This is a genomic window from Arthrobacter sp. P1_D12 (assembly GCF_056406175.1).
Window position 1 is genome coordinate 1 of sequence record NZ_JBFUAR010000001.1, and the last position, 230686, is coordinate 230686.

The window sequence follows — 230686 nt, forward strand, 5'->3', positions numbered from 1 at the left end:
CGGCGGCGGAGCGTGCGAGGGAGGCTGAAGAAGCGGCGGCGGAGCGTGCGAGGGAGGCTGAAGAAGCGGCGGCGGAGCGTGCGAGGGAGGCTGAAGAAGCGGCGGCATACTGGAACAGGGAGATCGAGGCGGCACTGCAGCGCAGGCGCCAGGTAATCGCTGCTCTCGAATGGCACGCTGCTAATGCCCGGAAATCCATAAGCGACAGCTTTGAGCGGACCAAGGCGGTGCAGGACGCCGTTTACGCCAGCGACTGGTTTCGGGGAACACACGTGCGACAACTCATCCTTACCGACTATGCCTCGTTCTATAGCCTTGAAGCTCCCTTGCACGACGGGGACCAAAAAAGAGAAGCCGGTCCAAGCCACTTGGAATGGCTGAAATGGCTGAAATGGTTGAACGGGGGGCCTGGCGAGGTCTTTCTCGGATATGAAGGCCGGAAGGCTCACGTGCACTTGCCCGTGGTGCGGTCGGCCGTTTCAGAGCTTCTGAAGCTTCAGCACTCAATAGGGGACCTTGACCTACTACGGAAAATGTCGCCCGGGGAATGGGTGGAACAACTACATGTCTGGGCACTGCGAGAGGCTCAGATTCAAGCCCTCCTGAAAGCAGCTGTGGTTGGGGAGGAGAACACCACGACCAGAGCGCAGTTGAACGGCCTGGTAACGGCGGACGTGAGCGAATCACCCGCCGTCACGGACGACATATTGCGCCGATGGGAGCGTGGATCAGTCAGGAACGACGCCCTGAACGATGCTAACGCTTGCAGACAGGTCCTCAAGCTCGATCCCATGATTCTGGCCCGACAGGAGGGTGGCGTCAAAGTACGGTCAAACATCCAAAACGAGTACGTGCGACGGAACCCTCAGATCAGGCACGGCGGCATCTCCGAGGAACGGCGGTTCCCGCTGGGGTGTACACCGGAGATCGTGCGGCAGTTGCAGAGGGGACTTCGCTCGATGGAGGAGTGGGGGCCAATACTAGAACTGCCTTTGTCCTCCCTGTTAGATGAGTTTTCATCGTGGACTCGGCGGCCCATGTTGTAGTAGTTCCAGGCATCCTCGAAGTGGAGGTTAGGGACTGCTTCGGCGAAGTTGTCAGCACGCCAGTCGGAGGTGAACTCGTCCGCCTTGGCCTGGGGTGATCTCCCATTCGAGGTCCCGGATCTGCTGCGGGCCCGGGATGCGTCCCGGTCTTCAGGGCCGTGAGGCGCGCTTCGACCTCAGCCTGCTCACCGAGGTCTTCGAGGGATGCGAACTGTGCGTCCAGGGAGGATGCGGCGAGTTCCTGCTGGCCGCGGACGGTCGCTTCTTCGCGGCGGATGCGCTCCTCGAACCGGCCGATCGCGCTGGTCAGCTGTCTAGCGAAGCTGGCAGTAGTACGAGGCGTCTCCGAGGTAGAGATTTAGATGCCGGTCAAACCAGCCGTGAGCGTAGCTGACGCCTTTCTCAATTGGGACGCTTGAGTTGGCTTTGTACTTGACGACGTTGATCTTTCCTCCACCAACGTGGAATACAGAGATTGGACTCTCCTGCGAGCCAGACCTTGCGTCGCAAACGTACTCACCCTTCGGAAAGCCACCGGTGTTGAACCAAAGTATGAGACCGCCTACGAGGACAATCCATGTCAGGGGCTTGGAGAAGAGCTTCTTGGCTCCCGATTCGTTGGAGCTGGATGAGTCTGATCTGTTTGCGGTAGTCACAGTGTCCAATTGTGCATGAAACGGACGGACTCGCCGCTGGTTTGGCAGAGGTGGGCGTGGTGCAGGAGCCGGTCCACGGTGGCGGTGGCGATGGTTTTGCGCATGAGCTCATCGAACCCGCTGGGGTGGATGTTCGAGCTGATCGCCAGGGGGCGTTTTTCGTAGGAGGCTTCCACGACGCGGTAGAAGCCCTCGGCGGCGTCGGCGGATACCGGCAGGAGGCCAATGTCATCGATGCAGATCAAATCCACGTCGGTGGCCCGGCTGATGGCTTTGTTGACGCTGTCGACGATGCGATGCCGGAGGCAGACCGAGCACGTGCCATGAGACAGCGCTTCCAGACCGAGTAAGGGAAATAGAAAGCAGATCAAGGTCATTAGCGATCTTTTCCACAGCCTGGGTAGATGGCCCGGCCGGACGGGGATCCAAGACGGAGTCCTCCGCGCCTTCCCGCACCGGCGGCTCCCATCGGTGGCTAGTGTCCACAGAACACGTCCACTTCCCGATGAAACTGGGCCATGCGGACAGACATGCCAAAGGGCTGACAGGACTCTCTGGGTCCCGCGTAGGCCTCACTCTCCTAGGGAACGAGCAACAACACCTCTTAGGTAACTGAAAGTACATTTCCTGAATATGGGCGAACCGGCCCAGGAGCTCCATGACCCTCGAACTCAAATCTCCGTAGAGCTCGTAGTTGGAACTCGGGTGCACCAGCCGGTTCGTTTGGCATCGGCGACATGCTTGAACCAAGAGTCACCGTTTTCGAAGCCCAGGGCCTTGGCCTGGTTGGACCGGGCGACACAACGCAGTCGTCGTTGTTGGACCGGGCGACACAACGCAGTCGTCGTTGTTGGACAGGACGACGACGATGGGTGGGCCTTGCAGTGGCAGGTCAAAGGCACGCTCGCATGAGACGCAGAAGCTGTTCACGTCCACGAGGGCGATTGGGTCGACGCGGCCGTCGGACAAGTCGTTCACCGGGCTACCGTGAGAACCGCGAGCGGGAACGTAAGCTGGCAATGTAGCTACGTGCCACCACTGGGAGAACCGTTGAAGAAGACCGCAGCCGTCCTGGCCGCAACCGCCTTATTGCTCACCGGCTGCACGCCGCAGCTGTCAACGAGCGAGACCTGCGTGGAGCTCCGGGCCGCCATGGCGCTCGCGAAAGACGGCGTGTGGACAGTGCCCCCAAATGTCCAGGCCGAATACCTTGCTGCCATGGACAAGGTTGCCGCCCGCTCATCGGACACGCTCAAAGACGTGATCCGGGACGTGACCGAGGCCAACCGTGAGAGAGCGAAACCGACCCGGGAGCAGGACGCCGCCAAGATCGCGGCCATCCAGGCGCGGATCGACCCCAAATCGGACATGTTGATCGAGACCTGCCATTTACCCACTTCCTAGACGTGATGCAGGTAGCGGGTGACGAGGCCCCAGATGGTCAGTTCGGATAGCACAGGGACCACGACGTCCGGATAGTCGGGGTTCTCGGCGGACGAGCTCGACCAGGCTTGCCGGCGGCGGACGTTCGTCCGCCGGGTGCTTACGGCGCGGACGATGGGACACGTACGAAAAAGCGTGTACCGCGTGGACGCATCCGCCAGCCTTCTGCAGGACTACAGCGTCGGTGCTTCGCCAGCCGCAGCGCCGACGATCCGACTTCAGACTAGGTCTCCGTCTACACGGCCCCGCCGACTCCGCGGAGGGTGACAAGGATGCAGCGACGTGGCTTCCTCCGAACAAGGCATTCCGGTGCGAATACGTCGCCCGCCAGACCGCGGTGAAGGCCAAGTACAAGCTCTGGATGACGCCCGCCGAGCACGACGCAATCGCCGGCATCCTGGCCACCTGCAAGTAGCCTCGGCCGCCCGTGGCTCAATCTGACAGCGCCCCGTACCGGTTTCGGTGCGGGGCGCTTTGTCGTTCCCGGTAGTGATAAGGCTAGAACTCAGAGCGAGAAAAACGAGGCCAGGCCCTAGCCAAGACGTCTACGTATGCTTTAGCTTGAGAAGACTTCCAGCGCTCTTCTTGTTGCTGGCTCAACCAACGTTTGGGGAACCGTATGACAGAAACCAGGCACGCCGGGTGCGCACTCACAGCTATCCCTTGGATCAGGACTGCAGCGGGGCCCATGACGGTCCGTGACGCCCTGCTTACAGCCCACGACTCGGACGGACTGGACTCCCGACTCAACGGCATCCAGACAGGCGCCCAACTGCGATACCTGACAGCGGTGACCGCCCTGGTCCTCCGCCACCAGGGCCGCCCGGGGAAAGCCTTCAGCGCTGAAGCCGTCGACCAGGCTCTGGCGCTCATCACGCCGCACAGCAATGTGCTGGACCCGGACCGGCCGTTCCTCCAAATCCCGGCCGGCAACACCCCGCCCAAGGCCGGGAAGGAGTTCCCCGTCAAGAAGCTGCTGCCGTGGATGCCTGCTGACCGAGCCGAGGAATTCTGGTCAGACGGGGCACACCCGGAGCAGCTGGATGGGGCCGACGCGGTACTCGCCCTCGCAGTGCACCACCACTACTCCTTTGGCGGCAACAACAAAATCGAAGGGCGCTCATGCGCCAACGGTTCACCAGGCATCAGGTATCCCGGCGTCGGCTACACGGCCACTGAAGTGCTCTGGCAGGGCGGGAACCTCTTCGAGACCCTGCTGCTGAACACACCCAAGTCCTGGGTAGACGGCACCGGGCTCCCCGCCTGGGCCGACCCATCCTGCAAAGTGTCAGGAAACGGCGCCGGGAAACCGGAGCACCCGCTGTGGAGGGCGACCTGGGGATCGAACACTGCCATGTGTGCCTGGGACGGAACTACCCTCACCGCCGTGACCACAGGTGGATCCACCCACCGCCCACCGACGATGGGTGAAGGCAAAGTCGCGGCGAAGGCATGGTGGGACACCCGGAACACGGAGGACACCTTCTACCTCTACGTTGACATTGAAAGGAAGACTGCCAAAGGGGTCGTCCAGTCCGTTGAACGCAAGGCCCAGCGCCTCGACTTTGGCCACAGCCCCACCGATCTGGCGGTCGAATGGAACTCCAAGAACCTCTCCTCCGTCGTCCAAAGCCGTTCCAAACAGATGGTCAGAACACCGGACGATGAGCAGATCATGTTCCTCCGGCATCTGGTCGAGGGCAGCGCGTCCTCACCCGTCGTCCGGCGCACCGAGGTCCTAGTGTCGTCACCGAAGAAGTGGATCATCGACGAAGACCGTGCCGATGCCGTCTCTTTTGCCTCGCAACTGGTCAAGGCTGTCTGCTCCGAGGTCTGCAGGCCGTTCACGGACCCGCTGCGCGGGAGCAACCCCTTGAACCATTCACTGCGAACACTCAAGGACCGTCGGCCTGACGTTGAGACGGCCTTCTGGCAGAAAGTGGCCAAGCCCTTCGAACAATTCATCGTCAGCGGCACTGGAGACTCCATTGACCCGGCGGTCTGGCCGGCGGTGCGGACAGCCGCACTCGCCGCCTTCGACGAAGTCACCTCGTCGGCGCCCGCCTCAAAGCTTGCCCCGTTCGTCATGACCGCCCGGAACAGGGTGGCGTGGAACATCACACAGGCACTCGGCCTGGCCCCGCAAAAGGCCGGCACCAAGTGAAGAAGGAAGGACAGATGACAACAGCGCCCGACACAACCGATCCGGGGGCCAAGGGCACCGCTGCCCCCGGAGATCCTCTTGCTGCGCTGGTGGGCAAAACCTTGGCGCTCCGCGGCCAGGACGCCAAGTACAGGTCCAGCGTGGCACGCGGGCTCGACCAGGCGACCGAGCACTACGCCTACCCCTGGGTGCTCGGCTATGTCGACGAGCCGCGGCACAAAACCGCATACCTGCGGGCTGCCGGCCTGGCCGCTGCCTACCCGGACGTACGGCACGCGGAACGGACTCCGCTGGGAGCCTCACTCAAGAGGCTGAGCCTGAGCAAGTCCGCAGAGAAATCTCTGGACCCCGCCAAGCCGGACCTGATCGCCTCACGGCTCGCCACCTTCCACGAACAGGACCTTGAGGCCGCAGTATCCACCATTCGGCGTTTCCTTGACCTGGCCCGCGGCACCGATGTCGGCTTCGACTTCCACGCCATCGCCAGGATGCTTGCCCGCTGGGGCAACGGCTTCACCGACGCCTCCCAGTCCGTCCGCAGCCGCACGGTCGGCGACTACTACGGCGCCTGGACCAACGACAACACCACACCCGCAGGCACCGCCAACACGAACCAGGAGCTCTAACTTGAAGAACCTCACCCTGCACATCGTCAACACCATCCCGTGGAGCAACCTCAACCGTGACGACTCCGGCACCCCGAAGCGCGCCGTCATTGGCGGCGTCCTCCGAGGCATGCTCTCCAGCCAGTCCATCAAGCGTGCAGCCCGCACCGACTACGAACTCCGCTCCCTTGATAAGTCCGTCCGCTCCACAAACCTGGCGGTCCTCGTCTCCGACCGCGCCCGGGAGATCAATCCGGAACTCGACCCGAAGATCGCTCTCCGCGACGCCAAGAAGCTGATCTCGGGCCTGGTCAAGAGCTCCGCCGCTGACAGCGCACCGGCCGACGGCGCCGACGCGGCCAAGGAGTCCGGCATCAGCTCCTGGCTCAGCACGGAGGAAATCGAGACCGCTGCCGCGGCCGTCGCCACCGGCGCCGTGACGATCCGCAAGGAACCGACGCCGGCCCAACAGAAGAAGAACGAAGAGGGCGCCGAGGTACCGATCGACTTCGTGGAGCCCGGACTGACCGGCTCTCTGTCTATCGCCGCGTTCGGCCGCATGTTCGCCTCCGCCCCGCAGGCCAACACCGCCGCGGCCCTCGCCGTCAGCCCGGCCATGTCCGTTCACAAGGCCGTCATCGAAACGGACTACTTCTCCACCGTCGATGACAGCCCCAGCGCGGCCCAAGGCAAGGGCGCATCGTTCCTCGGAGTGGCGTCCTACACCTCCGGGGTGTTCTACCGGACGGTCACCATCGACCGCGAGCAGCTCAAGTCCAACTGGACCGGCGTGGACTCGGCCACCGCACGCGAGCAGCTGGAGCTGATGGTGCACGCCCTGATCTACAAGCTGCCGTCCGGCAAGAAGAACGCAACCGCCCCGTACGTCGCTCCGCTGGCCGTTCTGGCCGAAGAACAGGCCTACCGCCTCGCCTACGACTTCGAGACCCCGGTCCTCCCCGGTGAGGACGGCGGCTACGCCACCGCCGCCATCAGGCGACTTGCCGAACAGCGCGAAGCGGCCCTCGCCTTCGACGGAGGCAACTTCGGCACCGCCCGCATCGCCGGGACGGTAGACGGGCTGGAAGCGTTCAAAGCCGAGCAGACCGACGTCGACGGCCTCGTCGGCAGCATCGTCGACTGGATCCTTGAATGAGCAGCCTGTACCTGCGGTTCGCCGGCCCCTACCAGTCCTGGGCCGGCGCCCGCGCCACAGGCAATCACGTCAACACCGCTGACATCCCCACCCGCAGCGGCATCACCGGGCTGATCGCAGCCGCACTCGGAGCCCGCCGGGGAGAATGGCCGGCCTGGCTGGACGAGCTCGAGATCGAAGTGCGGGTCGACAACCCGGGCCGGATCGAGAAGGACTTCCAGACGATCAATCCGCGCCCCGACGCCCAGCCGTTCATCGAACGCATCTGGGCCGCATCCGGGCAAAAGGGCAACGCCCCTGTGTCCTTCACCCCCGACGCCCAGAAAGGTACGTCGATCGTCCGGCGTACCTACCTGGCCGGCGCTGAGTTCATCGTCCGGGTCAGCCACCCGGACCGTGTCCCTGAGCTCGCTGCAGCGTTCGCCGAACCGGGATTCAGCCCCTTTCTGGGCCGGAAGGCGTTCGCCCCCGCCTTCCCGCTGCTCCTGGGCGTCGGCGATGACGGACTGCTGACCGAAGCGCCGTGCGGATCCGTGGAGCCGGGACTCCACACCCTGGACGGCCGCGACAACAGCTACCCGGACAGCACCGCCGTTGTGGCGCACGAGCCACCGGCCGCCCGCCTCGAATGGTGGGCGACCCGCACTTCCATCCCGGAGCGCGCCGCCAGCTAACAGCACCCCTTCCCCGGCCCGCCGGGGGAATCGAATCGACCACCATCAGCCCCAACAGAGGACCACCCATGACCACCTTCCTCAGCATGGCCCCACTTCACACCGTTTTCAGCGGCCGCAACGGCCGGCCCGGTCCGCGGGCACTGAACGACCCACATGAGCTGCACCGGTCAGTCATGCAAATGTTCGGCCACGTCGGCGGGGAGAGCCCGCGCGCCGCCGCTGGCATCATCTTCCGCGTCGAGCCGGCTGCACCTGGCCGCGCGGCCACGCTCCTTGTTCGTTCTGCACAGAAGCCCCTCGGCACGGTCGACGGAATGGCTGTCCGCGAAGAGGGCGAAACCCCAGCGGCCGGAACTCCGGTGGCTTTCCGGCTGGCGGCAAACGCCGTGCGCCGGAAGAAAGACGGGGGAGTGTCGCCGGTCCCGCGCGATGACGCGCCCGTCGAGGGCTTCGATTCGATGACCGACTGGGTAACCAACAAGCTCGCCGGGGCGCTTCACGACGTGGAGCTGATCAACCACGACCGCAACGTCCTCGGAGTCCGCAGCGGCAGGGCCGTCCAGACAGACCTGGTTGACGGCTTCGCCGTCGTCTCCGACCCCGCCAGGCTCGCAGAGCTGATGGCCGCCGGCGTCGGCCGGGCCAAGAACTACGGCTGCGGTCTCCTCACCGTCAAGGCCATCGGCTGACCGTGCCGCTCTGGAGCAAAAGGCATGGCCTGGACGGTCCGTACCCGCTGAGCAGCCACCTCCTCGACACCGCGGCGTCCGCCATGGTCCTGTGGGACCACTGGCTTCGGGACGGGCTCCAGGAGCACATCGAAGCCGACCTCGGTCCGGACGCCCGCGCCTGGGTGGCCGCCGCCGCGGGCCTGCATGACCTCGGCAAGGCCAGCCCCGTCTTCGCCGGCCAGCTGCTTGCCCCTACGGAGCCCTGGCATGCCGAAACGCGAACTGCCCTGGAGGGCGCAGGCTTCAGCCTGGACGTCCCGCACGAGCGGCGCGGCTTCCTGCGGCGGCACGAGTCCGTTTCCGCCATGGCTCTCTCCGGGGGCATGAGGGGAAGCGACGGAGTAGCCGAACACTGGATGGCAGCAGCAGCCCTCGGGCACCACGGCACGTTCGAGGTCCCGAACGCCGATGCGCTCAAGGTCTTCCGGAAGTCGGCTGCAGGCGCCTGGGAGTCGTCCCGGACGGACCTCTTTGCAGCTGTCATGGCCTCTGTTGGGTTGGATCCGGCGAAGGAACCGCCCGCTGGCTCCACCACGACTGCGGTGCTGATCTCCGGGCTCGTGGTCCTTGCCGACCGCACCGCTTCGGAATGGTATGCCGTGAAGACCGCCCAGGAAGAAATCCAGGCCGGGACGCTCAACCCGGAAGACCCGACTGCATGGATGGCGCACCGCGGAGCATTTTTCGCGAACCGACTTCGGCGCACCCTCGGCGTTTACCGTGACTTCACCGACGCCCGTGCCTCCATCACCGGGGACTACGAGCTGAGGCCACTGCAGGAGACTGCGCTGGAATCTGGCGGCGGACTCTGGATCGCCATGGCCCCGACTGGCAACGGGAAGACGGAGGCGGCCCTTCTCCGCCACTCCCTCCGCAAAGAGCGGCTCATCTTTGCGCTGCCCACCCAGGCCACCACCAACGCCATGATGAAGCGTGTCCAGGCCACATACAAAGGCACCGGCAACGTCGCCGAACTGGCACACCGGCTCGCAAGCGTCGAGGACTTCTACGCGCTGCAGTCCGAGTTCAAATCCCTCGACTGCCACGACGAGGAGGACAGCAAGGGCACGCCAGACCAGGGCCTGATCCCGTCAGATTTCCTCCGCAACGGAACGGCCCGCCTGCTCGCCCCCGTGTCGGTATCCACCATCGACCAGGTGCTGTCCGGGTCGCTGCGCAACAAGTGGGCGCATCTGCGCCTGCTCACCCTGGCGAACGCCCACGTGGTCATTGACGAGGTGCACCTACTGGACCAGTACCAGTCAGCCCTCGCCACGGAACTGATGACCTGGTGGGGCGCCACCGGCACCAGGGTCACCCTCCTCTCGGCCACCCTTCCGCGCTGGCAGCGGGACGCGTTCGCGGCCGCCTACGACGCCGAGTGGGAGCGGGAGGAGATCTCCTTCCCGTCCCAGGAGAGCGTCCCCGGCACTGCAGGACCACTGGCACAGCCCAGCTACGGCATCGCAGTCACCAAACTCAAGGCTGAGGACACGGTCCACGCTCACGTCGACTGGGCCGTTGGCCTGCGTGCGATCGCTCCGTCCGCCCGCCTTGGCATCGTGGTCAACACCGTGGGACGTGCACAGGAGGCCGCCCGGCGGCTCGCCGCAGCCGGAATCGATCCGATCGTCCTGCACTCCCGGATGACCGCCGGGCACCGCCGCGACGCCGCCGACCGGCTCCTGCGCGAAATCGGCAAAGGCGGCAGCGGAACAGGCACTGTGCTGGTCGGCACCCAGGCCGTAGAAGCGTCCCTGGACATCGACCTGGACGCCATGAGCACCGACCTGGCGCCCTCACCGTCCTTGATCCAGCGCGCCGGCAGAGTCTGGCGCCACAACGACCCGCGCCGGGCAGCCCGGCTCCCCGGCGCCCGGGAACTGCCCCTTCACATCGTCCGCGGCAACGGCAAGCGCGGTGCCCTCCCGTACTTCACCTCTGAGCTGGACCGGGTCTGGGCGCACCTTGCCGCCCGCAGCCGCCTGGTAATGCCCGACGACAGCCAGGCCTTTGTCGAAGCCTCTTCGCTGCAGCTCGATGAGGTCGACTGGAACGAGCAGGAAGAACTGACGGAGTACGCCCGCCGCTACGCCAAAGCCGATGCTGTCGTCATCAACGCCGACGAGCTCACCGACCCGGAGGCAGATCTCTCGGCCCTGAGCCGTCTCACCGGGCAGGACGTCAACGAAGAGATTGCCACACGCCTGATCGAACCGCCCAGCGTCACCGCGCTGTTCATCGACCCATCCGGAAACAACGGGGTCCCAGGCGCCTGGCAGGGGAGCATTGCCGACCTCGAAGCCATCGACCCGAAAGACCGGGTCGGACTCCGGACCGCCATGGAAGCCACCGTTCCTCTCAACGGGAGGCTCGCGCGCAAAGCACTCAACTCCGTAGGCGCATGGAACCCCGCGTCCAAGGTTCTCAACGGCATGCTGCCGGTTGTATTCGGTCAGGGCGGACTTGGCTACGACCCGGTACTCGGCCTCATCGAACTGGATTCGGCCTAGTGGTCAATCCGGTCCTTCCCCGCATACGCGGGGGTGTTTCCAGTTTCTACATCAAGCACGGAGCCGCAGAGCTATCTTCCCCGCACACGCGGGGGTGTTTCCTGGAAGATCCGCCTCATCGACGGCACCGCGGAGTCTTCCCCGCACACGCGGGGGTCTTTCCAACGGCTGGGCCATCAACAAGCTCCTCCGTGTTTCTTCCCCGCACATGCGGGGGTGTTTCCACCTGGGCCTACGACATCGACGTGACCGGCGTGTCTTCCCCGCGCACGCGGGGGTGTTTCCCAGGTGAACTTCTCGCTGCGCCACATCGGCCAGTCTTCCCCGCACACGCGGGGGTGTTTCCATCCCGCACATTCAGAGAGAGTTCCTGCTAGCGTCCTCCCCGCACGCGCGGGGGTGCTTCCTGCTTCGTCTTCGTTCCGCACCACGCGAACGGGTCTTCCCCGCACACCCGGGGGTATTTCCTACGCCATCCTGTCCAAACAGGCGTCACATCTGCTTTCCCCGCACGCGCGGGGGTGTTTCCATCACCGCCGACTCCGGCGCTTTCAATGTTCGGCCTTCCCCGCATGGACGGGGCCGGTTTCGTCCATATGGCACGAACAGCGACTCGTGTAGGATCTTCACTCAAGCGGGGCCGGGGCTTAGTAACCGTGTCCTCTTCTCCGCAGGTCGTGGAGGTGTATCAGTCTAGGCATGGTTTGATTCGTCAGACCTGCTGACTTCCCCGCCCTCGCGGGGGTAATTCCATGCCGCTCGTCTTCGGCGTTGCGATGGCTTTACTTTCCCCGCACACACGGGGGTGTTTCCAGCACTAGCCCTGGTGATGAAAACAGCACAAAGTCCTCCCCGCACTCGCGGGGGTGTTTCCGTCTCCGCGTTACCCCCGGCCACCGCATTTAGGTCTTCCCCGCACTCGCGGGGGTGTTTCCTACGGGAAGAATCCGCGGCGCGGTGACATCGGATCTTCCCCGCACTCGCGGGGGTGTTTCCTACGGGAAGAATCCGCGGCGCGGTGACATCGGATCTTCCCCGCAAACGCGGGGGTGATTCATTCACGCTGGACGGCAAGTGCCGACGGCACAGGCCTTCCCCGCACTCGTGGGGGTGTTTCCCAGCTAGTCATCTCCAGTACGGTCACCAAACGGTATTCCCCGCACCTACGGGGGTGTTTCCTCGTTGGCGTCCTGCAGCGTGTTTGAGTACGTGTCTTCCCCGCACCTACGGGGGTGTTTCCGCGATCTGGTTCGACGAGGCCGGCGAGCTGAAAGCCTTCCCCGACTTTGCGGGGGTGTTTCCAACGCTAACCACGACAAGACGGAGCGGCTCGTCTCTTCCCCGCGAAAGCGGGGGTGTTTCCTGGGCGTACGCGCGAATGCTGTGCGACTATCGCGGTCTTCCCCACACACGTGGGGGTGTTTCCTACGGCCAGCTCGAAATGCGGTTGGCGGCGTCGTCTTCCCCGTACACGCGGGGGTGTTTCCGTGGTCTTCACTGCCTATGGCATTGCGGTACGTGATTCCCCGACTGCTCGCGGGCAGCATCTGCCTACGCATGTTCCCTGGTAGGAAATCGGTGCCGAATAAGGAGACTCTGTCGTGGCAGTCAAGACAACCCCGCCCGGATGGGCGACAGACGCGGTGCGGCCTCTCGTTGAGGATCTCAGACAGCGGGCGCTCAGCGGACTGACCCATGCCGAAAGTTTGAGGGTGAGCAGCGATGAATTTGTGGCCCGGCCCGGGGGCGTGAGGGACCGTCTCTTCCAAGACGTGCCACGTGAAAAAAGGACGCCTTCCGGGAGGCTACACGTATCTCCCTTGGACATCGTCCACATGGAACTCCAGAGGCTCCCAGCCCAGGTCGAGCACCTGACGGCTCTGCTGGAGACGTCCCAGGGTGGCCGTCCGGGACCGCTGCGGGAGGACTGAGCGTCGGCAGCCGGCCGGCGCTGGGGCGATGGCCGACCGGGCAGCGGAGCGGCCGCAGCACTTCGGAGACGCCGAGCGGCTGGAGCTTGCGGAGCTGCCTCCACAGCTCAGATGGAGAAAACGCCGGCCTTCTATTCCGGAAGTCGCTGATTCGAATCTAGCGGGGGCACTGTGGTTGTGCCGGCTACTTCTGCCGGCGCAGCTGCTCTTGCCTGTGACGTTCCATCGCGCTGGCCGTGATAGCCTTCGTCGGCTTCCACGCCGGTGCCTCTTAGTCCGTCGAGGAGGTCGTCCAGATAGATGAACGGAACGCCCGTGATCGGGTCGCCCTTCCGGACTGCCTTCTCCTCAATGAGCGCCTGGAGCCGCACCGGGTCAATAGCGGGCCCCGAGATCTCGGCGTCAATGTCCCTGATGTAGACGAAGGCCGGCCCGGGCGAATGGATGGGCCGGTGGACTGTGTTCATCTGGATCCAGGCGTCGAGCTTGGACGGGTCGACTTGCTTGTCGGAAGGGATTCTAAACGGGCTCATGGTCCGACGTTATCCCCAGCGGCTGAGGCCACGATGACAGACGCGCTGCGTGCCGCGCCTTACCCGTCCCATTTGCCCGCTGCTGAGATGATGAACGTCGATAAGCGAACCCGAGAGAAGGACGGCCATGGCCGAGCACAACGATGGCCCGGAGCGACTGAGCACAGACGAACTGGTCGGCCTGATCGACGAGATAGCGGCTGGCCGCGGGTCCGGCCTGATTCCCGAGCGGACGCCAGCGGATGACCCCTACTGGCCTGCGGCGGATTACTCGCCCAAGCCGTCACTGGATGAGATCAAGGCACAGATCAGGCGGGAGCAGGAAGCAGTGGACTCCAGGCTGCGGTCCGGCAAGGAGGTTTTCGTCATAACCGCCAGCGGCACGCGTCGTGTCCACCGGCCCGGCTGCCACCATGTCAGGCATACCGTGGACCGGGCCGAGTCCTGGGATTTGGTGCTGCAGAATTACGACACCCTTCGGCCAGCCGATCTTGGCATGGTCTACAGGGTTCCCCATGTACTTTCCCGGCAGGAAGTAGAGGGCTTGAACAGCTACGTCACCTGCCAGGCATGCGTGCCCGACTTGGACCACCAGCGGAAGAAATTCACCTTCCCGGTACGGCCCATGCTCGCCCTGAGCTTCGGCTCGCACCATATCGGCCGGGCAGTCTTCACCGAGAATGGCGAGGAGCTCGGTGTTCTGGTTAGCCACCAGCGGATCGTCACGGCCGACGGTATTCGCAGTGTCACCACGACGACCGAGAAGATGCTTGAAGGCGACGGTACCGAGAAGTATGTCGTGGCGCCGAAGGAGAAGGAGAGCCTGTAGCGGCCGGTGATGCTTTCCCGGAACGCCGCACACAACGCCCTGACCATGATCTCCTGCGCACCGGCCGGCATCTAGGAGCACGGCCGGCGAGCCATCCGGGGCCGGGCCAACGAGGCCACGACGACTGTCACGCGGATCACCTCAGCGGTGGACCTGCGGACCCCAGCGAACTCGCCCGGCTGCTCACCGAGCAGCTGCTCAGCACCTAGGGCGTAGCCCAAAAACTGGCAAACAAGCTCAAGATCGTCTGGATACCGGCCCCGCACTACGGCGGCGACGAAAATTGGGAGAAAACCGTGGCGCAGGCGGATGCCATGAAAAAAGGTGAGATCCGCAAGCCGTGGGAATGCGCGAGTCTATTGCCGTGACGTATTGGTCTGCGGCCAACCCGTAGGCCGGATCCCGCAGTCCCAAGCAGCGCGTTCCATCAACGAAGCGATCGTATCGGGCACGTGCCCTGTGCCCTGATCAAAATTCACCATTTCGGACAGAAGTGGACGCATAGTTAACCCGTGTCCACCTACATCCGAGCCGCACTCTATGCCCGAATCTCGGCAGATCTGGAGCAAGAGGGGAAGGGCGTAGCCCGGCAACTCAAGGACTGCCAGGAATCAGCGGCGAAAAACGGATGGACGGTCGTCCAGGAATACATCGACAATGACATCTCGGCGTACTCAGGACGCGTCCGCCCCGCGTACGAGCAACTTCAGGAAGACATGCGCGCGGGACAAGGGGCCTGCTTAGTACACGTCTTAGTTGCACAACCCCCGATGGCGTCGGAAAGATCTGCATGCCGCTCTTGAAGTCGTCTAACACGTGCTTCAACGTCACCGGTTGAAGTCCCTGTCTGGACATGTCCAGAGCGGGAGCGTTCAATTGGAGCTGGGGCGCACGACGCTCCGCGGTGGCTGCCGTCAGTGGCAGTCATCCTCGCTGTCAGCTGCAAAGAGGGGGCGGTATGGACCAGCAAACATCGCAAGGATCGGGGCCGGAGCAGGGTGCAGCGGAGGCGTTTTTAGCGCTGCGGCTACCTAGTCACCTGACTCTGGCTGGGCTCATTGGGATCGTGGCAGCCCTACGCCGGCGGCGTATCGAGATCGAAGCCACAACGATCCTCAACGGCACGTCGGTCTGCGGTTTGTGGCTGTCGACGGATACTCGGGAAATCATTCTGCACGCCGTTACGGACTCAGAACTCCATAGGCAGCAGTTCATCCTGCATGAGCTTGGACATATGATCCTGCGCCACGATGAGTTGGGCGTTTCCTCGGACTATGCTGGCAGCCTCTTCCCCAATCTTGACGGAGAGCTGGTATCACGGGCTTTGGCACGGAGCAGCTTCGTTGACGACATGGAGGCCGCGGCTGAGACTCTCGCAGATCTTCTTGCCGGCGCTATCCGCGACAGCACTATGGAGCCAAGATCCTTTGAACAGGTCTTCGGGTGATCCAGGCTATCGCTGCCTCGGTCATCTGGGGCCTCGTACTGTGCCTCCTGCCCGGCGCCCGCACCAGAAAAGACCACAGCATACTCGTTGCCGCCGTAGCAATCGCAACGGCGCTTTCCTTGAATGTCGACCCGATATATATCGCGGGTGATCAAGCGCTCGGGGGCCGCAACCTCCTGGATCTGTCCGCGAACATCCTGATGGTCGTGGGAATTTACTTCCTTTCCCAGGCAATCCTCCGGGCTGCCGAGATCAACGATGCACCTGTTCGCAGGGGCCGTCGTGGCCTCCTGATTTTGGGTGTAGTCTCCGTGGGGCTGGTCCTTGCATTCCTCCGCGTCGAAGCACCCGTGTCCTCAACAAGATTCATGTTGGATTACGGGGACCAGCCTGCTGCCGCCGTCTATTCCGCCATCCAGTTTGTCTACATCGGGGTGGTCGTCGGCGTGACCGGATACGTGTGCTTTAGATTCCGACGGCGGATGGCCACGTCTTACTTTCGCGTCGCCTTCGCTCTCATTGGCATTGGGTGCTCCCTGGCTCTCGTCGTCGTGTTTGCTGTCTTGGGCATGGACGTCGCCCATCTTCTCGGAAAGCAGTCGACGATGGAGCAGTTAGCCGCCGTCTACGACACGAGTTTTGTCGGGGCGATGGTGTTCCTGTGTGCTGGCCTGGCCCTGCCACCGGTCGCCCGTCGGATCGTTCGACGAGCACAACTTAGGACGCAAGCCGGCTTACTGGAAGACCTCACATCCACCTGGGAAAAAGCGACTGCGACCCGTAAGGATGGACGCCTGGCGGCGCCCGCTGCAGCCATCCAGCCTGGTGATCGTGAGACGCGAAGACTCCATCGGATGCTTGTCGAAATTGAGGATGCTCTCCTGATGGATCCAGCCACTGCTAAGTTGCTGGATGAAGCTGACTTCCAAACACTGAGCCGAACAGAGGACTACCTCGCATCCAATCAAGACCCGCAGGATGGTCAAGTAGGTCTGGGACGATGGGAGACGAGGAAGGATCCTAGTGACAGATGATGCCGCAGAACCCTCTGAATCGCCGCAGGCGAGGCTCGCCCGCAAGATAAATCTGCTGCTGGATCTGCATGAGATCCGAGGGGCAGGGCCCTTGTCTTACAGGGAAATCAGTCAAGTCATGGCTGAACGGGGTACCCCGTTGTCACGGTCAAGGTGGGCCTACATGCGAAGCGGTGATAGCTCCCTGGCTATGGAAAATGAGCTGCTCCAGAACCTCGCGATATTTTTCGGCGTGGATCGCAGGTACCTTCTTGATGACTCAACAGAGATCCCCGAGCTGGTGGAAGCTCAGCTGAGCGTCCTGAAATCGATGCGCGAGGCGCGTGTTAGGAACTTTGCGACCAGACAATTGCAGGATTTATCACCTGAAACGCTCGCGCGACTCCGGGATGTCATCGACGAGCATGTTAGGAGCAACGATGAAGAGTCCTAGAGTGCTGGGCCCTCTAACCATTGGAGCCGTAAGTGCGGCCGCAATAACGTTCCTCGGCGCTGCCTACTTTGCGCGCCGAGTCGTGGTGCCGACGACTACGCGCCGGGAGGATCTTTCTATAAGGCAAGTCTTCGTAGGAGAGGACGGATCCCTGAGGATCGAACTGCCGGCGACGCCATTGACGAGAGCGCCCGGTCGGTACAGCTTTTGGTTTGGCAATGGCAGGGGCCATGCCTGCATCGGGGCCGTCGTAGACGAAGACACGAACGACGGAACAGTGACGCGGCTCGTCGAGCGCGTTGACTCCGGCGACCTACACGCTGCCAGAGCCGGCATCTGGAGCGGATACGCCTACTCCAAACCCGAGCAACTCGGCCTGCCTTTTGAAGAAGTGAAGATCAAGGTCGATAACGGCATGGCACCCGCATGGAAATTCATGCCCATGACGGGAGGTCTGGCGGCTTCGACATGGGCTATTCACGCACACGGATTGGGAGGGAAACGCGCTGGTGTCCTTCGCGGTATTCCTGTTGCCAGCAGGCTCGGCCTGACATCACTGGTCGTGTCATTCCGCAACGACGGCGAAGCGCCGCCGTCGAACGATTCCCGGTACTCTTTGGGCCAGAACGAGTGGTTGGATCTCGAAGCGGCCATCCAGTTTGCCGTGGACAACGGTGCCACGCGACTCGTCTTGTTCGGCTGGTCGCTTGGCGGTTCCATGGCTCTCCGTGCTGCTAATCTCTCAGCCCATTCCGATCGGATCATCGGCCTGGTGCTCGTGGCTCCCGTCCTGGATTGGGCTGAGACGTTGACGTCCAACGGAAGCGCCAGTGGGTTGCCGGAAACTGTGGCCAGGGTTGGGCTGAAAATGTTGGGTTCGAAAGCAGGACGCTGGGTTACCGGGCTCGAGCAGCCTCTTAATCTTTCCACCCTGGATTGGGTAGCCCGCGCCGATGACCTCAAGACGCCAACGCTCATACTGCACGGGATCGAGGACAAGTCGACACCAGTGACAGTCTCGGAGCGATTCGCGGAGCTACGACCCGACCTCGTTCAATTGGTTCGATTCGAAGTTCCAGGTCATTCACTTGAGTGGAACGCCGATACAGACAGGTGGGAGTCCTCGGTTTCGCGGTTCCTGAAGTCGCTGCCCGCTGACTGAAACGTGGCCGCAAAGTCCGCAAGCTGTCTCTCGATCTGATCCGCCCGTGCCCGGTACATTCCCGACCCCACGCTGATGATGCCCGCCTCGCACAGAAGAGTGAGGTGTTTGCGGACAGAGGAATCAGACACGTTTAGGGCAGCAGCGACCTCAGAGCACGTGGCCTGGCCATGGATGATCAAATAGCGAATGAGGCGGCTTCGCGTCCGGTTCATCAAGATATTCGCCATGGAGACCACAATCAGGTGACGAGGAAATCTCTTTTACCCGCTGTAGACGGGTCTACAGCAAGACGATACGCTCATCTACATACCGATGGAAGAACGGAGCCCCAGATATTGCGTGGGGAGTTGACCAAAGCAATACTGGGCAACAATCGGTAGCTCACTGGCGATAGTCAGCTCAGATCTGGGAGGTGAACGTGTCCGGAGATGGAAAAGGTCTCAAAGGCACGGAAAGCTCGCCCCAGGCCGAACTTGCACGCCGCTTGAACCTGCTGCTCGACGTCGTCGTTGCCGAGCGAGGACAGCCCGTCACGTTCCGTGAAGTCCAGGAAAAGCTGGCAGAGAAGGGGATCAAGCTTTCCAGAGCCCGCTGGTTCTACATGAAGGACGGCACGGGCAGGCTGGTGAGCGACCCGGCACTACTAGGCGCCTTGTGCGAAATCTTCAATGTGGATCCTGCTTATCTTGTGGGTAGCGAGGCCGCAGGTCTGCCCCAACGCATTGATTCGCAGCTTGAGTTTGTGAAATCTCTCCGCGCTGCGAGAGTGAAGACATTCGCGGCCCGCACCCTTGGTGACGTGTCCCCAGAGACACTTCGGGCCATCACGGAGTACCTGAACAAGGACATTAGCCGCCGGCCGGAAGGGGAGAGGGCCGCGGCCAATCCGCAGTCGGATGCAGATGAGGCGCCGGAGCGCGCCGACTAAACGTCTGGCACATCTTTCCAACGCACTGGGGCTACTGTTCCAGCAGGTACTTAAGGTGAGCGTCGAGCAGTTCCTTGATGCGGACAGGGTTCGCGGAATACCGGGGTGACCGTCCGTGCCTACGTCCAGGCTCGACGTCGACGATCACCACTCCGGCCTCTTCGAGGGCGGTCAGGTGCTTGGCCACGCTGGGATCGCCCGCGCTGACAGCGGTGACGATATCCCCGCGCGTCGCAGGCCCACTAGAGGCTAGGAACCGAAGAATTTCGTTTCGCGCTCGGTTGCCGAAGGTTGCAACGGCAGCTTCGACGTCGGCAGACCAGGCGGCGTCGTGAGGCTGCGTAATTCTCGGCATAAGGTCATTCTTCCTGAAGGTAACGCAAAAAGTAAGAACAGCACTCTTGACGATACTTTAATTATCTTCGACAATAATTCCTGTAGCTTCTTCTGATCGTTGTTTGGATCTCTGCATCCACTAACTGGGGTGGCCTTTTTGCGCGACTCTGCGAACTACTCGATCTGAACAGTCAAAGCGGTGAAGCCATGGAAATCGAAGCCAAGGCGTATCAATCTACTAAGGGCTCAGACACGGTCGCTGATGTCGACGTCTCATTGCGGAACGCACCTCCGCCTGAAGAACCCGCAATCCCGATCGACCGGATCATGGTCGCGGTTGATGGCGTGCACCGATACGTTGTTTCCCGCCTTGCGCGAATCGGGCGATCCTGCGATGTGGATGACGTCATGCAGGACATCCGAGTCGCCGTGTGGGACGGGGTTGCGCGGGGTCGCTACCGGGAGCTGCCGGGTATCCCTTTTGAAGCGTGGGTCCAGGGTGTTTGCAACAAAATCTGCGCGGCCCATATCCGGCGCGAGCTTAGCCACCAAACGTTGCCCTTGCTTGTTGACTTCTCGACGACGGAAAGCTCACCCGAGCTTCTTACTGTCATAGGTGCTGGAGCGGCGGCTGACGGCGTTGAAAACTATGTTGATCAGGCCTGGGCGCAAGCCATGCTGGGCATGGTCCAACGCAGCGTCAGCGAGGAAACCTGGAACCTTGCCGTTTCCAGTCTCACTGGGCCGAGGCATTACGGACCTCCGTCTCCCCAGGACCGGCGTCGATGGCACGCCGTAACTGTCGTTCGGCACACCGCCAAAACAATCAACATGGCCTTAGGGTGCCATCCGGAGCCCGGATTAAGCATCGATGATCTCTGCCGGTGCGCTGCGAACTGCCTTCCCACAAACGTTCTCCGTAGCGTCGCGCAGACGATAGTTCGTCCAGGACTGCGAGGACTGGATAGGTCCGTGCAGGTTGCAGCTCTGGCCAGTGAGCTCGGCGTCACCGAGAGGTACATCGCGGTAAATATCGGCTTTGCCCGGCAGTTGTACCGAGCGGCTTGGCGCGTGCTTCAGCACGAAGTGAATAGAGCGGCTCTGTAGGTCATGGGTGTCGGACAGCGGGGTTGGGCGATGAGTTGGTTCCGTGGAGCTGGCGGCCGGCAGTGGTTCGCTGCGGGGCTGGTGGCCCTGCTCATGATTAGTGCAGTCTTCCTACTTTGGCCTGCAGACGGACCCAACGGGAAGGTCGCGCCAGCGACGTCCGCAACCGCGCCGGCAACGGCGAAGCCTTCTGGCACTTCATCGGCACGAGGGGAGCCCTCCGCAGTTCCTGGTGAGGCCGGCATAACGGCGGAGGCAACGCGTGATGGTTTGCCACGTACCCTCGATTACCGGGCGCTTGCTGTGGCCGCAGCCCAGGGACTTTACTCCTGGGACAGTCGATCGACGTCGTACTCAGACGTATACGCCAAGGTGAGGTCTTGGTGGGAGCTGCTGCCAGATGGATCCAATCCATTATCTGTACTGGTTCGGGAGTTTGAGGGAACTGGCGTGACAGCGGGTACGTTCACGACCCTGGCAGGTCAGTCTGCTCGCCGCAGCGGCACCGCAGAGTCCCTGCGTTGCGATCTCGAGCTGGCCAAAGTCCAGGAATATCCGGCCCCGTGGGAAGGCCTTCACGTTTGCACGGTGACGGTGCAAGTTGTGGACGAGTCAAGTAACGGGAGAAATGCCTATTCCGCACCAGTCACAGTGATGGTCAACTGTCCTCCCGCCGTCACCGCTCCATCTGAGCGCTGCGCCATGGTTACCTTCTATGCGACCGCAGAGAGAATCGTGTACTAGTGGCTGCACTGGTGGCCGCAGGCCTGCTGTGGCAACGGGCACTGCTGAAGGTTGTGTCGGGGGCCGCTATCGTCGTCTTGCTTATCGGCGCCGTGGCATTTGCCGGAGGCGTGGCTGTGGTGGCCCGCCTTACGGGCCAGTCCGCAGTTGTTTGTACGCCGGTAAGCACCGAAGCGACCACTGCGCCTGACGTGACTGGTGCTGGCTTGGAAGTCCGGAACGCTGGGCTATTGCTCTACGAGCTGAGGCCTCGGCAGCAGAGCGTTGCGCAAACATACATCGCGGTCGGCAAGCAGCTTGGAATACCGCGCTCCGGGCAGATCATTGCCATCATGATGGCCCTGCAGGAGTCAAGTCTGCGCATGCTTGCGAACCCCAGCGTGCCGGCTTCCCTGGACTTCCCTAATGACGGCGTGGGGCGAGACCACGACTCGATCGGTTCAGCCCAACAGCGTCCGGCGGCCGGCTGGGGGACAATTGAGCAGCTGATGGACCCCTCCTATAACGCGCGTGCCTTCTACGGCGGTCCGTCGGGACCGAACCGCGGCAGTCCTCGAGGACTGCTGGACATCCCCGGGTGGCAGGCCATGGACAAAGGCCTGGCCGCCCAAGCCGTGCAAGTGTCTGCTTTTCCTGAACTGTATGCGCGTTGGGAGCCGGCGGCCACGGCAATCGTTGCTGCGCTTGAGGGCGGCATTGCTCCCTCCTGTGCAGATGCCTCGCCAATGCCGTGGTCTGCGGGATCTTCACTTAACTTGAGCAAGCTACGGCAAGACATTCTGAGGTTCACTCAGCATGGCCTGGGCGGGCGATATGTATGGGGTGGCACTGCCTTCAAAGCTTGGGATTGCTCCGGCTATGTGCAGTGGATCTACAGCCAAGCTGGAATCGAGTTGCCGCGAGTACAGCAGTGGCGGGTTGGTGTCCGAACAGAGGATCCTCAGCCAGGAGACCTTGTGGTTCAAAATCCACAGGGACCCGACAACTGGGGCCACGTCGGCATCTACGCGGGCGACGGCATGATGTGGAGTGCTCTGAACCCGGCGGTTGGGACGTTGTTGCATCCGGTGAGTTGGAACTCCGGTGCGGCCTACTTTGACCTGTTGGGGCGTTGACGCGCGGTGCCGGTGGGCTGGCGGAGTAGTCCCTAACCTAGGCAGTTTGCCCTTTGAGGTAGACAACACCGTGTGCGGCCTCGGGCCAAGAAATATGGGACCCAGCCTCTGCTTCTTCCTAGTGATCTCGAGTCACGGAACCTATGCTTTTCCTTCCGTGCCTCAAGAAACGAATCACAAACTTTCCAGTTGCACTACTTGGCGCCTGCCCTGCCGCGTGACTGGGCAAGCCTAGCCCTAACACGGATCTCCGATTTGGTGAGCCCGTCCTTAAAAATTTGGCGCTCGTCGGGGGTCATCGAAACGTTGTTGATGGTTTTCGGTCCATCGCCTCCCACAATGACTACGCCGCTCCCGAGTGCGCGACCAAGAAGACGGATAATGCGGTCATGCTGAGAGGTTCCTTTGTCGTCACCAGGTCTTTCAAAGCGGTCGAGGTCGATAGACTCTATTTTTGAAACCGGCAAATGATAGTCGGAGCTCGGCTTTGTTTTTTTCGTATCTTTTACGTCCATTACCCGACTCTTTCGTTGATCGTTGACGCGTAGCGAATAGATCTGGTTAAGAACATCCCAAAGCAGACAGCCAAATGGAAAAGTGTAAGGAAGAGCATCACCGTCCAGGTTCCGTGCTGTACATTAACAAAACCAAGATCGAAGGAGAAGGCTCCAACGCCTGCAATTTTTAGGGCCGAAACGGAGACGAGGAGGACCGCGTTCACGGCCAAGAAAACAAGTGCCATAAACGTCACCAAAGAAATGCTTCGCAACGTCTTCGCATCCGCTTTGGAAAGAATCCAGCCCGTTACTATCGCAGGGACACCGAAAATCACGGTAGTCCAGCCCTGGGCGCCCTGTGGGGTGCCACCTGCTTGAACTCGGAAGATGTCGTCATGGAAGAAACCGACCGTCCATGTAAGCACCATGAGCCATGCCGAAACTGCTAGTACCGGGCCCAGTACGCCGGGTGGATGTTCGCGATACTCGAGGAACACGCGGGGAATACTTTGCGCTTCCTCTTTGCCGTTTTGAGATTGTAGATCTATGGCCGGACCGCCGTCGAGGTCGCGCATGTACACATGTGCGTGCTGGTCGCCACTGAGCTGAGACCGCGAGATGAGTTTGTTTCTGATACGGCCCACCGAAGCGTCAGTTGCTTCAGTGCTTGTTCTGCCGGTGTAGCCCCAAAGTGGATAGACCTCGTACGCGTACATGTTTTCCGGCCCTTCCACCTGCAAATGGAAGCTCTTTGACTCTGCGGCATAAGGAAGTTCGAACGTGAATTTACGCTTCCCCAAGCCCAATAGAGTGTGTAGGCGATTGGCGGCACCTTTGATGCCTTCCATGTAGGTGCCGTCATATTCAACAACTACTCTACGAATATTTGCGTCTTTGTTCCCTTCCACAACTCCCAGAATGTAGTCGTAGTGGGAGGCCTCCGACACTAGGCGGTACAGCGCATCCTTGTCCGCTTTTGGCGCCTGAACAGTGTCAATGGCTTCTTGCAGGTCTCCAATGAGGACGGAATACTCGTCGCCCGCCGGGGGACTTGACCCAACGATTGCTTTACAGCATCTGTCCAACAGGTTGTCCTTGCCGGAGACGGGGAAAAGTCGGTCGTAAGTGACATACAAAGCAGCCACCTGAAAGCCTTTTGACTCGTCGTAGGTTAGGGTTCGGGTCCGCTTTTCGTCCACAGTCAGACGGAGGCTGCCCACGATTCGCCCCTTCAACACTCGGATTAGCGGTATCGCCAGGGACTGCCCGTTCGTGTGAATCGTTCGCGCTATTTCAATGGAGTACTTTTCGTTCAGCAGTTTGATGGACTGTGAGACCCGCGACGTTAGGGATGGAGGATCAACCAGCAGTGTCATCGAGTCCACCAACGTATGAGACTGCGATGATGCAAAATACTGCTGCATATAGTACTCGGCGAGGTCGGTTGAACCGGCGGCCGGCTCGAAGATCGTTTCCTTCGGATGCTTCCGCAATAGTGGGACCGAGCGGCTTAACCAGCGAATGCACTTCTCTGCAAAGGCCAGCCGGACAGCGACGAAAATGACGAAGAGTAGCCATAGCAACGCAATCGTTCCAGGAGAAACATGAACCTGGTAAGCGGGCGTCTGGAACATAGTCAAAAGCGCAAAGACGCCGAACGCACATGCACCCAAAAACAAGAATCGACGGTACAAAGATGCCCGTCGGCGGATGTGGGTCCAAAACCATTGGTGTTCATTCACCGAAGCGCGCTCCTGATGTCAGTTGCCTTATGATACATGCCCGGTTAGTTCTAAAGGTTGACAAGGCCGCTAAGCGCAAAGTCGTGGCACAGGCCCGCCCTACCAGGGCGAAGACGTTCTGGCGCTCTCGCGTATGCGTTCATTGGTGCCCACTTCTTCTGCCCATGACGGCAGCTATTCAGGACATAGGCTGGAGCTTCGCGCCGCACGCACGGGCTTGTCGGTATTGGCAAGTCCACTGAATGAATCGTCCTGACGGCTAGCCGAAACGGTGGCGGCTTCGAAGGTGGAACTGTGTGTTTGCCTCCCACAGCAAACCTCGGCGGGGGCTTGCTTCCTCGTCCTTGCCTCCGGGCGAAGGGACTGGACAAACACTGGCACGCGAGTTCGTCGGCGAGGGACGGCTTAGCGTCGAAGCCGGCACGTTCGACTTTGAAGGTGACTACTAGTAACGAAAAACGTCATGTCGTTCCGTCCGGCAGATCCCATGAACCCGTGAGCTCATCTGCTCACTCCATGGAATACGACGGACGGAGCACCATGTTTTTGGCAGCGGTGGACCCGGGGATCACCCCGAACGCGAGCTTTCCCTTCCTGGAATCGCTCAAACAGATCGGCGGCGGAATCCTCGTCGGCGCCTTCATCGTCATCGCCATCGTGGCCATCATCGGTGCCGCGATGCTACTGGCCGGCAAACTTAGCCAGTCGTCGCGCCTTGCCTCCGGCGGCGGCGTGATCCTCCTTTGGACCGGCCCGGTGGCAGCCATTCTCGGGGGCATCAACGGCTACATCCTCTGGTCGCAGACCGCGTTCCCACTAGGGTTTTAGATCATGCCCGTTGAGTGTGACCTCAATGGATGGTGGCCACCAGGCTGTGGCTTGGTCTCACAAGCGAACGACAACGCCTTGGGCGCCGTCACGGCCCTCTTCGCGAACATCCTCCAAAGCATGGCGTCTTGGCTTTGGGCCTTTATCACCGGCGCCTTCACAGTCTCGGACGTCGATGACTCGCAATGGCTCTCCATCCGAGGGCTCACGAGCTGGTGGGTTGTTGTCATGATGACGCCACTCGTCGTCGTGATGATCCTTCAGATCTTGTCGGGCCTGGTAAGCCAGCAGCCAAGGCGAATCGGACGTGCGATGCTCGGCGGAGCAGCCGCCATCCCGCTCGTCGGTGCTGCGGTATATCTCGTTCGGCAACTGACGCGGGCGAGCGACTTAGCCTCGGCTGCACTCCTCGAATCCATTGGCTCCGATCCCTACCTGGTGTTCATGAGGCTATTCGGTTTTGAGCGCGCACCGGAAGGAACAGGGCGAGAATGGAACCTAATCTCGCTGGCACCGGGGAACACCGGGGGCGCTCCTGGTGCCGTCGTCGTGACGGTGATGGCAGTCATTGTCGTCTGGATCCTTGCATTCATCCTGATGTGCTCGATGATCTTCCGCTCCTTCGCGCTCGTCGTGTTAGCCGCCGTCGCCCCCGTTGCGCTCATGCTGCTTCCCTGGGACAAGACAAAATCCTGGGCGCGGCGATGGTGCGAGGTCGTCATTGCTTTGGTTCTGGCCAAGCCGTTGGCCGGAACAGTCTTGGCAGTCGCGGTGAAGCTCTTTGCCGAGTCCAAGTCCTTCGCAGGATTGGCAGCCGGCGCAGTCGGCATGGTCCTCGCCTGCGGTGCACCAATGATGGCCCTGCGGCTGGTGAGCTTCGCCGGCGGGGAACTCGCGGCCGCCGCCCAAACCGCAGGAGGCGGCCACATCCTGTCCAGGAGCAGCAATGTTGCGGCCCGCCAAATAAGCAGGCAGACGGGTGGCCGCATGACACTCGCGAGCCTGGTAAGTCGCTCCGCAATGACTCGGCCGATCAGCTCAAGCCGTAGCGCTTTCCCCACACAAGTGTTGGCATCCACCGTCCGCTCCGGAGCGTCTTCACCCGGCAACGACGGGAGTCGACTGGCTCTGAGCAGCGGAACCTCCGTTGGCGCTCCGACCGCGCCGCACCCCTCGGAGTCCCTGGGCTCAATGCGTGGCCATCCCCGTAGACAAAACGGCACCGCCTCAGAATCTGCGCGGCAGCCACCTCTGAAAGAGGCCGAACGGCGAGCGCAGCCGAACGCCAGCGCACCAGGTCCGGCAAGAGTCCGACCCCCGAAACCCCAGCCACCAAGAATCGACCCTCCGAAGGGAGGTACTCCTCATGTCTGACGATTCGCGGGCCCTCGAGGCCGTCAAGTTCCCAAGATACGAGCGCCGGGGATTCTTCCTCGGGCTCAAGTGGTACCAATTGCTGATCATCGCAGGGGGAGCGTCAGTCGCCATCGTGGCATCAGCCAGCGCTGGGCCGGCAGGCCTATTCCTCTCCGGACCTATGTGGCTCGGGCTCATGCTGCTTGGACTTCTCCAGTACTCCCGCATCCCTTACCCCGTGTGGGCGAAACAGATCGCTTTGTACTTTTACCGTGCTGCGACAGGCCAGACCCTTTTCCTTGCAAAGCCCGCATCGCCACAACTTGCTGGGCGGCTCGCCCTCCCGGGCGGTCTAGGCAATTTGGAGATCCGAACAACGGCCGGGGGCGAATGCTTTATCGTCGACCGCCACGGCAAGGAGGCGATCGCTCTGCTGCGATGCAGTACGCGATCGTTTGCGCTCCTGGACGCGGATGACAAGGCATGGGCCGTTCAGGCGTGGTCACGTGTCCAGGCCGGCATGGCCCAACGTCAGGGCGTGGCTCGGATCGCCATCCAGGATTACACCTTGCCCTACCCATCGTCGGCGCTCTGGGATTACTACAGAGGCAACGCCGAGCAGGCCGGAGCTGGCGGCGGGAAGCTCACGTGGGGACAACGTGCGTACGAGGACTTGCTGGGTGCTGCCGGGTTAACTATGAGCCATGAGCTTCTCGTGGTGGTGGTTTTGGACACCAGCAAGGCTCGACGGCGGATCAAGGAGTCAGGCGGGGGACTCACAGGCCTCGAACGCGTGTTGCGGCTTGAAGTCGAGTCCATGCAAACGTCGCTGGGGACGCACAGCGTCAAGGTGGAGGAATGGGTCGGCGAAGCGGGGTTGCTGGGCATCATTCGTGGTGCATTCGATCCTGCGGCGTTGCCCTCGGCGAAAGTGCCGGTGGCGACAGCCCTGCCGTCTGACGAGCCGGCAGGTAAGGCGACTGCTAATCTCGACCGGCATCGTCCGATGGCTGTTGAGGAACACTGGACGTACCTGCGGACCGACACCGGGTTCCACCAGACTTTTTGGATCGCCGAATGGCCCCGACAGAAAGTCTTCCCGGGTTTTCTGCACCCCCTGATTTATGTCGGCGAGTTTCGCCACACGTTCACGGAAGTCATTCGGGCAGTACCCACGGCTGAAGCCCTGCGTGACATCCGCTCCGCGCAGGAGGCACATGAAACCCGCCGCCGCATCAGCGCCCGCTTCGACAGGCCACTCACCCGTGAGCAAAAGGCCGAGGAAGAAGAAGTGATCCAGAGGGAGGAAGAGATCGTCGCCGGCCATGGTGATGTGCGCCCGGCGGCCTACATAACCGTCACGGCGACCTCGCTCGAGGACTTGGCACGGCACCGCCAGGAACTTGAATCCGCCGCTGCTGGCGCATTCGTCGAGCTGCGGCTCCTATACGGACAGCAGTGGGCTGCGTTTGTCGCCGGCGGGCTGCCGCTTGGGAGGGGATTGCGTTGAAGCAGGAAACGAAATGCCTTGAGTACGTCCCGTCGGGGAAGAACCGAAGCGAACGGAAGGCACGACGGCGGATCTCACCTCCCGGGGCAGCATGGGCGAGCGCAGCCGCAGACGACAAACAGAAGGATTTCCAGGCGTTTCGCTTCACAGGTGACTGGGGGAGCAAAGAGCAAAACTCCTTGCGGGGTCCGCATCGGCTGCGTCCCGCGCCGCACCGAGCCTCGACGATGACATTTGCCGCCGCTTATCCCTTCCTTACGGAGTCGGGCCTGGGGCACGAGGGAACTTACATTGGCACAGACGTGYTTGGGTCCGGGGCGTTTTCCTACGATCCGTGGATCCTTTACGACAAAGGGATCATCAGCGGCCCGTCCATGGTCGTAATTGGGACGGTGGGCACAGGCAAGTCAATGTGCGGCAAGTCGCTCGTGACGCGGTCAATCACGCTGGGGCGGAAGGCCGCCGTCGCGTCTGATCCCAAAGGTGAGTGGGTCGCCGTCGCCAAAGCAGTTGGCGGCAAGGTGATCTCCGTTGGCCCCGGCCGCCCTGCAAGAGTAAATCCTCTCGACGCCGGGCCTCGCCCAAGCGCCCTCACCGAGGCCCAATGGCAGGCGGTGGTGAGGCAACGGCGTCGCTACCTGCTCGTGGCCTTGGTCTCCCTCATGCGGCAGGGCACACCGCTCCGCCCTGTAGAGCACACGGCCCTGGACATCGCCCTCATGGAAACCATGGCCGAGAACTCAAACCCCACATTGCCCATGGTTCTGGACCACTTGCTGAAACCCTCCAAGGAGATGACGGCCTTGGTTGGTGTCGAGGGAGGAACCGCAGTCAGCCACTCGTTGAGGCGCACGGTCTCCGGCGATCTCGAAGGCATGTTCGATGCACCGTCCACAGTGGCCTTCGACGCTGACGCCCCGATGATGGTGATGGACACCTCGGCCCTGATCGGGGCGTCTGAGCAGGCACTTTCGCTAGCGGCGGCCTGCGGCGCCACATGGTTGGAAGCTGCCATCACAAATCCCGACGGCGGCAAGCGGCTGGTCGTGTATGACGAGGGGTGGCGGATGCTCGCCGATCCGTACATGTTGGCGAAGATGAGCGAGCAGTGGCGGCTGGCCAGAACTTATGGGATCGCGAACCTGCTGATTATGCACAAGGTCGCGGACCTCAACGAGATCGGGGACAGCACCAGTGGGCACCGACAGAAAGCCCTTGGCCTGCTGACGGAGGCTGACACTCGGATCATTTACCGGCAGAAACATGACGCGATGCGCCTGACCAAGGAGGCGCTCGGCCTGACGGAGGCCGAATGCGAGCACGTCGAGAACCTTCCGAAGGGGGTTGGGCTCTGGAAGGTGGGGAACCGCTCCTTCATCGTTGCCAACCGGGTGACAACTGACGAACTGGCCGTTTTCTCAACTGACGACAGGATGCTGTGAGAGCCCGAGGCAGCTCCCGGGCTGCGAGCGACAATCCACTGGTCACCGCTTGCCTTATTGCGGCGGCAACCTATGTGTGTATCTGTGCAGTGGTTCAGGCGGCAGCGCACTTAGCCGGCACTCTGCGCTGCGGCAGTATGCCGCGGTCGCCCTTCAACCCAGCGGCCGCCGTCGGGCTTCTCACTAACAGGATGGAATGGATACTTCTCCGCCCCGCCGACTGTGAATTTGGCACAGACAGCGTCTGGTGGGTTCTGGCTCCTGTGCTGCTCGCGGTAGGCGCGCTCGCCGTCGGGGTACTGGTCGCTTGGCGGCGATGGAAGCAGTCGGGCGGGTGGCTGCGCCAGGACATCCTCGGCCGCGAGGGGGTTGCCCGCCGGGCCGAGGTTCTTCGCGATTTCGGGGCGACGGCTGTACGCAAGAGAGGGAAGTTCACGCGCCCAGGAGTCGTGAACCCTTCCGTCCAGGACCTGTCGTGGACGCTGGGCCGCTCCCGCGGCGTTACGGTCCACGTCTCCACGGAGGAGTCGTTGGTCATTCAAGGCGCACCGAGATCCGGTAAGGGTCTGTACGTTGTCATCAACGCCATTCTTGATGCGCCCGGTGCAGTCGTTACGACCTCCACGCGGGCCGACAACCTGGTGGTGACGTTGAAGGCCCGGGCGTCAGGCGGGCGACCAGTCACGGTCCTTGATCCTCAGGGCATGTCGGGCCTTCCATCGTCGCTTCGCTGGTCGCCTGTGCGGGGGTGCGAGGACCCGGACATGGCTACCCGCCGTGCGCTGGTCATTACGGCGGACACTGAGATGAAGGGCGAGAACGCAGCGTGGCAGAAGCGCTCGCTGATAGTCCTGCAGTGCCTGCTCCATGCCGCCGCCCTGTGTGGCGAGGGAGTGACGGCATTTCGACGCTGGTCTTCCAGCCCGGTACTGGCAAGGGAAGCACTCGAGGTGCTGGGCCGGCCGGGGGCAGCGCTGGGATGGCAAGCGGACTTGATGGGGATATTGGAAGACGACCCGCGGAACACATCCAATTCGTGGATTGGGGTATCGGCGGCGGTGGCACCACTGTCATCGCCGAAAGTCCTGGCCGCCCTGAACCCGCAGGACGAGTCCGAAGAGTTCGATCCGAAGGCCTTCATACGGGACCGGGGAACTCTCTATCTCATCGGCACCCGAGCGGGGGCAGCTGCTGCTGGACCGTACCTGTCGGCACTCATCGATGACATCGACAATGCAGCGAGGGAGATGGCATTCGTATCACCAGGAGGCCGATTAGAGCCGCCCCTTTCGTTGATCCTCGACGAGATCGCCAACCTGGCACCATGGCCCGGACTGCCCGTGGCACTCTCTGACGGCGGCGGCATTGGCATCTCGACACTCGTGGTGTTGCAATCTTTATCCCAGGCCCGTTCCGGCTGGTCCATCGATGAGGCGGCCACGATCTGGGACTCGGCCATCATCAAAGTGATCTTTGGAGGTGGATCCGACGAGCGCGACCTCCGCTCGCTGGCCGGATTGCTGGGGGAGCGGAGCCTCACGCTGACCACACGGTCATGGTCCTCGCAGGGCCGGCAGGACGGTGAGCAAATACGCGAGAGTCCGGTAATTGCCCTGGACGAGATTCGACGCCTGCCTGTTGGGACAGCACTCATGCTCGGCCGGCGCACCCGGCCTATCTTGTTGGACCTCCTTGAGTGGCACAAGCGCAAGGACGCAGGGGAGCTGCGCCGCCTGAAAGCCGAGATGGAGCGCGAATTGGCGGACGGGCACAGGCAACGCCAGCAGAAAAAGGAAGAGGCGCCGGATGCGCAGCCATGACGACACCGACCAGTTTGACGTGCCGTCCGCGGCTTCTTTTGGGGACGACGAGCTGACCGCACAGTTGTTTAGGTCTGCGTTTCCCATCCCCGCCGGCCCCAAAAACGTGACCCGACGCTGGAGGGAGATGACTCCAGAACAGTCGCAGGACGTCTGGGGGGCCCTTTTCACATGGGTTACATGGCTTGTCGCCACCTATCAACTGACGACGTCGGTCGTTCCGGATTGCTGGTGGCGTCACTCCGAGATCGTGGCTGAGCTTTATGCCCTGCAGCGCGCAGAGCTTGCCTCCTACACGGAGGACGACCCTGGATTCGGGCCCCTGGCTTTCCACGAAAGGCTCCCGCACGCCATCGAGCGCCTGAGGACGCACACCAGGACGGCAGGATGCGTTGGCCTGCAGATGCACAAGGAGCCAGCATCCCGCGTTCTGGCTAATGACGACCCCGCTTTCACCGAGTGGCGCAAGGCTGCTCATCAGCTGGTTTCTGAATTCTGAGTCATGTCGCTCGTGGCAGTGCGAGCCATGAACGGGTGTCTGCGCGGCAAATGCTGCGGTTCAAGAAGCATGAAGGGTGGCTATCGTGGCCGCTACATCCGAAGTTCCGTCCACCATCCCCTCTGACCAGAGTTCCGCACTGGCCGGACGGGGCGCTCGCCGTATGGCCCCTGAGGAACGCGTTGCTGCCCTGATGGATGGTTTGCACTCAATCCTCGAGAACGCGGTTGAGTCACCCTCACATTGGCAGGTTTTGCTCGACGCTTCCGCCAACCTGTGGCGATACTCCGGCGGGAATGTTGCCCTGCTGATGATGCAGATGGCACAACGCGGAACGGACGAGCCGACGCTCGTCGCGGGGTACAAGGAATGGGAACGACACGGCCGCACTGTCCTTCGCGGTGAGCATGCCCTATGGGTCATTGCACCCAGGACCTCCCGTGTCCAACAGATGCTGTTGCCCGACGGTACCCGTCAGCGCATTCCCGTCGGCAGTAAGCTGCCCAGCGGTGCGGTCGATGAGGGGAAGAAGACGCTCATAACCGGTTGGCGGGGCCAGGCAGTCTTTGACGTTTCCCAGACTCAGGGAGCCCCGCTGCTGGTTCCTAGACCGACCAACTCATGGGTAGAGGCGCCTCAATTGTGGGAGGCATTGGCTCGAGTTGCGCGCTCGTATGGTTTCTCAATTAGCGTCACGGACGCGCAATACGGACTAACAAGCGGCTTCACCGACTTCGCTCAGCGCCAGGTGCAGGTGGGCGGGTGGTTGAACCCTGAGGAAAGGATTGCCGTGCTGGCGCATGAGCTTGGGCATGTCCTACTGCATGGTCCGGAAGACAATGTGGGCAAGCTCTATGGCAGCAGCGTGGACCACCGCGGGCTGGCTGAAGTCGAGGCCGAGTCGGTTGCATACACCGTGTTGAATGCGCACGGGATTGATCGGGGCCCGCAGTCAGCAAGCTACTTGTCCGGCTGGGCTGACGCAGTGATTGAGGCGGAGCAATCACGCCCGGATAACGGCTCCTCCCGGAGACAACCTGCCTCTCGCGTGGACATAGCGAAGTCCGTCCTCGGCCGCGTCACCGGAGCCGCCAAGCAAATCCTTGAAGTGTCTGATCCTCCGGGACTCGGTGGGAAGGTTCCTGCGGCTGAAGTCTCTCCGAAGGTTAGTAGCCCGGATACCTATGCCGGCCTGAGCCAGCCGGGGGAGCCGTCACGCGGATTGGAGATCTCGGGCCCATAGCCAGCCCAAAGAGTGTCAGATGGGACCGCCCTGTCTGCGAAGGAAAGGACAAAGATATGAGCACCAAGATTCCGGTCAACATCGTCGGCAATCTCGTTGCGGACCCCGAGCTCACGTATGGGGAGTCGGGTGTAGCACACGCCAAACTGCGGGTTGCAGTGAACCTGCGGATCCAAGGAGCAGACGGAACCTGGCAGGACGGAGAGCCTGTATTCCACAATGTCTCGGCGTTCCGGGCGCTCGCAGAGAATGCATCGAACTCTTTGAAGAAGGGCGATCCCGTTACGGTGTCGGGTGAACTCGAGTTCCGTGCCTTCGAAAAAGACGGGGAAAAGCGCGAAGCGCGCCGCATCGTGGCTGAAACCATCGGCCCTGACCTCCGTTTCGGCACCGCCGCCTACCAGCGTTCTCCACGAGCGGCGGCCGGCCCCGAAGCTGGAGTCGATGCCGGTCTGCACTCGGCGCCTGAAGCAGCTCAGCCCGCCTACAGCATCGCTACGAAGGGACCGGTTGAGTGGGCCCCTTTAGGAGGGCCGGCGCGGAATGAGATCAGCCTCTGAATCGGGGCCATCAAGCGCCGAATCCTGAATCAAGGGGTTGCCCGGTTTCAGCGCCGTGAAACTCAACAAAGCGCCATGGCCTGGTCCTCTTGTGGGGCCAGGCCATTACGTCATGCCTTCTGGGAGCGGTGCGTCTGGATCGCGGTGTCAGTGCACTCGCTTTCGCCCCCGGATCATCTACGTTCGGTTACAGCCTGCTACTGCCCTTCCAGTCACCTGGCTGCACACGTTTGATGCTCGAGGAGTGCGCCCACCCCATGTGGTACTTCCCGGAAGAATCCAGCCACTCAATGAGACCGTACTTGCGCGTCCACCCCACAGCCTTGCCATAGATGCCCCCGACGTACACCAGTGGCCGGCCAAACTTCGGGAAATCTCGGAGAGGTGCAGCGTCGTCTATGGGTCGGCTTGCCTCAGCGTCCATTCGAGCCATCATGCGCTCAACATCGTCGGGGGAGCCAGACTTGATCACGGGACAAGCATAGAACATATGTTCGAATGCGGCTTGGGATTCCATCTGCTCGCACGTGCTGCTCGTCGCTCCAGCACGGCCCAAACGAGGCTGATCTGCTGCCAGGCTGCATCTCAAGGGGCAAGCAGAGCGTGGCCAGTACCTCAGGCCGCTTCAGCTAGCTCGCGGCGATTCCGGGTCTCCGCGGATCCCCGACTGTGTGAGTCCAGCCAATCACTCAGCAGCAACTGGACCCGAGTTACGGGCCAACCGTTCCGGAAAAGGGGGACGCCTCGGTTCTTCGATCCTGGGTGCGGACGGTACTTTAGAGACATTCTGGATTCGAGGACACAGGGAGGTGGTCGCGCTAGGAGCGGCCGGGTTGGCACGACCGAAAGACAATCGCGCTGGGGGAAGGATGCATGAGCCTTACGGATCATTTGAGGAACTTCGGATCTCCCGTCCGCGCGTATCTCGACGGCGTCTCGCCGATCCTGGCAGGCATACAGGGCAGGTCTAGTCGGGGCCAGTCACAGGCCCGGGCACTTGGGCTAGAGGGTCTGGCCCGAAGCAGGACGGTCGTGCCTCCGCCACTCGGTATCGACGCAGCCCGCTCGGGCACGGCGATCGACTTCCGTGCGCGTGTCGCGCTCGGGGGCTTTGACCCCCATGAATCTGCCGCGGCCCTCGGCGTCGCCGTCTTGCCCCTCTATGAGGACGAGATTGAGAATGGCTCCCACCGCGCGCAGGTCCTCGCTGAGGCGTTCGATGTAGCCGTTCGGATCGTCGATAGGCCTTCGGACGCAACTGAACTCGACCGTGCCGCACTCGTGCTTGCGCACTGCGACCAAGTCTACCGCCGAGGTGCCGCGACTCTGGAGGGATCCCTCGGTGAGGCCTTGGATTTGGCTGACAATGGGGTCTCGTTTGCTATGACCATCGACGAGCCTTCGCTCACCGATCTCCGGGTGCTCATGGAGGCCAACGCCGGTCAGCTCGACCTGTGGCGGGAGAGAAGCGCGGCGGGTGAGCGCTACGAATCGAACCCAGTCTTCGCCGGTTCCAATCTTGTTGGCGGCGCTGATGGCGACTGGCTAGTCGGGGACACGCTCATCGAGAGCAAGGCCTACGGGAAGCTCACCGTCCCGACGCTGAGAGACTTTCTCCGCCAGCTGCTGGGTTACGTCATGCTTGACCTCGACGACGCCCTCGGCATCCGCAGCGTGGGGCTCTGGCTTCCGCGACAGAGCCTGACGAGAGTCTGGAGCCTTGACTATCTCCTCGGCGGAGACGCGGACAAGTTGCTGCCGAAGCTGCGTGAGGGTTTTCGGGGAGCCGCTGGCGGGCAGCAGCTGGCTGTGCGCGAAACCGTGACGAGACGGCGCAAACACCAAATCCTTGCCGACAATAAGCACACCCCACGGCGCATGCTTGTCGGTTTGGCCCGAAGCGATGACGCCGACATCCGCTTCCGTGTCGGACGAAACGCCGCCACCCCCGAGAAAACAGTGCGGGAGCTCGCCAAGGACAGGTATGCCAAGGCCCGTGAGGGCGTGGCACGGAACGAGCGCACCCCGGTCGACGTGCTTGAGGTGCTCCTCCGAGACAGCAGCGTCGGCGTCAAGAGAGCGGCCGCAGCGAACCCCCGCACGCCGAAGGTGCCCGCGAGGGCCCTGGGCCGAGGCCGAACAGCAGCGACACAAGATGCCCTTGCGGCATCGGTGACCGAAAGCACCGCTGATCTCTACAACAAGGGAGATCACGCCGCAGTGGTGCTCAGGCATGACCGCGACGACGTGTCTCTGGATTCAGCTTGGTTCGCCGACTTCCTGATCCTCACGCGGGGCGGCATGTCTTGGGGGCCAGAACGCCGTATCCCCGTGCCGAAAGCGAGCCAGTACTGGGCCTGGAAAGCAGGCCGCTCGCTCGACGTTCCGAGCTGGCTTGGAACGGGCCTCCCCGACGCGGTCAATCACGACCTCATGCGTAAGGGTCGTCCGACGCGGGTGCGCCGAATCGTCGCCGATGGTTTGCCGGTCTCGGAGCCCGCGGTGCGTGACAGACTCATGGTGGACGCTGATCCCGAGATCCGATGGTCAGCACTCCGCCGCACGGCAGAAGCTCCCGCTGCCTCCCTCGGCGAGCTGCTCGGGAGACTCGCGAGTGATCGGGAGGAGCGCACCCGCTTCCGGACGGAAGGGGATGACCGACCAGACTGGGCGCGTGGCGGCACGCCTGCCGAGCGTGATGAAGACACCCTGCAGTTCGTCGCCTCCCACCCTTCGACGCCGCTCTGGGCCCTCAAGGACCTCATGCTTGCGAAGTCTCCCGTGGTCCTAGTCGCCCTCATGCAGAATCTGGCTCTGCCCGCGGAGGACCTGGATTCCCTTGTGCCGAAACTGCGGGTGATGCGGTCCTTTGAGCCCCGCGAGCGACTGGCCCACTCTGGTCGGGTCCCCGCAAGGGCAGCCGAAGTCCTCGTCGAGGACCGCGACGTTCGCGTGCGCACCACACTGGCGAAGAACGAGGCGGTGCCCGCAGAAGCCCTGGCCAAGCTGGCCAGTGACCCCGAGCCGTCCGTGCGCCTGGCTGTGCTCGCGAACCCGCGCACTCCCATCGAGCTGGCCGCCTCCATCGCCGAACCTCTGATCGCCTCAAGTGCGGACGAGGCGTTGTACAACGTCCTCAGAATGGTTGGCTGGCGCGACGATCTCGAACTTCCCATCGAAATGCTTGAAGGAGCGCTCGACAGGTTGTCAAAGAGCCGTGTGCGCCAGCCGGACATGCGGCTGGTCGCAGCGAGCGACGAGCACACCGGTGCGCGGACGTTGGCTCGTCTCGCCCGGAGCACCGACGAGCATGTCCGGCGCGCCGTCGCCGAGAACACTGGCGTCCCGTCCGAAACCTTGAAAGACCTTTCGGAGGATCCGGGCTCCTCGATCCGGGCCGCGGCAGCTTGCAACGAGGCGTTGGACCCCGGGCTCCTCCGGGCGCTTGCACGCGACGACGATCCCGAAGTACGGGCAAGCGCTGCGGGAAATGCTCGCCTCGATCCTGCGCTGCTCGGTGGACTGCTCTTCGACGATGACAGGTCCGTGGGGTTGGCCGCGTACGGGAACCCGGCCACAAGACCGGAGGACAAGGAGAATGTGGCTGCCGAATGGGATCGAGCGTGGAGAGAGGCAGCGCCGAGTCGGACTGATCTCGAAGCGATGGTCGCCAGCCGGAGAGCGCAGGTACGCATGCAGGTCGCTTTCGACCCGCGCACGCCGCCGGACATCCTTGTTCTCCTTGGCGGGGAGCGGCGCAGCGCCCAGGTGCGGCGAGCCGTCGCGGCGAACCCGAACACGCCATCGGCCGCCCTGGCCTCGCTCGCCGAAGACAACGACGACGAAGTGCGTCAGGCGGTCGCTTTCAACAGCGCGACCCCGCCCGAGGTGCTCATCAAGCTCGCGGGCAGCCGCATGGACCTCGCCCTCATCGTCGCACTCAACCCTGATGCGCCGATCGGAATCCTCAACGCCTTGGTTGGCGATCCGGACGCCTTGGTGAACTTCGTTGCCTCGGGCGTCCGTGCGGAACGCGAGCGATTACTTGAACATCCACATCCGGCCCAGGCCCTCGCCGAGGACCGTCGGTAAACTCAGGATCGGCTCATCCCGGTCCCTTGGAAAACCGATCTACACTTGGGCTGACAGCAGACGCCTCAGTTGGCCGCCCGTCAACCGGTGCCCATGCCAAGCAATCTCCGGCTCGGATGAAGTATGTGTCCGGCCAGGGCGCGCTGGGCGTCACCTGGGCTGGGTCCGGGGCGATGAGCAGAACGGCGCCGGGCCAAATCGGTTCTGACAGCGCCTCCATCCAAGCCGGCTGAACATGGTTGAAGCGGTTCCACATGATGGTGACCCATGAACCGGTGGGTTGTATTGCGTTAACGCTCAGGAGCGTCAATTCGGTCGTAGTCCCGCTTGCCAGCTTGGCATTGTCGAAAGACCTCCATCTTTCCGTTGCGTCGGCCAGCCATGTACGGCGGTGGTTGACCCGTGTCCACCAAAACCCACCTAACAGCAGCGCAGCTGCCACCAAGAGGCCGCCAACAATAACCTTGAATACGGAAGGGACTTCGGCCGCATCGAAAGACACCAGAAAGAGGACAACGGCTATCAGTACAACGGTGCTGGTCGATACCAGCCCAGCTGTAGCAACTTTCGGTTTCACCGTGGGGTTTAGGACCATAGTCTCGCCTCTTCCATCAGCTTAGAGCTGCCAGCCAGCCCTGGTAAGGACGACCTGCTGGGAAAGGGGCATATTCAATGAACTGGTTTCTCGCTGAGGTGCTATTGGACAATTGCGAGCGCCATCAATCATTACTTGGAGTTTTTCCCTCTGATCCCGCTGTTCCCACTCGTAGTCAGCGGGAGTCGCTCCCAGTGGCAGGGGTGAGTCCGAGATCCCCCACCTGTCCCTGAATAGGGCGACGTCACGAATCAGTTGGCCTGACGCACCGCTGCCAAGGGAAACCGCCAAGACGCGTTTCCACTCAGGGTCCTCTGTCAGGGCAGTCATGGCTACGGTGTCGGTCCTCTGCCGGATGCGTTGGCGGACCTGATCGACCATCTCCGCTAAGTCAGGACGAGGAGTAGCAAGACCCTCAAGCAAGGGGTCGATCGACATTGTCGGCATCCCATTCACGAACCGACGCAACCGCATGCTGAGGATAGACGCGTGGTCGTTCGCACCAGTTTTGTCTCGGAGAGTCTCCTCTAAGACGCGTTCAGCCCCCTGAAGGCTGACGGCCGTGGCCTTCCGCCACGCCGCGACGGCCGCGCCCCACGCAGGTGACTTTTCGAGTTCGAGTGACGAGCCGCCGTCGTGCTTGCTCAAGTATTCCGTGAGACTTTGAGCAGCGGCTATTTGCGCCAAATAGTCATACTCCGCGTAGAGGCGTTCGAGGGTGTCTGACTTTTTGCGCTCCGCGTCGCGTACTTCATGGGCGGTCCGCTCAGCACCTTCCGCAGCGAGTACTTCGCCTAAGATGCTCCGCCACGACGGCTGCAGCGAGGGGTCAAGGGCAGGGTGCTCAGAGTCATCACCTTCGCTGACGTAGGCAAAGTTGCCGGACCGGCCCCGGGTCATGCTGACATAGAGGAGCTCGCGGGTGAGCCGGCCCTGGGTAACCACAGTGTGACCGGTGTCGACGGTGACGCCCTGGGAGCGATGTGCGGTGGTTGCATAGCCCAGCTCAACGTGCGACTCGAGGTACGTCCGGGGGAGTATGATCCTCGCTCCTGTTTGCCGCCGAACCGCTTGAAGTGAGGCGTCCCGCTTGCTGACACTTTCGACCTCGAACAGTGTTCCATTCCGGACGAAGTCACCGTTGCTGTCGACGAGCCTGCGGTCGTTTCCGCGGGCGATGATGGTGTCGCCGGAACCGGCGTATAGGCCATCGTTGAGCAGAACGCTCAGTTCGGGATCCACCTCGCCCTTGGCCACGAGGTCGGCTTGGGCGCGTTCGTTGAGCATGCCGACGGTGTCATTGTCGGCCGCGATAAGGATGGATGACTTGCCCGCGAGCGTATCGGCCTGCCACGCTAGGTACGCCCGGTGGACCATGTCCAAGTAGGTGCCGTGGCTGATCCGTCGATGCTTCTCATAGTCCAGAATCGCTGAGTAGTCTCCCCTCCGTAGCTTGAGGGATGATGCGCCCTCCCACTTCTCGTGAAATCTCCAGATGCTGCTGAGTCGGGTGGTCATTTCTTGCCGGTCCAGCCAGCCGAGAAAACCGCCGGCGTCGATTGCGTCCAGCTGGCCTGGGTCACCCACCAAGAGGATCTTCGCATGGGCCTCGCGGGCCTGCTGGACCAGGGCGGCGAGTTGGAACGTGGAAACCATGGAAGCTTCGTCGATAATTACGAGCTGATCCGGGTGAAAGCACCATCGCTGTTGAACGGCGGCGAGCCGGGCAGCTTCCTGCGCGAGTGCGATGCTCCGGCGGTCGTCGGTATGAGCCTTCGCCAGACGAGTCTGAACGTCGAAGAAGCGCCCAGCCCGTGAACTTGCCCCTGGGCCCACCGACTCGTGCAGCCACTTTGCGACGTTCTCTGTGGCCATGGAGAGTCCGCGGCCCAACACGTCCGCGCTTGCCGCCGCCGGGGCAAGCCCGAGCACGCTACCGGCACCGTGTTCCGCTTCCCATATCGCCTTGACGGCGCCGAGGGTCGTTGTCTTTCCCGCGCCGGCTGGGCCCACGATCGCGTCGAGGCCGTTGCCGCTGAGGAGGACGCTGGCGACGGCGGCACGCTGATCGGAGTGCAGTTCCGGCTTCTCCGGCTGTCGGATTCGGTCAAGCGAATCCATGATGACATCCGCGCGCACGACTGGGCCGCCGTCGTCGTTTCTTGCCGCCATGATGGCATCCTCGCAGGCGAGCGTTGACGTATCGGTGTAGAGGCGGGATCCGTGGAAGTCGAAGACGCTGCTTTGCCTGATGCGGACGTCCGGCGCGGCGTCTGGTGGGGCGGTGTAGCGGTACTCGTTGAGCGCCACGGACTGATGTTCGGCGGCCGTGGCGACGGCATCCATTAGTGCATTCCGGTCGGAAGCGGAGCGGCAACGGATCTGGGCGCAGACCCTTTCCGCTTCGGCGAGGAGGTTCCAGCGGTTCCAGGTTGAGCGCTTGGCGGCGACCCGTTCACGGGCAAGGGTTGCGACGGCGCCAATCCAATCGGGCGTGAGGTCCACGACCGAAAAGGCGGAAATCCGGGAGCGGTTGATCGTGGCGGCGAGGACGTCAGTTGGGTGGTAACCTCTGGCGATCGCTCGTGCCCGCCATTGGTCTGAGAGTTCACGCAGAGGCGCGGGGAGTTCGGCCTTTGGAACACGGGTAGCCAAAGTCGCGTGCTGACGAAGCTTGATGGTCGTTGCTGCGGTCGGAGGGTGACCGTGTTCCGTCTTCCATTCCGCCACGAGGCGGTCTGTTTCCACGTTGATGAGACGGGACCGGTTAGAAAACTCACGGATCAGTTCTTCGTCTATGCCGGTGAGTTGCTGGCTCGGATTGCGGGTGCTGGTGACGGGGATTCGGATATTGGTGTCGCTTCCGAGTTGTCGGTGGAGGGCGTCGAAGAGGAGTCCGTTGTAATGCTCGCTGGCGGCGACGGCGGCCTTGTATAGGGTGCGGGAGTCGAGCGTGACCCAAGCCCCGTCGGTGATGCGCTGGATGCGGTTGGCGATAACCACATGCGTGTGCAGCTGGGGGTCGCCAAGACGTGATTCCCAGTGGTCGAAGGCGGCGGCGATTGCACCCATCGCGCCTAGGTGGGCGACGCCGTTCCGTCCGGCGCGCGTGTGGACGACGTTCTCTTCGAGCCATGTAAGGGTCTCTGCGACGACGTCGTGATGGGTTCGCAGGATTCGGTCTTGGGTGCTTCGGGGGCTGAGTGCCCACAGGATGGACACCGATTTTGGCACACTGAAGGTCAGGTCGAAGCCGACGACGGCGTGCCTCACGGTCGATGGGCCGGTCTTGTTGTCGACGGCGGTGGGTTGGCTGTGCGGGCGACCCAGCGGCCCGCCCGTGTCGGGGTGAACTGCTAAGTCGAAGACTGCTTTCGCGTCAGTTTCGGAGACGGGTTCAGCGGCGGTTCTGTTGATTCCGCTGAGTCCACTGCCGATCCAGCGGCCTTCCGGTGTGCCGGCTTTCATGTAGTAGGTGGTGGCGTCCGGGGGAGAGGAGGCGAGGTCGTTCATCATCGTCGTCTTGAACAGGTAGCGCAGGCCGGATTGTGCCGAGAGCCGTGCGATGGACATTGTCATAGCCGCGGTGCTCCAGTTTGGCGCTTCGATGGATGCCACCCACGACGACGGAAAATTTCCAGGGTTGCTTGATCGAGCGCCACGCCCTTTGCCTGGGCAATGGAGACCAGCCAGGCAGAGACGTGCGCCAGATCCCGAACGTTGGTCCTTTGCGCGCGTTTGAGGCGAGAGACCTCTGACTGGAGGAGGTTGTTACTCATTCTTTGTTCCGAGTTCTCCGCTTCGAGACGATCGATCTCGCAGGCTTGAGAACGGAGCTTGGACTGGAGTACTTCGCGGTGCCGCTGGCATGATCTCGTTTTCGACTCCAGCTGTCGCTTGGTTGCTTCCAGTTGGGCTTTCAGGTCAGTGGCCAGCGAGTCCGCTTTGGGTGTTAGGGCAGGGCGGTGGCGAGTCCGACGTCGACGATCCCGCTGCCTGTTGCCACAGCGCGTCGAACAGAAGCGATGTGTCCTGCGGGACGACTCGAAGCCTTCGGTGCACTCTTCGCATTTCTTGACAGTCACGTGTGTTCATCTGTGCTGGGCCGGCTATCGACATGACCCGACGTGGGCAACACTCACGCTGATGGCCTTGGATGCCAGAGGTGTGAGCAGTTGATTAGTGATGGACAGGATAGGGAGCAACGAGACTTAATGCCACTGCTCTCTTCTTTGGAGCGTGCGGACGGTTCAAGTCTCCTAGGGGGAGGCGGAGTGCTGATTAGTGCAACAGCTTGTTGCACGATTGCTGGTGCTATGAGGGCCGGCACAGCTGTTGCAGGGCGAGCTTCCATCCCGTAAGGGAGTCTCAAACTGTCCAGATGGCGTCTGGACAGTTTGAGGTTCTTCCTGTTTCGGTGCTCGGCGGAGTCCGCGTGCGACGTAGACCGTGACCTGCGTTTGGTGGACGGTTTTAGAGAATCTGTTTAGAGAGCAGCGGGCATTCAGGGCGGATATTTGACCACCAGGCTTTATGGACGGCGCGCGACCAAGGTGTCGTGTCCTCTCGTTCACCTTCGCACGATCTAATCGCGGAACTCCCGAGTTGTGCCGCATGGCACTTCATGGTCGACTCGAACGGTGTACTTGCCGTAATCGCGTTGTATGACCAGGATTCCCTGCCTGCGTTCAAGAGCGGTGGGAATGAGCCTGCTGATGGCACCGTTAAGCTTCTCGTCTCTGCTTTGGGGCTCCTCCAAAGTGATGACTTCAAGGGAAACAGGAAGCGCCGGGCTTCGGAACAGGCCGCTGCCCGTTAGCGAGAAGGCAGCGCTGGCTTCCCGCTCATGCAACTTGTAGGACACATGTCCTCCTTTACTAGGTCGACCGGCGAGTACGGTCGTAATTGCCGTTGATGTGGTTTCCTGCCGGAGCACCCCCTGATTGCAGTCCTCTCGTCTGGAAAAGCGGAAGCTTCCACCCGACTGCATATGAGGTCGAGTCCTGGGTCTCGTGCTGCAAGGAATTCAAGGACCGGCCGAGGACGTCAGATTGGGGTGGCCCCACTCACCCAGCCACTGACTGTTTCACACTTATAGTGGAGTCCGATCCAGGGTGACGCGATCAGCTCATAGTCGGGGGAGTCCTCCAGAGGTTCTTCTTTTCTGGATTCACTCGTTGTTTCATCCACTGTCTTTGCCTTCCCGGTGACGAGCCGCGCATAAGTTAGTGCCTAGCCGACTGTGCCTGGTCGAAGGAATGAAAGGCGCGCTATACATCTGACAGGGTGCTCACCGCGCAGACTGCACCTTCGGCGCTGCGCGCCTCGCCACCGTTTTCCAGACCATTCGGCCCCGGGACGATGGAGAATGTCTGAGGCTTGGTCATCGGGGAGGCAAGCCGGTAACCGAAGGTCTTCCCGACCAGGTCGATCCCTTCGCGGCGCATGTGTTCACCCATCATCAGAGCCAGGAGGGGCCCGTGGATGACGAGGCCATCGTAGCCCTCGTTCAGGCACCAGTCGCGGTCGTAGTGGATCCTGTGTGCGTTGTACGTCAACGCGGAGAACCGGAACAAAAGTCGTTCATCGACTGCTTGCCTCAACACTCGGCCCGCGGGCGGGGCCGGCGGGGTCGGGGGTTGGGGCAGGGAGCCGGTTCCTGAAGCGCGGTAGACGATGTCCTGTTCTTCACGGATCAGGAGCTCGTGGGCTTGGAAGATGTCATGGCGAACGGTAGTGAACGTCAGCGGTCCGGTCCGGCCGACCTTCTCGACTGACTCAGCCACGGAAATGACTTTTCTCGCCGGCGCACCAATCTTGAGCTGCCCGAAGGTCGAAACCCGACCACCGGCGAACATTCTGCGCCGGTCAGGTCCTGGAGGTGCCGGAATACCGACTGTGGGGTGCCCGTCCGGCCCGAGCTCACTCTCACGGCTGCGCTCCAAAAGGTAGAGCCAATGCCAGAGCGGAGGGACGGTAGCGCCGACATCGAAGGGTATGTCGATGTTTATGGCTGCAGCGAGGGATTCCACCGGTTCCGCAGCGACGTACTCCGAGCGTTCGATGCGGTCGTCGGTCAAGGTATTTGGTGTCATTTTTGGGTCTCTATCTTGGTCGCGTAGGTGGTAGCGCTGAGTGCCGCGATGAGGTTGTCGATGGTGGGTGAAGAATCAAGATTTTCCACTGCGTCGATGAGCTTCGCGGTCGTCTCTTCGCCGTAGGGGCGAAGGAGAGCACGTGCCTTGGCGACAACCTCGGCGTGCGTCATGGGGTTCTTTTCGGAGCCCTTGGCGTCCGTCGGATTCCCGGCCGGGAGAGTGATCTTTTCGCCGTCGATCAGCTCGAAATCAAGGCGAGGGCCGTCCTCGAGCTGGATCGATTCGTCGAGCACCATCGAGATCTTGGCGAAGATCTCCTGGATCCGGGGCTCTGCGATGCGGGGCGGGTCGAATTGCTCCAGCCCGACAGAACGGTTCTCCAGCGCCACGCTGATGGCGTAGGGCAGGCTGAACTGGGCATCGAACACTGTCTCGATGGGATCGACGTTGAGCATGTTGATCGCTGTCTCCCCGGCGGTCACTGTGATGGAGCGGATGTTGGCGGGCCGCAGATCACGTTCAGCGATCAGTTTCATCACTGCATCAACCGCTGAGTGGCTGCCTCGGCAACATGCGTAGGGCTTCAAATAGGACGTGGAGACATTGAAGGTCTCGCCAAGACGGCCAAGGACTCGTTCGGGGAAACCGTGGCCGTCCCCGTAGGTGGCATAGATTCCACCCCATGGTGCCTCGAAGATCCGATGGGGTCCGGTGACACCCGCCCTGGCGAGAAGGGCAGCGTCAATACCTGATTCTCCCGCTTTGCCCGGGTGCACACGCTTGGTCCAGGCGCCGTCCTCGATGAAGGCCCAGACCCCTCCTGTGAACGATCCGGCGATGCCAAGGGCATCGGCAAAGGTGGTCGTGTCAAGCTGGAAGATCTTGGCGCAGGCGGCCGCCGCGGCGAAGGTGCCGAAGGTACCGGTGGAATGCCAACCGCGGTCGGTGTGGGCAGCGAAACCGCCGATGCCCTGCAAGAGCCGATAGCTGATGTCGTATCCGGCGCAGGCGGCAACGATCAGTTCCTTGCCGCTGGAGCCACTGAGTTCTGCGGCAGCGATCGCGGCCGGCAGGGTGGCCGAGCCTGCATGTCCCGGGCCGCCACCGTCGTCGAAGTCCCGGGCGTGGGCCGAGGTTCCGTTGGCGAGTGCTGCGTGTGCGGGGTTCAGGCGTTCGGAGGTTCCCCAGACGAGGCTTGGGCCGCCGTTCGAGATGCCGGTGACGGCTTTACGGACGCGGCGTGACTCCTCTGAGGGGATGCCGGCCATGGCGACGGCGAGTGTGTCGAGGATGTGGTCTTTGATCCCGGAGACCACATCGGGTGGGAGGTCCTCGTAGCTGGTCTTGGACCAGTATTCGGCGAGCCGTTCGGTGAGGGACTGCTGCCGTTCAGATGTGAGTGACATGGAGTACCTTAGCCTCGGGGGCCCAGGTCGACGGTGAGCTGCTTGATCGTCCACCGCCCGGCGGTCTGGCTTATGGCGGATTCGGAGTCGACGACGCGGGCCTGAGGGTAGTGGCGGACGAGGTGCCCGACTACTTCTTCGATCTCCACCTTGGCGAGTCCTTGTCCAAGGCAGTTGTGTGGGCCCGTGCTAAACGTGAGTGGCTGGTTCCGCTCGCGGCCCAGGACGAATTCACCGGGGTTCTCGAACCTCTCCGGGTCGCGGTTGGCGGACCATACGGCTACATGCATGTCAGTTCCGGCGGGGATGGTGATGCCTCCGACCTCGATGTCTTCCATGGCAATCTTGCTCACAACACCGGTTCGCGGATAAAGGCGAAGCGCTTCGATGACTGCGGTCGGGATCCAGGTGGGGTCGGCGACGATCTGCTCCCAGACTTCTCTGTTGCGCAGCAAATTCCACACCACCAGGCCGATCTGGTGACCCGTATTTACCGAACTCGCTTCGAGCATCGAGGTTGCTTCGTCGAAGAGTTCCTGCTCGGTGAGCTTGCCGTTGTCGGCGAGCGTCATCAGGTGGGAGAGCATATCGTCGCCGAGACCGTGGGCGCGCTTGCGTTCCATCAGATCCCCCAGATATTCGAACAGTTCGTCGTAGGCGGCGAGGATGTCGGGCTTCAGGCTGCGATCCCTGGCCAGCAGGGCCAGGGTTCGCTCGGAAAGTTCCTGCACTTTGGGGGCGTCGGTTCGCGGAGCACCGGCGAGATGGCAGTAGACCAGCGACGGGATGCGGCGATCTACGCCTGCGTGGAAGTCCACTGGCTTCGTGTCGTCGAGTTCCCCTACGATGCGGGTCACAATATCAGTGAGCATTTCACGGGTGTTCTGCACTGTCGCGGGGCCCATGAATCGGGCAAGCGGGGTGCGCAGGCGCAGCTGTTGCGCTCCGTCCTGCATGATGATGCTGCGAGCTCGAAAACCATGTACGGCACCATCGTTGATGCCGAACTCTTCCATCAGTCGCAGCGCAGAGTTCGCGAACCGTGGATTGCGCAGTACATCGGTGGCCAGTTGGTAGGACAGGACCGCGTAACCTTCGGGACCGGAGGCGATACCTCCGTCTGGAAGCGCGCCACCGGGGTGATCGGTCGCGTTTGGGGCGAAGAGTTCGAATGTGGGCACGGTATTCGTCATGATCGCGAGATCGCTCCCATCGGGCAGCAGAGGATGACTTCTTCGAGGTCGTCCTCGCGCTCATCCTCGACCTCGGAACGCAGCTGTTCGAGCGTGCCGTCCTGGTCGATCCGGAACACGTCGGGCATCAATGCAGCGCAGGTGCCGTTGGCATCGCAACGTTGCAGGTCCACGTTGAGTTTGATCATGGGAAAGTCGCCCTTCGTCAGGATTATCAGGCCGAGCAGCCCTTACTTCTGAGAAGGGACGCGATCGGCCGTGTCGTTCATGGTCTACCTTGCGGGCGCATGAGACATTTCACAAATACCAATATCGGGCCCTACCCATCTATTTCAGATATGCCATAGGTCACAGCCACTGTTATGGCGAGGCAGGTACGTGTGGGTCGACCGGGATCTGATCGTCGAAAAACAGTGCCGCGAACCGCTCGGCGACTGGAGTCACGACTCCTTCCCTTCGCCTCACGATTGCAATTGGCACGTTCGGCCACCCCCCGGTTACCGGGATTTGGGCGACGTCGGGGTGGAGCCGGGCCATCTCTAAACTGGAAAGAGATACGCCCACCCCAGCACCGACCAACTGCGCCGCAGTCATGACCGTGGGCACCGGAATAACCCCTGTCGGATTCGCCCCCGTCGACGCGAACTTGTCGGACCAGATCCGCCACAGGATGCGTACCCCCGGGATTCGGGCGGGCAGGATCCAGGTAGCGTCGGCCAGCGTCGCCACATCGAGTGGCGTGGTCTCATCGAGCCCCCAGGACTTGGGTGCGATAAGAGTCAGTGGAAGCTCGTCAACAATCTTCACGTCGAAATGCACCCCGTTGATAGGTTGGAGCGGCTCCTCGGCCACGACCGGCATGATCGCCAAGTCCAGGGTGCCGTCGGCGAGCCGGTCCAACTGCACCTTGGGATTGGCGTCGGTCAGATCCAGCGTCACGTTGCGGTAAATCGAGAGGAATTCAGAGATCTTGGTGCTGCCGATCCGCCACAGGCACATCGGTTCACACCCCAACTTGAGTTCGCCAGCGAGCCCTTGGCCCATGGATCGCAGCGTGTCCGCGATTCTGCGCTCCTCGGCGAGCAGGCGCTGACCGGCGTGGTGAAGGTACTCGCCGGCGGACGTTAGTTCGATGCCGCGGGGCTTGCGCTCGAACAATGTCACTCCGACCTCCTTCTCGAGTTTGGCCATCGCCATGCTCAACGGCGGCTGCGAGATGCGCAGGGCGTGGGACGCCTCGGTGATAGAGCCGTTCTCAGCAACGGCGATGAAATAGCGAACATTCCGAAGATCCATGCATTTAGCATATGGGAACCGCTACAAATTGGTATTTGATGTATGACTCGATCTGGGTGACGGTTGATGTGAGGGCGGCCACGCTCAACTTTCTAAGCACGTCCACAACGGAGGCAACATGACATACCAGCAGCAGGTGATCGTGGCCGGAGCCGGTCCTACGGGTCTGCTCAATGCGCTGGGCCTGGCACAGCAGGGACTCGACGTCACCGTCGTCGAACGCGCATCGGAGCCACAGGACGCCCCCCGGGCCATCCTCTACCACTGGTCCACTCTGGACGGGCTTGAACGGCTCGGCCTTTTCGAAGACGCTACCCAAGCCGGTTTCCTCAAGCAGGACTATGCCCATTACGTCCGGGACACGGGAGAAACCATCAACTACGGCCTGCAGGCGCTGGAGGGCCGCGTCACTCACCCCTATAACCTCCACCTGGGCCAGGATGCGTTGGCCAAGATCATCTTGCGCCACCTCGAGCAGTTCCCGAATGTGCGAGTGCTCTGGGGACACAAGGTCACCGGGGTCACGCAGGACCGCGAAGTGGTCACCGTCACCGCGGAACACGAGGGAAATCCCGTGAAGTTGCGCGCTCCGTGGCTTATCGCAGCCGATGGTGCAAGCTCCGCTGTCAGGAACGCCCTGGATCTTCCGTTCGAGGGATTCACGTGGCCCGAGCGGTTCGTTGCCGCCAACATCCGGTTCCCTGACGACCGTAGGGGCTGGGCCCAGACCACGTTCTATGTCGACGACGTCTTCGGGGCGATCATCGTAAAAATCGACAACTCGGGTCCGCACGGCCTGTGGCGCTACACATACATGGAAGACGCCGTCCTGCCCGAAGAAGGGGTCGTCGAACGGCTCCCGCGCTTCCTGGAGCAGATCTTCGGCCCCGAGGTGGCCGCGGGCACGACGCTGGACGCCATTGCCCCCTACCGCATGCATCAGCGCAGCGCTCCCACGTACCGCGTCGGCCGAGTCCTGCTGGCCGGCGACGCCGCTCACGCCACGAATCCCACGGGCGGCTTCGGACTGACCATGGGTCTGTTCGACTCCTATGTTCTCAACGAGGCCCTGGGCGCCGTGATCTCCGGGCAGGCGGACGATTCCGTCCTCGATGCGTACGCGGATTTGCGCCGCACCGCCTTCATAACAAAAGCCAGTCCCCGCGCCACGGCCAACAAACAGTTGATCTTTCACTCGTCGGATCCGGTCCGCAGGGACAAGGACCTGGAGGTGTTCCGGCGCATGAGCGCCGATCCTGAGCTCGCCGCGGAGGTCCTCTACTTCACTAAAACGCTGGAGACGCCCTCGCTGATGCGGGTCTAAGACTTTCTTCCAGCATCACCGAAACAGCCAGCCATCCGGCATCATCACGTCAGGAGTCTTTACATGCTTCCTCTGAGCGGCATCACCGTCGTCTCGCTCGAACAAGCAGTCGCCGCGCCGTTCGCAACGCGCCAACTTGCCGATCTGGGCGCTCGGGTCATCAAGATCGAGCGGCCCGGTCCGGGCGACTTTGCCCGCGGATACGACGAAACCGTCAAGGGCATGGCAAGCCACTTTGTCTGGTTGAACCGGTCTAAAGAATCGGTGGCACTGGATTTGAAGAGCCCGGAGGGCAATCATGCCGTTCACGAGTTGGTGCGCAGCGCGGATGTGTTCGTGCAGAACCTGGCTCCCGGTGCGGCAGAGCGTCTTGGGCTCGGCGCTGAAGCTCTGCGTGGCGAGCGTCCTGAGCTGATTCACGTCTCGATCTCCGGTTATGGCGCCGACGGCCCGTATTCATCGAAGAAGGCCTACGACCTGCTTGTGCAGTGCGAAGCCGGCCTGGTTTCCATCACCGGCACCGACGCAACCCCCTCCAAGGTCGGTATTTCGATTGCGGATATTGCCTCTGGCATGTACGCATACTCAGGCATCCTCACTGCCCTGATCCAACGCCAGCAGACCGGGGAGGGAGCCACCATCGAGTTATCCATGCTCGAGGCGCTGGGGGAGTGGATGGGCTTCCCGATGAACTATGCCGTGTACGGTGGGGCCGCGCCGAAACGCACAGGCGCCTCGCACGCTGCCATCGCCCCCTACGGTCCCTTCACTTGCGGCGACTCGAAGCAGGTCTTCTTAGGCATCCAAAACGAACGTGAGTGGGCTACTTTCTGCGATCGGGTCCTCGGCCGTCGAGAAGTGGCCGAGGACGAACGCTTCGTCCGCAATTCCCTGCGTGTTGAGCACTCCATGGACCTTACCTCGGTGATCGAGCAGGCCCTTGCCCGGCACACTGCAGATGAGGTCGTGGACTTGCTCGAGGACGCCGGCATCGCCAACGCCTTGCTACGCGACATGCAGGGGTTTGCGGACCACCCCCAGCTGGCGGCACGCAACAGATGGCGGGAATATGATTCACCAGCCGGACCCTTGCGGGCACTGATTCCGCCGGCGACCTTCGTGGGGCAGGAACCGGTAATGAACCGTGTCCCCGACGTGGGAGAGGACACTGAGCGGGTTTTGACCGAGTTCGGGGTGCTGGAAACCACATGAGACCGCTAAGCATTCAGGATCCTGTGGTCACACTCCAAAGCGCTCGTTCGTTTCTCTTCGTTCCGGGAGACCGGCCCGAGAGGTTCTCGAAGGCCGTGGCCTCCGGGACCGATGTGGTCGTCCTCGACCTGGAAGACGCTGTCAGCGCAGAGAACAAAGACGCGGCACTGCAAGCGGTCACTGCCTGGCTGTCAGGAACGGGTCATGCTCTGGTACGGATCGGACGGGACGAGGACCTCGAGGCTTTGACGGGGCTTCCCGGTCTTCTCGGAGTGATGGTCCCGAAGGCCGAGAACCCAGATGCTCTGTTAAGGATTTCCGAGGCGGTGGAGCGGCCCGTGATCGCGCTGATCGAATCGGCTTCCGGCGTCCTGGCGGCCAATTCTTTGGCAAGTGTCCCCGGAGTGGCCCGGTTGGCGTTTGGAGAGCTCGACCTGGCTGCGGACATCGCGGCCCAGCCGAACCAGCGCGCAATGCTGATGGCTCGATCGCTGTTGGTCCTTGCCTCCCGCTCGCAGGGCCTCCCCGGTCCGCTGGACGGCGTGACCTCAAAACTCGACGACGACTCTTTGCTAAACGATGACCTGCACGCCGCTCTCGAGTTGGGGATGTCCGGGAAGCTGCTCATACATCCGCGTCAGGTCGCCGTGACACACAGCGCTTTCCGTCCCAGCGATGACGAGATCACGTGGGCACGGCGCGTCGTGGAGTCCACCAAGGGGGGAGAAGCTGTGGTCAAAGTCGACGGGCAAATGGTCGATGCCCCCGTGCTGCTTCGTGCACAAGCCATTCTCGCGCGCCGGCCTGAATGCGTAAGCACGATCCCGACAAGCAGCTCTGCCGGCGCACCGTGACCTGCCGTTAACGGCATGCATGCAATCAAAAACCTCGACGGTAGATCGAGAAAAAACGCCGTGAAGTTCACGGCCAAGGAGGACAGATGAGTAGGCACGTGAACGAGCGACCGGTCGCCGTGATCACCGGCGGTGGGGGTGGTCTTGGCAACGACATCGCGGATCATCTCGCGGATGACGGATTCGACCTTGCACTGCTTGATGTCTCCAAGGCGGCACTGGAAACCGCAGTGGACCGGCTTGGTGCCAGGTTCCCCGGTCTCAAGGTCCTTACCATAGCTGGGAACCTGTCCGACGAATCCATCGTCAACAAAGCATTCAATCGTATCGAAGACGAGTTCGGGCGAATCGATGCGCTCGTCAGCGCAGCTGGAGGCAGCGGCACCGCAATAGTGCGCGATCTATCCGAACTCAGCGGGGAAATCTGGCGCTCCGTGGTGGAAAGCAACCTGACCAGCACGTTCCTGTGCGCCCAGCACGCCGTTCCGATCATGTTGAAGCGCGGCTATGGGCGCATCGTAAACTTCTCTTCCCTCGTCGCCGACGGCCTCGATGGCCCTTCCGGAACCGTGGGGGCCCGTCTGGCTTACGCTGCCTCCAAGGGAGGCATCGTCAGCCTCACCAAGCAGCTCGGCAAGGACCTCGGCAGTACCGGAATCACCGTCAACGCCATCGCCCCGGGCCTCGTCCTCCCGACCACGGGCCGGGTTCGCGACTCGTTCGAATCCATGGGTGAGGAAGACAGAGCCGCCACCGCCGCCGCCATCCCCGTGGGCAGACCCGGAACCGGACACGAGATTGCCGCAGCCGTTGCCTACCTCGTCTCCGAGGCGGCCGCATTCACCTCCGGCACGGTGCTGCACGTCGACGGCGCCGCATCCTGACCACCACCCACCAATCGAAACGAGAATCCCCGTGACACACCCCCAGCTAGTTATGCTTCCGGCCCTGGGTGCCGATTCCCGCCTGTGGCAGCCGGTCATTGACGAACTCGGCGCCGAGTTCGACTGCACGGTCATTCGCGGTGAAGGGAAGACAATTGAGGCAATGGCAGACCATGTTCTGTCCAAAGCACCCAAGGAATTCATCCTCGTCGGGATCTCGATGGGCGGGTACCTCTCCCTTGAAATCGCACTGCGGAACAAGGGTAGAGTGAAGGCGCTGGCGTTGTTCAACACCTCGGCCGTCGCCGCGCCTGAGGACCGCCGACAAAACTCGATCGACCTAATCTCCCTCGTCGAATCCGGCGCCTTCCAGAGGGCAATCGATCGCACGACTCCGGTCGTATCACGGGGCATTCCCGAGATCCAGCGCCTCGCGGCAGCGATGACCAAAGAACTCGGCCCGCGGGTGTTCGTCGACCAGCAGCGCGCCGTCCTTGGCCGTTCGGACCGACGTGCGGAACTGAACACCATCACATGCCCCACCCTCGTAGTGGGCAGCAACGAGGACACCATCACCCCGCCGAAGCTGAGCGAAGACCTGGCACACCGGCTCCCTAATGCGCGGCTTGTCCTTATCAAGGGCAGTGGGCACTTCACCCCGCTGGAACAGCCGGCCGAGGCCGCGGCTGCGCTGGCTGATTTCATTCGCGCTCTAACAGAAGATGCAGCTCAGAATGATCAAAAGATTGCGATCACATGAGTTTTCGTCACTGGTCAGGCCTGGTACTGGGCGGCCAGCACAACACCGGAGAACATCCGGGACGGCTGCGGCACCGCCTGGCGGATCCCGATCCAGAAGGGCCGGTCGCCGCTGATCGACCCCGGGTTACCCGTCATCCAAGCGTTTGCGGGGGACGCTGGGGCGGCCCGCCTTTTCCCAGCTCCGGCCTTCCACCCCGGATCCTGACGCACCTACAAAAGCCGACCTAAGGAAACGTCCACCATGACCACAGACCTGGGGCCTGAATCGCTCACCGCCGCTGTCGTCGGCAGCTTCAAAAACACGCCCGACCAACGGCTGAAAGCCGTGCTGGAAAGCCTCACCCACCACCTTCACGAGTTCGTCCGCGAAGTGGCCCCGAGCATACAGGAGTGGGAAGCAGCTATCGACTTCCTCACCGCCACCGGGCAGAAGTGCGACGACGTACGGCAGGAATTCATCCTGCTCTCCGATGTGCTCGGAGTCTCGATGCTGGTCGAGACGATCAACGACGAAGAAACCCCGGACGCAACAGATTCAACAGTCCTCGGCCCCTTTCACATGGTTCAGTCACCGGAACGGGTCCTGGGCGAAAACATCTCTGCCGAGAGCGAGGGCGACGTGTGCGTCGTCCGAGGAAGCATCACTTCGGTCACCGGGGAACCAGTGCCCGGCGCCAGGATCGATGTCTGGCAGGCCAACACCAAAGGCTTCTACGACGTCCAACAGCCCGGCATCCAAACCATCGGCAACGGGCGGGGTCTGTTCACAGCCGACGAACACGGCGAGTTCTACTTCCGCAGCGTCATCCCCAGCTACTACCCGATCCCAACCGACGGACCCGTGGGCGACCTTTTGCGCGCCACCGAGAGGCGCCCCTACCGCCCTGCCCACATCCACTTCATCGTCGCCGCACCCGACTACATGAAATTGACCACGCACATCTTCGTCGGCGGCAGCGAATACATCGACTCGGACGCAGTGTTTGCGGTAAAGGAAAGCCTCATCAAGCCCTTCACCACCAACGCGGATCCCGAAGCGGCCGCGGCCCTCGGAGTGGCGGCGCCCTTCGTCGAAGGCGTCATCGACATCGTCCTGCACCCCGAAGCCCGTCCCCACGAAGATAGCAATGAGACCGTCAAGGAGATCGTCCGATGAAGGACTTCCAGTACCAGGCCCTGCCGATGCGCGTCACCTTCGGAACCGGCTCGCTCAAGTCACTGCCCGACGAAGTCCGCCGCCTCGGCCTGCGGCGTGTACTGGTCCTCTCCACCTCCTTCCAGGAGGACCTGGCCCGGGAAGTCTCAGATCAGCTCGGGGAGCTCAGCGCCGGCGTGCACCCCGAAGCCCAGATGCACGTTCCGGTCGAATCTGCCCACCGCGCACGCGATGTCGCCAAGGCCGCCGGGGCCGACGGGTACGTCGCTGTGGGCGGCGGCTCCACGACCGGACTGGGCAAGGCCATCGCACTGGAGTTCGGGGCCCCCATCATCGCGGTACCCACCACCTACGCCGGTTCCGAAATGACTCCCATCTGGGGCCTCACCGCCGAGGGAGAGAAAAAGACCGGCCGCGATCCCAAGGTGCTGCCCACAAGCGTCATCTACGACCCCGAACTGACCCTGACCCTGCCCGTGGGCATGTCCGTCACCAGCGGATTCAACGCCATCGCCCACGCCGTCGAGGCGCTGTATGCGCCCGACGGATCCCCCATCATCTCCCTCATGGCAGAGGAAGGCACCCGCGCCCTGGTCAAGGCGCTGCCGAAGATCGCAGAGAACCCGGCCGACATTGAGGCCCGCTCGGACGCCCTCTACGGGGCCTGGCTCTGCGGAGCCACCCTGGGAGCCACAACCATGTCCCTCCACCACAAGCTCTGCCACACCCTCGGCGGAACCTTCAACCTGCCGCACGCCGAAACGCATACCGTCGTTCTGCCCTACGCACTGGCGTACAACTCCGCACACGCGCCGGAGGCCATCGCCGCGCTGCAACGCGCCACAGGAGCGCAGGAACCCGCCAGCTACCTTCGCCAGCTGAGCCTGGACCTCGGAGCGCCAGCGTCCCTGCGCGAACTCGGGCTCACCGACATCGACGTTGAGACGGTCGTCGAACAGGCCACCCGCAACCCCTACGCTAACCCGCGCGCGGTCACCGGCGACGGCATCCGCGCCCTCCTCACCGCCGCGCTCAACGGCGAAACCGTCTAACAACCGACCGAGAGCCGCCCGAACGGGAAAGGGCCAGCTGGGGGTCCTCGGCCCTCGGCAGCAGAGCCGCCGGGATGGGGCACACGTGACATCGGGCTCCGATACCGGGGTGGTCCGACAGGTGCTCAGGAGCCCGACCCGCAGTTCGTCTCACGAGGACGTCGCCTGCCGCCTCCGGGCGACGGGACTCAGCATGGCCGTTGTTCCACGCGAGTCGGCCCCCGCGAACTCTCAAGCACTGTCACCCCCTCATGCTCACCGGACAGGTCCGCGAGAGTACAAGGAACCGCGAACAGCCATACATAAAATAGATGGGAAGGGCGCAATATTGGTATTTGTGAAATGTCTCATATGGTCGCAAGGTGGAGAGGAAACACCGACATGGTCGTCGCATTCCTTCTCAGAAGTAAGGGCTGCTCGGCCTGATAATCCAGACGAAGGGCGACTTTCCCATGATCAAACTCAACGTGGACCTGCAACGTTGCGATGCCAACGGCACCTGCGCTGCTTTGATGCCCGACGTGTTCCGGATCGACCAGGACGGCACGCTCGAACAGCTGCGTTCCGAGGTCGAGGATGAGCGCGAGGACGACCTCGAAGAAGTCATCCTCTGCTGCCCGATGGGAGCGATCTCGCGATCATGACGAACACCCACTCTCAACTCTCAGAATCCAGTTAGGAAGTACGGCTATGCCCCAGACCGCTACCGACGTTGTCATCATAGGTGGATCCACGGCAGCACTGCGTGCTGCCGAAACCGTTACTCGGCAGGCCCCGGAACTGGACGTCACCATCATCAGTGAGGAGGCTCACCTGCCCTATGAGCTGCCGCCGTTGTCAAAGATTCCCTTGAAGGATCACGTCGATATCGAGTCTCTCGTCTACCCGGTCGCTCGTGAACTGCGAGAGAAGGGCGTCCATTACCGTCTCGGGGAGCGTGCCACGGCCATCGATCCGGCGCGCCGGGTCGTCACCACTGATACCGGCCAGGTCAGGTACCGGGCCGCTATCATCACGACCGGTTGCGAACCGATCGTGCCTCCGATGTTCCGAGGCCAGCAGGACGTGTACGTATTGCGCCGGTTCGACGACTCGGTGGCGCTGCGCCAAGCCGTCGAAGATCGTCAGCGCTCCGTGGCCATCGTCGGCGCCGGCTTCATCGGTGGCGAATTCGCTTCGACGTTGATCAGCGACGGTCGCAAGGTCTCGCTAATCGACCTGTCTGTGCACCCCTTGATTCGTTTCGGTGAAGAGGTCTCCGGCGTTTACGAAGAGCTCCACCGTTACAAGGGAGTCGCAACGTTTTTCGGCGTGGGAGCGACTGGGACGATCGAGCGAGATGGCAGCCGATTCTTGCAGCTCAGCGACGGCCGCGAGGTCGCAGCCGATGTGATTGTCGTGGGAGTCGGGGTGCGGCCAGCCGTTTCCTGGCTGGGTTCCTCGGGAATCCCGCTGGATAACGGCATCGTCGCCGATGAGTATCTCCATACCGTTGAGGGCGTGTTCGCTGCGGGCGACGCCGTCTGCTGGCCCAACGCCCGATTCAACGCCACCATGCGTATCGAGCACTGGACCACCGCCGCGGAGCAGGGGCGTGGAGCCGGACTGAATGCCGTGAAGTACCTCAAGGATGAGCCGCTCGTTCCCTTCGTGAACGTGCCCTTCTTCTGGTCGGATCAGCACGGTCAAAGAGTCCAGTGGGCCGGTCATCAGCTGGGAGGGGAGCAAGTGGTATTCAACCGGAACGAGGGCGGCGAGCTATTTCTCTTCCGCAAGGGTGATCTCGTCACCGGTGTCCTGGCCTTCGAACGGCGCCAGGAGTTTGTGCAATTGCGCGCGAAGCTCCGCCAACCCCTCGCATGGGACGTCGCCCTCGGTATTGCTTCGGGATTCGAGTCCACGGCCCGAGAGGTGCCAGTGCCGTGACTGTCCAAAGACGCCGCTATGTTTCCTGCCCTTGCGGCTCCCTCCTGGAAGGCGCCGATGATGACGAGCTCGTCAGCTCGGTACGTACACACCTGAGCGAAGTACATCCAGGATTGGACTACGACCGGGACCAAATCTTACTCATGGCCTACTGACCGCCGGGAGACGGACTCGAGGAACGCTCGCGCCGCGATGCCGGTCCGCCCGTACATCGGCTTCTGAGGAAGGCGGAGCGGTAGCGACCCGGAAGGTTGTTTCACGAGTCCGCGGAGTGTGGGATCCGGCATCTAACAAAAAGCGCGGTCCATCACGTTCCGAGCCATAGTGGGGCCCAAAGCCAGAATGGGCGTCGAGCGATGTCTGTCACAGCGACCTCGTCCTGGCCTTCAAACGAATCTCCTTCTGGAACCTGCAGACATAACTGCCTCATCCAGTGGGACCAAAGGCGCGTCGGTAAGTGGCTGAAGAGCGCTAATCCGATATCGAAGCGATCCATGAGTTTTTTCAATGAAAGTTCGAAACCAATAAGACGTCGCATCATCCCAGCGATACAGCGACATCAAATTCAGGAGTCTTAATGTCAGTCAACACGCCCACCAGCGCCCGAATGAAATCGGTACTCTTTTCGAGTTTTATGGGAAGCGCAATCGAATTCTACGATTTCCTGCTCTACGGCCTGGCCGCCAGCGTGGTGTTTGCCCCTCTCTACTTCGCAAACCTGTCTCCGGCAATGGGGATGATCGCATCCTTCGCGACGTTGGCCGTTGGATATCTGGCCAGGCCGCTGGGCGGACTGATCTTCGGCCCGTTCGGAGACCGCCTCGGACGAAAGAAGATGCTCGTCCTGACGATGCTCATGATGGGTGGTGCGAGCTTCTGCATCGGGCTGATCCCGACCCAGGCGGCCATAGGTCAGCTGGCACCCCTGCTGCTGATCGTCCTGCGCGTGATCCAGGGTATAGCCGTCGGTGGCGAGTGGGGCGGAGCAGCACTGATGGCTATGGAGCATTCAACGCGGGAACGCCGAGGCTTTTCCGCCAGTTTCGCCAACATGGGTGGCCCCGCGGGTGCCGCCTTGGCAACTGCCGTGTTCAGCCTGTGCAGCATGATGCCCGACGAAGCGTTCATGAGCTGGGGCTGGCGGGTGCCGTTCCTCCTCAGCGCAGCCCTTGTCGCCATTGGGCTGTTCGTTCGCCTCAAGGTCGCCGAATCACCGGTCTTCCTTGAAGCTCAGCGACAGGCAGCCTCGTCTCACGCGCGTCGGCGAAACCCGATCCTCGAGGTGGTCACCAAGTATCCGCGCGCCGTCATCATCGCTTGCCTGGCAACAATCATGGCCTTCGCCGTCCAGTCCCTGCTGGCCACCTTTGCCGTGCCGTACGCCGTCGCTTCAGGCCACAGCCGCTCCGAAGTCCTATGGATCAGCCTCGCGACCCAGGTGATCCATGTATTCACGATCCCGATGTTCGCAGCCCTCTCTGACAGGATCGGCCGTCGCAAGGTCATGGTGGCCGGCGTGATCGGCATGACCCTCATGATTCACCCCATCTGGCTAATGGTCGCCTCAGATAACCTCCTGCTGCTCTTCCTGGCATTCCTGATTGGCAACCCCGTGCTCCAAGCTATGGTTTACGGGCCCACCGCCGCATACATCTCTGAAATGTTCGGCGCCGAATCCCGCTACACCGGTGCCTCCTTGGCCTACCAATTGTCCTCGACTCTGGGCGGCGGTCTCGTCCCTCTCGCGGCCACCGCCCTGCTGGCAGCCCGCGGCGGAAACGACCCGGTATACGTCTCCGCCTTGGTCATGGCCATCGGACTGGTCAGCCTCCTCGCACTGTTCGCGCCTGCTCGTGGCTACAAGGACAAGACGCAAGAAGGGGCCAAGGCCGCGGTATCCGTGGAGTCGTGACAGGGCAGAGCGTCCCCCGCTGAAACTACGCCGGGGACGCTCTGCCAACAATTTAGACGCCTAAGACTCCACTGCCGAGACACGGTCAGGGGAGTGTGGCGGCGAGGGCAGCCGTTGCGTCGAGGTTCGGGGAAATGGGCCCTAAATGCGGGCCGGATCTGCACACGCCTGCTGGCAGATGCCTGAGTTGATGAGAGGATCTGATGATCTACGAACATGCTGACCTCCGGATAAATCCAGAAACCGAAACCGGGTTCCTCGTGGACTTTGCGGCTGTCAGGCGTTTGTTGCTCGAGGCAGAAGGATGCCTTTCCGTTGAGCTGTTGGTAAGTGTCGACACTCCAGCCGCGTATCTGCTTCGGGTGGGTTGGGAAAGAATTGAAGACCATACAGACACTTTTCCTGGCACCCTCCAAGCCAACGAACTGGGCAGAGTGCTGATGGCGCACTGCGCAACTCGACCGAACGTCATCCATTACAACGGTCAGGAAGTATAGTCACGGGAGTCGAATCCCTTGGTGGGCCATGAACCAGCCTAGATGATCGGGCTCGTCCCACACATCCATTTTTTGAATGCTCAATATTGCACCGCACTAATGCCATCCCGATCCGATGAGGGCATGGGGCAGCGCCCGGCATATCGAGAACGTATGGTAACGAGCGATAATTCGTATTTGTGTGATAGTTCGAAAGGGCTCAAGCTAAACCTAGTCTCGTTTGGAGAAGCTCCGGACGCAGTTTTAGTCCTGTGTTACCTGTTCCTTACCGAGGACGGGTCCCGGCTACGCTGCGAGACAAAACAATCCGCCCCGCTCAATGAGGAGTACCAAATGGGCAAGATCGGCATCTATCTCGAAAGAATCCTGCACCTGCGGCGAGTTCCGCCGAACAGCCCATATCCGCCCTCGCCACACTTTCACCCGTATGGGGCGTCTCTGCACCTGATGGCGTACCCATGGGTGGGATTGCACATCGAGGAAAGTGGTTAGCCTGGCCTGAGGACTGCAACAGTCGGGCGATGCCCAGCAGGGCAGGATTGTTTACCCCGCCCTAATCCGGCCGACGACCCAGGACGCGATTTGGGTGCGTGAGGTGAAGCCCAGCTTGGCCAACATCCGCTCGATGTGTCGACCGATTGTCCTGTGCGAGAGCACTAGCTCGGCGGCGATTTCCCTATTGCTCCGCCCTTGGGCAACGAGGGCCGCAACCTGCTCTTCCCGTTCGGTAAGTTGCGGGCCCCCGTGCTGGCTGTAAGGATCCACAAGCACCGATTTGACTGTACAGTGGGCTGCAGAATTTTTGTGACCCGCGGAGCCTTCTGCCTGCGGTGCTACATACGCGGCGCGCGCCGAGTTCAACGCGACCTCCACGGCCTGATCCATTGATAGCGCGGGCCGGCCGTCGAGGATGGACAGGTACCGGGCTTCCCCGAGTTCGTTCCGTACCTGGGCCGCAGTCTGCTCGAAGTCGGTTTCAAGAGGACCAAATGCAGAAATTGTGGTGCCAATTCCTTTCCATACCGACTGTGCCGCGTGAAAAAGAATTGCCGCTGATTCATAGCGCCCGTTCGAGGCAGCGGTCCATGACATCTGCTCGATGGTCAGTGCAATGCAGAGCCCGTCATGGAAGTCGCCTTGAATTTCCAGCGCGGCGATCTGGGAGCAGCGGGCCTCATCGAGTTGGCCCAGGTGCCACTGGCAGAGGCCCATGACTGCGTGCCCGTAAGCCTGGCTCCACCGCTCGCCTCGTTTGCCGCTTTCAGCCAGGACCTCCCGGCACGTTGCGAGGGCGTCCTCTATCCGGCCGGCGTACATTTGCGCCCAGGCCAAAAGGAAAAGCGCGGTAAGTTCTGATGCACTATCCCCTTCCCGGTGATGGACGGCAGCAGCGTTACGAAAGAGATCAATGGCGTGCTCAAGTCGTCCCCCGAAGACTTCTCTGAGAGCTTCCCAATGATCAACATGAGCAGCCAGCACCTGATGGTCCAGGTCACGAGCGATAACGCGGCACTCCCCAAGATATTGTTGCGCCGCTTCACCGTCCCCCTGAAGCAGGGATACCCAGGCGGCTACCCACAGCGCAGCCCCACGTTCCGGTGTGCAGTGCGTGTCCAGGCTCAGCATTCGGTCGAGCCATCGGCGGCCATCGCTGAGGTTGCCGCCGGCGATCCAGTGGTACCTGAGCAGAGCCGCAAGATTCATCCCTGCTAGTTCCTCTCCCGGCGTGGTCGCTGACCATTCCAGCGCTGAGAGGATATTCGTATGATCGCGCCTGGCCGCGGCGAGGCGGGTTGCCTGGTCCGGCCCGCACCAGAGCGCTACCGTTTCAGACGCCTTGCCGAGGTAGTGGTCGCGCTGGCGACGACGCAAGTCAGAAGATTCTCCGATGCTTTCAAGCAGGTTTGCACCGTACTCCCGGAAGGTCATCAGCTGGCGGTACCGTCTGCGCTGATCGCCAGCAACGGGTCCGTCAATGACGATTTCTGCAACGACCAGGGACTTCGCGACGAGATGATCCAACAGGTCAAGAACATCCCGTTTGTTGAGCTGGCCGAAACCGCAAACCTCCTCCACGGCCTCGACATCGAAGCCGGCCGGAAAGACTGCAAGCCTGGCCCACAACAGCTGCTCGTCCCGCGTGCAGAGTTCATAGCTCCAATCGATGAGCGCCCTCAGCGTTTGCTGCCGAGGAATCGCTGCCCGGCTTCCGCCCGTGAGGATATCGAAACGCCGGTCCAACCGTTCCACAAGCTGAACAACCGATAAGGAGCGCAGCCGCGCGGCAGCAAGTTCGATTGCGAGCGGGATTCCGTCGAGCATTTGGCATAGCCGGGCTACGGCGAGCCGGTTGCCGTCAGTGATTTCAAACCCGGCGTCCACACTTTGGGCCCGATCCACCAGCAACCGAACAGATTCAAAGGCCTCAATCGCACCCGCATGCCCGTTTGACACAACGGGGGCACTGAGGGGCGGTACTTGGTAAACCTGCTCGCCAAAGATCCTCAAGGGTTCCCTGCTCGTTGCAATGACACGCAATTCTGGTGCAAAGTCCAAAAGCATGACTGCCAGGGCTGATACTGCATCCAGAAGATGTTCGCAGTTGTCGAGGACCAGAAGCAGCTGTCGCTCCTGGACGTAGTCCGAAATCCTCTCCGTTGGAGAGCGGCTTGACTGGTCGGGGAGTCGGAGGGCGGCGGCGATCTGGGAACCGACCAAGGCGCTGTCATCCAGAGCCGCGAGTTCAACGGTCCACACTCCGTCGCGAAAGGCCTTCCGTGTCCGTGAGGACAGCTCCGCAGCGAGGCGGGTCTTGCCGACGCCGCCGGGACCGGCAAGGGTTAGGAGGCGGGAGCGTGACATCAGCTCGCGCGCATCGGCAAGTTCTCGCCGTCGTCCAATAAAGCTCGTCAGGTTATGGCCCCCTGTGGATCGAAAAACTACTGCTTCGGTGCCCATAACCCTCCTGTGATGCAGAAAACAATACACGTAGCGGGTTGGGTCATCTGACCCGTTTTAGATCCGGTCCAGGGGACCAGACTGGGTGCAGTCAGAACGATACTTTGAAGCAAGCGGAAGGCCAGGCGCGATGAGGCGCAGAGTAGCAGCGACAACCACGTGCCGGCGTGGCGCCGGCGGGACCCGTGCGGACAATTGCCCCGCAGCCCGCATTTCTGATTCGGGCCAAGGTTGCAGCGATTCCTTTGCTGTTTCGGATCACTGGACCGCGAAGGATCTCTGGCCAGACTGCCTTGATGCACAAGCCAGCGGATCATCTGCGATCTTCCCCGCTGAGGACAGCAATTCTTAACACCAGCCCAGGCTTCTTTGGCATATCTGCCCTTCACCTAAAGGAGGACAGGTCGAAATTGTGTTTCGCCGCCAAGATTTTTGGGGTCCATCCATCAACACATCCCACTACGAAAGAGGCACCATGACAGCGACGTCGCTCGCCGAATTGTCAGATATCAATGTTCCGAATGCTGGGTTGGTGGCTCGTGCCACTGATTTGGTGCCGTTGATCCGGGAGTTCGCCGGGCAGGGTTCTGAAGCCCGGCGCGTGGCTCCGGAGGTGGTGTCGGCCTTGGAAGGTGCAGGGCTGTTCCGGATGCTGGTTCCTAAGCGATACGGCGGTATGGGTGCTTCGTTGCGTACTGCTGTGGAGGTAACGAAGGAAATTTCCCGCGGGGATGGTTCCACCGGGTGGGTTACGACGCTGATGATGGTCGGGACCGGTTTCGCCTCGACCTTTTCCCGGCAGGCCCAGGAGGATGTGTTCGGGAGCAATCCGTTGGCGAAGGTGGCCGGCACGTTCAGCCCGGGCAGCAAGAGTGAGCGGGTTGAAGGGGGCTATCTGATCAGTGGCAGGTGGCCGTATTCCTCCGGTTCCTTTGCTGCTGATTGGGCAACGCTTGGTGTCCTGCTTGACGGTGATGACCCGATGGCGCTGGCCCTCGTCCCGGCTGAGGCGTGGAGCATCGAGCCGACTTGGTTCGTCGCCGGGATGAAGGGCACCGGCAGCGACACGATCGTGGTCGAAAATCATTTTGTGCCCGAGCATCGCGTACAACGCCTCAGCAACATGCTGAGCTCAAATTTCCTCACCCCGTTCAAAGACGACCGCATGGCCAACGTTGCCTTCAATGCCGTCGCAGCCGCAATCCTCATTGCCCCGCAGATCGGCCTGGCCCGGCATGCGCTGGAAATCACCTTGGCGAAGCTGCCCGGCAAACCGGTCGCTTACACCATGTACGACAACGCCAAGAATTCACCCACCCACCAGCTCGCCGTGGCTAAGGCAGCCACGAACCTGCACATCTCAGAACTGCTGTTGAACCGGATGTGCCTGGACATCGACACGGCAGCCGACGCCGGCAAGCAGCTTGACCTGCCCACCCGGGCCCGGATCCGCAACGACACCGGCATCATCGCTGAACTGATCGGGCATGCCATCGATGCGCTGATGACCGCCAACGGTGCCGGCTCGTTCGCCGAGGCCAACGTGCTGAACCAGATCTGGCGCGACTCCGAAATCGCCGCCCGGCACGCCTTCGTCACCCCAGAAATCGGCAAAGAAGCCTACGGCCGGGTCCTGATGGGCCTAGAGCCAACCATCAACCTCTAAGGCAGGGCCAAAATGTCCACCCCCACGATCCCCCCAACACCGGCTGAGGACCCGGCACGAACTTACCGGCACGTCCTCGGACATGTCCCAACCAGCGTCGCGGTCGTCACCGCCGGCACCAGGTCCGGGCCTGTCGGAATGACCGTAGGCTCCTTCACTTCGGTCTCGCTGGAACCGCCCCTGGTGGCCTTCTTCGTTGACAAGGCCTCCAAAACATGGCCCCGCCTCTATGAAGCCAGCCACTTTGGCGTCAACATCCTCGGCCAGGACCAAACGGCGCTCTGCAAAGCATTCTCCCGCCGCTCCGAAGACCGCTTCGATGAAGTCGACTGGACCCCCTCGGACCGCGGAGTCCCATTACTGAACGACGCCATCGTCACCCTTGAATGCACCCGCTACAAAATCGATCTCATCGGCGACCACTACCAAGTCGTCGGACGCGTCGAATCCCTTGAACTACGCGCCACCAACCCACCCCTGATCTTCCTCCAAGGCAACTTCCTCAACCTCACGGTTTAGCGGCATGGACGGCGCCGGGAGGATACCTCCGCACGAATATGAAACAACGGGCCGGGCAAAGGCGCGGCCAGCAAGCCAATCGGCTCTAGCACGGGGTATCCAAATGAACATGCTAGTTGGATCTGACAAGCCGCGAAGCCGGAGAAAGCATCGCCCAGAAACGGCATCACCAAATCGATGGTGGACGATTTCACCGCTTTCATCCACCACGTATCAACGGATGTGACCCTGACCGAACCACAAGGGCACCAGCCCAGCGACGCGCTGTCGACCCCGAGGTCTAGCCCGAAACGCTGGCCACTCTGTCCGACACGTATGCGGGAGAAACCTTCTGGGACCCGCTCGGCTGACACCGAGTTCACTTGCAAGACGGTTCCCGCCAAAGAGGCCGGGAACAAACACCAGAAAGGAGGCCCCGAATTGGGCCGTATCATCATCAGTGGGGCATCAGGGGATCTTGGCCGCAGAGTCACAAAAATACTTCTTGCGGCTGACCCGGACATCGAATTAACACTTGTATCGCGCACACCAGAAAAGCTCTACAAGCACAAAACACATGGCATCCGCGTGATGCGCGGCGACTACCAGGAACCCGACTCCCTCAACGCTGCTTACACTGGCGGGGAAGTCCTCTTCCTCATCAGCGGCCTTAATCTTGGCCACCGAGTATCCGAAACGCGAAACGCAATCGCCGCAGCCAAACATGCTGGGATCCGCCACATCGTGTACACCTCGGTCGGGGGCATACACCCCAACAACCCCGCTCTTTCAGCCAGGGATCACTACCAGAGTGAACTGGATCTCAGGGCTTCCGGCTTGGACTACACATTCCTCCGTAACGCGCTCTACTCCGAGATCATCAGCAACGTCCTAGTTGCTCCTGCCACATCCAGCGGTGACATCTCACAGGCAACAGCCAAAGGGCGCTTGGCACCGGCGGCTAAAGCCGACGTCGCCCGCAGCGCTGCCACGGTCCTGCTTGAGTCCGCGAAGCATGTTGGTGCCGTCTATGAAATCACCGGACCTGAACTGTTGACCTTTGAAGAAATCGCGTACATCGGCTCGGAGGTGCATGACACTCCCATCAAGTACGTACCAATATCAGCTGATGAGCGCCTCGCCTTTTTTGACTCCATTGGTATTCCAAGGACGTACGACCCAAGCATGCCGCCAAGCGCCGATGGGCACATGTGGGCAAGCGATGAGTTGGTCACTGCCGAAGTCGCAATAGCTGAGGGTTACCAGACGGTCCTCTCCGGCCACGTGAAGCTGATAACAGGGCGTGATCCCGAATGCCTCCGGTCCGTGATGGAAAGCGTCAAGTCCGTTCGCTATGACCAGATCCCAGCAGAGGTTTCATAAGGACCATCAATAGGGACCTTGTGCGGAACGACGGCCTCGCTCCAAGCAAATTAGGGGCGAAGCCGTCTCCGTGCTCGTAACCAGGCTTGGGTTTGATCGAGCACTTTAGATATTTCGGCGCGCAGCTGGACTGTCAGGAGCCCAACCACAACATTCCATTGTGATGTGCTGTATACCGCTGTGAGATTCCACGCTATTTGAACCTGTTCCGATTTACATGAACAATCGTCCCGTTCTAGTTGAACCAGCGACTGATTCTGTGTGGTCGGAGGCTACTTGGCGGTTTGAACACCAGTTGGCGAAATGGGACTAGACGTTTGGCGAAGACCGGTTTAGTTGGCGGTACGGACGCTCGGGCTTAGTAGCAAGACTCGCAACTAAGCCCGAGTTTCTACGGGACTTTTCCCTGCCTTGCCCCCTCTTTAGTTGCCTTCACGGTCGAAGCCTGATGGCAGCGTTTGCGGGGGAGCGAATGCAGTTCGAGTCCCACCTCGGGCACAGCATTCCCCCTCGTCAGAGGGGGTTTTTGCTTTAACGTGTGTACATTGACCCTGCTCGGGTCCCTCTGACGCTTGTCGCGGCCTGAAGCCTGGCTGCCGCGTGGCCTATGAAGTTGTGTGGGTGGCGGGTCAAGTGCCCTGGCTGTGAGCCCTCTGCCTGCTGGGATCTGGGGTCATTCGGGGCTCCTCTCTGGCTTGTTCTGGCGGCCGTGGTTGGTCTTGTACCAATTCATGCCTGGGGGTTGTGGGGGTGACATGACCTGAGGGAGATTTCTTCCAAATTTTCGCCTCGACTAACCCTTCGGCTACCTGCCTGACGCCAAGCTGGTGTGTATCTAACCCTGACAGGGCGTGCTGCATATGTGCGGCATGAGTAATCGGTTATGTCGAACTCCTAAAAGGCCTCATGGTCCTCGGTGGACGAAGGGAATCATCGTGGTGAGCAGCCTTCTTACGCTTAGATCGTGGAAATGCAGCGCCGGTTTTACTGTGGTCGTTTCCGGAGGAGAAGCACCGCCAGGTCGCGAACTACGGCTTCGATGGAAGCCCTACGGCTTGCATGCTTCGCGCCGGCGGGCTTTTCGTGGCGTGCTGGTACCGGTGTTTGTTCGCCGGTTGGCTGAGGAATCCGGCCTACATCGGTATGGATGGGGTAGTAAAAGATGAGGTCGGTGCTCCGTCGACGGAATAGGATCTCGGGTGGCAGCGTGGGCTCCAAATGTTCTGGGCCGTCGTGGCAGTGTTGGACCGCACACGGGTACATCACGCCCAAGAGGGCCACGCTGTATTCCTGGGCACGATAGTGCTGCGCCGGCCAGTGGGTCGTGGAGACGTAGCTTGCGCCACTGCGCAATGCTCCCTTCCTGGCAAAGGCCCTCATTGTGTTCCTTTCTGACATCACGATTGTTCAGCTGTCCCTGACCGTGGGTTGACATGGCGAGTGGAGCGAACAGGCTTTGGGAAATCTCTTCGGATGCCTTGGAGTTCCAATGCCGGCGGGCTCGTCCTCATTTTTCACCCGTTTGGCCCCGTCACCTCGCAGCTCCGGCGTCCGTGCCCAAGACGGCGCTGCTGGCGGCATGGTTCCTCATACGGTCCGCCAGCACTTTGCTCTGGAACGTCAGAGTTCTTTGAGAACCGTTGCCAGGCGCGCGTGCCCTACCTCAATCCTTTCTGGGGTTTGCGATTCGCAGCAAAGTCGAAGTGCATTGCCGAAACTTCCGGAAACCGAGAAGGCGCGACCCGGGATGAAGGCTACGCCTTGGCACCTGCAACCTCGAACGGTTTTGAAGTGTCAATCGCGTTGTTGAAGGTGACCCATAGGAAGAAGCTGCCCTCTGGACTGGTCCACGTGGCTAGTGCGGTCGGCCCAGGGAATGTTAATGGCGGAGACTCAAGGCGTTGACATGTCATCCTCTTTTCTTGTGGCGGCTATTGCGCTGTGTATCCGCCGTCTATGGGCAACGAGGTGCCGGTGATGTAGGAGGCTTCATCCGAGGCCAGATATGCCACGGCTCCGGCCACGTCGCTTGGAAGTGCAAGCCGTTTAAGGGGGATTTGGTCAACAACCCTTGCTTCGGCCGCTGCTGGATCTGCATGCGTTTCCAGCCACTCGTCGTACAGCGGTGTCTTTGTCATGCCTGGGGCAACGGCGTTTACTCGGATGTTGTAGGGGGATAGGTCCACGGCTGCAGCCTTCGTCAGCGCCAGCATTGCTCCCTTGCTGGCGCTGTAAATCCCCATGGTGGGCACTCCGATTGAGGCCAAACGTGAAGTGATGTTGATGATCGATCCGCCAGTGTCCTGCATGGTTCGGGCGGCCGCTTGCAGAAGGCGGATGGCAGCGAAAGTGTTGACTTCGAAGACTTCTCGGATCTCCTTGTCGGGAACTAACAGAAGATCTCCCGTGTGATCGACCGCGGCGTTGTTGACCAGCACGTCGAGTCGACCAAAGCGTGAAACTGCTGCGGAGGTGAGGGCATTGCCTGATTCTTCGTCTTTGATGTCCGTGGAATAGAAGTGCAGATGGGAACCGAGTGCCGCTTCAAGTCGTTGCCCTCGCTCGATTGACCGCCCGGTTGCTAGCACCTGGGCACCTTCGGCTACCAGTCTGCGGGCGATTGTTTCCCCGATACCGGAAGTAGCGCCTGTGACCAACGCGACTTTGCCCGCGAGACGGGCGTTGGAAGTTGATTGCGATAGCACTTTGAATCCTCTCGTAGGCACATTTCTTGCGTGCCAGATGTCTTCGCCTCCGCTTTCCAAACATTCCCTATCGTTTGGTGCTCTACCGGGGTACAGGTTTTGATTCCTTAGATGCGAGGGCCGCAGTTGACTGCTACGAGTACGCGCGCACTGTCGACTGTGTTTGGAGTGGGCAGGCTGGTCCCTACTCACCGTCAGGAGGAGGCCGTGTTTGTATCGCTGCGGGCAATTTCCAGTGCCTGGTCGGCCAGTGTCAGGTGTTCGGGAGGAATGGCCGCCACCAGGGCGCCGAAGTTGTCTGCGTTGCGCCCGTCCTCGGGGACAAAGACGCGTACCACTTTGGTTTCGCCTACCTGCTGCCCAGGTTTCGCTGGAACCCGAGGCCACGTCCGGTGAGAATAACCACTCCTTTATTACACGGTGCCGATAAGGGCCCATATGTCGGGGAAAGGGGGAGGACCGCTAGGAGTGTCAGGTTGCGTCTGAGCCTTTGTGGTTCGTTGTCAGGAGAAGGAATCGAACCCTGAAGTACAGGGGCAGGCAACCAGCAGAGTGGGAAACCGGGATTTGCAGCAGTCGGTTTGGCTCTGTGATGGGCAGCGGAAGGCCGGCAATTGGGTGCACAGCCACCGGGCGGCGGTTTGCTTCGGCGTCAGATTCGGATTACCCGTGGAGGTGATTTTTTTCCTTTGACCTTTATTTAGTGGGGATTGCTGAGGACCTGCGCTCCGAGGGGTCGCCTCAATCAGCTGGTGTATTCCAGGATGCTGATCAATTGCCTGAAGCCGGCGGCGTGTGCCCGGCTGAGTTCGAGTGCAACCGGTTGCGGATAAGAGGAGAACTTCGCTATTACCGTGTCGCTGACGGGGTCAATCCAAATGAATTGGCCGTGGATGCCTGCAGCGTAGACCGTGCCTCGGCTATCTCCGGGGACCCACCATTGGTTCCGGTAGGAGCCGTTGGGGTGGACTTGCTGGTAGGCGGTTCCTCTGGCCAGTTGTGGGTCTCCGCCCCGCATCGTGTCGTTGATCCACCATGATGGGACGACCTGTTGCCCGTTGGCTTTCCCCTCGTCCAGCATGAGCTGTCCGATTTTGGCCAAGTCTCGTGCGGTGCAAGCGATTCCTCCGTTCGCAAATGCGAAACCACCGGAATCGGTGGTAATCAGTGCATCATCGAGTGTCCCAAGCTGGGACCACAGTTCGTCGGAGACGACTTCGGCGTATCGCTTTCCGCTGACGTTCTCGATGATCCATGCCAGCACGTCTGTACCGGCTGAGCAGTACTGGAATGATCGGCCGTGTTCTCCGGCAGCTTTGAGGAGCGTGAGGAATTCGTAAGTGTCCTCTGGGTCTGTTTCGAGCTTGGGGCGCCAGCCGGCGATCCTATCCTGCTGCTGGACTTCAGCGGCCGCATCCAGGTAGTTCTCGCTGTAGCGGACTGCGGCGGTCATGTCGAGTACTTGGCGGACCGTCGCGTTCCCGTAGGCGCTTCCCTTCAGCGGCGGGACGTAGTGGTGGACAGGCTGTTGCGGGTCTATGAGTCCCCGGCCCACCAAAATACCCATGGTAAGCGCGCAGACGGATTTGGAAACAGACATCAGGACGTGCCGGTCGTGCGGCTGGAAAGAGCCAAAATAGCGTTCCAGGACCAGTTTCCCGTGTTGAAGTACGACGATGGCATCTGTGTGCGTGGATTCCAGGAACTCCTCAACGCTGTGCCGCCTCTCCGCGTGTTCCGGTGTGGCTGACTCACTTCCAGTGGAGGGCCCGGATGCTCTGCCTCGACGGATCGTTGCGGTAGTGATGAGCTCACTGATGTGAACGAAGCCCCAGCGATTGAATGGGCTTTCCTGCCAGTTTTCCAGGGTGACGTGCTCATTGAAGTCCTGGCCGGCATAGCGGTCAACCTTGCCGGGGCTGGTCAGAAGGGAACCATTTGCTGTTGTCTCTAGCATGTTTAGTCGCTGCCTTGCGTGGTAAGGGTGGGGAGGGCGTGGGAGTCTGCCAATTCGGGCCGGGCGCGCCCTGGGGCTGCCTCGAGGAGTCTGCGGGTGTAGTCGTGCTGTGGATCGGTGAAGATCCGTTCGGCTGGTCCACTTTCTACGATCTTTCCGGTCTTCATGACAGCCACCTCATCGCTGAGATAGCGGACGACGTCCAGGTCGTGGGAGATGAGCAGATATGTGAGCCCTTTTTGTTGCTGCAGGTCCTGGAGCAGGTTCAGAATCTGGGCCTGGACGGAAACATCAAGGGCGCTGGTGGGTTCGTCCAGGATCAGGAGACGGGGCGAGGTGGCCAGGGCGCGTGCTATGCCGACGCGTTGGCACTGTCCTCCGGAGAGCTGGTGCGGGAGCCGATGGGCGTGCCCGGCTCCCAGCCCGACCTCGTCCAGCAGATTGTTTATTCTTGTTTGGAGGGCCTGCCCTTTCAGGGCAGTGTGGGCCAGAAGTGGCTCTGCCACTGAAGCGCCGATAGTCATACGTGGATTCAATGATGCCACTGGATTCTGAAGTACTATTCCCATCCGGGAACGGATGGTCCGCAGTGCCTTGGGTCCGAGTTTGCCGAGGTCATGTCCTTCAAATATGGCTCGCCCGGATGTTGGGCGCATCAGCTGCATGGCGCAGCGGGCGAGGGTACTTTTGCCGGAGCCGGATTCTCCGACAAGGCCGTAGACCGTACCTTCCTTGATGCTAAGGGAGACGTCGTCGACTGCGGTGAAGACTCGTCTGTGGTGCGGGAACGTTTTGACGATTTTTTCGAGGGTGAGAACGTTGGTCATAGTTCGCCTTCCTGGAGGCAGGCGACTGCCTGGTGTGGCCCGGTCTCGGTGAGCAGCGGGTCGGTGAGCGAGCAGTCGGTGACTGCATGTGAGCAACGGTTTCTGAAGGCGCACCCGGTGAGGGATAGGAGGTTTCCCGGCACTGTTCCAGAAATAGCGTTCAGTCGCTGGCCGTGGGTTCGCCCTGCTGGGAGGGCGCCGAGGAGGCCGCGGGTATATGGGTGGCGTGGATTGTTCATGACCGCTTCCACAGGTCCGGTTTCGATCACCCTGCCTGCGTAAAGGACCGCCACCCGGTCACAGACATCGCGGATGATGCCAAGGTTGTGGCTGATGAGCAGCACACCGAACCCAAACTTGTGTCGGAGTTCGTCAATGAGGACCAAAATTTGCCGGGCAACAGTAACGTCAAGAGCCGTTGTGGGCTCATCCAGGATCAAAAGCCGGGGCTGGCGTAGCAGAGCCATGGCAATCATGGCCCGCTGCAGCATCCCGCCGGACAATTGGTGCGGATAGCTGCGGTAGACCCGTTCAGGGTCCGGAAGGCCGACCAGGCTTAGATGACGTATGATTTCAGCTTTGCCTTCGGCCCTCGAGATCTGCCGGTGCCGGGCCAGGACATCGCTGAGTTGGCGGCCAAGCGTGAAGACGGGGTTGAAGGCAGTTCCAGGGTTCTGGAATACGATGGCCACCGAGCCACCTGGTTCTGACGAGTCCTGTAAGGGATCGTTGCCGATGGTCACTTGCCCCGTGCGCCGTGCACCGCGTGGAAGGATCCCCAAGGCTGCGAGTCCTGTCAGGGACTTGCCGCACCCCGTTTCCCCCACCAGGCCGAGGATTTCACCAGCGGAAACATCGAGGTCGATCCCGCGGACGGGGCGGTTGGTAAGCTTTCCCCGGTCGGTGAATTCGACGTTGAGGTCGCGGATGCTAAGAACATGTGTCATCGCTTTACCTGCCTGGGGTCAAGGAGGTCGCGCAGCGAATCTCCGAGGAGGTTGAATCCCAGGACGGCCAGAAAGATGGCCAGCCCCGGAAAGGTGGCTATCCACCAGGAACTGAATATGAGCCCGCGCCCTTCGGCGACCATCAGGCCCCAGTCGGGCAGGGGCGGCTGAGTTCCAAGACCGATAAATGCCAGGGACCCGGCGGCCAGGATCACAGTGCCGATGTCGACGGTAGCTTGGACGAGGATGGGCGTCATGCAGTTGCGAAGTACATGGCGGCTGATGATGAGCAGCTGCGGAATGCCCATGGCGCGGGCTGCTTCGACATAGGAGCGTTCCCGAAGGGATTTTGCTTCCGCTCGTACAAGGCGCGCATACCAGGGCCACCAGCTGATGGCCAAGGCGATGCCGGCGTTGGTCAGGCTGGGCCCAAGGATCGCAACGGTCACCATGGCCAGGAGCAGAGGCGGGAAAGCCTGGAAGATCTCGGTCACACGCATCAAGGCTTCGTCGAGCCAGCCACCGCGATATCCGGCGACAGCGCCGAGGGGAATGCCGATGAGGGCCGCAGCCGCGACAACGACGGCAGAGATGGTCAGCGCCGGGTTCGCGCCCATGATGATGCGGCTGAGAACGTCACGACCGAGCTGATCGGTGCCGAGCCAGTTCAACGCGTTGGGAGCGAGGTTTCGGGCAGAGGCATTGGTCGCCCCCATGCCCTGATCAGGGAAAGGTGCCAGCCATTGCCCAAAAACAGCAAGGATTACAACAAGGACTATGATCATCGCGCCAACAGCGGCCAAACGGTCACGGCCCAGGGTCTGTTTAAGTAGTTTGATCGGTTTAAGGGTGGCCTGTTCTCCGGCCGGCCCGGAACCGGTCGGGGCGGAGATTTGGGTCGTGGGGCTCATGACATGCTCACTCTGGGGTCGATTCGGGATTGCAGGATGTCCACCAGAAGGTTGGCCAGCAGGTATGCTGTGGCGCCCATGAGCGTAATTGCAATGATGGCTGGGTAGTCCACTGCAAGCATGGAAGATGTAGCGAACTGCCCAATTCCTGGCCAGTTGAAGACAGCTTCGACGAAGAATGTTCCGGTCAGGGCGTAGGCGGCAGCCATTCCGGCAATAGACAGGACTGGTGGCAGAGCATTTTTCAGGGCCAGGCGCCAACGGATGGCGGTGTCCCTCAGACCGTAGGCCCTGGCGGTGAAGATGTAATCCTGGTTCATGACATCGAGCATGGCGGCCCTGGTCATTCGTGCAACGAGTCCGAGAGGATATGCGGCCAAGGTGAGGGCCGGCAGTATCACGTGCTGCAAACCATCGGTGAAGGCCACGCCGTTGCCGGTGATCATGCTGTCTAACAGGGGAAGCCCGGTCACGTGAGAGATGGGGTTGGAGTATTTGATGGAGTTGCTGAATTGCCCAGTGGCCGGAAGTATGCCCAGCCCCCCAACGAACAACAGTTGAAGGAGCAGTCCGAGCCAGAAGGCGGGCACGGAAATCCCTCCGATGGAGAGGAAACGGATTGCTCCGTCGATGAATCCGCCAGGACGGCGGGAGGCAACCACGCCCAAGATGACCCCTGCCGAAACAGCGAGAACCATGGCAAACCCGATGAGTTCCAATGTGGCTGGGAGGCGGGTGAACAGCTCATCCAACACGGGGCGTTTTGTGGCAAGAGACTGGCCCCAGTCCCCGGTGATCAGCTTTGCGACGTAGTCGAAGTACTGTTCGAGGATCGGACGGTTAAAGCCGAGGTGCTCCCGGACCCTGTCCAGCTCGGCTGGGGGCGCCTTCGGGCCGGCGTAGATGACGGCCGGGTCGCTGGGAACGATGCGGGCAAGGATGAAGACGATCGCGGTAAGCACGGCGAGAACCAGCACCGAGGTGATGAGCCGCCGGGCGACGAAACGCAACATGGTTCTCCTTTTCTTGATTGGTGTGGCGGGATGGGCGGGCAGGGCAAGGGCCCGGGCTTTGTTGGTGCAGCCCGGGCCCTGCCTGCGTCGTATCGTTTAGGCGGCGCGTTTGATGGGGGCGAAGAAGGCCGTGAACGGGTAATTTTCGTTGTAGGCGGGAACTTCCAACCCGGCCGGAACGACTGAGACTGTGCGGGCATCGTAGAGGAATGCGGCAGGTGCTTCCCTATAGAGGAGGTCCATGGCTTCCTTATAAAGGCCCTGGGCTGCGTCCCTGTCCGTTCCCGTCAAGGTTGCCGCCTTGTCCACCAATTTGTCGTACTCCGGGGACTTCCAATAGCTCAGGTTGAAGGATGGCTTTTCGCTGGAATGGAACAGCGTCGTGAGATTGTCGCTGCCGGCGTCGCTGTAAGTCGGCCAGTAGTTAAGTACAAAGATGTCCTGGGCGCTCTGAGGATCAGCCTTTGCGCTGTCCCATTGCTGGTTGAAAAGTTCGGCTTTCACGTCCAGCTTCACACCGATTTTGGCGAAGGCGTCCTTGATCAGCGGCACGAACCGCGCTTCCGCGGGATTCTCGGAGGCGTAGGTGAGTTTGAGGTTCATGCCGTCGGCATGACCAGCTGAGGCCAATAGTTGCTTGGCCTTTTCCAAGTCCTGGGAGTACTGCGGGACGTCCTGGCTGTAGGGGAAGATGCCGCTGGGAGCAGGGCCGTGGGACTGCGTGCCGTAGCCCTGCCCTCCGATGTCAATGATCTCTTTGTACGGAATCGCGTAGCTGAGCGCGCGGCGGACCTCCGGGTCGTTGAGTGGTGCGCGGCTGGTGTTAAACATGGCCAGGAAGTTGAACGGTGAGTTGAAGTCTTTCACCGTGAACTTCGGATCGCTGGCCAGGGTCTTGAGGTTTTCCAAGGGAATGTTGGTCGCGTAGTCCACCTCACCTGCGGTCAGCATCTGCTGGGCCGTGACTGCGTCCGGGGTGATAGAGATGTCGACAAAGTCGAAGTGCGATGCAGCCTTTTTGTTCCAGTAGCCGTCGTACTTCTTCAGCACGACCTTAGAGCCGGGCTTGTAGGAGCCGATGGTGTAGGGGCCGGAGCCCGCGTCGATTCCGGCCTCGAAGTACTTGTCATTCTTGGCGGATGCGGCCAGGGCCTTCGGGGCAACGATCCAGGCGCCGTAGGTCGAGGAGGCGACGAGGTCCATCGGCGCAGCGTACTTCAGCTGCAGCGTGACAGTGGAGTCGTCCGGGGCGGTAACGCTCTCCACCGGTGCCCAGATGAAGGATGCGGCTGCATGGTCCCTGGCAGCGTCGATGCTGGCTTTGACCGCCGCGGCATTGATCGGCTCGCCGTCGTGGAAGGTGGCTCCGGAGCGGATCTTGAATGTCCAGGATTTTCCGTCTGCACTGGCGCTCCAGGACTCGGCTATTGCCGGGGAATACGCTTCTGCGGAACCTGCAGGGTTCTTCCAAAGCAGGGGTTCGTATATGTTGCCCATGTAGAGGGCTTCGGTGGAAAACGAACGAACCGGATCCCACGTGGTAATGGCTGCAGATGCGGCCACAGAGAAAACGTCGGGGCCGGAAGAAGCTTTGGGTGCGGCAGGACTGCATCCCGCCGCGCTAAGGGCAACGACGGCGGCTGTGGCCGTGACAAGCACCGTCCGAGCCGGGTGTGGAAAAGAGAGTGCCAACAGAGACTCCTTGAAGAAGGGTGGGAAGTGTGACGAGTCTAACTAGGTGTACCTATACCTGGGAAATGCCTATCATGAGTAAAACTCATACCTTGGAGGCATAGTGGACTTGAGGCACTTGACGTATTTCCTGAGCATCGTTGATGAAGGATCAATCAATGCCGCTTCACGCTGTTTGCGGGTGGCCCAACCCTCTTTATCCCGGCAGCTTCGCTCCTTGGAGCAGGACCTCGGGCTCACCCTCTTCGATAGGTCAGGAGCAAAATTGTCGCTGACCGCGGCGGGCACTGCGTTTCTGCCCATCGCCAAGGACCTGGTCACCCGCGCCGCCCAGGCCAAATCATCCGCGCGGGCGATGGCCGGAGGTTCGGTGCAACGGCTTACGGTAGCGGCAGCCTCTGCCACCGTCGCCGACATCATCGCCCCTTTCATTGTCTCGCAGGGGCCCGATGGAGTCCTGACCAATGTTGTCGAGGCGACCCCTGAGTTTGTCTACTCGGCGTTGCAGGACGGTAAGGCTGACTTCGCTCTGGGAACAAAGCCCCCACCATCCGAGCTCAAATCGGTTGTAGTTGGCAGGGCGTTCCTTTGGGCCCAGTGCAACGCCAAACACCCTCTTGCCGGGAGGGAGAAAATCAGCCTCCAGGAACTCGTCCAATGGCCTCTCATAACCATGACCGCTGATTTTGGTGTCCGCACAATGTTCGATGATGCTGTCAGCACTGAGCGCCTCACCTACACGACCGGATTTGAAGTACGCTCGGCCGTGGTCGGCCAAGCCTTGGCAGCCGCCGGCAAAGGCATCTGCGTGCTCTCGGATGATCCGAATTTCGGGGTGCACGCCATGCCCATCACTCATCGGGGAAAGGACCTCGTGTTCACTCTTTTCGGTGTCTGGAATCCGCTGCATTTCGCCGCGCCTGCGATAAGGGAGTGCCTGCAGAACCTTTCACGTTTCACCTCGGAGCTGTACCCCGCCGCTCGAATATAGAGGGGATGCAATCCTCAACTCTCGGCCCTGGTGGTTGAGCGGCCTCTCGAACTCTGAGTGCTAAAAGCTCACGAGATTCGCGGGGCGTGGCTCCGGGGGCAGTGGCCATTGACAGGAGCTCTCGAAGCTACTTCCACTGCCTATAAAACGCCGATACTGGACCTTTCGTGAACCTGGGGGAGTGATCGAACCAGGCACTCTTCGCCCACGCAGGAGGATGGGTGCGAGAGCCTGGCTAGTCTTCCTTGACTTCTTTCAGGACCGCACGCGCAGCTGCCGCGTCGTGAAGCTCGGCAGGTACTTCTCCTGTTCTTCGATCCTGCGCCGGTACAAGTCGTGGGCGGCCTGTTTTGTGATCCCCAGCGATTCGCGGATCTGGGCCCACTTCGGTCCGGATACCGCGACATCCTTTGGGGTCAACGACCCCGAGGACTGCATCGCCGGAGCATACCGACGCACCGGGGTGCGCGCCCGATGAGTCGCGCCCGTCAACTTGCTTGTGTCCGCTGTTGCTCGGGGAGTCAGCTGAGCTGCAAGTTGTTGCCGGTCTTGGCTTTTACCATGTTCGTCGCGTAGCTGATCAGGAATTCGTACTCGTCTTCCGGCGTCAGGTCGCCGAGGAGTACATCCATTACGAGGCCGTCCTCGAGGGCTACGAAGCTCCGGGCCAAGAATCCGGCTGGCGCTGAGAGGGAGAAGGCATCCTCCTGCGCGCCTCGTTCCAGGATCCCTTTGTAGAGGTTCGTTTGACGCTCCACGAACGCCATCTGCTGCCGAGCGGCTGCCTTGTTGCGCAGATAAACTGGGATGAGTTCCACGAGAATCCGGGAAGCGGTTTCGCTTTCCCCGGGCCAAGGTACGCCTGAGTGGATGCAGGCCCTCAGTTGCGCTTCAGGGTCGCTTTCGGCTTGGATGCGGGCCTCCCGGCGGTCACAGTACTCCGTCACGCCTTGATGGAAGACCTCGCTGAAGAGCTCGTCGACGTCCCGGTAGTAGTACAGCACCGCAGCCGGGGTGACGCCGGCCTCGTTGGCAATGTCGGAAAGGCGGGCCGCTGATGACCCTCTGTCCAGCAGGACTCGTCCTGCTGCTGCTACGAGTTGATCCCGGCGGGCTGTCTGATTCCGTGGTCTTGCCATGCTCACCATGCTTTCACACTGGCCTCGAAGTGACCCTTGACACACCCAAGTTCGTTAATTATTCTTTAATTAATCTTTAGTTAATGAAATCTCCCACGATAGGAATGCTACCGTCATGACTCGACTTCTCCCTCTGGCTCTTGTGCAATCACCTGCTGAGTCCTTGACTGATTTTGCTGCTGGTCTCGAGCGAAGGGTCAAAGCGCATGCCGTCGCCGACCTTTTCGTTTACCCGGAGCTTCACTTGAACACGGTGGATTCTGCCGGGTTTGTGGACCGGCAGGCCTACATGGAAGCCTCGGCAGAACCTCTTGATGGCCCGCGCGGCCGTACCCTTGCTGAGCTTGCCGGAGACCTTGGGATCTGGCTTTTGCCTGGCAGCGTGCTTGAACGTGGTACGGACGGGCATATCTACAACACCGCCGTTGTCTACTCTCCACAAGGAAAAGCAGTAGCCGCGTACCGAAAGATCTTTCCCTGGAAGCCCTATGAGACCGTTTGTTCCGGTAAGGACTTCGTGGTCTTCGACATGACCGGCTACGGCCGCGTCGGTTTGTCAATTTGCTACGACGCCTGGTTCCCCGAACACAGCAGGCATCTGGCCTGGATGGGGGCAGAGCTCGTTCTCAATGTTGTCCAGACGCCGACCAACGATCGTGTGCAGGAAGTTGTTATCGGTCAAGCCAATGCAATCGTGAACCAGAATTTCGTTGCCAGTGTGAACGCGGCGGGCCCGCACGGGGTTGGACGTAGTTTCCTGGTTGATCCTGAAGGCCGCGTGCGAATTTCGGCAACCGGGCCCGAAGACGCGACATTGGTTGATGTGATCGACCTGGACCAGGTAGGGAACGTCCGTCAATATGGCACAGCGGGCGTCACCCGCCCCTGGGACCAGTTCGCTGAAAACGACGACAGCATTCCATTGCCGCTATACGCCGGCCAGCTTGATCCCCGCCTTTGGCGGCAGACCAACGCCCCGTCAACCCTGACCAACCTCAGCACTGCCCCAGCCTAAGGAACTCCCCATGTCCGCTGAGAACATTAAACTTACCCCCAAGCTATCCCTGCTATCGGTGGTCGTGTTCGGCTTGGCCTATATGGCCCCGGGAATCGTAATGACGATCTTCGGTATCATCTCCTCCACCAGCGACGGAACAGCCCCGACAGCATTCGCCCTCGCCACGGCCGCGATGCTGCTGACTGCCCTCAGCTACGCGAAAATGGCAAAGATCTTTCCGAACTCGGGATCAGCCTACGTGTATGCACGACGGCTCCTCGATTCCCGTGTCGGTTTCCTCGTCGGGTGGGCAATCCTCCTCGACTACCTCTTCCTTCCCACCGTGGCCTGGCTGTTCCAATCGTTCTACCTTGCAGCGCAGTTTCCCGGCATCCCTGTCTGGGCCTGGCTCGCTCTGAACGCTGGACTGACAACGATCATCAACGTCACGGGAATCGTGCTCACTGACCGTGTCAATAAAACGCTGACCCTTCTGGTTGTTACCCTCATCGGGATCTTCATCGCCTACTGCCTGGCCTACCTCGGGGGCAACCCGCCTGCGTCGTTCACAGACCCCTTCTGGAACAATGCCACGACGGTCGGCGGCGTCGCTGCCGCAGCCGCTATCGCGGCCTACGCCTTCCTGGGATTCGACGCCGTCAGCACACTCAGCGAAGAAACCAAAAACGCCCAGCGCAACATTCCCCGCGCGATCCTCCTGACCGTCCTCGTCGGCGGAATAATCTTCGTCGTGGTCTCCTACATCATGCAGCTCGTTCACCCAGGCGGAGACTTCGAGCACGCAGCGACCGCAGCATACTCCATGCAGGTCCTCGTCGGCGGGCAGTTCTACGCCAACATCACCAACATGCTCTTCATCATCGGCGGGTTCGCATCGGGCCTCGCCATCCAGGCCAGCACCAGCCGACTCCTCTACGTCATGGGCCGCGACGGAGTCCTACCCCGCAGGCTCTTCGGACGCCTCCACCCCCGAACCAAAACGCCCATCTTCAACCTGGTCCTCGTCGGTGCCGTGGCCATGCTGGCACTGAACATCTCTTTGGAAACGGCAACCTCCTTCATCAACTTCGGAGCCTTCCTGGCATTCACAGCCGTCAACTTCTGCGTCATCGCCTACTTCATCCGAAACCGCCGGCAAGGCAAAAAGCTTTCGATCATTGGCTTCATCGTCCTACCAATACTGGGCGCCGCGGTCGACATCTACCTTCTAACCCAGCTCAGTCCCATCGCCATCACCATCGGCTGCTGCTGGATCGGTCTGGGAGTTGTTTATCTAACCTTCCTCACCAAAGGATTCCGCAAGGAACCACCAGAGATGGACCTCCACGACCGTGAGAGGCAGCCGGGCGAACCCACCAAGGAGGTTCAGCAACCAAACGCTGACGACACGCGGTCAACTAAGCGGAATGCCAGCCAGGCCCAGCCCACCGAAATCTAACCCCCACCACCAATACAAGGACGGGCCAGGCACCAGTGCCCAGGCCCGTCCCTCTGTGTGGCGGGTGCCATCTCGAGAAACGGGACCTAATCAGCGCCATTGCCACCGTTCCCTTTCACACCCGATCGGCGCTCTCCAAAGTCGTACCGTTCCGTAGTGACAACCCACTGCATCCCGGGCTGCGGAACCGCCACCCGGGATGCGGTGCAAGTTCGGTGGCAAACCTCCGGTCAAGAGAATCCGATCGGGCGAGTATGCCATCGCTGAAAACCATTTCTTCGTCCCAAAGATCCGATTCGCTACGTGCGTGCCCACATCATGAGCATCAAATCAAAGGCGATATTAAGAGCAAATCAGGAGTCCAATGATCATCACGATCGAGGCCGGCCGCTACTTCCACATCACAGGCCTATCCCCGACGGAAATCGCAGACAGTATCAACACGGCTGTAGAGATGGCCCGCGACCACTCGATGACAGAAGGATGGCAGGGCATTCTCGTCACCCGCCACGGACCTGATATGTACACAGTGAACCTCAGCGCTGATGTTCCCTACGGAGTAACTGTGGAACGGGACCTGCCGCAAGAAGTCCCGAGCAGGTGCCGGACGGCTGAGAGCTCACCGCAGCCGTGCCGGCAGTAGACTGAAAATCAGCGAGCGGACTGCCGTGGTAGCCGGTCGCCGGCCGGTACGCTCCGGCAGCGCGCGTCGTCCGACGGAGAGGACCTCAGCGATGGAACCGACCTATGTGATGGCCGAGAGCGCCCCGGCGCCCGTGGGCCCCTATTCCCAAGCGTGCGGTATACCGAATGGCCTGCTGTTCCTTTCGGGGCAGACGCCCATCGACCCGGCGACCGGGCAGCTGGTCGGCGGTGGCATCGAGGAGCAGACCGCACGCGTCTTCGACAACCTTGGCCTCGTCCTCGAGGCGGCCGGCAGCAGCTGGCGCGATGTCGTCAAAGTCAACGTCTTCCTCGTCGACATGGACGACTTCGCAGCGATGAACGCCGTGTACGCGAGGTACTTCGACGGCCAGTACCCCGCGCGCACGACGGTCGCCGTCGCCGGGCTCCCGCTCAGGGCGCGCGTCGAGATCGAACTGCACGCGATGCGCCGCGTGGGGTGATCCAAACGCACGACCACCTCGATACGCTCACTCCCGAGATCATCGACACAGCCAGAGAAGCCCTACTCGTCGGCAACTAAGCCCTGCGAATTCACTGCCAAATAGCGCTGCGATCCACAAAATAACCGTGTGAATCGCAGAGCTATTTGGCGTTGTCTTGGCGGCGCTTTTTGGCGCGCGCCTGATGCACCCCCCCCGCCGGGCTGCGGGCATGTCGGGGTGAGGGTGTTGTTGAATTCAGGCGGGCTAGTGCTTGGACCAGCGTGGACGGGAGCGCTCGATGATGCTGGTGGTCGCAGCAACTGCTGTGAGGGCTGTCGCCAGCAGAAGTGGTGCCCAGACCGTCTGTGCGATGGTTGCACCCGCGACGGCTGTTCCGGCGGATCCTGCTGCGATCTTGAGTGCGCCTACCCAGATGAAGATTTGGCCGCGGGCCTCGATGGGTGCGTATTCGCTTCGCGCGGCGAGGGTTGCCGCAAAGAACATTGCGTTGGCGATCCCTGCCAGGCCGAAGGCAATGAGGGATGTGGGGAGTGTCGGAGTAAGCATCGCGAGTATCAGCGTTGCCGCGACGAGTGCGGAGAGGGAGCTCATGAGAGGGTCTGCGTCGCGGCGAAGCGGTCGGAGCATGAGCCCTGCTGATCCGAGGAGATTCCCTATCCCGTAGGCTGCGACCAGTGTTCCGGCGGCCGCGGCGCCGCCGAACGCGGGAGCTGTGGCAACGGCGTAGATCGGTAGCGCGGCGACAGAGAATGCGACGGTCACGGTGAGTCCGAGTGTGCGGCGCAGCGGACCACGTTCCCATATGAGGCTCAGTGTTCGTCCGGGTGATGGCACCTCAACGGCCTTGTTGGGCGGCTCTTGCTTGGGGAGTGCGAGGACGGCTCCAGCACCAACGACGGCGGCTCCGGCCAGAACGAGTGTCGCGGTGAGTGCGTCGGATGCTGCCGCGATCCATGCGACTGCTGCGGGGCCGAGGGTGCCGCTGAGTCCGTAGCTTGCGACGTCCCAGCTTTGTGCTCTGCGTTGGCTGCGCAGTTCGGGGCCGGCGATGGAGGGCAGGCGGCTGCTGATCCCGCCGGTGAGCATCGGCCCGAAGATGCCGGAGACGAAGAGCAGCATGGCTGGCCAGATCGGCCAGGCGACGGGCAGGAGCAGTGCAGCAGCACCGAGCAGCACCCCGTGGAGGACGGCGGAGCACGCGATGACCTTGCGTCCGTCGCGTGCTGTATCCAGGCGCCGTGCGATGAACGGGCCAAGCAGGTGGGGTGCGGTGATTGATGCTCCCAGGAGCCCGGCCAACCAGCCCGGCATCCCGCCGGCGTGCGCGAGCAGCACGATAGCGACCACTGCGCCCCCGTCTGCGCTGCGAACCAGGGTCGCGGCAAAGACATAGCGCGCCAGCGCCCCGGCCCGGCGGTCCTCCCTGTAGGGAACGCCGAGGCCAGCGCTACGGGTTGAGCCCGAGCTCATCGACAACCCTGCCAACATGGGCACGCTGCTTCTCGGTCAATCCCTGGATGGGAAGCGGCAGGCACGATTTCGAGGCCAATCCCAGGTGTTCCGCTACTGCCGCAACGACCCGGATACTCCCGCCAAACTCGGCAAACGACTCCCACAACGGTGCAAGACGTTCGGACTCCGCGAACGCTTCGGAGACCCGCCCTTCCAGCGCGGCCCGGGTGATCCGCAGCGCCAGGGCGGGCAAAGTGCCGCCGATGACCGAGTACCAGGCATCGCACCCGGCAGCCAGGCCGGCGGCGGCCTTGGCGTCGCCGGAAACTCCGATGGTCACGTGCGCCGGGACGGCGGCGCGGATTTCCTGCACCCGCGCCTGTGCCTGCTCCGGATCGGCCGGCACGCCCGGGATTTTGATGGAGGCGATACCGGGCAGTTCCGCGATGCGTCCGTAGAGCTCGGTCGTGAACGTGAAGTGGGTAGTGCCTGGGTTGTCATAGACGATGACGGGCAGCGACGAGCCCGCGGTGACGGTCCGGAACAGTTCGAACACATCATCGTCGGTGAGGGGCTGATACGTCATCGGGGCGAGCAGAACACCCGAAGCTCCGGCCCGCTCCGCGTTCTCAGCGTTGGCCAGGACGTGTGAGGTCCGCAAGGCCCCGACACCAATGAACACGGGTGTATCGCCGGCGTGCTCGACCGCCAGGCGGGCGACACGGCTCCGTTCCTCGCCGCTCAGGTACGCGTAGGAGCCGGTGGATCCGAGCGCCGTGATGGAGTCAACCTTCGCCTCCGAGAGCCGTTCGATCAGGCGAACGAAGGCATGCTCGTCAACAGCATCATCTGCCAGAGGGGTCAGGGGGAAGGCACTCAAGCCGGTGAACATGGTCATAAATCCTTTGTTTGAATCACAGGGAAGTAAAGTCAGAGGCGCTCCCTGAGCGGACTGAGCTGCGGGGGCACCGGCAAACAGGGAATCCTCGCGCAGCGACAGTCTTACGGACCTGCATGGCTGGAGGACTGTGGCCTACTTCGGCCCTTGGCCGATGAGGTCGGGGGCGATGCGGGCGCCGGCGTGTTCGCGGGAGCGCGGTCGCCGTCGGCCACCGCGTTGCGCGGCGGCCCCTGCAAGGACGACGAGCGTGATGCCACCGAATTGGGTGAGTGAGGGCTGCTGGCGCAGCACGAGCAGCCCGAGGAGCACCCCGATGGCGGGTTCGAGGGCCATCAGGGTACCGAACGCCGTGGGCGTCATCCGGCGCAGGGCGAGCATCTCGAGCGCCATTGGCAGCACCGGCATCAGGACGGCCAGTCCGAAAGCGACGGAGAGGACACCGAGGTTGAGATGTCCGGCGGACTGCGGGATGCCGACGACCGCTGCCGTGGCAGCTGCGACGGGAACGGTGAGTGAAAGCGCACCGATGCCCGTGAAGCGGTCGCCGATCCGTTGGGTGAGCACAATGTAGACGGCCCACCCGACGGCCGCGAGCCCTGCCAACCCGATACCGGCGAGGTTGATCTCACCAGCCCAGGGTTCGGTCAGAAGGACGACGCCCAGCAGCGCCAGGGCTGGCCAGATAAGCGACCGCGCGCTGTGGCTGCGCACCGCGGCGACAGTCAGCGGGCCGAGGAACTCGATCGCGACGGCGGTGCCGAGCGGGATACGTTCGATGGAGGCGAGAAACGCGATGGTCATCAGTCCGGTGGCGACACCCAGCCCCAGAAGCACGGGGACGTCGGGGCGGCGTAGTGCGCGCAATGGGGGTCGGGCAACGGCCAGGAAGACGAGCGCCCCCACACTGAGTCTGAGCCAGGCGGTTCCGGCCGGCCCCACCGCCGCAATCAGATCCACTGACAGGGCCGAACTCAGCTGAACCGACAGCATGGCCGCCACGGCCAGCCCCCACGGCGGAACGGGAACATTCTTGGGGACGCGCTGGCTCACGGCTGGCCCTTTCGGGCCCGCCGGTCACCGATCGCGCGTGTCCGGGAGTGGACGAGCATGTCAGTCTCCTTCATTGACTGCAGTGCCGGCGGCTATCAGGCGGCGGGCGACCCTGACGTCGGGACCGAGCCGGGTCAGCCGGGCGATCAGGTCCTCGGCCGCGGCGTGGAGCGCCTCATCGGTCATGGGTTCGAGCGCGTCGAGGATGAACAGCGCGGAGGTGGTGTGCTCGCCGAGCTGGGTGCGGCGTGCCTGGCGCCAGTTCCAGCGCCGGCAGGTCACGCCGCCGTCGTCGCACCACACCACCTCGCCAGGTTCCGGGTGCTCGATCACCGTGGCGCCGTCGGCGGCGGTATCGAAGGGCTCCGTGCCGGTGGCGCGGACCAGCCGCGGCGCACCGCTGTAGCGGGTCAGATCCTCCCCACCCAGAGGGACCTGGTGGAGCACCGAAACCGCGTTATAGAGATCGGTGAGACGGTTCACCCGGGGCAACCCGGACACCGCCCGCCGCAGGAGCGCCTCCAGGCTGTTGCGCGTGCGGTTCGGTTTGGCGCCGAAGCCCTGATAAGCCTCGCGCCACGCAGCCACGTGTGGGAGCTGCTCAACCGGCCGGCCGTTGAGCAGCTCCCGGGCCGCGGATTCCGCCGCCTGGAGCATCTCCTCACCGGCCTGGTCACTCGGGCCAGGGACGAGTCCGTCAACGGCCAGCAGCAACGCCCGGTAGTCGGGCCGCAGCGCGAACACGGCGGCGTCAACATGGCCGCCGTCGAGAAATTCCTGAAGCATGCCCGACTCAAGCATCGGACGCCTCCGGCCGGTGTCCCGTCCCCACGCCCGGCTCGAAGACGGCCAGGGAGAACCTCGCCGGCTCCGTGCCCGGATTGGCGTAAGAGTGTGCCACGTCGCCCGGGAACGTCACCGCATCGCCCTCATCGAGGGTGAGCAATTGACCTGCGACCTCCACCGTGACCGTGCCCTGCTGGACCTGCAAAAGCTCCTTGGTGCCCGACGTGTGGGCCTCGCTCACATGACGGTCGCCGGGACCCAGCGTCCAGTCCCACAGTTCAACCACGTCCGGCGGTTCGGTGCCGGCCACCAACACCCCGCGCCCGCCGGACTCACCGCTCCACAACGCAGCGCCCTCACCACTGCGCGTGACCTTCACCGGCTTCGGGCGAGGTGGCTCGACCAACGCCGGCAGCCCCACACCCAGCGCGTCGCTGATCCTCAGCAGAGTTCCCACGCTGGGATTCGCGGCACCCTGCTCCACGTTGACGACCATCCTGCGGCTTACCCCGGCAGACTCCGCCAGCTGATCAAGCGTCCAGCCCCGCGACTGCCTCTCCTGCTTAACTCGGGCGCCGATTGCCAGCGCCAAGCTCGTTGTACTCTCATCCATAAGTGCATCATACTGCACTTTGAGTGCATTATCTAGAACACCTAAATGCGCTGTTACCGTCACGATCGTCACCGGTTGGGGCCAGTTTCAGTTGCTCGCCCGGGGCCAGAAATACTTGACACAATCAGGCCGGCAGTCGGGTAGCTGTAGATCCAGTTCCCCTCACGTCGAAGTGATGCCGTATGTATATGTGGAAACACTGAACTGGTCATCACGGAAGGGGAGTTCTAGCGCCTACTTCCACTCCCGTGTTTTTAACTCCGATAATGAAGATTCCGTAAGGGTGCACTCGTAACCGACGAATCTTCGCCTTGCGCTGCCACTGATGGTGCGATGCCTCAGTGGTTCAGCAGGTCACATCGTCATTGGGGAGGGCCGACGCCCTCCCTGTGGAACCGCGTTTGGGGAGCCCGCCGTCTTCCGGCGTTGGGCCGCGCCGGGGCGCCATGAGGTGCTCGTTATCGCTGGTATGCGGAAGGCTGCCGGGCTGTGGCGTCCTGTTTTTTCTGGATTGCTTGTGCCATTGGCGCGGGGTCGTCTTCATAGTCGGTGGCCCCGGCCAGATCGCGGCCGGCGATGTAGCCGAATGTCAGTGCGGGTCCCAGGTTGATGCCGCCGGCAGGGTAGTGGCCGCCCATGACCGATGCGTGATCGTTGCCGGCTACATACAGCCCCGGGATGGCTTCGCCGTCGTTGTTCAGGACGCGGGCGCGGCCGTCCGCGTCGAGGCCGGCGAAGGTACCGAAGCTTCCTGGCACTACCTTGACCGCATAGTAGGGGCCTTTTTCAAGGGGTGCCAGGGATGGGTTGGGACCCACGTTCGGATCGCCGCCGTAGCGGTTGAATTCGGTGTCCCCTCTCCCGTAGTCCGGGTCCACGCCTTGGCGGGCGTGTTCGTTGAAGCGCTCCACGGTGTGCCGCAGGGCGACTGGGTCGATCCCGGATTTGGTGGCGAGTTCTTCAATCGTGCGGCCCTTCTTCAGGTAGCCCGAGCGCAGGTAGGGAAACAGCGGCACGGGCAGCGGTTTGGCCATGCCCAGTGGGTACTTGCGGACGAACCGGGTGTCGGCGATCTGCCAGGACTGCACCGCCTCGCCCTCGGGCGTGGCGTCGATCAGTGCGGTGATGTAGTCGTAGTAGCCGTTGGCCTCGTTGACGAACCGTTTGCCGTTGGCCCTTACTCCGATGGAGCCGGGCTTGGCGCGGTCCATGATGTGTGGGAATGTGCCCGTCCGGCCGTTGCGGTAGGGCACGAGCGAGACCGGGCACCATGCAGCGGCTGACTTCACATTGGTTTTGAACCGGGCGCCGACGGACTGGCCCAGCGAGATGCCGTCGCCGTTGGCTTCAGCCGGCGCCAGCGTCCAATGCTCGCGGCCGGTAGGGGTTTTGGGGAACAGTTCTTTGCGTCGTTGAATATCGTGGGGGAATCCGCCGGTTGCCAGCACCACGCCGCGGGCTGCTTTGATGGCCAGTGTGCCTTCGGGGGAATCGACGAGGGCGCCGGATACCCGCCCGGTGCCGTCGGTCAGCAGGCGGGTAACGGGTGTGGAGACGCGGATGTGGACGCCGAGGTCGTCGGCGGACTTCATCAGCCGGCCGGTCAGGGCGGTTCCGTTGACCAGTTGCATGTTCCTGCGGTGGACCAGAAGATCCCAGACGTGCGGGGTGAAGCGGCGTGCGGCGTGGAACAGGCCGATGATGCGGCCCTGTGACGCTGAAAGGAATTTGGTGAGGTCGGGGCCGGCCATGATGCCCATGCCCAGAAACGAGGTCTCATAGAGCTGGTGGCGCATCTTGGCGCGTACTTCGGGTTTGATGCTGCGGGCGTTGATGGGCTTGGGCCCGACCGAGCGGTGGCCGGTTCCGGCTCCCGGTGTTTGGCCGTAGATGTCCTTGATATTCTCGCCTGGGGTGAACTGCAGGCTGGTTTTGTTCTCGAAGAAGCCCACCATGTGCGGCACGGCCTCAAGAAATGCTTCGACCTTCTCGGTCTGGTAGTCCGGGCCGAGGCGGTGGCGCAGGTAGGTGCGGATGGCTTCCCGGTCCTCGCTGACGCCGGCAGCTTTCGCCAACGGATTTGCCGGGGTCCAGGCCCAGCCGCCGGACCAGGACGTGGCGCCCCCGCAGACCGGGGCCTTCTCCACGACGATGACTTTCAGGCCGTGGTAGGCGGCCGTGACCGCTGCGGAAAGCCCGCCCGCGCCGGAGCCTATGACGAGGACGTCGCAGTCCAGGGTCTTGGCGGGGGCTGTGGTCAGGTCATCGGATTCTGTGGTGTTCACTCGGCTCTGGCCTTAATTGTTGGCTGTATCTGTGGTCTGTGTTTTGTGTGCAGGGGGTGAATGCGTAGCAACTGGCGTCCCGGTTGCCGGTTGCCGCACACTCGTCTTCGCTTCGCCGCTGGTTTGGGCGCGTCCTGCTTCTTGGGTGGGTTTAGCGGTGTTCCTTGTTGGCCCACTTATAGGACCAAAGGCTGGACACCAGGGCTATCAGGCACAGCCCGGCAAGCAGTGCCGCGGCAGGGGCCCAGCTGCCGCTGCTGGCCATGAGGGCGGTGGCGATCAGCGGGATGAAGCCGCCCACGGCCCCGGCCAGTGCATAGGCAAATCCTGCGCCGCTGTAGCGGATCCGGACGTCGAACATGTCGGTGAACCAGGTCTGCTGAACGCAGGTGGAGATGTTGTGCCCGAGATTGATCAGGACGACGAAGCCCAGGATCATCGGGATCAGTTCACCGCTTTCCAGCGCCGCGAAGAACGGCGCGGCTGAAAGGGCCGCGGCGAGCGGGCCGATGATGTAGAACCACTTCCGGCCGTACCTGTCCGCGAGGCGTCCCCAGAGTGCCAGGAAGGGGATGGCCAGGACCATGGCGACCATCGAAGCGGTCAGGACCGTGGAGGTAGGGGTGTGGGTGAAGTTCTTGACGTAGGCCAGGGAGAAGGTGAAGCCCATGTAGAAGGTGCTCTGGTCCACCATCCGCATGCCGATCACAGCGAGGATCTGCTTGGGGCTGGTCCGCAGCGCTTCGGCCAACGGTGCGCGCGCGGCCTTGTGTTCTTCCTTGGCGGCGGTGAACTCCGCCGACTCGGGTACGCCGGCACGGATCCAGAGGCCGATCAGGGCGAAGAGGATGCTGATCAGGAACGGGAGCCGCCAGCCCCAGGCGAGGAACTGTTCCGGGGTGGTCAGGGCGGTGACCAGGGAGAACGCTGCGGTGCCGAGCAGCAGTCCGACGAAGGAGCCGATCTGCACGCCGGTGGCGAGGAAGTTGCGTTTGCCTGCCGGCGCGTTTTCTACTGCCATCAGGGCCGCGCCGCCCCATTCGCCGCCGACGGCGATGCCTTGGATGGCCCGCAGGGTCACGAGCAGGAGGGGTGCGGCGACGCCGATCGCGGCGTAGGTGGGGAGCAACCCGATGGCGGTGCTGGCCAGTCCCATCATGATGACGGTGATGAAGAGCATGGTGCGGCGGCCGTACTTGTCGCCGAAGTGGCCGAAGATGGCCCCGCCGATGGGGCGGAACAGGAAGCCGACGGCGAACGAACCCATGGAGGCCAGCAGCCCGGCGACCTGGTTGTCCGAGGGGAAAAACAACGGCCCGAACACGACGGCGGCAGCGGTGCCGTAGAGGAAGAAGTCATACCAGTCGACGACGGCGCCAACGGTGCTGGCCAGCGCTGCCCGCCGTCCTGCCCTGGCACTGAAGACGACGGGCGGGTGGTTCAGGGCGCCCATGGTGGTACCCCCGGTGCTCGAAGTGTGGGAACTAGGCATTGCGGTTCACCGCAACCTTTCTGTTTGCTCGGCTGCACCTTTGCGGGCGAGCGGATTGAGTGCTTTAATGACTACGTAGTCATTTAGTGATTTAGATCATACGCACACCGCTTGATGGCAGTCAACACTTAGCGAGCAGGATGGAAGTTATGAATAGAACGATTGGTMTGGCGCACTTGTCGGCGCTGCATTTGAGTCCGCCGGACCTGGTGGAGGCAGCGGCAGATGCGGGCTTCACCTCGGTCGGGGTCCGGGTTCACCCGGCCACCCGGGGTGAAACTCAGTACCCGATGGCTGCCGGTTCGTTCATGTCCGCGCAGACCATCGAACGCCTGGCCGGTACGGGCCTCTCAGTCCGCGACATTGAAGTATTTACCCTGGACGGACACCGCGGCCGCGAGGAATGGGAACCGGTCCTGGAGGCAGGAGCGGCCCTCGGCGCGAGCGTTCTCAACGTCATCGGCGGTGATCCGGACCGCGCCCGGCTGACGGACAGCCTTGCGGCTCTGGTTGACGATGCCGCCCAGTACGGAATCCGTCCGTCCATCGAGCCGATCTCCTATCAGCCGCTGGATTCCGTACCCGCTGCCGGCCTGCTGGTCGACCGGACGGGGTGCGGCATCATGCTGGACGCGCTCCATTTCGTGCGGGCGGGCAGCCAAATTGAAGACCTGAAAGCCCTGCCTTCCGGCGCGGTCACAGTCATCCAGCTCTGTGACGGCCCGGCCGAAACCCCGGCACTGCCGGTCCCGCACTGCATGCCGCTGGGACAGGACGTGAACGGATCCGCGCGGCAGATCGAGTCGCGTGCGAAGCGGCTGGCCCCCGGGGAGGGAGTGTTCCCTCTCCGGGAGATCCTGGCGGCACTGCCTGACGCGCCCATCAGCGTCGAAGTCCCTGACGTCTGGGCCGTCGAGACCGGCGGCACAGCCGCACACCTCAAACACATCCACACCGCAACCGGGATTCTGATCGGCTCACCCCTGAAAACTGAAATGGAGAGAACATCATGAGCGAACTCACCGACGTGACAACACCGGGGGCAGCCGCAGGCAGCACCCCGCGGCCCCGAACCGCCAGCGCCGAGATCTATTGGCCCGGCCGTTTCCGGGATCAGGTCATCCTGGTCACCGGCGCCGCCGGCGGGCTCGGATCCGACACCGCGGACCGGCTCACACGCGAAGGCGCCACTGTCGTCTGCACCGACGTCGCCGACGGCGGGCTCGGCGACGGAAGCAGCCCCGCCAACTGCATGGCACTGAACGTCACCAGAAGGACCGATTGGGACCGCACCGTCCAGACAGTACTGCAGCGGTACGGCCGGATCGACGGGGCGCTGTTCGCCCACGGAATCCAGGGCCCCGAGGTCGCGGTGACCGAAATGCCCGCCGACGGATGGGCTAGGACCCTGAGCGTGAATCTGGACGGCTGCCTACACGGCCTGGCGAGCCTCCTCCCCGCCCTCACACAGCAGGGATACGGCCGGGTGGCCATCCTGTCCTCAATTTCCGCCCGTGAAGGGAACCCGCACCAGGCCGCCTACTCAGCGTCCAAGGCCGGACTCGTGGCCCTGGTCAAAACGGCAGCAAAGGAAGTCGCGCCTTTCGGGGTTACGGTCAACTCCATCGCACCGTCCATGATGAAGACCCGGCTCCTTGAAGACCTCAGCCCGGAACGGAACGCCCAGCTGCTCGCCAAAGTCCCCATGGGCAGGGTCGGACTGCCCGAGGAATTCTCCGCCCTGGCCACGTGGCTGCTCTCGACCGAAGCGAGCTACGTGACCGGTCAGACGCTCGACCTGAGCGGCGGCCGCAATACCGCCTGAGGAGGCGGCGCGGTCGTCCCCCGTATTTCCAGCCTGACCGGAAATACGGGCTTCCGCGTCTGGCTGGGAGGCCCGCCCTCGATTCTCCCGGCCAGGCGGTCGACCGCCTCGTACGACATCTCCGCAATGGGCTGGTGCACCGTGGTCAGGTTCACAAAAGCCCAGCGGGATGGCCCGGAGTCATCAAATCCCACAATCGACAGCTCCTCCGGAACCCGAAGGCCCAACTGGGTTGCAGCGTCCAACGCAGCAAACGCAAAAGCATCCGTCACGCAAAACAGTGCCGTAGGCCTGTCCTGGCGATCAAGCATCTCCAGGGCCGCCCGCACCCCGTCCTCGTGCGTCAGGCGGAGGTGCTGAATCCAGTCCTCGCGTACCGGGATGCTGCGGCGCTCCATCGCAGCGCGGACACCATCCTCGCGGTCACGGCCATTGGACCGGTCACGCAAAGTGGACAGCACGCCGATTCTCGTGTGCCCCAGACCCTGCAGATGGGAAATCACCAGCTCACCCGCGCCCCTGTCATCCGCCAGGACCGCCTCGACATCGACGCTGACATCATCACGGCTCAACAGCACCACCGGCGTCCCGCGGTCAAGGACCCGCCGGACCGCGGCAGAACCCTCCCTCGCCGACACGAAGATCATCCCGTCAACCGTCGCACGGTCGAGCACGTCAACAGCCTCAGGATCCGGCGAAATATCCGGGTCCCGAATCAGCACCATCCGGTAACCACGCTCCAGCAACCGATTCTGCAACGACTCCACAATGACCGGGTAGATCGGGCTGGTCAGATCCGCGACCACAATGCCCACCGCGTGCGTCCGCCGGGTCACCATCATGCGGGCCGCTGCATCCGGTACATAGCCTAGTTCCCGCGCCCCGGACAAAACCCGCTCCTTGGTAGAAGGCGCGACAGCCGGATCCCCCCGCAAAGCACGTGAAACCGTCGACTGCGACAATCCAAGATGCCGGGCCACATCAACACTGGTAACCATGGCCTAATCGTATTTCACCCACAGCGCGCCAATGGCGGAAGTCCAGGCGCGACCAAGATGACTTGAAAAGGAAAGCCTGATCCAGTCAACCATTACTGGATCAGGCCCTCCTCAATGGGCCCACGACACCATCAGGAGGACTCGGCCCTCTAGATTTCCCCTGACGACACTTTCAGGAGTATCGGGCCCTCTGCGACCAGCGCAGCATCATGCTGATCCCGGATGAAGTCATGGCAGGGTTCGGCCGCGCCGGCGACTGGTTCGCCCTCGACGCCTACAAAGTCCGGCCGGACCTGATCACCTTCGCCAAGGGCGTCAACGCAGGCTACGTTCCCGTCGGCGGTGTCATCATCTCCGAAGAAATATCCGCAACGTTCGACGAGCGCGTGTTCCCCGGCGGACTGACCTACTCCGGCCATCCCCTCGCGGCCGCGTCCATCGTGGCCTCCATCGACGCCTTCGAAGAGGACAACATCGTGAAAAACGCCGACGCGACCCGCTATCTGAAGGAATGGCTGGTTGCTCACCGTCGGCTGGCGGCGGTCACCAAGGGCGGGCCGTTAAGCAGCCAACCGCGCAACAAGGCCAGAAGATCATTGAGTATTCGAGAAAACTGGAATGCTCGGTGATTCTTTGGCTCCTATGGGCTGATGGAACCCGCAATGAATCCCTTCACCCCCGGCTCCGGCGTGAAACCACGTGCCCTCCGTGTCTGAACGATTAGTGAGGAACGAGCGAGGTCCATGCCTCCAGAATTGTTCGGGGTGAGGTCTTCGACGATCCCCTTGGCCCGAGTCAACAGAGTCTTTGAAGGCGATATGCCGGAGTGTCTTACATCGATGTAGCCAGCGGAATCATCAGCGTTCACAGTAGGTGTTGGTCCACGGCCAGGTGGCGACGCATAGGCCGGTCTCGATCGGACCTACATCATCGCGCTGGCTCCGCCGTCTACGACCAGGTGGGATCCCGTGACCCATTTCGCCTCCTCGGAGGCGAGGTAGAGGCCTGCATACGCGACGGCGAGTGGTTCCCCAGGTTTGCCGTCAATCGTGCGCTCGATGATCGGGGCGACAGGCGCGTTCTCGCCGAATTCCTCGAACATCGCGAGTACCGGCGGAGTCGCCATGACACCAGGACTCACGCAATTGACGCGAACGCCGACGGCGACACCCTCGGCGGCGAGCTGCCGAGTCAGAGCGATGACGGCCCCTTTCGCGGCAGCATGGGCGGCCTGCGGCAGGGCCCGGGCACCCTGGATCCCGGCGCCCGAACCGATGTTCACGATCGCACCGCCGACGGCGGCCAGGTGCAGCCAGGCGCTTTGGCAGGCATGCCACACCAGGTCCAGCTCGTTCTGGATGGTCGACCGGTAATCCTCGCCGCTCATCTGGGCGAACGGCGCGAATTTCGGCATGCTGGCGTTGTTGTAGAGCACGTCGATGCGGCCGTGGCGTTCGATCGCGCCGCCGACCCAGCGATCGATGTTTTCCCGGGTGCCCAGGTCCAACGGGGCGCTTGATTCGATGGCGCCCCCGTCGGCCTCCACCAGGCGGACCGTCTCCGCTGCTCCGTCGGCATCGAGGTCACAGCCGACAACAGTGGCGCCCTCGCGGGCGAATAGCCGGGCGGTAACCCGGCCCATTCCGCCCCCGATGCCTGTCAGCAGAACGACTTTTCCTTCCAGACGACCACCAGCCATGGTTCCTTCTCCATTCATCTCGTCCGATGTAGTGAGCCCATGCAACCACAGCGCGCAGGGGACCGGAGGCCGGAGCGGTGTGATGGTGCAGTTCGTGCACACTTCTGTGCACGGACTGCACCATGGGTCCGCAATCTCCCCACCCCGGCACCAGATGGCGCAGGATGAGCAGCACGTGTTACGCACGACACACCGCATCAAAGGAGATGATGAATGATGAGTATCACCCCCGATACGTCGACGCGCCCGCTCCCACCCGGCGTCACCGAGTTCGACCTCGAAAAGGCACTCGCGGCGTTCGCCGCCGCGATTGGCGAAGACAAGGTCGCAAGCGACGCCGAGTGGCTGGAAGATTTCCAGGATCCCTTCCAGGTTCCCGGCTCCGCCACGAATCTCCCGTCCGCAGTCGTCAGCCCAACGAGTACCGAGGACGTCCAGGCAGTCGTTCGGATCGCCAACGAGTATCGCATCCCTTTGTGGCCCATCAGCCGCGGCAAGAACAACGGCTACGGGGGAGCCGCGCCCCAGGTGCGCGGCACGGTGATGCTCTCGTTCCGGAACATGAACCGCGTCCTGGAGATCAACGAGGAGCTCGGCTACGCGATAGTGGAGCCTGGCGTGAGCTGGTACGACCTGCACGAAGCGATTAAGGCCGGCGGACACAACCTCGTCGCCTCCATCGTGGACATCGGCTGGGGAGGCGTCGTCTCGAACACGCTCGAGCACGGGCTCACCTACATGCCGTACTCGATCGACCAAGCCTCACATTGCGGCTTCGAGGTGGTGCTCCCGAACGGCGACCTCATGCGCACCGGCTCGGGTGCAATGGATAACAACCCGACCTGGCCGCTGTACAAGCGCGGCCTCGGTCCGACGTCGACCGAGATGTTCATGCAGTCGAACTACGGCATTGTCACGAAGATGGGCTACTGGCTGATGCCGAAGCCAGAGGTATACATGCCGCTGTGGCTGCGCGTCTGGGATGAGGCGCAGACGCCCGCCGTGGTCGATGCGCTGCGCGAGCTCATGCTGGCCGGCACCATCGACATGCGCCCGCAGCTGTCGAACACCCTGTGCATGGCCTCGATGCTCACCACACGCGCCGAGTGGTACACCGGTGAGGGCCCGATGCCGGAGGAGATCATCGACAAGATCGCCAAGGAGATGGGACTGGGCCGCTGGATGATGCGCTTCGCCCTCTACGGCGACGAACCGGTCGTCGACCACAACTTCGAGAAGCTCAAGGCGCGCTTCCTGCAGATTCCGAGCGTAGATATCATGGGCCAGAAGCACGGGGCAGACGCCTGGGAGACGCTGCCCAACCCGCACGAGCGGGTGCAGATTGGGGTGCCGAGTCAGGATCTCTACAAGATGGCCGGATGGTCAGGCGGCGAGGAGGGCGGCCACGTCGACTTCTCGCCGGTCATCCCGCTCACGGCCCAGCACGCGATCGCCGCGCAGAAGCTGATGGCCGAAATGTGCGCCGAGGCCGGCCTTGACTTCCTAGGTGGCATGCTCCCGATCAACGCCAGGTCGACCACGTTCATCAACGTGATCCCCTTCGACACGAAGAACCCTGAGCAGGTCGCCAAGGCGTACGCCCTTGCCAAGCGCATGGTCGCCGAGGCCGGCAAGCGCGGCTACGGCGAATACCGGGCGCACCTGTCCTTCATGGATCTCGCGGCCGACCAGTTCGGCTTCAACGACCACGCACTGCGACGCTTCAACGAGACGATCAAGGACACGCTCGACCCGAACGGGATCATCGCCCCGGGCAAGTCCGGGATCTGGGGCACCCGCATGCGGGAGGCCGGTTTCCCGCAGGCGTGATGGCGCATCTTCGGGGAGCCCCCGCCCTGCCCAACGGGCAGGTGCCGGGAAGACCCCSCCCTAACAAACCTCGAACCGGCGTTCGCGGATCCAGGCCGACACTCCGGTGCCGGAGGCTGCAAAGAGTTTGTGGACGTAGCGCGTGGACACGTAGTGGGCCTGCGCGATCCGCTCTGGCCCGAGTTCCGGGTCGTGCAGGTGGTCCATCACGTACCGCTGCATCCGAGCGAACAGTGTCTCAGGTCGGGAGCGCGGATCGGAAGTCTCCTGCGCGCCGTACATGCTGCGAAGCAAGGGCAGCAGCATCTCTGCAGCGCCTTCCCCGTCAGGGCTCAAGAGCCCGCCGCCGCTCGTTGTGGTTCGGGCTAGCTGGACGAGGAACGGGGTTCCCGGCCCAGTGAGCCGTCCCTGACCCGAATCCACCCGCGTCGCGGAACGCCGGGCGATGCCCTCGGCCTGCGCCCCGATGAACCACTTGGGAATGCTGAATACGACCACCTCGAAACCCTCCCGGCCCTCAAAAGTGGAAGGCCGCGACGTATCCTGGCACGCAATGTCACCGGGGCGAAGAAGGCAGCTGCGATCCTCCTGTTCGATATGTACGGCGCCCCTGGTCATCAGATACAGCAAGATACACTCCGGATCGGCGGTCGCAATCATCCGCTGCGTGCGTGCCACCCGGTGCGCAAGTCCTTGGATGGACCGGACCCCGACCGGCCCGACCTGGCCACCGGCCAAGCGGGCCTCGAATGACGGCGCCCCGAACGATTCGACCTGCATCGGGAAGAAGCGTTCGGCGATTCCCGCCGACCAGTAGTCCCGGCGCTCGGCCGGAGGAACCGACCGGGTATCGAGTACGGAAGTCATCCGGTCCACCTCAGATAAGGTTCCGTGATAGATCTGCAGTGTAGGCGAGCAGATGCCGAGCAGGGAAGGGCGGGCGTAGCCGTCGGCCCCGGGCTGGATCGACGTCGGGAACGCCGGGTCGATTCCGTGCGGCGCCGATGCTGCCGGCGATTGGAGGCCCCGACAGCCCACGACAACCCGAGCTGACCGCCAAGTCCCTCGCCAGGGCCGAACCTCCGGCTTCCATGACCTCCGTGGCAGAAGACGCAGTCACGGCACCTCCCTTAAAGATTCGATCCGTTTCGTACTGAGTGTAAGGTGCGTCAGAATTCCATGCAAAGATGCCACGTCACCTCGTCGGTGGGTTACTGAAGAATGCCCGAAGGTCGCGGGCCTGAGTGGGAATCCGTGGCAATCCGTTTCGTGGCCCCAGAAGACCCTTTGCTGCCAGGCCACTTGGGGCGTTGTTGTTCCTATATACACAGGCTGACGCTTTTGCCGGGCCCCCATCGCCAGTACCTCGCGATACCCGGAAGATTGAAGCATCAGGTGTGATCGTGTACGTTTCGTATTGGATGGCTAAGCACGTATGGTTGACCCATGGCAATCAGAAGCGAAGAAAGTCGTCGGGCCATTTTGGAAGCAACCATGAAGTTGCTCGAAAATTCGGGGCCTGACGGATTTACGGTGCAAAAGCTCTCGATCGAGCGCATTGCCCGTGAAGCCGGCGTCAGCAAGACCACTATCTACAGGTGGTGGTCGAGCAAGGTTGCCGTGGTTATCGATACATTCCTGGACAACCATGTCGCGCGTACTCCGGTGCGCCAGGATGTCCCTGCCATCGACGCGCTTCGTGAGCACATGGCCTCACTTGCGGAGGTCTACGCGGGCAATGAGGGCCGGCTCGTGGCGCAACTCATCGGTGAGTGCCAGGGCGACGAGGCGGCGATGGCTGAATTCAAGAAACATTTCTGGATCCCGCGCGCGCTGGTTGTTACGTCCCTGGTTGACCGGGCCATAAGCGAGGGGTCGATGCGCAAGGATCTCGACGCCCAGGTCGTCACGGAGCTGCTCTATGCTCCCGTGTACTTCCGTCTGCTGTTCCAGTCTGGTCCCCTTGACGCCAAGGCCACCGATGCCATCATGCAGACCGCACTTGAAGGGCTTGCTGCAGGGTAGCGGCCCCAAGTACTACCTGTTTCCCGTCCGAGTCCATGGGCCCGATGGGCTCCGTGACTAAAAACTTGAGCCTATAACCTTGGGTTCCCGCGGCATGTTGGGCGAATAGTATGCCGGTGTCGGCTTTGGCCGGGGAGCGGCCCGGCCCCCGCGTTGAGTGGCGGGCACCTATTTGAGGGTGCGCAAGAAGTCTTCGGCGTCGGTTCCGGTAGGCGGCGACGGCCTGTCATCTCCTGCGCCTCCTGAGGCATCTTTGCGACATGCTCGTGGCGCCCCTTGCCTCCCTGATTTCCCTTTCCTGTGTCCAGTGTGGGCCTGTGAGGCTTCGGCCTGTGCAATACGATACGGTTCGTATATATTTAATTCGACGTTAGATGTGAGGAGTCTGACTCTGATCTGTCCCTGCCCGTGGAGCCAGCCCGTTAGGGAAGCTGTCCACACTGAGAGGAAACATCATCATGAAAACCGCCATCGCGCCGAATGACGCGGTCGTCGTCGCCTATCGCAGGACACCGATCGGCCGTGCCCGCAAGGGATCGCTGGCCGGTGAGCGACCGGAAGACCTCGCGCTGGCAGCCATCCGGGGAGCGCTCTCGGCCGTTCCACAGGTTGACTCCGCCGAGTTTGCGGATGCCTACGTGGGGAGCGCGGTACCGCAGGGCGCGCAGGGCGACAACATTGGCCGCCGCATCATGGTGCTTGCAGGGATGGACAGCGTCCCCGCGGTCACAGTGAACCGCTTCTGCGCCTCCTCGTTGCAGGCCACCGCGATGGCTGCCCAGGCAGTGCGGGCCGGCGACGGGGACGCGTTCCTGGTCGCGGGCGTCGAATCGACCACCTCGACACCGCCCGCGGTTGAATCACCCCACCCCGCCTTCGCGGACACGGCACGGCGTGCCGATGGCATCTTCCAATCCGGCCAGGCGTGGGTCGACCCCCGGAATCAAGGGCAGCTGCCCGATGTGTACCTCCCTATGGGCAAGACCGCCGAGTTCGTGGCCCGTCAAACCGGCACCACGCGCCGCGACCAGGACGAATGGGCGCTGGAGTCCCAGCGCCGGGCCGAACGGGCGATCGAGTCCGGGTACTTCGCGCGCGAGATCGTGCCGGTGGCCACGGCTGCCGGCACGGTGGTGCGCGCCGATGACGGCCCGCGTCCGGGCACCACTCTGGAGGCCCTCTCGAGCCTCAAGCCGGTGTTCCACGAGTCCGGAACCGTCACCGCGGGCAACGCCAGCCCGCTCAACGACGGCGCGTCAGCCCTGGTGGTGATGAGCGCCCGGCGCGCGGGCGAACTGGGGTTGAAGCCGCTGGCCCGCATCCTGGGCAGTGCCGCAAGCGGCCTCTCGCCGGAAATCATGGGACTGGGTCCGGTGGACGCATCCCGCCGGCTGCTGGATCGTTTGGGCCTGTCGATGGGTGACATCGACATCGTCGAGCTGAACGAGGCCTTTGCCGCCCAAGTGGTTCCCGTGGTGCGGAAGCTGGGCGCAGATCCCGAGCGGGTCAACCCGTTTGGCGGGGCGATCGCCTTGGGCCACCCCTTCGGTGCGACCGGCGTGCGGCTGGTCGGAACGCTCATCAACGGACTGCAAACCACGGACGGATCGCTCGGCCTGGCGACGCTCTGCGTGGGCGGCGGCCAGGGCATGGCGATGGTAGTGGAGAGGTTGTCGTGAACCAGCCAGCGATCATTGCCGACCCGGCCCGCTCGATGCTGGCCGCCGACCGGAGCCTGGACGGGCTCGGCATCCAGGTGTTGCGCGCCAGCGAGGGCCGTGCCACGGCCGTCCTCCGGGTCACGCCCGAAATGGCCAACGGGCACGGGATTGCCCACGGTGGATTGGTCTTCGCGCTGGCAGACACCGCGTTCGCTATGGCCGCAAACACATTCGGCGCCGGAATCGCGACCGCCGAGGCTTCCATCTCCTACATTTCCCCAGCCTGCATCTCGGAGGAGCTGGTCGCCTCCGCTGAAGTGACCTTTCACGAGGGCCGCCGGATGATAGTGGATGTGGTGGTGCGGGCGGGGGAGCGGACTGTCGCCATCTACCGCGGAACGGGCAGGGCGCTGCGCCCGGCGGACTGAGGCTTCTTGAACAGCTGCCGATGTGGGGCGGCAAGACATGCGTGTGTGCCCGGGCTCCAAGTCGGAGTCCGGGCACACACGTATTTGTACCAAGGTTGCCGCGCCGGCTCCCGCCACGGGTGGGGCCGGCGCGGCGCAGGTGTCAGCTCTTGGATGCCTTCGGGCCGGCGGTCGCCAGTTTGTCGGCGATGCCCATGAGGACCGGTGACCCCGTCGCAGCGATCAGTAGGCCCTGGACTGGACGCTTAAGCTTTACCGATACAGGTTCCTTGGCCCCCGCAAGGACCGCTTCGCGTCCCATGGCCGGGTTCTTGTGGCACCGGACCGGCACATTGAAGATCAGGCGGCGCAGGCATGAGTTGTCGTGGTCGCACCACACGATCTCATCCTGTCGTCCCTGGAGGACCTTGTTGGGGAACTCCGGATCGGCCAGCATTTGCCGCGCCAGCATGATTGCGTCCGCGAACCCGGCGGTGATGGCGTCTGCACACTGTTGCGGGTCGAAGGTGCTGCTGAGGAGCAACGGGACCTCGGGCATGGCGGTGCGGAATGCTTGCGGCTCGCCGTGCTCCAAAATGGCGCCTGAGTGGGAGGTGACGTTGTTGTCCATCGACTCGTAGTTCGCATCGCTCAGGGCGATATATCCCACGCCTTCCTTTTCAATGATCGCTGCAACTTCGGCGAACCCTTCGGGTCCCTGGCCATCGGGAAGGTGGTCGTTGGTGCTCATCCTGAGGCCCACCGGATAGTCTGTTCCGACTTCGGCCCGGATCGCCCGAATCGTGTCCGTGAGGATGCGGGCGCGGTTTTCGGCGTTGCCGCCGTATTCGTCCGTCCTCCAGTTGGTGCGCGGTGAGAGGAAGGAGGAATAGAGGTAGCGCATGTGTGCGCCCAGCTCGATGCCGTCGAAGCCGGCCGCCTTGGCACGCCGCACTGCGGCGACGGCCTGCTCCTGGACCTCGCGGATTTCCTCCTTGGTGATCTCCTCCGGCGTCGGGTTCGTTCGGCCGCCGGGAATGTAGAAACCGTGCGGCAGGCGGGGTGCGGCCATGCGGACGGGCTTCGGGCTCGCGGCCCTAGTGGGCCGGCCCTCGCCCGGCACGCCCATGGCGCCGAAGCTCGGGAAGATCTGGGCGAAGATGGGTGCATCGTGCTCGTGCACGGCATCGACCATGCGCCGCAGACCTGGAATGAACTCGTCCCGGTCGAAACGCATCAGGGGCTGGAACGGTGCCTCTTGGTTCCCGCGCTCGGTGGCCACGCCTCCACCGATGATCAGCAGCCCTGCGCCGCCGCGTGCCCGCGTAGTGAGGAACGCGATGGTCTGATCGCTGGGATGGCCGTCCTTCGTCGGCTGAAGTACGGCCATCGGACTGAGCACAAAGCGGTTCTTGATTGTCAGGCCGTCGATTTTCCAGGGGCTGGAAAGCACTTCGGCGACGGTTGCTGTCTCGGGGGACATTTATTCTCCTTGGTTTTCAGTTGGACCGGGATGAAATGATTCATCCAAAATTGACATTCGACTCGGCGCGTATCGTATCGTGAGGAGCGCGTGTCGCAGTGGAACGGCGAAAGTAGCGGAAACCGGACCAGGCCTCAGAACCTGTCTCGGACGTGGCGTTCCCGACCGTAGAGCGACACCACAGCAAGGATGATGACCCCGAAGACGATGCGGCTCTGGGCTTCCGTCAGCCCATTGCTGACGATGATCGTTGACAAGAGGGTGAGAGTGAGTGCGCCCAGCAGCGTCCGGGTGTAGCTGCCGCGAATCGAGCCGAAGATCGAGCCGCCGACGAGGACCGCGGCCAGGCCGGAGAACAGGTAGGGTTCCCCGATGGTTTGCGACCATCCCGCGCCGAAGGATGCGATGAAGATGCCGGCAACCCCGGCCAGGGCTCCGGAGGCTGCAAAGACCATGGTCCACACGGCAGCGGTCCGGACCCTTGCCAATTGAGCGGCCCGGAAATTGATTCCCGTCGCGTAGAAGCGACGTCCCGCCGCGGTGCGATTGAGGAAAAGCCATATTCCCACCCCGCAGAGAAGCACGATCAGGATGATCGGGGGGAATGGCAGGCCAAGGGTGGTCCCCCTTAGGCTGGCCAGGGAACGCAGCGCCTCCGGCGGGGCGGAGGAATAGTCGCCGTCGGCGAGGAACAGGGTCGCGCCCGTGATGGCCGCGCCGGTGCCCAGCGTGACGACCAGTGGCTGGACCGCGAAGCGGTGGCAGATCCAGCCGATCAGGGCGCCGACGCCGCCGCAGACCACGACTGTGATCAGCAGGGCTACGACCGCAGGGACCCCGAGCTTACCCGCGACGTTCGCCGCCATGAATGTACCGAAAAGGATGTAACCCGGGGCCGCCAGGTCAAGCCCGCCCAGGATCACCACAAGCGTCTGGCCCATGGCTGCCAGGGCCAGCAGGGACGTGATGACCAGTATCGAGGTGATTGACCTGGGGTTTGCGATTGCCGGTATGGTGATCACCAGCCAGGCCGCCAGGGCCAGCACGACAAGGACCTGCAGGGCCGGTACCTCGAAGACCCAGGCCCTGAACCTGGTCCAGGGTCTGGGCCGGACCGTCGGTGCCTGGGTTTTTGGTGCGGGGGACAGGGTGTCACTGCTCATGATGCGTTCCTCTTCAAGCGGGGGGCCAGCAGCGTCGCGCCCAGCACGACGCCAACGACGAGGACGGCGCCGTAGGCAAATTGGATGAGGCTGGGTGCCACGCCCGAGGCCGTGAGCAACTGTTGCAGCAGATAGATGGAGACCGCCCCGAAGAGGGCACCCAACAGCCCGCCGCGGCCGCCGGCCAGGCTCGTTCCGCCCAGCACGGCCGCGGCGAGCCCCAGCAGGGCATAGGTGGAGGCGAGCGAAGACTGCGATGACTGCACGATAGCCGTCAGGGCGATTCCCGCGATTCCGGCGAAGAGGCCGCCGAGGGTATAGGCCAGGATCCGGATTGCCTTGATGTTCACGCCGGAACCGTAGGCTGAAACATCACTCTCGCCGGTCGCGAGGAGATTGCTGACGAAGGCCGTGCGGCGCAGGGCGAACCAAATCAGCCCGGCGACGCCGATGGTCAGGAGAGCGCCCGGGACGATGCCGATGCCCCCGGCGAAGACCTCCGTCCAATTATTCGGGGCGGCCACCGGATTCTGGGCGATGGTCAGCGACAGGCCAACGAGCAGGAACAGCATCCCGGTGGTTGCGACCACCGGATGCAGGCGCACGACGGCGACCAGGATTCCGTTCAGGGCTCCGATTCCGGCGGCCACCGCCAGGATGATGGGTGCCGCGAGATGCCAGTTGCCCAGCCCCGCGGGAATGAGGATGGCGACGAACAGGCAGTTGCTGAAGGTGGCCAGGGGACCGACCGAAATGTCAATGCCACCGGCGAGGATCGAGGGCGTGGAGGCGAATCCCACCAGCACGAACGGCGCCAGCGTTGCCAGGGTGCCGGGGAGACGCGCGGGGGAGAGGAAGGACGGTGAGACGATCAGGTTCAACACCAGCAGCACCAGTGCGAGCAGCAGGGCAAAGGCGAAAGGCCAGCGCTGGAACAGGGGGAGGACGCGGTTCATGTATGCACCTCTGATTTCTGGCCGAAGTATGCGGCGACGATGGACTCGGTGGAAAGCTCGGAATGGGGGATCTCGGCAAACACTGATTGGTCGCGGAAAACCAGGACGCGGTCTGCGAGGGCGACGAGTTCGTCGACCTCGCTGGAGAGGACCACGACGCTCATGCCTTCGGCACTGAGCCGGTCCAGGATTGCGTAGATCTCCCGCTTGGTCCCGATGTCGACCCCTCGCGTGGGGTCGTTAAGCAGCAGGACCCTGGGGTCCGTGGCAAGCCAGCGGGCCAGCAGCACCTTCTGCTGGTTGCCGCCGGACAGGGTTGAAATTGCATCCTGCGCGGCGCCGAAGCGCAGTGACAAGGACCGAGCGAACGCATCGAACCGCCTGGCGATGCTGCGGGTGTCCAGCAACCCGCAGCGACGGTCCTCCCCCAGGGTCGGGAGTGCGAAGTTCTCCCGGATCGACATGGACTCGAACAGTGACTCACCGCGACGCTCCCGAGGCAGGTACGCGACCCCCAAGGCATCCCCGTTCCGCTCGGTAAGGTCTGCGGCGCCCTCGGGCAGGAGGCGAACAACCCTGCCCGGCCCGGCAGCCACGCCGGCCAGGCGCTTGATGAACTGGTCCTGTCCGTGGCCTTCAAGCCCGGCGAGGCCCACGACCTCACCGGCGCGCAGCTCGAAGTCGATGGGTGCCGAGGCCGGTGCCAGACGGACGGCGGATCCCCGAAGGATGACGTCCCCGGGGTCGTGCGGCTGCCGCCGGGTCTCGTTGTGGCCGGAGTTTCCGGTCATGTCCGAGATCAACCGGTCGACGGACAGGTCCGAACGGTCCACGGTGGACACGCTCCGGCCGGACCGCAGAACGGTGACCCTGTCCGAAATCTCCGCGACCTCGTCCATCCGGTGCGAGATGAACAGGATGGCGGTCCCCCCGGCCGCGAGTCGGCGCAGCTCGACGAAGAGCCGATCACGGGACCTAACGTCCAGGGAAGCCGTTGACTCATCAAGGATGAGCACCTTGGGCTTTCGCACGAGCGCCCGCGCAATGCAGATGGACTGCCGCTCGGAGAGCGAGAGTTGGCCGGCGGGAAGATCGAGGGGTACCTCGCCGGCGATACGCGAGAGGACATCTTGCGCTATTGATCGCTGCTCGGCGCGGCCCAGCCGGCGACGGAACGTCCCGTGGGACCCGAGCCAGACATTCTCGAGGACCGACTGGCTCCCCGCGGTGAGGACCTCTTGGAACACCGCCGCAATCCCCAGGTCCATGGCCTGTCGTGGCGATCGGCTGTTGACGGGGACGCCGTCCAATGTGACGGAGCCGGCGTCAGGACGGTGCACCCCACCCAGGATCTTTACGAGCGTGCTCTTCCCTGAGCCGTTTTCGCCCAGGAGCGTGTGGATCTCGCCCGGCCGGAGATGGAGGTCACCGTCGATAACGGCGCGCGTGGCACCGAACCGCTTGCTCACCCCGGCGAGCATCAGGCCGGATGGTTGGTTGTTCACGGCGAATCTCCTTTGAATGGCCGATAAATGTGTCTCAGATCATATTCGAAACTAGACGAATCGTACCGCATGTGCCTAACCTGATGCCATACGATACGAATCGTTTTATATGGCAGGAGATAAACCATGAAGAAGACGACCTTTTTCCCCCGCTTCTCGACGGTCGGCGCCGCGATTCTGGGGGCCGGCGCCCTCGTCCTGACGGGCTGCTCGGCATCGGCGCCAGCGGCCCCGGGCTCCTCCGGAGGGGCAACCCCCGCCAAGGTGTCGCCGGCGGCAGCCGGGACCTGCGGGTCGCTGCCTACGGGTAGGGCGAACGATCCGAACGGCCTGCTGTCCGGTTTGCCCAAGGAGATCGCCGCGGGCTACAACCTCTACCCCTACGAGATCCGGAAATCGGCATGGGCCGACTATAAGTCGAAGAAGACTGAGGGTTTCACGGCTGCGATCGTGGGCATGCCACCTGCCAGCCCCTTCATTGCCTCCATGTCGGAGGCGATCCGCACGAGCCTGAAGGCCAATGGTGTCAAGATCGTCGGCGACTTCGCCCCAGATGACCCGTCGAACGTGCCCCTGCAGCTTCAGCAGTTCAACGAAGCGCTCTCGCTCAAGCCGGACGTGATCATCTACACCGCCATCGCACCGGAGCCGTCCGTGGGCTTGGCAAAGGCCGCCCATGACGCCGGCATCCCGCTGGTTGCCGCCCAGGTGCCGATCGATTCCGAGTACGCCGTGAGTGTGACGAGGAATACCCCGCTCGCTATCGCCCAGGTCACCGCCGGCACCGTGGCGTCAATCGGGGGCAAGGGCAACGTCCTGCGCGTCGACGGCATCCCGGGCATTCCGGTCTCGACCTTCGCGGGCCTGGGCATCGACGCCGTCCTGGCTAACTGCCCGGAGGTCAAGGTCGCCGGGTCGGTCACCGGCTTCTTCCAACCGGCCACGGCCCAGGCGGAGGTCCAGAAGTTCCTTGCGACCCACCCTGCCGGGGTTGACGCCGTCTTGCAGGCCGGAACGATGGGCGTCGGCATCCGCAACGCCTTTGTGGAATCGGGCATGGAGGTGCCGCCGATCGCGGACGACGGGTCCAGCCAGGGATTCTCCTCCTGGGCGCTGGCAAACCCCGGCTACCCCTACTTCGGCACCACGACCCCGTCCGTGCGCACCGGTGAGGCAGTGGTCGATGTGGCCCTGCGCATCCTGAAGGGCGAGGGACCGAAGATCAACCAGATCGTTGAACCCTCGGTGATCGTCTCCCGGGAGAACCTCGCCAAGGTCGCGGACCCCTCGTGGGACCACAATGATCTGACAGACCTGGCCGGCGACCCGGCGGACTACCTGCCCACCGACCGGCTCAACGCATTCTTCTCAAACCCCGGCGCATAGGGGCGGTGCGAGTCATGAGCACGAGCGATGACCCTCCACCCGGCCTGCCGATGTCCGGGTGCCGGGTGCCGGGACCAACGCCGGGCCGGTGAACGACTCAACGCGTTCTTCGGATAATCCCGGGGCCTGACGCCGACGCAGGAGCACACTCATCACCGGTCCTGGACCGGAACCGAGGGCCTCTTCCGCCGGGGTGATTTGCCGCTTGCCTGTTTGTAGTCCGTTTCGGCGGCCGACGCACGATCCCGTTCCCTGCGTCGTCTGATTTCGTCAAGGGTGGCCCGCGGTCGCCGGATCGGTTCCGGTGCTGCATCTAGTCATTCAAGGTCATTCAAGCCGTTTTCACGCGCAAAGAAGCCCCTTGGGACACTGAACCAGCATGCCGGTTCAGTGGTCCAAGGGGCTTTCCAATGCCGGCACTCCGCCGGACGGCCGCTTAGGGGCTGACGCGTCCGCGCAAGAATTCCGAGTCCGGGGAATCGGTGACGGGCAGTCCCGAGGCTTCCAGGCTTGCGCGCAGCTGCTTCATGAAGCGGTCGGGAAGTCTGACTGCCGGCGGGCGCAGGGCGCCGCCGTTGAAGCCGGAGAGCCACTCCTGGTACTTCCACTGGGTGCGGTTGATGGAGCTGGTGCCCGGGGTGGAAGTGGACGATACAGCCATATTGGCGGCCCGGGCCGGCTGGACCTCCCAGTAGCGCTTCATGGCTTCTTCCCATTTGCCGGTGCGCGCCAGTTCGAAGGCCTTGGGGTAGTAGTCTCCCATCCAGTTCGTGTTCGCGGTGCCGGAGAACTGGACGTCCAAGACCGACATGAGGGGGATTATTTCGGCCTCGATGGGGCAGGAGATCACTACTTCATCGCGGAAGTGGTGGTACATCTCCATGACTCCGGGGATGCCCGGGTAGCCCTGTTCGGCCTTGATGGCGACGATGCTCGGCATCGCGTCGAGGACGCGGCGCACGAAGTCCACGCTCATGCCTGCGGGGTGGATGCGCTCGAAGCCCCAGGCGGGGAGCGGGAACAGCATGGTGGCCAGATCGGTTTCGTCGGTGAAACGCTTGGTGTAGTCGAACACCTCGTCGTACGAGGTCGGCCAGAACGATGAAGGGTAGGCCAGCAGCGCGCGGTCGGCGCCGGCCTTGGTAGCCAGGTTTGCTGCATGGATGTTTTCTTCCAGGGTGCCGAAGATTGCGTGGAAGAAGAGGGCGAAGTCCGGGCCGGCTGCTTCGCGGGCGATGGCTGTGATTCGGGCGTTCTCCTCCGGGGTGATATTCGCTTCGGCGATCAGCAGGGAACCCTTGTAGCCACGTTCCTTGAGCAGGAGGATGTCGTGGCGGATCGCGTTTTCGTTGATGGCAGAGAAGTCCGGGGTGAAGGACGGGTGCGTCACCGCGACGGTGCCGACGAATTTCTCCCGGGCCCAGGAGCGGGCTTCGGATTTGGTGTATTCCACCATGTTGTTCTCCTTTATTGTCAGTGGGGTCTATTTGCGGCTGGTGACGATGCCGACGGGCAGGACGGTGCCGATGCCCTCGGCGCGGGCGCGGTTAACGAGCATCTCGGCAACAACGATGTCCTGCAGGCCGGAACCGGTCGACTTGTAGATACGGATCCCGTGCTCCGCGTCGATGGCGGTTTCGCCGGTCAGGACGGCATTGAGTGTGACAATGAGCGAATCGACATCGACGCCGTGTGCCCGGGCCGCGATCATGTCCCCGCTGCCGTGCACGACCTCGTCACGGGTGTCCACCACGACGACCGCGGCGCGGGCGATCAGCTCCGCGGGCAGCTCGCGTTGTGCGGGGGTCGTGGAACCGATCGAGACCACCGCGGCGTTCGGGCCGACCCATTCGGCCAGCAGCGTAGGGGACTCGTCGCGGGAGCGTGCCGCGCACAGGATGAGATCCGCGCCTTCCGCGGCCTCGCGGGCCGAGCCGACAGCTCGTGCGGGTGCGCCGAACGTGCCGTCGAACTCGCGTGCAAAGGCCTCGCGGTTGGCAGGGGTCGGACTGAACACACGGATGTCGGCGAACTCAAGCAGGTGGGAAAAGGCTGTCAGGTGGGAACGCGCCTCAAAGCCGGAGCCGATCACACCGACGATCAGCGGCCGCTGCGGCACGATCGTGGAGGTGCCCACGGCAGTGGTCGCTGCGGTGCGCAGGCCGGTGACGCGATTTCCGTCCACGAGAGCCACCAGATCCGCGGTGTCCTTGTCGAAGAGTGAAATCAGATAGCTGACGCGCAGGCCGTCCGCGAAGGACCCGGCGATTGACTTTGCGCCGAACAGTTGGCCGTTGGGCGGCACCGAGGGCATGATCCGCAACCATTCGCGAGGTGTCTGGGCGAAGATCCTTCCCGGTGTGCCGCCCTCGTCGTCGGGGGCCTTGTAGGCGGTGCGGATGGCTTCGATCGCCCCGGCCCAGTCCGAAAGGCTGGCGACGTCGGCGTCGGTGAGAAAGAGCGGAAGATTGTTCGGTAACTCGCCATTGGTGCTCACGGGGGCACTCCTTGGATGTCGGGCAGCCGGTCCACGGGCTGCGGGCGTGGGTGGATTTACTGAGTAGACCCAAATAGTATCCGATACGAATCGTATCCTATATAGTCGTGACAGAGAACACGTCTCCAGGAAAGGATCCCAACCATGGCAATCGCAACCGTCAACCCGACCACCGGTTCGACCGAAATGATCATTGAGCCGCACTCGGCCGAGGAAGTCCAGGATCGCATCGCGGAAGCCGCCGAAGCGGCGCGGCTCCTGCGCGGCAGCACGTTCGCCCAGCGTGGGCAGTGGATGCTCGCCGCGGCGGACATCTTGGAGGGTCAGGCGGAGGGCCTGGGCGAATTGATCACCGTCGAGATGGGCAAGCCGATTGCGCAATCGATTGCCGAGGTGCACAAGTGCGTCAAGGCCATGCGTTTCTACGCCGAGCATGCCGGGGAATTCCTGGCCGATGCCCCGCTGGCGGACCCGTCAACTGTCGGCGCAACCCGCGCGTGGACTCGCTACGAACCGCTGGGCACCGTCCTGGCGGTCATGCCCTGGAACTACCCCCTCTGGCAGGTCATCCGGTTTGCGGCCCCGGCGCTTATGGCGGGCAACTCCGGCCTGCTCAAGCATGCCTCGAACGTGCCGCAGGCGGCGCTCTTCCTTGACACGCTCTTTGAGCGGGCAGGGTTCCCGCGCGGCTCCTTCCGCACTCTGCTGATCGGCGGCTCCGAGGTGGCCGGCGTCCTGGCCGATACGAGGGTCAAGGCGGTCACCTTGACGGGTTCCGAGCCGGCGGGGCGCTCCGTTGCCTCCATTGCCGGGGACCATGTGAAGAAGGCCGTGCTGGAGCTCGGTGGGTCGGACCCTTTCATTGTCATGCCCTCGGCGGACGTCTCGGCCGCGGCGGCGACCGCCGTGCGTGCGCGGATCAGCAACAACGGCCAGTCCTGTATTGCCGGCAAGCGCTTCATCGTGCACACCGAGGTCTATGACGCGTTCGCCGCCGAATTCGTGAAGCTGATGTCGGAGCTTGTCGTCGGGGACCCGCTGGATCCCGCGACCCAGGTAGGGCCCTTGGCCACCCTGTCAGGGCGCGATGAGCTGGCCGGGCTCGTTGAGGACGCCCGCGCCCTGGGTGCCCAGGTGCTGACCGGCGGGGTGACCCCCGGGGGCCCCGGCTTCTTTTACGCCCCCACGGTGCTCGCCGGGCTCAGCGACGGGATGCGGATCATCCAGGAGGAGACCTTTGGGCCCGTCGCCTCGCTCTATCGTGCGGCGGACCGCGAGGACGCCCTGCGGATCGCCAATCAGACCACCTTCGGGCTTTCCAGCGCGGTCTGGACCAGCGACGCCCAGGAAGAGGAATGGTTCACGGCCAATCTTGACGCCGGCGCGGTGTTCGTCAACGGCATGACCGTCTCGCACCAGGAGCTTCCGTTCGGCGGGATCAAGCGCTCCGGGTTCGGGCGTGAGCTCGCCGCGGACGGCATCCGGGAGTTCTGCAACCTCAAGACCGTCTGGAAGGCCTGAGTCGCAAGGCTAGACGCGCATTCAAGCCCACCCGTGCCCTTGTGCGGCTAAGTGATGCATGTTACTTTTTATTCGAAACGATACGTACTGAACTTGAAGGAGCAAGATGGCTAACGTCAACGTCGACGTGGTAGTGATCGGGGGAGGGCCTGTAGGAGTCACTGCGCTGGCCTTGCTGGGGCGCGCAGGTCTGACCGCCATCGGGGTGGAGCGTGATGTCCAGGTTTGGCCAACTGCCCGCGCCGTGCACTTTGATGGTGAAACCTTCCGCACCCTCCAATCGCTGGGAGTCGCCGAGCGCTTTGCCGAGGTAACTTTGCCGATGTCCTCCTTCCACATCGAGAACGAGGAGCGGGAAGTCCTGGTGTCCTTGCCCACGGGTCAGTTTGGCACCCAGGGTTGGCACGACGATCTCACCTTTCACCAACCGGACATCGAGGTCCTGCTGCGGGATGTCGTGGAAGAACTTCCCGGCGTCGAGCTCCGCCGAGGCACCAGCGTGCTCTCCGTGCGCAATGAGGGACCGGGCGTTGAGGTGGCGGTGCGTGGCTCCGACGGCGCGGAATCCTTAATTCGCGCCCGCTGGGCCATCGCAGCGGACGGGGCACGTTCACCAAGCCGCCAGGCGCTGGGCATCGAGTGCGAAAAGCTGGGCGAGGATGCACAGTGGCTTGTCGCGGACGGCATTTTGGAAGAAGGCCCCGGCCTGTCTTCCGACATGATCTTCCTGGGTCATCACACAAGGCCCGCCCTGTGGATCCGCCTCCCCGGCAAACGGGTGCGGATGGAGTTCATGTTGATGCCGGGGGACGACCCCGAGGAAATTGCCACCCCTGCGGGTGTGGAAAAGATCAGCCACGGCGTGCTGCCGACAGACAGATTCACTGCAGACCGGCTCGCTATTTATACCTTCCGTGGCCGCATCGCACGGCAGTGGCGCGCCGGGAACATCTTCCTGGCGGGGGACGCAGCCCACCAGGCGCCACCGCTTTTTGGTCAGGGCCTATGCGCCGGAATACGCGACGTGGCCAACCTGGTGTGGAAGCTCGATGCCGTCAAGCGCGGTGCGGCCGACGACAGCCTCCTTGACACCTACGAGAGTGAACGCATGCCGCATGCACGGTTCTGGGTCGAGCAGGCAACCCGGGCGGCGGGCTTCATGCAAACCACCGACGCCGACACCGCGAAGCAGCGTGACGCCTTCATCCGCGCAAACCCCGCCGCATCCGCACCGATCTCACCCGCGCTGGGCCCTGGCCTGCACGACGGCGGCACCGACGAACGCGCCGGCCGGCTCGGCATGCAGCCGATCCTCGCCGACGGGGTGCGCCTGGATGACATGGTGGGAAGCCGTTTCCTGGTGGCAACAACCCGCGAGCTCTATGCCGCGGTCCCGGCCCCACTGCGGGAACTACTTGAGGAACATGCCGACGTCGTGGTCCTGTTCGATCCGGCCAAGGTCGGCCAGATCCTTGCCGCCGCCGGCGCCCAGGCGGTCGTCGTTCGCCCGGACCGCTACATCCTGGGCCTCGGCGACACCCCCGAGGCCCTGGAGCGCCTCATCCGCAGCATTCCGCAGGCCGGCCACAACGTGCCGGCACGCATCTAAACCCACATCCGCGTCAAACGGACAGAACACAGGAGACCATCATGGCATTCAGCCCCATCACACACCTGAGGCACTTCGACATCGCGGTGCCCGACTACCAGAAGCAGGTTGAGTTCTACAAGAACCACTGGGGCCTCACCGAAATGGAGAACGACGGCGGCGTGACCTACTTCGCCGCCGAGGGATCCCCGGAACAGTATTCGGTCCGCGTGCGCGAGGCCGATGAGAAGCGCCTTGACATGGTCGCGTTCGGCGCGGCGGACAAGGCCTCGGTGGACCAGCTCGCCTCGGACCTCATTGCCAAGGGCGTGAAGCTCATTGGCGAACCCGATGACGTCAAGACCCTCGGTGGGGGATACGGCTTCCGCTTCTTCGACTTGGAGGGACGCACCATCGAGGTCTCCTCCGATGTTGAGGTGCGCAAGCACCGCAAGATCGAGGAACGCGAGGCGATCCCGGTGCGGCTCTCCCACGTGGTGCTCAACTCCCCGGAACCGGAAAAGATGCGCGCCTGGTATGAACAGCATCTGGGCTTCCGTCTCTCCGACACCCTGAACCACCCGCACATGGGCGACCTCTTCTACTTCATGCGCTGCAATGCACAACACCACTCCATAGCGATCTCCCGCGGTCCGCATGCCTCGCTGCAGCACGCGTCCTTCGAGCTGCGCGGCATCGACGAGTACATGCGCGGAAGCGGCAAGCTGCTGCGGTCCGGGTTCAAGAAAATCTGGGGCCCTGGCCGCCACAAGGCCGGGGACAACACCTTCACCTACTTCCACGATCCCAACGGGAACACCATGGAATACACCACCGAGCTGGATTCGGTGGATGAGGATACCTGGCATCCAAGCATCTTTGACACGCGCGACCCCGAGACCTCCGACCAATGGGGAACCGGCGGCGACATGGACGAATTCATCGCCCGCGAAATGTTCAACGACCGCGACAAGGGCCTGTACGTGGCCCCACCGGTATAGCGGCAGCAGACAATGACTAATGGAGGATTCATGGAAGAGGCACGCGTGAACGGATTCATGCTGGGCACTTTCGAGGACGGCGGGGAGGAGTTTCCCGGTGTGGTCTTCGGCGACGACGTCGTTGACCTGCGCACAGTGGTGCCGGGAATCGGGCGGATCGGGGACCTGTTCGCTGACTGGGATGCGCACCTGGACGCCCTCGAGGCCATCGACCCGGCAGCGGCGGGCGCACGCCCGCTCGACGGGCTGCGGGTGCTGCCGCCGGTGCAGCCGGTGGGCACCATCATCGCCGCGGGGGCGAACTACCGTGAGCACGTCCTGCAGATGAGTGTGGCCCACAAGCTCGGCAAGGAAGGCGCCGATGCGGCGCAACTGGCCGCCGACGCCGCAGCCGAAATCGACGAGCGCGGCCGGACGGGCGACCCCTACGTCTGGACCGGGATCCCCTCGGCGGTCTGCGGCGCCTACGATGACGTGAAGTTGCCGGATGTCGGCGGAAACGTCGACTGGGAACTGGAGCTTGGCGTGGTCATCGGCCGCAGGGCGCACCGGGTCGCGGCCGAAGACGCTTTCGACTACGTGGCCGGGTATACGATCGTCAACGACATCACGGCGCGCACGCTCGTACCGCGCAACGACATCGCGATGATGGGCACCGACTGGTTCCGTGCCAAGAACCAGCCGACGTTCTTCCCCACCGGCCCCTACGTGGTGCCGAAGCGGTTCGTCCCGGATCCTGCGAAGCTCCGCATCCGCTTGAGCCTCAACGGCACGCTGATGCAGGATGCCTTGGCCGATGACCTGCTCTTCGACATCCCGAGCCTGATCGCCTACGCCTCCTCGGTGGCCGTGCTGCTGCCCGGCGATGTCCTCATCACCGGTTCGCCTGCGGGCAACGGTTCGCATTGGGGCCGTTACCTGAGGGACGGCGACGTGATGGAGGCGGAAATCTCTGGTCTCGGCATCCAGCGTTCAACGGTCCGTGGGCCTAGCGGGCAGTTGCCTCCCTGGTATGTGGATCGCCCGGACGCGGTCGCCGCGGCCGGCGGGGCCGCCCCGTGATCCTGCGTCAAAGCCACTTCGTTCCGCCGGTGTCCTATCTGCTGGCGGCCGAGCTGGGATTTCTGCGCGGTGTTGAGGTGCTGCCCACCCGGACGCCCTCGAGCGCGGAGCAGCTGCGGGCCCTGCTTGCCGGGGAGCAGGACATGGTGGTCACGGCTATCGACAACCTGTTCGAATGGACCCGGGCCGGCGCCGACGTGCGCCTGGTTGCCCAGGTCGAGCAGACCACGCAGCTGGGCATCCATGCAGGCGGTGACGTGGAATCCCTCGCGGACCTGGCCGGGTGCCGGTTCGCCGTGGACGCCCCCGACAACGGTTTCGCGCTCATCGCCAAGCACCTGCTACGGGACGCCGGCGTCGAGGTCGACTACGTGGTGGTGGGCGGCGTTCGCGAACGCTTGGACGCGCTGCTCGGCGGCCAAGTGGACGCGACCCTGCTCGGGCCGCCGTTCGACAAACTGGCCGAAAAGGCCGGGATGCGGCGCGTGGTGGACGTCAATGCCCTGCTGCCGGAACTGCCGGGCCAAGGCCTGGTGGTCCGCGCCGAGCTTCTCGCTTCCGCAGAGCTGGAACGCTACCTGGGCGCTTTGGTGCGCGGGGTGGCGGCCGGAGAGTCGATGACCGACGCGGAGGGAATCGAGTTGCTTGAACGCTGCGGCTACCAGGCGGCGGCCACGGCGGCCTGGGGCGCGCGCGCCCGCACGCTTGCGGTGGATCAGCGCGGACTTGGACTGCTGACCGGGATCCGTCGAAGCCTGGGCATGCTTCCGCCGGACATCGGGCTGGAGGAGCTCTGCGACGGCGAACCACTCCTGAGGGCCACCCGGGCCGCCACGGTCGGTAACTGAGCGTCACCCCCACGAACTTGTCTATTGCAACCCCACCAACCCAATGCGATACTGTACGTATCGTATGTTTGATGTCCAAAGGAGCAACCATGAAACTGGGACGTATAGCAGTGCCCACGCCCGACGGCGAGCAGATTCGACTCGTCGCGGCCCAGCCGGAGCAGGGCCGGGTTATTGACCTTGCCCGCGCCTATGCCTTGACGCTGCAGCGCAAGGCTGCCGAGCCCGAGCGCGCCCGGGATCTCGCCCTGGCGGTGCTTCCCGGAAGCCTGGCGGCGGGAATCGGCGGAGGCGCCGTATTCCTGGACGCCGCACACGCTGCGCTTGCCGCGGCCGACGACGCTTCGCTTGCCATCGATGAGGTCTCGTGGCGGGCGGCGGTCGACGCCCCGGTCATTCGCGACGGGCTGACCTTCGAGCAGCACATCCAGAACTTCCACCGCATTGTCGCCAAGGCACAGCCGGCAAGGTCGATCTACGAGCGTCCGGGGTATTTCAAGGGCACTACGGCCATGTCCTATGGCCACAACCAGGTTCTGCCCTACCCCGACTTCACCGAAGCCCTCGACTGGGAACTCGAGGTCGGCTACGTCGTGGGCAAGTCCGGAAGCGACCTGACCCCGGACACGGCGCTGGACCACCTCTTTGGCATCACCGTCTTCAACGACTTCAGCGCACGCGATATCCAAGGCGCGGAAATGGCGATCGGCATGGGCCCGCAGAAGTGCAAGGACTTCGGCTACGGCATTGGCCCCTGGGTCACCACCATGGACGAAATCGATTCCATCGAGGGACTGCGCGGCCAGGTCCGCGTCAACGGGGAGGTGCTCTCCGACACCAAGGTCGAGGACTTTGTCTACACCCCCGCAGAGCTGCTGGCCTACGTCTCGATCTCCGACCGCCTGCAGCCGGGCGACATCATTGGATCGGGCACGATGGGCTTCGGCGCCGGCGTTGAAATCGGAAAGTTCCTGAAGCCCGGCGACGTCATTGAACTCGAGCTCGAAGGCGTCGGCACGTTGCGCACACCGATCTCCACCGAACGCCAGAAGGCTCCCTGGTGGCCCGAGCCGCGCACCTACCCGCACGAAGAATGGGTGGTCTGATGACCCGCCCCCCAGTACGCCGCATCGTCACCGGGCACGACGACCAGGGACGCGCCATCATCCTCTCGGACGGTGCCGCGCCCAACCACTGGTCCTCGGAAGTGATTCCGGGATTCGGTGCCACCGTGCCCTGGCTGACCGCGGCCGGACGCATCGACCACGTCACCGACGCGGACCCGGCCGCGGCCGACGCCGAGATTCCCAGCTTCCCCGCTGCCGGCGAGACGATCCTGCGCATTGCAGACTTCCCGCCGGACGCCGTCTATCCGGACGAGGCGGGTTCGGTGATCTTTAGCGAGCTCGACGGGCACGACGAGGCCGAAGCAGGCGCCGAGCACAGCGGCTCCAAGCACTTCTGGTTCCATCGCACCGACTCGCTGGACTACGCTGTCGTGCTCGAGGGCGAGATCACGCTGCTGGTCGACGAGGGTGAGGCAACCATGCGCGCCGGCGACGTGGCCGTGCAACGCGCCACCAGCCACGCGTGGTCCAATCGCACCGACCGCACGGCCCGGGTCCTTTTTGTGTTGATCGGAACCGAGCCCCTCACAGCATCCCAGATCGCCGAGCGACGCAGGGAAGCTTCCCGGCCCTTGGAGAGCGCATGATCCTCAACGCCCACGCCGCAGACGGCGAAGTGATCTGGGAGCCCGACCTCGAACGCAGCGCGGAGACCGGCATCGGGCAATTCGCCGCCTTCCTGGGCCGGCAAGGCATTGATGTCAGTGCAGGCTACGACGAGCTCTGGCAGTGGTCGGTGGATGAGCCGGAACAGTTCTGGGAACTCTTTGCCCGGTTTGCGGGAGTCGAGTTCGGCGGTACGGCAGGACCGGTCTGCACCACTGACGCCATGCCGCACACGCGGTGGTTTCCGGGACGCACCCTCAATTTCGCCCGGCACCTGCTGCAGGGCCACGAAGGAATTGCGCTGGTGGGCATCGCCGAGGACGGGACGCGCGAAGAGGTCACCTGGGACGCGCTGAGGCGCGAGGTGGCATCCCTCGCCGCGCACCTTCGGGACCGCGGGGTGGGCCACGGGGACCGGGTCGTCGGAATCCTTCCGAATGTTGCCGAAGCCGTCGTCGGGCTGCTCGCCACTGCCACTATCGGTGCTATTTGGTCCGTCTGCGCCCCTGAGTTCGGCCCGGGTGCGATCGTTTCGCGGTTCGCCCAGCTCGGTCCAAAGGTCGTCATCGCCGCGCCGGGCTACCGGCTCGGCGGGAAAGACCGGGACCGCCGTGGGGAGCTGGGGGAGATCTTCGCTCAACTTCCCACCCTCGAGCACATCATCTGGGTGGGGCGGCATACATCTGTCCCGAGTGTCCCAACCCGGGTTCCGGCCGTGGACTGGACCCAGGCCGTGGCCGAACCGGCGGAGCTCGTCTTCGAGGACGTCGAGTTCAGCCACCCGCTGTGGGTCCTGTTCTCCTCCGGGACAACGGGCATTCCCAAGGGCATCGTGCACGGGCACGGCGGGGCGCTTCTTGAGGAAATGAAGATGCTCCTCATCCACTCCGACCTGCGGCCCGGGGACCGCTATCTCAACGTGGCCTCTACGAGCTGGGTGCTGTGGAACGCGCTCGTCTCCGCACTGGGGGTGGGGGCGACGGCGGTACTCGTCGACGGAAACCCCACCTTCCCGTCCATCGACCGGGTGTGGCAGATTGCCGCAGCCGAGCAGGTCGCGGTCCTCGGTGTGGGTGCGGGATTTGTACATGCCTGCGCGAAGGCGGCTCTGGTACCGATGCGCGACCACGACCTGGACGCCCTGAATTCCCTTCAGGTCACTGGATCGCCGCTTTCGGCCGACGGTTATCGCTGGGTCTACGGCAATGTGGGTGACATCTGGTTGAGTTCGATGAGTGGTGGCACCGACATCGCCTCCATCTTCGTGGGAGGATCCCCGACATTGCCGGTCCATGTCGGCTACATCCAGGCTCCGGCCCTCGGAGTGCGCGTGGAGTCGTGGGATGAAGCCGGCAATCCCACCCGGGGCAAGGGCGAACTGGTAGTGACCAGGGCAATGCCCTCGATGCCGCTGAGCTTCTGGGGAGACGATGGCAGCAGGTACCACGAGAGCTACTTCGCGATGTACCCGGGGGTGTGGCGGCACGGGGACTACATCGAGTTCACGCACCGGGGCATCCTCATCCACGGCCGTTCCGACTCGACCCTCAACCGCAACGGGCTGCGGCTCGGTTCGGCAGACATCTACACGGTGGTCGAATCGCTGCCGGAAGTCGCCGAGGCCCTGGTTGTCGGTGCGGAACTGGGCACTGACTACTACATGCCGCTGTTCGTCCACCTGGCCGACGGTGCCAATCCGGACGTGACCCAAGAGGCGATCACAAGATCAATCCGTGAGAACCTCTCCGTCCGATACCTGCCTGACGAGATTGTCTTCATGCCCGGAATTCCGCATACCCGCACCGGAAAGAAGCTGGAAGTCCCCATCAAGCGGCTTCTGCAAGGAGCGCGGCTGGAAACGGTCGCGGATCTCGGGTCGGTGGATGATCCCGTGCTGTTGGAAGAATATGCCCGGTTTGCCCTTGAACGGCAGACGATATCACCGTAGGCGGCACCGCTACTGGCTTCCGACAGGTTCGGCCCGCCGTAATGGGTGGTGGGCGCCGGGAAGTATCGAGGATAAGACATCAAGCGACTCAACGGCTGGCTAAATACTGCTCACCCCGTCAAAGGAGAGACATTGGGAACCATGCCAACAGCAACACCTGTCAGTCAAAAAACCGCGGGCGCCATCGGCCACAGCCTCACTCTGATCCGGGGCGAGGTTGGAGAGACGGCAGACTGCATCAATGAACAGGAACTTGCTCACCTGGCCACCCATCTCACCACCGTTAACCGGGTGTTCGTTGCAGGGGCAGGCCGCAGTGGACTGGTTCTCAGGATGGCCGCTATGCGGCTGATGCATCTCGGCCTCACGGTCCACATCGCAGGGGACGCCACCACTCCTGCAATCCGCGCCGGGGACCTGCTGGTGGTGGCCTCTGGATCCGGAACAACCTCAAGCGTGGTGAAGGCGGCAGAAACTGCGGCAAAGGCCGGTGCAAAGGTGGCCGCATTCACTGCCAACACAAACTCCCCACTGGCTGCAGTATCCGACGTGCTCGTGGTTATCCCGGCCCCGCAGAAAGCCGACCACCAATCGGGTGCGTCTCGGCAATATTCCGGAAGCCTCTTCGAACAGGTGCTATTCCTCGCCACCGAAGCGGTGTTCCAAGCCCTCTGGGAGGAAACCTGCATTTCTGCCGAACAGCTCTGGACCCGGCACGCCAATCTCGAATAGCAGGACTCAGGATGGCGACGACGGAGGCGACGACTGATGCAGCGGAAACACCCGTCAACAACTCACCCCTGAATTCCTTTTGCCCAACATTTCCTAAAGAAAGAGCCGATCATGAAACTCCAAGTTGCAATGGACCTCCTCACCGTCGAAGACGCCCTCGAATTGGCCGCCAAAGTAGCCGAATACGTGGACATCATCGAACTCGGAACACCCCTGATAAAGGCTGCAGGCCTCTCCGCTGTCACCGCCATCAAGAATGCCCACCCCGACAAAATCGTTTTCGCTGACATGAAGACCATGGACGCCGGAGAATTGGAGGCCGACATCGCCTTCAAAGCCGGCGCCGACCTGGTATCAGTCTTGGGCAGTGCAGACGACTCGACCATCGCCGGCGCCGTGAAAGCCGCCCGTGCGCACGGCAAAGGCATCGTTGTGGACCTCATTGGGATATCCAATAAAGTCTCCCGCGCCAAGGAAGCGCGTGCCCTTGGCGCCAAGTTCGTGGAATTCCACGCCGGCCTTGATGAGCAGTCACAGCCCGGCTATGACCTCAAGGGGCTCCTGGCCGCCGGCGAAGAAGCGCGCGTCCCCTTCTCAGTAGCCGGAGGAGTAAACCTCTCGACGATCAACGCTGTCCAGCGGGCAGGGGCGGACGTGGCCGTAGCGGGCGGCTCAATCTACGGAGCCGCGGATCCCAGCCTGGCCGCCAAAGAACTGAAGGCCGCCATCATCTGACGCTTCCTTTCCATCACCTGCGGCGGCCGCACGTGCAAAAGGTGTGTCTGGGGGATCTCCAGTACGCCGGATGGGTAGACGCGGTCGGAGACCGCGGGCATCTGATTTGGGTGATCGAGAACGGAACGGCTGACCGCCGGCTGTTCCTGCGCGGGGATGGCGTCACACTATGTCCCATCTGACGCTACTCCCCAACCCGAATCCGACCAGATCCGCGGTACACGATCAAAGCCCTTCCCTCCCGGAATATTCGGAAGAGTGGCGCGAGGTGTCCACTGCTGACCCAAATCTTGTCGACAAGTTACTGAACGAGGCTGAGTCGTCGCTCGTCGAAGTGGCTCTGAGCCGCCGGCCCGCCGGCATTTTGGTCACCCGCCATCACGCAGGCCGGTACGTTCTAGAACTCAGTGAAGAAGTGCCGTTCGGGGAATCCCGGGAGCGGTCCGCCTGGTAAGAGAGCGTTCCTGCTTCCGGAACCACGTGGTCATTATCCAGGCGTCCACTCGAGAGCCAGCACGCAACGCAGCCTGATCCTAGGAGCAGACCGGCGAGCACTGTTGGGGCCCAGAAGAAACCGCACCTTCGGGCTGATAGCCGCCAGCCAGAACCTCGGCGCCCTTGACGCAGCGCGGGGGAGCAGATGGGCCAGCAGGCAACGGGCGGGCCACCGACACCCACACTCGCCCAGACAGGATCAGGAATTGCTTTCGAATTCATCGATCGTTATGCGCCCGCCGAGACGTGGAATTCGTCCTCGCGGCGGGCAGGGCGTTTGAGGATCTCGCTGCGATAGCGCGCAAACGGGAGGACTGGGCCACCAAGCGATCAAGCCACCCAATAGACGCACGCCCTTCGAGAAGGTCTCGAATCGATGTCGGTGATTACCCCTGGGAGGTCGGCTGACTGACCTACTGATGCTGAGGACGTCTCCAAACTTCGCCGGGCTCGAGCCCGCGCAGAGGATCTCACTGTTGAGTCCGTCCAGGAATGGGGCGGGCGCCGACCCTTGCTCGTGATTCTTGTGGCACCCGGCGGTCGCTATTCGGGTTCAATGGCGTCCAGGACCTCGACTGCATATTGGATGACAGCCAGTGCCCGGGCAGTCAGCATCGTTTCTTTGGGCCAAACTGCAACAACAGAGGTCTGGCCGGCGTGGGGACGAAGGTGCCTGGTCACGAGTCCCTTGCCCTCGCTGGAAACCGGGATCTGATTCGGCCGCGACATCAAGAGGCTGTAGCCGAGCCCCCGCCCGACCATCGCCCGGACAAGATCAATTTGCGGGACTACTGCACCCACGTTTGGCTTGAGCCCACGCTGAGCGAACATCAACTGCGTATATTCCGTACTGGGGGCCGTGTTGAGCATGATGAGTGGCTTGGCCGACAGATCAGCGAGATCCACATCATCTTCTTCAGCAAGTGAATCGTTGGCCCCCAGAACGGCCATGACTTCGGTCTTGTAGATGACCCTGCGCTCAACGTCCGCTGGCAAGCCAATGTCATAGACGATGGCCGTGTCCAGGGTTCCATCTTCAAGCGCCGGCAACAGGTCAGAGTGGTCCCCTACCGTGATGCTGATTTCGACCTTGGGGTGCAGGCTCGCCACGCCCTCAAGCACGGCGGGCAGGACGTTGCTTGCCAGGCCCGTATAGCAGCCCAGCGACACCGGCCCCTTCAGCTCGCCGCGGATCTCACCCAATCCTTCTGCCAGCGCACTGGCCTCTCGAAGCAGCTCCCTGGCCCGCTTCGCGAAGTGGCGCCCAGTCGGCGTCAGGTGCATGCCCCGGGCCTTCCTCCGGATGCACAGTTGTTCCCCCAACGCTGCCTCCAGCTCGCTGACGGCATGCGAAAGCGCGGATTCGGAGATGTGAAGCTGTTGCGCCGCGGATCCCAGGGTGGTGTGTTCCGGCAGCGCGGCGAAGAGCTCGAGCTGACGAAACGTGAATTTCGGCACGAAAATCACTTCTCCTAAAGAATCGAAATACTTCCGCTGATATTCGCAGTTTACTAGAGAAATATTGCCTGTGACACTGATTACACAAAGAAGTGCCAGCAGGACCGGCTACACAACGACGTGCCAGTAGGAGTAAGACAACAATGACGACACCAGCCGCACAGTGCCCCTACCACGGGAACTCGGAGACCCGAAGCGATGACGCGGCCTCGGTGCCCGGCAGCAGCGATCAAGCTCGCACCACCGCTTCGCAGGACGCCGTCGACTACGCCGTGGCTGACTGGGTTGACGTGGCTGAACTTGCATCGAATCCCTACCCGACCTATGCCCGGCTGCGGGCAGAGTCGCCGGTCGCCTGGGTTCCGCAGCTTAACAAGTTCCTCGTCACCAACTACGCCGGCTGCCACACGGTGGAACAGGACCAGGAGATCTTCAGCGCCAACGTTTCCGGCGCCACGATGACCCGGGCCATCGGTGCCCAGCCGATGCTGCGCAAGGATGATCCGGAGCATTCAGTAGACCGGGCACCGGTAAATCCTGTGCTTCGTCCCAAGTCCATCAAGGAAGTCTGGGGCCCGGTCTTTGAGCGCAACGCCGAAACCTACCTTGAGAATGTCGCCGAGCTTGGCCCAGAGGAGGCGGACCTCAACCGGGACTATGCCGCCCCTGTGGCCTCGCAGAACCTCATCGACCTGCTGGGGCTGAAGGATGTATCAGTGGAGCAGGTCCGCCGCTGGTCCCACGACTTCATCGCGGGCATGGGCAACGTCCTGGACGATCAGTCGATCTGGGACCGGTGTGACGCTTCGACCGCGGAGGCCGATGCTTTACTCAAGGAACTGATCCCCTACTACCGGCAGAATCCGGATGCCTCGATGGTGTCCGCGTTCGCAAACAGCGGGCTGCCAACATCCAACGTTGCAGCGAATGTCAAGCTGACCATCTCCGGCGGAATGAACGAGCCCCAACACATGGTCACCAACATGGTCTGGGCCCTCAGCAACCACCACGAACAGCGGGCGCAGGTCCTCGCCGACCCCTCGTTGTGGGCGTCGGTGTTTGACGAAGCCGTCAGGTGGCAATCACCGATCGGCATGTACCCGCGCCAAACGACCCGGGAAACCGTCCTGGAAGGGGTCCGGATCCCCGCAGGCGCCGGGATCGGCGTTGTCGTTGCATCCGCCAACCACGACGCCGCCCACTTCGGCGCCTCTGCAGCAGACTTTGATATCCACCGGCCAAAGCGCCCCCACCTCGCTTTCGGCAGCGGCGTCCACCTCTGCGCCGGGCACTGGGCCGCAAAGACCTCCATCGGTCAGATTGCCGTACCGATGGCCTACAAGCGCTTCCCAGGGCTTCGCGTAGACGAACGGCGGAATGAAAGCTGGGACGGCTGGGTCTTCCGCGGCCTGACCAGCCTTCCCGTCACCTGGAACTAAGAGCACCCCGAATACAAGGAGCAACGATGCCCACCGTCACCTACACCCAGCCAAACGGCACCCAGCAAACCCTCCAGGTCGAGGAAGGCACAACACTGATGCGCGCCGCCGTCAGCAACGGCATTGACGGCATCATCGGCGAGTGCGGAGGGCAGGCCATGTGCGCCACATGCCACGTCTACGTGCGGCCGGAATATGCCGAGGCGCTGCCCGAGATCAGCGACGACGAAGACGAAATGCTCGACTGCGCCACCGCGGAGCGGATGGACAGCTCACGGCTGGGCTGCCAGATCAAAATCGACGCAGAACTCACAGGGATTGTCGTCGACATCCCTGCCGGCCAACTCTAGAAGCGGGGCAATGACATGAGCGTTGTCATCATTGGCGGCGGACAGGCCGGCCTACAGGTCGCCGATACATTGCGGACCGAGGGGTACGGGGGCGAGATCCATGTGATCGCCGAGGAATCCGGACTGCCCTACCAGCGCCCGCCGCTGTCCAAGGACTACCTGGCCCCGGGCCAGGAGCCGGCTCCCTTGCCGCTGCGCGGAGCTTCCTTTTTCGTGGACAAGAACGTCACACTCCATGAAGGCGCCCAGGCACTCGCCATCGACCGGGCGGAACGGAAGGTCAAGCTCACCGAAGGTTCACTCGACTACGACCACCTCGTCTTCGCGACCGGTGCCCGAAACAGGATGCTGAACTGCCCGGGCGCATCCCTGTCCGGCATCCATGGACTGAAAACCCTGACAGATGCAGAAGCGCTGCACACGGCGCTGCCCACCGCCCGCAATATCGTCATCATCGGTGCCGGATTCATCGGACTGGAATTCGCCGCCGCCGCCCTGGCCCACGGATGCGACGTGACCGTACTGGAATTCGCGCCTCGCCCGATGGGACGTGCACTGACCCCCGTCATGGGTGAGTGGTTCGCAGCCGCCCACCGTTCACAAGGCGTCGACCTGCGCCTCGGCGAAGGCATTGACCGCTTCGAGCCCGGCGCGGATGGCCGCGTCGGAGCCGCAGTGTCCACCACAGGGGCTTCCTATCCTGCTGATCTGGTCCTCGTGGGCATCGGCGTTCAGCCCAACGACACCCTGGCCTCGGACGCCGGCCTCGAAACCAGCAACGGCATCGTTGTCGATGAAACGCTGCGCACAGCGGACCCTGCCGTTCTGGCGATCGGCGACTGCGCCAGTTTCCCCAGCGCACACGCCCAGGTCCGTCTGCGTCTGGAGTCGGTCCAGAATGCCACCGATCAGGCCCGTCATGCCGCACGCACGGTCCTAGGGGCTAACCACCCGTACACGGAGCTGCCTTGGTTCTGGTCCACACAGGGCCCATACCGGCTGCAGATGGCAGGGCTCGCACGACCCGATGACGACACGCTGGTCCTGGGTGATCAGGCGGCAGCTAAGTTCTCCGTCCTCTGCTTCAGGGACGGCGTCCTCACGGCTGTGGAATCGGTCAACGCGCCCGCGGACCATATGGCCGCCCGCAAACTACTCGCCGCCGGCACGGGCATCACCCGCGACCAGGCAGAAACCGAGGGGTTCACCCTGAAGGCTGTCGCAAGCACCCAGTTAGTCCCAGTAGTCGCCTGACAGGGATTACCCGTCTCCGCCCCGACAAATCCCCCCGTGATCATGGTGATGATCCCGATTTCAAGGGAGAAGAATTTTGTCAGCACAAAGAAGTGCCGCGCCCCTGTGATGTGGGCGCCGCTCGTGGCCGCAATGAGTTGAACTGGCTGTTTTCGGGGGTGTGTACATTGTGCACATTTTGGGTGTCGGATCGGGCCTCAGCGACCCGTCATGAAACCCCCGGGCTAGGGTCTCAGAGCTTTTCGCCGTTGGGTGCCGCCACCAAGAAGGAGACGAGGCAGGCTGCGGCTGCAATGCCGACGGAAACCCATAACGCGGGAGCATAGCCGACGGAAGCCGCCTGGGCGGCGAATGGTTGCACAAGCACGACGCCGAGACCGGCGCCAGTGCCGAAACTGGCACCATTAAGGCCGGGCAGTGCCGCGGGGGCCTCCCTGGGGGACAACACGACAGAGAGCCCGTTAAGACTTGTAAAGAGAAAGCCTGTGTAGGAAATGCCAAGGGCGGCAACAGCGAAAATAATCACAAAGAGATTGTCGGAGAAAGCCGCTGCGACAATGCCGAAGGCCAGACTGAAGCCTGCTCCGAGCCGCAGGGTTAGGAGCCACCCGCGGCGGTCGGCGATCCAACCGGCCAGGGGGGCAGTGCAAACGCCGAGCAGAGCTGGCGGGGCCAGGAACAGCAAGGCCGCAAGGGAGGGATTTAGTCCGAAGCCATGTTGGAGGTCCTGGCTAAGAACCACCACGGTGAAATTAAGCATGGCGAACATGCCGGCGAGGGCGAGCAGGCTGGTAGCGATAACAGGCCAGAACTGCCGGGAACGCAGGTAGTGGACGGCGATAAGGGGGTGCCTGCGCCTCTTTTCTATAGCCCAGAAAGCCGCGAAAGTGACCACTGTTCCGACAAGAAGTGCCAGTGAGATCGGAGACGTCCATCCCGCGGAGGAACCTTCAGAAACGAAATATGTCAGGAATATCAGGAACACGGAGAGGGAGCCGGCACCCGACCAATCCATGCTGCCGCTCACGCCTTGAGGCCGGCCTTGAGGGACAACCTTTAGGATGCACACGGCAGCGATTGCTGCCACGACCAGCACCACGACGAAAATTGATCTGAAGCCGAGGGCTTCGGTCAGGAGTCCACCGGCGAAGCCGTCCAGACCGCCGACTCCACCGCTGATCGCTGCCACAATACCCAGCGATACCCCAAAGACTCTCGCGTTCAGGTTTTCGTTGAGGACGATGTAGGCCAGGGTGAACATGGCGCCGCCTGCTCCCTGCAGGATTCTTCCCATAACGAGCAGGGGCAACGTCGGAGCCACTATGCCCAGGATGGTGCCGGCAACAACGGTGCCGAGGGCTACAAGCATGGCGGCACGGCGACCGATGAAGTCGCTCCAACGTCCGATGACGGGCACTGCAATTGCGGCGGAGAGAAAGAACATCGATTGAAGGGGTGCCGCGCCGGCCGGTCCCTCACCGAAGGCGGCGGCCATCTGAGGAAGTGCCGGCGTGACCATGCTGGCGGTCAGCTGAAAGGTCACCGTGGCCACGATCAGGGTAGAAATCAACCTTGTCGCACGCCAGCCGTCGATCTTATGTTGTTCAGAACTTGTGCTGGGATCTGTGGTTGAGATGTTCACATAAAACTCCTTTGTGATGCCGGGGATCCGGCGTGCGGCAGCAAGCCGCTGAATATTGTGATGTCGGGACCTACCTGAAAAAATTGGCACCACGAGTGGGCAAGCGCCCTGAGAGCATGCCCTTGGTCTAGGAACACCAGCTTCAAGGCCGGAAGTTTTGCCTGCTCCACGGAGTTGGTCGCTCAAGAAGTTAGCGTCTCCCAGAACCGCCGGGACTGGGCGGTGATGTGGTAGGGGATAACAGCTGCCGCCGCGGATTCTGTCGGCGCGGTGACGTTACTGCTCGCGTCCGGAAAACTTGATCAGGGATGACAGTGTGATCTGTGATCCGATGAGCGGCGATAGCCTGAAGCTTGCCGGCAGATAGTCGGTATAGTCCTTGAACGGTGCTTGTGTCAGCCAAGCCCCTGCTATCCATATCTGCTCTGGACTCGGACCTGTGAAGGCAGCCCTTCGGGAGAGCGCCTACCACATCGGTGCCGGTATTTGCATGGCTGAGCAGACCGGTCAGTTCGGATGAAGCACGCGCAACGGGTCTTCGTGGTTACCCATCACGAACGCTCAGACGTTGCCACGGCTTAGGATGCTCGCCGTCGCGAACGGCTCTGCCTTAGACGGTCTTTCTCGACTGGTCCACGAGTTGACCTTCGTGCACGTAGGATTCATATGCTTCGCTGAGATCGACATACTTGCGAAAATTCCGGAGGTCAGACAACTGGTTGTTACGAACGCGAGCAACGAAGTCAGTATTCGCGATTTGCGCCCGGCCTACGCCAATAAAGTCGAAGTCAGCTGCTGTGAGGCCGCGTCGGACCCGAGCCAGGTCCTGCTCGACCTGAAGCTCGGGTTCCTGATCATCGAAAATGTCCTGGGCGAGATCCGTACTTAGGCCGACACTGCCGATGGCGATGACCGGGACGGTAGTCATGGTCTTCACCCACGAAGCAAGGCTGCGCTCTGGGTCTAATTCAGGCCATGCCGGGGCATCAAACCGGCGTGTGGATACGTGGAACAGGTTCACTCCGGCTCGCTCAAGGCGCTGGATGAATGGACGGAGGTCATCTGGATGATCAGCGATCCTGGCACCGTAGTCCACTTCCTTCCACTGTGAGAACCGGAATGAAATTATGAAGTCTGCCCCTGTTGCCTCACGAATAGCAGCTACGATCTCCTCAGGAAAGCGTGCGCGCTCGACTAAGGTCGCCCCGCCATATTCATCTTCGCGCTTATTCGTTTCATGCCAAAGAAAGAGGTCCAATAGGTATCCGTGGGCGCCATGGACTTCGATGCCGTCCGCTCCTACCTCTTGGGCGATAATGGCGCTCTGCACATATGCTGCCTTTGTGTCTTCGAGGTCCTGACTGGTCATCGCTAAGCCGTTAATGCGACCCTCCTGAACCAAGCCGGAGGGGCTTAGTGAGGGGTAATTCGGAAAAGGATTTGGGATTCCATCGACTACTAGCCGCAAAGCGCCGGGATGCCATAGTTGCATAAGAAATACCGCGCCTGTTGCCGTTACGGCCTTCGCGACGCGACGCCAACCCTCTGCGGTCTCTTGGCCGATGATGCCGAAAACGGGCTGCCAGTAGGCCGCAGGATGATCTGGTGCTGCCCCTTCGGCGATTATTAGACCTGCGCCATCTTCGGCACACTTTCGCAGGGTATCTGCCATGCCAAGGGTCGGCGCATAATCACGCGTTTTCCGTTGCATCGCTGGCAGTACAAAACGATTACGAATCCATTTCTTATTTACCAGTAACGGTGAGAATAGTGGATCCGGATTACATTTTTCTGACATTTATGGCACCTCTCCGTTGAGTGTGGCTCGAATTCCTCACACTTTACTCACGGCTTCATTGGTCCACAATTAGGCACATTTTTGTTCCCATGCGATGCAAGACTGTTTTTGAAGCAGCTCCCACCCCTGTTCCTCTGCTCGCCTACCGGAGGTTATGTCCTCTACTTGCAGGTCAGCGGGGCGGGTCGTCCCATGGCTGCATGTCTGGACAGGCCGGTTTTTAGGCCGCCAAATGCAAACACTGCTTTGTAACGGAGACCTTGGGGGTGGTCCAGCACCATCGCGTGCCGGACCCCGCGTGAGTCAGACAGACGGGCTCCGTTTAATCGCGCTGCACCTACGTTTGGCCGTGTGATGAACTATTCTTTCGGCCTACCAGTCCCGCCCCGGCCGGACCAGACATCAGCGATGCAATTTGAGTGCGTGAGTTGAAACCAAGTTTCGCCAAAATACGCTCAATATGCCCTCCAACCGTTCGGGGTGACACCACGAGTTGGGCTGCGATCTCCTTATTGCTGAGCCCCTGGGAAACCAGGCCGGCGATTTGAGCTTCTCGCTGAGTGAGCGCGGTACCTCCATGCTTCCCATAGCCGTCTGGGGTCTCAGCCGTGCCGTTACGGCGCTTGGTACTTACTTTCGTGAGGCCGGGCTGTGGGGTACCTGTCGAGGCGTACCCTGTGCGGGCTGCGCCTAGTGCAAGCTCGATGGCTTGCTCCTGAGAGGGTTCAGGGCGGGCAGTGAGGACCTTGAATTCCCTTTCCCCGAGCTCGCGTCGCACCTTGGTCGCCATCTGCTCGAAGTCCTTCTCCAGAGGGCCGAACGCCGAGATAGTGGTTCCTATCCCACTCCATACGGCCCGGGCTGCATGGTAGAGAACGGCTGCGGATTCGTAGTGTCCGCCCGAGGCAGCTGTCCAGGACATTTGTTCAATTGTCAGAGCGATGCAAAGGCCGTCGGGGAAGTCTCGTTGTATTTCGAGTGCTGCGATCTGTGATTGCCTCGCCGCATCCAGTTCCCCAACGTGCCACTGGCACAGCCCCATCACGGCATCAGCGTAGGCATGGGCCCATCGTTCTCCGTAACTATCGCTTACCTTCAAGACCTCCCGGCAGGTGGCCAGGGCATCCCCGGTGCGACCGGCGTACATTTGAGTCCAAGCCAGCAGAAATAAGGCGTAGAGGGCCGACGCCGTATCGCCCACTTGGCGGTGAACGCCGACAGCTGCGGTAAAAAGCCCCATGGCGCGGTCCAAGTGATCGTCGAATACCTCACAAAGGGCCTCCCAATGATCTGCATGGGCCGCCAGTGCCCTGTCGTTGAGGCTCTCTGCGATCAGCCGGCATTCGGCAACGTGCTCCCGCGCTTGTTCCCTGTCACCCTGCACGAGGCAGATCCAGGCTCCAACCCACAGTGCGGCTCCTCGTTCAGGGCTCGGTTCGGTTGCTAACTTAAGTAGGCGGTCCAGCCATCGCCTGCCCTCGGCAAGGTTCCCGCCGGCCGTCCAGTGGTACCTGAGCAGGGCGGCGAGGTGCAGCCCCGCGCGTTCCTCCCCCGGAGTCGAGGCCGACCACTCCAGCGCAGACACAAGGTTCGGATGGTCACGCCGCGCCGCCATCAGCCGTTCGGCCTGGTGCGGGCCGCACCAATTCTTCACTGTGGCAGCCGCCCGGGTCAGGTAGTGGTCACGCTGGCGGCGCCGCATGTCCGTGGACTCCCCGACTGATTCGAGAAGCTCAGCACCATACTCGCGGAAGGTCATGAGCTGGCGGTACCGAACCCGGACGCTGCCTCCCGTTTGGGTGCCGTAAACGTTCTCGGCGACGACAAGCGACTTAGCCACAAGGTGGTCAATCAGATCGAGCACGCCTTCGCGTGTCAGCTGGCCAAACCCGCAAACCTCTTCGGCAGCCTCTACCTCGAAGCCGCCCGGGAAGACTGAGAGGCGCGCCCACAGCAGCCGCTCATCTGAACTGCAGAGTTCGTGGCTCCAATCGATCAGTGCCCTGAGGGTCTGCTGCCTTGGTAATGCCGCGCGGCTGCCGCCAGTCAGAATATCGAACCGCTTGTCAAGCCGCTCGATGAGTTGAACAACTGACACTGAACGCAGCCGGGTCGCTGCAAGTTCGATCGCCAAAGGGATCCCGTCCAGTCTCTGGCACAGTTGTGCCACAGCCAGCCGATTACCCTCGGTAACTTCGAAGGTAGGATCCACGCTACGAGCCCGGTCTATGAGCAGGCGGACAGCGTCGAAGGACTCGATTGTCATACCTTCCGCGGCTGTATGGACGGGAGCTGCAAGAGGAGGCACGTTGTAGACCTGCTCCCCGAAGATGCCCAGAGGCTCCCGGCTCGTGGCCACAATCCTCAATCTCGCAGCTCGATCAAGGAGTCGGGCGGCCAGGACGGACACTGCATCGAGTAGATGCTCGCAGTTATCGAGAACGAGAAGGAGATGCCGGTCCTGGACATAGTCTGCGATCCTCTGCAGGGATGACCGGTTGGACTGGTCCGGCAGCCGCAGTGCAGCGGCTATGTGAGATCCAACCATTGCGCCGTCCTCCACCTCGGCGAGCTCCACGATGAAGACACCATCGCTGAATGCCTTGCGGACCCGAGAAACCAACTCCAGCGCCAGACGCGTCTTACCGACGCCGCCAGGACCCGCCAGAGTCAGAAGCCGGGAGCGTGACATCAGCTCACGGGCTTCAGTTAGCTCGCGACGCCGTCCGATGAAGCTCGTCAGATGATGGCCGTCGTGTGAACGGCCGACAAGTGCGTCGGTACTCATGTTCCTCCTGTGATGCACAAAACAATACAGGTATCAGATGGGGTCATCTGACCCGTTTCTGCTCCACCGAAAAAGACCACACTGGAAGCAGTTGCAAGGATGCAACAGCGGCCTCGATGGAAAGACTGATGAAACACATAGGGACCCTTAAGCGCCAATGCCCACGCCGAGTACACCTCCCAGCGGCGGTATGCCACACAGCACGGGCACATTGCGGGAAAGATGCAACCCGCTCTCACCAGGTAACCACGGGATACTGTCATGCAGCACACGTCTGGCCCTACGGAGCACATTCCCATGCTGCGGAAGTGCCTGAAGGTTGTGGCAGGCACTCGGCTTATCGCTGAGCTCAGTTCCGGGAAGTCGCCGGCTGATCATGACAGCGACGACGTCCATGGCCAATGCACTCGAAGCCAGTTCGCGCCGAAGACATGAACAGGGAGAGATCCTTGCAGGCCCCTGGTCGGAGTCGCGTGAGCGCTGAACCTCGAATTATCGATCACCTATAAATGTCTCCCGCATCGGGGCACTTGTGCGATGTGTTCATCATCCGCGAACTGGTTAGGCGTCCCCACGTCCGGCGACAGCAGCGCGAACAACAGGACCGGCCCGATCCACGTAAAACGACCGAAGCCGCTGCTCGTGCCGCCATCTAATTCCTCGGACCGCTTTGTCCCCAAATTTTTCTACGAGCTAGGAGAACCCATGTCAGTCACTATTGAGCGACCAAATGAAGTCGATCGAATGCGCTTCTTCATCAACGGAGAGTGGGCCGAACCCAGCACTGTCCGCATCCAGCACCAGATAGAGGCGGCCACAGGCGAGGTCATCGGTGCCGCAGCGTTAGGCTCGGAAGCCGATATTGATGCGGCCGTAAAGGCTGCGCGGGGTGCTCTCGATAACGGTCCCTGGGGCAGGTCAACCGCCGCCGAACGGGCCGCAACGCTCCGCAAATTTGCCGAGGCGCTCGAACGCCGTGCCACTGATACGTCAAAGCTCGTCAGCAGGGAAAACGGCATGCCCATCGGGTTGTCGCAGATGCTCAATGGCGGTGCCCCCTCCGCCCTTCTGAGAATCTATGCCGATGTAATAGAAGCCCTCCCTTTGGAAGAGGTACGTCCAAGCCAGGCAGGTTCAACAATCGTCCGTCGCGAACCAGTGGGCGTGGTCGGTGCCATAGCACCCTGGAACTTCCCGCAGGCATTGGCGATGTTCAAGATTGCCCCTGCCCTGGCCGCCGGCTGCACTGTCGTTCTCAAACCATCCCCGGAAACCGCGCTGGACTCTTATGTATTTGCTGAGGCCGCCCGGGAGGCAGGACTGCCCGACGGGGTGCTCAACATTGTCCTCGGCGATCGTGATGCCGGCGCCGCACTCGTTTCACACCCACTCGTTGACAAGATCGCATTCACCGGATCAACCGAAGCGGGCAGGATCATCGGCGCAGAATGCGGACGCCTTATCCGCCGCTGCACACTCGAACTCGGTGGAAAATCGGCAGCCGTTTTCCTCGAGGACGGCAGTATCGAGACCTTCCTGTCCGGGCTGGACAATGCCTCGTTCCTGAACAACAGCCAGACGTGCACCACCCAATCCCGCATCCTGATCGCGCGTTCCCGGTATGAGGAGGTTGTGGATGCCGTTGCCAGTTTTGCCGACTCGTACAAGCTCGGGAACCCTCTTGATCCATCCGTAACAATGGGCCCGATGGCCACCCAAGGGCACCTCGAACGGGTTTTGGGCCATATCGAAACAGCGAAAAGTTCCACTGCCCGGCTCGTTGCTGGCGGCGGGCGCCCGGCCGCGTTGGACCGAGGTTGGTTTGTCCAGCCCACCGTGTTCGCCGACGTTGACAACAATGACCGTCTCGCTCGGGAGGAAGTCTTTGGGCCGGTTATGGCGCTCATCCCGTTCGATGATGACGAGGATGCCGTGCGAATGGCCAATGACAGCAACTATGGCCTCGGCGGGTCAGTGTGGAGCGCCGACGAAGATCGGGCGTTGTCGGTCGCACGAAGGGTGCGCACCGGGACGATCGGCCTGAATTACTACACCCTTGACCTCGGTGCCCCCTTCGGTGGATTCAAAGACTCCGGCATTGGCCGGGAGCTGGGCCCGGAAGGGATCAACGCCTACCTCGAATACAAATCGATCTATGGCTCTTCCAAGTACCTGTCTGCCTGAACAGCATCCATCAAATACCTGTCGTGCGCTACGGGCACAAGGTCCACTAAGGGAGTTCGAATCTTGATGACAAATCCGACCAAAGTTGTCGACGCCTACTTTGCGGGAGTGAAAGCCGGGGACGCCAGCGCCGTTGCAGCACTGTTTGCACCTGATGCCCTGCTGATCAACGCCAAAGGAACCATCCGGGGCGCAGACGCAATAAAGACGATGTACGAAAACGGACTAGCTCCAGGGGCGATGACGCCAAGCCCACGGCCGCCAGTGGTGAACGGCGACCACGTCGCTGTCGAAATAGAGCTGGATGCGAACGGGGTTCCTCTCAAACTCGGCGATTTTTTCACGATTAAAGACGGCAAGATCCAGACTTTGACCATTTACAGCCTCACCCCCACCGACGCCAGCCTGTTCGACAAGGTGGGAGTGGACCCGGCCCAGTAACCGGAGGCGGACACACGCTTTCACTGGAAACCAGCAGGTCCAGCTGCCGATACCTTCCAAAGCAGTTTCAGCAACATTGATGAGGAGAACACATGAAGGTCGCAATTTTCGGCCCTGAACGCAAAGTTGGCATCATACGGAGCGAATCCGTGGTCGATGTCAATGCCACCTATGCAAAGTATCTTGCAGAGACAACCGGGGCGGCGCGGGCGCAGGCACAAGCCGACCTTGTGGTCCCGCATGAGCTAAGTGCTTTCATCTCGGAGGGAACGCGGGCCCTTGAGGAAGCACAAACCGCCGTGGAGTATCTATGGTCCGCAGCAGAGGACGACCGCGGTCTGCTGGGCGAGCAGCTCTGCTTCAAGTTGGGCGAGGTGGAACTTCACCCCCCGGTCGCCAAGGAGGCCCGTATTTTCTGCGCCTTGGCGAACTTTTACGACCACATGGAAGCGGCGAGCAAAAACAGCTCGGCCGGAGACACTTCTGAAGTCCTGGAGCGTCTTGTCAAGGGCGGGCCGAAGTACTTCCTCAAGGATCACCGCGCGGTTTCCGCTGACGGACAAGAAGTACGCTATCCCGAGCGGACAAAGCGCCTGGATTACGAGGCGGAAGTTGCCATCATAATTGGCAAGCGCGGGCGGGACATCCGCAGTAATGATGCCCTCCCGTATATCTGGGGTTACACCCTGCACAATGACTGGTCTGTCCGAGACAACGTCTCTTTCGGTCCCGACTTCATGCACTCAAAGAATTTTGATACCTCCGCCACCATTGGTCCTTGGATTGTGGTGGGGGAAGAGCTCGACCCTCAGAACATCCCGATCGAGTGCCGTGTCAACGGCGAGATCAGGCAGAGCGGCAATACGAAATCGATGGTGCACGATTTCGCTGCGTTTATCCAGCATTTGTCGGCGGACACCACACTGTATCCCGGTGATCTTGTCAGCAGCGGCACGCCGAAGGGGACAGCTATCGATTCCAGCCAACAGCAGCCGGACGGATCTCACCCGGAAACACTGTTCGTAAAGCCGGGCGACGTAGTCGAAGTGTCCTCAAGCCTCATCGGGACTCTCCGGAACCAGGTCGTCAAGGCGGCCAACTAAATCTTCAGTTCACGCGAAGTGCCGGCACGCGCAGGCAAGCCGACGTGACCCCTACAGATGAAGGAAGACAAGAAATGACCCAGAAGAAACAACATTCGGTCGGCGGCGTCCTCTACGACCGACCATTCAAAATCCGCCGTCTCAACCACTTCGGCATCAGCGTGGAGGACACCGGCGCCTCGCTCTCGTACTACACCGAGCTCCTGGGGTTTTATCAGGCGGATGCCCTCGACCTTCAGAAGTACGACCCGGGAGTGTGGCTGGACGGTCTGTCTGACACGAACATCTATTTCCTGCGCCACAACAGCGATCACCACACGTTCGTCCTGATGCCGCGGCCCTGGGTTGAGCACATGGACTCTCCGGCACGTGGCGACCTCACCATCAACCAGATCACCTGGCAGGTAGGGAGTCTCCGCGAAGTTGTCGAGGCCCGCCTGTGGCTCGAGTCGTTGGGCAACAAAATTGAGCGGTACGGTCGTGACCCGGGTTCCAACTGGCACRCATACTTTCCCGATCCCACCGGACATACCAATGAACTGGAATACGGGATCGAACAGGTCGGCTGGGACGGTCGTAGCAAACCTGAAGTCCTGTGGCCCTGGGCCAACGAGCACCCCTCACTGCCAACCAGCTCGGAGGCAACCGAGCTGGTTGCCGCTGAATCTGACGGAGTCGATCTGACTTCCGGCTACCGCTGGATGGACGAACTGCCCAAGACCTTTGACGTCGGCGGCGTCCTGCTTTCTCGTCCGTTCAAACCCGTTCGCATCGGCCCTGTCAGCATCTTCGTTGAAGACGTGGCGGCTGCTGAGCGGTTCTATACAGAGCGGCTGGGCCTGGTCAAAAGCGAAGAGACCACCGTCGAGGGACACCGGGTCGTGTTCCTGCGCGCCAACACGGAACACCACAGCCTCGGTTTATTTCCGCTGGAACTCCGCAAGGTGTTGGGGGTCAGCGAACATAGCACCTTGCTGGCCTTCGGCATCCAGCTAGGCTCCTACGAACAGCTCCGAGCAGCGCGAACTTTTCTCGAAGAGCGCGGAGTGAAACTCATTGACCTGCCACAGGAAGTCCACCCGGGCATCGACTACGTCATCCATGCAGTCGATCCGGACGGGCATGCCATGCAGCTGTACTACTACATGGAACAGATTGGATGGGACGGCCAGGCCAAGCCGGCGGCCCAACGGCGGACCGTGGACCCAGACAATTGGCCCGAGGCACTGGAGCCGTTATCCGACACATACGCGGGAGAGACGTTCTGGGGACCCCTCGGATAGGCCTTCAAGGCATCCTTGCGCTGCTGCGCCAGCAAGGCGCGGCTGAAAACCTGCGGCAGGAAGGTGTGATCTTGGAACACTATCCAGACTGGAAGCGGCTCATCGGGGCACACGTCGAAGTCCGCCGCCAGCAGCAACTTGTCAGGCATGGCGTCGTTGACGATGCCATGCCTGACTCCTCAATCGTCTGGCTCGCGGCCGACGGCATCAATCCGCGGACGATGTACGAGGCGGCCGAAGGCTACTCCGTTTGGGTCGAACCGCAACAGCTGAGCGGCGAAGCCAGCTATCGCATGACTTCATACCAGCTCCACCCGTAGACGCCTTGAACTCGGGTAGCCGTCCACCGCTATCCCGGAGTCAGGAGACTGGGCCTTGTGAGCACAGTCCCCTGACACCGCCCGGATAGCAGTCCCAAACCTGCAGGACAGGCTTCCCCGACCGCTTTTTACAGCGGAGGAGGACCCTGAAAATTTCGAAAAACTTCCACCTTGGCGGGCCGTCCAAGGTGCCTTTGAAAGGAACGGCATGAGCCGGATAGTCATTAGCGGAGCCTCAGGAGACCTGGGCCGCCGCGTCACGAAGCTGCTATTGAAGAACACAGCGCACGAAGACCTCACTCTCGTCACCCGCACGCCTGGGAAGCTGTCCGATCGGGCAGCGCAGGGCATTCGTGTCCTGCAGGGGGAATATCAGGACCGCGAATCACTCGACGCAGCCTATCTCGGCGCTGAGACGCTGTTTCTCATCAGCGGGCTCAACCTGGGCCGCAGAATCGCAGAGCACCGCAATGCCATCGCCGCAGCGCAGCGGGCCGGTATCCGCCACATCGTCTACACCTCGGTGAGCGGTGTCCAACCCAATAATCCAGCGATGTCGGCCAAGGACCACTACCAAACTGAACTAGACCTGCGCGCATCCGGCTTGAAATTCACTTTTCTCCGCAACGCGCTGTACTCGGAAATTGTCAGCAGCATCCAAATCGCACCGGCGGCGGCGTCCGGCCGGCTGGAAATGGCCACCGGCTTCGGCAGCCTCGCTCCCGCAGCAAAAGCAGATGTGGCAAGGGCAGCGGCCGCCGTACTTCAGGACCCCCAGGAACATGAAGGAGCTGTCTATGAAATCACGGGGCCCCAGCTGCTGAACTACGAAGACATTGCCCGTATCGGAGCGGAAATCTACGACGCCCCGATCGCATATACGCCGGTCACCCCGGAAGAGCGACAGGCGTTTTTCGACTCCATAGGGATGCCTCGAACCTACGATCCGAATATGCCCCTAAATCCAGACGGTCACCTTTGGGCCAGCGACGAACTCGTGACAGCAGACATGGCAGTTGCCCAGGGCTATCAGGCCGTCCTGTCCCAGCACGTGAAGCAGATTACAGGTCAGGAGCCTGAGACCCTGCGGTCAGTCATGGAGCGCGTGAAGTCAACGCGCTACGACCTCATCGAAGAACCGGTCTAAGAGCGATTTCCCGCTAGTACCCCCAACAATCAGGGCGGGCCCGACAACAACAGGCTACGCGCCAGGCCGACCGCTCAAAATACAGAAAGAAGTTTCATCATGGGAGACACCAACGGAACGCAAGGCGTAGCCGTCAACGACGTGCCGGCATACCCGGACGTTCCAACCTATCTGAATGTCCTGGGGAGCCTGCACATCTGGGAAGGGGACGGGTGGAAGGCTGAATCGCTGTCATGGAAAAAGGGCGCCTACATTGCATCCAACCTCAGCGGCCTCCCCGAAATCACTTTCAGTGGCCCCCACGCCCAGGAGTTCCTTTCACGCCTCAGCATCAACAACGTGTACAAGTGGCCGATCGGCACCTCAAAGCACCTTGTCATGCTCGATGAAAACGGATGCATCGCCAATCACGCCCTCACAGTCCGGGACAGCGAGGAGTCCTTCCGCCAATTCGCTTCCATGCCCTGGCCCATGTTCAAGGCTCCTGATCTGGGTATCGACGTCGATATCAGCCTCAGGAACATCTTCCTGTTCCAAGTTGCCGGCCCCACGTCGCTGCAGGTTCTGGAACGGCTTCTGGGCGACCAGGTACGAAGCCTCAACTTTCTGGACGTCAAAAAAGTCAGCGTCCCTGGCATAGATGAGGCCGTGGAAATCGAGCTGTCTCGAATCGGAATGTCCGGCACCCTTGCCTATGAATTGAGGGGCCCACTCGAGCACGGCCCGGCCATCTTCGACGCCGTCTACCAAGCGGGTAAGGATTTCGGACTCAAGCGCCTTGGCTGGCGGACCTACGTCGTCAACCACACAGAAGGAGGGTTCCCACAGCAAGGGTGCACCTTCTTACCGGCCGCCTATGCCGATCCCGCATTTATCGCCCACCCCGTATTCGGTGCCGGAACACCGGTTTCAAATACCCCCGGAGGTCTGCCAGGCAGCCTCAGTCCTTTGGATATGAGGGCGCGGCTGAGGACTCCATATGAAGTGAACTGGGGCTGGATGGCCAAGTTCGATCACGATTTCATCGGCCGTGAAGCCTTGGAGGCCGAGTCGGCGAATCCCCAGCGCAAAACCGTGGTGCTCAAGTGGAACAAAGAAGATATCCTCGATGTTTTCGCCTCCCAATTTGAGGTCGGGGAAGAGTACAAACACTTCGAGTTCCCAACAACACCCCAATCCCCCGCAGGGGGGCACGCTGACCTCGTCACCAAAGACGGTAAGCCCGTGGGAGTCTCATCGCTGGCAGTCTATTCGTACTACTACCGCGAAATGATCTCGCACACGACCCTGGACCTTGACCAAGCACACATCGGCAATGAAGTCATCGTGCACTGGGGCGACCACGGATCCCGGATCAAACCCATCCGTGCAACGGTCGAACGCTTCCCATACCTCGACCTGCCGACCAACAAGGACTACGACATCGACGCAATTCCGGCCAGCGTGCCTGTCCATGAGTAGAACAAGGTACCCCGGCTTCCAAACAACAAACCCTAGCAGTTACCCGCTGCACAGAAGGTAAGAGCAAAACAATGAAAACCTTGCCCATCAGTCGCCAGCCCGAGGCCCGATCAACGTCTGACGCAACTTTCGTGAAAAAGGAGACGGTTGGACGTCTCCTGATACAGTGCCCCGATCGACCTGGAATAGTCAGCGCCGTCAGCAGTATCCTGTCGGACTTCGGGGCGAACATCGTCTCCCTGGACCAGCACTCCACCGACCCGACCGGCGGAGTATTCTTCCAACGCACCGAGTTCCACCTGGAACACTTCGGCGCCAGGCGCGCCGAGCTGGAGGAACAGATACAAGCGAAAATTGAGGCGCCCTACACCGCGGAATGGCAGCTGACCAGCGCCGCACAACGAAAACGCGTCGCGATTTTCGTATCCAAGACCGACCATTGCCTCCTTGACCTGCTGTGGAAGCAACGACGAGGTGAACTCCAGATTGACATTGCGATGGTTATCTCGAACCACTCAGACCTTGCCGAGGACGTTCGCTACTTCGGGATCCCATTTGTGCACGTTCCTTCGAACGCCCAGGATAAGAGCGCCATGGAGCGGACGCAACTGGAACTACTTCGCGGAAACGTCGACCTCATAGTGCTAGCCCGGTACATGCAGATCATCTCCGACAATTTTCTTCAAGAAGTCGGAGTCCCGCTGATCAACATTCATCATTCCTTCCTTCCGGCCTTCATCGGGGCAGGACCCTATCAGAAGGCGAAAGACCGGGGAGTGAAGATGATCGGTGCAACTGCGCACTACGTCACGGCTGATCTCGATGAGGGACCCATCATCGAGCAGGACGCTATCCGTGTTGACCATGCGGATTCCGCTCAAGAGCTGATGAGAAAGGGCGCTGACGTCGAACGGCGTGTGCTCACCAGGGCTGTCGCATGGCACTGCGACGACCGCATACTCCGGCATGGTAACCACACCGTGGTCTTCTGATCCCGATAGCCTTCGTGCGGACAGAACGAACGAAATTCGCGCCAATCAAATGACTGAGTTCCCGAGGAGTGTGTCGCTAATTAATTTTCGGCACACTCCTGGGACCGAAGTTAACTGGAACTTAAAGCCCTGGCGATGTTGGGGAGCGGGAAACAAAGTGGTAAAGCCAACGCTTCCTGGTTACGACCGCGCACATAGTCCCCTAGACGAGTAGGGAGATTCCTTAAATGGGCGCGTGGCAGGCATCCTCGACGGGACTGACTCCTTGCTGAGAGGCGACAATGATTTATGAAAACGTTGAATTTCACGTCCGCCATGAAAGCTTAGGCAATGTAGATACTTCCTTCGCCGCGACCAGACCCCTGCTGCTCGCGTCTGCCAAATGTCAAACGGCAGAGCTCTTTCAAAGTGTAAATGAGCCCGGGAGTTATCTACTTCGCCTAGGCTGGGAGAAGGCGGAGGACCGACCGGGCACGTTTCCCGGCCGTGTTCCAGCGACGGTGTTCACCCAGATGGTGACTACCTATGACATGTCACCACTACGGCAGTCAGTGCCTGGACCGGATCAGCAAGCGGCCGAAAGCTCCGGGAACGACACCATCCGCATAATGCCGTCAGCGAATGGCGAAGAAACGTGGGGCGCCCCCGCTCTGTCGCGAGTTCGAGAGGTTCTGATCTCCCTGGGGGAGGGCCATCTTAATCCAACCGAAGCCGAGAACTTCAGATATTTCTGCCGCCAACTTGCCCGTTACGATTCTACCCGCAGCAATCCCATCGTGAGCGTGGTGGACCATGTAGGCAATTATTGGCGCAACTGGCTTTTGATGATAACTCGCACAGGTCCTTACCGTCCTTCTACACTGCGGAAATTGCTAGCGGCCCTAGATCCGTCTCATCCCATTTCACAACGAATGCTCACACTCAACCTCAGAATGCTAGAGCGAGACGGCCTTATCGCACGCGATGTTATCGACGACGAACGTAGGCACGTGGAGTACTCATTGACCGTCCTTGGCCGAGGTTTATCCGACAGGCTCCTGTCGCTTATCGATTGGATAGACCAACACGCCGCGGAAATTGAAGCTTCCAACGCAGCATTCGGGGAATTACCAGTCGAAGCTTAGAGTCGCTTGATGACATAACAGCAGGCTCTACCCAACGAGGGACATCTCGTTGCGGCCCCCGTCTGATGGTCCGAACCGGAACTGCAGAAGCATAGTTCAGAAGCCCCTTCTGGAGCTCCTTCCCCTGCCCTTCTAAGGAGCCGATAATGAGGATTCCGTCAAGCTCCGGTGAAGTCCCGATGTGGCATAGCGAGGCCGGCTCACTCCAGCTTGGCGTGGCGCACATACTGGTAGACGGTCTCCCTGCTGATCCCGTAGTCACGGGCAAGGAGGGCTTTCGGAACACCAGTGCCAGCGCGCTGGACCAGTTCCGCGGCCCGTTCCGAAGTGAGGGTCTTTTTCCGCCCTTTGTAGGCGCCGCGCTGTTTGGTCAGGGCGATGCCTTCCCGCTAACGTTCCCTGATGAGGGAGCCGGCGAAGGCTCCCATTACGGAGAGCATGAGGTTGGACATGGGGGAGTCCTCGCCGGTGAAGACCAGGCTCTCCTTGACGAACTCCACCCGTACGCCTTTGCGGGTGAGGCCTTGAACGAGGCCACGTAGGTCATCGAGGTTGCGGGCGAGCCGGTCCATGCTGTGCACCACTACGGTGTCCCCGTCCCGGGCAAACCGCAATAGCTCGGTGAGCTGGGGCCTGGCCGTGACCCGGCCGGAGGCTTTGTCAGTGAAGATCCGGTCCAGAACCTGGCCTTCGAGCGGGCGTTTCTCGTTCTGGTCCACAGTGCTGACGCGCACGTACCCGATCCGCTGTCCGGCCACCGATTGCCTCCAACCCTGAACCCGGCAGGTTGAGTTCTAGGCTCGTCTCAGAAAGAAGTCAAGATTAGCCTCGAATTTTGTCAGGTTGGCGTGTACCAACCTGACGTCAGAGACATCCGTAGATTTGCGGCGAAGTTGCGTGTTCCACGGGTACGGCCTATGTCAGGCAGGCACTACGACGACCCCTTCGCGATAGTCGAAGGCGCGGCGTGCACTTCCGATGGTTATCCATAGGACAGTCTTATCCTCGGTGAATTCGTCCACAGTGGCTGGATATCGAAGGGACGAGCTTTCGGCTTCAACGGATCCCGCGAAGCCGCACGGCGCATGGCCGGCGGCAACTGCGGCGGGGTTATCATCAACATCGTCTCCACTGCCGGATTCACAGGGACAGCCCCAGGCCTCTCGGCCTACGTCGGATCCAAGCACGCCGTCCGCGGCATGACGAAGCAGATGGCGCTCGAATTCGCACCCCTCGGAATCCGTGTCCTCGGCGTCGCACCCACCTTTGTACCCACCGAAGGCAACATGGCCGCCGCGGCGGGGCACCCGTCAACGGAAGAATCGAGCCAGACCATGGCGGTGATGACCAACAGCCTCATCGGCCGCGTCGGGACCCCGGACGACATCGCGCGGATTGTCCTCTTCTGCGCGAGCGATCTGTCCACCATCATGACCGGAAGCACCCTCCTAGCCGACGCAGGGCAAACTATCTGAGCGCAACCTTCCACCACGACCTCAGCCCCTGTTCTGGTGCAATCCCCGCTCGTTCAGAAGAGTCGATAGTGGATCTTCCGTCAACCAAAAACGCCCTGACATGCGTCAGGTGATCTGCGGCTCGGATACGGCACCACGGGCTTCAACAGTCGGCTGCGGAGTGGAGGACCCGTTTTGGAATCCGGGTTTGGCCTTTTGACTCATGTCATGTCAAAGGGCAGTGTTTTATATGCAGTTTCCCGGTTCATGTTCCAGCCGGCGACGAGGCCGGAGCCGATCATTTGGTCGCTGAGGCGGGCGAGGCGGTAGGCGGGGTCGGTGTCGAGGGCTAGTTGGAGGAATTGGTGGGCTTTGCTGCCTTTGCCTTCCCACCAGTTGATGTAGCCGATGGCGGTGAGGACGGGTGCTGCGTGTTCTGCGCTGGTGCGGGTGTAGGCGTGGAGGAGTAGTTGCTGGGCCCATTCGATGCGTGACCATTGTGGGGCTGTGTCGGTCTGGGCGAACAGGACGTGCTGCATGGGTTCGTCCATGCCTGGGATGTCTGCGATGAGTCGGTCGCGGATAGTGGGGAACTGCAGGTTTGCAACCAGGGCGTGGCAGTCGTCGTCGCTCGGGAAAGTCTTGGAATCGAGCATGTCGGCCCAGAGCCTCCTGCCTTCCTGCAGCGCCGTCTCAGACTGTTGGGACCTGATGGCTTCCATGTGGTGTTCGACGGCGGTGGCCTTGGCTTCTGCCTGGCTGGTGGTTGGGAGGGTTATGCGATCGGTGGGTTCGATGAAGCTGCCGCGGTAGATGAATTCTGCGTTGATGGCGCTGGTTTGGGTGGAGCTGACGGGTAGGGCGAGGCTGGTGCCTGGTTCGCCGTCGTACGGGGAGAAAGCTGTGTCTCCGACCAAGAGTCCGTCCCGGATTGTGATGCCTTGTTCTGCGAGGACCCCGGTGAGTGCGGCGATGGTGGCGGCGTGGGGTTTGGCTGACCCGAGCCTACAGGGTTCGCTGGTGTAGACGGCAAAGAGGATGGACGCGGCGGTGGTGTCGCTGGTGAGGTAGTGGGCGACGGTGCGTGCATAGGCGAGTTCCTGGCCCGTCTGGCGGGGGAGGTCGATGCGGAGGGTTGCGCCGATGCTGTTGTCGTTCAGGGTGATGCAGACAAGGCTTTCCTGGGGCCAGAAGCCGAGGGTGTGCCCGATGAAGCTGAGGACATCTGATGGTGTTTTGATGGTGAGCTTTTCCATGATCCGTAATTCCCCTTACCCGTGCGTTGTTGTGTTTTCTGCGGTTGGTCGTGGGTGCCGTTCTGGTAGGGGACCATCCGCTGGGCTGAGGGGCCGGAGTGCAACTTGGGGGACCGGCCCTGGGGGCCGAAAACTTCCTGGTGGAGCGTGTGTCCTTCGTTCTGGAAGTTTTCGGTCGCCCGGGGTCGGCGCAGTAGCGCCCCGGTTGCGCGGAGGAACCGCCCAGCGATCATGGGACATAGCAGAATGACAGGCAGAGGTGATGCGTTTGCTTATCCATCGCCGGGCAATCGGCAGACTGCATGACTCCTGGCCGGCCCTCAAGTACGTGAAGTCGGGCGCTCGCCGTGCAGGTCAACGGGTCCGATAAGAAGCCCTAAATTGTGTGCGTCTGATGACGCCCAAAGCAGAGAAAACGGCAACTAATGCGCCGATGACGCAGACATTTAGCAAAGGCGATCGAACGCGTCCACGGGAACGCACTGCGGACCGGAATAGCTCCCGTATTCCTGCGCTCATATCAGTTCCGGCGGTCGGGCTCTCTGGCTAGGCCCCTGTTAGGATCGACGGCGACCGCCCTCTCGGTTGTAGCCGACCCGTTGTCCGAAGAAGTTTCAAGCGGTGAAAACCAGCCTGTTGACAATGTCAACACCCTTCGCCCCTGACTGGGTCGAACAGCCCTCGGACTGCTTCGAATTCCGCATGTTCCTAGAGTTTCCAGTGTTCGCAAGGGCGGGAATGCAGTTCGAGTCCCACCTCGGGCACGGCATTCCCCCTCGTCAGAGGGGGTTTTTGCTTTAACGCGTGTACATTGCCCTGGTTGGGTCCCTCTGACGCTGTTCCGTGGCTGGTGCCTGACCGCCGCGGTGGCCTGTTCGGTTGTGTGGGTGGCGGGTTTAGGGCTCTGGCTGGTGGGCCCTCCGTCTGCTGGGAGGTGGGGTCATTCGGTCTCCTTTCTGGGTTGTCCTGGTGGGCGTGGTTTGGCCTTGTACCTATTCATGCCGTGTGGTCCTGCTGACGACATGATCGGGGGGAGATTTTTGGAGACTTTTCGCCTCGACTCGCTGCAACCCGACACTTCACCACCTGGCAGAATCTCAACAGGCTCGTTTGAAGGCGCGGGCCTCGACCCAAAACAAGGAAGGCTGCATGTCACACGAGGCAAGGAAAACTGCCGCACTGCGGACACTGTCGCGGTTCGTGCTGCGCGCACGACTGGTCCAGGAACACTCGCTGGCGGATGACAAGAAGGCTCTTGAAGAGCACACGGCATGGAAGATGACATTCAGGCTCATCGTCAACCAAGTGACCGGTGAAAAGTCCGTGGAGCTGAAACCAGCTCCGTTGCTGCCCACGGAGCAGGTCGAATCTGCTGCGGCACGAGTTCGCCCCTTGTTTCTCAAGGAGGACGGGGTTCATTACGACAAAGTTCTCAACGCGCTGGCCGAGGTCGTAGGGGCGTCTCCGGGTCACAAGAAGGAAGTGGAAACGCTCAGGTCTAAGTTCAGGGGTGCGGACCCCGACTACCCTGGAGGCAGACCCAGAGCACCACGATCCGAGCCGAGCATGTCGAACAAAGAAGTCGCCGGGGCCTGGCTGTACGGCCATCTGCTCCACGAGGACGAAGTCCGCTGGAACTTCCGGAAGAACTGTTCACGTCGCCGGTGACAGTTTCGGCCAAGGAATGGGTACCGCGCGGAAAAGTCACGGCCTACGTCGCCGATGTGGGCACACCGATGCCGTCGAGCCTTGATGAGCCGCTGCCCAGCGACTGGAGAGATGTCCATGACGAGTTCGGAGTGAGGGAAGTCGGCGCAGGCGAGCTTGAAGGCTAGTTCGCGAGCCTCGCCGAAAACGAACGCGAGCTCATCAACGAACGGGTGAAGGCCGGGATTCCGGCGATCAAGGCACGGCGTGCTGCTCGCGAAGCCGGCACCCAAGGCGTAGACCGTGGAGAACAACGTTCGGCTGTGCCGGCAGATGATGTCGGGTGGCATACCTGCTGTTCGGGCACGGCCGATCGGCCGTGCCGGAGGCGCCATGTGCTTCAGGCTCCGGACACCGTGCCGGTGGCCGGGGTGCGGACTACCTGCCCGGCGTAGGAGAATCCGCCGCCGAAACCGAACAGCAGAACGGGGCTGTCGGGCGGAAGCTGTCCGCTACGCACCAGCCTGGCAAGGGCGATCGGGATACTGGCCGAGGACGTGTTCCCCGAGGTGACGACGTCACGTGCGGTGATCTCACGGGAGATTCCGAGTTGATCGGCGAGGGGCTCGATGATGCGCAGGTTGGCCTGGTGCGGGACGAACCCTGCGAGCTCGTCCGGCCGGATGCCGGCGATCTCGCAGGTTTTCCGGGCCAGCGTGGCGGCCTCGCTGATGGCCCAGCGGAACACGGACATGCCTTCCTGCTGGAAACGGAGTTTGGGTTCTTCGATCCTGACCGCGTGGGACAGTTCGGGGACTGATCCCCAGTGGACTGGTCCGATCCCCGGAGTTGGTGAGGCGGTGAGCACGAGGGCGCCGGCACCGTCACCGACGAGTACGCAGGTGGTCCTGTCGGTCCAGTCCGTGAAGTCACTGAGCTTCTCGGCCCCGATGACCAGGGCGGTGTTGGCGGCCCCGGAACGGATGGCCTGGTCAGCGACGGCAAGGGCGTGCGTGAACCCCGAGCAGGCGGCGTTAAGGTCGAACACGGCAGGGTTACGGGCACCCAGCGCGGCCGAGACCCGCCCGGCGGTGCTCGGGGAGCGGTCCAGTGCGGTCACGGTAGCAACGACGACCAGGTCCAGATCCGCGGCTTCGATCCCGGCATGTTGAAGGGCGTCCCGCCCGGCCTGGGTGGCCATGTCCGCGACGGATTCGGTATCGGCGATGCGGCGTTCCTGGATCCCGACCCTGCTGCGGATCCATTCATCGGTGGTATCCACGATTTGGCTCAGTTCCTCGTTATCCAGGATCCTTGCGGGCTGGTACGAGCCGACCCCTGCGATCCGGGAGCCCCGGCCTGTTGAGGGTTTTGGTGCGGGCACGGTCGGTGCTGTCATGTTTTGCTCCTGAATATCGGGACCGGTCGGGCGGGGCTTATGAGGCGGGGCAATGCAGAATGCGGGCAGTAAGGGATGGGTAGTGCAGGTTCCGGGAGCGGGCTGTCCGTCAGGGGTGTTCCCGCAGTGTGTTGAAAAGTTCAGAAAGGCTCATGCCCGCCGCCGCCGCAGCATCGGCGGGCGGCACTTGGGCGGCCATGGCCCGGCACAAGGCCAAAACCAGGCCGGATGCCTCCGTTCCGGAACCATAGTGTTCGGACAAAGCAGGTTTGGTGCAGTCGGGTGCGGGGACGGCATGACCGTGCGCTGGCAGGTAGTCGCCCCGGGCCGCGGCTGCCTCGATACTTTTCAGGTGGTAGTCCATTGCTTCCTTGTCCCCAGTGTTTTCTTGCTCTCCTGGGCGTGGGTGCGGGTTGGGCGTTTACGATGCCGTAGGCGGGGACTGTGCCGGGGCGGCCGGGCTGCGGGCCAGAACGACGTTGTCCAGCGCGGGGCGGCGGGAACTGGGAACGGGACGGGACCGGGTCTCGGCCGTTTTAACCTGCAGTCCGGCCCGTCTGGCCCAGCCGGCCACACGGGCGCTGTCATGCAGCGCGGCTGCGTTCCGTGGCCCGGAGGCGCTTTCGCGGGGGTCGACGGGGCCGTGGCCGATGTACAGGAACAGCCCGCCGGGGGCCAGGCCCGGGGCAGTGCGGGCGATGACGCGTTCGAGGTCGGGGCCGGGCAGATGGAGGAAGGCGGCCAGAACAAGGTCCAGGCTTCCGCGTGCCGGTGCGCAGGTGGTGACGTCGGCGACGGACCAGGTGATCAGGTCCGTGACGCCTTCGGCGAAGGCGCGCCCGCGCCCGATATCCAGGGCTGCGGCGGAAAAGTCCATGGCTGTCACGTGCCAGCCGCGTCCGGCAAGCCACACGGCGTTGCGGCCGTCGCCGGCCCCCAGATCCAGGGCCCGTCCGGGGGCAAGCCCGTTCAGCATGGCGCGGACCGAGGAGCTTGCCGGCGCCCAGCTGAGGTCGTTCTCCGTGTACCAGCGGTTCCAGGCTTCCGCGTCCGTGGGGTACCCGGTCCCTCCGGGCCTGGAGTGCTTCCACGCCGGCAGCGGTATGCCGTCCACGCTCATGGCAGGCTCCTGCCCGGGCGCAGCGCTGTTGCCCCTGCGGGCCGGCACTGTGAGTTGTTGCGCCGTCGGAACGCGTCGATCCCGGCGGGGATGCCGACGGTCGGGCGGGTCAGTACCGCCGCGGCCAGCCGGGCCGGGTTCGTGGGCCCCGCGAAAAGTGCCGGGAGGTCGAACAGCAGAAGGGCCCCGAGTCCGAAACCCAGCAGGTATTGCGGCAGACGGTCCGGTTCGGTCCGGGATTCCAGGGGTGCTGTTGGCGGCAAAGGATGCTCCTGGTCATTCAGCGGACCGTGGTGCGGCCGGGAGTGGCTGCCGCGACCGGGCCCCGGTCGGGATCCTGGCCGGCGTCGGGTGTTTTGTCCCGTGCGGGGGTTTGGGCGGCGCGGGCGGCCCTGGCGCGAGCGACGTGGCTGCGGGCGTGTTCCACGGCCGGGGGCAATTCCGCGAAGAGGTGTTTGTGGTGGCGCAGGGATTCCAGAACGCCGACCTTGGTGACCAGGGCCAGGTGGCGTTCCTGGATGCCTTTGATCAGCACGGTGATGCCGCGGCGTTCGAGGGCGTTGACGATGTCGGTGACGACCCTGGCCCCTGTTGCGTCCAGGGTCTGGAGCTGTGACATGCGGACGATGACGACGTCGACATTGCGGATAGCGCTGACCCGGTCCAGGACACGTTCGGCCGCGGCGAAAAACAGCGCTCCGTCGAGCCGGAACACGGCGATGTGTTCGTCCCCGTCCTGGACCGGGCCGGGGATCTCTTCGCGGTGCACGCCGCTGGACTTGACCAAGGCGCGCAGGGCGAAGAACGAGGCGACGGCGATGCCGATTGCGACTGCCTCGATGAGGTCGAAGGACACGGTGATCAGCGCGGTGACGAAGAACACGACGGTGTCGGCCCGCGTCGAGCCAATGACGCTGCGCAGCGTGGTGGGGGAGACCATGCGTGCGGCGGTGACCATCAGGACCCCGGCCAGGGCGGCGAGCGGGATACGCGCGACCGGGCCGGTGGCGAGGTAGACCACGGCCAGCAGCACCACGGCATGGGTGACGGCGGCGAGCCGGGTCCTGCCGCCTGAGCGGATGTTCACCGCGGTGCGGGCAATGGCCCCGGTGGCGGGCATGCCACCGAAGAACCCGGATGCGACGGAGGCCAGGCCCTGTCCCAGAAGCTCACGGTCGGCGTCGTAAGGGCCGGTATCGGAGATCGACGCGGCAACCCGGGCCGAGAGCAGCGACTCGATTGCTGCCAGAGCCGCGATGGTTGCGGCCGGCCCGGCAAGGGCAGCCACGGTGCCCCAGTCCAGGGCGGGGATAACCGGGGCCGGCAGGGTGTCGGGCAGGGTGCCGATCCGGGCCACCGGCAGGTCCAGCACCTGGGCGGCGATGCTGGCGACGATGATCGCGATCAGCGAGCCCGGGATCTGCGGGTGGATCCGGGGTGCGGCGATCATGATGACGGCGACAAGTGCCACCAGTGCCAGCGGGGCAAGGAGGGCGGCGGGGGACGCCGTTGTGAGTCCCTGGACGGCAGAGACGGCGGCGTTGCTGCTCGGTCCGGCTTTGACGCCGAAGGCGGCGGGGACCTGCTGGAGGAAGATGATCATGGCAATCCCGAGCGTGAACCCCTCGATCACCGGCCAGGGCAGCAGGGTCACGACCCGGCCGAGCTTGAGCACACCGGCGGCGACCACGATGACCCCTGCCAGGACGGCAACCGCGGCCAGGGCACCGACGCCCTGCGTGGCGATGACGGGACCCAGGACGACGACCATCGCTCCGGTCGGGCCGGAAACCTGGATGTTGGAACCACCGAAAACGGCGGCGACGATGCCGGCGATCACGGCGGTGATCAGTCCGCTGGCCGCTCCGGCGCCGGAGCTGACCCCGAAGGCCAGCGCCAGCGGGAGGGCGACGATACCCACGGTGACCCCGGCGATGAGGTCCCCTTTCCAGGTGCGGGGCAGATCCGCATAGTCCCTCCGGCCGGGCAGAAGCGCCCGGGCCGCGGTCAGGGCCTTCATCGTGAGCTGCCGGAGGCCGCAGCCAGCGGGGACGCAGCGGCCGGAGACGTGGCCTCGGAATGTTCGAGCTGCTCGCGTGTGGTTTGCAGCATGTCGTTGAGCAGCAGACGTGCCACGGACAGCAGGTCAGCGACCTGCGGGTACGCCAGGGAATAGAACATCTGCAGGGCCCTGCGTTCGCCCTTCACCAGGTGGTAACGGCGCAGCACGGACAGATGCTGGGACAGATGCGAGGCCTCCAGACCTGTCGCGGCGAGCATGTCAGTTACCGATACCTCGGGCGCCGCGGAGAGCAGCTCCAGCACCCTGATCCGCACGGGATGCGCCAGACCCTTGAAAAGATTGGCCTTCACTTCATATAACGGTGCCCGGAAATCCGAAAACTCGTCCATGTCTGCCTCCCGGGCTCTCACTACGAACCTCTGCTTGACTATTTGATGCTTCTATCATCCAATATAACAGGGGATGGACCAGTCTGCCCCTGCCGGGCCCCGGCTTCCGCGGACCGGACGGCCACTTCACGCCGGACCAGGGCATCCGCAGGTACTCTTGCCCGGCACCATAATGCCGCGTCATGCCGCGGCCTTCGGACTCGATGCCCGGACCCTGCCCCAAGGCCCGGGCAGCGGCCCGGACGGCGGGCGGCGTGATGCGGCCGCTGCCGGCACCCGGACAAGGCCGGTCCGCGCCCGTTCCTGCCCCCGTGCCTCCGGCTCCGCTTATCGCCGGGGTGTCGGTGGACACCTCCGGCCCGGACGTGCGCGTGTAGTTCGAACTGACCAGGCCGGCAGGCAAGGGGAGCTACCTGTTGGGGCTCCTTGCCGGCGCCGGGGAACGGGCCATGATCCGGCACCTCACGTTCACCCTCCGGGACGGGCTCGTCACCGGCCTGTCCACTTACGATTTCGGGACCGTCACCCGCACGGTGCATCCCCGCGGCGGCGCGTCCTGCGAGGGTGTTTCCGTTACGGCGCTCTTCCCGCGGGCCTCCCTGGCCGGGCTGGGGGAGGAACGCCGCATCACCGCGTACAGCTCCCTCAACGGAGGAACTCCAGACGGAGGTTCCCCTCACCCGGGTGGTGACGGGAGGCCTCAAGGTATGAGCGGATGGCCCGCGGATTTTCGCGGCACGACCCGTGTGCCGGCACCGCCCGGGACCATGGAGTCCTCTTCACGAGGGAACCGGCAGGCAGCGCCGCTGCCGTGGAGAAACAGCTCGATGCCCATCTGGGGCAGTGCGGCGGCCCGCGTCAATGGACCGCGGCGCAAGGCTCGCCGACGCCGCGCCGGGGACCGAAGCATTCGGAGGACTCCGCGCCGGGCCGGAGGGCGCCTCAGGGTCGAAGCCGGTCCTTGCATCGGCACCGTCCTGGTCCGGGACCCCGCCGCGCCTGCTGCACAACGGCTACCCCGTCGTCCACCTGGCCGAAAACACCGACCTAGACATCAGCGCGCTCGCCCGGTCGGGCCTGGAAACCGGCGCCCCGGACCTCAGGACCGTCCTGCCATGCGCCGAACGTCTGACGCCGAGACCCTAAATTTAAATTCAGGCCGATGCCTGCCGTTGCTGGTGAAGGCATGCCCGCCCCGGCAGGGATACCGGGGACGGCGCTGCACGTCTGCCGCGGTAGTTCCCGGTTCCGTCGGGTGATCTGCCTCGCTTCTCTCCACGGGGTGCTGAGCCGTGTTCAGACCTTCCTGCCGTCCTCCGTCCGCGACGGCGGTGCCACAGGGACTATTATATAAATTGATGTATTCATCAAATAGTAAATAACCTGAGGCCCCTGGCCCCCTTCGAGGGACCCGCAGCCGCTCCTGAACTCCTATTGGCCTCCGGCTGCGATGCTCCGATGAACCACCCATCACCGTCTAGGATCATCCCCGCCAACGCCACAAAGCGCGGGGGAAGGAAGAGAAGCTTGCCAAACACCACACAGTCCACCGCCATGGATACCGCCCCGGCCGCACTGGCCCGGCTTTCGGACTGGGTCGGCGAAGTTGCTGGCCTGACCCAGCCGGACCGCATCCACTGGGTCAACGGCTCCGACGCCGAATACCGCCAGATCACCGACGGGCTCGTTGCGGCCGGAACCCTGGTCCGCCTGGACGCGGACAGGTTTCACAACTCGTTTGCCGCCTTCTCCGACCCCAAGGACGTTGCCCGGGTCGAAGAGCAGACCTACATCTGCTCCGAACACGAACGCGACGCCGGCTTTACCAACAACTGGATGGCGCCGGCACAGATGAAGGAGAAGCTGAACGGGCTCTTCCGCGGCGCCATGCGGGGACGCACCATGTACGTGATTCCGTTCGTGATGGGCCACCTCGACGCCGAGGACCCCAAGTTCGGCGTTGAGATCACCGACAGCGCCTACGTCGTCGCCTCCATGCGCATAATGGCCCACACCGGTTCCGAAGTCCTGGCCAAAATGGTCGAACTTGACGCGGACTTCGTCCCCGCACTGCACTCCGTCGGTGCACCGCTGGAGCCGGGGCAGCAGGATGTCAGCTGGCCCTGCAATGACGACAAATGGATCGTCCACTTCCCTGAGGAAAATGCCATCTGGTCCTACGGGTCCGGGTACGGAGGCAACGCGCTGCTGGGCAAGAAATGCTACTCACTGCGCATCGCGTCCGCGATGTCCCGGCAGGAGGGCTGGCTCGCGGAGCACATGCTCATCCTCAAACTCACCAGCCCGGAGCAGAAGGCCTACTACATCTCCGCCGCGTTTCCCTCGGCCTGCGGCAAGACCAACCTCGCGCTGCTGAACCCCACAGTGGACGGCTGGAAAGTGGAAACCCTCGGAGACGACATCGCTTGGATCCGTGTCGGAAAGGACGGGGAACTGCGGGCCACCAACCCGGAGGCGGGCCTCTTCGGCGTTGCACCCGGCACCGGATGGCACACCAACCCCAACGCGATGGACGCCATCGCCAAGGGCAACACCATTTTCACCAACGTGGCTCTCACCGATGACGGCGGCGTCTGGTGGGAAGGCATGACCCGGGACACCCCGGAACACCTGACCGACTGGACGGGCCAGGACTGGACGCCGGGCTCCGGCAGGCCCGCGGCCCATCCCAACTCGCGGTTCTGCACCCCCATCAGCCAGGTCGATATCCTGGCCGAGGAATACTACCAACCCCAGGGCGTGCCGCTCTCGGCCATCTTCTTCGGTGGGCGCCGGAAGACAACCATCCCCCTGGTCACCGAGTCCAGGGACTGGGTGGGCGGTGTTTTCATGGGGTCGACGCTGTCCTCTGAGACCACAGCGGCTGCCGCCGGCCAAGTCGGGGTCGTCCGCCGCGATCCGATGGCCATGCTCCCCTTCATCGGCTACGACGCCGGAAACTACCTCAACCACTGGCTGGAGATCGGCCGGGCAGCCAATCCCGCCACATTGCCCCGGATCTTCCTCGTCAATTGGTTCCGCCGCGACAGCGATGGTGGCTTCCTGTGGCCCGGATTCGGAGACAACTCCCGCGTCCTGAAATGGGCCATCGAACGGCTCGAGGGGACAGCCGCTGCCATTGAAACTCCCATCGGCTTCGTTCCCGCACCGGAGTCCCTCGACGTCGAAGGCCTCGATGTCACCCGCGGACACCTCAGTGCCGCCCTGGCGGTCGATTCACAGGAATGGGCCCAGGAAATCGACAGCATCGATCAGTGGTACGCCCGGTTCGGTGACTCGCTGCCCCCCGAACTGCCGGCCGAGCTGCAACGCGTCAAAAACCGATTCGCTGCCCGCCGGGGGACGCCGCGCATCAGCTCCCGATAGGAGCCAGGGGTGGCACCCGGTGCCCGGAACCGTCATGCACCGAGCGCCACCCCGGGTTCGCAGATGTCAGAGACCACCATCGGTGTGGGTCATTGTGCCCATGAAATCAAGGAGAGCGTATGAACGAAAAGATCAAGGTCGTTGGCTCCATTGTGGAGCTTGACGGCGACGAAATGACCCGCATCATCTGGCAGTTCATCAAAGACCGCCTGATCCTTCCGTATCTGGATGTGGACCTGAAATACTTCGACCTGTCCATCCAGAATCGTGACGCGACCGATGACCAGGTCACCATCGACGCCGCGAACGCGATCAAGAGGTACAACGTGGGCATCAAATGCGCCACCATCACCCCGGACGAGGCCCGGGTCAAAGAATTCGGCCTGAAGAAGATGTGGGTCTCCCCGAACGGAACCGTCCGCAACATCCTGGGCGGGGTCGTCTTCCGCGAGCCGATCATCATCTCCAACATCCCGCGCCTGGTCCCAGGCTGGAACAAGCCGATCATCATCGGACGCCACGCCTTCGGCGACCAGTACCGCGCCACCAACTTCAAGGTCCCGGGGGCCGGAACGCTAACCCTGACGTTCACGCCCTCCGACGGCGGCGAAGAGATCAAGCAGACGGTGGTCACCTACCCCGACGGGGGAGGGGTGGCGATGGGCATGTACAACTTCAATGACTCCATCCGCGACTTCGCCCGAGCTTCCTTCGCCTACGGGCTGCAGCGGAACTACCCGGTGTACCTCTCCACCAAGAACACGATCCTGAAGGCCTACGACGGCCAGTTCAAGGATCTGTTCCAGGAAGTGTTCGACGCCGAGTTCAAGGATCTGTTCGAAGCCGCCGGGCTCAGCTACGAACACCGCCTGATCGATGACATGGTCGCGTCGGCGATGAAGTGGGAAGGCGGCTACGTCTGGGCCTGCAAGAACTACGACGGCGACGTCCAGTCGGACACGATCGCCCAGGGCTACGGCTCGCTTGGTCTGATGACCTCCGTGCTGATGACCCCGGACGGCAAGACCGTCGAGGCCGAAGCCGCACACGGTACCGTGACGCGCCACTACCGCCAGCACCAACAGGGCAAGCCGACCTCCACCAACCCGATCGCCTCGATCTTCGCCTGGACCCGCGGCATCATGCACCGCGGTAAACTGGACAACACCCCTGTTGTCATTGACTTTGCCATCACTCTCGAGGATGTCGTCATCAAGACGGTCGAAGCCGGTCAGATGACCAAGGACCTGGCGCTTCTGGTGGGCCCGGACCAGGAATGGCTGAGCACCGAGGAATTCCTCGCTGCACTGGACGAGCACCTGAAGGCACGGCTGGGCTAGCCCATCTCCATGCGCCCGTTGACGTTACGTGGGCGACAGTTACCCGGTGTTACGTGCTCACAGTTCGCGCTTACGTTGGCCAAACTTTGAACTTCACCCGTGCCGCGGAGAGTCTGTACATTTCGCAGCAGGGCATCAGCCGGAGCATTGCTGAGCTGGAGCGGGACGTTGGAGTCGCCCTGCTGGAACGGACGACGCGCAACGTGGCACTCACGGAGGCAGGTGAAGAGTTCCTGCCTGCAACCCGACGTCATGGCGGGGAGGGCCGCTAACTGCATGACCTGACGCTGGCCGGTCCCGGTTCGCTGCTTCTTGGGTCTGGGGGAGAACCTGGTGGCTGTTTGTCCGGCCAAAGGGGGTGTGTACAGGGTGCGCACCCTTGTTCGGGTCATGACCTTGCTCATCGGCGACGCGCCCTTTGCCTGTTTCTGCTGACAAGCGTTCTGCAGCCACGAGGTCTGGGTGACATGACTTTCCGGCTGGTTCTTACGTCCTTTTTCTTGCGCGTCTGGCCGGCCCGGCGGTCCGTGCGGTTACGGCGTGGCCCTGAACGCGTAGTTGGACGCGTACCGCACCACCTGGTTGCTATCGCCGCTGTCCAGCACCTTGGACCCCGAGGTTGATGCATCGAGGACAACGGTATGCACCGTGATGGCTGACACGGTGTTGTTGGTGGCGATGTAGTTGTTGTTTCCGGAAGCCACCAGGATGATGGTGGGTGTCTGCCCCGACGGGGTGACGGACCCGGAGGCAACGTCGTAGCTGAAGTGGTTTCCTGCGACGGTGTTGTTGCTGCCCGCTATGTGTACCAGGCCGAAGAGATCGTCCAGCCCGTTGTTGTACGGCTTGAGGGGATCGAACGGTTCCATCTGGCGCAGGAAGTGGTTGGCCCCAATGAGGTTTTCCGCGCAGCTTCCTTCAAAATTCACCATGCCTGGGTAGAAGGCATGGAAACGGTTGGACGTGATCGAGGAGCGCGTGCAGTCCTTGAAGTGCACGCTGCTCTTGCCCCTCGGGAAGACGTTGTTGCCCGTGACCAGCAGGCCCATGTGTCCCTCGGCGAAGATCGAGAAGCCCACGTAGCCGGCGCCAATGAGGTTGTCCGTGACTTTCGAGGCCTGGCCCGATCCGGTCAGCTCCACGCATGATCCGCATTCGGCCAGGAAGTTGCTGCTGACGCTCAGGGCGTCCGTATCCCTCACCACAAGGCCGTGCTCGAGATACACCATTCCCATGCCTTCGACCCGGCAGGAATCGTTGGCGGAGTCGAAGAGGATGCCCGTCTTGCCGTTGACGTAGGAGTTCTGGTTGCTCCCGCAGGAGACACCGTCCAGGCAGAAGTTCTCGAACACCACCGCGCTGAGCCGTGGAATGCCTGTTCGGTACACGCGGAAAGCCTCGGTGTTTCCGTCGGTGTTTTCCACTCGGACGCGGCTGCCGCCTGGATTGATCTCGTGCCAGCCGGAGGTGCTGCTGTTGTAGCGAATGCTGAGAGATGTGAAGCCATGGCCCGAACCGCGGATGGTCAGGAAGCTGATGTCCACGTTGACCCGGGTCTTCAGGGAGTAGTCTCCCGGCGGGATGTAGATGACGGCGCCGGGCTTGGATGCCTGACTGGTCTGCTGCCTCTTGATGTCAGCGATGATGCTGTTGATGATGAGCCCGATGTCGTTGCACGGGGTAGCCGTGGGATTCCCTGGCACGCTCCAGGTGGTGACGTCGTAGACGGTGGTCAAAGCTGGTTCTCCTCACATCGTTGGGGGACTGAACGTTTGGGTGCTTCTAGAGGACACCGATCAGGTGACGGTGCCCCAACGGCCGCTGGCCGGCGTCAGGCGTTGCGGCCATCTGTGTGGGTGCTGCGGTGGCGGGGCTGCCGGTGGATGCCATGGCAAAGGCGGTGCCTGCTACTGCTACGGACACCGTGAAGGCCCGCAGCACGCTCCTGCGGCTGACGTCCGGGATGGGTTTCATCTGTTCTCCTTTGAATTGGTGACGAGAGGACCCTAGGGTCCCCAACCGGGCGTGCGAAGGTTGGAAAAGGGCCCGAACGCCAGGGTGGTCTTCGGGGCGCACAATATGCGGCATTTTGCCAAAATCTGCCAAAACGATTTGCCCATCGGCTGTGGGCTACGGTATGGCGGCTGCCATAGCGTCGACAAGGGTCCGCGGGATTTCGATGTGATGCTTGACACGCATCCGTCGCGGCCCCTAATGTGATGCCAAGTCGATTTGGCAAAACGGTTTTTCACTGCGACTTGAAGTTTCCCAGCTCCACCCCAACCGTAGATTCCGTTCAAAAGAAAGGGAGTCGACAGCGATGTCCTCTCGAACCACGATTTCCCGGATCGCCGCCCTTGGCGGGCTGTCCACCGCGGTGCTTCTGGCAGCAACCGCCTGCGGGGCAGGGGGCCCGGCTGCGACGTCGGGTAGCGCCGCGAGCACCGTCAACGTCCTCGTCGAGGCCGGTGGCCACGCCGAACTGACAGGCGTCGCCGAACAGTGCACGAAAGATACAGGCATCAACGTCAACTTCGTCGAACTTCCTTACGACGGCATGTTCAACAGGCTCTCCAGCGAGTTCTCCTCCGGCAACGTCTCCTTCGACGTAGCCGCGCTGGACTCCGTCTGGCTTCCCAGCTTCAAGGACGCCGTCCAGCCAATCGACGAGCTCTTCACCGACGAGGCGAAGAAGGACATCTTCCCCGCGCTCGTGAAGGAAGCGAACGTGGACGGGCACTTTATCGGCATGCCGGCCTGGACCAACTCCGAAATCATCTTGTACCGCAAGGACCTCTTCGAGGACGCCAAGAACAAGACCGACTTCAAGGCCAAGTTCGGTTACGACCTCGCCGCTCCGACTACGTGGAAGCAATACCAGGACATCTCCGAATTCTTCACCAAGGACGGCATGTACGGCACAGACGTGAAGGGCGGCGTCGAAACCGAATGGCTGGCCCATGTCCTCCAGGCCGGTTCCCCGATGGTCCTCGATGCGAACAACAACGTTGTGATCGACAACGCCGCGCACAAGGACGCGCTCGACTTCTACACCAGCCTCGTCAAGTCCGCCCCTCCCGGCGCCGCTCAGGTCGACTGGGCAGCAGCGCAGAACCTGTTCAACCAGGGCAAGACCGCAATGACCCGGTTCTGGGCCCACGCCTACCGCCAGATCCCCAAGGATTCCCCGGTCGCGGGCAAGGTCGGCGCCGCTCCGATGATCGGCGGCTCCGCCGGTGTTGCCGGTGTTCCCGGCCCCTGGTACCTCTCTGTGCCCAAGGCAACCAAGAACAGCGACGCTGCCAAGAAGTTCGTCAAGTGCGCCTATGACCATAACGACCTGGGCATCGAATCCAGCCTCGGCCTGGCCTCCCGCATCTCGGCCTTCGAGAAGTACCAGGACAAGCCCGGCTACGAGAGCTTCAAGCCGCTTATCGAGACCCTCAAGGGCCAGGCAACGGCCACGCGCCCTGCCACTGCCAAATGGCAGCAGATAGTGGACACCGTCTTGGTTCCCATGCTGCAAAAGGCCGTAGCCGGCGGCGACTCCGCAACTCTCCTGGCCGACGCGAAAAAGCAGATCCAGGACCTCCTCAAGTAAGACTCCGCGGCCGGCACCGAAACACTAGTGCCGGCCGCGGCCCCAACCATCGGAAGAGAAAACCGTGCGTATCTCCGATCGCCGCTTCGCCCTGTACCTCATGGCGCCGGCGGCCCTGTTCCTGACAGTATTTGTGGCCTACCCGCTGTTCCGCCTCGTGGCAGACAGCCTCTTCAAGATCTCCCCGATCGCCGGGGGCCCCCGCGACTTCGTCGGCCTGGACAACTACATCCGCGCCTTCGCCTCCGAAGCATTCATGGGCGCCGGCTGGCGCACCCTGGCCTACACCCTCGTGGTGGTCGCCCTTGAGTTCGCCCTCGGGCTGGGAATGGCCCTTCTGTTCACGGCCCTTGGCCGGAAATCCGAGGTCTGGCGGACGGTGTTCCTTTACCCGCTGATGATCGCGCCCATCGTCGCCGGCCTGCTGTGGAAATTCCTGATGATCGACAACTTCGGGCTCATCGGCACCCTCCTGCACCAGGCGGGAATCCTGCAGAACGCCAACCAGATCGGCTGGCTCTCCAACCCGGACATCGTGCTGTTTTCCGTGGCCGTCCCGGATATCTGGCTTACCACCTCCTTCATGTGCCTCATCCTCTTCGCCGGCCTCCAGAACATCCCCGGCGACCTCATCGAGGCGGCCCGGCTCGACGGCGCCAAGGCCCCAACCCTGCTCTGCAGCATCATCCTGCCGCTCCTGCGCCCAGTCATCGCAGTGGCATTGGTTGTGCGCGGCATCGACGCAGCCAGGGCCTTTGACACCATCCTGATCCAGACCAACGGCGGCCCGCAGTCCGCCTCCGAAACCATGAGCCTGCTGATCTACCGCACCATGATCCGCTTCGGCGATCCGGGACTGGCCAGCGCCATGGGCACCATCTACTTGCTGGCCATGCTCGGCGTCGCGTTCTTCGCCGTCGCGACCATCTGGCGCCCAGGGAAGGACAACTGATGAGCACCGCCGACAACCCCATCAACGACCGTTTTGCCGCTGAGGCGGTGGCCTACCGCCCCCGGCCCGCAGGCGCCGTCTCGGCCATCCCGGCCACCGGCACCAAGGCGTCCGGTGCCACTGCCGGTGCTGCCCCCACCGGAGCCCTGACGGTCGAGCCGGCGACGCCCACTTCGGCAGTCTCGGGCACGGGTCGTCCCCGCCGTAGAAATCACCACGCCGAAGGCCTGGAAGCCGGCAGACGCAGCACCCGCACCCTGCTGTGGATCATCCTTGCAGCGGCGATGGTCCTCTACGGATTCCCGTTCCTCTACCTGCTGTTCACTTCCTTCAAGGCGCCGATCGACACCATCGCGGTGCCGCCCACCATCCTTCCCAAGGAATGGACGCTGGAGAACTACACCAACGCCCTGGGCCGCAGCGGAGTTCTGGCCTCGTTCATCAACAGCGCCCAGACCGCCATCATCAGCACCCTGCTGTCCCTGGTCTTGGCGGTTCCCGCGGCGTACGGGATCACCCGCTACAAGACACCGAGTGGCCGGGTGTTCATCATGGCCGCACTGGTCACCCGGATGGTCCCGCCGGTCGCCATCGGCATCCCGTTGGCATCGATGATGTCCTCTGCGGGACTCGCGGACACCCCGATCGCGCTGTCCATCGCGCACACCACCATCTCGCTGCCACTGTCCATCTGGCTCATGTCCAGCTTCTTCGAGGCAGTTCCCAATGACCTTGAAGAGGCGGCCACAGTGGACGGGTGCAGCAGGCTCGGCGCCCTCTGGCGGGTGGTCATCCCGGTGGTCTCCGGCGGCATCGCAGTCACCGCGATCTTCGCCTTCCTGGCCTCCTGGAACGAGTTCCTCTTCGCCCTCCTGATGACCGCGGTCCGTTCCCAGACCACCCCCGTGGTTATCGCGAATTTCCAGACCCAGTTCGGACTCGACTGGGGATCCATGACGGCGCTGGCCGCCGTCTACTCGATTCCGGTCATCCTCCTCACACTTCTCCTGCAGCGCAAGATCGTCGCAGGCATGACGCTCGGCGCCGTCAAGGGCTGAGAAACCACAGCACAAAGGGAAGAACCTATGTCAAGCAACAACTGCTACGACGTGACTACGTGGCCCGTCGGCAATCCGTCCGAGGACGTCGGTGAAGTAATCAACAGCATCATCGCTGACATCAAAGACCGGCAGACGGTCACCGATGCGAATAACGGAGGAAAGCCAGGGGCGGTGATCTACATTCCGCCCGGGGACTACCACCTTCGTACGCAGGTGGTGATCGACGTCAGCTTCCTCAGGATCCATGGGTCGGGACACGGCTTTACGTCGTCGAGCATCCGGTTCAACGTTCCCGAAGACGAATGGCCCGACTTGCATGAGCTGTGGCCCGGAGGGAGTCGCATTCTCGTCGACATTCCCCTCGGCGGAGACGGGGAGGAATCCAAGGGAGCCGCCTTCTACGTTGAGCGAAGCGGGAGTCCGCGGATCAGCTCGGTCGAGTTCTCCAACTTCTGCATCGACGGGTTGCACTTCAACTCGGACGGCTCGGGGATGCATCCGGAGAACACCTACGTCAACGGCAAGACCGGTATCTATGTCGCGAACGCCAATGACTCATTCCGCGTAACCGGCATGGGGTTCGTCTACCTTGAAAACGCCCTCACCATCTACAACGCGGACGCGCTTTCCGTTCACGACAACTTCATCGCTGAATGCGGAAGCTGCATCGAGCTGCGCGGGTGGGGACAGGCATCAAAGATCACCGACAACCTGGTCGGAGCAGGCTTCAAGGGTCACTCGATCTACGCCGAGAACCACGGCGGACTCCTGATAACCGCGAACAACGTCTTCCCCCGCGGGGCGAGCAGCGTCCATCTCAACGGCGTCACGCGTTCAAGCATCACCAACAACCGTTTGCATTCGTTCTACCCTGGGATGCTGATTCTCGAAGCGAATAGTTCGGAAAACCTCGTGGCCACGAACCACTTCCTGCGTGACCATGAGCCCTGGACGCCCTTCCTGGGAGTCGACAACGGACTGAATGACCTCAACGGACTTCTCTGTGTCAGCGGCAGCAACAACTCTGTCGTCGGCAACCACTTCTCCCAGATCATCGACTCACAGAGCATCAGGCCGACAGGTGCGACGCCTGTCATCATCCGGCTGATGGCGGGGGTTGGCAACTTCGTCTCCAACAACCACGTGGTGGCGATGGACGTTCACTCCAAGTCAAGTGACTCCTGCTTCTCGGCTCAGGTGGACGCTCTGTTGACGACCGAGGCTTCGGACGGCCTCGCCGTTACGGCCRTCATGGTCGATTCCGAATCAGCGCGGAATACGATCCTTGATTCCGGAAGTGACGCCCAAGTTATCGCAGACAGGGCTGTTAACGCTTTTAGGGCCACACCCACGATCGGTTTCGAGGCGGCACATGCACTTGTGGACCAGTATCCGGCTCAGGCCCGGCGAGACCCCCGGGGATCGCCATCCGGCCCCTGGGACGAATAAAACGCACTAAGCAATTACCCGGACGTAGAATCAGCATCAACATAAGGACGTGGGAGACAAATGAACAAGTCGGTTGGCATCAAGGACGTGGCAGCCGCAGCCGGCGTCTCTGTCACGACGGTCTCCCACGTCCTCAATGACGTTGCCTACGCCCGGGTGGGGGTGGAGACGAGGGAACGGGTCCACGAAGCGGCCCAACGGCTGGGTTACGGGCCCAACCGGCTCGCCCAGGCCCTGCGCACCCAACGCTCCGGGATGATCGGGTTCATCAGCGAGGAAATCGCCACCACCCCCCACGCAGGCAGGATCATCCTCGGGGCCGAGGAAACGGCGCGGGCCCGCGGATACAACATCATGATCATCAACTCCACCAGCACCAGCACCCAGGATTCCAGGGAAAGTGATGTGGCGGATCTGCTGGACCGGCAGGTAGACGGCATTCTGTACGCCACGATGTATCACCGCAAACTGGCCGTCCCCAAGAACCTCGTCGGACTCCCGGCAGTCCTGGTGGACTCCGAAGACATCAGCCAAACTGTTTCCTCCGTTATCCCCGACGAAATCGGCGGTGCACGGTCAGCCGTGCAAACCCTGATCGACGCCGGGCACACCCGGATCGGCATGCTCAACAACACCGACGACGTGCCAGCAACTCACTCCCGGCTCAGGGCCTTCAAGGACACGCTGGCAGATGCCGGGCTGCCGTTCCAGGAAGAACTGGTCCAGTCCGAGCACTCGGAAGTTTCCGGGGGTTACCAGGCGGCGCTGCGCCTCCTGAAACCCCCGAACCGGCCCACGGCCGTGTTCTGCTACAACGACCGCATGGCCATGGGGGCGTACCGGGCCGCCGGTGAACTTGGTCTTAGGATTCCGGACGACATTTCCTTCGTCGGTTTCGACAACCAACAACTCATCGCCGAAAACCTCTACCCCGCACTGACAACTGTCGCCCTGCCCCACTACGAAATGGGCGCATGGGCAACCGAAAACCTGATCGACGCCATCGAGGGAAAAACCGACCTGCACCTGTTCGCCGCTCACCCGACCACTCTTCCCTGTCCCATGGTCCTTCGCGATTCCGTCGCCTCCCCAAAACATACGGACGCTGCCAGCAGAGCGGCACCGGACTCGTCTACACACGCCAACACCTGACCTCGAGCGCGTCCAGTAAAAGACGCGCACAACCCTCCAAGGACCTCAAATGCACAGCACCCCAGTTCCCCCCTGCCCTGAAACGGATGTCGTCGTCGTCGGCGAGGCCATAATCGACATCATTGACACCGCCGCAGGGCCCATTGAGTTTCCAGGCGGATCGGGTATGAACGTCGCGTTCGGACTCGGTCGGCTAGGCGTCAGCACCGCATTCCTCACCGCGCTGGGCAGAGATGAACGCAGCAAGAGCATCCAACGGCACCTGGCCACCGCAGGAGTACGCCTGCTTCCGGGAGCCGAACACCTCAACCGCACATCCACTGCCCGGGCGCTTCTGGACAGCAGTGGTTCCGCAGAGTACGAATTCGACTTCGAATGGAACCTCCCCCAAATCAGCCCCACGTTCCTCCCGAAGGTGCTGCACACGGGGTCACTGGCCTCCTTCATGGAACCCGGAGCAACCCAAGTCCGGTCCTTGCTGGAACTGTTCTCCCGCCGCTGCTTGATCACGTACGACCCCAACATCCGCCCGACACTGCTCCACAGCCACGCTGAAGCGCTCAGGACCTTCGAACACACAGTTGCCCTGGCTACCGTCGTGAAGCTCAGTACGGACGATGCCCAGTGGCTCTACCCCGGCACGTCCCCTCACGACATCGCGCGGCGGCTGCTTGATCTCGGGACAGAACTGGCAATCATCACGGATGGCGCATCCGGATCCTATCTGCGGTCGAATGCCGCCGAGATCGAAGTGCCGGCATCGCCAGTGGTCGTCAAAGACACTGTCGGCGCAGGCGACTCTTACATGTCATCGCTTATCGAGGGCCTCATCGAGGACCCCGAGGACGATTTCGGCTACGGCAAACTCACCCGCCTGGGAACAGCCGCCTCGCTCGCTGCGGCCATAACCGTCGGACGGCACGGAGCGAACCCGCCAACACGGGCAGAACTGATCCGATCCCTGGAACTGGCCCAAACTTCCCGAAAGAACTCCGATGACTGAAACAACAACGCACCCTGCCGGCCCCGCCGAAGACACCGCCCCCAACATCCGGCCGATACTTCACTACACAGCCAAGAACACGTGGCTGAACGACCCCAACGGACTGGTGTGGCACCAGGGCGTCTACCATCTCTTCTACCAAAACAACCCCTTCGACAACGTCTGGGGCAACATGTCCTGGGGACACGCCACCTCAACCGACCTTCTGCACTGGACCGAACACCCGGTTGCCATCGCCTGCGACGAGGAAGAGGACGTCTTTTCCGGCAGCATCGTGGTGGACCACGGCAATACCTCGGGATTCGGCACGGTGGAAGATCCGGCCCTCGTGGCCATCTACACGAGCGCCTTCAAGGACGGCTCGGCGCACCAGGGGACACAAGCCCAGTCTCTCGCGTTCTCCACGGACGCCGGCCTGACGTGGAGCAAATACGCAGGCAACCCGGTGCTTGGCCGCGGCTCGGCCCATTTCCGGGATCCCAAGGTGTTCCGCTACGAGGGACTGGCCGGTTCCTGCTGGGTCATGGTGGCGGTGGAGGCCCAGCACCAGCAGGTTGTGCTGTACCGCTCGGCCAACCTCAAGGACTGGGAATACCTGAGCACCTTCGGTCCTGCAAACGCCACAGGAGGCGAATGGGAATGCCCCGACCTGTTCCCGCTCCCCGTCGACGGAGACCCGGACAACGTCAAGTGGGTCCTGGTGGTCAATATCAACCCGGGTGCCGTGGCCGGCGGCTCCGGAGGGCAGTACTTCGTCGGCGACTTCGATGGGGTGCAGTTCACCGCCGACTCTGATTCACTCGTTCCAGCGGATGCCGACGGGACCACGGATCTCAGACACTGCCTGTGGCTCGACTGGGGACGTGACTACTATGCCGCTGTCTCCTTCAGCAACGCCCCGGAGAACCGCCGCATCATGATCGGCTGGATGAACAACTGGGACTATGCCAACTCTTTGCCCACGTCCCCGTGGCGCTCCGCGATGTCGCTTGCCCGCGAGGTCGAGCTCGCGACGGTGGACGGCTTGCCGCGCCTGGTGCAGCGCCCGGTGCTGCCGTTGGACTCTGGCGAGCCGACCCGCACCATCCAGGACCTGGAACTTCACGACTCCCCGGTGCAACTGCCCGACGCGGCGCCCGGATCAGCCCAGCTGATCGAGGCCGAGATCCTGCCCGGCACGGCCCGGACCGTTGCTTTCAGGCTTCTCGGCGGATCGGGCGGGAGCGCCGCAACGGTTCTCAGCTTCGATGCCGCTACGAGCCGGCTCACGCTGGATCGCCGCAACTCCGGAAACACCGCCTTCCACGGAAAGTTCGCCTCGGCGGAGTCAGCGCCCATGAAGCTCGACGACGGTGTACTAAGGCTCAGCGTCGTCGTCGACCAGTGCTCGGTGGAGGTCTTCGCCCAAGACGGCAGGGTCGTCCTCAGCGATCTGGTCTTCCCCCTGTCCGGGAACCTGGGCACCGACGTGTGCGTGGAGGGCGGCACGGCCATTGTTCGGAGACTGGCCGTCACGGCCTTGTCCTAATGACAGCCCCGCACTGCAGTGCACTGGTTCGCCACTGAGGACCGAGGACCAGAACTCCGCAAGTGCGGCCGGGCTTTGGCAATCCACTGCGACCTCATCTACTCGTCCAATCATTTTCTGCGCCTACTGTTGCCCTGGAAAGTCCGGTGCCGAGGGCATGGGGACGTCCCCACCCCCACCCCGGAGAGGTGCTTCCACAGGCCGGCCTTCGTCTGATTTTTCGGCGGGTTGGCAGTGTCTGATAGACGCTGCCAATGGACTCAACGCCCGCGTAGCGTGGTGGATGTGGACAGAAAAGTGGAAATCCGTAAGTTCCTGATCTCAATGTGGCAAAAAGGAGGTGTGTACAAAGTACACACTTTGGGTGTCGGATCGGGTCGTACAGCGGTCGGATCGGGCCGGATTCCGCACGTTTCCGCGGGAGTCCAGTGTTTGCCAGGGAGGGAATGCAGTTCGAGTCCCACCTCGGGCACAGCATTCCCCTCGTCAGAGGGGTTTTTGCTTTAACGTGTGTACGTCGACCGGAGTGGGTCCCTCTGACGCTTGTTGCGGTCTGGTGCCTGGCCGCCGCGGTGACCTGTTCGGTTGTGTGGGTTGGGGGCGGGTTCAGGGCCGTGGCTAACGGGCCCTCCGCCTGCGGGGATCTGGGGTCATCCGGGTCTCCTTTCTGGCTGGTTGTGCTGGGCGTGGTTGGTCCTGTACCTATTCATGTCGCGGGGTCCTGCTGACGACATGACCTGCAGGGATTTCTTGAAGATTTTTTCTCCGGACGCCTTGTTTACCGGCGGCGTGGGGGAGAGCTGGCCGCCTCGACCTCCCATAACGGAAGATCCGGGGACGCCGGGGCATAAGGGTGCCACAGGCGTGCGCGGTCCCGCCGGATCAGGCCCATCTGCGCCGAACCCTGCGTCATCGGGCCAGAACCCCGTGGCGGGAGCACTCCGCGCTCCAGCCCGTCGGTGTGACCTGGACCTTCATCCGCCGCCCGCAGGCGGCGCAATAACGCGGGGGTTCCAGTACCAGGAGTTCCCGGCAGGGAAGGTGAGGGTCCGCCGGCGGCCGGGAGCCGCCGTCGTCCGGCTCGCCGCAGTGGCCGCAAAAGTTAGGGGTGGAGTCGGTGGTTGAGCTCGCTGCATCGCCGGTGGTTGAGCTCGTCGAAGCCCGGTTCATAGTGTCTTCTGGAGTTCCTTGATGGGCATGTTCAGCTCGACCAGCAGGTTCAGGTCAGCGTCCGCGGGACGGCCCAAGGTGGTGAGGTAGTTGCCGACGATGACGGCGTTGATGCCGCCCATGAGGCCTTCGCGGGTGCCGAGGTCCCCGAGGGTCAGTTCCCGGCCGCCGGCGTAGCGCAGCACGGTGCGGGGCATCGCCAGGCGGAACGCGGCGATCGCCCGGAGGGCGTCCTTGCCGTCCATGATGCCCTGGTTTTCCAGCGGTGTCCCGGGCCGGGGGTTCAGGAAGTTCAGCGGGACCTCGTGCGGTTCCAGGGCTGCCAGCTGGGCGGCGAGTTCTGCGCGCTGCTCGATGGATTCGCCCATTCCAATGAGGGCACCGCAGCACAGTTCCATCCCGGCGGCCTTGACCATGTTGCAGGTCTCAAGCCGTTCTTCGTAGCTGTGGGTGGTGACTACCTCGGGGAAGTAGCTGCGTGCGGTTTCGAGGTTGTGGTTGTAGCGGTGCACGCCCCATTCTTTGAGCTGGTCGACCTGGCGCTGGGTGAGCATGCCCAGCGAGCAGGCGATGTTGATCTCCACTTCTTCGTTGATGCGGTCGATTGCGAATTTGATCTGGTTCATCAGTTTGATGTCGGGTCCGCGGACCGCCGCCACGATGCAGAACTCGGTGGCTCCGGTGGCGGCCGTTTCCTTGGCCGCCTTGACCAGTTCCGGGATGTCCAGCCACACGCCGCGTACGGGGGAGTCGAACAGGCCGGACTGGCTGCAGAAGTGGCAGTCCTCGGGACAGCCGCCGGTCTTGATGGAGACGATGCCCTCAACCTCCACGTCCTCGCCGCAATGCCTGAGCCTGACCTCATGGGCCAGCTGCAGCGCCGCCGGAAGGGCAACATCGGGCAGTCGCAAAACCTCCACCAGCTGCTCCTGCGTCAGCCCGCGTCCTTCCTCGAGGACCTGCCGGCGGGCGGTTTCGAGAGTCTCATACCCGGTGGTCGCCGGATCTTCCTGCATCGTCATTGATAGTCCTTTGCGCTGATTAGCTGCGGATATTCCTCCAAGCAGACGCTAGTTTTCCAATGGCGGCAGGATTTTGTCGGGTGTCTACAAGCAGGCGGCTGCCGGATTGGTCCCGATCGTATATTTCATAAGTCGGCGTGCACCCGTGGGTTTGTTCCGACCCCAGACAGCTTGAGGAGCTCTTGCGCTTCATTCGTGACGGTGACACCCTGGGCGTGCACAGCATGGACCGGCTCGCCCGGAACCTGGACGACCTGCGGTCCCTGGTGCAGAAGCTCACCCGGAAGGGTGTCAGGATCGAGTTTCTCAAGGAAAACCTGACTTTCACGGGGGAGGATTCGCCCCTGGCAAACCTGATGCTTTCGGCGTCGTGGGAGCCTTCGCCGAATTGGAACGTGCCCACAGCTACCGGGCCGGGATCCTGCGGGATTTCGTCGTCGAGTAGTTTCAGCTTCAATGAGTACATGCCGCCCGTCTGGTCTTTGCGCCCAAGCCTTCCCTCTGACGCTTCATGGATTGCCGAGCTCCGCGCTCAAGTCATGCGTCCCGATCTCGAGCGGCTCGGACGCTGGGATCCGGTGCACGTCAGAGAGCGCTTCGTCACGGGTTTTCACCCAGCGCACACGTTTGTTATCGAAGTTGAGGCCTCCGCGGTGGGTGTCATTGCTGTCCGCCCCGAATCGGATGAGAAATGGATTGAACACTTCTATCTAGCTCCGGAGTACCAAGGGCAGGGTCTGGGGGGCGCTGTGCTGCGCCATGTATTGATGGCGCAGCACGATCATCGGCCTTTCCGGCTAAATGTCCTCCAAGGCAGCCCGGCGAGACGTCTCTACGAACGCAACGGATTCGTCCACGAGCACGAGGATTCGATCGATGTCTTCCTCGTCGCCGAAACGGACCAGAAGTTTGTACCCGGGACAACCTGTTCCCTCTGAACGTTCGCCAAAGGCGACAGTAGCTGCGAGGCTCCCGGGTCCTGCTGGTAATCGTAAATCGCGACTTGGATGGCCGACTTGGAAGAAAGGGCGGACGGCCTTTGGCCACGGTTCGACCTCATAGAAGTCGTGCAGTAGGGCGCGGCAATCCGTCAACGAGTAGCAAATAGGTGCTCGGCGACTCGACCGAACGCGAGAACGAAAAATTCCGGAAGCCAGCCATCGAAGCGGTGATGGACCGCGCCTCGCTAAACGCCAGCTCGAAGGCATGTTCTTGACCGGGGCTGACAGGCAAAAGCGCGTGTTCTGTAATCACTGGGCGAGTCTCCGACACAGGAACCCCAGGCGCGCCTGCCCGTGCTCCGCAGGATTCCGAAACGGAACGGGAAGCCGGTATTTCTGCTGCGCTTCACCCGCCAACGAAGTTAACGGTCACGCCAGCATTTGTAGGGGACTTGGCTCGGCGGGGAGCGGCCCAACGGCGGCGTGGGGGACCGTCTTACAGCGCGTTGCGGTCTTGTTTCGCGCGGGCGCGGTGATTGCGGACGGTGTCACGGTTTGCGCAGCGCACGGAGCAGTAGCGCTGGCGACCGTTGCGCGTGACATCGACCACGACCGCCCTGCAGGGATCACCTGATGACATCCCGGCGGCGCACCGGCTGAGCCTATGTGCGCCGCGAGTGCTCAGGTGCAGTGCAGTTCCGACACTGATCACGGCGAGCAATACCTGTGGAAGAGCCTGGTCGAGGTCGCGGTAGTGAAGATGCCATCCTTCACCGTCGTGATCGGTGAGGCGCGGATAGGCGGCGGCAGCAGCCATCTGGGCGTTCAACAGTGCAGCCCTGTTCCGTGGATCGCGTTCATCGACGACTGAGAGCCACGCGTCAAGGACGGCGCGGGTTTGCTCATGATCGTCTCCGGCGGAGAGCCTGTAGTCCATCGTCATACCGAACTCCCGAGTCCGCTGCACGAGGCCGTCCCTATCGGCTGGCCAATCGTTGGCCAACGAGGCGGCAAGGAGTACCGCGTACTCACCGTAAGGGTTGAGATGCATAAGGGTATTACATCATTGTTGGAGTCATGATGATTTTTCCTTGGGCTGCCGATTCGCAGACGCGATATATGTATCCAGCGGGCAGGACGGTGCGCGCGTGATCGCGGCCACGGACCTCGGATCGGGGGTTTCGATGGCCGCGGCAAGCGGGATGGCTCTAACGGCACTGGGCATGGTTCTCACGCCGGGTCCGAACATGGTCTACCTGGTTTCGCGCAGTGTGAGTCAAGGGCCAGTGGCTGGAATGATTTCGCTCGCAGGTACCTGTGCTGGCTTCCTCGTCTACATGACGATGGCGAACCTCGGGCTCGCGTTGGTGTTCGTAGCGGTGCCGTGGCTCTACGCCGGAATGAAAGCCGCGGGAGTCCTCTACTTGGCCTACCTCGCGTGGCAGGCACTCAAGCCCGGCGGTCGCGGCGTCTTCGACGTTCGCGCCCTCTCTCGCGATTCGGCACGCAAGCTCTTCCGCATGGGCCTCCTCACGAACCTTCTGAACCCAAAAACAGCCGTGATGTACCTTGCGCTCATTCCGCAGTTCATCGATACGGGCCGTGGAGGAACAACTGTCCAGGGCTTTTCCCTCGGAGCGATCCAGATCGCGGTGAGCATACTCGTGAACGCACTGATCGTCCTCGGTGCCGGGTCGATCTCTGCATTCCTCTCCGGCCGGCCGAACTGGACGAAGTGGCAGCGGCGCGTCACCGGTTCGGCGCTCGGCCTGGTAGCGGTCCTCCTCGCGCGGGAAGTACCAGAAAAAGCAGGCGTATAGCGATTCTGAGGATGAGAGCTGGCCGGGACCGCGTGCCCACACCGGCCGGCGCGGCCGGCCTTAGCGTGTGCCGCCTATGGGGCTGTAGCCCTAGGCATCCGGATATTCGACCGGAGAATCCCAGCATGACTGACCGCTGCGCCCTCCGCCCATAGAATCACGCAGCATCCGAAGGTACTGTCGGCTGGTTACGAATGCCTGACCTCCCTGTCCCTGAAAGCGTCCGCTCAGGATTCCCCAAACGCGACAGCAGCACCGCACCGCGGTATGGAGTCCCGCACGGCTCAAGCGATTTCGACGGCTTGTCCGTGCACGATGATCCCGCCGGACGGTGGAATATCAATGGTGAGTCTGCTCGGGCGGCCGACGTGGCTGCCTTGGTGCACCACGACGCGGCTTGGCGGTTCCACGAGGGAGAGCAGGCGGAGGTATCCGCCGAAGGCAGCGGCAGCCGAGCCGGTCGCCGGATCTTCGGTGATGGCGCCCACCGGGAAGAGGTTGCGTGAGTCGAATTCGTCCGGCCCCATCCCGTAGAGCGTCGTGACGGTGCCGGCCCAGTTCTGGGCGTCCATCAGCGTGCGCATGGGATCGGGGTCGAAAACGAACGAGTCAAAAGTCTTTCGTTCCGCGAAGACGAGAATGGGGTGCCAGTTTCCGGCAAAAGCGATCATCGGAGGGTACCCGGGGTGCAGCTCGTCCCGGTCCACGCCGAGCAACCCGAGCAGAGTGCTCAGGACGCCATCGGGGAACTCGGCCACTCGCGGCTCCACGCTCGTGAAGCTTGCCGTCACCGCTGCGACCTGGCCCGCAGTCTCGATAACGACGGGCCCCACCGGGGTCTCGAAAACAAAGGTCCCCGCGCCATCTCGCCCTGACAGCGCGACGGCCAAAGCAATTGTGGCATGGCCGCAAAACGGCACCTCGGCGATCGGGGAGAAGTACCGAACACGGTTCCGGCGGGGGTCTCCGTCAACCGTCGCCTCGGTGATAAAGACCGTTTCCGCATACCCGACGTCGGCCGCGATGGCCTGCATCCGGGCGTCGTCGAGGCGGGTTGCGTCCAGGACTACTCCCGCTGGATTTCCGCCGTCGGGGGTGGTGGTAAAGGCGGCGTAACGAAGTACGTCGGGTGTCTGATTCATTGCTACATCCTCGGTGGGTTGTGAAGATACGGGCGTGGCGAAGACCAACAGGGCGAAGCGAAATGCGGCTAGTAGCACTAGTCCCGTACGGCTCTGCCGGCCATGGCGAGGGAGATGTTTCGGGGGAGGCGCTGGGCGATGCCGGCCAGCAGGCGATTTCCCAAGCCTGAGACGACGCTTACGGGTGTAGTGCGGCGATCGAGAGCGCGCAGGGCAGTGTCGATGACCTCGCTGGCGCCCTGCAGCCGGCCGACCGCTGCGGCCTGGCTCCCGAGTACATCGAAGAACTCGGTGCGGGTAGCCCCCGGGCAGAGCGCGAGCACGCGAAGGCCGGATTCCTTCGTCTCATGTGCCACGGCTTCGGTGAAGCTCAGGACGAATGCCTTGGTTGCTCCGTAAACCGCCATCCCAGGTACCGGCTGAAAAGCTGCGGTACTGGCCACGTTGATGAGTGCGCCCCTCCCGGCGGCGAGCATCTCGGGAAGGAATGCCCGCGTGGTCTCAACGAGAGAGGCCACGTTGAGGGAGATCTCCGAGGCGATGACCGCGGGGTCTTCCTTGACCAAAGGGCCGCTCGTGGCGAAGCCCGCGTTGTTGATCAGGGTGTCGATGCGGATGGCCCGGCCGGCGAGCTCCTCGCGGAGTTCCGCTCCGGCTCCCGCACGGCTTAGGTCCTTCGAGAGCGTAGTCACTGAAATGCCGCCCGAGTCGCGCAGCTTCCGGGCGAGATCCTCAAGCCTGTCGGTCCGCCGTGCGACCAGCACAAGGTTGGCCCCGCGCGCTGCAAATCGTGCGGCAAACTCCGCGCCGAGCCCGGAGCTCGCTCCAGTGATGAGTGCCGTGGTTCCGCTGTAGCTCATGGTCATGTCGAATCCATTCCGTGTGGCGGCCACTCTATGTAGCCAATGCCTACATAGTAGACAGTGGCACCATTGTAGTCAATGACTACTTTGCGGCTATACTGATCACATGACCGATCAGCCCTACCATCACGGCAAGCTCCGCGAGGCGTTGCTCGCCCGTGCAAGGGAAGTCATCGAAGAAGCAGGAGTCGAGGGACTTTCCCTACGGCAGCTCGCGCGTGACCTGGGTGTGAGCCACGCGGCACCCGGCAAGCATTTCCGTGACAAGCAGGCGCTTCTCGATGCCCTCGCCCTTGACGGTTTCCGCAGCATGAATGCGAGGATCACAGGAGCGTCCGAAGCCGCCGGAGACCATCGGTCACGCTTTGTCCGGATCGCCAGGGCCTATGTGGACTTCGCGGTCGCCCATCCGGTCCTGTTGGCCGTGATGCACTCCACCAAGCACCATCCTGATGCCAGCGATGAACTGCGCAGCATCGGTGAAGACGGCATAACGGTCGCCAGGGCGATCATCGCTGAAGCCCAGGAGGCCGGGGAGCTCGCGCCAGGGGACCGCCAGTTGCTCGCTCTCGTCTGCTTCGTGAGCCTGCACGGAGCCGCTGTGCTGGCGGCGGGCAACCTCTTGGATGGAACTTCTATCGGCGCCCTGACGGTTGCCACAACAGACCTGTTGTGGGCGGGAATGGTCGCAGGTATTCCCGCACCCCAGGGAGCCTCGGGAATCGGCCCATGAGCCGCTCTCTTAGATGAACTCGGCGTCATAAACCCCCGTTGAGCCCGAACCAGCCGTCAGGCATCCTTCGTTCAACGCAACGGATTCGAAAACAACGCCTATTGACGTTCTCCAGAAGGCCTCCCTGTGCGTGGAGGTTTGTCGGCCTGCGGTCCAGCGGGGCACCAGCAGTCGCGGCACGGAATGTCAGAAGTCCTCTGCACTCTGAACTGGTCATCGTGACGTTAGCCGAATGTCTGGTGGCCCGGTTCCATGATCCGGTTCAGCTGTCGTCGGGCCGCGCGTTGCAGCACCAGCACGGTCCTGGGATGAAGCTGTTCCGTCAGTTGGCTGCGCTGCGGTGGCTTCGGTAGATTCTTAGCCCGTCACTCTGGAGAAAGATGGCGCGTTCGTTGCCGCCCGCCAGATGGAGCCAAAGCACGCTGGCGTCAGCTGCCAGCATGTCGATGCGCCCGGTAGCGATGACTTCCCCGTGTTGGTGGATTTGCACGTAGTCGGCCCGTGAGAGCTTGGACCGGTTGGCAATGGGGGCGGGTTTCCGGTTTTCTGTATGAGATCCGGACGATCGGGGCGTCATGGCTTGTCCTTGGGTTGGGGCGACTGCGGTGTCGGAATCGTTTGAGCGTCGGGGGAGGTGGCAGGGCGGCGTTTCCGCCACCCTGCCTCCTCCTTATGGGCTCTCTTCCCACGCCCGACTATCGGGCTGCCTGTTGCGATGGAGTGCGGGAAGAGCGCCCATCTGTGCCGGGCATTGGGCCGGCAGTCGGTGGTGATGGTCCGCTCGGGAGACCCGTTTTGGTCCGGAACATCAGGGCAAATCTCCCGGGGAGCTTTCGCCGTCAAGAGCCGGCTCTCCCTCAGTCCCCGTCACTGCGACGAGCGTCGGAGCGAGTGAGGCCGGCGGTGGCCAGCCCGGGTTTTTGAGGAGAAGTGCAGTGGATCCGTGCCCTACGCCAGGACGCCCGCCCGCCGCCCAAAGACGCACCCGGCAGCAAGTCCGGTGCCTCCCGGGTAGTTGACGCTGAATAGTCCGCCGAGCATTTCACCTGCCACGAACAGGCCTTCGATGTGCTTGCCCTCTGCGTCCAGGACGCGGCCGTGGGTGTCGGATTTGATGCCACCGAAGGTGAACGTGATTCCGCAGGTGACGCCGTAGGCGTAGAAGGGGCCGGTTTCGATCGGGGCGGCCCAGTTGCTCTTGACCGGTTCGGTTGCGGCCTTCCGGCCATCCTTAACGTTGGGGTCGAACGGGGTGGAGCGCTCGATCGAGCTGTTGAAGTCCGTCACGGTTTTGGACAAGCTTTCCGGGTCTATGCCGATTTTGACGGCCAGGTCCTCGAGGGTGTCGGCGACCTCGACAGAGATGCCGGGCATCTCGTATTCTTCGCTGCGCAGCATGGGCCGAAGGCCGGCGTCAAAGATCTGGTACGCAACCGAGCCGGGCTGCTTGAGGATTTCCTTGCCGTACTTGGCGTAGGTGTAGTTCCGGAAGTCGGCACCTTCGTCCAGGAAACGCTTGCCGTCGGTGTTGACGATGATTCCAAACGGGTAGCTTTGCCGGGTGAGGCGGTTGGTGAGTTGGCGGTTGCTTTCGTTGGTGGCGGTAAAGGCATCCCACTGGACGCTGTGGCAGCTGCCCCAGTCTCCGCCCTTGGTGGCGCCGATCTCCAACGCTGCGGCGATCATGTCGCCGGTGTTATAGGGAGTGCCGCGTACCTTCGCGTTTTCCCAGCCTTCGCCCAAGTACTCCCGCCGCCGCTTCGGGTCCGCCTCGAAGCCTCCGGCGGCGAGGATCACGGATTCTGCCCTCAGGCGCAGCTCCCCTTCAGCGGTGTTGACGACGACGCCGGCTACACGGCCGTTCTCAACGATCAGGCTTTGTGCCGCGTGGCCGTACCTGATTTCGATGCCCAGCTCTGCAGCGACCCGGGTGTGGTCTTCGATCAGGCCTTCGCCGCCGCCCACGTTTCCCACGTGCAGGCCGCCCCAGAAGAGGTAGGACCCGTCGGCACGCTCGAAGGCCTGACGCTCGTACATCAGGCGGTACTTCAGGCCCAGGCTGTTGAGCCACCGAAGGGTGGACTGGCTCTCGGCAATGAGGACTTCCGTCAGTGCCGGGTCGTTCCGGCCTTCGGTGACCTTTTCCAGGTCAGACGCGTATTCCTCAGCGCTGTAGGGCGGAACGACGGTCCGGCTGTGCCGTTCGTCCGGTTCCACGAGCCCCTGGAGGTCGTCCAGGCCGTTGTGGACGATGCGGGTGGCGCCGGCGGTGTAGAAGCTGTTGCCGCCGGCCATGTCTTTAGTGCCCTTTTCGAGCAGGATGACTTTTCGTCCGCGGACGGCAGCGGCGTGGGCCGCCGTGAATCCGGCATTTCCGCCGCCGACGACGATCACGTCGGCCTTGGTGAGGTTTCCCGCTGCAGGTTCGTTCTGATCAGCCATTGTTTTCCGTCTCCTTCATGTTGAATTCATAAGTATTCGACTGTATACACAGTCGGACAGGGGTGATTTGGGGGTAGAGGCGGCCCGGGGGTGTTAGCGGTGGGCCGGCACGGGGGCTGGCTCTGCCGCTGTCACGGGGAGCGGTTCCTGGGCGGCGAGGCGGTTTTGGCGGCGCTCCAGGGCCACGGCGAGGGCGCCGAGGGCGATGTTGACGACCAGGAATCCCAGCGCGGCAACAAACTGGGCCTGCAGCAGGGACCGGGTGTAGTACTGGCCGATGACGGTGGCGGACCTCAGCAGTTCCATGTAGCCGCCGAGCACAAAGGCCAGTGCTGTTCCCTTGAAGAGGATGATGAGCTGGCTCACGAGGGCAGGACTCATGGACCGCAGGGCCTGCGGGAGCAGGACCAGGCGCAGCGTCCCGACGTGGGAGAAACCCAGTGCGAGGGAGGCCTCGGCCTGACCGGGCGGCAGCGCGAGGATCCCGGAGCGCAGCAGGTCACCGATGACGGCCCCGCTGTACAGGGTCAGCGCGATGACCAGGAACCAGAAGTCCCCGAGTTTGAGGCCGTAGTTGGGCAGCACCAGGGACGTGAAGTAGAGCAGCAGGAGCAGGGGGATGCTGCTGAAGACGTCCGTGTAGACCCGGCAGGTCCGGCGCAGAGGTGCGTGTGTGGAGACGAGTCCGAAGGCCAGGAGGCATCCGGTGATCATGGACAGCACCATGCCGACGGCTGCGGCCGCAATGTTGTTCCACAGCCCCTGGCCGAGAAGCGCCCAGAGTCCGGGCTCGGCGAACGGGGCCCACGCCGCGGCGCTCAGCTCGCCTTTGTCGTAGAGGACGCGGAAGGCCAGATAGGCGCCGGCGATCACGATGAGGGCCGTGAGGATTTCCAGGAGCAGGTGGCGGCGTTTGGCGCGCGGACCGGCCGGGTCAAAAAGCGATACGGTACTCATCGGCTGAACGCCACCTTCTGATCGACTGCGGATACGAGCCGGCCGATGACCAGCCCGATGGCGAGGTAGCAGAGGGCGGCCCCGCCGAAGATAATGAACGGTTGTGCCTCATCCACCGCGATCTTGTCCGAAAGGAACGTCAGTTCGGATACCCCCACCAGGGCAGCGACCGAGGTGTTCTTGACCATGGTGATGAAGACGTTGCCCAGCGGTCTGGTCACCGTGGCGAAGGCCTGCGGGAGGACGATGAGTTTCAATGAGGCCATCGGCCCGAAGCCCAGGGCGCGTCCGGCTTCCAGCTCGCCGCGGTCCACGGTGTTCAGGCCCGCGCGCAGGGTTTCGGCAACGAACGGCGCGGTGTAGAGCACCAGGACGATGGCGGCCGAGGCGTAGAGCGAGAACTGGATGCCCAGGACCGGCAGTCCGAAGACAAACAGCACCATCTGCACGGGAAGCGGCACGTTCCGGAAAATCAGCACGTAGGCCGAGGAAACAGCCCGGGCCGTCCTGATGGGGCTGGTCCGCAGTGCGGCGAGCAGTGTCCCCAGGAGCACCGAACCGGCGGCACCCAGGAGAACGAGTCCCAGAGTCACCATCACGCCCTGGCCGAAATCGCCGAGGTGATTGAGAAGGAATGACATCAGCGGATCCCTACAGCGTTACTTTGGGCGGGGTAACGTCGCCGGGCTTGACCTGGCCGATCGTGGCGTCGTAGGCCTTCTTCCAGTCCCCGTCCGCGATGGCCTTGGTCAGGAGCTGATCGAGGTAGTCATGAAATGCTGCATCGTCCTTGGCCACGCCGATGGCAAATTCCTCGGCGTCGGCCAAATGGCCGTCCGCGATGCGGTAGGCATCCGGATTCTGGGACTGGACACCGAGCAGGATCGCCTCGGTCGTGGTCACCGCGTCGACCCTCTTATCCTTCAGTGCCTGCGCGCATTCACTGTAGGTGCTGAACAGGACCACGTTGGCCGCGGGCACGGCCGCACCGATGAGCTGGGCCGCGCGGGCGCCGGTGGTGGAACACACGGTCTTTCCGACCAGGTCCTCGGGTTTGTTCACTGAGCTGTCGTCCTTGCGTACCAGCAGGGCCACGTTGCTCTCAAGGTAGGGTCCGGCGAAACTGACGACTTTCTTCCGTTCGTCCGTCACTGCATAGGAGGCGATCACGGCGTCGACCTTGTTCTGCTGCAGGAACGCCTCACGGTTTTTGGTGACCGCCTCAACGAACTCGACATTCTCCGCACTGCCGGTAAGGTCCCTGGCCAGGATTCTGGCCATCTCAATGTCCAGGCCTTCCATCTTGCCGGTGATCGGATTCTTCACGCCAAAGAGCGGCTGGTCGAATTTGACCCCGACGATCACTTTGCCGCGTTTCTGGATCTTGTCCATCGTGCTGTTGGCCGGGAAGCTCCGGGCCGGTTGGGTCTCGGCGGCCGGGGTGCTGCCGCCGCAGGCTGTGGTGCCCAGGACCAATGCGCCGGCGATGGCCAGGGCCGGCAGGAAGTGCTCGCGTTTCATGGTGACTCCTTAGGGTGGGTGCGTCGTTGCACAGGTGCTGTTAATGGACCGAGGAGAGGAAGGCTTTGGCCCGGTCGGAGGAAGGAGAGGTGAAAAACGTTTCAGGGTCGGCAATTTCCACGATGGCTCCGGAGGCCATGAACACGATCCGGTCCGCGAAGGCCCGCGCGAACGACATCTCGTGCGTCACGACGATCATCGTCGTGCCGCTCTGCGCGAGGCTCCGCATGGTTGCCAGAACCTCGCGGGTGGATTCCGGGTCGAGCGCCGACGTCGGTTCATCAAAGAGCAGGACCTTGGGTTCCATGGCCAGTGCGCGGGCGATGGCTGCGCGCTGTTTCTGGCCTCCGGAGAGCTGGGACGGCCGGCTGTGTGCCTTGTCGGCGATGCCGACCATGGCGAGCAGTTCGTGGGCCCGTATCTCCGCCGCCTGTTTGTCCAGGCCGAGAATTTTCCGTGGGGCGACGGTGATGTTCTCCAGGATGGTTTTGTGGGAGAAGAGGTTGAAGGACTGAAAGACCATCCCCACCTCGGTGCGGAACTTGTACAGATCCCTGCCCTCCACCGGCTGTTCGTGGCCGTCGATGAGAATGTGGCCCTCGTCGATGGCTTCGAGCCGGTTGATGCACCGGCACAGCGTCGATTTGCCCGACCCTGAGGGGCCGAGGATGACGACCACCTCGCCGCGGCGCACCGACAGATCAATGCCGGTCAGGGCCTGCATGCTGCCAAAGCGCTTGCCGACTCCGCGGAACTCAACGACGGTGTCCGTCTCCGTGATGGCTGTCATGATCTATCTCCTTTGATGAATACGACTGTATACAGTGAAGTACAGTGTGGCATGGTGACCGCAATCACGGCAAGTCATTACGAGTCTTCGATGGGTGCGAACGCTTCGCCACCACCGCGGCAGTTACCAACGGCAGCGGTCTGCGCAACCGTGGCAGCACCGGGCTGATGCCCGGGAGAGGGCAGAAAAGCTGGCGCTTCGGGGCCCGGAGAGCTAGCCGGAGAGCCCGGCAGTGATCTTAGTGGGAGGCCGATTTCCGCAGCAGGTCGAGCCTGATCCGACGGGCTGTCTCCATGTGTTCGCGTGCGGTGTTCCGCGCAGCAGTTTCGTCGCCGGCGGTGATGGCCGCGACCAGCTTCGAATGCTCGGCCAGGGCCTCGTCCCAACGCTCTCCCACAGACAGAGTCGAGTGCGGCGTGCGGATCAGGTGGGTGGACAGCCGCTGCAGGAGATCCTGGAGCACGGGATTGTGCGCAGCCGCCCAGACGGCTGCGTGGAATTCCAGGTTCGTCGACGCCCGGGTGTTGTCATCCGGCTCCGAAAGTGCGCGGTCACGTTCCACCAGGCCTTCGAGCTGCATAATGTCAGTGATGTCGTGGGACAGGGCCGCCTGCCCGGCCGCCTCCTGTTCCAAAAGAATCCGCACGTCATAGACCTGGATGACTTCCTGGGGTGTTGCCTGATGGACCTGCAGTCCACGGGCGCCGCGGTCCAGAAGACGGTCGTGCTGGAGGCGGCGAAGAGCCTCGCGCACCGGCGTGCGGGAGACACCGAAGCGTTCCCCCAAGGTAACTTCCCGCAAGGGAGTGGCGGGAGCAATTGCACCGGCCAGGATTTCAGAGCGCAGCTGGGCGTAGATAGAATCCCCGTCGTGCCGCATCGTTTCAGAACCAGGTGACACAACGTTCCTTCCACAGTGGCGACTCGGAAGGGAGGCTTACGCCGCCACTCGGTCCCGCCAGTTCGCAGGCCCGAAGCCATCGCCCGGACACCCATAGTATTCCAGTGGATACGCAAGTGTCCAAGATGTGTTGTCCTTTCCATCCGGATGGTGCATGAGTCGGAGTTGTTCGGCCGCCGCGGCTTGGTTCGGCGTCAGTAACTTTTCGCCGTCCGGGCGGGGCTCGCCCGTCGGTGATACGTGCCGGTAAAGGGTCTGGCGGGTGATGCCGAGTTCGGTGCAGAGATCGCCGACTTTGGTTCCGGGCTTGCCCAGGGAGGCCGTGGCGAGCCTGAGTTTGGCCGAGGTCATTTACTCGGGAGACTGAGTCGCATAGCCCGACATGTAGATCGCTGCCCCCTGCAGGGCCGGTCAGATTAGACAGATGTCCGGTCGTGAAACGGCCTGAAGGAGCTGGAGCCGGCGAACCAGTCCGATTCGGGAGCATCGCCGGAGTTATCCCGCCGGGCACCCTCGATCCGTCCTCCTGGGTTGTGGAACTCACCGCCGAACAACACGAGGGGTTCCCGCTTGGTGATGTCCAGTGCGATGACCTCGCCGACGACGATGATGTGGTCGCCGCCGTCGTAGATATTCCACGGCCGGCACTTAAGCGTCGCGGCGTTCCCCGTCAGCACCGGGACGTTGCCGTCCAGCGTCCATTCCGGTTCCGCGTCAAGGACTTTGCCAGCGAAGTGCAGGGCCACATCCTTTTGTTCTACCGACAGGATATTGATAGCGAACGGCGCAGCTTCCAGATACCGGGCGCCGCGCGAGGACCGGGTCAGTGTGACCTGGGCAAGCGGCGGGTCGAGGGATAGCGCGGTGAAGGCGCTGACGGTGGCGCCGTGCGGAACGCCGTCGTCCGTCCGGGTGGTGACCACCGTGATACCGGTGGCGAACGTGCCAAAGGCGTGGCGCAATTCTCGTTCTTCAATGCATCCCATGGCTTCCTGAGTCATCGACTTCTCCTTTCTGCTGTTGTTCAGGCCGCGCTGAATTACCCAAGGTCCCCGCCGCCCACGGGCAGCACCGCGCCAGTGATGTAGCTGGCGTCGTCAGAGGCCATGAACAAGATCGGAGCTGCCTGTTCTTCCAGCGTGCCGTACCGCTTGAAGAGGGTGCTTTCGGTGGTCTGGTCCACGATCTGCTGGTACCACGTCTCTTCCTGGGCGGACTGCGCGTTCGGGTTGCGCGGGACCTTCCGCGGCGGAGCTTCGGTGCCGCCGGGCGCGGTGGCCACTACCCGGATACCCTTTGGAGCGGCTTCGAACGCCAGCGACGCGGTCAGAGCGTTGACCCCGCCCTTGGACGACGCGTATGGAACGCGATTGATGCTTCGGGTGGCTATCGAGGAGACGTTCACGATGACCCCGGCCGTCCGTTCGACCATGTGCGGCAGCACTGCGCGGCAGCACCACAGCGTGGGGAAGAGGGAGCGCCGTACTTCGGCCTCGATCTCGTCCTCCTCGTAGTGCTCGTAGGGCTTGGCCCAGATCGTACCGCCGACATTGTTGATCAGGATGTCGATGCGTCCAAACTCTGCCACGGCGTAGGCCATCAGGTCCACGGCGCCCGCATAGGTTTCCAGATCGCAAAGGAAATATCGTGCAGGTGCATCACTGGCCGTCAGCTCCGCACACACTTCAATGACCAGCTCGGACCGGTCCGCCAGCACCAAGGTGCCTCCCTCGGCCGCAATCCTACGGGCGACGACGGCCCCAATCCCTTGGGCAGCGCCGGTCACCACAACAACCTTGTCGGTAAAACGCATTGCTGTGCGTCCTCTCATATTGGGATTTTTCAGCCGTTGAGGCCAGTTCGATATCTGCGTAGGTGCCCCCGCGTCAGCTGATGGCTTCACGTTCCCGTGGCGCCGGCTCCGTCGAAGCAATCTGGGCTTTAGCTGTCGAGCTTCGCACCATCAGGGTGGCCAGTCCGGCCAGGACCAGGGGTACCGCGAGTGCCATGAAGTAGCCGGAGACGCCGAGTCCCGTGAGAATGAGCCCGCCGAGGGCGGAGCCCACGATGGAACCGAGGCGGCCAATTCCGATGCCCCAGCCGGTAGCCGTGGCACGAAGTTGAGTGGGGTAGGCGTTGGCGATCAGGTAGTTCAGGGCCAACTGCTGGCCGCCAATGCCGAAGCCTGCCAGCCCGATAAGCACGAAGACCAGCGCAAAGTTGGAGCCGGCCAGGCCCAGGCCCAGCGCGATGACGATCCCCGCCGCAAACATGACCAGCAGCAATTTTCTGGGGTTGACCTTGGGCAGGATGATGGACAGAGGGATGGCGAAGAGGATAAAGGCGCCGTTGACGGTCACGGTTCCCATCGCGGCCTGCGAGCCGGCCAGCCCCAACATCTTGAGCGCGGTTGGCATCCAGAGCAGCAGCAGGAACCACGCGATCCAATTGAGCAGGTAGGTGGCGAAGACTGCGATGGTGACCATCCGGTACTTAGCGGAGAAAAGTACGGCGACGGAGCTGCGCTCCTGCATTTTGTCGTTGGTTGCGAGCACGGCGTCCGGGCTGACTGGGCTCCCGGAAATTGAGGCCATGATCTGACGCGCCTGTGCGTCGGCTGCGGAGGTGCCCTTGGCCGCCAGGAAGATCGGCGATTCGGAGAGAATCTTGCTGCAGACCAAAACCATGGCAAGTGGCAGCACGCCGCCGGCCAGGAAGATGCCACGCCAGCCCATCACTGGCAGCCATGCCGCCGCCACAAGCCCACCGAGTAGCGCGCCACCAGGCAGGCCAAGCAACACCAATGTCATGAACGTGCCGCGGCGCGATTTGGGACTGTACTCGGCGGTCAGTGCCAGCAGCGCCGGGGTGGCCCCGCCCATGCCGAGGCCAATGAGGAAGCGCAGAATGACAATCTGCTCCAGGGATTGAGCAAAAGCACCGGCAAGGGAGAACACACCAAAAAGGGCCAGTGCGAGCAGGATGGTCTTCTTCCGACCGATCCTGTCCCCGAAGGTGCCAAGGGACATTGCGCCCACGCACATGCCAACGGTGCTGGCGGTGATCACCCAGGTCATGTCAGTGGCCTGCAGGCCGAAGTCTTCGGCGATTGCCGGTCCGATGAATGCAATCGACTGGGTGTCGAATCCGTCCAGCAGTGCGATCACGAAACAGAGGACGACGATGGACCATCGTTTGATTCCCATGGGCGTGTTGTCGATAACGTCTTGGACGTTATAGGCGAGTTTAGTCACCGGTAACTCACTTTCGTGTGATGTTCTGACCCGACTGATCCGGGGGCCGGGCGGCTGCGGCTACTTCATTTTGGGCACGCGGCATTACGGCAGGTGGTGGGGATGATATTGGGGTTGGGCCCGGGGCCGGGCGGTTCCGGCCCCGGCGCCGAAAAGGGGTGCTTAGCCCCGGGGGTCGAGCACGAAGTTATAGGTGACTTCGCGGCCCTTGCCGTCGGCGCGCTCGGTGGGGGCCAGGACGAGTTCGGGCTTCACGGCCGAGGCGATGTCGTCGGCGACGTGCTCGTCGCCTTCGAAGTAGAGCTGGGTGGTGATGAGCTCGTGCTTCGGGGCCGAAACCTTCAGGTGCAGGTGGGCCGGCCGCCAGGCGTGCCAGCCGGCCGCGGCGATGAGGGCACCGCAGGCACCGTCGGTGGGGATCTGGTACGGCGCGGGCTGCATGGTGTTGATCTGGAAGTTGCCCTGAGCGTCGGCGATGATGGAGCCGCGGAGGTTCCATTCGGGCAACCCGGGGGCGAACTGGGAGTAGAAACCGAGGTCATCGGCGTGCCACAGTTCGATCAGTGCTCCGGCGAGCGGCTGGCCGGCGACGTTCGTGACCTGGCCCTGGAACAGCAGCGGTGTGCCGGGTTCGTTGTCGCGCATCGGCAGGGTGGCCGGGGTGTTGAGCGTGGGGGCGTTCGGGATGTAGTACGGTCCCTCGATGCTGCCCTTGGAACCGTGGCGACTGGAGTTGGCGACCTCCTCGACGGAGTGCTCCACCCATACGTCCAGGAACAGCGGCCACTCCCCGTCCTCGCCGACCTGGATGAGCCAGGCCTTGAAAGCGTTGTATTCGTCGTAGGTGACCTTCTCGTCCAGGACGGTGTCGTTGATCGCCTTGATGACGCGGCCGGCAAGCGTGCTGACCCGCTCCTGGCTGGTGCCGGCCGCGAGGTGCTTGTTCTCCCGGAAGCGGGCGGTTGCCCCTGCGCCCGAGGAAGCTGCTGTGGCTTCGGTTTCCATTGTCATGGTGACTCCCTTGTCAAAAAAGAAGGATGGTAAAAACGGTCGGCGGTTCCGGACTGGCAAATTTCGCTCAGTGCCGTGCCGCACATCACATCCGGTGTTGATTCAACGGTAGGCCCGTAATTGGTCGAGGGGAAATACCTATTTCCGGCCCATTGAAAGCTTTTGGATATGAATGTTCGAGTGAGGGGCCGGGCTATTCGACAGCGGACGGGTGCTTGGCCAGCGGCGTCACCTTGATGTCCATGTAGGGGAAGAGCGGCAGTTCGGAGAGCAGGGTGTGCAACTCGTCGTTGTCCGCGACGTCGAACACCGAGTAGTTGGAGTATTCGCCCACGACCCGCCACAAATGCGCCCAGCGTCCGTCGCGCTGCAGCTGCTGGGAATACTCCCGCTCTTCCACCTTGATGGCGTCGGCGCGTTCCTTGGGCATGTCCAGCGGAATATTGACGTCCATGCGGACCAGATACAGCATGTGGTTCTCCTTGCGTGGTGGGGAGCGGTGTGCCGGCGTTCTGAAGCAGGATGCGGGCCGGGCCGGGCTAGTCCTGCCGGTATTTCTGCAGCTTGTCGGCGTCGATGGCCGCGCCGACGCCGGGGACCTCGCGGACCCGGATGGCACCGTCCATGATTTTTAGCGGCTCCGCGAGCAGGTCATCCGTCATGTCCAGGTAGTTGGAGAGCTCCCCGGCCCGCCGGGAGCTGGCCTCGAACGCCGCACCAAAGGTGACCGTGGCGAGGCTGCCGATCTGGGTGTCGATCTGGTTGCCCATCGTGACGTCCACGCCGAGGCCCACGCAGAGGCCGAGGATCTGCTGGGCTTCGGTGAAACCGCTGCGCGCAGTCTTAATGCAGATCGCGGTGCTGCCGCCGGAAAGCAATTCGCGGGAGACATCGCCCAGGGTGGGGACACTTTCGTCGCCCACGATCGGGATGCTCGAGCTCTGCACCAGCCGGCGCCGGCCCATCGCCTCGCCGGCATCGCACGGCTCCTCCAGCATGGACAGGCCCAGGCCCTCGGTCCTGCGCAGGACCTCCATGGCCTCGTTCGCCGTCCAGCCACGGTTGGCGTCGAGGTAGATCTCGGCGTCTTCGCCAAGGCCCTCCCGCAAAACATGGCAGGCCTCGACGTCGAGGGAGAGGGGCCGCCGCCCGGTCTTGAGCTTGAAGGTGTTGATGCCGTACGTTTCACGGAACCGCAGCGCTTCTTCCAGAAGCTCGGCGGCGGGCTTGAAGCCCAACATGTGCGAGACCCGCATGCTGTCGGTGAAGCCGCCCAGCAGTTTGTGCACCGGGGTGCCCAGCGAGATCCCGATGACATCCCAGAGCGCGATGTCCAGGGCCCCCTTGGCCGTGGGGTTGTTGACCGTGCGCCGGAGCAGCTGCTGGACCTTGGAGCGGTCCAGCGGGTCCAGCCCGATGAGTTGCGGGGCAAAGACCTTGGTCACCACCGAGACGATCGAATCCTGGGTTTCGCCGTAGGTGTAGGGCCGCGGCGGGGTGTCCGCGATACCGCAGATGCCGGTGTCCGTGTAGATCCGGACCAGCACGTGTTCCGCGGAAGTCACCTCGCCGCTGGCGAACTTCAGCGGCCGCGCGTAAGGAATGGCGTAGGGAATGGCCTCTATGCGGTCAATTTTCACGGGGTGGTTCCTTTGTTGCGGATGCGGGTTGTGACTGTGGCGGGGACTGGGCCGGCGACTCCGCGGGGCGAAGCGGGGGCTGTTGCTGGCCAGGGCCCGATGTGGGAGGTAAATCGAAGAGCTGCAGGAAGCTGCGCAGCAGGGGTGTCTCAGCGTCGCGGATCCAGGCAACGGCGAGGTCGACCGGCGGCGGGTTATGCAACGGTCGGAAGACGACACCCTGAAAGGAAAACATCCGGGAAGTCATCGGCACTAGGGCGATCCCCATCCCCGCCGCGACGAGCGAGAGCAGGGTGGAGGTTTCCCTGGCCTCCTGGACGAGCCGCGGCTGGAACCCGGCTTTGCGGCAGGCGTCCACGACGATGCTGGTGACCGCGGAGTAGCTCGGATAACCGACGAAGTCCTGGCCGGCGAGCTCCGCCAGTTCCAGGGTGCCCTTTTCCGCCAGCGGCGAATCCGCCGGGAGGGCCGCGACCAGCTGATCCTGTTCGAGGAGTTTGAGGGCCACAGTTCCGGAGCGGACTGGGGGTCGGAGGACGGCGACGTCGAGCCTTCCGTCCTCGAGTGCGGACTCCATCTGCGGCGTCAGCATTTCGCCCTGAACGGTGATGCGGAGCCCGGGAAAAGTGCGTCGGGCGGCCTGGACGATGCTGGGCATCAGCCGGTAGGTGGCTGTTCCGGTGAAGCCGACGCGGAGGACGCCAGTGGCACCTGCGCCGACCTGCCGGACGTCCTCCTCCAGAGCTTCCAGTTCCTGGATCAGCAGCCGTCCTCGATCCAACAGGACCTGTCCGGCTGGGGTGAGATCCACCTTGCGCGTAGTGCGCAGCAGCAAGGGTGTGCCGAGCTGTTCCTCCAGCTGCCGGATCTGTTGGGACAACGGCGGCTGGGCCATGTGCAGCCGCTGGGCTGCGCGGCCGAAGTGACGTTCCTCGGCCACTGCAATGAAGTACTTGAGGTGGCGCGTCTCCATTAGAAGCTCCCGGGCAGCTCGAAGCAGGCGATATGCCGTACTCCGACCAGCTTAGGAGGGCGGATTAGTTAGGGGAAATACCTATTTCGGAGCTATTGGGACGTTTCGCATACCAATCTCCGCCTGTGGGCGGCCGGGCGCGGATCAGGCAGGCCAGCGGCAAGGAGGGTTACATTGTTCGAAAGGCAAGCTGGCCAAGATGTCGGCCCAGCCGAAGTGCTTGAAGACATAGCCGCCCGGCGATGCCGCGGTGACGACCCGGTAGATGAAGTCTGCAAGGAAGATCACGCTGAAAACGGCGTTCATCACCGTGATCACGGTGTCGAGCGATTTGCCCACTTGTTGCCTCACATGAAAACCTCCGAGCGACAGCTGTCACGCGGGCAGCAACCATAACCCACGCTCCGGGCACCGCTTCGGCTGGTGACCGCACTCACCGACCCACTGTTGAAATCAGACGGACTGGTACTTGGACCAACGTGGACGGGATCGCTTGATTATGCGGGCGTGCACCAGGCACGCGCCAAATAGCACCACCAAATAGCTCTGTCATTCACACGGCTGAGCAAGGCAGGCCCGGGCTCGCCCCCGCACCCCGGGACTCCGGCAACCACCACCGCCCCCGCCGCCGGGGTTCCGTTGTTTCGTGTGGCTCGGTTAGTCCGCGATCAGCGTCTGAAGGGGCGCTGCCCGTCGTGCAGTGGTGCGCCGACGGGATCATGAACGGCTTGAGGGGAGGTGACCTTGTGATGGAGAGTCGAGTACAAAGAAGTCCCGCGCCCCTTCGATTGGGGGGTGTCCCTATGCTTTTGGTCAAGCGGCCAGGGCGGGCTTCTCGTCGTAGAAGGTGCCGTGTCTGAGCATGGAGTAGATGACGTCGCAGCGGCGGCGGGCCAGGCAGATGACGGCGGCGTTGTGTTTCTTTCCCTGGGCGCGTTGTATCGTCGCTGCGGTCTTGATGCCGACTCCCGGCATGGACATCAAGACCTGGGAAAGAGGGAAGTCATCGAGGAGTTTTTCGACTTCTTCTGCGACGATGGCGCGTTGGTGTTTGAGTTCCTTGATCTGGGCGGCGACGCGGGGGATGACCAGTTCGACGGCTTCGGTGCCGATCACGGTGACGGTCTGCTCGCCCAGTGCCGAGAAGACCGCCTCGATGAGATTCACGGGGTCCTTGCGGCTGTGATTTCTGGCCCAGCGCAGCACGTTGGACCGGCCCGCGGCACGCAGGCCGGTGGGTCCGGAGTACTTGATGAACAGCTCCAAGACCAGGGATCTGGTCAGTACGGTTCCCGGGAAGGCGCGCTCCAGGGCGGGGAAAATCTGCAGCAGGAGGGAGCGCAGGCGGTTGATCGCCCTGGTGCATTCATGGGTCAGATCCGCGTCAAATCCGGAAAGGACCTTCAGCGCCGCGAGCACCTCGCTGTCCCGGTCAACGGCCCGCAGGGTGTGCGGCATCGACCGTGCCGTCTCGGCGATGATGAACGCATCCCGGGCGTCCGTCTTGGACTTGCCGGGATACAGGTCCGCGGCTTTGCGCATCGCCAGGCCCGGAAGGTAGGCCACGGTGCAGCCGCAGTCCCGCGCCACGGCTATCGGCAGCGCCCCGATGGTGTTGGGCTGATCCACGATCACCAGCACCCGGCCGTGCTGCTGCAGACCGAGGAAAAGCTCGCGCAACCGCGCCTCATCCTGGGGCAGCGGCTTGTCGAAGACCCGTTCTCCCGCGGTGTTCAATGCGGCGGCGTGATGCTCGGATTTGCCGACATCTAGTCCGCAGTAGACCTCGTATCCTTCGTCCATCCGGCGCTCCTTTGCACCACGACATGGCCGCAGTCACAACACCCGATGCTGGCACCCACGTTACAAAGAGACCTGGCACCAGTGGAAGGAGCCGGCCGTGTCCCTATCAGCAGTCAACGCGTGTCTCCGAGCCCGGCGACAACACCCCCCGGATCATCAATGACAGGGCGAGAAAGTCATACCGGGCCCCGCGACCAAATCCCCGGCTTTCGGGGACCCAATAAATGTAACGGGGGGGCGCTCATCGGCTGGGCAGCCGGCCTGGACAACTTGCGCCGCCGCCCGTCCTCGGACGCCGCCAGGACAATCACCGGTTACACCGAGCGAGGGGGTAGGCAACAACCCTGCGAGGAACCGTTCACAGCTGCCGACCGGCAGGGAATCGAACATGACATCGACCGGTACCTCCGGGATGCCGGCCTCCCGCCGCGGCCGAGGGGCTACGTCTGGATGATCCGTGTCCCGGAAGGGCATGCATCATCCGAGACCTTCCTGGCTGAGGTGGACACCGCAATCATTCGAACCGCCGAAGGCACTATCAATCCGAAGCAGCTGCGGCCGATCGTCGCGGCTATTCTCCGCGATTTCTAGGCGGAGGACATTTGATCAATCAATTCGGAGCCCTGAGAACGGGCGGCGGGGGAGCTGGGCTGACAGGACCTGGAGCGATCTAGGGGAGTCCGCCCGGTCGTGAGCCCGGCAGCTCAATGGCAGCCGTGCAGGGAGCCTCCCGTGGATTCGGCGCCTATCCGGCAGCTCATTTGTCGCCGTCGGGGCCGTGCAGGGAAGCGGGCTGCCGCCCTGGGACGTCCGCAACGTTCTCGAACCGTGGTTACTCAGCTTGGAGCGTGAGCGTATTTGTCCCGCTCGTCCAGGTCAAAGTGTCTTGTGTATGAGTCATTGCAATGGGACGTTTCAAGAATTCATGAATCCATGCTTGATGTTCGCCGGCAGTACCGATGCAGCCGCTGGCGCCAGTGGCGACCTTCCCGAGGGTCATGATGTTTCCAGTAATTGTGACTGGCCCGCTGATGGGGGAGCAATCCGTTTGCATGGCCAGCTGCAGGGTACCTTCGACGGAGCTCAGTCGCACCTTGATGGTCCCGGCGGCCGTCCAGGGTAGAGCCCTACCGTTGGATGTTGCGGCGACGCTGCTGTAGGTGGAGCAAGGCGCTGTAGGCAGGAAAGCCGCGCACGTTTCCTGCGGCGGGCCGGAGGTGGCCGGGACGGGGCTGTTACTCACGGAGCTGGTCGGGGCACTCGGTGATGTTGCCGCGATTCCGGAAGCGGTGGGCGTGGAGGCTGCTGATCCCGTCACCCCTGATGGGGTGGTTGCGCATGATGTCATGAGCAATGCCGCCGCCAGAACTGAAATTCCTATTCGAAGGCGCCAGATGCGATCCATTGTTCCCCCTGGTGAATGAACGCTGAACCGAGCATAGGCTTCGACGTCCGGTTTGTCTCTGGCTTCTGCCGATGAATTGGACGATCCCGATTCACACCCATAAATCAGTCAAGGGAAATTTGTACGGCATTCACGGGCGTCCAGGAACCTGAAACTTGGGATGGCAATCACCGCTTGAGGCTTTCGGTGATTTTCCGCGTCGCTCTGTGCACAGGACCGCGGAGAGGGCCCGGGGCCAGTGATATTGCATCAGATGCAATAATCACTGTTCAACTTGACATAATGTTGATTATCGGCACTTAAAGTACGGGAGTAGGAGTAGACATTGCTCGGCGAAGCTCGTGCGGACCAAGAGCGAATTTTCTCTGCTTGCAATCGGCATGCCGCTATCCAACCATGCGAATCAGGGTCGGATCTGGCAGCCTGATTGCTGCAGCCTCAGGTGGTCAGAACCGAGACTGCATAGAGCGCATGGTCGGCGTGTTTTCGTGCAGGATGGCCTGGACGCTACATATTCGCCCTGCAGGAGCTCCTGGGGCTTTGCGGGATGTGGAGCCTGATAGTGTGATATCAGTTTCACCACTTTCACCACTTTCACCTACTTTCACCCTGGAGGTCCCGGTGCGGAACCCGTTCAAGCCCACCGCAGGGGCCACACCGCCGGACTTGATTGGGCGGGCCGGGCTCTTGGATGAATTCGAGTACGGCCTGCAGCAAGGCTCGGGAGCGCCCGGGCTTTTGACCATCATCACCGGATCCAGAGGCATCGGCAAGACAGTCATGCTGAGCGCCGCGGAACGGATCGCGGGAACTCACGGCTGGGCGGTAATCTCCCGAACAGCAAACCCCGGTTTCCTCGCCGGAATCGGCGACGACATGCTCCGGCTTGTCGAGGAACTCGGAGACGGGCCCCCAACACGGAAAATCACAGCATTCTCGGCGGCGGGGTTCGGACTAACAACGCAACTCCCCCAGGAACGGAGTGCCGACTGGCGACGGACCGGGAACGAACTTCTGCGGCTGTTGGACGCAAAAGGTACGGGACTCGTTATCACCATCGACGAGATACATGCGGTCGACCGCACAGAAATTTCCCAACTGGCCGCTGAAGTGCAGCATTTCATCCGCGACGGACTGCCCATCGGCCTCATCTTCGCCGGCCTGCCATCCGCAGTCTCCGACCTCCTCAACGAGGGAGTGGCGACCTTCCTGCGACGCGCCGACAGGATCAATCTCCACGAGGCAGCCATCGCCGAAGTCACCGCGTCCTACAGCGAGCTCTTCAGTGAGGGAGGGATAGACGTCTCCCCCGGCCTCGTCAGTGAAGCCGCGGAGGCTACCGAGGGCTACCCCTTCCTTATTCAGCTTGTGGGCTACTACCTCTGGCTGGAGGCGGGGAAGGCCAAGTGGAAACTGGATGAGAGCGGCGTGCACAGAGCCATCAGCGCCGCTCAAAGACGAAACACATTAGTAGTCGTCGAGTCAGCGCTTTCGGATATCTCCGACAAGGACCGCGAGTTCCTCGACGCCATGGCCCTTCAGGATGGATCATCGGCAGCGGGCCTGATCGGAAACATCATGACGGCCAAGCCCAACGTGGTGTCCAAGTACCGAAAGAGACTCATCGCCGCGGGCCTGATCGAGTCAGCCGGCTACGGCAGGGTGGACTTCGCAATCCCCGGACTCCGCCAATACCTCCGCGAAACAGCGTCGGCCTGATGCAGTGACGGAACGTCAGCGGAGCTCCTCGACCAGCCCGATGAAGATTCCGGCGGGGCCGCGGACGTAGCAGTAACGGTAGATGTCCCCACACGCTGCCACCTCCCCCACGAGTTCCAGGAATCGGCGGAAAGTCCGTACTGGATCATGACGGAAGAAGCTCCGGGCCGGCTCCTTGAGGACGCCGGCCCGTGCCAGGATTCGCCCCAGACGCGGGCGGTGCGCTGGACCCTGGCGGTGCGGCCGGCGCGGAGGCTGTTGAATTCCTTGATCGCGCCGTCCCAGGCTGCGGGGTTGACGCCGTCGGCAGTGAACACGGTGCCGTTGGTGACGTCCTGCAGCACTGCTGCGTCCTCGAGCGCCTGACAGGCGCCCTGGGCCAGGTACTGCAGCATCGGGTGCGCGGCGTCGCCCATCAGCACCATCCGGCCGGCCACCCAGTTTTCGATCGGATCGCGGTCGTACATGGGCCAGCGCATGCTGGTGCCCAGGTTTTTCAGCGCAGCCTGGACGGCGGGGACGCAGTCCTTGTATGCGGCCTCGAGCTCGTCGACTCCCCCGTATTGCTCCTCGCCGCGCTCAAAGGAGGCGGACTTGAAAACGGCCACGGTGTTCAGCAGTTCGCCCTTGCGCAGCGGGTACTGCACCAGGTGGCAGTCCGGTCCGAGGTAGACAATGACGTCCTCCAGGTCCGCTTTGGGTGTGTGTTCGGTTATGGGCACAGTGCCGCGGTAGGCGACGTAGGCCGAGGGGACCGGCTCGTCGCCGGCAACGAGCGGGCGCAGGGTGGACTTGAGCCCGTCGGCGCCGATGACGACGTCGGCCTCGTAGTCCACGCCGGCGGCCGTGTGGGCCACTCCCCTGCCGTTCACGGTCTCCACGCTCTCGACCATGACATCGTTGACCAGTTTCACGCCCGCCGCTTCGCAGCCCTCGAGCAGGACCCGGTGCAGGTCGCTGCGGTGGATCACCACGTAGGGCGCACCGTAGCGTTCCTCGAATTCCCCGCCGAGGCTCTGGCGCGTGAGCTCCTCGCCGGTGACGGCGTCGCGGAAGACCAGGTGCTTGGGCTGGACGCCAATCTCCAGGGCCTTGTCCAGCAGGCCCCAGCGCTTCAGGACGCGGGAGGCGTTGGGCGCCATCTGCAGCCCGGCGCCGACCTCGCCGAATTCGGGGGCCCGCTCCACGAGGGTGACGTTGGCGCCGCTTTCCCGCAGCGCAAGGGCTCCGGCCAATCCGGCCATTCCCCCTCCGATGACGAGGACATCGGTGGACAGTCCGTCGGTGGACAGGAAACCGGTGGACGGGACGTGCTCAGACATTGCTTGCTCCTGTTAGTGAAGGGGAGGTTGAGAGTTTTGATTTGAGTTTGAGCCCGACGGCGGCCAGCAGGACCGCTGCTATCGCGGCTGCACCGGCGAAGGCCAGGAAATTGGAATTGACGCCCAGTCCGGCAGCCAGCAGGAGGCCACCGATCTGGGGTGCGGCGACGGCGCCGATGCGGCCCGTCCCCAGCGCCCAGCCCAGCGCGGTCCCCCGCAGGTGCCCGGGATAGTGGCTCGCGACGGCGGCGATGATGAGGCACTGGGTGCCGTGGGTGCCGACGCCGGCGAGGACCAGCATGAGGTAGACGACCGTCACGGGCGGTCCCGTAACCAGGACCACGAGCGCGCCGGCGGCGACGGCGGCCGCGGCGATCGCCGTCGGGATCGGGCCGAACCGGGTCCCGGCCCAGGCCGTGATGACCGAGCCGGCCACCGCACCCAGGTTGAGGGCCAGGGCGAAGGTCAGGGCTGAGCCCAGGTTGTACCCGGCCAGCTGCATGAGGTTGGGCAGCCAGGTTCCCAGCCCGTACCAGGCGAACAGGGTAGCGATCGTCGCGAGGGCGAACAGCAGGCTCACCCCCAGGTAAGGGGCGCGGAGCAGAGACTTGAAGCCGATCGGCTCTTTGAGGTTGCGAGTTCCCCTGTCCTCGGCACTGACCGGGGCCAGCGTCTCGGGCAGGTATTTCAGTCCAAGAGGCACCACGATCATCAGTGCGAGCACGGCCACGAGGAACATGGACTCCCAGCCGAAAGCAGGGATCAGTTGGATGCCGACGAGGGCGGCGATGGACCCGCCGATCGGGACGCCGGACATCATCAGGGTGGCGATGGTAGACCGCCACTTAGTGGGGACCAGTTCGGCAACGAGGGCGTTCGCCGAGGGCACCAGGCCACCGAGCCCAATGCCCGCCAAGAGCCGCAGCCCCCCGAAGACGGCTGCGTTGGGGGCGAAGGCGCAGAGGATGGTGAAAATCGAGAAGACGATGGCACAGCCCAGGATGGTGCGGCGGCGGCCCCACGAGTCGGCCATCCGGCCGGCGAAGATTGCCCCGATCATCATGCCGACGAAAGCCATGGAACCAATGGTCCCGGCGGTGGCCTTGGTCAGCCCCCAACCGGTCTCGGAGATCAGGGAGGACTGGACCGTGCCGTAGACGATCAGGTCGTAGCCATCGAAGACCACCAACAGCCAGCAGACCAGGACGGCGGCTGCCGAGCCTTTGGAGAACCGTGATGCAGGCCCACCAACGGTAGAGGGGGCAGGGGCCCCCGGCGAAGACCGTTGCGGCACTGCAACAGATTGTGTGTGATTCATGCCACTCACTGTCCTAGCCGCCGCAGGTGAACCACAATACAATTCTGATGTGCAGAACAACCCATCTGGCAGAGCGGCCCGGAAGCCCGTCCAGAAACGGCCCACCTATTCCATCGAGGCGGTGGACAACGCGCTGCAGCTCCTCCAGCTGCTCCGCGACGGCGGAGCACTCCGGCTCAAGGACGCCGCCGAGGATTTGGGCGTGGCGCCCTCCACCGCCCACCGCCTGCTGGCGATGCTGGTCTACCGGGGTTTCGCCGTGCAGGATGAAAACCGCCGCTATGTCCCCGGCCCGGCAATGGGCGTCGGGCCGGCTGGCCTGAGCTGGACCCGGCTGCTCCGGTCACTGGCCCAGCCGCACATGGAGCTTCTCTCTGCACGGCTCAACGAGACGGTGAACCTCATGGTGCGCGTGGGGACGAAAGTGCGCTTCCTGGCGACGGTGGAAGGGAACAATGTGCTGCGGGTTGGTGACCGGCAGGGGACGGTGATGGCCGCCAACAAAACGTCCGGAGGCAAGGCCATGCTCGCCGAACTGGAACAGCCGATGATCGACCAGCTCTTTCGCAGCAACAATGCCGAGATTGGCGGGGACACCATTGCGGCCGCGGAGTACCCGGCGTTCCTGCGCGAGCTTGACTCCGTCCGCAGCAACGGATTCGCGGCCAATTTCGAAGGCACGGAAGAGGGCGTGAGCGCGCTCGGGATGGCCCTTCACAACCGGCACGGGCACGTGGTCGGCGCACTCAGCGTCGCCACTCCGGCGACCCGCTTCCGCCGCGTGTTTGACGCCGGACTGGTCCCCGCCCTGCGGGAAACCTGCCGGCAACTGGAGATCGATATCGCGGCCAACCCGGCCGAGCCGGACTGAGCACCGCGGCCGCCCGGTTCTGCGAATTCTGACCAGCAGAATATGTTGGGGGTCACACGCCGGCATCCGTAGAGTCGAACTACGCCAAAGAACTGTTCTGACCTACCGAGGAGGCCCACGTGTCCATCAGTGCCGAGAACACGACTCACGAATCAGTGGCCGCGGGGCACACTGCTCCGGAGCCGACGCCCGAAGAAGCTGCCCAGCTCAAAGAGCTGTACCGGGATTTTGACCGCGAAAACCTGATCCCGCTGTGGACCGAGATCGCAGACCTCATGCCGATGGTCCCGACCCCCAAGGCGGTCCCCCACGTCTGGCGGTGGAGCGACCTGTACCCGCTGGCTGCCCGTGCCGGCGATCTGGTCCCGGTGGGCCGGGGCGGGGAACGCCGGGCCATTGCCCTGGCCAATCCAGGCCTGGCCGGGACGCCGTACGCCACCCCCACGCTGTGGGCGGCCATCCAGTACCTCGGCGCCTGGGAAACGGCTCCGGAGCACCGGCACTCGCAGAACGCGTTCCGCTTCGTCGTCGAGGGCGAAGGGGTCTGGACTGTGGTGAACGGGGACCCGGTGCGGATGTCCCGCGGCGATTTCCTGCTGACCCCGGGGTGGAACTTCCACGGGCACCACAACGACACCGATGAGCCGATGGCCTGGATCGACGGCCTGGACATCCCGTTCGTGCACTACGCTGACGCCGGCTTCTTCGAATTCGGCACCGAGCGAGTCACCGACGAGGCCACCCCGAACTCCTCCCGCTCCGAGCGGCTCTGGGCGCACCCGGGCCTGCGCCCGCTGTCGGGCCTGGATGACACCACGAGCTCCCCCATTGCGGCCTACCGCTGGGAACATACGGACCGTGCCCTGTCCGAGCAGCTGCTGCTCGAGGACGAGGGCCACCCGGCCACTGTGTCCCAGGGCCACGCCGCCGTCCGCTACACCAACCCCACCACCGGCGGGGACGTGATGCCGACCATCCGGGCCGAATTCCACCGCCTGCGCGGCGGGGCCAGCACCGAGGCCGTCCGCGAGGTCGGTTCCAGCGTCTGGCAGGTCTTCGAAGGCTCCGGCTCCGTGGTCCTCAACGGCGAAACCAGGACCCTGGCCAAGGGCGACCTCTTCGTGGTCCCGTCCTGGCAGGAATGGTCGCTGCAGGCCGGAACCCAGTTTGATCTGTTCCGCTTCAGTGACGCCCCCATTTTTGAACGGCTGAACTTCAACCGCACCTACATCGAAGGACGCAACAAGTAATGAGACTCCTCACCCTCCGCACCTCTGTTGGAGACAAGACAGTAACTAAGGCCGTCCGCCAGGACGGCGACACCCTGACCGAGATCGACGGCTTCGCCGACGTCGGAGAACTGCTCCGCACCCAGGGCTGGGAAGCGACGGCGAAGGCGGCGAACGGCGCCACGTACCCGGCCGAGGGCGCCGACCTGGACGCCGTGGTCCCGTCCCCCGGCAAGATCATCTGCGTGGGCCACAACTACCGCAACCACATCAAGGAAATGGGCCGGGAAGTCCCCGAGTTCCCCACCCTGTTCGCCAAGTACCAGGAATCACTGATCGGCCCCAACGATGACCTGGCCCTGCCGCAGGAATCCGACGCCGTCGACTGGGAAGCCGAACTCGCCGTCGTGATCGGCAAAAAAGGCCGCCGGATCAGCGAAGCCAACGCCGCGGACCACATCGCCGGCTACGCCGTCCTGAACGATGTGTCCATGCGCGACTACCAGTTCCGCACCATCCAGTGGCTGCAGGGCAAGACCTGGGAGAAGTCCACCCCGTTCGGCCCGGCCCTGGTCACCAAAGACGAGTTCACCGCCGGGCCGCTGATGACCTCCGCGGTCGACGGCGAAGTCCAGCAGAGCACCCCGACAGGGGATCTCGTGTTCACCCCGGAGTTCCTGGTCTCCTACATTTCCACGATCATCACGCTGAACCCGGGCGACGTGATCGCGACCGGCACCCCGGGCGGGGTGGGCCACGCCCAGGACCCGAAGCGCTACCTGCAGGAAGGCCAGATCCTGGTCACCACCATCGAGGGACTGGGCCAGCTGAAGAACCGCGTCATCAAGGAAGCCTGATGGTTGCCCGCCAGGACCAGACGACGGACCCGGAACTGCTCGCGGCGCTGCTGCAGGCCCGGCGCGGCACGGCGTTCTTCGCCCGCAAGCTCAACGAGCTCTCCGACTCGGAGCTCGACGGCGACTCGCTGCTGCCGGGCTGGACCCGCCGCCACATCACGGCGCACATCGGCTACAACGCCCGGGCGATCGCCCGGCTCATCGAGTGGGCGGCCACCGGAGTGGAGACCCCGATGTACGCCTCCACCGAGGTCCGGGACCACGAGATCGACTTCGGCGCCACGCTGAGCCCGATCGCGCTCCGGCACCTCTTCGACCACTCCGCCGTGCACCTGAACGTCGAATGGCGCGACCTGCCCGGGGACGCCTGGCACCACAAAGTCCGCACCATCCAGGGCCGGGAAGTGCCCGCCACGGAAACGGTGTGGATGCGCAGCCGCGAAGTCTGGATGCACGCAGTCGACCTCGCCAACGGCGCGAGCTTCGCCGACATCCCGGCACCGGTGCTGGAACGGCTGCTGGCGGACATCACCGGCGCCTGGCACGCCCGCGGCACCGACAAGGGCTTCGTGGTTAAGGTCCCCGACCGCGACCTCACGTTCGGGGACACGGCGTCGGCGACCCCCACTGTGGTCTCCGGACCGCTGGCCGCCGTCGTCGAATGGGCCGCCGGCCGCGGCAATGGCGGCGTCACCGCCACCGGGCCCGGTACTGAAGCGAAAGACGGGACGGTTCCAGCCGCCCCGAAGTGGATTTGAGCACTGGCTCAACAGCCGTCAAAGCGGAAGGCCCCCTCGGCGAGGGGGCCTTCCGCATCAGGATCGCGACGCCTGCGGCCCAAAGGAACACCAAGGCATAACCTGCAGAGAGGGCCGCCAGCGTCACGCCACCGGCCGTGGCTGCTGCGGCGATGGTGCTGAACAAGGCGATGCCGAGGGAGCCGCCGATCTGCTGCGAGGCGTTGACCAACGCACTGGCCACACCGGAGTCATCCTTGTCCACGCCGAACAGGGCAAGGTTCTGCATGGGCACGAACACCATGCCCAGCCCGATGCCTAGGAGAAGCAGGGCGGGGAGCATGTTGACGAAGTAGCTGCCCTCGGCGCTGACCTGGGTGAGCCACAGCATCGCAGCCGCCATGAAGACCGGCCCCACGGTGGTCGGGATTTTGGCCCCCAGTTTCGGCAGGTTCTTCGCGACGAGCGCTGCCGTGATGATTACCGCAACCGTCATCGGCAGCGAAGCCAGCCCGGCGAGGAACGGAGCGAAGCCCAGCACGATCTGGATGTAGAAGTTGATGAACAGGATGCCGCCAATGAGGACAGCGCCGGAAAGGAACGACGCCAGGAAGGCGGCCGCGCGGTTTCGTTCGGTGGCCACGCGCAGCGGCAGGAGCGGATGCCTGACTTTGGTCTCGACCAAGACGAAGACTGCCAGGAGAACTCCACCGGCGGCAATGAAGCCCCAGGCTTCGGGGGCATCCCAGCCGTGCTCGGCGTTGGTGAAGCCGTAGACGAGGGATCCCAGGCCGAGGGCTGCCAGAATGACCCCGGGCCAGTCGTACTTGGTGGACCCCTGGGCCCTGCTGTCACTGACCAGGGACCACACGCCGAAGAGGGCGATGGCGGCAATCGGCACATTCACGAAGAAGCACCAGCGCCAGCTCACGTGTTCGGTCAAAAACCCGCCCAGCAGGACACCGGCGGCCGCGCCGACGCCGGTGATGGAGCCGAAAATCGCAAACGCCGTGCCGCGGTCCTTTCCGCCCGGAAAGGCGACGGTCAGCAGCGCCAAGGCAGCAGGGGCCAGCAGCGCAGCGAACACGCCCTGCAGCGCGCGGGCGCCGATCAGCTCCCAGGGCTGCTGCGCGATGCCGCCGACCAGGGACGCGGCGGCGAAGCCGACGGCGGCCACAAGGAACGTCCGCTTGCGGCCCCAGAAGTCTGCAATGCGTCCGCCGAGCAGCAGGAACGCGCCGAAGGCCAGCGCGTAGGCGGTGACCACCCAGGACCGCGTCGCGTCGCTGATCCCCATCTCGAGCTGGAGACGCGGCAGCGCCAGGTTCACGATCGTGCCGTCCAGCACCACCATGAACTGCGCGAGGGCGAGGAACCCCAGCGCCCACCAGCGGTTCCCTGGCCTGCTCCCTTGCCGGACGACTGCCTCTTCCAACTGTGTTGCCATACCCATGTCCCACCCTCCAAAGTAGTAATACTTATAAAAGTATAACTATCGAGGGCGACGGATCGTGACCGTGGAAGGGGGTGATGTGGGTTACTCGGGTTCGGACAGTATCGAGGCGAGGCGCTGCAGGGCCGGGAGGCTGGCGGCAATTTGCTCGCGCTCTTCAGGCAGCAGCTGGGAACTGGCCGACTCCAGCGCCCCCGCCCAGGCACCCTCGAGGAGCGCCTTGATCCGCTGGGATTCGGCCGTGGGGTGGAGGGCGACGTAGCGCTTGTCCGCGGCGTCGCGGATCCTGGTGACGAGGCCTGCGGCGACCAGCTCACGCAGCTGGACGCTGACGTTGCTGAACTGCCGGCCCAGACGGGAAGCGACTTCCGCGACGGTGATGCCGGGGTTGCTTTCGATGACGCGGAGGATTTCCAGCACGCCGTTGGACAGCGGCCGGACGCCGGTGTCATTGTGTGACTTCCGCCGGACGTCGGCGGAAATGTCGATCACGGCGACGGCCAGGGCCCGGTGGTCGACGGCCTTGTCCAGCGCTTCGCCTGCGCCAATGCTTTCCATTCCATAAGCATAGGCGTCCGTCTGCGAGGGCAGGCTTAGCCTTCGTCGCAGAGCAGGTGATACCAGTTATCGGCGAGCACCTCGAGGGCGTGTTCCCGGTTTGGTTCAAACTTCCGTCGGGTCCAGAGCGTGGCCACGTAGTCGAGCGAGGTGAAGGCAAGGGTGCCGCGAATGTGGTGCGTCTCCTCCGGGAAGCGCCCTGCCAGCTCCATTCCGCGCACGAGGTCCGAAATGACCTCCTCATGCCATCCCTCGACCAAGGCGCGCACTTCGCGGTCGATGGCGGCGGCCTCCTCGAGCACGTCGAGGTACGGGCGGAAGACCGGCCAGAGCGCCGCCCGCGACTCCAGCCAGGCCAGGATGCCCGCCAGCTCGCCCGCACGCACGACGTCGACGAGCTCGGCCGCGGTCGATCCCCGGTCGGGGCCGGCCGCGCGGTCCAGTACGGCGTTGACGCGGGCCATGAAGTCCCGCATCAGGTCGCCGCGCGTGGGGTAATAGGCGTAAAAAGTCACCCGGGTGGTGCCGGCCGCAGCGGCGATCTCATCGATCGTCGTCGCGGCGTACCCCTTCTCTGTGAAGAGCTCCAGCGCCCGTTCGACGATCACGTCGCGGGTCAGCTGCTTCTGGGCTTCTCGCAACGACGACATGGATCAATCCTAACGGTGTTGTGCGGCGTCAGGTTCGAGCGGGCGCCGCCGCACGCAGCGCGGCCGGACCGGCGTCGGCGAACCGGCGCAGCTTGGGGACGGGGATCCGGTAGTTGAGCGCGGCGGCGGTGCCGGAACCGTCCGTGTTGTCCCAGCGAAGCAGCATCGAGTCCTCGGCCCCGCCGGGCTCGCAGTAGTCGGGAGGCCCGACAGCCGGCGCGAAGCCCGCCGACTTGAGCGAGAGGCCGAAGCCCTCCGTCCAGAAGTACGGCTGGAAGTCGAACTCGGGCGCCGCGTCACCCTTGAGGAGGCCGACGCCGGCGATCCTGGCCTGGTCGATGGCGCTGGTCCACAGGGGCACCCGTTCCACCCCGCGGCGGGTCGGGAAGGACGCCACATCGCCGGCGGCGACGATGTCCGGCCGGAGCCTGCCGCGGGAATCGACCCGCAGCTGTCCGTCGATGAGAAGGTTCGAGCCGGAGAGCCAGCCGATGTTCGGCGCGTCCCCGATGGCGGTGACCACCAGGTCGGCCTCCAGCGCGGTGCCGTTGGCCAGGACGACCTTTGCCCCGGCACCGTGATCGACAAGCCGGGCCTTCCCGCCGCCGACCACGCGCAGTCCGCGCCGGATGGCGGCGGCGGTGAAGATATCCGCAAGATGGTCGCCGAGCTGACGCGCCAGGGGCTTGCCGTCGGAGACGAGGGTGACCTCGCAGCCCGCGTGCACGCAACCGGACGCGACCTCCATGCCCAGCGCTCCGCCGCCGATCACGATAACCGACGGGCGCGATGCGACGCGTTCCTTGAGGAGGATCGCATCCTCGATGGTGCGCAGGGTGAGTTCCCGGTGGGAGCCGTCCCGTTGCGGTCCGGCTGCTCCCTTCTTCTGCGTCTTTTGCGCACCCGCCCCGAGTCGCTTTGCCAGGGAACCCGAAGCGATGACGAGGCCGTCATACGGCAGCTCCCCTCCCCCGTCCAGGCGCACCAGCCGGGCCTCGACGTCCAGGCCCGTGGCGCTGACTCCGAGCAGCTCCGTTGCCTCGTGGGTCGGCTCGGGGAGCACATGGGGTTGGAGTCCGCCGTCGCTGTTCCCGTCGACGGTGTTGTCATCGACAGCGTGCAGCAGCGCCTTGGAGAGGGCCGGCCGGCTGTAGGGCTGGTGGCGCTCAGCGCCCACAACAGTGAGCTCGCCGTCGAAGCCGGCCGAGCGCAGTGAGTCGCAGGCCGTGAGTCCGGCGATGCCGTTGCCGACCACCACGATCTTTCGCATCGTCATGCCGCGGCCAAACGCAGTGCGGCAACCGGGCAGACCCTCACCGCTGCCTTCGCGGCGTCCAGGTCAGCCCCTTCCACGTCCGGGACGTCGAGTACCAGCTCGCCGTCATCGTCGAGGTGCATCAGCCGCGGCGCGGCTTCTTCGCAGAGGCCGTGTCCCTCGCAGCGGGGCCGGTCGAGTTGGATCCTCATGCTGCCACCACCTTGGCGACCTGGAGCGACTCGAGGCTCCGCGTGATGTTGCTCGGCTCCCGGACCTCGTCGGAGACCGTCAGCGTTTTCACCCTGCGGGCAAGCGCCTCAATGATCGCATGCGCTTCCAGTTTCGCCAGGCCCTGGCCGGCGCAGCCGTGCGGTCCGTAGCCGAAGGACAGGTGGTCGACCGGGTTCCGCATCACGTCGAAGGTGTCGGGATCCCCGTAGTGCCGCGGGTCGCGGTTGCCGGCCCCAAAGAGGATGCCCACCTGGGCACCTGCGGGAATCGTGACGCCCTCGATCTCCACGTCGCGCATTGCCTTGCGGCCCCAGATGTGAACCGGGGCCCAGTAGCGCAGCACTTCGGCGAACGCTGCGGGGACCAGGTCCGGGTTCTTCCGGACCAGTTCGAACTGCTCCGGGTGGCGGCCGAACAGCGCGATGATGTTCCCGATTGACGCTATTGTCGTATCAACGCCGGCTCCCAGGTACTGGTGGATGATGTGCCCCGCAGAGCCCTGGGGAATGTCGCCGCGTGTCTCGGCATCGAAAATACCGCGGCCGATTGAGCCGGGTGTGAGGTCTTCTGCAGTGACCGACGAGCACCAGCCGTAGAGTTCGCCGGCGATCGGGAAGCTCTCCTGGGTGCGCTGGTTCAGCGGGCCGATGACCTGCATCGCGGCCTGGCCCCAGCGCAGCATGTTGTCCTTGACGTGTCCGCTGAAGCCAATGAGGTCGGCAACGATTTCGATCGGGAAGGCCCGCGCCAGGGAATCGATGGCCTCGAAGCTGCCGCTGGCGGCGAGCTCGGCGACGAGCTTGTCCGCCTTTTCGTCGATGACGACTTTCAGGCCGCGGAGCGCCCGGGGGGTGAGGTTCTGTGACAGCGTGGCGCGGAGCTGCGTGTGGACGGGCGGGTCGGAGGCAAGCGAGGTGCCCTGCAGCGCCTCGTTCACCATGGGGTTGAAGCCGATGCTGGTGGACGAGAAGGTCTCCGGATCGCCGAGCGCATCGCGGATGACGTCGTAGCGCGTCAGGACGTAGAGGTCGTTCTTGGGGAGGTGGACCACTGCTGCCTGCTCGCGGAGCGTGGCGTAGGTGGGGTAAGGATCGACCAGGACGTCGTCGTCCCAGATGTCGATGCCGGATTCGGTGGGTGCAGTCACAGTGTTCTCCTTGTGGAAGGTAGGTGGTCAGGTCAGTGCCGGAGGCCGTCAGGCTTAGACGGCGGCCTCGGCGTTTGCTTCGATGGTCTCAGCGATGGCCTCGGGCGCCGGCGCCGAGGACCGGGCAGAGATGAAGAGGGTGAGAGTGGCGGAGAGGATCGCCGCGATGCCCGCGGTGAGGTATACAGCCTGGAACCCCTGGCCCAGTGAGGTCCCTGCCACGCCTTGGATGTGCGGCTGTGCGGCGTTGAGGGCCTGGACCATACCGTCGACCGCCGGGGTGGGCGCGCCGCCGGCCAGTGCCTGGCCGGAGAACTGGGCGATGACCCCGTCCCAGCCGGCGAGGAAGCCCAGCGGCGGCACGTTCGCCAGCCCGCTGACGGCCTCTGCGGGCAGCCCCGCCCCGCCGAGGATCCCGGCAAGGGGACCCGCGAAGGCCGTGGCTCCGATGCCGAAGGCGATGGCTGAGCCTACAACGGGGCCGAGGGCGAAGCCGAGGTCGCGCAGGAGGTTCGTTGTCGCCGAAGCCATGCCGATCTGCTGGGGCGGGACGGTGTTGATGGCAACAGCGGTGACGGAACCGACGGTGAGCGCGAATCCGATACCCAACAGCAGGAGCGGCGGAATGAAGGCCGTCCACGGGGTGCCGCCGAAGGCCTCCGGAGTGCCGAGGGCGAATGTCGAGAGCCAGAAACCGGAGACTGCCATGAGGACGAAGCCCGCGGTAAGCACCCAGCGCGGTGCTACGTGGTGGATGAGCCACCCCACCACCGGGATGAAGGCGAATGCCGGGCCCTGGATGAAGACGAACAGCACACCGACCTTCCAGGTTTCGGCCAGCGCGAGTCCACTGACGGCGACGCTGGTGCTGAAGCAGATCGCGAGGAAGGCGAACATGCCGGTGACCGCCACAATGCCGGTGATCGAGTAGGCGCTGTTCTTGAACAGCGACAGGTGAATCAGTGGCTGCGCGGTGCGTGATTCGATGACGATGAAGGAGACCAGGAGGATTCCGCCGGCGACGTAGCTCGCAATCACCTGGGCGCTGCCGAAGCCGGCATCAACCGCTGTCACCGTGGCGTAGAGGACGGCGATAAGTCCGAGCGCGAGCGTAATCTGGCCGGGGATGTCCAACTTGCGCCCCTCGGCTGCTGCGGAGTCCTTCGCCCGGAGCGCGACGAGGAGTACGAGCACGGCAATGGCGGCCGCAACCAGGTAGGCCGCCCGCCAGCCGCTGAACTCGTTCGGCGCACCCGGCGCAGCACCCGGCACTGTGAAGAATTGCGCGGTGAAGCCAGCGAGCACTGGGGAGATGACCGCGCCGAGGGACAGGAACCCGGCCCACGTGGCGATGACCTTCGCCCGTGCGCGGTGATCCGGCGTAATCGCGGCGATCATGGACAGCGAGATGGGGAACAGGATGCCCGCCCCGATGCCGCCGACGGCTTGGGCGGCGATCATCATCTCAGTTGTCGGTGCCAGCGCTGCCAGGACGGAGCCGACGATGCTGACCCCGGTTCCGATGTACAGAAGCTTCTTGCGTCCGAACAGGTCACCCAGGAGGCCCCAGCTGAGCTCGAACACGACAATACCCATCAAGAACATGCCCGCGATCCAGGTCAGGCCCGCGCCTGAAGTATGGAATTCCGCGGCGAACGTGCCGCTGAGGGCGCCCGGCAGCGCGTTCGTGATCTGGGCCAGTGTGACCGCGCTGTAGGCGGCCACGAACGTCGCTCGTACCGAGCCGCGGCTCGGTACCGAAATGGTCTGACTCATCGATGAAACTCCTTTGTTTCCGGTCGATTCTCCGGTGATGCGCCATGACTGGTGCCCTGCCGGAGCAAGAGCCGGCAGGCGGAGGGTGGATGTGGCTCTCACCACAGTCTGATGTCAATCTTTACAGGATGTCAAGAAAATGTACTCAACGTTTATTTCATGAATGTACCGGCATCCAAGGGACTTGTACGGTGCGTCTGTTTTCTTGACACGATGTAAAGAAAGGTGTGATGCTGGCTACACCGCAACGGGGCTACGGCACGGTCAGGCACCGCGGCGCCCCTGTATTCAGCACCCGATCTTCAAGGGAGAAGCCAAGTGAGTCACACCACACCCGTCGATAGTGGGGACGCGTTCCACGCCCCCACCGGGCAAACCGTCAATACCGTATTGGGCCCCGTCCCTGCCGCGGAGCTGGGCGTTGTCGCGCTCCATGAGGCCTTGTTGTCAGTGGTCCCGGGCGCCCAGTACGCCCCTGAGATCTCCATGGACCGGGCGGAGATCTTCGAGGCCCTGGCGGCCAAGCTCGCGGACTTCCGCGAGCACGGCGGGCAGACGATCGTCGACAGCACGGGCATGTTCCACGGCCGCGACCTCAAGCTCTACGAGGCGTTGTCCCGCACCACCGGCGTCCACATCGTCGCCTCCACGGGCCTGGGCCCGGAGGAAGAACTCGGCGGATACTTCCTGACGCCGCAGACCAACCCGCCCACCCCGTGGCCGGCCGACAAGTTCGCCGATCTCTTCGGCAAGGAGGTCACTGAGGGGATGGTGGTTCCCCGGGTGGAGCGCCGCGCCGCCGCCGGCATCGTCGCGACCATTGCCGACCGCGCCGGCATGACCCCGACCGAGGAAAGCCTGTTCCGCGGCTCCGCCCGCGCCGCCAGGAACACCGGCGTCCCGGTCTCCATCCGTTTCGGCGACGATGTCCTGCACGATCTGGACATCGTCCTGGACGAGCAGCTCCGAGCCGACCGGGTGCTCGTCGGCGACCTGGACCGCAAGGACGCTGCCGGCTCCGCCATCGAGGTGGCCGGCCGGGGCGCCTTCGTCGGCATTGACCACGTGGGCCTGAACGACCACGCGGACTACCTCACCGACCATGACCGCGCCGAACTGGTGCTCGGGCTCGTCAAGGCAGGCCATGCCGACAGGATCATCCTCTCCGGCAACTCGATCGGCGTTGCCAAAGGTCTGCCGGAGTACAACCTGCCCTACAGCCACGTCCTGACGACGTTCGTGCCGTTCCTCAAGGCCCACGGACTGAGCGACGAAGACGCCCGGCGCATCCTCGTGGATAACCCGCGCAACCTGCTGACCGTGCACTAAGCACGCCCCGGCCCACCCACAACAAGCTTTCGAAACCATGAGGTGAACGAATGACCAAGGTCAACACCGTGCTGGGAACCATCCCGGCCGAAGAACTGGAAATCGTGGCGGTCCACGAACACATCGGCTACGGCATGCCCGGGTCCGAACTGGACACCAAATGGTGGAAGTCGCCGGAGCAGGCTTACGAGGAAACCGTGCCGAAGCTGCGGAAGTTCCGCGAATACGGCGGCGGCACCTTCGTGGACGCCACGGGCATCTGCAACGGTCGCGACGTCGACTACTACAAGTCCCTGTCCCGGAAGACGGGCGTGCACATCGTTGCCTGCACCGGCTTCGTCGGCGGCGACACCGCCCTGCCGCACTTCTCCCGCGCGAGCGTGGACTACCTCACGGAGGTCTTCATCCACGAGATCACCGTCGGCATCGGCAACACGGGCGCCAAGGCCGGCGTCATCAAGGTCGGCGTCAGCCGCGGCGGACGCATGACGGACTTGGACAAGCGCATTTACCGGGCCGCGGCCCGCGCCGCCGTCGTCACCGGCGCTCCGGTCCTGACTCATCTGGCCATCGACCCGGAACCGGCAGTGAACATCTTCAACGAAGAGGGCCTCCCGCTGGACCGCGTGCTCTTCGGCCACGCCGACGACGGCCTGAACGCTCCGGTCACCCCGCACGATTGGATCTACGAGCAGGGCGGCCGCATCGGCTTCGACACGTTCGGCTACGACCTCGAGCTGCCGGATCCGCCGTTTTGGGGCCGCAAACGTGCCGAACGCATGGAGCACTTCGTCAACCTGGTGAACAAGGGCTATGCGGACAAGCTCCTCGTCTCGGCGGACGCAAACTGCAGTCCGCTGGGCTGGCCGGGCGTGAAGGGCCACACCATCAACTACATCTTCGAGGACATGATCCCCGACATGCGCGCGGCCGGCATCGACGACGCCACGGTCAAACTCCTGCTTGAGGACAACCCGGCCGAGTTCCTGTCCCTTCACGCCTGATCCCGGACAGGCCAGCACAACTTGCCCGTTCCGCCACACATGGCCCGGGTCCAGAAAGAGTCAAGAAAGAGATGAAACCATGAAGGCTGAAGACATCAAGAACCTCAAGATCGCCATCGTCGGCGCAGGGTACGGCGGCGCAGCGGCGGCCAAGGCCCTGAGCCTGCTCGGTGCCGACGTCAGCGTGTACGAACAGGCATCCCAGATGCGGGAGGTCGGCGCCGGCATCGGGCTGCGTCCTGCCACCATGCACCGGTTCAGCCAGTGGGGCATCTTCGACACGATCGCGAACGTAAGCTCCCCGAGCGACTACTTCGAAATCCTCACCGCCACGGGTGAGCCGATCATGAAGGACACCTGGCCTGAGTTCGGCGAGCAGAGCCAGACCCACCTCATCCACCGCGGCGACTTCATCGATGCCCTCCTGAGCGTGCTGCCGCAGGGCATGGTGCACCTTGGCCACAAGCTGGAGACCATCGAGGACAAGGGCAGCCGCTCCGTCCTGACCTTCACCAACGGCAAGACGGTCGAGGCGGACCTGGTGGTCGGCGCCGACGGCATCAAGTCAGTCGTGCGCGAGCAGCTCTTCAGCGGCAAGGGCCCGGTGTTCTCCGGCGAACACGCCTACCGCGCTGTGATCTCCGCCGACGACGCCCACGGCATGGTGGTGGACGACAACCTGCGGATGTACATGGGCAGGGGCACGAAGGTCTACCTGCTGCCGCTGCGCCACCGCAACCAGATGTCCTTCGATATCACCGCACTGTGCCCGGACAGCACCTGGGCCCCCACCATCACGAAGGATGACCTCGTGGCGACGGTGGAGGGCTTCGACGAGCGGATCGTCAATATCGCCCGCGGCCTCGACATGGACACCGTCAACATCCGCGCCGTCTACGACATCGACCCGGTCGACACATGGCACACGGACTCCGTCGTGCTCATGGGCGATGCGGCCCACTCGATGCTGCACCACCAGGGCCAGGGCGCCAACTCGGCCATCGAGGATGCCGGCGCGCTCGCCGATGCCTTGGCGGAGGCCGGCACGGTCAAGGATGCACTGGCCCTGTTCCAGGCAACCCGCAAGCCGGTAACGGACGAGCTGCAGCGCATCTCGCGTCAAGGGTGGACCGAGGACGAGGTCAATGACGTCTTCCCGGGGCAAAAGCCCACGTCCCAGAAGCCCGCCGCCGTCAACGCACCAGCAGAGTCGAAGGCCTGACCCATGACCATCCATCCCGAAATTGCCAAGATCCTCAGCACCCTGCCGGCGCCCGACGGGTCGCCGCTGAACCCCGGGGCCATGCGCGCCGGCGAGGCCGCGCAAATTCCCGCCTTGGCGGACCGTCTGCCGCTGCACTCCGTCGAGGACGCCACCGCAGTGACGCCACCGGGCGAGGTGCCCGTGCGGATCTACACGCCGGCCGGGGCCGACGCTCATGGGCTTCTGGTGTACCTCCACGGCGGGGCGTTCTTCCTCGGCAGCCTGGACACGCACGACCACGTTGCCCGGGCCCTGGCCAAGGAGACCGGTCATAAGGTCATCTCTGTCGGCTACCGCCTGGCGCCTGAGGCCGCTTTCCCTGCCGGCCTCGACGACTGCTACGGGGTGGTCCGTTGGGCCGCCGAGCAGGGTACGAGCCTGGGCTGGGACGGGAAGAACCTCGCCATCGCCGGCGACAGTTCGGGCGGCAACCTCGTCGCCGCCGTCGCCGCGAGAGCCCACGACGACGGGTTTGACCGGATCACGCATCAGGTCCTCTTCTACCCGTCCCTGGACCTGGACTTCGACGTCGACCGCTACGCCTCGCTGCGGGAGAACGCCGAAGGATTCGGACTGGAGACGGCGGGCCTCAAGCCTTTCAACTCCTTTTACCTTGAGAACGGGGCGGACCCGGCGGACCCGCTCGTCTCCCCCATCAAGCGCGATGACCTCGCAGGCCTGCCGGCTGCGCTCATCATCACCGCCGAGCACGACCCCCTGCGCGATGAGGGCGAACTTTACGGCCAGCGGCTGGCGGAGGCCGGCGTCGTGGCGACCGTCAGCCGCTACGCGGGGGCCAACCACGGCTTCGTCCAGAACTTTTCCTGGATCCCGGAGTTCTACCGTGCCTTCGAAGAGGCAGGCGACTTCCTGAACGCGGGGGCCGGGCAATGACGGGGCCAGTCGCTGTTCATCCCCTGGTCTCGCCGTGGGGCCGGTTCGGACTCTACAGCTTCTTCATCGACGCTCCCGAGCCCGCCATTGTCGACACCGGGATCGCGTCTTCGCCTGCCGAAGGCATGGTCCCGGCACTGGAGGCGATCGGCCGCCGGATCGAGGATGTGCGCTGGATCCTGCTGACCCACGGCCACATCGACCATCTCGGCGGTGCGCACGCCCTATGGGAACTCACCGGACGGCGCGCAAAGGTCGTGATCCACGAGGCCGACGCGCCTCTGCTGCGCTCCCGGCGCGCGCACGTCGACCAGTACGTGGACGTGCGCCAGCAGTACATCGACAATCCGAATGCCGTCGAGGAGCAGACGAAAGCCGCGAACGACGTCATCTCCGGCGAGATGGAGCCGACCATGCTGGTTAAGGGCGGCGAGACCCTCGCCCTGGGCGGGGACGTCACCGTCTCGGTCCACCACATCCCCGGCCACACGGCCGGGTCCGTCGCCTACGTCGTGGACGGGCAGCAGTCGGTCTTCGTCGGCGACGCCGTGCAGATCCACGGAGCGGCCAACGGCTTCCCCGGCTACGAGGATCCGGCCGCCTACCGCTCAAGCCTGCAGTACCTGCGCGACGTCGTCCGCCCGCAACACCTGTACCTGGGCCACCCGTACCGGGGCGCTGACGGCGTGCCGTACGGCGTTGAACTGGACCGTGAGGCGGCCCGGAACGCCCTGCAGGAAAGCCTGGACCTCGAGGCCCGAATCGACGACGCCGCCCGCCGGTACCTTCGCGACGGCCTCCAGGAGACGTACTCGCCATACTCGCCCTTCGCCCGCGTCGCCGCGGAACTCGGCTACGCGGGCGACCCCAGCCTCGAGCCGTCCCCGTTCTTCACGACGCTCCACGGCTACCGCACGGCCTTTGACCGCCTGACCAAAGATGAGGAGCTTCGCACCCATGGATGACCTGAAGATGTTGGATGCCGGCGGAGAGAAAATCGCCGTCCGCAAGGACCTCCGGGTCCCGATGCGGGACGGCGTCGAGCTCGCCGCGGACGCCTATCACGGTACCGGGGACAAACCGCGCCCCGCCCTCGTGGCCCTGAGCCCCTACGGCAAAGAATTGCAGGCGCTGGCCCTCACAACCCCGCCACAGCGGCGCCCCAGCCCGATGTGGGACGGCTGCATCGAGGCCGGCGACATCGCCCGCATCGTCAAAGAGGACTACGTCCACGTCATCGGCGACCTGCGCGGCTCGGGCCACTCCGGCGGCGAACATATCGGCAACTACAACGCCGGTGGCGTGTCGCTTGGCCAGGACGCCTACGACTTCATCGAGTGGGTCGCCGGGCAGCCGTGGTGCGACGGCAACGTCGGGATGGTCGGCATCTCCTATTTCGGCTCCATGCAGGTGCTGGCAGCGGCCGAGCGGCCGCCGCACCTGAAGGCGATCTTTGTCTCCGGCGGCCACTACGACTTCTACGAGACCACCTACCACGGCGGCATCATGTGGTTCATGCCGCGTGCCGCACGCGAGGGCCGCGGCGGCGACTCCGGCTGGGCGTTCACCGACAACGTCAAGTCCCGCATGATCGAGAAGTACTCCCCCGCGGAATTGAAGAAGCTCGTCGCCGCGCGCCTCGAGGATCCCGACGTGGCCGCCTGGCCGAACCTGGTCCATGTCCTGAACTACCCGAAGAACCACGAGGCCTGGTTCGACATTGTGATGAACGAGCTCGACGGGGACTGGTACGAGGAGCGCAACCCCATCACGCTGGCCCCGAACATCGACATCCCGGTCTACCTGCAGATCGACCAGGGCCGCGGCTGGACGATGGACGGCACGATTGAGCTGTTCAACGAGCTGAAGGGCCCCAAGAAGCTGGACATCGGCCCGTACCCGCCTATGCAGTCGCGTCCCTTCATCGAAGAACACGACAAGATGTTCCGGTGGTACGACTACTGGATCAAGGGCATCGACAACGGCGTCATGGACGAGCCGGCCGTGAGCGTCTTCGTGGAGGGCTCGCGTGAGCTGGTGACTGCGGAGGCGTGGCCGCCGAAGGACGTCGAGTACAGGTCCCTCTATCTGCGCCCGCGGCACAAACTGTCGACCGAGCCCGAGCTGATGGGCGCGGAGTACGCCGCCCCGGACGGCTTCTACCAGGCGCCGCTGACAGTGACCGACAAGGTGGAGATCATCAGCTGGTCCACCCCTGCCTTCGAGGAGGACACGGAGATGATCGGCACCGGTGCCGCGCACATCTTCGCCGAAATCGACCAGCCGGACACCAACTTCATCCTCCGCCTGTGGGACTACGCGCCCACCGGCGCGCGCCAGCTGATCACCAGCGGATACCTGAAGGCCTCGCACCGCGAACTTGACGACCGCAGCACCGAGGGCAACCCGCACCACCCGCACACCCGCACTGTGCCGGTGGAGCCGGGGACGATCGAGGAGTACGTCCTGCGCCTCTATCCGTTCGCGAACACCTTCAAGCCGGGCCACAAGCTCACCGCAGAGCTCTCCAACGGGGAGCCGCTGGCCGACGAGCACAACGCGCTGCTGCCGCCGGACGCCTTCCACCTGCCGGTGGGCCGGCCCGTCACCCACAAGATCTACCGCGACGCCGCCCACCAGTCCAGGCTGGTCCTGCCGTTCACCTCCCGCCAGCCGGCGGATGGCCAGACGGCGGACGTCCAGGCGCACTGATGCCGTGCGGCAGCTGACAACGCCGGGGCGCAGCCAACAGGCTGCGCCCGACCATCAGATCCAGTGAAGTATCGCGGTCCACGGTCCAGCCGAGCCGCATCCAGCGCCGGGAAAAGAACTCCAGTTCGCCGAAGGCCAGCGCGCACCGGACCCGGCGGCTGGCCGGGTCAAAACGCCCGGCGCTGTCGAGGCCCGCCTGCATGTCATCGATCGCCGTGTCGAACCACTGGTCCAAAGCCGCCTGGATGTCCGGCTCGCTGGCCGCGGCCTGGTGAGCCGCCACCACATAGGGGCGGATGTCGGCCCACTGGTCAAATTTCCGGGCCAGCCAGACCCTTATCAGCTCACGGTCCCCGGACTCCACCACCGAATGCAGCGGCGGGACATCGGCCTCCGTCAGCATCTCGTTGGACCGCTCGACGAGCGAGCGCATGAGCTGGGCTTTGGACGGAAAATGCGAATAGAAGGTTGCCCTGGTGGTGCCCACGGCAGCGGAAATGTCATCCACCGTGGTGGCGGCGAACCCTTTCTCCTCGAAAAGCTCCAGCCCCTTGTCGAGGAAAAGCCGGCGGGTCATCTGCTTTTGAGCGTCTCGAATGCTTGCCACGCCCCCAGATTAGTCCCCCGATTCACCGCATTCGTTCACTTGATGCCGTTTTCAGCCACTGAACCGACGTAGGCCGCCAGGTGCTCGCCGGTGAGGGTGGAGCGGGCGGCCACAAGGCTGCCGGGCGTGCCCTCGAAAACGATCCGGCCGCCGTCGTGCCCGGCGCCGGGACCAAGGTCGATGATCCAGTCGGCGTGCGCCATGACCGCCTGGTGGTGCTCGATGACGATGACCGATTTGCCGGAGTCGACGAGCCGGTCCAGGAGTCCCAACAGGTTCTGGACGTCGGCGAGATGCAGGCCGGTGGTGGGCTCGTCGAGGACGTAGACGTCACCCTTCTCCGCCATCTGGGTGGCGAGCTTGACGCGCTGCCGCTCGCCACCGGACAGCGTGGTGAGCGGCTGGCCCAGGGTGAGGTAGCCGAGCCCGACGTCGACGAGCCGGTCGAGGATCTTGTGGGCCGCCGGGGTGCGGGCCTCCCCTTCGCTGAAGAACACCGCGGCTTCGGTCATCGACATGGCCAGCACCTCGGCAATATTCCGGCCACCCAGCGTGTACTCCAGAACTGCTGCCTGGAACCGCCGGCCCTCGCAGTCCTCGCACGTGGATTCGACCGTGGCCATGACACCGAGCTCGGTGAAGATGACACCCGCGCCGTTGCAGGTGGGGCAGGCACCCTCCGAATTGGAGCTGAACAGCGCCGGCTTCACGCCGCTGGCCTTCGCGAACGCCTTGCGGATCGGCTCGAGGAGGCCCGTGTACGTCGCAGGGTTACTGCGCCGCGAACCCTTGATGGCGCCCTGGTCGATCACCACCACACCGTCCCGGCCGTCCACCGAACCGTGGATCAGCGAGCTCTTGCCCGAACCTGCAACACCCGTGACGACGCAGAGCACGCCGAGCGGGACGTCGACGTCCACATCCTTGAGGTTGTGCGTCGAGGCGCCCCGCACCTCGAGCGTGCCGGACGGCGTGCGCACGGAGTCCTTCAACCTGGCCCGGTCGTCGAGGTGCCGCCCGGTGATGGTGTCGCTCGCCCGCAGGCCTCCCACGGTTCCCTCGAAGCACACGCTGCCGCCCGCGGTACCCGCGCCGGGGCCAAGGTCAATGACGTGGTCGGCGATGGCGATGGTCTCCGGCTTGTGCTCGACGACGAGCACGGTGTTGCCCTTGTCCCGCAGCTGCAGCAGCAGCTGGTTCATCCGTTCGATGTCATGCGGGTGCAGGCCGATCGTCGGCTCGTCAAAGACGTAGGTGATGTCTGTGAGGGACGAGCCCAGGTGCCGGATCATTTTGGTGCGCTGGGCCTCGCCGCCGGACAGGGTGCCCGCCGGCCGGTCCAGCGAGAGGTAACCCAGCCCGATTTCGGCGAACGAGTCGAGCAGGTGCTGCAGGCCTTTCAGCAGGGGTGCGACGGAAGGAGCGTCAAGCCCGCGGATCCATGCGGCGAGGTCGCTGATCTGCATCTCGCAGAGGTCCGCGATGTTCTTGCCCTGGATCTTCGCGGACCTGGCCTCCGGGCTCAGCCGGGTGCCGTCGCACTCGGGGCAGGTCTGGAACGTGATGGCGCGTTCCACGAAGGCCCGGATGTGCGGCTGCATGGCGTCGACGTCCTTGGAGAGCATCGACTTCTGGATCTTCGGGATCACGCCCTCGTAGGTCAGATTGATGCCCTCGACCTTAATCTTGGTGGGCTCCTTGTAGAGGAGGTCGTGCATTTCCTTCTTGGTGAACTTCGCGATCGGCTTGTCCATGTCGAAGCCGGCGCCGCTGAAGATCCGGCCGTACCAGCCGTCCATGCTGTAGCCGGGGATCGTCAGGGCACCCTCGCTGAGCGACTTGCTGTCGTCGTACAACGCGGTGAGGTCGAAGTCCGAAACCGCGCCCATCCCCTCGCAGCGTGCGCACATGCCGCCCAGGTAGACCACATCGCGCACCACGCTCCGCTCGACCCGGCCGCCGGCTTTCTCGGTACTCATCACCCCGCTCGCCTTGCGCGTCGGGACGTTGAAGGAAAAGGCAGTCGGTGGCCCGATGCGGGGCATGCCCAGGCGGCTGAAGAGGATCCGGAGCATGGCGTTCGCGTCGGTGGCGGTGCCGACGGTGGATCGGGGGTTGGCGCCCATCCGCTCCTGGTCAACGATGATCGCCGTCGTCAGGCCCTCGAGGTGGTCCACCTCGGGCCGCGCCAGGTTGGGCATGAAGCCCTGCACAAACGCACTGTAGGTCTCGTTGATCATCCGCTGCGACTCGGCGGCGATGGTGGCGAACACCAGCGAGCTCTTGCCCGAGCCGGACACGCCGGTGAACACCGTCAAGCGGCGCTTCGGGATCTCGACGCTGATGTCCTTGAGGTTGTTCTCCCGTGCGCCCTGCACGCGGATCAGGTCGTGGCTGTCCGCTTCATGCAGCGCGGGCGGCTGCGTGTCCGTGCTCGTGGCAATGCTCATCGTGTCTCCATCTGTTGGGCGGGGCAGCCCCACGCGTCCCCGTCGTCGTCGACTGGCTCTATCTAACCAGCTGGCGGCTGGTCCGGCGCTGGCCGGCGGCCACCTTAGAGCGGCTGCTGGATGCGGATCAGGTTGCCCGCGGGATCGCGGAAGGCGCAGTCGCGCACCCCGTAGGCTTGCTCTGTCGGTTCCTGGACCACCTCGGCGCCGCTGGCCTGCAGCCGCTCGAAGGTGGCGTCGACGTCCTTGGTGGCCAGGAGGATGCGCGCGTAGGTGCCCTTGGCCATCATCTCGTCGATGGTGCCGCGCTCTTCGTCGGTGACGCCGGGATCGGCGGCCGGCGGTTCCAGCACGATTGATGTGTCCGGCTGGCCGGCCGGGCCGACCGTGATCCAGCGCATCCCGCCGTAGCCGACGTCGTTGCGGACCTCGAAGCCGAGGGTGTCCCGGTAGAAGGCCAGGGCGGCGTCGGGATCGTTGTGTGGGAGGAAACTCGCGTGAATGTTGATGTCCATGGACTTCATGCTAGTTGCGGTTCGGGGGCCGGGACTTCTCGATTCCTGACCGGTCTGGTGACCTGTTTCGCGACGCAGGAGGGCATCCCCGCGGTTGCCCTCGCAGCCTCGCGCCGGTAGACGCTGGGCGGCACGCCAACCAGTTCGGTGAAGCGGGTGCTGAAGGTGCCCAGCGACGAGCAGCCGACCGTAAAGCAGACCTCGGTGACGCTCAGGTCGCCGCGGCGCAGCAGGGCCATCGCGCGTTCAATGCGCCGTGTCATGAGATAGCTGTACGGCGACTCGCCGTACGCCAGGCGGAACTCGCGGCTGAGGTGCCCGGCGGACATGTGGGCGCCGCGGGCGAGGGCCTCGACATCCAGCGGCTGTGCGTATTCCCGGTCCATTCGGTCGCGGACGCGGCGTAACAGCGCGAGGTCGCGCAAGCGCTGCGCCCGGTCGGGTTTGCTGGTCACAAGTGCGATCGTGCTACGTCGTGCCGGAGTTGTCCAGCCCGGAGGTGTTCCTGAATCTCCGGCCGTTCCATTGTCTTTGGCGGCAGGCTCGCTGAGAATGAACCATGACGGTCTACCTGAGGTCTCTGGAAACTGCAGTCCCGCCAACCATCCTGGTCCAGCCCGAGGCCAGGGCCGTGTTCGCCGCCCAGCCGGGCCTCACCCGGCTCGGATCCCGGCTCGTCAACACGTGCTTTGACTCCGCAGCCATCGACACCAGGCACACGGCGGTGGAGGAACTCACCGCGGACAGCCAGGCGGAAAACCCCCAGTTCTTCGACCCCGCCACCGGCTTGGTGCTCAGCCCCAGCACCAAAACCCGGAACGGCATCTTCGCCACGGAGGCGACCAAGCTTTTCATTGAAGCAGCCCAAAAAGCCCTCGATGCCTGCCCGGGCGTCGAGGCGCGGGACATCACCCACCTGATCACGGTTTCCTGCACCGGATTCTTCAATCCCGGCCCGGACTACAAGATTGTCCGGGCCCTCGGCCTGAATCCGGCTGTCCAGCGGTACCACCTCGGCTTTATGGGCTGCTATGCAGCCTTCCCGGCGCTGCGGGCGGCGAAGTCCTTTTGCGAGGCGGATCCGGAGGCAACGGTGCTGGTGGTCTGCGCCGAACTCTGTTCCCTTCACGTCCGGACCTCCAATGATCCGGACACCATCATGGGGTCGGCCTTGTTCGCCGACGGCGCTGCCGCGGCCATCATCACAGCGCGGGACATCCCCGGGGAAGCGCCCCTGCTGCGGCTGGACCACTTCGAAACCGTCCTGACGCCCGTCGGGGAGGACTCGATGGCCTGGAACATCGGCGACGAGGGCTTCGAGATGGTGCTGGGCAACTATGTCCCGCACATCATCGACGACCACATCATTGGCGCGCTGGAACCGCTGCTGTCCCGCGACGGCTCGCTGCAGGGGCTCCCCTACCGGGAGATCGAGCACTGGGGCATCCACCCGGGCGGCCGGAGCATTCTGGACAAGGTCCAGTCCCGGCTGGAGCTCAGCGACGAGCAGCTGGTCCCGGCCCGCGAAACCCTCCGGAACTTCGGCAACATGAGCAGCGCCACCGTCCTGTTCGTCCTCAAGCACATCCTCGAACTGCCGGCAGCAGACGCCGCCGCGGACGACGGCTGGGCCGGCCCGGGCGCGGAACGGATCTGCTCCATGGCCTTCGGCCCGGGCCTGACGGTCGAGACGGCGCTCTTCACCCGGGTGGCTGCCCCGCGGGCCGCCGCGGCTCCGCGGCAGGAGCCGGCGGCGGAACCAGCGGAATCAGCTGAACCGGCGCAGTCCGTAGCGGTACGGGTCTGAAAGCGGCCACGCTGAAACCGTTCAGCGCGAAGCGGGGCATGGAACACCTTCGGGCGGCCCTCCTGCGGGACCGCGCATCCGACGCCGTCGAGGAAATGGACCTGCCGGGCTGCGACCCCGGCCGCCTGGAGCGCACGTATGCCCAGTTTGCGCTCGTCAACCGTGCCGTCGCCGGCTGGCGCGGCATCTACCGGTCCCGGATCAGGCCCCGGCTGTCCGCTGCTTCCGCCACGTCCCTGCTGGATATCGGGTGCGGCGGGGGCGACGTTTCCGTGCTGTTGGCCCGGTGGGCGGCCCGGGACGGACTGCGTCTCGAGGTCACCGCTATTGACCCGGATCCGCGGGCGATCCTGTTCGCCCGCGCCCGCCACGCGACGGCGGACGTGACGTTCCGCCAGGCGGCCAGCGCGGAGCTGCTCGAAGAGGGCAACCGGTACGACCTCGTGGTGTCCAACCATGTCCTGCACCACCTTGACGGGCTGGAAGAGTTTCTCGCCGAGTCGGCCCGGTTGTCCCGCGGCACGGTGGTCCACAACGACATCCGCCGCAGCCCCGCCGCCTACGCGCTGTTCTCTGCCGGCTCCTGGGTGCTCACCGGCTCCTACATCCGGCGGGACGGGCTGACCTCCATCCGCCGAAGCTACACCGCCGCGGAGCTGGCCGCCGCCGCTCCCCCGGGCTGGACCGTCGCCCGCCACGCCCCCTTCCGGAACCTGCTGCTGCACGGCACTCCCGGCGGCGTCTACCAGTCAGGGCCCGGCGCCAGTGGCTGAGGTGCTGATCATCGGTGCCGGTCCGGTGGGGCTGTTCATGGCCGCGCTGCTGCTGCAGGACGGCGTGGATGTTCAGGTCCTGGAACAGCGGGGCGCACCGGAGCCGCAGTCGCGCGCCATCGGCATCCATCCGCCGGCGCTGGCCGCGCTCGCGGGAACCGGAGTTGCCGAGGCCATGATTGCCGAGGGGGTCCAGATCCGCCGAGGTATGGCAATGGCCGGCGGAAAATGCCTCGCCCGGATGTCTTTTGCCGGCGTCTCGGACCGCTTTCCGTTCGTCCTGTCCCTGCCCCAGGCCCGTACTGAGGCGCACCTGGAGCGGCGGGTCAACGAGCTCGGCGACGGCGCCCTGCACCGCGGCGTCCGCCTCACCGGACTGTCCGACGACCGCGGCCGGGTCAGCGTGGAAGCCGACTCCAGGAGTGGCACCCTGCGCTATTCGGCGCCGCTGGTCATTGCCGCCGACGGCGTGCGTTCCACGGTGCGGGCGCTGCAGGGCGCCGACGTGCGCGTGAAAGAGTACCCGGACAGTTACCTGATGGGTGACTTCGCGGACGGCACCGGGTTCGGTCCGGACGCGGCACTGTTCCTCTCCGGCGCCGGCATCGTGGAGTCGTTCCCCTTGCCCGGCCAGCTCCGCCGCTGGGTGGTCCGGCTGGGTACCGGCGACTCCGCGGCCGGCGGACGAGCAGCCGACGGACCCGCAGCCGGCGGACCAGCAGCCGGCGCTCCCGGCGTCGACGCCCGGTGGCTCATGGGCTGCGTGCGCGAACGGACGGGGCTCGCCATCGACGCCGGGACCAACAGCATGCTCAGCCGCTTCGGCGTCCGCACGCGCCTGGCCCCCCGGATGGTGGCCGGCCGGGTGGTGATGATCGGGGATGCGGCCCACGAGGTGAGCCCCATCGGCGGGCAGGGCATGAACCTCGGCTGGCTGGATGCGGCGGCGTTGGCACCGATCGTCTCGGCGGCCGTGCGCGGCCAGGATGTCGCGGATCGCCTCCGGACCTTTGAGCGGACCCGGTTGCGGGCGGCGGCGAGGGCCGCACGCCAGGCGGAAATAAACATGGCCCTGGGCCGGCCCCTCACGGACCGTCTCCTGGCGCTGCGGAACCGTGGCATCGCAGGCGTCGCCGCGGTTCCGCCGGTGAATTCCCTGATCGCCCGCCGTTTCACGATGCATTAGGCAGCGCATTGGTACGGGTTTGCCCCGGAATAGACTGTGCGCATGGACGGACTTCCCGTGATGCGCGGCGCCGCATCGTATTGGGTGTTGCGGGCAGCGGCCGCCTTGGTGCTGCTCGGCGCGGCGGCGTCATGCAGCTCCGGAACCGCCGGCGGCACCGCCTCCCCGGCAAGCGCGACGGCGTCGGCTACCCCGATCCCCACAGGCCCCGTGACCGCGGAAATCAGCCAGTTCCGCGACAACTACAGCAAGCAGATCATCGAAATCCAGCTCACGAACACCACCGGCCATGCCCTGACGGTCCTCGGCGCGGAACTGACCAGCCCTCTCTTCGCGGCCCCGATCATCTGGTCCGCCCGCACCGGCGGGATCGAGCTTCCGCCCGGACAGCCCAAGAGCCTGCCGGCACCGTTGCCCGCCCCGGATTGCGGCAGCCCGGCCGGACCGGGAGCCACCTCCGGGGCTGCGGGCGACGCCCACGTATCCCTGCGGCTGGCCACGCCGGAAGGTGCCGTGCCGGTCCCGGCCATGGCTCCGGCAACAGACCCGTTCGGCGTCCTGGCGCGGAACAATTCGGAGCTGTGCCTGGCCCGGGAAGCCTCGGCTGTCGCCACGATCGCGCTGGATCCCGGGCTCGAGGTCGCCGCGGACGGTCAGACCGCCGTCGTGCGTCTGCTGCTGCAACCGCGCGCCGCCGGCGCCGGTGAACTGGTGATTGACCGGATCGAGGAAACCACGCTGCTGGCGGAGGGCTCACAAGCCCCGTGGCCCCGGTCGGTGACGGTCCGCGCCGGCGGTGCCCCGGCCCAAGTGCGCCTCGGCATCAGGCCCTCCCGCTGCGATCCCCATGCAGTGGCCGAAGACAAGGTGGGCACACTCCTGCCGCTGCAGGTCAGGGTGGCGGGCCGCGAGGGAATTGTGAAGGTCGACGCCGGCAGCCAACTTCGCGCCCGCATCTACGACTTTGTTACAAAGGCGTGCGGGCGCCAGTAGTCTGAGGGCATGCCCTTTGACGCCAGGCCCTCCGACTACAGCGCCGCCCGGATAAGCGAGACCGTCCAGGAGATCCTGAGCGCCGGCATCCTCCCGCCAATTGTCCAGGCCGGACACCCGGTGCTCCGGCACGTGGCGGCGCCGTACGATGGCCAGTTGGCTGATGCCGACCTCGGCCACCTCATCGACCTCATGCGCAGCGTGATGCACAAGGCCCCAGGCGTGGGCCTGGCGGCCCCGCAGCTGGGGATTCCACTGCAGATCGCTGTCCTGGAGGACCAGTTCGACGTCGATCCCGACGTCGCTGCCGTCCGCGGGCGGGAGGCGCTGCCGTTCTTTGCCATGCTGAACCCGAGCTATCGTCCCCTGGGCGCGAAGTCCGCGGCGTTCTACGAAGGCTGCCTCTCCATTGGCGGCCTGCAGGCGGCGGTCGTGCGGCCGGAATCAGTCCAGCTCGATTTCACGGCGCCGGACGGCACGAAACTCCAGCAGACTTTCTCCGGCTGGCAGGCCCGGATTGTCCAGCATGAAACCGACCACCTCCAAGGGATCCTCTTCCTGGACCGGGCCGAGCTGCGCTCCATCAGCAACAATGCCGAATACTCCGCCCGTTGGGCCCAGCCGGACATCAGCCGCGCCCGGCAGGAACTCGGGTTCCTGCCGGACCCGGCCGCGGACTAAGCCTGCGGGCCAGGGCCAGGGCCAGGGCCAGGGCTAGGGCTGCGGCGCCGGATTCGATGCGGACGGCAGGTAGCGGGCCCACCACTTCAGGATTTCATCGAACCGCTGCTTCCGGTGGTGCGGGGTGCCGGAGCGGGACAGCTCATGGTTCTCGCCGGGGAAGACCAGGAATCCGGTCTCGACCCCCTGTTGCTTGAGGGCGGTGAAGTACCGCTGGCCCTGCTCCACGGGACACCGGAGGTCCTCCTCGCTGTGGATCACCAGCGACGGCGTCCGTACGTGCTGCACGCGCGCCATGGGACTCTGGGCCGCCATTTGCTCCGCCGCCGGGCCGGTGTATTCGCCACCGAAGAACCAGCCGATGTCGGAAGAACCGGTGAAGCTCACGGGGTCCAGGAAACCACGCTCGACTATGGCGGCCCGGAAACGGTGGTCGTGGCTGATGGTCCACGCCGTCAGGTAGCCGCCGTAGGATCCGCCCATGATGCCGACATTGGCGGCGTCCAGATCCTCGAATTTCCCCACGGCCCCGTCCAGGAACGCCAGGACGTCCTGCATGTCCACGGTTCCCATCCGCTCCTTGATGGACCGGCCATGTGCCTGGCCGTAACCGGCCGAACCCCGCGGATTACACATCAGCACGGCGTAACCGGCCCCGGCATAGACCTGCGCTTCGTCGAACAACGCCACCCCGAACTGGGCAAACGGGCCGCCATGGATGTTCAGCAGCACCGGGTGCGGTCCCGGGCCCGCCGGCTTCACGAGCCAGCCATGGACCGGGTACCCGTCGGCCGAGGCCAATGTCAGTTCCTGCGGCTCGCTGATCCCCGCCACGCTCCGCAGCTGGGCGGAGAAGTCCGTCAGGCGGCGCACCTGCCCGGGCTCGAGGACGGCAACATCACCGGCCGTCGTCGAATCGCTGAAACTCACCACGAGCGTTCCGCCACCCTCCGCGGCGCCGGTCACCACCCGGTTGCCTTCCAGGAGGACGGTGTGGCCGCCCGTCGCAACGAATTCGTGCAGCTCCACGGTTCCCCGCGCATTGTTCAGCACCAGGGCGCCCGCGCCGCCGCGCAGCTCCAGCCGGCTGCCGCCGGACAGGTCCAGCGCCTCGGCATCGCTGAGCGCCGTGGCGTGTCCGCCGGCGGCAGGCATCGCATAGAGGACGGTGTTCCTGGCCACGAAGTCCAGCCCGGATGCGCCCAGGTCCTGGGCCAGGAAGAAGAGCCACTGCCCATCGGCGGATTGACGCACGGCGCTGATGCTCTGCCGTCCGGCGTTGGCCGGCACCACAGCCTGCGGCTGCCCTCCGGTAACAGGCAGCGCGTAGATTCCACTGACGAGGTCAGTATCCCGCCCATCGTGCAGGGCGGCGGTGAAGTAGATGGTGCCGTCGGCGCTGAAGCCGGCGCCGTTGTGGTCCGCTGGTGCGGTGGTGAGTTGTTTGGCGGCCGGCAGCAGCCCGGCAGCATTCTCCGCGGGATCGGCCGCGGTGCCGCGGGCCTTCAGGGCGCGTCCGGCCGGCGCCACCTTCGGTTCGGCGTCAAGCTGCGGCACCTCGAGGATGAACAGCTGAAGCGGCTTGTCGGCGGTGTAGCCAACACCGTTCATCCGGTACTGGAAATCCGTGATCAGCCGGGCGTCCTCGCTGCCCCCGCTCACGCCGTCGACGCTGCCATACCTGCCCTCGTCAGGCGTCCTGGCGCTGAAGAGAATGCTGCGGGAATCAGGCGACCACGTGAAGGAGCTGACCCCCAGTGGGGCCGCCGTCAACAGCTGGGGTTCGCCGCCGGCGGCTTCCACCACGAACAGCTGCGGCTTTCCGTCCGCTGCCGCACGCAGGAACCCAAGGGCACGGCCGTCAGGTGAAAAGTCCGGTGCCGTGTCGCGGAAGCCCCGGGTCAGCCGGCGTGGCCTCTGGTCCGGGTCGTTGAAGTCCGGGTGGGCCAGGTCCTGACCCAGGGGCACGGTCCACAGCTGGCCCACGTAGGCATCGGCATCGAAGTCCGGGCGGAGCACGGAGACCACGGCGCGGGAACCGTCGGGGTGCACGGCAGGGGCGGACACGGAATTGAGCAGCGGAAGATGTTCAGATTTCACGATTGCGAGCCTAGCCCGTGGCGCGCCCGCTGTGAAACACCTCACGTTGCGCCGGTGCGGCGGGGCGCGCCGCGGTGTGCCCGGTGCCACGGCGCCCCTGTTGCCAGTGCCCCGGCCGCGCGGCGGGCCGGGGATCCGCGCATAGGATGAAAGCTATGCCCGCCGCCGATCTCCCCCTCCTGTGCCCGGTGTGCCGCCAGGGCCTCCGCTTCACTGGCGGCGCCCGCACCCTGGTGTGCGGAGCCGGTCACAGCTTTGACGCGGCCAGGCAGGGCTACTTCAACTTCCTGGTCGGCAAGGGGACGGTTTTTGAAGCCGACAGCGCAGACATGGTGGCGGCCCGCTTCGAGTTCCTCTCCGCGGGGCATTACCAGCCGCTGGCCGATGCGGTGGCCGGGCTCGCCACACCGGCGCTCCGGGAAGCCCCCGCCGGCCGGCCCCTCGTGCTCGACGCCGGGACGGGCACCGGCCACTACCTCAGGGCCGTGCTGGACCGGGCCGCGGTCAGCGGTCCTGCCGCGGCCATCGGCCTGGACATTTCCAAGTTCGCCCTGCGCCGCGCAGCCAGGCTGAACCCCGAGGCTTTGAACGTCGTCTGGGACGTCTGGCAGCCGTTGCCGGTCGCGGAGAACGCCGTCGACGTCGTCACCGTGGTCTTTGCGCCGCGCAACGCGCCCGAGTTCGCCCGGGTTCTCCGCCCCGGCGGCCGCCTGGTCGTGGTCACACCGCGGCCCGGTCACCTGGCGGAGGTTGCCGGGCCGGCCGGGATGCTGGGGATCGAGCCGGCCAAGGACGAGCGGCTCGCCGCGTCCCTGGGCCAGCACTTCGCGCCCGTCGCAGCATCTGGTCTGGACCTGGCATTGACCCTTGGCCCGCGCGACGTCGCCAACCTGGCCTACATGGGACCGGCCGGCCACCACCTGGACCGCGCCGCACTGGCAGCCCTCGAGGCCGCGCTTCCGGAGCGGACCTCTGTCTCGGCCCGCTTCCGGATCAGCGTCTTTCAACCCATCCGCTGACCATTCCCGCTCCCGCCGGTTCGCGGCTGCCGTCCGGCATGCCCCGAAAACCACCCCCGGGAGGGGAACCGGGGCGGAAGGCCAGGCCGGGGAATCGACCCGCGAAATAACGACTTGGCCACTTTGGCCATCAATTCCCTACCGCCGGTCCCAGCTATTGCTGTTCCGCTTAGGATGGAATCACAGTTACTGGGGACCTGTGCCTGCAGCTCCCGGAACTCAAGGGGGAACTGATGTCTGAATGGCTGATCGAGAATTGGTGGGCGTTGTGGCTCACGCTCTTTCTCCTGTTTGCCGTGGTCGAGATGATCACACTCGACCTGTTCTTCATCATGCTCGGCGGCGGCGCCCTCGCCGGGCTGGTGGCGGACTTCGCCGGCGCCGATCCGTGGCTGCAGATTATCGCCTTCTGCGTGGTGTCCCTGCTCATGATCGGCTTCGTCCGGCCGGTGGCCCTCAAGCATCTCCACCGGGGACCGGCGGATCAGCGCACCAACATTGAACGCCTCATCGGCGAATCCGCCGTCGTCATGGAGGCTGTGAGCGAAAACGGCGGGCTCGTCAAGATTGGCGGGGACGTCTGGAGTGCGCGGTCCGAATCGGGAGTACTGGCGCCCGGACAGCAGGCTGTGGTCAGTGCCATCGAAGGGGCCACCGCGATCGTGGCCCCGCAACCGGAATCCGCCGTCCAATAAGGGGCGCTGTCCGGCGGGCACTGCTGTCCGGCCGGTGCGGCGCTGCCGGCGCGAGACTAAGACAAAACAACTGGGGAATAGGTGATGTATGAATATCGCAGTCGCAATTGTGCTGCTGGTACTAATTGTGTTTGTAATTATTGTGCTGGTCCGGTCGGTCCGGATCATTCCACAGGCCCGTGCCGGCGTCGTTGAACGGCTGGGTAAATACCAACGCACCCTGAATCCCGGACTTACCCTGCTGATCCCGTTTGTGGACCGCTTGCTGCCATTGCTCGACCTGCGGGAGCAGGTGGTGTCCTTCCCGCCGCAGCCGGTCATCACCGAGGACAACCTGGTGGTCTCGATCGACACCGTGGTCTATTTCCAGGTCACGGACGCCCGGGCCGCCACCTACGAGATCGCCAACTACATCCAGGCAGTGGAACAGCTGACCACCACCACCCTGCGCAACGTGGTTGGCGGCCTCAACCTGGAGGAAGCGCTGACCTCGCGCGACCAGATCAACGGCCAGCTCCGCGGCGTCCTGGACGAGGCGACCGGTCGCTGGGGCATCCGGGTCTCCCGGGTCGAGCTCAAGGCGATCGATCCGCCCCACTCGATCCAGGACTCGATGGAAAAGCAGATGCGGGCCGAACGTGACCGCCGCGCCGCCATCCTGACGGCCGAGGGCACCAAGCAGTCCGCGATCCTCACCGCCGAAGGCCAGCGCCAGTCCTCCATCCTGAAGGCCGAAGGCGACGCGAAGGCGGCCATCCTGCGGGCCGACGGCGAGGCCCAGGCCATCCAGAAGGTCTTCGACGCGATCCACAAGGGCAACCCGGACCAGAAACTGCTGGCTTACCAGTACCTCCAGACCCTCCCGAAGATTGCCGAGGGATCCTCAAACAAGCTGTGGATCATTCCCAGCGAGGTTGGCGAGGCGCTCAAAGGGATCGGCAGCGTACTGGGTGCAGGCGCGGTGCAGGAGCAGACGGCCTCAACGCCGGACGTGGCACCGTACTCACCGCCCGCCGCAGCCGACGGCCAAGGGAACCGGCCCTGAGCCTGCTCCCGCCCTGGATCGGTCGGATCGGATAGCTCCGTCCTGGCCCCCGCGGACCGGCCATTTCGGCCGGCGGCGGGGGCCAGCCGGCTTAAGGCCGGCCCGGTCGGGTACAGGATACGCAGTTCACGCCACGGGGCTACTCGCTTTACCGCGCCCGCACCACTCCCGTATACTTGAATATTTGTCCGGTCAGTTCAGCCGTCCGGAACAAAAACGCTCCGCACAGCGTTGATTCCAATGACGTTCCAAAGAGTTTTGTCCACTGGTAACTGTCATCTGGCCGGGCCACACCGGGCCAGTTACGGTACAGCGCGGTGCAACCAGAAGTCCGGCGCCTGACGGTCCCCGGACAACGCAGGGCTTGACCCTGCGAACCGAATAGAGGGAGAAAAGATGAGCGATCGCAGCCTGCGGGGTATGCGCCTTGGCGCACAGAGCATGGAGACCGAATCCGGCGTCGAACCGGCTCCGCGCCAGCGGGTTGAATACCGTTGCGAGGATGGCGAGCAGGTGTTCGTGACATTCTCCTCGGAAGCCGAAATCCCCCCGGTCTGGGTTTCGAAGACGGGCAAGGAGGCGTTGCTTGTGGATGGCGAACGCCCCGTCAACAGCAACGAGAAGGCAGTGCGCACGCACTGGGACATGCTGCTGGAGCGCCGCTCGCTTCCCGAACTTGAGCAGATCCTCGAAGATCGCCTCACCATCCTGCGCGAACGCCGCGGCGAACGCCGCTCGGCCTAGTCCCCAGCGCACCGGCTACGGCAAGGGCCGGGCCCGCATCATTCGATGCGGGCCGCAGCCGGGCCACCTCCGCCGCCTGATCATCACCCGGGTACGGCATCAGGTCGAGATGGACACGGCCCCACACGGCAGGCACGCCGGGCGTACGAAGGAACTCAAGGTACGGCCCGACACCCTTGGCCGAACGCAGCCTCGCGTGATCGTCGTCCACCTCGTGCAGGGTCCAGTCCGTCGCCCCGGCCCAGAACCCGGCCATGGCCCGTGGGTCTGCACAGCTGACCACCACCGCGGCGATCGGCCCGGTGTCCTGGTAGATCGGGCGGGGCTCCAGCACGCGGAACAGGTTGCCCTCCGGGTCGGCCAGAACCGTCCACGGCTCAGCACCCTGGCCGACGTCGGCGGGCGTCGCGCCGAGCCCCAAGAGATGCGCCACCAGCTCCGCCTGGTGGGCCGCAGAGGTGGTGGCGAGATCGAGGCGCGCCCGGTACCCCACCGTCTCGGGGTCCGGGACGGTGACGACATCGACGCAGACGGCGGCGGGGTCCGGCCAGACGAAACCCAGGGGTTCAACATTGGTCACACCGGGTCCCTCGCTGGACACACCCCAGCCGAGTGCCTCCGCCCAAAACCGGCCGAGCGTTGAGTCATCCCGAGCCTTGAAATTCATCTGAACAAGTCGCAGCGCCATACCGCCCGACCCTATACCCCGGTGATGCCCGGACCGGGAGACACGCCTTAGGCGTCCTGCCTGCTGTCCTGCTTGCCCCGGAGCTTGTTCCAGCGGGCCGTGAGTCCCCATTTGGTGACGTTGATCATGGCTTCGACGACGATGTTGCTGCTCATCTTCGAAGCGCCGAGCTCGCGCTCCACGAAGGTAATGGGCCGTTCCACGATGGTCAGGCCGAGCTTGGCCACGCGCCAGGCAAGATCCACCTGGAAGCCATAGCCTACCGAGTCGACCGCATCCAGGTTCAGCTTCTCCAGCGTGGTCCGCCGGAAGGCGCGGAAGCCGCCGGTGACGTCCTTGATCTTTACTCCGAGCATGATCCGCGCGTACGTGCTGCCGATGCGGCTGATGGCCTGGCGGTAGACCGGCCAGTTGACCACACGGCCGCCGGGAACCCAGCGGGAGCCCATGGCGAGGTCCGCGCCCTGCTCCACGGCCTCGATCAGCTGCGGCAGCTGCTCGGGCTGGTGCGAGCCGTCAGCGTCCATCTCCACGAGGATGTCGTAGCCGGCGTCCAGGCCCCACTTGAAGCCCGCGATGTACGCCGCTCCCAGGCCGGCCTTTCCGGCGCGGTGCAGGACGTGGACCTGTCCGTCTTCTGCGGCCATGCGGTCCGCCAGCTGCCCCGTGCCGTCAGGGCTGTTGTCGTCGACAACCAGCACGTCGGAGGCGGGCACGGCTGTGCGCAGGCGACCGAGGGTCTTGGGCAACGATTCCAGCTCGTTATAGGTCGGGATGATGGTGAGGACACGCACAGCGAGGCCTTTCCTTGAAGGGAGCGGT

Annotated in this window: 207 protein-coding genes and 5 pseudogenes; 115 read left to right on the forward strand and 97 right to left on the reverse strand. The window is 63.4% G+C overall.

The window, feature by feature from the left end; genetic code table 11:
* On the forward strand, positions 1–1046 hold a 1046-nt coding region (locus AC1DZV_RS00005), incomplete at its 5' end, for a hypothetical protein (RefSeq protein ID WP_476952614.1).
* A gap of 133 nt (positions 1047–1179) precedes the next feature.
* On the opposite strand, the pseudogene AC1DZV_RS00010 reads toward AC1DZV_RS00005, so the two are convergent.
* The 4 genes and pseudogenes from AC1DZV_RS00010 to AC1DZV_RS00025 form a co-directional block, all read right to left on the reverse strand.
* Positions 1180–1353 (reverse strand): annotated as a pseudogene (locus tag AC1DZV_RS00010) (PspA/IM30 family protein); the annotation flags it as partial.
* A 7-nt stretch (positions 1354–1360) separates the two neighbouring features.
* Positions 1361–1702, reverse strand: coding sequence for a hypothetical protein (locus AC1DZV_RS00015; RefSeq protein ID WP_476952615.1), 342 nt, complete (start codon positions 1700–1702; stop codon positions 1361–1363).
* Positions 1699–2079, reverse strand: coding sequence for an ATP-binding protein (locus tag AC1DZV_RS00020; protein ID WP_476952616.1), 381 nt, complete (start codon positions 2077–2079; stop codon positions 1699–1701). The genes AC1DZV_RS00015 and AC1DZV_RS00020 overlap by 4 nt, the downstream gene beginning before the upstream one ends.
* A gap of 241 nt (positions 2080–2320) precedes the next feature.
* Positions 2321–2671 (reverse strand): annotated as a pseudogene (locus AC1DZV_RS00025) (Y-family DNA polymerase); the annotation flags it as partial.
* Positions 2672–2752: 81 nt separating this feature from the next.
* Between AC1DZV_RS00025 and AC1DZV_RS00030 the strand changes: the two are divergent.
* The 8 genes from AC1DZV_RS00030 (at position 2753) to cas3 (ending at position 10991) form a co-directional block, all read left to right on the forward strand.
* Positions 2753–3106, forward strand: a complete 354-nt coding sequence (locus AC1DZV_RS00030; RefSeq protein WP_476952617.1) for a hypothetical protein — start codon at positions 2753–2755, stop codon at positions 3104–3106.
* Between the two features lie 223 nt (positions 3107–3329).
* Positions 3330–3560 (forward strand): hypothetical protein, encoded by a 231-nt coding sequence (locus AC1DZV_RS00035; protein ID WP_476952838.1) that lies wholly within the window; start codon positions 3330–3332, stop codon positions 3558–3560.
* A gap of 273 nt (positions 3561–3833) precedes the next feature.
* Entirely contained in the window at positions 3834–5309 is a 1476-nt protein-coding gene (locus AC1DZV_RS00040; RefSeq protein ID WP_476952618.1) for a type I-E CRISPR-associated protein Cse1/CasA, read from the forward strand.
* A 14-nt stretch (positions 5310–5323) separates the two neighbouring features.
* On the forward strand, positions 5324–5935 hold the full coding sequence (casB, locus tag AC1DZV_RS00045; RefSeq protein ID WP_476952619.1) for a type I-E CRISPR-associated protein Cse2/CasB: 612 nt from the start codon (positions 5324–5326) through the stop codon (positions 5933–5935).
* A 1-nt stretch (position 5936) separates the two neighbouring features.
* The gene (cas7e, locus tag AC1DZV_RS00050) at positions 5937–7070 is read left to right on the forward strand and encodes a type I-E CRISPR-associated protein Cas7/Cse4/CasC (protein WP_476952620.1); all 1134 of its coding nucleotides are present in this window, start codon (positions 5937–5939) and stop codon (positions 7068–7070) included.
* Complete coding sequence (cas5e, locus tag AC1DZV_RS00055; RefSeq protein ID WP_476952621.1) at positions 7067–7744, forward strand: type I-E CRISPR-associated protein Cas5/CasD; 678 nt, start codon at positions 7067–7069, stop codon at positions 7742–7744. The genes cas7e and cas5e overlap by 4 nt, the downstream gene beginning before the upstream one ends.
* A 68-nt stretch (positions 7745–7812) precedes the next feature.
* Complete coding sequence (locus AC1DZV_RS00060; protein WP_476952622.1) at positions 7813–8436, forward strand: type I-E CRISPR-associated protein Cas6/Cse3/CasE; 624 nt, start codon at positions 7813–7815, stop codon at positions 8434–8436.
* Positions 8437–8438: 2 nt separating this feature from the next.
* On the forward strand, positions 8439–10991 hold the full coding sequence (gene cas3 / locus AC1DZV_RS00065) for a CRISPR-associated helicase Cas3' (protein WP_476952623.1): 2553 nt from the start codon (positions 8439–8441) through the stop codon (positions 10989–10991).
* Positions 10992–13053: 2062 nt separating this feature from the next.
* Here the strand turns inward: cas3 and AC1DZV_RS00070 are convergent.
* Positions 13054–13455 carry a hypothetical protein gene (locus AC1DZV_RS00070; RefSeq protein ID WP_476952624.1) on the reverse strand — a complete coding sequence of 134 codons (402 nt, stop codon included), beginning with the start codon at positions 13453–13455 and terminating at the stop codon, positions 13054–13056.
* A gap of 127 nt (positions 13456–13582) precedes the next feature.
* On the opposite strand from AC1DZV_RS00070, the gene AC1DZV_RS00075 reads away from it, so the two are divergent.
* From AC1DZV_RS00075 to AC1DZV_RS00100, 6 genes are all read left to right on the forward strand, one after another.
* Entirely contained in the window at positions 13583–14284 is a 702-nt protein-coding gene (locus tag AC1DZV_RS00075; protein WP_476952625.1) for a hypothetical protein, read from the forward strand.
* Between the two features lie 512 nt (positions 14285–14796).
* Positions 14797–15087 (forward strand): recombinase family protein, encoded by a 291-nt coding sequence (locus AC1DZV_RS00080; protein ID WP_476952626.1) that lies wholly within the window; start codon positions 14797–14799, stop codon positions 15085–15087.
* Positions 15088–15242: 155 nt separating this feature from the next.
* Complete coding sequence (locus tag AC1DZV_RS00085; protein ID WP_476952627.1) at positions 15243–15731, forward strand: hypothetical protein; 489 nt, start codon at positions 15243–15245, stop codon at positions 15729–15731.
* Positions 15728–16765, forward strand: coding sequence for a hypothetical protein (locus AC1DZV_RS00090; protein ID WP_476952628.1), 1038 nt, complete (start codon positions 15728–15730; stop codon positions 16763–16765). Before AC1DZV_RS00085 ends, AC1DZV_RS00090 begins: the two co-directional genes overlap by 4 nt.
* Entirely contained in the window at positions 16755–17198 is a 444-nt protein-coding gene (locus tag AC1DZV_RS00095) for a hypothetical protein (protein WP_476952629.1), read from the forward strand. The genes AC1DZV_RS00090 and AC1DZV_RS00095 overlap by 11 nt, the downstream gene beginning before the upstream one ends.
* 277 nt (positions 17199–17475) lie before the next feature.
* Entirely contained in the window at positions 17476–18360 is an 885-nt protein-coding gene (locus tag AC1DZV_RS00100) for an alpha/beta hydrolase family protein (RefSeq protein WP_476952630.1), read from the forward strand.
* Here the strand turns inward: AC1DZV_RS00100 and AC1DZV_RS00105 are convergent.
* Positions 18279–18590, reverse strand: a complete 312-nt coding sequence (locus AC1DZV_RS00105; protein WP_476952631.1) for a winged helix-turn-helix domain-containing protein — start codon at positions 18588–18590, stop codon at positions 18279–18281. The genes AC1DZV_RS00100 and AC1DZV_RS00105 overlap by 82 nt on opposite strands.
* Positions 18591–18781: 191 nt before the next feature.
* Here AC1DZV_RS00105 and AC1DZV_RS00110 point away from each other — a divergent pair, with 191 nt between their 5' ends.
* A complete protein-coding gene (locus tag AC1DZV_RS00110; protein WP_476952632.1) occupies positions 18782–19291 on the forward strand; it encodes a hypothetical protein in 510 nt (169 codons plus the stop codon).
* A 31-nt stretch (positions 19292–19322) separates the two neighbouring features.
* On the opposite strand, the gene AC1DZV_RS00115 is transcribed toward AC1DZV_RS00110, so the two are convergent.
* Complete coding sequence (locus tag AC1DZV_RS00115) at positions 19323–19646, reverse strand: ArsR/SmtB family transcription factor (protein WP_476952633.1); 324 nt, start codon at positions 19644–19646, stop codon at positions 19323–19325.
* A gap of 188 nt (positions 19647–19834) precedes the next feature.
* Between AC1DZV_RS00115 and AC1DZV_RS00120 the strand changes: the two genes are divergently transcribed.
* Entirely contained in the window at positions 19835–20734 is a 900-nt protein-coding gene (locus AC1DZV_RS00120) for an RNA polymerase sigma factor (protein ID WP_476952634.1), read from the forward strand.
* 743 nt (positions 20735–21477) lie between these two features.
* Positions 21478–22593 (forward strand): C40 family peptidase, encoded by a 1116-nt coding sequence (locus AC1DZV_RS00125; RefSeq protein ID WP_476952635.1) that lies wholly within the window; start codon positions 21478–21480, stop codon positions 22591–22593.
* A gap of 194 nt (positions 22594–22787) precedes the next feature.
* On the opposite strand, the gene AC1DZV_RS00130 is transcribed toward AC1DZV_RS00125, so the two are convergent.
* Together AC1DZV_RS00130 and AC1DZV_RS00135 are read right to left on the reverse strand one after the other, a co-directional pair.
* Positions 22788–23108, reverse strand: a complete 321-nt coding sequence (locus AC1DZV_RS00130) for a hypothetical protein (protein WP_476952636.1) — start codon at positions 23106–23108, stop codon at positions 22788–22790.
* The gene (locus AC1DZV_RS00135; RefSeq protein WP_476952637.1) at positions 23108–24832 is read right to left on the reverse strand and encodes a hypothetical protein; all 1725 of its coding nucleotides are present in this window, start codon (positions 24830–24832) and stop codon (positions 23108–23110) included. The genes AC1DZV_RS00130 and AC1DZV_RS00135 overlap by 1 nt, the downstream gene beginning before the upstream one ends.
* Positions 24833–25327: 495 nt before the next feature.
* Between AC1DZV_RS00135 and AC1DZV_RS00140 the strand changes: the two genes are divergently transcribed.
* From AC1DZV_RS00140 to AC1DZV_RS00175, 8 genes are all read left to right on the forward strand, one after another.
* Complete coding sequence (locus AC1DZV_RS00140) at positions 25328–25660, forward strand: hypothetical protein (protein ID WP_476952638.1); 333 nt, start codon at positions 25328–25330, stop codon at positions 25658–25660.
* Positions 25661–25738: 78 nt separating this feature from the next.
* Positions 25739–27034, forward strand: coding sequence for a type IV secretion system protein (locus AC1DZV_RS00145; RefSeq protein ID WP_476952639.1), 1296 nt, complete (start codon positions 25739–25741; stop codon positions 27032–27034).
* A complete protein-coding gene (locus tag AC1DZV_RS00150; protein ID WP_476952640.1) occupies positions 27027–28526 on the forward strand; it encodes an SCO6880 family protein in 1500 nt (499 codons plus the stop codon). The genes AC1DZV_RS00145 and AC1DZV_RS00150 overlap by 8 nt, the downstream gene beginning before the upstream one ends.
* Before the next feature lie 227 nt (positions 28527–28753).
* Positions 28754–29968, forward strand: a complete 1215-nt coding sequence (locus tag AC1DZV_RS00155) for an ATP-binding protein (RefSeq protein WP_476952641.1) — start codon at positions 28754–28756, stop codon at positions 29966–29968.
* 191 nt (positions 29969–30159) lie between these two features.
* The gene (locus tag AC1DZV_RS00160) at positions 30160–31788 is read left to right on the forward strand and encodes a type IV secretory system conjugative DNA transfer family protein (protein ID WP_476952642.1); all 1629 of its coding nucleotides are present in this window, start codon (positions 30160–30162) and stop codon (positions 31786–31788) included.
* Entirely contained in the window at positions 31775–32287 is a 513-nt protein-coding gene (locus tag AC1DZV_RS00165; RefSeq protein ID WP_476952643.1) for a hypothetical protein, read from the forward strand. The genes AC1DZV_RS00160 and AC1DZV_RS00165 overlap by 14 nt, the downstream gene beginning before the upstream one ends.
* Positions 32288–32450: 163 nt before the next feature.
* Positions 32451–33530: an ArdC-like ssDNA-binding domain-containing protein gene (locus AC1DZV_RS00170; protein WP_476952644.1), complete on the forward strand. Its 1080-nt coding sequence runs from the start codon at positions 32451–32453 to the stop codon at positions 33528–33530.
* Positions 33531–33586: 56 nt separating this feature from the next.
* Positions 33587–34090 carry a single-stranded DNA-binding protein gene (locus AC1DZV_RS00175; protein WP_476952645.1) on the forward strand — a complete coding sequence of 168 codons (504 nt, stop codon included), beginning with the start codon at positions 33587–33589 and terminating at the stop codon, positions 34088–34090.
* A gap of 1002 nt (positions 34091–35092) precedes the next feature.
* Here AC1DZV_RS00175 and AC1DZV_RS00180 read toward each other — a convergent pair.
* A complete protein-coding gene (locus AC1DZV_RS00180; protein ID WP_476952646.1) occupies positions 35093–35383 on the reverse strand; it encodes a hypothetical protein in 291 nt (96 codons plus the stop codon).
* 90 nt (positions 35384–35473) lie between these two features.
* On the opposite strand from AC1DZV_RS00180, the gene AC1DZV_RS00185 reads away from it, so the two are divergent.
* Positions 35474–38182 carry a hypothetical protein gene (locus AC1DZV_RS00185; protein ID WP_476952647.1) on the forward strand — a complete coding sequence of 903 codons (2709 nt, stop codon included), beginning with the start codon at positions 35474–35476 and terminating at the stop codon, positions 38180–38182.
* Between the two features lie 616 nt (positions 38183–38798).
* On the opposite strand, the gene mobF is transcribed toward AC1DZV_RS00185, so the two are convergent.
* The 7 genes from mobF to AC1DZV_RS00220 form a co-directional block, all read right to left on the reverse strand.
* On the reverse strand, positions 38799–42356 hold the full coding sequence (mobF, locus tag AC1DZV_RS00190) for a MobF family relaxase (protein WP_476952648.1): 3558 nt from the start codon (positions 42354–42356) through the stop codon (positions 38799–38801).
* 1006 nt (positions 42357–43362) lie between these two features.
* Entirely contained in the window at positions 43363–43641 is a 279-nt protein-coding gene (locus AC1DZV_RS00195) for a hypothetical protein (protein ID WP_476952649.1), read from the reverse strand.
* A 406-nt stretch (positions 43642–44047) separates the two neighbouring features.
* Positions 44048–44872 carry an HTD2 family dehydratase gene (locus AC1DZV_RS00200; RefSeq protein ID WP_476952650.1) on the reverse strand — a complete coding sequence of 275 codons (825 nt, stop codon included), beginning with the start codon at positions 44870–44872 and terminating at the stop codon, positions 44048–44050.
* A complete protein-coding gene (locus tag AC1DZV_RS00205; RefSeq protein ID WP_476952651.1) occupies positions 44869–46281 on the reverse strand; it encodes an MmgE/PrpD family protein in 1413 nt (470 codons plus the stop codon). The genes AC1DZV_RS00200 and AC1DZV_RS00205 overlap by 4 nt, the downstream gene beginning before the upstream one ends.
* 8 nt (positions 46282–46289) lie before the next feature.
* The gene (locus AC1DZV_RS00210) at positions 46290–47474 is read right to left on the reverse strand and encodes a cytochrome P450 (RefSeq protein WP_476952652.1); all 1185 of its coding nucleotides are present in this window, start codon (positions 47472–47474) and stop codon (positions 46290–46292) included.
* On the reverse strand, positions 47471–47662 hold the full coding sequence (locus tag AC1DZV_RS00215; protein WP_476869418.1) for a ferredoxin: 192 nt from the start codon (positions 47660–47662) through the stop codon (positions 47471–47473). Before AC1DZV_RS00215 ends, AC1DZV_RS00210 begins: the two co-directional genes overlap by 4 nt.
* A 172-nt stretch (positions 47663–47834) precedes the next feature.
* Positions 47835–48770, reverse strand: coding sequence for a LysR family transcriptional regulator (locus tag AC1DZV_RS00220; RefSeq protein ID WP_476945594.1), 936 nt, complete (start codon positions 48768–48770; stop codon positions 47835–47837).
* Positions 48771–48888: 118 nt separating this feature from the next.
* Here AC1DZV_RS00220 and AC1DZV_RS00225 point away from each other — a divergent pair, with 118 nt between their 5' ends.
* The 5 genes from AC1DZV_RS00225 to AC1DZV_RS00245 all read left to right on the forward strand — a co-directional run bounded on the left by AC1DZV_RS00225 (position 48889) and on the right by AC1DZV_RS00245 (position 53804).
* Complete coding sequence (locus AC1DZV_RS00225; RefSeq protein WP_476869420.1) at positions 48889–50094, forward strand: FAD-dependent oxidoreductase; 1206 nt, start codon at positions 48889–48891, stop codon at positions 50092–50094.
* Positions 50095–50157: 63 nt separating this feature from the next.
* The gene (locus AC1DZV_RS00230) at positions 50158–51306 is read left to right on the forward strand and encodes a CaiB/BaiF CoA transferase family protein (RefSeq protein WP_476952653.1); all 1149 of its coding nucleotides are present in this window, start codon (positions 50158–50160) and stop codon (positions 51304–51306) included.
* Positions 51303–52160 carry an HpcH/HpaI aldolase/citrate lyase family protein gene (locus AC1DZV_RS00235; RefSeq protein WP_476952654.1) on the forward strand — a complete coding sequence of 286 codons (858 nt, stop codon included), beginning with the start codon at positions 51303–51305 and terminating at the stop codon, positions 52158–52160. The genes AC1DZV_RS00230 and AC1DZV_RS00235 overlap by 4 nt, the downstream gene beginning before the upstream one ends.
* Before the next feature lie 86 nt (positions 52161–52246).
* The gene (locus tag AC1DZV_RS00240; protein ID WP_476869423.1) at positions 52247–53044 is read left to right on the forward strand and encodes an SDR family oxidoreductase; all 798 of its coding nucleotides are present in this window, start codon (positions 52247–52249) and stop codon (positions 53042–53044) included.
* Positions 53045–53075: 31 nt separating this feature from the next.
* Positions 53076–53804 (forward strand): alpha/beta fold hydrolase, encoded by a 729-nt coding sequence (locus AC1DZV_RS00245; protein ID WP_476952655.1) that lies wholly within the window; start codon positions 53076–53078, stop codon positions 53802–53804.
* Between the two features lie 14 nt (positions 53805–53818).
* Here the strand turns inward: AC1DZV_RS00245 and AC1DZV_RS00250 are convergent, their stop codons facing one another.
* Positions 53819–53941 (reverse strand): hypothetical protein, encoded by a 123-nt coding sequence (locus tag AC1DZV_RS00250; protein WP_476869425.1) that lies wholly within the window; start codon positions 53939–53941, stop codon positions 53819–53821.
* Between the two features lie 106 nt (positions 53942–54047).
* Between AC1DZV_RS00250 and AC1DZV_RS00255 the strand changes: the two genes are divergently transcribed.
* The 6 genes from AC1DZV_RS00255 (at position 54048) to AC1DZV_RS00280 (ending at position 60349) form a co-directional block, all read left to right on the forward strand.
* Positions 54048–54962 (forward strand): dioxygenase family protein, encoded by a 915-nt coding sequence (locus AC1DZV_RS00255; protein WP_476869426.1) that lies wholly within the window; start codon positions 54048–54050, stop codon positions 54960–54962.
* On the forward strand, positions 54959–56014 hold the full coding sequence (locus AC1DZV_RS00260; protein WP_476945599.1) for a maleylacetate reductase: 1056 nt from the start codon (positions 54959–54961) through the stop codon (positions 56012–56014). The genes AC1DZV_RS00255 and AC1DZV_RS00260 overlap by 4 nt, the downstream gene beginning before the upstream one ends.
* Before the next feature lie 452 nt (positions 56015–56466).
* Positions 56467–56658 (forward strand): ferredoxin, encoded by a 192-nt coding sequence (locus AC1DZV_RS00265; protein WP_476869418.1) that lies wholly within the window; start codon positions 56467–56469, stop codon positions 56656–56658.
* A gap of 46 nt (positions 56659–56704) precedes the next feature.
* On the forward strand, positions 56705–57940 hold the full coding sequence (locus AC1DZV_RS00270; protein ID WP_476952656.1) for an NAD(P)/FAD-dependent oxidoreductase: 1236 nt from the start codon (positions 56705–56707) through the stop codon (positions 57938–57940).
* 577 nt (positions 57941–58517) lie between these two features.
* Positions 58518–59852, forward strand: a complete 1335-nt coding sequence (locus tag AC1DZV_RS00275; RefSeq protein WP_476945601.1) for an MFS transporter — start codon at positions 58518–58520, stop codon at positions 59850–59852.
* Between the two features lie 203 nt (positions 59853–60055).
* Positions 60056–60349, forward strand: coding sequence for an antibiotic biosynthesis monooxygenase family protein (locus AC1DZV_RS00280; RefSeq protein WP_476869430.1), 294 nt, complete (start codon positions 60056–60058; stop codon positions 60347–60349).
* Positions 60350–60892: 543 nt separating this feature from the next.
* Here AC1DZV_RS00280 and AC1DZV_RS00285 read toward each other — a convergent pair.
* Entirely contained in the window at positions 60893–63307 is a 2415-nt protein-coding gene (locus AC1DZV_RS00285) for an ATP-binding protein (RefSeq protein ID WP_476952657.1), read from the reverse strand.
* 475 nt (positions 63308–63782) lie between these two features.
* Between AC1DZV_RS00285 and AC1DZV_RS00290 the strand changes: the two genes are divergently transcribed.
* From AC1DZV_RS00290 to AC1DZV_RS00300, 3 genes are all read left to right on the forward strand, one after another.
* Positions 63783–64973 carry an acyl-CoA dehydrogenase family protein gene (locus AC1DZV_RS00290; protein ID WP_476952658.1) on the forward strand — a complete coding sequence of 397 codons (1191 nt, stop codon included), beginning with the start codon at positions 63783–63785 and terminating at the stop codon, positions 64971–64973.
* A 12-nt stretch (positions 64974–64985) separates the two neighbouring features.
* Positions 64986–65492, forward strand: coding sequence for a flavin reductase family protein (locus tag AC1DZV_RS00295; RefSeq protein WP_476945603.1), 507 nt, complete (start codon positions 64986–64988; stop codon positions 65490–65492).
* A 420-nt stretch (positions 65493–65912) separates the two neighbouring features.
* The gene (locus AC1DZV_RS00300) at positions 65913–66854 is read left to right on the forward strand and encodes an NAD(P)H-binding protein (RefSeq protein WP_476945604.1); all 942 of its coding nucleotides are present in this window, start codon (positions 65913–65915) and stop codon (positions 66852–66854) included.
* Positions 66855–68785: 1931 nt separating this feature from the next.
* Here AC1DZV_RS00300 and AC1DZV_RS00305 read toward each other — a convergent pair.
* The 8 genes from AC1DZV_RS00305 to AC1DZV_RS00340 form a co-directional block, all read right to left on the reverse strand.
* The gene (locus AC1DZV_RS00305) at positions 68786–69559 is read right to left on the reverse strand and encodes an SDR family NAD(P)-dependent oxidoreductase (RefSeq protein ID WP_476952659.1); all 774 of its coding nucleotides are present in this window, start codon (positions 69557–69559) and stop codon (positions 68786–68788) included.
* Between the two features lie 194 nt (positions 69560–69753).
* Positions 69754–69897, reverse strand: a complete 144-nt coding sequence (locus AC1DZV_RS00310; RefSeq protein WP_476952660.1) for a hypothetical protein — start codon at positions 69895–69897, stop codon at positions 69754–69756.
* Between the two features lie 407 nt (positions 69898–70304).
* Positions 70305–71516 carry a serine hydrolase domain-containing protein gene (locus AC1DZV_RS00315; protein ID WP_476945607.1) on the reverse strand — a complete coding sequence of 404 codons (1212 nt, stop codon included), beginning with the start codon at positions 71514–71516 and terminating at the stop codon, positions 70305–70307.
* Between the two features lie 2 nt (positions 71517–71518).
* Complete coding sequence (locus AC1DZV_RS00320; protein ID WP_476945608.1) at positions 71519–72343, reverse strand: ABC transporter ATP-binding protein; 825 nt, start codon at positions 72341–72343, stop codon at positions 71519–71521.
* Complete coding sequence (locus tag AC1DZV_RS00325) at positions 72340–73290, reverse strand: ABC transporter ATP-binding protein (RefSeq protein ID WP_476952661.1); 951 nt, start codon at positions 73288–73290, stop codon at positions 72340–72342. Before AC1DZV_RS00325 ends, AC1DZV_RS00320 begins: the two co-directional genes overlap by 4 nt.
* The gene (locus tag AC1DZV_RS00330) at positions 73287–74201 is read right to left on the reverse strand and encodes an ABC transporter permease (RefSeq protein WP_476945610.1); all 915 of its coding nucleotides are present in this window, start codon (positions 74199–74201) and stop codon (positions 73287–73289) included. The genes AC1DZV_RS00325 and AC1DZV_RS00330 overlap by 4 nt, the downstream gene beginning before the upstream one ends.
* Positions 74198–75214 (reverse strand): ABC transporter permease, encoded by a 1017-nt coding sequence (locus AC1DZV_RS00335; RefSeq protein ID WP_476945611.1) that lies wholly within the window; start codon positions 75212–75214, stop codon positions 74198–74200. The genes AC1DZV_RS00330 and AC1DZV_RS00335 overlap by 4 nt, the downstream gene beginning before the upstream one ends.
* Positions 75215–75310: 96 nt before the next feature.
* Positions 75311–76777, reverse strand: coding sequence for an ABC transporter substrate-binding protein (locus AC1DZV_RS00340; protein ID WP_476952662.1), 1467 nt, complete (start codon positions 76775–76777; stop codon positions 75311–75313).
* Positions 76778–77024: 247 nt separating this feature from the next.
* Between AC1DZV_RS00340 and AC1DZV_RS00345 the strand changes: the two genes are divergently transcribed.
* The gene (locus AC1DZV_RS00345; RefSeq protein WP_156945017.1) at positions 77025–77897 is read left to right on the forward strand and encodes a LysR family transcriptional regulator; all 873 of its coding nucleotides are present in this window, start codon (positions 77025–77027) and stop codon (positions 77895–77897) included.
* A 255-nt stretch (positions 77898–78152) separates the two neighbouring features.
* Here the strand turns inward: AC1DZV_RS00345 and AC1DZV_RS00350 are convergent, their stop codons facing one another.
* Together AC1DZV_RS00350 and AC1DZV_RS00355 are read right to left on the reverse strand one after the other, a co-directional pair.
* Positions 78153–78335, reverse strand: a complete 183-nt coding sequence (locus AC1DZV_RS00350; RefSeq protein WP_476952663.1) for a hypothetical protein — start codon at positions 78333–78335, stop codon at positions 78153–78155.
* An 83-nt stretch (positions 78336–78418) separates the two neighbouring features.
* A complete protein-coding gene (locus AC1DZV_RS00355) occupies positions 78419–79036 on the reverse strand; it encodes a TetR/AcrR family transcriptional regulator (protein ID WP_476952664.1) in 618 nt (205 codons plus the stop codon).
* Between the two features lie 115 nt (positions 79037–79151).
* Here AC1DZV_RS00355 and AC1DZV_RS00360 point away from each other — a divergent pair, with 115 nt between their 5' ends.
* From AC1DZV_RS00360 to AC1DZV_RS00375, 4 genes are all read left to right on the forward strand, one after another.
* Positions 79152–80051: a carbon-nitrogen hydrolase family protein gene (locus tag AC1DZV_RS00360; RefSeq protein WP_043433978.1), complete on the forward strand. Its 900-nt coding sequence runs from the start codon at positions 79152–79154 to the stop codon at positions 80049–80051.
* Positions 80052–80151: 100 nt separating this feature from the next.
* Positions 80152–81492: an APC family permease gene (locus tag AC1DZV_RS00365; protein ID WP_476952665.1), complete on the forward strand. Its 1341-nt coding sequence runs from the start codon at positions 80152–80154 to the stop codon at positions 81490–81492.
* A 364-nt stretch (positions 81493–81856) separates the two neighbouring features.
* Entirely contained in the window at positions 81857–82135 is a 279-nt protein-coding gene (locus AC1DZV_RS00370; RefSeq protein ID WP_043433975.1) for a hypothetical protein, read from the forward strand.
* 91 nt (positions 82136–82226) lie between these two features.
* The gene (locus AC1DZV_RS00375; RefSeq protein WP_028275097.1) at positions 82227–82619 is read left to right on the forward strand and encodes a RidA family protein; all 393 of its coding nucleotides are present in this window, start codon (positions 82227–82229) and stop codon (positions 82617–82619) included.
* A gap of 246 nt (positions 82620–82865) precedes the next feature.
* Here the strand turns inward: AC1DZV_RS00375 and AC1DZV_RS00380 are convergent, their stop codons facing one another.
* The 7 genes from AC1DZV_RS00380 to AC1DZV_RS00410 form a co-directional block, all read right to left on the reverse strand.
* Positions 82866–84092, reverse strand: a complete 1227-nt coding sequence (locus AC1DZV_RS00380; RefSeq protein ID WP_476952666.1) for an MFS transporter — start codon at positions 84090–84092, stop codon at positions 82866–82868.
* A complete protein-coding gene (locus AC1DZV_RS00385; protein ID WP_476952829.1) occupies positions 84070–84966 on the reverse strand; it encodes a dihydrodipicolinate synthase family protein in 897 nt (298 codons plus the stop codon). The genes AC1DZV_RS00380 and AC1DZV_RS00385 overlap by 23 nt, the downstream gene beginning before the upstream one ends.
* Positions 84967–85107: 141 nt before the next feature.
* A complete protein-coding gene (locus tag AC1DZV_RS00390; protein WP_476952667.1) occupies positions 85108–86025 on the reverse strand; it encodes an EamA family transporter in 918 nt (305 codons plus the stop codon).
* 60 nt (positions 86026–86085) lie between these two features.
* On the reverse strand, positions 86086–86811 hold the full coding sequence (locus AC1DZV_RS00395) for a B3/B4 domain-containing protein (RefSeq protein WP_476952668.1): 726 nt from the start codon (positions 86809–86811) through the stop codon (positions 86086–86088).
* A 7-nt stretch (positions 86812–86818) separates the two neighbouring features.
* Entirely contained in the window at positions 86819–87424 is a 606-nt protein-coding gene (locus AC1DZV_RS00400; RefSeq protein ID WP_476952669.1) for a helix-turn-helix domain-containing protein, read from the reverse strand.
* 458 nt (positions 87425–87882) lie between these two features.
* Entirely contained in the window at positions 87883–89709 is a 1827-nt protein-coding gene (locus AC1DZV_RS00405) for an FAD-dependent oxidoreductase (RefSeq protein ID WP_476868208.1), read from the reverse strand.
* Positions 89710–89860: 151 nt separating this feature from the next.
* Positions 89861–91201 (reverse strand): MFS transporter, encoded by a 1341-nt coding sequence (locus tag AC1DZV_RS00410; RefSeq protein WP_476952670.1) that lies wholly within the window; start codon positions 91199–91201, stop codon positions 89861–89863.
* A 149-nt stretch (positions 91202–91350) separates the two neighbouring features.
* Between AC1DZV_RS00410 and AC1DZV_RS00415 the strand changes: the two genes are divergently transcribed.
* Both AC1DZV_RS00415 and AC1DZV_RS00420 read left to right on the forward strand, forming a co-directional pair.
* A complete protein-coding gene (locus AC1DZV_RS00415; protein ID WP_476952671.1) occupies positions 91351–92214 on the forward strand; it encodes a sugar phosphate isomerase/epimerase family protein in 864 nt (287 codons plus the stop codon).
* Positions 92211–93026: an SDR family NAD(P)-dependent oxidoreductase gene (locus tag AC1DZV_RS00420; RefSeq protein ID WP_476946711.1), complete on the forward strand. Its 816-nt coding sequence runs from the start codon at positions 92211–92213 to the stop codon at positions 93024–93026. The genes AC1DZV_RS00415 and AC1DZV_RS00420 overlap by 4 nt, the downstream gene beginning before the upstream one ends.
* Here AC1DZV_RS00420 and AC1DZV_RS00425 read toward each other — a convergent pair.
* On the reverse strand, positions 92987–94024 hold the full coding sequence (locus AC1DZV_RS00425) for a LacI family DNA-binding transcriptional regulator (RefSeq protein WP_476868212.1): 1038 nt from the start codon (positions 94022–94024) through the stop codon (positions 92987–92989). The genes AC1DZV_RS00420 and AC1DZV_RS00425 overlap by 40 nt on opposite strands.
* A 182-nt stretch (positions 94025–94206) precedes the next feature.
* Between AC1DZV_RS00425 and AC1DZV_RS00430 the strand changes: the two are divergent.
* Positions 94207–94602: pseudogene (locus AC1DZV_RS00430) on the forward strand (aminotransferase class III-fold pyridoxal phosphate-dependent enzyme); the annotation flags it as partial.
* Positions 94603–94946: 344 nt separating this feature from the next.
* Here the strand turns inward: AC1DZV_RS00430 and AC1DZV_RS00435 are convergent.
* The gene (locus AC1DZV_RS00435; RefSeq protein ID WP_476946712.1) at positions 94947–95723 is read right to left on the reverse strand and encodes an SDR family NAD(P)-dependent oxidoreductase; all 777 of its coding nucleotides are present in this window, start codon (positions 95721–95723) and stop codon (positions 94947–94949) included.
* Positions 95724–95936: 213 nt separating this feature from the next.
* Here AC1DZV_RS00435 and AC1DZV_RS00440 point away from each other — a divergent pair, with 213 nt between their 5' ends.
* Positions 95937–97553, forward strand: coding sequence for an FAD-binding oxidoreductase (locus tag AC1DZV_RS00440; protein WP_476946713.1), 1617 nt, complete (start codon positions 95937–95939; stop codon positions 97551–97553).
* A 60-nt stretch (positions 97554–97613) separates the two neighbouring features.
* Here AC1DZV_RS00440 and AC1DZV_RS00445 read toward each other — a convergent pair whose 3' ends face one another.
* Positions 97614–98420: an AraC-like ligand-binding domain-containing protein gene (locus AC1DZV_RS00445; protein ID WP_476952672.1), complete on the reverse strand. Its 807-nt coding sequence runs from the start codon at positions 98418–98420 to the stop codon at positions 97614–97616.
* Positions 98421–98999: 579 nt separating this feature from the next.
* Here AC1DZV_RS00445 and AC1DZV_RS00450 point away from each other — a divergent pair.
* The 3 genes from AC1DZV_RS00450 to AC1DZV_RS00460 all read left to right on the forward strand — a co-directional run bounded on the left by AC1DZV_RS00450 (position 99000) and on the right by AC1DZV_RS00460 (position 101667).
* Positions 99000–99578 carry a TetR/AcrR family transcriptional regulator gene (locus tag AC1DZV_RS00450; protein ID WP_476946715.1) on the forward strand — a complete coding sequence of 193 codons (579 nt, stop codon included), beginning with the start codon at positions 99000–99002 and terminating at the stop codon, positions 99576–99578.
* A 458-nt stretch (positions 99579–100036) separates the two neighbouring features.
* Positions 100037–101257: an acetyl-CoA C-acyltransferase gene (locus AC1DZV_RS00455; RefSeq protein ID WP_476952673.1), complete on the forward strand. Its 1221-nt coding sequence runs from the start codon at positions 100037–100039 to the stop codon at positions 101255–101257.
* A complete protein-coding gene (locus tag AC1DZV_RS00460) occupies positions 101254–101667 on the forward strand; it encodes a PaaI family thioesterase (protein ID WP_476946717.1) in 414 nt (137 codons plus the stop codon). The genes AC1DZV_RS00455 and AC1DZV_RS00460 overlap by 4 nt, the downstream gene beginning before the upstream one ends.
* A gap of 142 nt (positions 101668–101809) precedes the next feature.
* On the opposite strand, the gene AC1DZV_RS00465 is transcribed toward AC1DZV_RS00460, so the two are convergent.
* From AC1DZV_RS00465 to AC1DZV_RS00480, 4 genes are all read right to left on the reverse strand, one after another.
* A complete protein-coding gene (locus AC1DZV_RS00465; protein WP_476952674.1) occupies positions 101810–103129 on the reverse strand; it encodes an NADH:flavin oxidoreductase in 1320 nt (439 codons plus the stop codon).
* A 134-nt stretch (positions 103130–103263) separates the two neighbouring features.
* On the reverse strand, positions 103264–104292 hold the full coding sequence (locus AC1DZV_RS00470) for an ABC transporter permease (protein ID WP_476952675.1): 1029 nt from the start codon (positions 104290–104292) through the stop codon (positions 103264–103266).
* Complete coding sequence (locus tag AC1DZV_RS00475; RefSeq protein WP_476946719.1) at positions 104289–105248, reverse strand: ABC transporter permease; 960 nt, start codon at positions 105246–105248, stop codon at positions 104289–104291. The genes AC1DZV_RS00470 and AC1DZV_RS00475 overlap by 4 nt, the downstream gene beginning before the upstream one ends.
* Positions 105245–106753 carry a sugar ABC transporter ATP-binding protein gene (locus tag AC1DZV_RS00480; RefSeq protein ID WP_476952676.1) on the reverse strand — a complete coding sequence of 503 codons (1509 nt, stop codon included), beginning with the start codon at positions 106751–106753 and terminating at the stop codon, positions 105245–105247. Before AC1DZV_RS00480 ends, AC1DZV_RS00475 begins: the two co-directional genes overlap by 4 nt.
* 126 nt (positions 106754–106879) lie before the next feature.
* Here AC1DZV_RS00480 and AC1DZV_RS00485 point away from each other — a divergent pair, with 126 nt between their 5' ends.
* The gene (locus tag AC1DZV_RS00485; RefSeq protein ID WP_476946721.1) at positions 106880–108139 is read left to right on the forward strand and encodes a substrate-binding domain-containing protein; all 1260 of its coding nucleotides are present in this window, start codon (positions 106880–106882) and stop codon (positions 108137–108139) included.
* Between the two features lie 436 nt (positions 108140–108575).
* Here AC1DZV_RS00485 and AC1DZV_RS00490 read toward each other — a convergent pair whose 3' ends face one another.
* The gene (locus tag AC1DZV_RS00490; protein ID WP_476952677.1) at positions 108576–109595 is read right to left on the reverse strand and encodes a dihydrodipicolinate synthase family protein; all 1020 of its coding nucleotides are present in this window, start codon (positions 109593–109595) and stop codon (positions 108576–108578) included.
* Positions 109596–109622: 27 nt separating this feature from the next.
* On the reverse strand, positions 109623–110636 hold the full coding sequence (locus AC1DZV_RS00495; protein WP_230008245.1) for an ornithine cyclodeaminase family protein: 1014 nt from the start codon (positions 110634–110636) through the stop codon (positions 109623–109625).
* A gap of 144 nt (positions 110637–110780) precedes the next feature.
* On the opposite strand from AC1DZV_RS00495, the gene AC1DZV_RS00500 reads away from it, so the two are divergent.
* The 10 genes from AC1DZV_RS00500 (at position 110781) to hxlA (ending at position 121804) form a co-directional block, all read left to right on the forward strand.
* Positions 110781–112157, forward strand: coding sequence for an aldehyde dehydrogenase family protein (locus AC1DZV_RS00500; protein WP_476946722.1), 1377 nt, complete (start codon positions 110781–110783; stop codon positions 112155–112157).
* Between the two features lie 106 nt (positions 112158–112263).
* Positions 112264–113766 (forward strand): bifunctional 3-(3-hydroxy-phenyl)propionate/3-hydroxycinnamic acid hydroxylase, encoded by a 1503-nt coding sequence (locus tag AC1DZV_RS00505; RefSeq protein ID WP_476858222.1) that lies wholly within the window; start codon positions 112264–112266, stop codon positions 113764–113766.
* Positions 113767–113807: 41 nt separating this feature from the next.
* Positions 113808–114746, forward strand: coding sequence for a VOC family protein (locus AC1DZV_RS00510; RefSeq protein ID WP_476868224.1), 939 nt, complete (start codon positions 113808–113810; stop codon positions 114744–114746).
* A 30-nt stretch (positions 114747–114776) separates the two neighbouring features.
* Positions 114777–115808: a fumarylacetoacetate hydrolase family protein gene (locus AC1DZV_RS00515; RefSeq protein WP_476944186.1), complete on the forward strand. Its 1032-nt coding sequence runs from the start codon at positions 114777–114779 to the stop codon at positions 115806–115808.
* Positions 115805–116656 carry an ABC transporter substrate-binding protein gene (locus AC1DZV_RS00520; RefSeq protein WP_476946724.1) on the forward strand — a complete coding sequence of 284 codons (852 nt, stop codon included), beginning with the start codon at positions 115805–115807 and terminating at the stop codon, positions 116654–116656. Before AC1DZV_RS00515 ends, AC1DZV_RS00520 begins: the two co-directional genes overlap by 4 nt.
* Positions 116657–116745: 89 nt before the next feature.
* On the forward strand, positions 116746–117762 hold the full coding sequence (locus AC1DZV_RS00525) for a fumarylacetoacetate hydrolase family protein (RefSeq protein WP_476952678.1): 1017 nt from the start codon (positions 116746–116748) through the stop codon (positions 117760–117762).
* Complete coding sequence (locus AC1DZV_RS00530; RefSeq protein ID WP_476858218.1) at positions 117762–118370, forward strand: cupin domain-containing protein; 609 nt, start codon at positions 117762–117764, stop codon at positions 118368–118370. Before AC1DZV_RS00525 ends, AC1DZV_RS00530 begins: the two co-directional genes overlap by 1 nt.
* Positions 118367–120337, forward strand: a complete 1971-nt coding sequence (locus AC1DZV_RS00535) for an acetoacetate--CoA ligase (RefSeq protein WP_476952679.1) — start codon at positions 118367–118369, stop codon at positions 120335–120337. Before AC1DZV_RS00530 ends, AC1DZV_RS00535 begins: the two co-directional genes overlap by 4 nt.
* A 141-nt stretch (positions 120338–120478) precedes the next feature.
* Entirely contained in the window at positions 120479–121069 is a 591-nt protein-coding gene (gene hxlB, locus AC1DZV_RS00540) for a 6-phospho-3-hexuloisomerase (protein WP_476952680.1), read from the forward strand.
* Positions 121070–121180: 111 nt separating this feature from the next.
* Positions 121181–121804: a 3-hexulose-6-phosphate synthase gene (hxlA, locus tag AC1DZV_RS00545; protein WP_476946726.1), complete on the forward strand. Its 624-nt coding sequence runs from the start codon at positions 121181–121183 to the stop codon at positions 121802–121804.
* A 1038-nt stretch (positions 121805–122842) separates the two neighbouring features.
* Here hxlA and AC1DZV_RS00550 read toward each other — a convergent pair.
* Positions 122843–123766, reverse strand: a complete 924-nt coding sequence (locus tag AC1DZV_RS00550) for a LysR substrate-binding domain-containing protein (protein WP_476952681.1) — start codon at positions 123764–123766, stop codon at positions 122843–122845.
* 134 nt (positions 123767–123900) lie between these two features.
* Between AC1DZV_RS00550 and AC1DZV_RS00555 the strand changes: the two genes are divergently transcribed.
* From AC1DZV_RS00555 to AC1DZV_RS00565, 3 genes are read left to right on the forward strand one after another with little or no spacing between them, the layout of a single operon-like run.
* Positions 123901–125196 carry a cytochrome P450 gene (locus AC1DZV_RS00555; RefSeq protein WP_476946727.1) on the forward strand — a complete coding sequence of 432 codons (1296 nt, stop codon included), beginning with the start codon at positions 123901–123903 and terminating at the stop codon, positions 125194–125196.
* A gap of 26 nt (positions 125197–125222) precedes the next feature.
* Positions 125223–125546: a 2Fe-2S iron-sulfur cluster-binding protein gene (locus tag AC1DZV_RS00560; protein WP_028276580.1), complete on the forward strand. Its 324-nt coding sequence runs from the start codon at positions 125223–125225 to the stop codon at positions 125544–125546.
* A gap of 15 nt (positions 125547–125561) precedes the next feature.
* Complete coding sequence (locus tag AC1DZV_RS00565; protein WP_476946728.1) at positions 125562–126800, forward strand: NAD(P)/FAD-dependent oxidoreductase; 1239 nt, start codon at positions 125562–125564, stop codon at positions 126798–126800.
* Between the two features lie 232 nt (positions 126801–127032).
* Here AC1DZV_RS00565 and AC1DZV_RS00570 read toward each other — a convergent pair whose 3' ends face one another.
* The 3 genes from AC1DZV_RS00570 to AC1DZV_RS00580 form a co-directional block, all read right to left on the reverse strand.
* Positions 127033–128436: an MFS transporter gene (locus tag AC1DZV_RS00570; protein WP_476952830.1), complete on the reverse strand. Its 1404-nt coding sequence runs from the start codon at positions 128434–128436 to the stop codon at positions 127033–127035.
* 616 nt (positions 128437–129052) lie between these two features.
* Entirely contained in the window at positions 129053–130240 is a 1188-nt protein-coding gene (locus AC1DZV_RS00575) for an oxidoreductase (RefSeq protein ID WP_476868233.1), read from the reverse strand.
* Positions 130241–130577: 337 nt separating this feature from the next.
* Positions 130578–133028, reverse strand: a complete 2451-nt coding sequence (locus AC1DZV_RS00580) for a LuxR C-terminal-related transcriptional regulator (protein WP_476952682.1) — start codon at positions 133026–133028, stop codon at positions 130578–130580.
* Positions 133029–133733: 705 nt separating this feature from the next.
* On the opposite strand from AC1DZV_RS00580, the gene AC1DZV_RS00585 reads away from it, so the two are divergent.
* The 9 genes from AC1DZV_RS00585 (at position 133734) to AC1DZV_RS00625 (ending at position 143083) form a co-directional block, all read left to right on the forward strand.
* Complete coding sequence (locus AC1DZV_RS00585; RefSeq protein ID WP_476868235.1) at positions 133734–135212, forward strand: aldehyde dehydrogenase; 1479 nt, start codon at positions 133734–133736, stop codon at positions 135210–135212.
* 66 nt (positions 135213–135278) lie between these two features.
* Complete coding sequence (locus AC1DZV_RS00590) at positions 135279–135653, forward strand: nuclear transport factor 2 family protein (RefSeq protein ID WP_476946730.1); 375 nt, start codon at positions 135279–135281, stop codon at positions 135651–135653.
* 92 nt (positions 135654–135745) lie between these two features.
* Positions 135746–136756: a fumarylacetoacetate hydrolase family protein gene (locus AC1DZV_RS00595; RefSeq protein WP_476868237.1), complete on the forward strand. Its 1011-nt coding sequence runs from the start codon at positions 135746–135748 to the stop codon at positions 136754–136756.
* Between the two features lie 74 nt (positions 136757–136830).
* Positions 136831–138039 (forward strand): VOC family protein, encoded by a 1209-nt coding sequence (locus AC1DZV_RS00600; protein WP_476952683.1) that lies wholly within the window; start codon positions 136831–136833, stop codon positions 138037–138039.
* Positions 138040–138104: 65 nt separating this feature from the next.
* Entirely contained in the window at positions 138105–138359 is a 255-nt protein-coding gene (locus tag AC1DZV_RS00605) for a hypothetical protein (RefSeq protein ID WP_476946732.1), read from the forward strand.
* 208 nt (positions 138360–138567) lie between these two features.
* Positions 138568–139506, forward strand: a complete 939-nt coding sequence (locus AC1DZV_RS00610; protein ID WP_476946733.1) for an NAD(P)H-binding protein — start codon at positions 138568–138570, stop codon at positions 139504–139506.
* A gap of 99 nt (positions 139507–139605) precedes the next feature.
* Positions 139606–140967 carry a hypothetical protein gene (locus AC1DZV_RS00615; protein ID WP_476946734.1) on the forward strand — a complete coding sequence of 454 codons (1362 nt, stop codon included), beginning with the start codon at positions 139606–139608 and terminating at the stop codon, positions 140965–140967.
* 131 nt (positions 140968–141098) lie between these two features.
* The gene (purU, locus tag AC1DZV_RS00620; RefSeq protein ID WP_476868242.1) at positions 141099–141959 is read left to right on the forward strand and encodes a formyltetrahydrofolate deformylase; all 861 of its coding nucleotides are present in this window, start codon (positions 141099–141101) and stop codon (positions 141957–141959) included.
* A gap of 608 nt (positions 141960–142567) precedes the next feature.
* Positions 142568–143083, forward strand: coding sequence for a winged helix-turn-helix transcriptional regulator (locus AC1DZV_RS00625; protein WP_476946742.1), 516 nt, complete (start codon positions 142568–142570; stop codon positions 143081–143083).
* Positions 143084–143283: 200 nt separating this feature from the next.
* On the opposite strand, the pseudogene AC1DZV_RS00630 reads toward AC1DZV_RS00625, so the two are convergent.
* Positions 143284–143841: pseudogene (locus AC1DZV_RS00630) on the reverse strand (recombinase family protein).
* 273 nt (positions 143842–144114) lie between these two features.
* Between AC1DZV_RS00630 and AC1DZV_RS00635 the strand changes: the two are divergent.
* Positions 144115–144558 carry an SDR family NAD(P)-dependent oxidoreductase gene (locus AC1DZV_RS00635; RefSeq protein WP_476952831.1) on the forward strand — a complete coding sequence of 148 codons (444 nt, stop codon included), beginning with the start codon at positions 144115–144117 and terminating at the stop codon, positions 144556–144558.
* A gap of 200 nt (positions 144559–144758) precedes the next feature.
* On the opposite strand, the gene AC1DZV_RS00640 is transcribed toward AC1DZV_RS00635, so the two are convergent.
* Complete coding sequence (locus AC1DZV_RS00640) at positions 144759–145793, reverse strand: DUF4192 domain-containing protein (protein ID WP_476952684.1); 1035 nt, start codon at positions 145791–145793, stop codon at positions 144759–144761.
* A 1149-nt stretch (positions 145794–146942) separates the two neighbouring features.
* Here AC1DZV_RS00640 and AC1DZV_RS00645 point away from each other — a divergent pair.
* Both AC1DZV_RS00645 and AC1DZV_RS00650 read left to right on the forward strand, forming a co-directional pair.
* The gene (locus AC1DZV_RS00645; RefSeq protein ID WP_476952685.1) at positions 146943–147461 is read left to right on the forward strand and encodes a hypothetical protein; all 519 of its coding nucleotides are present in this window, start codon (positions 146943–146945) and stop codon (positions 147459–147461) included.
* A complete protein-coding gene (locus tag AC1DZV_RS00650; RefSeq protein WP_476952430.1) occupies positions 147458–147628 on the forward strand; it encodes a hypothetical protein in 171 nt (56 codons plus the stop codon). The genes AC1DZV_RS00645 and AC1DZV_RS00650 overlap by 4 nt, the downstream gene beginning before the upstream one ends.
* A gap of 212 nt (positions 147629–147840) precedes the next feature.
* On the opposite strand, the gene AC1DZV_RS00655 is transcribed toward AC1DZV_RS00650, so the two are convergent.
* From AC1DZV_RS00655 to AC1DZV_RS00680, 6 genes are all read right to left on the reverse strand, one after another.
* Positions 147841–148839 carry a beta-ketoacyl-ACP synthase III gene (locus AC1DZV_RS00655; RefSeq protein WP_476951327.1) on the reverse strand — a complete coding sequence of 333 codons (999 nt, stop codon included), beginning with the start codon at positions 148837–148839 and terminating at the stop codon, positions 147841–147843.
* Positions 148840–148948: 109 nt separating this feature from the next.
* Positions 148949–149203: a hypothetical protein gene (locus tag AC1DZV_RS00660; protein WP_476951326.1), complete on the reverse strand. Its 255-nt coding sequence runs from the start codon at positions 149201–149203 to the stop codon at positions 148949–148951.
* Positions 149204–149260: 57 nt separating this feature from the next.
* On the reverse strand, positions 149261–149959 hold the full coding sequence (locus AC1DZV_RS00665; protein WP_476951325.1) for a class I SAM-dependent methyltransferase: 699 nt from the start codon (positions 149957–149959) through the stop codon (positions 149261–149263).
* A complete protein-coding gene (locus AC1DZV_RS00670) occupies positions 149956–150222 on the reverse strand; it encodes a hypothetical protein (protein WP_476951324.1) in 267 nt (88 codons plus the stop codon). The genes AC1DZV_RS00665 and AC1DZV_RS00670 overlap by 4 nt, the downstream gene beginning before the upstream one ends.
* Before the next feature lie 17 nt (positions 150223–150239).
* A complete protein-coding gene (locus tag AC1DZV_RS00675) occupies positions 150240–151979 on the reverse strand; it encodes a SulP family inorganic anion transporter (protein WP_476952686.1) in 1740 nt (579 codons plus the stop codon).
* The gene (locus AC1DZV_RS00680; protein ID WP_476951322.1) at positions 151976–152371 is read right to left on the reverse strand and encodes an ArsR/SmtB family transcription factor; all 396 of its coding nucleotides are present in this window, start codon (positions 152369–152371) and stop codon (positions 151976–151978) included. The genes AC1DZV_RS00675 and AC1DZV_RS00680 overlap by 4 nt, the downstream gene beginning before the upstream one ends.
* 861 nt (positions 152372–153232) lie before the next feature.
* On the opposite strand from AC1DZV_RS00680, the gene AC1DZV_RS00685 reads away from it, so the two are divergent.
* The 4 genes from AC1DZV_RS00685 to AC1DZV_RS00700 all read left to right on the forward strand — a co-directional run bounded on the left by AC1DZV_RS00685 (position 153233) and on the right by AC1DZV_RS00700 (position 157370).
* Positions 153233–153517 carry a hypothetical protein gene (locus AC1DZV_RS00685; protein WP_476952687.1) on the forward strand — a complete coding sequence of 95 codons (285 nt, stop codon included), beginning with the start codon at positions 153233–153235 and terminating at the stop codon, positions 153515–153517.
* A gap of 381 nt (positions 153518–153898) precedes the next feature.
* Positions 153899–155758: a phosphoenolpyruvate carboxykinase (GTP) gene (locus AC1DZV_RS00690; RefSeq protein ID WP_476952688.1), complete on the forward strand. Its 1860-nt coding sequence runs from the start codon at positions 153899–153901 to the stop codon at positions 155756–155758.
* A 119-nt stretch (positions 155759–155877) separates the two neighbouring features.
* Positions 155878–157098: an NADP-dependent isocitrate dehydrogenase gene (locus AC1DZV_RS00695; RefSeq protein ID WP_476951319.1), complete on the forward strand. Its 1221-nt coding sequence runs from the start codon at positions 155878–155880 to the stop codon at positions 157096–157098.
* An 86-nt stretch (positions 157099–157184) separates the two neighbouring features.
* A complete protein-coding gene (locus AC1DZV_RS00700) occupies positions 157185–157370 on the forward strand; it encodes a LysR family transcriptional regulator (protein ID WP_476952689.1) in 186 nt (61 codons plus the stop codon).
* 261 nt (positions 157371–157631) lie between these two features.
* On the opposite strand, the gene AC1DZV_RS00705 is transcribed toward AC1DZV_RS00700, so the two are convergent.
* Together AC1DZV_RS00705 and AC1DZV_RS00710 are read right to left on the reverse strand one after the other, a co-directional pair.
* Positions 157632–158834, reverse strand: coding sequence for a NosD domain-containing protein (locus tag AC1DZV_RS00705; RefSeq protein ID WP_476952690.1), 1203 nt, complete (start codon positions 158832–158834; stop codon positions 157632–157634).
* Between the two features lie 46 nt (positions 158835–158880).
* On the reverse strand, positions 158881–159072 hold the full coding sequence (locus AC1DZV_RS00710; protein ID WP_243178504.1) for a hypothetical protein: 192 nt from the start codon (positions 159070–159072) through the stop codon (positions 158881–158883).
* A 346-nt stretch (positions 159073–159418) separates the two neighbouring features.
* On the opposite strand from AC1DZV_RS00710, the gene AC1DZV_RS00715 reads away from it, so the two are divergent.
* The 7 genes from AC1DZV_RS00715 (at position 159419) to AC1DZV_RS00745 (ending at position 167844) form a co-directional block, all read left to right on the forward strand.
* A complete protein-coding gene (locus AC1DZV_RS00715) occupies positions 159419–160699 on the forward strand; it encodes an ABC transporter substrate-binding protein (protein WP_476952691.1) in 1281 nt (426 codons plus the stop codon).
* Positions 160700–160763: 64 nt separating this feature from the next.
* Complete coding sequence (locus tag AC1DZV_RS00720; RefSeq protein ID WP_476952692.1) at positions 160764–161651, forward strand: carbohydrate ABC transporter permease; 888 nt, start codon at positions 160764–160766, stop codon at positions 161649–161651.
* A gap of 227 nt (positions 161652–161878) precedes the next feature.
* Positions 161879–162709, forward strand: coding sequence for a carbohydrate ABC transporter permease (locus AC1DZV_RS00725; protein ID WP_308197232.1), 831 nt, complete (start codon positions 161879–161881; stop codon positions 162707–162709).
* Positions 162710–162736: 27 nt separating this feature from the next.
* Positions 162737–164161, forward strand: coding sequence for a right-handed parallel beta-helix repeat-containing protein (locus tag AC1DZV_RS00730; RefSeq protein ID WP_476952693.1), 1425 nt, complete (start codon positions 162737–162739; stop codon positions 164159–164161).
* A 60-nt stretch (positions 164162–164221) separates the two neighbouring features.
* On the forward strand, positions 164222–165313 hold the full coding sequence (locus AC1DZV_RS00735; RefSeq protein WP_476952694.1) for a LacI family DNA-binding transcriptional regulator: 1092 nt from the start codon (positions 164222–164224) through the stop codon (positions 165311–165313).
* A gap of 49 nt (positions 165314–165362) precedes the next feature.
* Entirely contained in the window at positions 165363–166316 is a 954-nt protein-coding gene (locus tag AC1DZV_RS00740) for a carbohydrate kinase family protein (RefSeq protein WP_476952695.1), read from the forward strand.
* Complete coding sequence (locus AC1DZV_RS00745) at positions 166309–167844, forward strand: glycoside hydrolase family 32 protein (RefSeq protein WP_476952696.1); 1536 nt, start codon at positions 166309–166311, stop codon at positions 167842–167844. Before AC1DZV_RS00740 ends, AC1DZV_RS00745 begins: the two co-directional genes overlap by 8 nt.
* A 909-nt stretch (positions 167845–168753) precedes the next feature.
* Here the strand turns inward: AC1DZV_RS00745 and bsaP are convergent.
* The gene (bsaP, locus tag AC1DZV_RS00750; protein ID WP_476952697.1) at positions 168754–169014 is read right to left on the reverse strand and encodes a biotin synthase auxiliary protein BsaP; all 261 of its coding nucleotides are present in this window, start codon (positions 169012–169014) and stop codon (positions 168754–168756) included.
* Entirely contained in the window at positions 169011–170036 is a 1026-nt protein-coding gene (gene bioB, locus AC1DZV_RS00755) for a biotin synthase BioB (protein ID WP_476952698.1), read from the reverse strand. The genes bsaP and bioB overlap by 4 nt, the downstream gene beginning before the upstream one ends.
* 167 nt (positions 170037–170203) lie before the next feature.
* Here bioB and AC1DZV_RS00760 point away from each other — a divergent pair.
* Positions 170204–170436, forward strand: a pseudogene (locus AC1DZV_RS00760) (recombinase family protein); the annotation flags it as partial.
* Positions 170432–170974 carry a GNAT family N-acetyltransferase gene (locus AC1DZV_RS00765; protein WP_476952699.1) on the forward strand — a complete coding sequence of 181 codons (543 nt, stop codon included), beginning with the start codon at positions 170432–170434 and terminating at the stop codon, positions 170972–170974. The pseudogene AC1DZV_RS00760 and the gene AC1DZV_RS00765, both read left to right, overlap by 5 nt.
* A 118-nt stretch (positions 170975–171092) precedes the next feature.
* Here the strand turns inward: AC1DZV_RS00765 and AC1DZV_RS00770 are convergent, their stop codons facing one another.
* Together AC1DZV_RS00770 and AC1DZV_RS00775 are read right to left on the reverse strand one after the other, a co-directional pair.
* On the reverse strand, positions 171093–171308 hold the full coding sequence (locus tag AC1DZV_RS00770) for an antibiotic biosynthesis monooxygenase family protein (RefSeq protein ID WP_343213050.1): 216 nt from the start codon (positions 171306–171308) through the stop codon (positions 171093–171095).
* A gap of 165 nt (positions 171309–171473) precedes the next feature.
* Positions 171474–172028: a CGNR zinc finger domain-containing protein gene (locus AC1DZV_RS00775; protein ID WP_476951305.1), complete on the reverse strand. Its 555-nt coding sequence runs from the start codon at positions 172026–172028 to the stop codon at positions 171474–171476.
* Between the two features lie 97 nt (positions 172029–172125).
* On the opposite strand from AC1DZV_RS00775, the gene AC1DZV_RS00780 reads away from it, so the two are divergent.
* Entirely contained in the window at positions 172126–172797 is a 672-nt protein-coding gene (locus tag AC1DZV_RS00780) for a LysE family translocator (RefSeq protein ID WP_476951304.1), read from the forward strand.
* Positions 172798–173081: 284 nt separating this feature from the next.
* Here the strand turns inward: AC1DZV_RS00780 and AC1DZV_RS00785 are convergent, their stop codons facing one another.
* Together AC1DZV_RS00785 and AC1DZV_RS00790 are read right to left on the reverse strand one after the other, a co-directional pair.
* Positions 173082–173939, reverse strand: coding sequence for a PhzF family phenazine biosynthesis protein (locus tag AC1DZV_RS00785; protein ID WP_476952700.1), 858 nt, complete (start codon positions 173937–173939; stop codon positions 173082–173084).
* A 77-nt stretch (positions 173940–174016) separates the two neighbouring features.
* Positions 174017–174805 (reverse strand): SDR family NAD(P)-dependent oxidoreductase, encoded by a 789-nt coding sequence (locus AC1DZV_RS00790; RefSeq protein WP_476951302.1) that lies wholly within the window; start codon positions 174803–174805, stop codon positions 174017–174019.
* A 103-nt stretch (positions 174806–174908) separates the two neighbouring features.
* Here AC1DZV_RS00790 and AC1DZV_RS00795 point away from each other — a divergent pair, with 103 nt between their 5' ends.
* Positions 174909–175535 carry a TetR/AcrR family transcriptional regulator gene (locus AC1DZV_RS00795; protein WP_476952701.1) on the forward strand — a complete coding sequence of 209 codons (627 nt, stop codon included), beginning with the start codon at positions 174909–174911 and terminating at the stop codon, positions 175533–175535.
* Positions 175536–175857: 322 nt separating this feature from the next.
* Here AC1DZV_RS00795 and AC1DZV_RS00800 read toward each other — a convergent pair whose 3' ends face one another.
* The 16 genes from AC1DZV_RS00800 to AC1DZV_RS00875 all read right to left on the reverse strand — a co-directional run bounded on the left by AC1DZV_RS00800 (position 175858) and on the right by AC1DZV_RS00875 (position 190827).
* Entirely contained in the window at positions 175858–176112 is a 255-nt protein-coding gene (locus tag AC1DZV_RS00800) for a hypothetical protein (protein WP_476952702.1), read from the reverse strand.
* Between the two features lie 371 nt (positions 176113–176483).
* Entirely contained in the window at positions 176484–177977 is a 1494-nt protein-coding gene (gene tcuA / locus AC1DZV_RS00805; protein WP_476952703.1) for an FAD-dependent tricarballylate dehydrogenase TcuA, read from the reverse strand.
* Between the two features lie 93 nt (positions 177978–178070).
* Entirely contained in the window at positions 178071–178934 is an 864-nt protein-coding gene (locus tag AC1DZV_RS00810; RefSeq protein WP_476952704.1) for an amino acid ABC transporter permease, read from the reverse strand.
* Positions 178931–179575, reverse strand: coding sequence for an amino acid ABC transporter permease (locus AC1DZV_RS00815; protein WP_476952705.1), 645 nt, complete (start codon positions 179573–179575; stop codon positions 178931–178933). The genes AC1DZV_RS00810 and AC1DZV_RS00815 overlap by 4 nt, the downstream gene beginning before the upstream one ends.
* A 10-nt stretch (positions 179576–179585) precedes the next feature.
* Positions 179586–180455 carry a glutamate ABC transporter substrate-binding protein gene (locus AC1DZV_RS00820; RefSeq protein WP_476951296.1) on the reverse strand — a complete coding sequence of 290 codons (870 nt, stop codon included), beginning with the start codon at positions 180453–180455 and terminating at the stop codon, positions 179586–179588.
* A gap of 40 nt (positions 180456–180495) precedes the next feature.
* Positions 180496–181245 carry an amino acid ABC transporter ATP-binding protein gene (locus AC1DZV_RS00825; RefSeq protein ID WP_476952706.1) on the reverse strand — a complete coding sequence of 250 codons (750 nt, stop codon included), beginning with the start codon at positions 181243–181245 and terminating at the stop codon, positions 180496–180498.
* A 238-nt stretch (positions 181246–181483) separates the two neighbouring features.
* A complete protein-coding gene (locus tag AC1DZV_RS00830; RefSeq protein WP_243178471.1) occupies positions 181484–182146 on the reverse strand; it encodes a GntR family transcriptional regulator in 663 nt (220 codons plus the stop codon).
* Between the two features lie 416 nt (positions 182147–182562).
* Positions 182563–183147, reverse strand: a complete 585-nt coding sequence (locus tag AC1DZV_RS00835) for a flavin reductase family protein (RefSeq protein WP_476952707.1) — start codon at positions 183145–183147, stop codon at positions 182563–182565.
* A gap of 38 nt (positions 183148–183185) precedes the next feature.
* The gene (locus AC1DZV_RS00840) at positions 183186–183959 is read right to left on the reverse strand and encodes a 1,6-dihydroxycyclohexa-2,4-diene-1-carboxylate dehydrogenase (RefSeq protein WP_476952708.1); all 774 of its coding nucleotides are present in this window, start codon (positions 183957–183959) and stop codon (positions 183186–183188) included.
* A gap of 73 nt (positions 183960–184032) precedes the next feature.
* A complete protein-coding gene (locus tag AC1DZV_RS00845) occupies positions 184033–185352 on the reverse strand; it encodes an MFS transporter (RefSeq protein ID WP_476952709.1) in 1320 nt (439 codons plus the stop codon).
* Between the two features lie 210 nt (positions 185353–185562).
* The gene (gene catA, locus AC1DZV_RS00850) at positions 185563–186411 is read right to left on the reverse strand and encodes a catechol 1,2-dioxygenase (protein ID WP_476952710.1); all 849 of its coding nucleotides are present in this window, start codon (positions 186409–186411) and stop codon (positions 185563–185565) included.
* 193 nt (positions 186412–186604) lie between these two features.
* Positions 186605–186883, reverse strand: a complete 279-nt coding sequence (gene catC / locus AC1DZV_RS00855; RefSeq protein ID WP_476951291.1) for a muconolactone Delta-isomerase — start codon at positions 186881–186883, stop codon at positions 186605–186607.
* Positions 186884–186950: 67 nt separating this feature from the next.
* Positions 186951–188051: a mandelate racemase/muconate lactonizing enzyme family protein gene (locus tag AC1DZV_RS00860; RefSeq protein WP_476951290.1), complete on the reverse strand. Its 1101-nt coding sequence runs from the start codon at positions 188049–188051 to the stop codon at positions 186951–186953.
* Positions 188041–189024, reverse strand: a complete 984-nt coding sequence (locus tag AC1DZV_RS00865; RefSeq protein ID WP_476952711.1) for a LysR substrate-binding domain-containing protein — start codon at positions 189022–189024, stop codon at positions 188041–188043. The genes AC1DZV_RS00860 and AC1DZV_RS00865 overlap by 11 nt, the downstream gene beginning before the upstream one ends.
* A gap of 144 nt (positions 189025–189168) precedes the next feature.
* The gene (locus AC1DZV_RS00870; RefSeq protein ID WP_476952712.1) at positions 189169–189363 is read right to left on the reverse strand and encodes a hypothetical protein; all 195 of its coding nucleotides are present in this window, start codon (positions 189361–189363) and stop codon (positions 189169–189171) included.
* A 474-nt stretch (positions 189364–189837) separates the two neighbouring features.
* A complete protein-coding gene (locus AC1DZV_RS00875) occupies positions 189838–190827 on the reverse strand; it encodes an IS110 family transposase (protein ID WP_476952713.1) in 990 nt (329 codons plus the stop codon).
* Positions 190828–190986: 159 nt separating this feature from the next.
* Between AC1DZV_RS00875 and AC1DZV_RS00880 the strand changes: the two genes are divergently transcribed.
* Positions 190987–191418 (forward strand): DUF5956 family protein, encoded by a 432-nt coding sequence (locus AC1DZV_RS00880; RefSeq protein WP_476952714.1) that lies wholly within the window; start codon positions 190987–190989, stop codon positions 191416–191418.
* A 1435-nt stretch (positions 191419–192853) separates the two neighbouring features.
* A complete protein-coding gene (locus AC1DZV_RS00885) occupies positions 192854–193951 on the forward strand; it encodes an ATP-binding protein (protein WP_476952832.1) in 1098 nt (365 codons plus the stop codon).
* On the opposite strand, the gene AC1DZV_RS00890 is transcribed toward AC1DZV_RS00885, so the two are convergent.
* Complete coding sequence (locus AC1DZV_RS00890) at positions 193885–195273, reverse strand: FAD-dependent oxidoreductase (protein ID WP_476952715.1); 1389 nt, start codon at positions 195271–195273, stop codon at positions 193885–193887. The two genes, AC1DZV_RS00885 and AC1DZV_RS00890, sit on opposite strands and share 67 nt — an antisense overlap.
* Positions 195266–196591, reverse strand: coding sequence for an MFS transporter (locus AC1DZV_RS00895; protein WP_476949550.1), 1326 nt, complete (start codon positions 196589–196591; stop codon positions 195266–195268). The genes AC1DZV_RS00890 and AC1DZV_RS00895 overlap by 8 nt, the downstream gene beginning before the upstream one ends.
* Positions 196592–196640: 49 nt before the next feature.
* On the opposite strand from AC1DZV_RS00895, the gene AC1DZV_RS00900 reads away from it, so the two are divergent.
* From AC1DZV_RS00900 to AC1DZV_RS00915, 4 genes are all read left to right on the forward strand, one after another.
* Entirely contained in the window at positions 196641–197462 is an 822-nt protein-coding gene (locus AC1DZV_RS00900; RefSeq protein ID WP_476952716.1) for an IclR family transcriptional regulator, read from the forward strand.
* Between the two features lie 119 nt (positions 197463–197581).
* Positions 197582–198712, forward strand: a complete 1131-nt coding sequence (locus tag AC1DZV_RS00905) for a cupin domain-containing protein (protein WP_476952717.1) — start codon at positions 197582–197584, stop codon at positions 198710–198712.
* Positions 198712–199548 (forward strand): fumarylacetoacetate hydrolase family protein, encoded by an 837-nt coding sequence (locus tag AC1DZV_RS00910; RefSeq protein ID WP_243177552.1) that lies wholly within the window; start codon positions 198712–198714, stop codon positions 199546–199548. Before AC1DZV_RS00905 ends, AC1DZV_RS00910 begins: the two co-directional genes overlap by 1 nt.
* Positions 199548–200306 carry a maleylpyruvate isomerase family mycothiol-dependent enzyme gene (locus tag AC1DZV_RS00915; protein ID WP_476952718.1) on the forward strand — a complete coding sequence of 253 codons (759 nt, stop codon included), beginning with the start codon at positions 199548–199550 and terminating at the stop codon, positions 200304–200306. Before AC1DZV_RS00910 ends, AC1DZV_RS00915 begins: the two co-directional genes overlap by 1 nt.
* Here the strand turns inward: AC1DZV_RS00915 and AC1DZV_RS00920 are convergent.
* The 7 genes from AC1DZV_RS00920 to AC1DZV_RS00950 all read right to left on the reverse strand — a co-directional run bounded on the left by AC1DZV_RS00920 (position 200239) and on the right by AC1DZV_RS00950 (position 207358).
* The gene (locus AC1DZV_RS00920) at positions 200239–201732 is read right to left on the reverse strand and encodes an MFS transporter (RefSeq protein WP_476952719.1); all 1494 of its coding nucleotides are present in this window, start codon (positions 201730–201732) and stop codon (positions 200239–200241) included. The two genes, AC1DZV_RS00915 and AC1DZV_RS00920, sit on opposite strands and share 68 nt — an antisense overlap.
* A 90-nt stretch (positions 201733–201822) precedes the next feature.
* Positions 201823–202296, reverse strand: coding sequence for a MarR family winged helix-turn-helix transcriptional regulator (locus tag AC1DZV_RS00925; RefSeq protein WP_476952720.1), 474 nt, complete (start codon positions 202294–202296; stop codon positions 201823–201825).
* Between the two features lie 35 nt (positions 202297–202331).
* Positions 202332–202946, reverse strand: a complete 615-nt coding sequence (locus AC1DZV_RS00930) for a TetR/AcrR family transcriptional regulator (protein WP_476945166.1) — start codon at positions 202944–202946, stop codon at positions 202332–202334.
* 28 nt (positions 202947–202974) lie between these two features.
* A complete protein-coding gene (locus AC1DZV_RS00935) occupies positions 202975–204222 on the reverse strand; it encodes an NAD(P)/FAD-dependent oxidoreductase (protein WP_476952721.1) in 1248 nt (415 codons plus the stop codon).
* Positions 204219–204413 carry a ferredoxin gene (locus AC1DZV_RS00940; RefSeq protein ID WP_243177561.1) on the reverse strand — a complete coding sequence of 65 codons (195 nt, stop codon included), beginning with the start codon at positions 204411–204413 and terminating at the stop codon, positions 204219–204221. The genes AC1DZV_RS00935 and AC1DZV_RS00940 overlap by 4 nt, the downstream gene beginning before the upstream one ends.
* Positions 204410–205582 (reverse strand): cytochrome P450, encoded by a 1173-nt coding sequence (locus tag AC1DZV_RS00945; protein WP_476952722.1) that lies wholly within the window; start codon positions 205580–205582, stop codon positions 204410–204412. Before AC1DZV_RS00945 ends, AC1DZV_RS00940 begins: the two co-directional genes overlap by 4 nt.
* Before the next feature lie 54 nt (positions 205583–205636).
* Positions 205637–207358 carry an MFS transporter gene (locus AC1DZV_RS00950; RefSeq protein ID WP_476952723.1) on the reverse strand — a complete coding sequence of 574 codons (1722 nt, stop codon included), beginning with the start codon at positions 207356–207358 and terminating at the stop codon, positions 205637–205639.
* A 318-nt stretch (positions 207359–207676) separates the two neighbouring features.
* Here AC1DZV_RS00950 and AC1DZV_RS00955 point away from each other — a divergent pair, with 318 nt between their 5' ends.
* From AC1DZV_RS00955 to AC1DZV_RS00980, 6 genes are all read left to right on the forward strand, one after another.
* Positions 207677–208687 (forward strand): phosphotriesterase family protein, encoded by a 1011-nt coding sequence (locus tag AC1DZV_RS00955; protein WP_476949559.1) that lies wholly within the window; start codon positions 207677–207679, stop codon positions 208685–208687.
* Positions 208688–208737: 50 nt separating this feature from the next.
* The gene (locus tag AC1DZV_RS00960; protein WP_476949560.1) at positions 208738–209691 is read left to right on the forward strand and encodes a phosphotriesterase family protein; all 954 of its coding nucleotides are present in this window, start codon (positions 208738–208740) and stop codon (positions 209689–209691) included.
* A gap of 79 nt (positions 209692–209770) precedes the next feature.
* Positions 209771–210913: an FAD-dependent monooxygenase gene (locus AC1DZV_RS00965; protein WP_476945160.1), complete on the forward strand. Its 1143-nt coding sequence runs from the start codon at positions 209771–209773 to the stop codon at positions 210911–210913.
* A gap of 3 nt (positions 210914–210916) precedes the next feature.
* Positions 210917–211849 (forward strand): alpha/beta hydrolase, encoded by a 933-nt coding sequence (locus AC1DZV_RS00970; protein ID WP_476949561.1) that lies wholly within the window; start codon positions 210917–210919, stop codon positions 211847–211849.
* Complete coding sequence (locus tag AC1DZV_RS00975) at positions 211846–212814, forward strand: MBL fold metallo-hydrolase (RefSeq protein WP_476949562.1); 969 nt, start codon at positions 211846–211848, stop codon at positions 212812–212814. The genes AC1DZV_RS00970 and AC1DZV_RS00975 overlap by 4 nt, the downstream gene beginning before the upstream one ends.
* Complete coding sequence (locus AC1DZV_RS00980) at positions 212807–214561, forward strand: CocE/NonD family hydrolase (protein WP_028276327.1); 1755 nt, start codon at positions 212807–212809, stop codon at positions 214559–214561. The genes AC1DZV_RS00975 and AC1DZV_RS00980 overlap by 8 nt, the downstream gene beginning before the upstream one ends.
* Here the strand turns inward: AC1DZV_RS00980 and AC1DZV_RS00985 are convergent.
* From AC1DZV_RS00985 to AC1DZV_RS01000, 4 genes are all read right to left on the reverse strand, one after another.
* Positions 214509–215168: a TetR/AcrR family transcriptional regulator gene (locus tag AC1DZV_RS00985; RefSeq protein ID WP_476952724.1), complete on the reverse strand. Its 660-nt coding sequence runs from the start codon at positions 215166–215168 to the stop codon at positions 214509–214511. The genes AC1DZV_RS00980 and AC1DZV_RS00985 overlap by 53 nt on opposite strands.
* Positions 215169–215203: 35 nt before the next feature.
* Positions 215204–217618 carry an ATP-binding cassette domain-containing protein gene (locus tag AC1DZV_RS00990; protein ID WP_476949563.1) on the reverse strand — a complete coding sequence of 805 codons (2415 nt, stop codon included), beginning with the start codon at positions 217616–217618 and terminating at the stop codon, positions 215204–215206.
* A 104-nt stretch (positions 217619–217722) separates the two neighbouring features.
* Positions 217723–218142 (reverse strand): VOC family protein, encoded by a 420-nt coding sequence (locus AC1DZV_RS00995; RefSeq protein ID WP_476949564.1) that lies wholly within the window; start codon positions 218140–218142, stop codon positions 217723–217725.
* Complete coding sequence (locus AC1DZV_RS01000) at positions 218139–218588, reverse strand: helix-turn-helix transcriptional regulator (RefSeq protein WP_223916339.1); 450 nt, start codon at positions 218586–218588, stop codon at positions 218139–218141. Before AC1DZV_RS01000 ends, AC1DZV_RS00995 begins: the two co-directional genes overlap by 4 nt.
* 104 nt (positions 218589–218692) lie before the next feature.
* Here AC1DZV_RS01000 and AC1DZV_RS01005 point away from each other — a divergent pair, with 104 nt between their 5' ends.
* The 5 genes from AC1DZV_RS01005 to AC1DZV_RS01025 are packed head-to-tail and all read left to right on the forward strand — an operon-like array spanning position 218693 to position 223573.
* Complete coding sequence (locus tag AC1DZV_RS01005; protein ID WP_476949566.1) at positions 218693–219940, forward strand: type III polyketide synthase; 1248 nt, start codon at positions 218693–218695, stop codon at positions 219938–219940.
* A gap of 38 nt (positions 219941–219978) precedes the next feature.
* The gene (locus AC1DZV_RS01010) at positions 219979–220713 is read left to right on the forward strand and encodes a class I SAM-dependent methyltransferase (protein ID WP_476949567.1); all 735 of its coding nucleotides are present in this window, start codon (positions 219979–219981) and stop codon (positions 220711–220713) included.
* Complete coding sequence (locus tag AC1DZV_RS01015; protein ID WP_476949568.1) at positions 220706–221899, forward strand: FAD-dependent oxidoreductase; 1194 nt, start codon at positions 220706–220708, stop codon at positions 221897–221899. Before AC1DZV_RS01010 ends, AC1DZV_RS01015 begins: the two co-directional genes overlap by 8 nt.
* Before the next feature lie 42 nt (positions 221900–221941).
* The gene (locus tag AC1DZV_RS01020) at positions 221942–222892 is read left to right on the forward strand and encodes a hypothetical protein (RefSeq protein WP_476949569.1); all 951 of its coding nucleotides are present in this window, start codon (positions 221942–221944) and stop codon (positions 222890–222892) included.
* Between the two features lie 9 nt (positions 222893–222901).
* Positions 222902–223573 carry a peptide deformylase gene (locus AC1DZV_RS01025; RefSeq protein ID WP_476949570.1) on the forward strand — a complete coding sequence of 224 codons (672 nt, stop codon included), beginning with the start codon at positions 222902–222904 and terminating at the stop codon, positions 223571–223573.
* 33 nt (positions 223574–223606) lie between these two features.
* Here the strand turns inward: AC1DZV_RS01025 and AC1DZV_RS01030 are convergent, their stop codons facing one another.
* Complete coding sequence (locus AC1DZV_RS01030; protein WP_476949571.1) at positions 223607–225673, reverse strand: S9 family peptidase; 2067 nt, start codon at positions 225671–225673, stop codon at positions 223607–223609.
* Between the two features lie 155 nt (positions 225674–225828).
* On the opposite strand from AC1DZV_RS01030, the gene AC1DZV_RS01035 reads away from it, so the two are divergent.
* The 4 genes from AC1DZV_RS01035 (at position 225829) to AC1DZV_RS01050 (ending at position 229176) form a co-directional block, all read left to right on the forward strand.
* Positions 225829–226692, forward strand: a complete 864-nt coding sequence (locus tag AC1DZV_RS01035) for a methyltransferase domain-containing protein (protein WP_476949572.1) — start codon at positions 225829–225831, stop codon at positions 226690–226692.
* A 233-nt stretch (positions 226693–226925) separates the two neighbouring features.
* Positions 226926–227387, forward strand: a complete 462-nt coding sequence (locus AC1DZV_RS01040) for an NfeD family protein (RefSeq protein ID WP_028276336.1) — start codon at positions 226926–226928, stop codon at positions 227385–227387.
* Positions 227388–227475: 88 nt separating this feature from the next.
* Positions 227476–228432 carry an SPFH domain-containing protein gene (locus AC1DZV_RS01045; RefSeq protein ID WP_028276337.1) on the forward strand — a complete coding sequence of 319 codons (957 nt, stop codon included), beginning with the start codon at positions 227476–227478 and terminating at the stop codon, positions 228430–228432.
* A gap of 396 nt (positions 228433–228828) precedes the next feature.
* On the forward strand, positions 228829–229176 hold the full coding sequence (locus AC1DZV_RS01050) for an RNA polymerase-binding protein RbpA (protein ID WP_026266329.1): 348 nt from the start codon (positions 228829–228831) through the stop codon (positions 229174–229176).
* On the opposite strand, the gene AC1DZV_RS01055 is transcribed toward AC1DZV_RS01050, so the two are convergent.
* Together AC1DZV_RS01055 and AC1DZV_RS01060 are read right to left on the reverse strand one after the other, a co-directional pair.
* Positions 229133–229864 (reverse strand): VOC family protein, encoded by a 732-nt coding sequence (locus AC1DZV_RS01055; protein ID WP_476952725.1) that lies wholly within the window; start codon positions 229862–229864, stop codon positions 229133–229135. The genes AC1DZV_RS01050 and AC1DZV_RS01055 overlap by 44 nt on opposite strands.
* Positions 229865–229911: 47 nt before the next feature.
* Entirely contained in the window at positions 229912–230658 is a 747-nt protein-coding gene (locus AC1DZV_RS01060; protein WP_476952726.1) for a polyprenol monophosphomannose synthase, read from the reverse strand.
* Positions 230659–230686 lie beyond the last annotated feature (28 nt).

Coding starts and splice junctions, on each gene's coding strand:
- AC1DZV_RS00020 (WP_476952616.1), bottom strand. CDS start 2,079: ATGACCTTGATCTGCTTTCTATTTCCCTTACTCGGTCTGGAAGCGCTG.
- AC1DZV_RS00040 (WP_476952618.1), top strand. CDS start 3,834: ATGACGGTCCGTGACGCCCTGCTTACAGCCCACGACTCGGACGGACTG.
- casB (WP_476952619.1), top strand. CDS start 5,324: ATGACAACAGCGCCCGACACAACCGATCCGGGGGCCAAGGGCACCGCT.
- cas5e (WP_476952621.1), top strand. CDS start 7,067: ATGAGCAGCCTGTACCTGCGGTTCGCCGGCCCCTACCAGTCCTGGGCC.
- AC1DZV_RS00060 (WP_476952622.1), top strand. CDS start 7,813: ATGACCACCTTCCTCAGCATGGCCCCACTTCACACCGTTTTCAGCGGC.
- AC1DZV_RS00070 (WP_476952624.1), bottom strand. CDS start 13,455: ATGAGCCCGTTTAGAATCCCTTCCGACAAGCAAGTCGACCCGTCCAAG.
- AC1DZV_RS00075 (WP_476952625.1), top strand. CDS start 13,583: ATGGCCGAGCACAACGATGGCCCGGAGCGACTGAGCACAGACGAACTG.
- AC1DZV_RS00085 (WP_476952627.1), top strand. CDS start 15,243: ATGGACCAGCAAACATCGCAAGGATCGGGGCCGGAGCAGGGTGCAGCG.
- AC1DZV_RS00105 (WP_476952631.1), bottom strand. CDS start 18,590: ATGGCGAATATCTTGATGAACCGGACGCGAAGCCGCCTCATTCGCTAT.
- AC1DZV_RS00115 (WP_476952633.1), bottom strand. CDS start 19,646: ATGCCGAGAATTACGCAGCCTCACGACGCCGCCTGGTCTGCCGACGTC.
- AC1DZV_RS00120 (WP_476952634.1), top strand. CDS start 19,835: ATGGAAATCGAAGCCAAGGCGTATCAATCTACTAAGGGCTCAGACACG.
- AC1DZV_RS00130 (WP_476952636.1), bottom strand. CDS start 23,108: ATGGACGTAAAAGATACGAAAAAAACAAAGCCGAGCTCCGACTATCAT.
- AC1DZV_RS00150 (WP_476952640.1), top strand. CDS start 27,027: ATGTCTGACGATTCGCGGGCCCTCGAGGCCGTCAAGTTCCCAAGATAC.
- AC1DZV_RS00160 (WP_476952642.1), top strand. CDS start 30,160: ATGGAATGGATACTTCTCCGCCCCGCCGACTGTGAATTTGGCACAGAC.
- AC1DZV_RS00165 (WP_476952643.1), top strand. CDS start 31,775: ATGCGCAGCCATGACGACACCGACCAGTTTGACGTGCCGTCCGCGGCT.
- AC1DZV_RS00170 (WP_476952644.1), top strand. CDS start 32,451: ATGGCCCCTGAGGAACGCGTTGCTGCCCTGATGGATGGTTTGCACTCA.
- AC1DZV_RS00175 (WP_476952645.1), top strand. CDS start 33,587: ATGAGCACCAAGATTCCGGTCAACATCGTCGGCAATCTCGTTGCGGAC.
- AC1DZV_RS00185 (WP_476952647.1), top strand. CDS start 35,474: ATGACCATCGACGAGCCTTCGCTCACCGATCTCCGGGTGCTCATGGAG.
- mobF (WP_476952648.1), bottom strand. CDS start 42,356: ATGACAATGTCCATCGCACGGCTCTCGGCACAATCCGGCCTGCGCTAC.
- AC1DZV_RS00200 (WP_476952650.1), bottom strand. CDS start 44,872: ATGACACCAAATACCTTGACCGACGACCGCATCGAACGCTCGGAGTAC.
- AC1DZV_RS00205 (WP_476952651.1), bottom strand. CDS start 46,281: ATGTCACTCACATCTGAACGGCAGCAGTCCCTCACCGAACGGCTCGCC.
- AC1DZV_RS00210 (WP_476952652.1), bottom strand. CDS start 47,474: ATGACGAATACCGTGCCCACATTCGAACTCTTCGCCCCAAACGCGACC.
- AC1DZV_RS00215 (WP_476869418.1), bottom strand. CDS start 47,662: ATGATCAAACTCAACGTGGACCTGCAACGTTGCGATGCCAACGGCACC.
- AC1DZV_RS00220 (WP_476945594.1), bottom strand. CDS start 48,770: ATGGATCTTCGGAATGTTCGCTATTTCATCGCCGTTGCTGAGAACGGC.
- AC1DZV_RS00225 (WP_476869420.1), top strand. CDS start 48,889: ATGACATACCAGCAGCAGGTGATCGTGGCCGGAGCCGGTCCTACGGGT.
- AC1DZV_RS00230 (WP_476952653.1), top strand. CDS start 50,158: ATGCTTCCTCTGAGCGGCATCACCGTCGTCTCGCTCGAACAAGCAGTC.
- AC1DZV_RS00235 (WP_476952654.1), top strand. CDS start 51,303: ATGAGACCGCTAAGCATTCAGGATCCTGTGGTCACACTCCAAAGCGCT.
- AC1DZV_RS00240 (WP_476869423.1), top strand. CDS start 52,247: ATGAGTAGGCACGTGAACGAGCGACCGGTCGCCGTGATCACCGGCGGT.
- AC1DZV_RS00250 (WP_476869425.1), bottom strand. CDS start 53,941: ATGACGGGTAACCCGGGGTCGATCAGCGGCGACCGGCCCTTCTGGATC.
- AC1DZV_RS00255 (WP_476869426.1), top strand. CDS start 54,048: ATGACCACAGACCTGGGGCCTGAATCGCTCACCGCCGCTGTCGTCGGC.
- AC1DZV_RS00260 (WP_476945599.1), top strand. CDS start 54,959: ATGAAGGACTTCCAGTACCAGGCCCTGCCGATGCGCGTCACCTTCGGA.
- AC1DZV_RS00265 (WP_476869418.1), top strand. CDS start 56,467: ATGATCAAACTCAACGTGGACCTGCAACGTTGCGATGCCAACGGCACC.
- AC1DZV_RS00270 (WP_476952656.1), top strand. CDS start 56,705: ATGCCCCAGACCGCTACCGACGTTGTCATCATAGGTGGATCCACGGCA.
- AC1DZV_RS00275 (WP_476945601.1), top strand. CDS start 58,518: ATGTCAGTCAACACGCCCACCAGCGCCCGAATGAAATCGGTACTCTTT.
- AC1DZV_RS00280 (WP_476869430.1), top strand. CDS start 60,056: ATGATCTACGAACATGCTGACCTCCGGATAAATCCAGAAACCGAAACC.
- AC1DZV_RS00285 (WP_476952657.1), bottom strand. CDS start 63,307: ATGGGCACCGAAGCAGTAGTTTTTCGATCCACAGGGGGCCATAACCTG.
- AC1DZV_RS00290 (WP_476952658.1), top strand. CDS start 63,783: ATGACAGCGACGTCGCTCGCCGAATTGTCAGATATCAATGTTCCGAAT.
- AC1DZV_RS00295 (WP_476945603.1), top strand. CDS start 64,986: ATGTCCACCCCCACGATCCCCCCAACACCGGCTGAGGACCCGGCACGA.
- AC1DZV_RS00315 (WP_476945607.1), bottom strand. CDS start 71,516: ATGCTAGAGACAACAGCAAATGGTTCCCTTCTGACCAGCCCCGGCAAG.
- AC1DZV_RS00320 (WP_476945608.1), bottom strand. CDS start 72,343: ATGACCAACGTTCTCACCCTCGAAAAAATCGTCAAAACGTTCCCGCAC.
- AC1DZV_RS00325 (WP_476952661.1), bottom strand. CDS start 73,290: ATGACACATGTTCTTAGCATCCGCGACCTCAACGTCGAATTCACCGAC.
- AC1DZV_RS00330 (WP_476945610.1), bottom strand. CDS start 74,201: ATGAGCCCCACGACCCAAATCTCCGCCCCGACCGGTTCCGGGCCGGCC.
- AC1DZV_RS00335 (WP_476945611.1), bottom strand. CDS start 75,214: ATGTTGCGTTTCGTCGCCCGGCGGCTCATCACCTCGGTGCTGGTTCTC.
- AC1DZV_RS00350 (WP_476952663.1), bottom strand. CDS start 78,335: ATGCAGTCCTCGGGGTCGTTGACCCCAAAGGATGTCGCGGTATCCGGA.
- AC1DZV_RS00355 (WP_476952664.1), bottom strand. CDS start 79,036: ATGGCAAGACCACGGAATCAGACAGCCCGCCGGGATCAACTCGTAGCA.
- AC1DZV_RS00360 (WP_043433978.1), top strand. CDS start 79,152: ATGACTCGACTTCTCCCTCTGGCTCTTGTGCAATCACCTGCTGAGTCC.
- AC1DZV_RS00365 (WP_476952665.1), top strand. CDS start 80,152: ATGACGATCTTCGGTATCATCTCCTCCACCAGCGACGGAACAGCCCCG.
- AC1DZV_RS00370 (WP_043433975.1), top strand. CDS start 81,857: ATGATCATCACGATCGAGGCCGGCCGCTACTTCCACATCACAGGCCTA.
- AC1DZV_RS00375 (WP_028275097.1), top strand. CDS start 82,227: ATGGAACCGACCTATGTGATGGCCGAGAGCGCCCCGGCGCCCGTGGGC.
- AC1DZV_RS00380 (WP_476952666.1), bottom strand. CDS start 84,092: ATGAGCTCGGGCTCAACCCGTAGCGCTGGCCTCGGCGTTCCCTACAGG.
- AC1DZV_RS00385 (WP_476952829.1), bottom strand. CDS start 84,966: ATGTTCACCGGCTTGAGTGCCTTCCCCCTGACCCCTCTGGCAGATGAT.
- AC1DZV_RS00395 (WP_476952668.1), bottom strand. CDS start 86,811: ATGCTTCAGGAATTTCTCGACGGCGGCCATGTTGACGCCGCCGTGTTC.
- AC1DZV_RS00400 (WP_476952669.1), bottom strand. CDS start 87,424: ATGGATGAGAGTACAACGAGCTTGGCGCTGGCAATCGGCGCCCGAGTT.
- AC1DZV_RS00410 (WP_476952670.1), bottom strand. CDS start 91,201: ATGCCTAGTTCCCACACTTCGAGCACCGGGGGTACCACCATGGGCGCC.
- AC1DZV_RS00420 (WP_476946711.1), top strand. CDS start 92,211: ATGAGCGAACTCACCGACGTGACAACACCGGGGGCAGCCGCAGGCAGC.
- AC1DZV_RS00425 (WP_476868212.1), bottom strand. CDS start 94,024: ATGGTTACCAGTGTTGATGTGGCCCGGCATCTTGGATTGTCGCAGTCG.
- AC1DZV_RS00435 (WP_476946712.1), bottom strand. CDS start 95,723: ATGGCTGGTGGTCGTCTGGAAGGAAAAGTCGTTCTGCTGACAGGCATC.
- AC1DZV_RS00440 (WP_476946713.1), top strand. CDS start 95,937: ATGATGAGTATCACCCCCGATACGTCGACGCGCCCGCTCCCACCCGGC.
- AC1DZV_RS00445 (WP_476952672.1), bottom strand. CDS start 98,420: ATGACTTCCGTACTCGATACCCGGTCGGTTCCTCCGGCCGAGCGCCGG.
- AC1DZV_RS00450 (WP_476946715.1), top strand. CDS start 99,000: ATGGCAATCAGAAGCGAAGAAAGTCGTCGGGCCATTTTGGAAGCAACC.
- AC1DZV_RS00455 (WP_476952673.1), top strand. CDS start 100,037: ATGAAAACCGCCATCGCGCCGAATGACGCGGTCGTCGTCGCCTATCGC.
- AC1DZV_RS00465 (WP_476952674.1), bottom strand. CDS start 103,129: ATGTCCCCCGAGACAGCAACCGTCGCCGAAGTGCTTTCCAGCCCCTGG.
- AC1DZV_RS00470 (WP_476952675.1), bottom strand. CDS start 104,292: ATGAGCAGTGACACCCTGTCCCCCGCACCAAAAACCCAGGCACCGACG.
- AC1DZV_RS00475 (WP_476946719.1), bottom strand. CDS start 105,248: ATGAACCGCGTCCTCCCCCTGTTCCAGCGCTGGCCTTTCGCCTTTGCC.
- AC1DZV_RS00485 (WP_476946721.1), top strand. CDS start 106,880: ATGAAGAAGACGACCTTTTTCCCCCGCTTCTCGACGGTCGGCGCCGCG.
- AC1DZV_RS00490 (WP_476952677.1), bottom strand. CDS start 109,595: ATGGTGGAATACACCAAATCCGAAGCCCGCTCCTGGGCCCGGGAGAAA.
- AC1DZV_RS00500 (WP_476946722.1), top strand. CDS start 110,781: ATGGCAATCGCAACCGTCAACCCGACCACCGGTTCGACCGAAATGATC.
- AC1DZV_RS00505 (WP_476858222.1), top strand. CDS start 112,264: ATGGCTAACGTCAACGTCGACGTGGTAGTGATCGGGGGAGGGCCTGTA.
- AC1DZV_RS00510 (WP_476868224.1), top strand. CDS start 113,808: ATGGCATTCAGCCCCATCACACACCTGAGGCACTTCGACATCGCGGTG.
- AC1DZV_RS00515 (WP_476944186.1), top strand. CDS start 114,777: ATGGAAGAGGCACGCGTGAACGGATTCATGCTGGGCACTTTCGAGGAC.
- AC1DZV_RS00525 (WP_476952678.1), top strand. CDS start 116,746: ATGAAACTGGGACGTATAGCAGTGCCCACGCCCGACGGCGAGCAGATT.
- AC1DZV_RS00530 (WP_476858218.1), top strand. CDS start 117,762: ATGACCCGCCCCCCAGTACGCCGCATCGTCACCGGGCACGACGACCAG.
- AC1DZV_RS00535 (WP_476952679.1), top strand. CDS start 118,367: ATGATCCTCAACGCCCACGCCGCAGACGGCGAAGTGATCTGGGAGCCC.
- hxlB (WP_476952680.1), top strand. CDS start 120,479: ATGCCAACAGCAACACCTGTCAGTCAAAAAACCGCGGGCGCCATCGGC.
- hxlA (WP_476946726.1), top strand. CDS start 121,181: ATGAAACTCCAAGTTGCAATGGACCTCCTCACCGTCGAAGACGCCCTC.
- AC1DZV_RS00555 (WP_476946727.1), top strand. CDS start 123,901: ATGACGACACCAGCCGCACAGTGCCCCTACCACGGGAACTCGGAGACC.
- AC1DZV_RS00560 (WP_028276580.1), top strand. CDS start 125,223: ATGCCCACCGTCACCTACACCCAGCCAAACGGCACCCAGCAAACCCTC.
- AC1DZV_RS00565 (WP_476946728.1), top strand. CDS start 125,562: ATGAGCGTTGTCATCATTGGCGGCGGACAGGCCGGCCTACAGGTCGCC.
- AC1DZV_RS00575 (WP_476868233.1), bottom strand. CDS start 130,240: ATGTCAGAAAAATGTAATCCGGATCCACTATTCTCACCGTTACTGGTA.
- AC1DZV_RS00580 (WP_476952682.1), bottom strand. CDS start 133,028: ATGAGTACCGACGCACTTGTCGGCCGTTCACACGACGGCCATCATCTG.
- AC1DZV_RS00585 (WP_476868235.1), top strand. CDS start 133,734: ATGTCAGTCACTATTGAGCGACCAAATGAAGTCGATCGAATGCGCTTC.
- AC1DZV_RS00590 (WP_476946730.1), top strand. CDS start 135,279: ATGACAAATCCGACCAAAGTTGTCGACGCCTACTTTGCGGGAGTGAAA.
- AC1DZV_RS00595 (WP_476868237.1), top strand. CDS start 135,746: ATGAAGGTCGCAATTTTCGGCCCTGAACGCAAAGTTGGCATCATACGG.
- AC1DZV_RS00610 (WP_476946733.1), top strand. CDS start 138,568: ATGAGCCGGATAGTCATTAGCGGAGCCTCAGGAGACCTGGGCCGCCGC.
- AC1DZV_RS00615 (WP_476946734.1), top strand. CDS start 139,606: ATGGGAGACACCAACGGAACGCAAGGCGTAGCCGTCAACGACGTGCCG.
- AC1DZV_RS00625 (WP_476946742.1), top strand. CDS start 142,568: ATGCCGTCAGCGAATGGCGAAGAAACGTGGGGCGCCCCCGCTCTGTCG.
- AC1DZV_RS00640 (WP_476952684.1), bottom strand. CDS start 145,793: ATGGAAAAGCTCACCATCAAAACACCATCAGATGTCCTCAGCTTCATC.
- AC1DZV_RS00645 (WP_476952685.1), top strand. CDS start 146,943: ATGTCACACGAGGCAAGGAAAACTGCCGCACTGCGGACACTGTCGCGG.
- AC1DZV_RS00655 (WP_476951327.1), bottom strand. CDS start 148,839: ATGACAGCACCGACCGTGCCCGCACCAAAACCCTCAACAGGCCGGGGC.
- AC1DZV_RS00660 (WP_476951326.1), bottom strand. CDS start 149,203: ATGGACTACCACCTGAAAAGTATCGAGGCAGCCGCGGCCCGGGGCGAC.
- AC1DZV_RS00665 (WP_476951325.1), bottom strand. CDS start 149,959: ATGAGCGTGGACGGCATACCGCTGCCGGCGTGGAAGCACTCCAGGCCC.
- AC1DZV_RS00675 (WP_476952686.1), bottom strand. CDS start 151,979: ATGAAGGCCCTGACCGCGGCCCGGGCGCTTCTGCCCGGCCGGAGGGAC.
- AC1DZV_RS00680 (WP_476951322.1), bottom strand. CDS start 152,371: ATGGACGAGTTTTCGGATTTCCGGGCACCGTTATATGAAGTGAAGGCC.
- AC1DZV_RS00685 (WP_476952687.1), top strand. CDS start 153,233: ATGGACCGCGGCGCAAGGCTCGCCGACGCCGCGCCGGGGACCGAAGCA.
- AC1DZV_RS00695 (WP_476951319.1), top strand. CDS start 155,878: ATGAACGAAAAGATCAAGGTCGTTGGCTCCATTGTGGAGCTTGACGGC.
- AC1DZV_RS00710 (WP_243178504.1), bottom strand. CDS start 159,072: ATGAAACCCATCCCGGACGTCAGCCGCAGGAGCGTGCTGCGGGCCTTC.
- AC1DZV_RS00715 (WP_476952691.1), top strand. CDS start 159,419: ATGTCCTCTCGAACCACGATTTCCCGGATCGCCGCCCTTGGCGGGCTG.
- AC1DZV_RS00735 (WP_476952694.1), top strand. CDS start 164,222: ATGAACAAGTCGGTTGGCATCAAGGACGTGGCAGCCGCAGCCGGCGTC.
- AC1DZV_RS00740 (WP_476952695.1), top strand. CDS start 165,363: ATGCACAGCACCCCAGTTCCCCCCTGCCCTGAAACGGATGTCGTCGTC.
- AC1DZV_RS00745 (WP_476952696.1), top strand. CDS start 166,309: ATGACTGAAACAACAACGCACCCTGCCGGCCCCGCCGAAGACACCGCC.
- bsaP (WP_476952697.1), bottom strand. CDS start 169,014: ATGAACCGGGCTTCGACGAGCTCAACCACCGGCGATGCAGCGAGCTCA.
- bioB (WP_476952698.1), bottom strand. CDS start 170,036: ATGACGATGCAGGAAGATCCGGCGACCACCGGGTATGAGACTCTCGAA.
- AC1DZV_RS00775 (WP_476951305.1), bottom strand. CDS start 172,028: ATGCATCTCAACCCTTACGGTGAGTACGCGGTACTCCTTGCCGCCTCG.
- AC1DZV_RS00785 (WP_476952700.1), bottom strand. CDS start 173,939: ATGAATCAGACACCCGACGTACTTCGTTACGCCGCCTTTACCACCACC.
- AC1DZV_RS00790 (WP_476951302.1), bottom strand. CDS start 174,805: ATGACCATGAGCTACAGCGGAACCACGGCACTCATCACTGGAGCGAGC.
- AC1DZV_RS00795 (WP_476952701.1), top strand. CDS start 174,909: ATGACCGATCAGCCCTACCATCACGGCAAGCTCCGCGAGGCGTTGCTC.
- AC1DZV_RS00800 (WP_476952702.1), bottom strand. CDS start 176,112: ATGACGCCCCGATCGTCCGGATCTCATACAGAAAACCGGAAACCCGCC.
- tcuA (WP_476952703.1), bottom strand. CDS start 177,977: ATGGCTGATCAGAACGAACCTGCAGCGGGAAACCTCACCAAGGCCGAC.
- AC1DZV_RS00810 (WP_476952704.1), bottom strand. CDS start 178,934: ATGAGTACCGTATCGCTTTTTGACCCGGCCGGTCCGCGCGCCAAACGC.
- AC1DZV_RS00815 (WP_476952705.1), bottom strand. CDS start 179,575: ATGTCATTCCTTCTCAATCACCTCGGCGATTTCGGCCAGGGCGTGATG.
- AC1DZV_RS00820 (WP_476951296.1), bottom strand. CDS start 180,455: ATGAAACGCGAGCACTTCCTGCCGGCCCTGGCCATCGCCGGCGCATTG.
- AC1DZV_RS00825 (WP_476952706.1), bottom strand. CDS start 181,245: ATGACAGCCATCACGGAGACGGACACCGTCGTTGAGTTCCGCGGAGTC.
- AC1DZV_RS00835 (WP_476952707.1), bottom strand. CDS start 183,147: ATGACTCAGGAAGCCATGGGATGCATTGAAGAACGAGAATTGCGCCAC.
- AC1DZV_RS00840 (WP_476952708.1), bottom strand. CDS start 183,959: ATGCGTTTTACCGACAAGGTTGTTGTGGTGACCGGCGCTGCCCAAGGG.
- AC1DZV_RS00845 (WP_476952709.1), bottom strand. CDS start 185,352: ATGGGAATCAAACGATGGTCCATCGTCGTCCTCTGTTTCGTGATCGCA.
- catA (WP_476952710.1), bottom strand. CDS start 186,411: ATGACAATGGAAACCGAAGCCACAGCAGCTTCCTCGGGCGCAGGGGCA.
- catC (WP_476951291.1), bottom strand. CDS start 186,883: ATGCTGTATCTGGTCCGCATGGACGTCAATATTCCGCTGGACATGCCC.
- AC1DZV_RS00865 (WP_476952711.1), bottom strand. CDS start 189,024: ATGGAGACGCGCCACCTCAAGTACTTCATTGCAGTGGCCGAGGAACGT.
- AC1DZV_RS00875 (WP_476952713.1), bottom strand. CDS start 190,827: ATGGACGAAGGATACGAGGTCTACTGCGGACTAGATGTCGGCAAATCC.
- AC1DZV_RS00880 (WP_476952714.1), top strand. CDS start 190,987: ATGACAGGGCGAGAAAGTCATACCGGGCCCCGCGACCAAATCCCCGGC.
- AC1DZV_RS00890 (WP_476952715.1), bottom strand. CDS start 195,273: ATGTCTGAGCACGTCCCGTCCACCGGTTTCCTGTCCACCGACGGACTG.
- AC1DZV_RS00895 (WP_476949550.1), bottom strand. CDS start 196,591: ATGAATCACACACAATCTGTTGCAGTGCCGCAACGGTCTTCGCCGGGG.
- AC1DZV_RS00910 (WP_243177552.1), top strand. CDS start 198,712: ATGAGACTCCTCACCCTCCGCACCTCTGTTGGAGACAAGACAGTAACT.
- AC1DZV_RS00915 (WP_476952718.1), top strand. CDS start 199,548: ATGGTTGCCCGCCAGGACCAGACGACGGACCCGGAACTGCTCGCGGCG.
- AC1DZV_RS00920 (WP_476952719.1), bottom strand. CDS start 201,732: ATGGCAACACAGTTGGAAGAGGCAGTCGTCCGGCAAGGGAGCAGGCCA.
- AC1DZV_RS00925 (WP_476952720.1), bottom strand. CDS start 202,296: ATGGAAAGCATTGGCGCAGGCGAAGCGCTGGACAAGGCCGTCGACCAC.
- AC1DZV_RS00930 (WP_476945166.1), bottom strand. CDS start 202,946: ATGTCGTCGTTGCGAGAAGCCCAGAAGCAGCTGACCCGCGACGTGATC.
- AC1DZV_RS00935 (WP_476952721.1), bottom strand. CDS start 204,222: ATGACGATGCGAAAGATCGTGGTGGTCGGCAACGGCATCGCCGGACTC.
- AC1DZV_RS00940 (WP_243177561.1), bottom strand. CDS start 204,413: ATGAGGATCCAACTCGACCGGCCCCGCTGCGAGGGACACGGCCTCTGC.
- AC1DZV_RS00950 (WP_476952723.1), bottom strand. CDS start 207,358: ATGAGTCAGACCATTTCGGTACCGAGCCGCGGCTCGGTACGAGCGACG.
- AC1DZV_RS00960 (WP_476949560.1), top strand. CDS start 208,738: ATGACCAAGGTCAACACCGTGCTGGGAACCATCCCGGCCGAAGAACTG.
- AC1DZV_RS00965 (WP_476945160.1), top strand. CDS start 209,771: ATGAAGGCTGAAGACATCAAGAACCTCAAGATCGCCATCGTCGGCGCA.
- AC1DZV_RS00970 (WP_476949561.1), top strand. CDS start 210,917: ATGACCATCCATCCCGAAATTGCCAAGATCCTCAGCACCCTGCCGGCG.
- AC1DZV_RS00975 (WP_476949562.1), top strand. CDS start 211,846: ATGACGGGGCCAGTCGCTGTTCATCCCCTGGTCTCGCCGTGGGGCCGG.
- AC1DZV_RS00980 (WP_028276327.1), top strand. CDS start 212,807: ATGGATGACCTGAAGATGTTGGATGCCGGCGGAGAGAAAATCGCCGTC.
- AC1DZV_RS00990 (WP_476949563.1), bottom strand. CDS start 217,618: ATGAGCATTGCCACGAGCACGGACACGCAGCCGCCCGCGCTGCATGAA.
- AC1DZV_RS00995 (WP_476949564.1), bottom strand. CDS start 218,142: ATGAAGTCCATGGACATCAACATTCACGCGAGTTTCCTCCCACACAAC.
- AC1DZV_RS01005 (WP_476949566.1), top strand. CDS start 218,693: ATGACGGTCTACCTGAGGTCTCTGGAAACTGCAGTCCCGCCAACCATC.
- AC1DZV_RS01010 (WP_476949567.1), top strand. CDS start 219,979: ATGGAACACCTTCGGGCGGCCCTCCTGCGGGACCGCGCATCCGACGCC.
- AC1DZV_RS01020 (WP_476949569.1), top strand. CDS start 221,942: ATGGACGGACTTCCCGTGATGCGCGGCGCCGCATCGTATTGGGTGTTG.
- AC1DZV_RS01025 (WP_476949570.1), top strand. CDS start 222,902: ATGCCCTTTGACGCCAGGCCCTCCGACTACAGCGCCGCCCGGATAAGC.
- AC1DZV_RS01035 (WP_476949572.1), top strand. CDS start 225,829: ATGCCCGCCGCCGATCTCCCCCTCCTGTGCCCGGTGTGCCGCCAGGGC.
- AC1DZV_RS01040 (WP_028276336.1), top strand. CDS start 226,926: ATGTCTGAATGGCTGATCGAGAATTGGTGGGCGTTGTGGCTCACGCTC.
- AC1DZV_RS01045 (WP_028276337.1), top strand. CDS start 227,476: ATGAATATCGCAGTCGCAATTGTGCTGCTGGTACTAATTGTGTTTGTA.
- AC1DZV_RS01050 (WP_026266329.1), top strand. CDS start 228,829: ATGAGCGATCGCAGCCTGCGGGGTATGCGCCTTGGCGCACAGAGCATG.
- AC1DZV_RS01055 (WP_476952725.1), bottom strand. CDS start 229,864: ATGGCGCTGCGACTTGTTCAGATGAATTTCAAGGCTCGGGATGACTCA.